Origin of the sequence: Pseudomonas sp. R2-37-08W (assembly GCF_003851705.1) — a bacterium.
Taxonomy (GTDB): Bacteria; Pseudomonadota; Gammaproteobacteria; order Pseudomonadales; family Pseudomonadaceae; genus Aquipseudomonas.
Map to the genome: position 1 here is coordinate 2,400,063 of NZ_CP027728.1, position 230,686 is coordinate 2,630,748.

Sequence of the window (230,686 nt, forward strand, 5' to 3'; positions counted from 1 at the left end):
AAAAGGGCACTTTCCGCGAAGACCTGTATTACCGCCTGAACGTCCTGCAAGTGGTCACGGCACCCTTGCGCGACCGCCATGGTGACGTGGCGATGCTGGCCAATCACTTTTCGCGCTTCTATAGCCAGGAAACCGGCCGCCGCCCGCGCAGCTTCAGCGAAGATGCATTGGTGGCGATGGGGCAGCACCTGTGGCCAGGCAATGTACGTGAGTTGGCCAACCGCGTGCGCCGTGGCCTGGTGTTGGCCGAAGGGCGCCAGATCGAAGCGGTTGATCTGGGACTGCAAGGCGAGCAGGCGGCTTCACCGCCGATGGCGACACTGGAAGATTACAAACACCGCGCCGAACGTCAGGCGTTGTGTGATGTGCTCCATCGGCACAGCGATAACCTCAGCGTCGCCGCCCGCGTGCTGGGCATTTCGCGGCCGACGTTCTACCGGTTGTTGCATAAACACCAGATTCGCTAGGGCCATCGGGGGCAAGCCCTAATGCCAGTCAGTTAAGGCGACACCGAACCTGTGGCGAGGGAGCTTGCTCCCGCTGGACTGCGCAGCAGTCCCATTGTTTGGGGCCGCTTCGCGCCCCAGCGGGAGCAAGCTCCCTCGCCACAAGTTAATTCTCGCTCCTGCTACCTCTTAACTGACTGGCATTAGGGCAAGCCCCCTCCCACATTTAAAGGCGCACGGCTCTCGATCAGAAGTAATACGGGAATTTCAGGCTGAAGGTAAAGTCCGGCGCATCATCGGTCATCCCGATCGCCAGGTTCGGCACGATGGTCAGGTTATCCGATGCGGCAATCGTCATGCCCACGTTGAAGTAGCCGGCGTTGGCATCGCTGGAGACCACCGACTGCCAGTCGCCGCCGTCGGGCTTGAGTTTGCTTTTGCGCTGTATCAGGTCCGATACCGAGAACGACATACTCATCTTCTCGTTAAGCGCAAAGGCTACGCCGACGCCGAGCTGGAAGCTGTCACCCAGGCGCACCTTGCCGCCGACCTTTTGATTGACCTCACTGCTGATGTCATCGAATGAGTCTTCGAAGTTGTGGGTGTACGACAGCGAGCCGAACAGCACGGCAGGGTCGAAGGTCTTGACCAGGGAAATGCCCGGCGTGATCGACCAGACGCCGTTGCCCGTCGGCAGGCTTTCCGGTATGTACAGGTTGTCGTTGTTGGGCTGCTTGACCAGTTTGATGCCAAACGGCTCTTTACCCGTCGGCGCCTTCACCCGTACCGATACCACCGCATCCGGCAGGGTGGGGGTTTCATCGAGGAATTTGTACGCCACGCCAAAGTTGACGTCGCCGATGGTCGGGTCGCGGGTGACGGAACCTTCCGAGGTGGCCGTGGCATCGTTGCCGGCGCCGCCGGACTGATAGGTCGAATCGCGGTAGACCACCGGCACGTTGAGGTCGAACTGCCAGCGATTGTCGACGTTGTAGCGCCCGGTCAGGTCCAGGGTCCAACTGTCGGATTTGATCCGGTCCAGGTTGATGTTGCCGAGGAAGATCGAGTCCAGCGCGAGGAAGCCGTTGAGGGTCAGCTGGCGCGCGTCATAACGGGCATAGGTGACACCGGTTTCCAAGCTGAACTTGCCATTGCCGAAAAAGCCGCTGGCCTCGTTGTAGAGGTTGCTCACGCTTTGCGCCGGGGCGGAGTCGTCCTTGAGTGACTGGCCGTAGGAGCTGCCGCCGCCGGCACCACCCGATGCCGCAGCCGCGCCCGTGCCGGCGACCACGGTGCCGCCTTTCTTGAAGTCGGCGGGGGATTTGGCCAGGCGTCTGGGCGCTGGCGTCTGCGGTTGATCTTCCACCTGGCGCACGCGTTGTTCCAGCACGGCCAGGGCCTTTTGCTGCACGTCGTAGCGTTGCTTGAGTTCCAGGAGTTCCCGCTTGAGGGTCTCGATATCGGCATCCGGTGCGGCATACAGCACGGAGGCGGGCAAGAGCGTACTTAAACAGATCACCGCGCGGAGCGATATCGATCTATGCATGAAATAAGCCGTCCTTTTTGATGCGTAAGTGTCGAGGGTCAGCGTAGTTCAATAACCGAGCGTGCGTAGGCCTTTGAGTTGATCCAGGTTGCAGTTCAACGCGCCGTTGTTCAAACCGTTATTGTTCATCACGACGTTGAGTTGGGTCATGTTGTTGACGAAGTTGCTATTGCCGGTCAGCACCGTCCCTTGCAGCACATTCCCGCCGCCGATCTGCTGCAGGCTGTTGCCTTGGTTGTGGTTGGCCTGGATCGCCATCTGCAAGCCGCCATGGTTGGCCGACACGCTGACATGGCCTGCCGGGCTGTCGCCGCTGACGGTGCCGCCGGCCACCAATACCTGCCCGGACTGCACGATGTTGGCAGGGGCAAAGCCGTCCTGGGTGACGTTGATGCCCACCGTGTTGTGGGCGGTGTTGCCATCGCCAGCGGTGCGCACGCTCTGGATCACACCCTGGCCACTGCCAAGGCCCGCGCCGCCGACCACATTGCCGGCGCCGATGTCCTGGTTGCTCCCAGCCCCCGCCGAACCGGTGGTTTGTACGTAGAACTGCGGGGTGATGGTGGCCTTGTCGAGCTGCAGGCTGGCCTTGCCGGTGATGCTGTCGCCCACGGCATTGGTCCAGGTGCTGCTCATGACAATGCCGAAGCTGATGATTCGCCCCGGCATCACATAGCGGCCGCGCAGCTCGGCCATTTCCGAATCCTTGAGTTCGATCGGTTTGAAACCCGATGAAGCATAAGCGGGCATCGAGGCTGCCAGACACAAAACCGTCAGCCAACGGGAAGTGTTCATCTTTTGCTCCTGGAGCGTCCTGCTCCTTATTGCGCTTCTAGAAGAAGTCGCTCTGGATAAAACCGAAATCCATCAGCTCGGCGTCGCCTACGGGCCGGAACTCGTTCAACTGGTTCTTGGCGGTCAGCGGCGCAGGCGGGTCGAGCAACACGTTGGTCTTGTCGTAGCCTTCGCCCAATACGGCGAACACGATGCCATTCCAACCCTTGACGAAGTCATCCCGCGAATAGCGCTTATGGCCCAGCACCGGGTCGCCGATATACACCCAGTCCTTGTCGGCCCGCTGCATCACCACGAAGTGCTTGTAGCCACGGATTTCCAGCAACACCACCACCGGGATTTTCACGGTTATCAGGGTGTCTGGCGCGATCTTGTAGCCCCGGGCACGCATGCCGATGCTTTCGAGGTAGCGCTTCATGTCCAGCATGGAAAAACCCTGGGTACGCACCAGGTCCTGATCGGCGGTGAGCAGCATGCCTTTGATGAGGTGATCTTCGTCGACGTCCAGCCAATAGGCCTGGCGCAGGATGGTGGCGAGTGCCGCGGCACCGCAGCTGAAATCGGTTTTCTGTTCCACCAGGTTGGCGAACCGGCGTTCACGGATGCTCTCGACCTTCTTGAAAATCACCGCACCGCCAGGCATGGCGGAGATCGCCATGGTGCCTGCCCACGCAGGGCCGGTGAGTAACATCAGGAGGGTGAGGGTCGCGAGGCGCATGATCGAATGACCTGTTGGACACTGGAATAAAAAGGGGCCTTGTTGCCAAGGCCCCGTTGGATCAGAAGCGCACGCCACTGGCGCAGACGCTGCAACCTTGGCCGATCGACAGGCTGTTGCTGCCTTGGTTGCCGGCGCCGGATTGCAGGTTCACACCCACGTTGCCGGAGTTGCGGTTAACCGAATTGTCGAGGCTGGCGTTGTTGGACACGTATTGCGGTTTGCCATAGCCATGACTGCTGGTGGCGCTATTGAGGTAGCTGTTGTTGAGCGAGTTCTGCTCGGTGTTGGAAGCCGCTGCGATGTTCTTGCCGTCAGCGGTGGTGATTGCCAGGTTGTTTTTACCCTGGTTGCCTTGCCCGGCCTGGCCGTTGTAACCGACGTTACCGGAGTTGCCGTTGACGGAGTTGTCCAGGGAAGCGTTGTTTTGCGTGCCTTTGTTGACGAAGTTGTTGTTGCTGCTGCCTTGATCCACATCGATCACCGCGAACACCGTGGCAAAGTCGCCTTTGGCACTGGAGATGGCACCGGCGTTGTCAGCCTGGTTGCCGGAACCCGACTGCACGTTCACGCCCACGTTACCGCTGTTGCCGGTGACCGAACCGTCGGCAGAGGCGTTGTTTTCGGTGTTGGTGTCGTCGAATTTGCTGTGCTGGCTTTTTTGCACATCAGTGACCACAGCGGCAACAGTACCGGTAGGTTGAGGCGCCGGATGCCAGCCTCCCCCTGCTTGAGCGGCGGCAGCCATGAGTGCGGCGAGAGCGAAAACCATTGGTTTCAGAGCCATTTGAGGTTTCATGGTGTTTCTCCTTGCTTCTAATTAGTTGGGTTAAGTGTTGGTACGGTCCAGCCAGTGCTACCAAGCGTTCACTTGATAGTGATACCCAGGGTGTTAGCCACTCGGTTCCCCACCCCGGCACTCTGGTTCACCTGAATCACTCCTCGGCTGCCGGTGAAGGCCTGGTCGCTGGTCACGACCTGGCGGCTGCCAGTGGTGGGGGTGAGCCCTGAGTCGGTCAACTGCGTCGTGTTCTGTTGCAACAGGACGCTGTCATCGATGCTTTGCGGGCCAGGATTGAGACTGATCCGCACGGCGTTGATCGATTGGTTATTGGCCCCGGCCGACTGGTTGATGCCCAGCACGCCGTTGCCGTTGCTGAAAGAGGTGCCCAGGATCGCCGCCTTGGCGTTCAAGGACGGGTCGACGTTGCCGTCGAGTTTCTGGATGTTGAGGTTGGTGGCCTGGCCGCCGAGGACAATGGCGCGGCTGTTGGACATCTGTTGCTGGTTACCGGCCGCCTGGTTGATCGACAGCACGCCTTCGTACTGGTTACCGCTGCCTTGGATCACGGCGGTGTTGTCAGCCATCGTCGACGCACTGCCCAGCAGCGCCACCATCAGCACGAGGCGCTTCATCACTTGCCCCCCATCATGCTGCCGAGGTTATTCAAGGGGCTCATGCCGCGCTGGATCGAATCACTGATCTGCCCACCCATGCCGCTGCCCGCGCCGTGGCCGGCGGCTGCGCCGGTGCCCAGGGTCGACATGCCGTTTTGCGTGGCGCTCAAGCCCGCCTGATTAGCGCTGGGCTGGAGGGAACGCGCAAGGCTCGAACCGCTGCGAATACCGCCGATGTCCACATCGCTGAGTTCGCCGGAAATGGCGCTGTTCACTTCTTTGCTGGGGTTGGCGTTGGCGGTGTTGGGGTAGGGGTCCGGAAGCGAGGTGCGCCCGTACATATGACCTTGCACGGTGCGCCCTGTCACGATCACGCCATCACCCGCCTGGCTCGGCAGGCTGATGCCAGCACTGAGCACGCAACTGATCAGCAGTGCGTTTATCGAGGCATGAGTGAGTGCGTTCACGGCGGCAGTCCTTGTTATTCACGCTGACCCTAAACAGCGCTGTCAGGGAAAGAGCAGAAGGCGTGCCGCTTTTTATTTTTCTTCTGGATTCAGTGTATTGCGAGTTGCACTGGAGGATTGATCGGCTGGAGTGTTTCACGCGTGAGACAGTCGCCCTGCGGCGCGGTGTGCTCCGCCGCTCGCGCCAGTTGTATCACTGGTGAAACAGTGCCCATGACAAAATCGTGAATCCGCAGCCACTGGGCGATTCAGCGCAGTTGGGTGTTTCAAAAATGGACAGGTAGCCGCAGGCTCAGCCTTTGGGCGTTTTACGCGGAATGGAGTTGAGTACAGGGTTGCCATCCTGGTTCTGGGTCAGGTAGACCGGCAGCACCTTGGGCAGGGAAGGGATGAGGTTGTTGACCTCACTGAGGTTATAGATACCGCCAATGCGAATGGTCCCGGTGCTCGCGTCCGCCAGCATCGCGGGTTTGTCCAGGTAGCGGTTGATCAGCGGCAGGGCGTCGGCCAGGGCCAGGTTATCGAGCACCAGCTTGCCGGTGCGCCATGCCAGCGCGCTGTCATTGGGGTTGAAGGCCTGGACCTCGGGCGTGGTGTCGCCCTGATGATAGCTGGCCTGCATGCCCGGGCTCAGTTGTACGCAGGGGTGCAGGTTGTCACTGGCGATCTGCACCGAGCCTTCGAGCAGCATCACCCGGACCTTGTCTTCGTATTTCCACACGTTGAACTGAGTTCCGGTCACCCGCACCTGGCCTTCCCCTGCGCGCACGATGAAGGGGTGGGCGCTGTCATGGCTGACCTTGAAAAATGCTTCACCCTTTTTCAGCGTAACGCGTCGCTGGTCCTTGTAGTCGCTGTAGACCAGTTCGGTGCCCAGGTTCAATTCCACCTGGCTGCCATCGCCGAGGGTGATGTTGCGCAAACCGTTGACCGCTTCGAAACGCTTATAGGAACTGGGCAACCAGCCGGCTTCCCAGCCAGTGAACGCGGCCAGGGGTAGCGCGGCGAGGCAAATCGCGGCTGCGACCGCGTAGGTGCGCCAGCGCGAGCGCGGCTTGAACGGCAACACCAGCGGCGGTGCCGGGCTGCGGGGCAGGTGGTCGGCGACTTCCCAGATTTCCAGCATGGCGGCGTATTCGAAAGCGTGCAGCGGGTGCGCATCGTGCCATTGGGTAAAGGCTTGACGCTCCGCCGCCGTGCAGTCGCCCGCATGCATGCGCATGCACCAATGCGCGGCGGCGTCGGTGATGGCGTCATATTCGGCTTCTGTAAGGGACTTTTCGCTCATTAACTCATCCTGATTTCGCACATTCTAACCTCCCGAGGCGGACAGCGAGAACAGCCGTCATGGCAATTGCATATCAATTGGAACTTGTTCTCGTTTGGCGTGACCTGAAAATCAGCACATTCCCGCCGGGAGCCTGTTCAGGCTCCTATATCCAGCTCTCGGCCGAGTTCACTGATCATGTAAGTGACGGAGTCGGCATTGGCCAGGATCGTGTCGATACGTTTGTCGGCATTGCTCATGAAGATCGACCGGGCGTCATCCAGCGTTCGGCCACCGGTGGTGCTCAGTACCTTTGCCTTTTGCGCCGACGTGGCTTCACTGCTGCCGAAATCTTCCCATGCTTGACTGAAGTCGTCCCATGTCTTGAACAGCAGCCTGACCGGCGTCATGAGGGACAGCGCGTTTAAGCGCAGGTCCGAAAGGTCGGTCTGCATCAGCTTGGTACGCGGGGTGCTGACTTTGATCAGGTCTGGGAACGGCCGCATGCTGTCCAGGTAGGCCAGGTCCTCGGTCTGGGATTTGAGATGGGTTATCTCGTGAATCAATATGGTAGCTCGTGCATGGGCCGAGATGTCGAAGGGGATGTTCAGATGATTTTGATAGATGTCCATGGGCGGGTCGAAGAAGCGGTCCAGCAAATAGATCTTCTGGCCCGCATCCTTGGGAATCACGAAAGCAAAGGATTGTCGCGGATTGTAGCGATGGGTGCCGCAGACAAAACGCTCTGAGTCGGGGTTGATCAAGGTGTGGTTGGTCAACTCGTTGAGTACCTCATCGATGCGCCGCTCGATTCTTCCCACCTGATCGAGCGTCAATGTGACCACGCCGAACAACTCACCGAAAATCCGCCCGAGCCGGCTGAGGGGATCCAGGTGTGTCGCGTAGTGGAGGAGGTTGCGTTTACAGGTGACCGTGTAATAAGTCGCCACGTTGAGCGCTTCATCAATGCACTGCGCTTTCCAGCTGGATAACGCTGCAATTTGCCTCATCCCCACCGCTTCGATATTGATGGAGTCGCGTTCGGCTCCTCGCGTCTGAACCTTGTCTGAGAAGCGACTCAACGTTTTGCCGTAAAGTGGATGATGCCGGTCGAGGTCCAGCACCCATGCGCCCTGGGCGTCGCGTTGTATATAGGGGCCCCGCAGCTCGTCCTGGTTCAGGCGCCAACGCTCACCGGCACTTTTCACCGGGTACACCTTGCCCGCCAACGGCACGAAATGCCGGATGCCGGTCTTGTCCCGATAGAGGTGGGTTTGCGCGCTCAGCGCCAGATCGCGCAAGGCGATATCGTGCTGTTCAAAGGCTTGCAGCTCTGTGCGCCAGGGTGCCGTCAAATCCACCACATCCAGCTTCACGTCTGCCTTTGGGGCGGGCGTTTGCGGCAAGAGTTGGTCCAGGCCCTCGCGCAGGGAGGCTAATGCAGCCACGCCTCCGATGAAGGTTTTGAGCGCATGTTGCCAGCGGTATTGCTGCAAGTCTTCGGCGGAGGTTTTGAACAGTTTGTAGCTGCGCCACACCGCCAACGGGTAGGCCAGCTTGCCGGCCAGGAACTGCAGGCTTTTGGGGATTTCCTGGGTCAGCAGGCTGGTGACCGCATCCCATGCTGCCTGGCCTGATCGCGAGAACTGGGAGGCCAGCATTCCCAGGAGCATCTCGGCATTGTCTTCAAACAGCCGCTTGAGCAGGTTGCCGGTGATAGGCGTTGCCCCAAAACTGATCTCCGAGCGCTCATGGCGCGGTTTTTCGTTGAGCAAATTGCGGTAAGTGGCTTGCTCGGGCGCCTCCAACTGGCCGACTACCCAGTCCTGCAGCGCACCGGGCGTGGTCAACTCGTTGAGGAACGCCGCTTCATTGGCATATTCCTTCAAGCCATGTGTGGGGCTGTAGGGGGCGTACAGGATCAGGGGGCCCGAAGCGCCGGCCTTGGGACCGATCAAGTAGCAGCCCAACGCTTTGACCAGCGCCGCGCCTGGGGTGGCGAGCAGTTCGAGGGGCCGAATGATCGCCGTTACGCCCGCCACGGCGGCACGCGCCAGCGCGTCGGGCATATCGAAGACATGCCGGATGAAGCCCCAGGCCGACGCGGACAGCCGCTCATCCAGGGTTTGTTGATGGGCATAGTGCAGCAACTGCCAGGGCAATTGCCGACAGAACAATTGACGACGCTCGCGGCTATCTTCGGTCTGGCCTTTGAGGTCAGTGGTCAGCTGCTTCTGGAAGATGCTTTTCAAGTCCAGTTGTCGAACCAGTTGCACGATGGCATCGCCGTCCAGTCCCGCCGGTAGCTCGGTGGCTGTACGCGACAGTGGCTTGATGTCTTCGGCGTGCAGCTCGGGCAAGTGCCGCAGGGCGAAGTCGGTCAGGGTCTGCGCGCTGCCCTTCAAGTCGATACGACTCGGTATCAGTACGTTGTCCGGGTTGATCGATTGCCCTGGAAAGCGCTTATCGAGCAAGGTTGAAAGGGTGCTCCTGGCCGCGTCGCGCAGAGGCGTGATGCTGTGCAGGTAGTCACGCTCGTCCGGCGCGCTGATGCGGTATTGCTCGAGCAGTTCGGCGTGCAGGCGTTGCTCGCGGGGGCTTGCCATGCCCAGCCATACCGGCAGCGCTTGCAGGTTGATCAGGGCCCGCGCAATGGCAATGGACCGGGGCAGGTTGGTTGGTGGTGCCCGGCGGATGATGCTGTCCATGCAGTCCTGAAAGCGCTCTGCGTTCAATTTCATCGAGAATAAATGGTCTATCTCGTCTCGCGTGAAGTCGCTGTAGCTCTGTTGCCGGTCGTGCAGCAGGTGGTCATCGATACGCCGCAGTGGGCCGAGCTGCCAGGCCTGATGGGGGACACGCTTGGAGATCGGCAGGTTTTCCAGCAGGGTTAATCGCTTCAGGGGGTCTTGCAAGCGTTGCTCTACTGCTTGGCGCAGGGCCTTGATCGACCCATAGGCCTCGTAGCCGTTACGTGGCGTCCACAGCAGCGCCGTTCCTGAATGAATGGGGTCCGTGCCGCCACGTTCGGTCAGCACAAAACAGTTAGCCAGGGCCTGAGGCGTGCTCTGCGCGCCGGTTTTGAGGGTCAGGCCAAAGGCATCCGGTATGAACCCGTTCAGGCCGTGACGGGTCATCCGGGTCATGCTGTTGGCGTTCAGAACGCTGTCCAGCAGGGCGAGGCTTTGGGCCGGCAAACTCTTGTGCAGCCGTCTCAACTGCGCCTCACCGCTCAAACCCTGCAACATGCCCAGGCTCAGGTGCGCCTGGTTATTCTCCAGGAAGATAGTGGGCAGTGCGCGCAGGTCGTCACGTGAAAACGTGCCCAGGACTCGCTCGATGATTGAATTGAAGATGTCGATGGTCAGGTTGTTCAGCTTATAGGCGACTCCTGCATGGCGGTCGCCGTAAAACCAGGTCAGGGTGGACTCGCTCAGCGCATCGGTTTGCCGAACCAGACGCGCAATGAAGTGCTCGACCATGCTCGATGAGGCCTCGGGCGTGCGGATTTCGCGCTCCAGGGCCTGGGTGGGGTAGGTATTGATATGAACTTCGTCGGCCTTCAGCTCCAATTGTCGCTTGGCCAACTCGGCGTCCAGTGCATGGGCCGCCAGTTCGCGCAAGGTCGGATGCCGGCTGCGCTCCTCGGCCATTGCCGCCTCTATCGCTTGCAATCGCTGCAGGTGCAGCTTGGACTTTTCCGCCTGGAGCGTGGTGGGGCGGCCACTGTCAGTGGTGATGGGATGGACGCTCCAGCGCCCGTCCGTCTCCTGCTCCAGCAAACGGCTGTCGAGCATGGTCCGTACGTCCAGGGCACTTTCGACTTGTGCGGCCAGGTCGACGCCGCCCGCGCTGCGCCGAAACAGCCCCAGGGCCGTTTCCAGGTTGTCGAATTGCTTGGCGATGATGTCCTCGATGATTTCCTGGAACACCTCGCCAGCGACGGGCTTGCCGGTTACCTGAATATGATCCATGCCGACAAACACACTGCGCTCATCCACGGATAGGAAATTGAGCAGCTCATCTTCGTGCCCTGCGGTTTTTAGCATGCTCAACAGGGCATCGTTAAGGTCGTTCAGGTCTGCGAGTACCTGCAAACCCCGTGATTGGGTGTAGAGGTAAGCCTGGGAATTGCTGATCATCAGGGTGCTGGCCAGATCGACGTAATGTTGAAACGGCGCATGTATGCGCACCTTTTCTACGCTCAGCCGACTGTCGGAGGCGGTACGCGCGGCTTGGTCGGGAAGGAACAGCGTCCTCAGTTTTTGACTTTGATCGGCGGACAGAATCATTTCCTGTTGCTTGAACAGCAGGTCAACGCGGCATTTGTCACTGATAACCCGGCTGAAAAAGCGTCGGCGTGACTGGCGGCCGTTGAAGTCCTCGTTCCAGTAGGTCTGCAACAGGCTGTTCAATAACGTTGAAAGTATGCCGCTGGTTTGTTCGATCACGCTGTCCCAACGCTGCTGGTCTTGAGCCTGTTGCTCCGGGGTATGGGTGGCGGTGTCGAGACCGATATTGGAAAAAGTATGCGTCTGGTCCGTCGGCCACGCGTGATTCACATAAAAACGCAACAGCGCATCGCGCAGGGGCTCGGAGGTGACCCATCGACGGTCTTCTGCGGGCGACTCTCGGCTGAAGAAGCTCACCCGTGTATCGCGCTGGTTCAGGCCCGGGAAATAGGGGCGGGCCATGATGCCGAGCAAGGTGTCGAGCATCCCGTGCAGGCTTGGGAGTTTGCGCAACTCGTCGAGCATGACTGCTACGTTTTTCTGCTGGCCGTCCAGGATGGCTTGCTGCTGGTCCTCCATCACCGCACCCTGGATGACGGAGGTGGTCGCGGTCAGGCGCACCGCCAGCGGCAGCGCATCCTGCTCGTCGATAGACAAAAAGCGCAGCAAATCGCTGCGTTGTGCAGGTTGCCTCAGCCGCTCGTCCACTTCATTGAGCAGGGCGGTGTGGCTGTCGAACAGCTCCAGCCCACCGTACGGGGTGTAGAGCACGGCCTTTGCCTCGTCCGGCGTCGGGCTGATGACAAAGGCGCCTGCCAGTGGGGTGGGGTGTGTGCCGGTGGGGTTGATCAGCAACCTTTCCACCAGCATGGGGTACTCGTTTAAGGTCGTGTCCCTGCGTGCCGTGTCAGTGGCGTAGTACAGCGTGTGCAGCCAATTCAGATCTTTCACCGTGAAGCCCAGCGCACGCTCCCGTGGCGTGGGCTCCTTGCGGCTGACAGGATGCAGGAATTCATCGAAAAAGTAGGGCACGGTCACATTCGCCATCCGGCATTCTCCATTGTTGCGCGGTTATGAACCGTCAACGTAGAGGGCGGCGGCGGGCGTGCTGCGGTAGATAACTGGCTCAGACGTCAAGCGCCCGTTGACAGCAGGCACGGGAGGCGTTGTTTAATCGTCGGTCTGGATTCTTGTTGTCTCTTCCAATTATAAAATCGGAGCTACAGATGTCTGCCCAGTCCCCGATAGTTGACAACGCGACAGCGCTCATCGGTTTCAACGACCTGGTGGGGTTGCTGCAGGCGGTGTTCGTGAAGCACGGTACGTCGCCGCAAGTGGCTGCGATCCTGGCGCACAATTGCGCCAGCGCCGAGCGCGACGGCGCCCATAGCCATGGCATTTTCCGCATCCCCGGTTACCTCAGTACCCTCGCCAGCGGCTGGGTGGACGGCCAGGCGCAGCCGGTAGTGACGGATGTGGCCAGCGGTTTCGTGCGGGTAGACGCCTGCAATGGGTTTGCCCAACCGGCCTTGGCTGCCGCTCGGCCATTGCTGGTGGCCAAGGCCCGCAGCGCCGGGATCGCGTTGCTGGCGATCCACAACTCCCACCATTTCGCCGCGCTGTGGCCAGACGTCGAGCCTTTTGCCGACGAGGGCCTGGTGGCCTTGAGCGTGGTCAACAGCATGACCTGCGTGGTGCCCCACGGCGCCGACCGCCCGTTGTTCGGCACCAACCCCATTGCCTTTGCCGCGCCGCGCGCCGACGGCCCGCCGATCGTGTTCGACCTGGCCACCAGCGCCATCGCCCATGGCGACGTGCAGATCGCCGCGCGCAAGGGCGAACGCTTGCCTCCGGGCATGGGCGTGGACAGCCTGGGCCAGCCGACCCAGGACCCGAAAGCCATTCTGGAAGGCGGCGCGCTGTTGCCGTTTGGCGGGCACAAGGGCTCGGCGCTGTCGATGATGGTCGAGTTGCTGGCGGCCGCGTTAACGGGCGGTCATTTTTCGTTCGAATTCAGTTGGGCTGATCATCCGGGGGCGCGTACGCCGTGGACAGGCCAGCTGCTGATCGTGATCGACCCGAGCAAGACTGCCGGGCAAAGCTTTGCGGTGCGCAGCCAGGAACTGGTGCGGCAGATGCATGCGGCGGGGTTGCGGCGGTTGCCGGGGGATCGGCGGCATCGCGCACGGGCGAAGTCGCAGGAAACGGGGATTGAACTTGAGGTACAGGACCTGCAGCAGCTGCAAGCGTTGGCTGCGGTTTGAAGGGGCTGCGCCCTGGGCGCAGCCCCTACTTATCAGTGACGGCGACCGAGCAGCAGGCCTACCACCAGGCCAAAGCCTGCGGAAATCGCCACGGTCTGCCAGGGGTGACCACCGATATAGGTTTCGGTGGCATCGACTACCGGCTTGCTGCGCTCACGGACGTTGGACACTGAGTCCAGGGCTTGCTTGAGTTTGATGGCGACCTGCTCGCGCAGGGTTTCGCCTTCCTCACCCACCAGTGATGCACTGCTCTTGAGCAGTTTGTCGGATTCTTCAATCAGCGAAGTCAGTTCGCTGAAGGCTTGATCCTTGATTTGATCTTCGACGGATTGAGCGGCGGTTTTGCGGGCCATGTGTGACTCCTTGCAAGTGTAGGTGACAGTGAACAATGGAGTATCGGGCGCTGGCAAAAGTTGCAGTTATTTTGCGGGCTGCCCATTTGCGGCAAAATCGAAATCGGGTCTTTTCGACCTACAGTGTAAGATGTCACCTATTTGTGCAGCAGGTAATTCAACATGAGCTTCAATCTCGCCAACAAGACCCTCGCCGAACGCGCCGAGCTGGAAGATGAAAAGTCGCGTCTCTACGACCTGTGGCAAACCAACCTGGGCAAGGCCAAGGGCGAAGCCGCGCGCTTGTTCGGCGAGCGCGCCAAGCGCAAGGGCAAATGGGCCGAGTGGGTGCGCGCGGAACTGGACGGCATGTCGCCGCCGGAGTTTTCCAACATGGTGCGCAGCGAAGTCAACAAGCTGATGGCCGCGGCTAAATAAAGCACGCCTCGATCGCCTCGCGAACCTTCAACAGCAAGGGGTCGAGCTGGGCCTGGGTGCGCCAGCCCAGCTCGACCGGATAGCGGGGCAACGCCAGTGGGCAGGGCAGTACGCCCAAGCCGGTCAGGCGGGCGATGGCCTCGGCGGCATGCCCAGGGACCGTCGCCACCGCCGCGCTGCCCTTGAGCAGAAACGCCAAGGCGGCAAAGTGGCTGGTGGACGCGCACACCTGGCGGCTCAAGCCGTGCGCCGCCAAGCCTTCATCGGTAATGCCGATAAACCCACCCGACGACACAAGCACATGTTCGCGCGCGACGAACTCCGTCAGGTCGAGCTGTTGCTGGCCGGACGCCAGGCTGTCCGGATCCACCAGGCAGCGATAGTCACCTTCCCCGAGCACTTGCCGACTCAGGCGCCGCTCGGCAAACCCGCCGGCGGTGATCGCCAAGTCCAGGCTGCGGTCGAGCAGGGCGTCGGCGACGATCTGGCTGTGGGGCTGGCGAAAGATCACCCGCAGCTTCGGCAGACGCTGCCGCAGGCAGCGTGATTGTCGGGCCGATGGGAGACATTCTGGCCGGGCCGCTGGTGGGTGAGGCGGGCCTGCTGACAGCGCGGATCGATACCGATGAGTTGGTGCGGGCCAGGTATGACTATGACGTGGTGGGGCACTACGCCAGGCCGGATATTTTTGAGTTGACGGTGGACGAGCGCGCCAGGCCGGGCGTGCGCTATATCGCTGACTAAACGCGATTAAACATGTGGGAGGGGGGCTTGCTCCCGATAGCAGTGGGTCAGTCTGAGCATCTTTGACTGAAACACCGCTATCGGGGGCAAGCCCCCTCCCACATTTGGATCTCTGGCGTTTGGGCGATTTATAGGTGGGCCATGGCCAGTTGCACAGCATTACCTCAGTAGGTTGATGGCTACCTGATGTATGAGGGGCAAAATGTGGGAGGGGGCTTGCTCCCGATGGCGGTGGTTCAGTCACCTGACCCAGTAACTGACAGGCCGCCATCGGGAGCAAGCCCCTCCCACATTTGATCTTTATCGTTTGAGAGATTTGGATTCCAACCACTCTTTACGGCTCATTTCCCAAATGTCCCGTGGGAAAGTGCCTGCAACAAATTCGCCCTCATCCGTCTTGATCAAACGCATGCCGGTGCGCTCTGAAATCCGCCGTGACCCCAGGTTCGGCGCAGCCTTGGGCACACGTAACACGGGGCGCTGGAGCACGCCAAACCAATAGTCGGTCACGGCGGCACTGGCTTCGGGCATCAACCCTTGCCGATGCCACTGCGGCCCCAGCCAGAATCCGCGATTGTTGTCCGCTTCATCCATCAGGCTGACATTGCCAATCAACTGTTCAGGCGCGGTTTTAAGACGGATCGACCAGTGCCATTCCTCACCCCGGAGCATGGCGGGCAGGGCCACGTGTTGCAGATAGGTGCGTGCGCCATCCGCCGGATAAGGCCATGGCACCTGCGCGTTGAGGTAGCGCACCACCTCCCAGTGGGGAAATTGCTGCTGGATCGCCTCGGCATCTTCAAGCACCAGCGGGCGCAGAATCAGGCGTTCGGTGAAGAATGTCGGTTGCATGCCCTTCACCAGGTCGCCGTATTCGGCAAATCCAACGTGCCCCGCTCGACAAAGCGCATCGTGCCGAACAGTCCACCCGCCAGTTTGCCCCGCAGTACATAGGGCAGGTTGTTCAAGCTCTGGGTCTGGCTCAAGCCCAAAGTCTGGCGCAATACGGTGAACGCCGAAACGCTGACCGGCACCATCAGCACGGCTTCGGAGAAGCGCGGGATGCTGCCGGCCTGGTCGCTGACGCCCGAGGCCAGTGGGCGGCCGTTGACCTCCAGGTCCAGGGCCACGCCGTTGTAGTCGATTGGCGTTTCATTGGGGTTCTGCACCCGCAGCTTCACGGCGAAGCGTACTTCCAGGTCCTGGCTTTGCATGGGTTCGATGCCGACCACGTTGATGTTGACCGGATCGCGATTGGGGAATAGCGCGCAGGCGCTCAAGGTCAGTAGCAACAGCGATAGAACCATGAGCTTGCGCATACAAAGGTGCTCCTAGTGTTTGGTGACGTCCGGGTCCTGCATGACCTTGAGGGTAGAGGACTCCGGATCGAATTCGTCTTCTTGCAGCTCTATGAACTCTTCCGGCAGGAAAATGTTCAGCAAGATTGCACAGAACGCCCCCACGGTGATCGGTGATTCGAAAATGTTGTGCAGCGCCGTGGGCAGGTCGCGCAGCACTTCCGGCACGGCGGCCACACCCAGGCCCATCCCCAGGGAAATCGCCACGATCAGCACATTGCGTCGGTGCAGCCCGGCTTCGGCGAGGATCTTGATGCCGGCCACGGCCACGGTGCCGAACATGATCAGGGTCGCGCCGCCCAGCACCGGCTTGGGCATCAATTGCAACACCGCGCCGATCATCGGGAACAGTCCCAGCAGTACCAGCAGGCCGGCGATGAAGTACGCCACGTAGCGGCTGGCGACGCCGGTCAGTTGGATCACGCCGTTGTTCTGGGCGAACGTCACCATCGGCAGGCTATTGAAGGTGGCCGCCATGGCCGAGTTGAGCCCGTCGGCCAGCAGGCCGGACTTGATGCGCTTGATGTACAGCGGGCCCTTGACCGGCTGCTGGGAAATCATCGAGTTGGCCGTCAGATCCCCGGCGGCCTCCAGCGGCGAAATCAGGAAGATCACCGCCACCGGGATAAACGCCACCCAGTCGAACGAAAACCCGTACTTGAACGGCACCGGCACGCTGATCAAGGGCACCTGGGGCAGAGCGGTCATGTCCACCCGGCCCAGCCACCACGCCACCACAAAGCCCAGGGTCAGGCCGATCACGATCGAGCCCAGGCGCAGGAACGGGTTGTCGAAGCGATTGAGCACCACGATGGTCAGCAGCACCAGCGCCGCCAGGCCCATGTTGCTGGCGGCGCCCAGGTCGCCCGCACCAAAGCCGCCGGCCATGTCGGTGACCGCTACCTTGATCAGCGACAAGCCCATCAAGGTGATGATGGTGCCGGTGACCACCGGGGTAATCAGCTTGCGCAGCTTGCCGATGAACTGGCTGAGCACCACTTCGATGAAGGCTGCAAAAAAACAGATGCCAAAGATCGTCGAAAGAATCTCATCGGTGCCGCCGCCGCGGGCCTTGACCATGAAGCCGGCACTCAGGATCACACTGATAAAGGAAAAACTGGTGCCTTGCAGGCATAACAGCCCGGAGCCGACGGGGCCGAAGGTACGTGCCTGTACGAAAGTGCCGAGCCCCGAGACAAACAGCGCCATGCTCACCAGATAAGGCACTTCGCTTTCCAGGCCCAGCACGCCACCGACGATCAGGGTCGGCGTGATAATGCGGACGAAGCTCGCCAGCACATGCTGCAAGGCGGCAAATATCGCCGCCGTGAAGTGCGGACGGTCTTCCAGGCCGTAGATCAGGTCGGATTTATAGCGCGGGCGGGGGGCTTGAGCGTCAGACAAAATGAGGGCTCGGGTCAGAAAAGGGAGGCGCAGGATGCCAGAAACGGCCAGTCGTCAGAAGTGTAATAAATTATTTATAAAGCGCCTGCATAAAACGTCGACATCAGCCGATACCCCGTATAGGCCAACCTATCCATTACACCAGGGGTGGCCAAGGTCTGGGTAGCGCGTTGGCGCTGACGGATCGATTCGCGGCAGGTCGCTGGCGAACATCACTTCTGAGAGCCCCCCTTATGTCCCTGCGTCATCTGAATATTGCCCCTCGCGCATTTCTCGGATTTGCCTTCATTGCAGTGCTGGTGGTCATTTTGGGGGTGTTTGCGGTCAACCGCATGACCCTGATGCGCCAGGCTTCGCTGGACATGAGCACCAATCAGCTGCCCAGTGTGACGTACCTGGGGCATATGACGGAAAACGTGTTGCGCATGCGCATCCTGTCCTTTCGCGTGTTGGTCAACCGTGAGCCGGCGGCCCTGCAGGAAGCTGAAGCCCGCATCGGCGTGTTGGTGGACAAGGTCAGGGTCGCGCAGACCCATTACGCCGCGTTGCCGGCAAATGTCGAGGAGGCGGTGTTGTATAAGGCATTCGCCACTACCTTGGACAACTACGTCAAGGCCCAGGCCGACATGATTGCCCTGTCCAGGCAAGACAAGGTCGATGAAATGCGCGCCCTGATCAACAGCCGTATCAAGGAAGGCACCGACCAGATGGGCGAGCAGTTGAATAAACTGATCGCCCTCAACGCCGCCGGCGCCAAGGCTGCCGATACCCAGGCAGAGCACAGTTACGAAGGCGCCATTACCGGCGTCATCGTGGTGTCGGTCGCCGCTGCGTTGCTGACGGTGTTGCTGGCCTGGCTGCTGACCCGCAGCATCGTCACGCCGTTGCGCAAGGCCGTGCAAGCGGCTGAAAGCATCGCCGGCGGCAACCTGACGACAACCATCGAGGACGACGGCAAGGACGAACCGGCGCGCCTGATCAGTGCCTTGTCGACCATGCAGGCCAACCTGCGCCAGACCATCCAGCACATTGCAGGCTCGGCCACGCAGCTTGGGTCGGCTGCCGAAGAATTGAGCGCAGTCACCGAAGAAGCCTCCCGTGGCTTGCAACAGCAGAACAATGAAATCGACCAGGCGGCCACGGCGGTCAATGAGATGACTGCAGCCGTGGAAGAGGTGGCGCGCAATGCGGTGTCCACCTCCGAAGCGTCCGGCCAGTCCAACCAGGCGGCGCGGGAAGGCCGCGACCGGGTGGTGGAGACGGTCGGGGCAATCCAGACCATGACCCAGGATGTGCAGAACACGGCGGCGATGATCGAAGGGCTGGCAGCGCAAGGGCGTGACATCGGCAAGGTACTGGACGTGATCCGTGCGATTGCCGAGCAGACCAATCTGTTGGCGCTCAACGCCGCGATCGAAGCGGCGCGTGCCGGTGAAGCCGGGCGTGGCTTCGCGGTGGTGGCCGACGAAGTGCGGGCGCTGGCCCATCGCACCGCGCAGTCCACCCAGGAAATCGAGAAAATGGTCGCCGGCATCCAGAACGGCACCGGTGAAGCCGTGCAATCCATGCAGCAGAGCAACCAGCGCACCCAACACACCCTGGAACTGGCCCGCGCCGCTGGCGTGGCGCTGGAGCAGATCACCCAGTCGATCAGCCTGATCAACGAACGCAACCTGGTGATCGCCAGCGCCTCGGAAGAGCAGGCTCAGGTGTCGCGCGAAGTGGACCGCAATCTGGTGAATATCCGTGACCTGGCGACCCAGTCGGCAGCGGGCGCCAACCAGACCAGCGCGGCCAGCCATGAGCTGTCGCGGTTGGCGGTAGATTTGAATGGGATGGTGGCGAAGTTCGTTATCTGACCATTTGAAATGCAGGCAAAAGGGTGGGAGGGGGCTTGCCCTGATGCCATTGTAGGAGCGAGCTTGCTCGCGAAGAACTCAGGGGCCCCGCGTTCATTCAGAATGAACGTGTTGCCTAGACGTTTTTCGCGAGCAAGCTCGCTCCTACAGTGATAGGGCTCGCCCCTTATTTCCAGGCGCCTGGGTTCACCAGGTTCTGCGGCCGCTCTCCGGCCAACGCCTGCAGCAGGTTATCTACCGCACATTTGGCCATCGCCTCGCGTGTTTCATGGGTCGCCGAGCCTATGTGCGGCGTCGCCACCACATTGTTCAACCGCAGCAGCGGCGATGCGTGGTCGAGCGGTTCTTTCTCGAACACATCCAACCCGGCCGCCCGAATAGTGCGTTGCTGCAAGGCCTCGACCAGCGCCGCTTCGTCCACCACCTTGCCCCGGGAAATGTTGATAAAGATCGTCTCCGGCCCCATCAACGCGAACTCTTCAGCGCCAATCAGCTTCTCGGTTTCAGCCGTCAGCGGCAAGGTCAGGCAGACAAAATCGGCCTCTTTGAGCAGTTCCGGCAAGCTGCGGTACTGCGCGCCAAAACGTGCCTCTACCGCAGGCTTGGGCGAATGGCTGTGGTAGATCACCGGCATGCCGAAGCCAAAATGCCCACGCTGGGCCAAGGCTTCGCCGATGCGACCCATGCCGATGATGCCCAAAGTCTTGCCGTGTACATCGCTGCCGAAGTGTGCCGGGCCGATGTTCTTGTTCCATTGGCCGGCGCGCACCATGTCGGCCAGTTCCACCACGCGTCGGGCAGTCGCCAGGATCAGCGCAAAGCCGGTGTCGGCGGTGGTTTCGGTGAGCACATCCGGGGTGTTGCTGAGCAGGATGCCGCGCTGGGTGAGGTAGTCGATATCGTAGTTGTCCACCCCCACGGAAACGCTCGCCACCGCTTCCAGCTTCGGCGCAAGGTCAAGCAGCCCGGCATCCAGGCGCAGGCTGGCGCCCAACAGCCCGTGGGCGTTGGGCAGGGCGCTGCGCAGTTGGGCCAGGCCGGCCTCGTCCAGTGAGTCGATCAGGGTCACGTCGGCCTGCTCATGCAGGCGGGCCATCAGCGGCGCGGAGAGTTTCTTGTATAAAACCACGGATTTTTTCATCAGGAATTGGCCTTCATTTCGAGGGTAGCCACGGGCTCGCGTACGCGGTCGCTGGCGCCGGGCTTGAGGAAAATCGTCAGCACCACCGACAGCATCAACGCACCGCTCATCAACAGGTACGAAGCGCCCGGCGAACCGGTGCTGCTATTGAGGTAACCCACCAGGTACGAACCGCCGAACGAGCCCAGTGCGCCCATGCTGTTGATCAGCGCCATGGCGCCGCCGGCGACGTTGGCCGGAAGGATTTCTGGAACGATGGCGAAGAACGGACCATAAGGCGCGTACATGCACGCCCCGGCGATCACCAGCAGGGTATAGGACCACCAGAAGTGTTCAGCCCCGAGCGCGTAGGAGGCATAGAACGCGATGGAGGCAACCAACAGCGGCGGCCAGACGAAGCGTTTACGCTTCTGCAGCTTGTCCGAACCCCAGGACACCACCAGCATGCCGATCACCGCTGCGAGGTAAGGCAGGGCTGACAGCCAGCCGGCTTCGACCATGTCCATCTTCAGGCCGGCCTTGAGGATCGACGGCAGCCACAGCACGAAGCCGTATACGCCAATGCTCCAGCAGAAGAACTGCAGCGCCAGGATGATCACCTTCGGCGAGCGAAAGGCCTCGGCGTAGTTTTTCACCGCCTTGATCCCGACTTGCTCGGCGGCCAGGGCAGTTTCCAGGCTGTGCTTTTCCGTGTCGCTCAGCCACTTGGCGTCCTTGGGACGCTCGTCGGCCAACTTCCACCAGATAAATGCCCATAACACCGCCGGCAGGCCCTCGATGATAAACATCCAGCGCCAGCTGAAATGCTGCACCAGATAGCCCGAGACCACCGACATCCACAGCATGGTCACCGGGTTGCCGAGGATCAGGAAGGTGTTGGCCCGCGAGCGTTCCGCACGGGTGAACCAGTGGCACAGGTACACCAGCATCGCCGGCATCACCGCAGCCTCGACCACCCCGAGCATGAAGCGGATGACGATCAGCATGTAGGCGTTGGAGACCACCCCGGTCAGGGTAGCCAGGCCGCCCCACAGGATCAGGCTGACGAAAATCAGCTTTTTGACGCTGCGCTTCTGCGCGTAGATCGCCCCCGGCACCTGGAAGAAAAAGTAGCCGAGGAAAAACAGCGCGCCGAGCAGGGACGACATGCCCGGCGTGATCATCAGGTCTTCGGCCATCCCTGAGGCGGCGGCGAAGCCGTAGTTGGCGCGGTCCAGGTAGGCCAGGCTGTAAGTGATAAACACGATGGGCATGATGTACCACCAACGGCGGGTGGCGAGTTTCACGGTTTCCATAAGGTTGCTCCTGAGCTTGTTGTAGTTGTGGCAACAGGGAGAGTGGGTAATGGGTCAAGCAACGGATCGGCTGGGTAGTTCGGCGCGGGTGGGCAGCCCTTCCATGTCGCCGCGGCTCTGTACGGCGCGGCTGCCGATCCAGTTGCCGCGTTGTACCGCCTCGGGAAAGCTGGCGTTTTCCAGCAGGGCGCTGATCATGCCCACGGCAAAACCATCGCCGGCGCCCACGGTGTCGACCACCTTGTCCACGCGCACGGCGGCGACGAAGCCCTGGTCCATCTGGGTGCGGTAATACGCGCCGTCGGGCCCGAGCTTGATTGCCACCGCTTCGGCGCCCTGATCGAGGTAGAACGCGGCAATATCCGCCGGGTCATCGAAGCCGGTAAGCAGCTGGCCTTCGCTGAGGCCGGGCAATACCCAGTCAGCCAGGCCGGCCAGGGCGTTGATTTCGCGGATCATCTGCGCCTGGCTGGCCCACAGGGATGGACGCAGGTTCGGATCGAAGGACACGCTGCGCCCGGCCTTGCGCATCTGTGTCATCAACTCCACGGACAATTCGCGGGTGGCCTCGGACAACGCCGGCACAATCCCGGTGGCATGCAGGTGACGAGCTTGCAACAGAGCCGGGCTGATGGCCGCAATCGACAGATGGCTGGCCGCCGAACCTTTGCGGAAGTACTCCACCTGAGGATCGGCGCCAGCTTCTTCGCGGGACTTGAGTTGGAAACCGGTGGGGTGCAGCGGGTCGATGGCTACATGGCTACAGTCCAGGCCTTCGTTGACCAGGGTATCGACCACGAAGCGCCCGAGGGAGTCGTTACCCACCCGGCTCAACCACGCGACATTGAAACCCAGGCGCGACAGGCCAATTGCGACATTGCTGTCGGCCCCGGCAATGCGCTTGTGAAACTGGCCGACCTGGGCCAGGTCGCCGGTCTGCTCGGCGACGAACATCGCCATGGTCTCGCCAAACGACAGGATATCGATCTCAGACATGGGCATTCTCCACGCGGGGTTGGCCAAGGCGGGCGAGGGTGGCGACCTGTTGCGCGGTGACCTGGATCAGGTCGTCGCCCTGCAGCGGAAATTCCACCGCCCGGGTAATACCTTGGGTCATGTGCGTGAGCAGTTGTTCCCACAGATGCAGGTCGGTGGCGCCAGGCGGCTGGGCTACCAGCTTGCCGTCCGGGCGACGGGCCACGGCCTTGCAGTGCAAGTAGTCCACGTGCCGGCCCAGCAGGCGCGCGGCGGTGAGCGCGGATTGGTCCTGCCATTGCCAGTTGCCGATGTCGAAGGTCATCCTGACCGGCAGGCCCAGGCGGTCGACCTCAGTGAAAAACCGTTGCATCGGCTCGATCCGCCCACCGTGCAGGGTCTGGTCATTTTCCACCAGCAGCTTGACCGCATGGCGGTTGAGCAGGGCGTGCAGGCTTTCGAGGTCGTTGGTGTCGGTGAAGTAACCCAGGGACACTTTCAGCCAGCGCGAGCCGAAGGCCTGAGCGCGGTCCAGGGTCGCGGCCAAGTCTGCATTGGGCTGGGCACGGCCGGCGACCCAAAGTTCCAGGGGCGAGGAAAATACCGATTCCAGGCCTTGCTCGGCGGCGGCCTGGGCCAGGGTGCCAGGCGGTTCGGTGGTCAGCAGTTCTTCACGCCATTCGATGCGCCGGGCACCGGCGGCGTGCAGCAGCGCGACAAAACTCAATTGGCCCTGCTGGCGGACCAGCTCGGCGCCGTAGCTGGAAAGGCTGATAGAGACGGGATATTCATGCATTGTTGTTTACCTCTGAAACCGGTTTCATTTTTATGCGCAGAGCAAAATGTGGGAGGGGGCTTGCCCCCGATAGCGTTGGGTCAGCTACAGCTAAGCTGACTGATATGCCGCAATCGGGGGCAAGCCCCCTCCCACAGGGAGTTGGGTGGAGCCTCGGATGATCAGTTGGGGCAAAAAATCCAGGGTGCGCGTGGGGGCTGTATCGCCACGCAAACGCTTGAGCAGGCAGTCGAACGCACTGGCACCAATCGCCTCGGTCGGCTGGGCGAGCGCTGTGATGCCACTGCCTACCAGCGGATACCAGTCGAGGTCATCCAGGGCAATCAGGCCGATATCGTTGAACAGGTGGCAGCCCAACGCCTTGAGCGCACGGGTGCACGCCAGCGCCGCCACGCCGTTGGCGCAGAACAGCGCTTTGCGCGCGGGTTTGGCCAGGAAGATGCGCAGGTGATTTTCCAGCGCGTCGTTCAACTCGAGTACGGCGCCGTTCATGTCCGGGCGGTTGGCGACTTCAGTTTTGAAACTGTGCAGGCGTTCGAGCCGTGAACTGGTGCCGTCGGTCGCCTCGCTCACCAGCAGCACCTCGCGATAGCCCTGCTGCTCAAGATGCTCCAGCGCCATACGCACCGCCGCCGGGTTGTCCAACCCCACCAGGTCGCTGTGCAGCGGCTCGACCTTGCGGTCCACCAGCACCAGGGGCATTTCCCGTTGCAGTTCCAGCAATTGGTCGAGGTGATGGCCGAGGGTGTTCACGATCAACCCTTCGATGTTGTACGAACGCAGCGCCGCCAGGTGCTGGCGCTCTTGTTCGTCATCGCGGTCGGTGTTGCATACCACCAGGCTATAGCCATGCTGGCGGCAGGCGGTTTCGACGCCGTGCATCACGGCAATGGAATAGGGGTTGCGGATATCGGCCACCAGCATGCCGATCAGGCGCGTGCGCCCACGTTTGAGGCCACGGGCCATCTGGTTGGGGCGGTAGCCAAGTTCATCGATGGCTTGCTCGATGCGCAGGGCGATGGCATCGGAGAGCAGGGCGCGGTCATCGCCGATAAAGCGCGACACGCTGGCCTTGGACACACCTGCGCGCTCGGCGACATCGAGCATGGTCACGCGGCTGCGCTGGGCGGCGGAAAATGAAGTCACGGTGGCGGGCCTTTCTTATTGGAATAGAAAATTGTGGGTCAGGCTGAAACCGGTTTCAGAAGACACCACACCGTGCGAGTCGTCAAGAAAAAACCTAATGGATTTGCGTTTCTGACCGGCTGGAATCCGACGAATGGATAGCTGCACCTGTGAGTTCTGACAGTATCGAACGGGTGTGATTGAGGCTTTAATTTCTTCAACCCCAGGCCGGCTCATACGGTGATCGCTGGTTATTCCCGGCTGCAATGTTGAGGAAATATTTATGTCCGATACCGACGAACCAGCTATCACCGCCGACAGCTCCAGGCTGTATGACAACGGGCCCCTGGCATTGGCCCCGATGATTATTCCCGGGGTGGACCCGCTGGATCCGGAGGGCCTGATTCCGGCGGCGCTGATGCTTGCACCGCTTGAAGTGCTTATTCCCCAGTGGGGGCCGCCACCAGAACCGCTGGATACACCCCATATCCTGACTCTGTTTTGGGCACGGGGCGGTGCGGTGGTCTATCGCGACTTCCTGACGATCAATGCGCCGCCCCCCCGTTGCCGATCGAGCATCAGATGTTTGTCCCGCTGGTGGTACTGCGCGCCTTATCGGGCCCCGTTGAGCTCTATTACTCAGTCACGGACTCATTTGGCGGCGAGACTGTCCTGGACCCCAAACGCACACTCACCGTGGACATGGATGAGCCGCAGTTGTTGGATCCGGCGGACCATCTGGAGTTCGTGGTGCCCCCTTCACCTGTGATGGACGAGGCTTATCTGCTCGCCAACCCTCTGGTGGCGTTTCATGTGCCGGCTTACAGGGGGCGCAGCGATGGCGACGTCCTTCACTTTTACACCTCCAATCTGGCCAACCCACCGGTCGCGCGTGAGGACGGCGTGTACGAGTGGGTATCGAGTGGCGAGCCCCTGATCGCGTATCTGCCCGCCGACGTATTTCGTCATCTGGCTAATGGTGCCGCTTATATCTTTTTTCGCATTTTCGACAAGGCCGGCAATTTCAGTGATCGCAGTGCGGGCCTTCCGTTTCAACTGGGCCTGATCCCTTTGCCTTCTGATCTGCCGCCTCCCGAAATCTATCCTTCTGAGCTTTACACCGACTTGTTGATCAATCGCGAAGACGCCAGGGCCGGAATTTTTGTGCGGATCGGCAGCTATACCGGCTGGGCGCCGGGCGATCAGGTTGTGGTGTATTGGAAAGGCAGGCCCACGTCGCTCCATCCCGTTGACGGCTCCCCCACCGATGTGCCGATTCCATGGCCGGTGTTGCGCGGACCTCTGACGGATACGCTGGCGCCGGAAACGGTGCCGGTACGCTATGAGATTATTCGCGGCACGCTGCCCGCCTTTCCTTCGTTTGCCATTCGCGTGAATGTGAACCTGACCATCGCCGGGCAGGACCACGCCAATGCGCCGGCACTGCTGAATCCGGACTTACCCCTGGCAGAGGTCCGCGGGCTGGTGTCCAACCTCCCGAATGTGGTCAACCATGATGACAACCCTGCCGGCGCACGGGCCCGAGTCTTCCTGTATGAAAAGCCGGAGCCGGGGCAAGTGCTGCGGTTTTTCTGGGACGGTGTCGGGCCGGTTGCGTCCTACACGGTGCAAGCGGGGGATGTGGAAGGGCAGTTGGTGTTTTCCACGGTCATTCCGTGGGCGGTCATGGCGGGTTTTATTCATCCTGCCTTGCCCGTGTACTACACCACCAGTAATGGAGTGAATGAGCAACAGTCTGAAAACACCTTCGTCAATGTCAATACCGGCACGCTGATCTCATTTCCATCGCCGATCCTCAAACATACCCTGGTAGGCGGAGCCGGTTATTTAGCCTGTTGCTCAAAGCCCGAGGTGTTTCATGGCGTGCATTGGCATATAGCCAATGATCAACGCTTTGAACTTGATGACGTCGTGAGGTTTTTCTGGGCTGGATACCTCACGAATAATTGGGAGGGGCCGGTGATTGAAGACTCTCGCTATGCTGAAAGTAAATCCTTTGATAGCGATTATGACTTGATCAATGGATTGGACTTTACGGTAGCGCCCTATGAAGAAAAAGTTGTACCGATGCACAACTTTGGTTCCGCTCAAGTGTTTTATCAAGTCAGGCGTCGTGGCATGTTGGTCGGCGAGTCCGTGCCCAGAAAAATTCGTATCGATTTAAACTATTCCGCCGACGGCTATTGTAAGGCGGGTGACATTATTAACTGTTCAGCGACGGGGCAAGCAGCCCGCGTTCTGCGTGAGTAAGTTAAAACTGCTACGGCATTTTATGTTCTGAAGTTCACGCTGCTGTTATTGAGCAGTATGTTGAGAATGTTCGCAGTGTTGTATTGCGCGGATTCCTGCGCCTTGAAGTCACGCTTACCTGAAGAGTCTTGGAGATACTATGAAAAGGCAAACGTTGGAAGCTATTCGAAATTTCCAAAATGAACGCAAAGCCAACCCTGGTTTGTTTGCGTTGCCGGACGCTAAGCTGGAGGGGGAGGTGCCTGGATTTCCCGGGTTGATCACCGCAAAGGTCGCACGCAGCGAAAACATGAAGGTGACCATTGCGCGGCCGGATGATTTCAGCACCAATCCGTTAGAACCTGATACGTATACGCTGTGGGTCCAGCCAAATGATCAGGCGGAATGGAAAGACCCAATCATCATTCCGGCAGCGAATGTTCCGGCAACCGGGCTTGAGATAAATGTTGTACGCGGGCGCCGCCCGATCGGTATCAATAAAGTCAAATATAGCATAGAGGTTTTCAGCGTTGGCAACACTACCGAGTCTATTCCGCAGTTGCTTATCATCGACCTTGATCCACCCTTTGTAAATTGGGTGGGTACGCCCCCCGCACCTGTTCCCCCCATTGATTTACCTAGCAGCGTTGAAGCGGATTATTTCTTGGGCAAGCCCAACCAATCGGCAATATTTACTCTTCCCAGCGAGTATCTGAGTGAAGGCGCAATGCCTGGGGATAAGGGAGCGTCTTACTATGGAGATGACGACGAACCCTATTTTCCGGTACCTGGTAATCCAGATCCTTTTTGGGTCATTCCTGCAGACCTTAGTTTTCCGTTGCCGCTGTCGGTTGTCCAGGCACATCCGGACGGCGAAAAGGCATTGCGGGTTGTCTACGTGGATGCGGCGGGCAATGAGTCAAAAAAGTCGGGTGCCTTCAGGTTCGACGTGAGCTTATTTCCTAAACCCAGCAATTTTAAAACTCCCACTATCGATTTGGCTTCTCCCGGCGATGGCTTGACCAACCGTGCTGATGTGGCGGCACTTAACGGCATGATTGTGCGTATTCCCGAATACGATAATGTGCTGCGCGCGGACGATGAACTGATTATTACCCTCACCACCAGCCTGGGCCCGCAAACCTTGCCCGGCTTTCCGGTTGGAAGCGCAATTTTTCCGATTCCCGTGCATGTCAATTATGCGACGCTGGTCGCACTCTACGGGGCCACGGTAGGGTTGCTGCCATTGACGGTTTCTTATGCGGTCAAGCGCCGCTCGGTCCGTTACGCGGCGGGCTTGACAGCGACGACGAACCTGGACCTGGATGTCGTAGGCCCAACCCCGGAAGGTCCCGATCCGATCAATACCAAGCTCAATCGGGTGCGTGTGATAGGTGTGCGGCTGGACGGCACTGAAGGGCCGGATGACGACCAATTGACTCCGGCGCATGCGTCCAGAGATGCCATCGCGCGAATCAGACTGTGGGATGAACCACCGACACCTGACGCCAGAGACTTTACGATCAAGCTTTTTTATAACGGAAATATGGTTGATTCCCGCTTGATAACCGGTGGTGTCGCTAACGAAGATGTCGATATGGTTATTCCGTGGGCCGCCATCTTCGACGGTAAAAACGGTACCAAATTGGCGTATTACACGATTGAGTCGACAGGCACTACCAATTCGCAGCAGTCGCCTCTCACACCCGTCAATGTGACTGCGATCGTTATCTCGCTGGACGCACCGCGGGTGAGAAACCTCAACGCAGCCGGCTTCATCAATTGTGACAGTTTCAGGCCTGTCGGGCCGCCCCCTGGCGACCTGGTGGTGTTTATTCCACCCAGCAATGAGTTCCGAATCAATATGGTGGTGACGCTGCATTCGCAGGGCTATAGCGATGACCTCGGAACAACGCCTGTTAGCGCTGCTGTTGGCCTGGCTAACAGGACCATCCTGACGGAAACTGATATAAACCTAGGGTTCGAAATGAATCTGGGACCTTACGCGACCATCTTCAAAACCATCCAGCCAAACGCTGCTGCGCGCCTTATGGGGTCGATGAAACTCTGGTACAGCATCCCATTCTCTGGCGGTCCCTTGAACTCCGATGAGACGCTCCATCGTGCCCGTGGTCACAGAGCTGGGGCACCAGGCACTCCCGGAACTTTCTGTGATGGAACTGCCGTACCCGTTTAGTTGGGTGTAACGGTCCAGACCTAAGAGCGGCAGACCCGCTCTTAGGTTTTTTTTGACAAAAAAACTATGTATTGACTCCGGGCTCAAACCCGCATTCATACGGCACCTTAAGACTAATCCTACATAAAATGGTAACCGCTCTGGATACCTTGGCACCGCTCGATCGGCTGGCTCCCGCGCACTTTGGAACCGGCCAGATTTTTTCCGTGAAGGAATGCCAACCCAGAGGTCCATTCAATGTCAACTGTATTCAATTTCAAGCCATCGCCTTTAAGTCTGGCGTTGAAAGTCAACGCTGTCACCTTGTTGATGCTTGTAGCGCACGCCGCCGATGCCCGTGTCATCACCAAGCCTGACGATTTCGTCGTGCCTGGGCCAACTCCGGACTCGTTTGAGTTAAAATCAGGCTCCGGCTTTACCGTCAAGGGTGCCGTCACCAAGAACATTACCAGTCAGTCCGCAACCTTGACACTCGAGCCGGGCAGTTCTACCCAGGACATTACGGCCTATGCGTCCACTGTTCGTATCGACGGTTCCGATGTCATTGCGCGTAGCACCGCGAATGCCGCCGTGCAGTCCAGCGACAGCAATGTGTTGGTCACCAACAGCAATATCCTCAACAAAAACGGCAGCGGGCTGGTCGCCGGCCGGCAAGACGGGTCCAAAGTGGGCTCTAAAATCAGAGTGGTCAACTCCACCATCACCGGCACGCAGCGCGGCGCCAGTGCCAGCGCCTACAGCGTACTTGACCTGGTCGATACCAAGGTTGAAGCCACCGGTGCGACCGGTGTGGGGATTGCCCTGTTCAGCGGTCAGGCCTATGCCACCAACAGCCAGATTGTCGGCGGGCAGAACGGTGTGCAAATGGGTATAGACGGCACCTCCGGCGTACTGGGCAACAGCCTGGTGCTGGACGGATCGAGCGTTGAAGGCAAAAGCGGCGCGGCCATTCTCACCCGGCAAGGCAGCAACGCCGACATCCAGGTGCGCAATGGTTCCAATCTGATCGGCGGCAATGGCAATCTCCTCGAAGTCACCGGTGGCTCCACGGCCAACCTGAACGTGGACAGCAGCTCACTGTTCGGCGACGTGGTGGTCGAAGACGGCAGCCAGGCAAAAGTGCAACTCAATAACGGTGCCTTTCTGACCGGCCAGTTGAAGAACGTCGCCGAACTGAGCGTGAACGAAGCGTCCAAGTGGGTGCTGGTCGGCAACAGTAATGTTGACGCCTTGAAAATGGGCGGTGGCTCAGTGGAATTCGGCGCGCCGAACGAGTTTTACCAACTGGATGTGAAGAGCCTGGACGGTAACGGCACCTTCATCATGCACACCGACTTTTCCACCAACCAGGCCGACTTCCTCAACGTGCAAGGCAAGGCTGAAGGCAACCACAGCCTGCTGCTGGCGGCCACCGGTTCGGAGCTGGCCAAGGGCGAGCCGATCAAGGTGGTGCACACCGAAGGCGGTGATGCGCAGTTCGCCCTGGCGGGCGGCACCGTTGATATTGGCGCCTATGATTACGGCTTGAAGAAAGAAGGTACCGACTGGCTGCTCGACCCCTCCCGTCGCGGCACCAGTACTACCGCCCACTCGGTGCTGGCCTTGTTCAACAGCGCGCCGACCGTGCTGTATGGCGAGATGAGCATCCTGCGTACGCGCATGGGCGAATTGCGCTTCAGCGAAGGCGCGGGCAACGGTATGTGGATGCGCAGCTACGGCAACAAATTCGATGTGGCGGCCAACAAGAACGGTGCGGGCTACACGCAAAACCAGAAGGGCTTCACCATCGGTGCCGACGCGCCGTTGTCCGGAGGGGACGGCCAGTGGATCGCCGGTATGATGGCCGGTCACAGCGTCTCCGATCTAAGCCTGAACCGTGGCAGCAGTGGCGAGGTCAAGAGCTACTATGTGGGCGGTTATGCCACCTGGATGGACGCTGAAAGCGGTCTGTACTTCGACGGTGTGGCCAAGCTCAACCGTTTGCACACCGACAACAATGTGACCATGAGCGATGGCAAGAAAGCCAAAGGCAACTACGCGCAAAACGCCGTGGGTGCCTCGGCTGAGTTCGGTCGCCATATCAAGCTGGACGACGGCTTCTTCGTCGAGCCTTATGGGCAGTTGTCGGCCACCATCACCCAGGCGCAAAGCTACGACCTGACCAATGGGTTGCACGCCAAGGGTGATCGTTCCAGTTCGGTGGTCGGTAAGCTGGGTGTGACTGCGGGCAAGAACATCCAACTGGAGAGCGGCGGTATCCTGCAGCCTTACTTGCGTACTGCGGTCGCCCACGAGTTTGACCAGAGCAACAAGGTGTTCATCAACGACCAGAGCTTCAACAACGACCTGTCCGGCTCGCGCATCGAGCTGGCGGCCGGTGTAGCCATGGCCGTATCGGAGAACGTCAAGCTGCATGCCGACTTCGAAACCAGCCAGGGCAAGAAGATCGACCAGCCTTGGGGCGTCAACTTCGGCGTGCGGTACGACTTCTGAAGTTGTCGTTCGATTGAACAGGGGGAAGCTATGGCTTCCCCCTTTTTTTACATTCAGATCACTACACTCAGCCAGGCCGAACCCAGCAGAAGCAGGGCCATACAGCGGTTGAAGCGTTGCATGGCACTTGGCGAACGCAGGAACTGGCTTGAGCCTGCACCCAGCACGGCCCAGGTTGCCAGGCATGGCAAGGAAATCAGGAAAAAAACCATCGACAGGGTCATTACCTGGCTCTGGCGTTCTGCACCATTACCCGCAAATACACTGACCACTGCCAGCGCCATCATCCAGGTCTTGGGGTTGATCAATTGCAGGCTGGCGGCACCGCTGAAACCCAGTCGCTTTTGCGCTGACTGTACGTCCAAGGCCTCCACTGGCGCGCTGAAAATCTGCCAGGCGAGATAGCTCAGCCAGGCCACGCCGGCCCACTGCATCGCACTTTGTACCTTGGGCAAATGCACCAGTGACTGGCCCACCCCGGAGCCCACCAACAGCACGATGCCTGCTGCACCCAGGCAGGCGCCGAGGATGATCGGCAGTGCGGCCTTAAAGCCATACCGTGCGCTGTTACTCAGCACCAGGATATTGGTAGGACCCGGGGTGATGGAGGCGACAAAGGCAAACAGGATAAACGGCAACATGGCGGGCGACTCCCAACAATCAATTGATGGAGTCGATCTTCACAGGCCTGAACGCTACCTGTCTGGAACATTTGAGCAACGCTTGCGGTACGCGGCGGGCGTGAGGCCGTAGGCGCGCACAAACCAGCGGCCCAGGTGGCTCTGGTCGGCAAAACCCAGGGCCATCGCCACATCCGCCGGTTGCTCGCCCTTGCCCAGCAAATGCCGAGCGTGAGCCAGGCGCAGTTGCACCAGGTAGGCGTGAGGCGGCAGGCCGAACGCGCTCTTGAAGGCGCGACTGAGGCGGAAGCGGTCGACACCGCAGGCCAGAGCCAGTTCTTCCATGCCGATGTCTGCGTGCAGATGGGCATGCAGGTATTCCCGGGCCTTATGCGCCACCTGCGGCAATCGCGGGTCCTCGCGGTAGCGGATGCGCCAGTAGAGGTGGCTGGTGAGGCGCTCCAGCAATTGGTCCATGGCGCGTTGCCGCACAATGCGCAGCTCGCCGCTGTGCAAGGTTTGAAAGGCCTGGCTGGTGGCCAGGGCCAGGCGCGGATCGCCGGTCAAGGTGCTGGCGAAACTCAACTGGCTGTCCAGCGGCGCCTCTTCGAACACTGCGCTCACTTCACGCGCCAACCAGTGCGGGTCGAGGTACAACATGTGATAGGTGAAGCCGTCCGGGGTGGGCGCGTCGCCGTCGTGCAACTCACCGGGCTCCACCAGGAACACTTGGCCCGGTACGCTGTTGTGGCGCGTGCGGCGGCAGTTGAATTGCTGTACGCCTTGTTCGGTGACGCCGATCAGGTAGCTGTCGTGCCAGTGGGGATCGTAGGCGTGGCCCTCGAAATGCGCGCGCAGGGTCTCGATGCCGGTGTCGGCGTCCTGGGACAGGTCGATCCAATTGTGCGCGGCCATAAAACACCGAGGATGAATGTGTATCGCCATTAGCGCCCAAGGGCGGCCAGGCGTCTAGAAGGTTTGTGCAACTCAGCCAAACAGGCCTGCGGCGATATTGATCGAAAACCCCAGAATCGCCGTGTTGAACAGAAAACCGATCAACGATTGCCCCAGCACCACCTTGCGCAAGCCACGGGTGGCGACGCCCACATCGGACGTCTGCACCGCCACGCCGATGGTGAAGGAGAAATACAGGAAGTCCCAATAGTTGGGCGTGAGCAAGCCTTCGGCAAAACGCAGCGCCGGCTCCTTGCCGTTCCAGGTGTAATAGAGCCTGGCGTAGTGCACGCTGAAGATCACCCCGATCAACAGCCATGAACCGATCACCGTCAAGCCGGTGAAGCCGTAGTGCAACAGACGTTCGGTGGGCGCCAGGTCTTTGCTGCCGACCAGTTCGAAGGTGATGGTGGCCAGGCTGGCGATGGCGGCGATGCACACCGTGAACAGCACCAGGCCGGCGTTCTCGTCCTCGACCTCGGCGATGCGCTTGACGTCCTCTGCCTTGGCACGGCTGGTCAGCCACAGCATCAGCACCAGGTAGGTCCAGACCCCGGCGTTCCAGCCGATCAAAATTTTGCTGGCCAGCGTATCGGCGGGTACCAGGATGCCCACGGCGAGGCCGAGCACGGCGGCGGCTGAGAGGCGAGGGTGGGTGCGGGCGAGGAAGGGCATGGGTGCTCACAGCTAGCGATAGTTGAGCAGACTGTAACTGATCCTGTGGGAGGGGGCTTGCTCCCGATGGCGGTGTATCAGTGCCAAATATGCTGACTGACACACCGCCATCGGGAGCAAGCCCCCTCCCACATTGGATTAATCTTTGTTGTGGCGCTTGCGCACCAGTTTCATCACCACCACAAAGAACACCGGCACGAACACCACCGCCAATGTCGCGGTGATCATCCCGCCAATCACCCCCGTACCAATCGCCTGCTGGCTCGCCGAGCTGGCACCGGTGGCAATCGCCAGCGGCACCACGCCGAGGATGAACGCCAGCGATGTCATGATGATCGGGCGCAGGCGCAGGCGCGCCGCCTTCAAGGTGGCGTCGATCAGATCTTCACCCTGCTCGTAAAGGTCCTTGGCGAACTCGATGATCAAAATCGCGTTCTTCGCCGACAAACCGATGATGGTGATCAAGCCGACCTTGAAGAACACATCGTTGGGCATGCCGCGCAGGCTCACGGCCACCACCGCGCCGAGCACACCCAGGGGCACCACCAGCAACACCGAGGTCGGGATCGACCAGCTCTCATACAAGGCCGCCAGGCACAGGAACACGATCAACAGCGACAGGCCCAGCAGCAATGGCGCCTGGGAACCGGACAAACGTTCCTGCAACGACAACCCCGTCCATTCCTGGCCCAGGCCCGCCGGCAACTGGGTGACCAGGCGCTGGATTTCGTTCATCGCCTCGCCGGTACTGTGGCCCGGCGCCGCTTCGCCACTGATGGCGATGGCCGGGTAGCCGTTGTAGCGGGTCAATTGCGTCGGCCCCTGGGTCCATTTGGCTTCGACAAAGGCAGACAACGGCACCATCTTCCCGGCGTTGTTGCGCACGTTGATCTTCATCAAGTCCGCCACCTGGCTGCGCTGGTCGCCTTCAGCCTGCACCACCACGCGCTGCATGCGGCCCTGGTTGGGGAAGTCATTGATGTAGGCCGAGCCGATGGCCGACGACAGCACATTGCCCACATCGGCGAACGACACGCCCAGCGCATTGGCCTGCTTGCGGTCCACTTCCAGCTGTACCTGCGGCGCTTCGGCCAGGGCGCTTTCACGCACGTTGGCCAGGACCGGACTTTTCCCGGCAGCCTCCAGCAGCTCGGTGCGCGCGGCCATCAGCCCCGCATGGCCAACGCCGCCGCGGTCCTGCAGACGGAACTCGAAGCCGCTGGAGGTGCCCAGGCCGTCTACCGGCGGCGGCAGGATCGCATAGGCGATCGCATCCTTGAGCCCGCTGAAAGCCATGTTGGCGCGGTCGGCAATCGACGCCGCGGAGTCATCGCTGCCGCGCTCCGACCAATCCTTGAGCGTGGTAAATGCCAGCGCCGCGTTCTGCCCGGAGCCGGAGAAACTGAAACCCATGATCATGGTGGTATCGCCCACCCCCGGCTCACCGGCGTTGTGCGCCTCGATCTGCTCGGCCACCTGCACCGTGCGGTTCTTGCTGGCGCCCGGTGGCAGCTGGATATCAGTGATGGTGTAACCCTGGTCTTCCACCGGCAGGAATGAGGAGGGCAGGCGACTGAACAACAGCCCCAGGCCCACCAGCAATACCAGGTAGATCAGCAGGTAACGCCCGCTGCGCTTGAGCGCATAGGCCACCCAGCCTTCGTAGCGGTCGGTGAGCTGTTCAAAGCGTTTATTGAACCAGCCGAAAAAGCCACCCTTGGCATGGTGCTCGCCCTGGGCAATCGGCTTGAGCAAGGTGGCGCACAGCGCTGGCGTCAAGGTCAGGGCCAGGAAGGCCGAGAACAGGATCGAGGTGGCCATCGACAACGAGAACTGCTGGTAGATCACCCCCACTGAGCCTGGCATGAACGCCATCGGCAGGAAGACCGCGACCAGCACCAGGGTGATACCGACAATGGCGCCGGTGATCTGGCCCATGGCCTTTTTCGTCGCCTCCTTGGGTGACAGGCCTTCAGTGGCCATGATCCGTTCGACGTTCTCCACCACCACAATCGCATCGTCCACCAGGATGCCGATCGCCAGCACCATGCCGAACATGGTCAGCACGTTGATCGAAAACCCCAGCAACAGCATGGTGGCAAAGGTACCCATCAACGCAATCGGCACCACCAGGGTGGGGATCAGGGTGTAGCGCACGTTCTGCAGGAACAGGAACATCACCGCGAACACCAGCGCCATTGCCTCCAGCAAGGTGTAAACCACCTTGGTGATCGAGACTTTGACGAACGGCGAGGTGTCGTAGGGGATCTTGTATTCCACGTTGGCCGGGAAATAGCGCGACAGTTCGTCCATCTTCGCCCGCACCAGGGTCGCGGTGTTCAGCGCGTTGGCGCCTGGCGCCAGTTGCACGCTGACGGCGGTGGACGGTTTGCCGTTCAGGCGCGTGGAGAACTGGTATTCCTGGCTGCCGACTTCGACCCGCGCCACATCGCCGATGCGCACGGTGGAGCCGTCAGGGTTGGCCTTGAGCACGATGTCGGCGAACTCCGCCGGCGTCGACAGTTGGCCCTTGACCAGAATGGCGGCGGTGATTTCCTGGGTATTGGTGCCCGGCAAGTCGCCGATGCTGCCCGCCGACACCTGGGCATTCTGCGCGCTGACGGCGGCATTCACGTCGGCCGGGGTGAGGTTGAAACCGATCAGCTTCTGCGGATCGATCCAGATGCGCATGGCGCGCTCGGCGCCATACAACTGGGCCTTGCCCACCCCGTCCAGGCGCTTGAGTTCGTTCATCACGTTGCGCGCCAGGTAATCGCTGAGCGCCACGTCATCGAGCTTGCCGTCGCTGGACGTCAGCGTGACCAGCAGCAGGAAGCCGGCCGAGACTTTCTCCACCTGCAAGCCTTGTTGCGTCACTGCTTGCGGCAGGCGCGGCTCCACCGCCTTCAAGCGGTTCTGCACATCCACCTGGGCCATTTCCGGGTTGGTGCCCGGCTGGAACGTGGCGGTGATGGTCGCCGAACCGAGGCTGCTCTGGGACTCGAAATACAGCAAATGATCGGCGCCGTTGAGCTCCTGCTCGATCAGGCTGACCACGCTTTCGTCGAGGGTCTGGGCCGAAGCGCCGGGGTATACCGCGTAGATTTCCACCTTTGGCGGCGCTACGTTGGGGTATTGGGCCACCGGCAATTGCGGGATCGCCAGGAAGCCGGCCAGCAAGATGAACAGGGCCACTACCCAGGCGAAAATCGGGCGGTCGATAAAGAACTGCGGCATGGCGGGTTATTCCTTTACGAGCGGGCTGTCGTCCACTTCAACTTTTTCACCGGGGCGCGCATGTTGCAGGCCCTCGACGATAATGCGGTCACCGGGCTTGAGCCCGCTGCTGACCACCCAGCGATCGTCGATCACTGCGCCCAACTCCACCGGCTGCTGGCGCACGCTTTGCTCGCTGTCCAACAACAGCACCATCGGGATGCCGGCGCTGTCGCGGGTGATGGCGCGCTGCGGCACGCTGAGGCCTTGCTGGTCGACCGCCTGTTCCAGGCGCACCCGCACGAAGCTGCCGGGCAGCAGGTCGAGGTCCGGGTTGGGAAATTCGCTGCGCAGGATGATCTGCCCGGTGCCCGGGTCGACGCTGATCTCGGCGAACAGCAGCTTGCCCGGCAGCGGGTACAGGCTGCCGTCATCCTGGATCAGGGTGGCCTTGGCCTGGTCCTGGCCGACCTGCTGCAAGCGACCGGCGCGAAACGCGCGGCGCAGGTCATTCAGCTCGCGGGTCGACTGAGTGAGGTCGGCATGGATCGGGTCCAGTTGCTGGATGATCGCCAGCGGCGTGGCTTCGTTCTGGCCGACCAGGGCGCCTTCCGTCACCAGCGCCCGGCCGATGCGCCCGGAAATCGGTGCAGTCACCGTGGCGTAGCCCAGGTTCAACCGGGCCCGCTCGACGGCGGCCTTGTTCGCGGCGACCTCGGCGTTGGTCTGGCGCAGGGCAGCGCGGGCGTTGTCGTACTCCTGGCCGCTGATGGCGTTGCCTTCCACCAACTGGCTGTAACGCTGCTCCTGCAGGCGCGCCTGGAACGCATTGGCCTCGGCTTTGCTCAGGTTGGCCTGGGCGCTGTCGAGGTCGGCCTTGAACGGGGCCGGGTCGATGCGAAACAGCACGTCGCCCTGTTTCACGTCATGGCCTTCGTTGAAGACCCGTTGCATTACCACCCCGGCCACCCGTGCGCGCACCTCGGCCATACGCGGCGCAGCGATGCGCCCGCTCAATTCGCTGGTGATGGACAGGGGCTTGGCCTGCAGCGTCTCGATGCGCACTTTGGCCAGGGGCACGTGCGGCGCCTCGGCTGTGGACTTGTCACACGCGCTCAGCGCCAGGGTGAGCGCCAACAGGCAAAACGGCGCAAACAGATTCTTCGACATGCTCTTATCCCAATATTGACTGGCGCATCCTAAGGTCACCTGCGCCGTGGTGCTGTGAAGCTGTGTAGTGCGTCTGTGAAGAAATGTAAGGTACGGCGCGCGGGGCGTCGGGGGCGTATATCCTTGCACAACCTCGCTGACAACAAAGACCAAATGTGGGAGGGGGCTTGCTCCCGATGGCGGTGTGTCAGTCACAGATGTATTACTGACACTCCCTCATCGGGAGCAAGCCCCCTCCCACATGGGGTTTGCGTACGACTTATCACTGTATTTTCTGGAAACACCTTCATGCCCAACATCCTGCTGGTGGAAGACGACGCCGCGCTCTCCGAGCTGATTGCCAGCTACCTGGAACGCAATGGTTACCACGTCAGCGTGCTCAGCCGGGGCGACCAGGTGCGCGAACGCGCGCGCCTGAACCCGCCGGACCTGGTCATCCTCGACCTGATGCTGCCCGGCCTCGACGGCCTGCAGGTCTGCCGCCTGCTGCGCGCCGACTCGGCGGGCCTGCCGATCCTGATGCTTACCGCCCGTGACGACAGCCACGATCAGGTGCTGGGCCTGGAAATGGGCGCCGACGATTATGTGACCAAACCCTGTGAGCCACGGGTGCTGCTCGCCCGTGTGCGCACCTTGCTGCGCCGCAGCAGCCTGTCGGAGCCCCAGGTGGCCAGCGACCGCATCATCATGGGCAACCTGTGCATCGACCTGTGCGAGCGTACCGTGACTTGGCGCGAGCAGGCGGTGGAGCTGTCCAGCGGCGAGTACAACCTGCTGGTGGTGCTGGCGCGACATGCCGGTGAAGTGCTCAGCCGCGACCAGATCCTGCAACGCCTGCGCGGTATCGAATTCAATGGCACCGACCGTTCGGTGGACGTGGCCATCTCCAAGCTGCGCCGCAAGTTCGACGACCACGCCGGCGAAGCGCGCAAGATCAAGACCGTGTGGGGCAAGGGCTACCTGTTCAGCCGTTCCGAGTGGGAATGCTGAGCCATGTTTCGAGTCCTGCTGCGCCTCTACCTGATCACCATCGTCACCTACAGCGCGGCGATCTACTTGATCCCTTCCCTGGTGATCCAGCTGTTCGAACACCGTTACATGAACTACAACATCGAGCAGACCCGCGGCCAGCAGAAGCTGATCGTCAAGCAATACGTGCGCGCACCGGTGGAGCGCTGGTCACAGGTCACCGAGCAGCTGGGCCGCGATTTTGCGCCGTTGAAGGTGCAATTGCTGCTGCGCCAGGATGCGCGCTATACCCCGGCGGAAGAAAAACTGCTGGAACAGGGCAAATCGGTGGTGCGCCTGGGGGAGTGGGGCTGGATGGAGGAAATCAGCTCGCCGATCAACGAGCAATTCGTGGTCAAACTGACGGTACCGCCCGATCCATTGGACATGAACGTGCTGTATTGGGCGATCAACGTGCTGATCGTCGCGGCGCTGCTCGCCTGCCTGCTGGTGTGGCTGCGCCCGCACTGGCGCGACCTGGAGCGCTTGAAAAGCACCGCTGCGCAATTGGGGCGGGGCAACCTGGCCGAGCGCACGCGTATTCCCGCCAGCTCCAGCATCGGTAGCCTCGCCGCGGTGTTCGATACCATGGCCGACGACATCGAACACCTGCTCAATCAGCAGCGCGACCTGCTTAACGCGGTGTCCCATGAACTGCGCACGCCGCTGACCCGCCTGGATTTCGGCCTGGCCCTGGCGCTGGCGGAGGACTTGCCTGCTGCCAGCCGGGAGCGCTTGCAAAGCCTGGTGGCGCATATTCGTGAGCTGGATGAGCTGGTGCTGGAGTTGCTTTCCTACAGCCGCCTGCAAAACCCGGCGCAGGAGCCGGAGCGCGTGGAGGTGGTGCTCGACGAATTCATCGACAGCGTATTGGGCAGTGTCGACGATGAACTGGAGAACCCCGAGATTGTTATCGACGTGGCGCTCGACTGCGCCGTGGAGCGCTTCAGCCTCGACCCGCGCCTGACCGCCCGCGCCCTGCAGAATCTGTTGCGCAACGCCACGCGCTACTGCGACAAGCGCATCCAGGTCGGCGTCAGGGTCTGCCCCAACGGCTGTGAAATCTTCGTGGAGGATGATGGCATCGGCATTCCGCCGGACCAGCGCGAGCGCATCTTCGAACCGTTCTACCGTCTGGACCGTAGCCGCGACCGCGCCACCGGTGGTTTCGGCCTGGGCCTGGCCATCAGCCGGCGGGCCCTGCAAGCCCAGGGCGGCAGCTTGACCGCCGAGGCTTCACCCTTGGGCGGCGCGCGGTTTCGTGTGTGGTTGCCTGCCGTCGATCCAGCGATTAGAAAATAACCGCGAGACGGCGCACACTGTGGCCCCCGCTTTACCCGAAGAGAGATTGGCAATGACTGGTGTCCACGCGTCCGCTCAGCAAGGTTTCTCTACCCAGGCCCGCACTTACGCGCAAGGTCGCCCCGGTTACCCGCGACAACTCACCGGCTGGCTGGCCGACGCGCTGGGCATCGATGCCCACTCGACCGTGATCGACCTGGGGGCCGGCACCGGCAAGTTCACGCGCTTGCTCAGCAGCCTGGCGCCGACGCTGATCGCCGTCGAACCGGTGATGGAAATGGGCGCCCAGTTGGTCAAGCTGCTGCCGGGCGTACGGCTGGTCAATGGCACGGCCGAGTCCATGCCTTTGGCGTCCGCGAGCGCCGACGCGGTGGTCTGCGCCCAGGCCTTCCACTGGTTTTCCAGTGAGGCGGCGCTGGCGCAGATCCACCGTGTACTCAAACCCGAAGGGCGCCTGGGGCTGGTGTGGAATGTGCGTGATGAGTCGGTGGACTGGATCGCTGCCATCACGGCCATTATTACCCCCTACGAGGGCGACACCCCGCGTTTTCATAGCGGACGTTGGCGCGAGGCCTTCACCGGTGAGTATTTTTCCGCCCCTGAACTGACCTGCTTTGCCTATCACCATGTCGGCAGCCCGAAGGAAGTGATCATGGACCGCATCCTGTCGGTCAGCTTTATCGCCGCATTGCCTCCTGCAGAGAAAGCCGGCGTCACGGCGCAATTGCAGCAACTGATCGACACCCATCCCGCCTTGAAGGGCCGTGACACCGTGGCTTTTGCGTATCAGACCCAGGCGTATGCCTGCCAGCGATTAGCAGAAAAGGCATAAAGTCAGATCATATTGATATAAGTGGTTATAAGAAAAATCGCTATCCTGCCGCCAGAATTTTATAAGGCCGCAGGTAGCTGTAATGGATGTGGGTAATGTGGGTTTCGTGGTTGCCGGCCTGATCGTAGGATTTATCGTGGGCATGACCGGCGTGGGTGGCGGCTCGCTGATGACGCCGATCCTGTTGTGGTTCGGCATCAACCCGGCCACCGCCGTGGGCACGGACCTGTTGTATGCCGCCATTACCAAATCCGGTGGTGTGCTGGTGCACAGCAAGAACAGGAACATCGACTGGACCATCACCGGCTGGCTCACCTTGGGCAGTGTGCCTGCGGTGTTGCTGACCCTGTGGTTCCTCGCCAGCCTGCACACCGACCCCAGCGCCATGAACGCGGTGATCAAACAGGCGCTGGGTGTGGTGTTGCTGCTGACCGCCCTGGCGATCCTGTTCAAGCAACGCTTGCTGGCGTTCGCCCAACGCCATGCCGGCGACGACTATCACATGCGCCCGCGCAACCTGAATGCGCTGACCGTAGTGACGGGCGTCGTCCTCGGCACCATGGTTGCGCTGACCTCCATCGGTGCCGGCGCGCTGGGTACCGTGGCACTGTTCATCCTGTACCCGTTCCTCGCCACGCGCCGCCTGGTGGGCACCGAGATCGCCCATGCCGTGCCGCTGACCCTGGTGGCGGGCCTGGGCCATGCGAGCATGGGCAATATGGACTGGCACCTGCTGGGCTTTTTGCTGATGGGCTCGCTGCCGGGCATTTACCTGGGCAGCCACATGACCGGCAGGATCCCGGACGCGGTGCTGCGTCCGTGCCTGGCGGTGATGTTGATGGCGGTGGGCTACAAACTGGCATTCTAAAAATGTGGGAGGGGGCTTGCTCCCGATGAAGGCGTGTCAGTCATACATCTGTGACTGAACCACTGCTATCGGGAGCAAGCCCCCTCCCACATTGTTTGGTGGTGTTGCTGGGGTTGTATCCAGGCATTGATTGCTTAAGGTCTGAAACAATCTCCAAGGCTGTCTCAGATCCAAATGTGGGAGGGGGCTTGCCCCCTCACATTTTTGACCGGCCTCAGGCCTTGGCCGGGCCGTTGCCGATTTGCCAGACAAACGGCGGCTCAGTGCCGTTGATCACCCAGTCACCGACGATCCGCGCCTTGTAGATCAGCGGATTGTGCGACGCCACCGTCCGCGCATTGCGCCAGTGCCGGTCCAGGGCCTTGCCTTGGCGCACATCCGAGGCTCCCAACGCGTTGAACAGTTGGCTGGTGGCACGCTGGATCAGCTCCGAGACCACCACCTGGGCCGTCGCCGATTCGATCTCGGCCGCCACGTTGGCCTCGCGCTCGGCCACCTCATCCCCACCGAAACGTGCCAGATAAGCCCGTTGCGCTGGCTGCGCGGCTTTCAACGCGCTGGCCTGGGCGGCGTAAACCAGCGCGGCGACTTCCCCGACTACCTGTTGAACCTGCGCGTCCTGGCTGACGTGCGGGGCATTGCCGTGGCTGTAGATGCGCTTGCGGCTGCGTACCTGTTGGGCCACATCGTTGAGCGCGGCGCGGCCGATGCCGGCCAGGGTGGCCAGCAACACCAGTTGATAGAACGCGGTCTGGTATTTGAAGCGCTCGGCAAAGTCGATCACGTTGTGCGCTTCGACCACCGCATCGGTAAAGCGCGTGGTGCCGCTGCCGGTGGTGCGCTGGCCAAAGCCGTCCCAGTCATCGCTTTGCACCACGCCTGGCTGGCGGGTGCGGGTGGCGGCGATCACGTCGCCGCCAGTGTCGCTGCGCCGGGCGTACACGTCGATCCAGTCGGAAAAGAGGCTGCCGGTGCTGTAGAACTTTTCACCGTTGAGTGCCCAGTCGTCACCGTTGGGGCTGACCTGGGTCACCACGTCGCCAATTGCGACAGCGCCGATTTCTGTCCAGGCGCAGCCGACGAGGTCGCCGTCGACAAAGCGCTTGAACCACAGGTCGCGCCCCGCGCCCGGCGGCGCGTTCAGGCGGTCTTCGGCAAACGCGAAATGCCCGCGCAGGGCCTGGGGCACGTTGGAGTCGGCGGCGGCGAGTTCGATCAGCAGTTCGAACAGCTGCGGCAGGGACGCGCCGCCACCGCCATATTCCACCGGCACTCGCACCGCGCCAAAGCCGGCTTCCTTCAACCAGCGGATCGGCTCATGGGGCAGGGTGCGGCTGTGCTCGCGTTCAACCGCGCCGTCGGCGATGCGCTGGAAAATAGGACGGAAACGTTCGGCCAGGGTGGTGTAGTCGACGCCGATGGACAGCGGGTTGATGACGTGTTGCTCGGTCATGGGGGTGGGCTCCTGGGCAGTGATCAAGTCCCAGGGTGGTTGCACACTCCGTGCCGGGCGCGCGGGCCCGTGTTTACGGCGCGGGGACGCCCGCCACTGTTGCTCCAGCAACAGCGTTTGGACAAAGCGCAGCGATCCATGACAGTCGCGGCACGCCGTGCAAACCCCGGGTTTTGCGCCGCGACCCGCACGGCCAGGGCATTTAACCGTGGCTGGCACGCTTGCTGCTCAAGCCCTGGGTACATCCCTGTGTGCGAGGAACTGTTCAATGAGTCAGCAAGCCGTGAAATTTGCCTATTGGGTGCCCAACGTCAGCGGTGGGTTGGTGGTCAGCAAGATCGAACAACGTACCCACTGGGGCATCGACTACAACCGTAAACTGGCGCAACTGGCCGAAGCCGCCGGCTTCGAATATGGCCTGACCCAGATCCGCTTCACCGCCGGCTACGGCGCCGAAAACCAGCACGAGTCGGTGGCCTTCAGCCACGCGCTGCTGGCGGCGACCACCACCCTCAAGGTGATTGCGGCGATCCTGCCGGGTCCGTGGCAACCGGCGCTGGCGGCTAAGCAACTGGCAACCATCGACCAGCTCACCAACGGCCGTATCGCGGTGAATATCGTCAGTGGCTGGTTCAAGGGCGAGTTCCAGGCGATCGGTGAACCCTGGCTGGAACACGATGAGCGCTATCGCCGCTCCGAAGAATTCATCCGCGCCTTGAAAGGCATCTGGACCCAGGACGATTTCACCTTCAAGGGCGACTTCTACCGCTTCAACAACTACACCCTCAAGCCCAAGCCGCTGGGCCAGCCCGAGGTGTTCCAAGGCGGCAGCTCGCGGGCGGCGCGGGACATGGCCGCGCGGGTGTCGGACTGGTACTTCACCAACGGTAATACCCCGGAAGGCATCAAGGCTCAGGTCGATGACATCCGCGCCAAGGCGGCGGCGAATAACCATTCGGTCAAAGTCGGCGTCAACGCCTTCGTGATCGCCCGCGACACCGAGGAAGAAGCGCGTGCCGTGCTCGCCGAGATCATCGACCAAGCCGACCCGGAAGCGGTCAACGCCTTCGGTGACGCGGCCAAGCAAGCCGGCAAGGCATCGCCGGAAGGCGAAGGCAACTGGGCCAAGTCCAGCTTTGAAGACCTGGTGCAGTACAACGACGGCTTCAAGACCAACCTGATCGGCACACCGCAGCAGATCGCCGAGCGCATCGTGGCGCTCAAGGCGGTGGGCGTGGACCTGGTGCTGGCCGGTTTCCTGCATTTCCAGGAAGAAGTGGAGTATTTCGGCAAACGCGTGTTGCCACTGGTGCGTGAGCTGGAGGCCAAGGCCGCGATCAAGCAGGTGGCTTGAGGTTCAAGCGCTCGCTTGCAGCGTCAATACTTCGAACCCATCGGCCGTCACCGCTACCGTGTGTTCCCATTGCGCCGAGAGACTGTTGTCCTTGGTCACCACCGTCCAGCCATCCTTGAGGCTGCGCACCTTCGCGCTGCCCTGGTTGAGCATCGGTTCAATGGTGAACACCATGCCTTCACGCAGCTCCAGCCCGGTGCCGGGACGGCCGAAGTGCAGGATTTGCGGCTCTTCGTGCATTTCCCGGCCAATGCCGTGGCCGCAGTATTCACGCACCACGCTGTAGCCGTTGGTGTGTGCATGCTGCTGGATCGCATGGCCAATATCACCCAGGCGGGCGCCGGGCCGCACCTGGCGGATGCCCGCCCACATGGCCTCGAAGGTCATCTCCACCAGGCGCTGCGCCTTGGGTGAGACATTACCGATCATGTACATCTTGCTGGAGTCGGCGATAAAGCCACCTTTTTCCAGGGTGATGTCGATATTGATGATGTCGCCATCCTTGAGCAATTGCGTGGCGCTGGGCATGCCGTGACACACCACTTCGTTGATCGAGGTATTGATGCAGAAGGGGTAGTCATATTGCCCGAGACTGGCCGGGCGGGCTTTGAGCTCCTGGCGGATGAAGGTTTCGACGGCGCTGTCCAGCTCCAGAGTGGAGCGGCCGGCGACGACAAAGGTGTCGAGCATGCTGAACACCTGGGCCAGCAGGCGCCCGGCTTCGCGCATGACCACCAGCTGCTGTGGCGTCTTGATCATTGGCTGCGCCCTCGGATCAGGTCGGGTTTGTCCAGCAACAGCTTGTTGATCAGCTCGTTGTAGGGCAGGTGGGGATTGAGTTCAGCCAGCAGGCCGATCTTGATCCAGAACTCGGCTTGAGCGTTGATGGAGCGGTCCATCGCGGCGCTGGCCAGGCGCAGCTGTTCGTGCAGTTGGTCGGTGATCTTGACGATGCCCATAAGCTTCACTGTGTTGGGTTGATATACGAAGCGTATATGTTTCGTATGGTTTGCATAAGTCCCTCTTGACCCAACGGCGACAGATGAATTGGTTGCCATATGTTGCTGGAAAAACCGGCCTGCGCACGCATCCTGTGGGTTAAACGTTTAATCGAAGTGGTTCGCCGAGGATGCAGACAGTCAGATTTTTCATATATAAGCGCCGTCAGCGCTTATGAAGAATGGTTACAACAGCGGGAGATTTTGCCGAGTAGGCTTATTTCTGTAGGCGTCTTTCAGGGCCGGCAAGACGTGGCAGGCAAGTGCCTGCCGGATACTTATAAAACCATTGGCAGTCTCAACAAAGGAGAGGTTAGCCATGCTTTCGGAACTAGAGCTTCGCAGCATTATTGAAGGAAGTTTCCTGCCTAAGCGGTGTGAGTGCACCAAAGCCGAAGACGCTTCACTGACGATCAAGGTGTACGACGACCGCGACCGTGATCGAGTGGACTTGGAGGTCAAGGGTATAAACGCCGACAAACTCGACAGCAGCCGCGCCATTTGCAACCTGATCGCTGAACTGCGTGAAGACCTCAAGCACAGCCACACGCCCATCCTGCAGCGAGCAGGAGGGCGCAGATTTTAAGGATATGCTTCGTTCAACGCTGACCTGTGGGCCTGGTAGTTGCCAGGCCCTCAAACCATACGATCTTCACCAACTCATACGCACTCCGGCATTGCCGCTCACGCCCTCCTGGGCGTTGCCATCCAGGTTGGTGGTGTAGTCCGCCGCCAGGTAAACGCTCACCGTTGACGACAATCGGGCGACAAGCCCCACGCCGAGATCGGCGGTGGACGCCTTGTGATCGCTCTTGATGCGGTCCACATCATCGTAAGTCACCGTGTCCCTGCCGCCGAAGGTACGCCAGGCATTGGCGCGCACGTAGGGTTCGACGGGGGTGTTGCCCACCAGGTAGCGGCCTTTGAGACGTGCGCCAAGACGGCCGGTCCAGTATTCCTGGGAATCGAACGCTACCTTGGAAATGCCGTCGTGCTGGCTGTCCAGGTCGATGGTCTGGCGGATCACCTGGACCTGGGGCTCCACCACCCACTGCTCGGACAGGGTGATCGGATAACCCGCTTCGGCGGACAGCGCCAGGGCATGGCCCTTGGTGTTCATCTTCACGCCACGGTCGGATTTGTTTTCACCGTCCAGGCGCGTGAACATCGTGACCACATCGACGTACCCACCTTCGGTGCCGGTGAGGGTCCAGTAGGCGCCGAAATTGTCGCCATCGAGTTTGACTCGTCCCGAGCGCCGGTCCTGGAAGCCTTCGGCAAATCCCTTGACGTCGCCGTTCAAGCGACTCTGCCCGACGAACAGGCCAAACCGTTGCAGTTGCCCGCCGCTGGTGTGCGCAGCGTAGAGGTCGTGCCCTACCTGATAGCCCTTGACGCTGCCGTCGAAGCTTGGCGATACGGTGCCCGACCAGCTTTTGTTGAAATCACTGCTATAGGCCCGCGCCCAGCCCGCCGGCACCGCGCCGGTTTCGCTGAGCAGGCTTTGCTCGCCCTGGCGGTCATGGAAGGTGCCCAGGGCCATGCGGGTCATGACTTGCGCGGCGGGGACCACTACCGAGTACACCGGCACTTCCAAACGGTACAGCGCGATAGGTTCGGCACCGGGCACCGCCGTCGGCACGGCCGGGTTGCTGGCGGCCGATTGCGGTGAAGTGGCTGCCGCGACTTGGCTCGGCGGTGGCGCCGGGGACTCGATCGGCGCGACCGGTTGCGCGGTCGGTGGCTCCACCGGGGGTTCATCGGGGTCGACCACCGGCGGCGTCGACGGAATCGGCGGAACCGGCACCACCACCGGCGGAGTGAGTGGCACTGGCGGCACGGCGGGTGGCTGCACGGCCACTACCGAGGAGCGCAGGTACCAGTTGTTTTCCGTGCCGGCGGTCACGCCACCTTTGAACAGCCGGTATTCATAAGCACCGGCCGACACCGAGCCCTTGAGGGCGAAGGCATCCGTGCTGCTGACCGCGCCGTTGACGGCTTGGACCACCTCGATGCCGTTGTTCTGGGTAAAGCCACCGGCACCGCCGAGGTTGGTCACGGCCAACTGGGTATGGCCGCTGAGCGCGCCATTGGACACCACCAGCTTGTCGGTGGCGGAGCTGTCGTCACCGAGCACGGTTTGCAGCCACAGTTGACCGTTGTTGCCCACGTAATTGCCATGCACCGTGAGCGCATCGGCGGCACTGGCGCTGCCGGTGGTCATGTCGATCGTGCCGGCGTTGTTCAGCGTGGCCAATTGGCCGGTGGTGTAGGGGCGAATGGCGCCTTGCGTCACGGCCAGGGTGCTGCTGCCATCGATGTTGAACGTACCGGTGTTGCTGGTGCCGTCGCCGAGGAAAAAGTCACCGGCCAGGTCAAACCGCGAGCGGTTATTGAGGTTGACCGTCTCCCAGCCGACATAGCGCGCAGCGTTGCCGGAGATGGTGTTATCCAATGTCAGCTGATCATTGCCCAGACCACCGTCAATCGACGGCGTGGCGGCCAACCGGCTTTCAGTAAGGCCGCTGAGCAAGGCGGTATCGTCACCATCGCCCATCAATACTGAAGACTGGATCTCACCGCCGTTGCGCCAGGTGAACGTGTCGTTGCCGAAACTGGCGCGGATTTCACCTTTGGTCACGCCGCCGCTCACCCTGATGATGTCATCGCCGCCGCTGGTGCTGATGTTGCCGCCTACGCGGCCTGTTCCCGAGATGTCGACCCTGTCCTTGCCGAACCCGGTGACCAGGTTGCCGAGGATCTCGCCGCCGGTCATCTCGTATACGTTATCGTCCAGCTTCATGTCGACCCGGCCAATGGTGCCGCCGGTTTGTCTCGCCACGTCACCGTCGACGAATTCTCGTTCGATGACGCCGTCGGTGATCAGAAAGGTGTCGCGGCCATCGCCCTGGGCCAGAGAAGGAATTCGCCCGCCGTTCATAACGAAGTCATCGATGCCGGAGCCTTGTTGCACAGCACCCAGGATACTGCCGTCATCAATCCGGATTCGATCTTCGCCCGCGCCGAACGTGACAGGGCCGTTGACGGTTCCCGTACCACCGGCGGGCAGCGACAGACGATTGTTGCCCTGAAGATCGGTGAGTCCGGCGGTGCTGGTGCCGCTGTCGCAGACGTAGGTATCGTCGCCTAAGCCTGGGGTAAAGGCACACGCGGAATGCGCGGCCTGGGGGGTGATGTACTGCAGTGAAAGGATGCCGACAGCAATAACGGCTCGGGTTGGAAAGCCTGAGACCTTGGTCATAACGTGTCCTACGTTGTGTTTTTATTACTGCTGTTCTTTGGTCTAGCACACACCTCGTTCATCGGTGAAATTTCTGACAAAAGGTTGCAGGCCACGCAGTGCGTGGCCTGTGGGGCGCTCAGCCGAGCTGGCTGCGGTAAGGCAGGTCCGGCCCGGTGCGGGTGCAGGTCAGCGCTGCGGCGCGAATCGCAAAGCCGAGCATGGCGTCGATCTGTTCGCGGCTGAGCTGTTGCAGCCCCACGACCGAGTCCAATCGGTGCTCGGTCAACCAGGCGATCAGCGCCGCCTGGAAGGTGTCGCCGGCACCCACCGTATCGGCCATCACGATGTCGATTGCCGGTTGCGACCAGTTGCCGTGGCGGCGGCTGAACACGCTGGCGCCATCGCCGCCACGGGTGAGAAATACCAACTGGCAGCGGTGTTGCAGCCAGCCTTGCAGCACGCTTTCCGGCGACTGCTCGGGGTAGAGCAGGTGCAGGTCTTCATCGCTGACTTTGATCAAATCAGCATGCTTGACCAACTCCGTCACACGGTCGCGCCACAGCTGGATGTCCGGTTGCGGGTTCAGCCGTACGTTAGGGTCGAGGCTGATCAGGCGCTTGCCACTTTCGCGCTTGACCAGCGCCAGCAGTGTGTCGCCAATCGGCTGTACCACCAGGGAAAACGAGCCCACATGCAGCCCGCGAATCTCATCACCCAAGGGCGGCAGATGCGTCAACTGCAGTTGCCGGTCTGCACAGCCTTCGCCACGAAAGCTGTATTGCGGTGAACCATTGGCACCCACGGCCACCATGGCCAGGGTGGTCGGCGCGTCGAAGGGCACCAGGAAATCTTCACTCACGCCTTCGTCCTTGAGCACCTGTAGCAGGCGCCGGCCCAGGAAGTCATGGGAGATCCCGGCGAAGAACCCGGACTCGATCCCCAAGCGGCGCAGGCCCACCGCCACGTTGAACGGCGAACCACCGGCAATCGCCGTGTAATTGAGCTTGGCAGCCTGCCCGTCGGCATCCTCCTCGCTGAAAAAATCGAACAGCGCTTCACCACACACCAGATACATAGTCACTCGCTCTTAAAGGGTTGCCACAAGCCGTTGATAGCGCTCATAGGCCTGTTGATAGGCGCTCACGTTGGCCGGCACCGGCAGGGTGCGGCTGGCCGGGTCCAGGCTGACGCATTTGTCGCACAGGCTGGCCAGGGATTCGCCGGACTGGCACCACGCCGCCTGGATCGCCGCGCCCAGGGCTGCGGCCTCGCTCTGTTCGGTACAGACCACTTCGGTGTTCATGATATCGGCGACCATCTGCCGCCACAGCGGGCTTTTCGAACCGCCGCCGATCAAGCGGATGCGCAGGCTTTGCAGGCCGGTTTGGCGCAGCAGGTCCAGGCCGTAGCGCAAGCCGAAAGTGGTGCCTTCGACCACCGCGCGGCACAGGTTGGCGCGGGTCAGGTTGGTCATGGTCAGGCCGTGCAGGCTGCCGGTGGCCTGTGGCAGGGCGGGCACCCGCTCGCCGTTGAGGAACGGCAGCATGCTTACGCCGTCCGCGCCGATGGGGGCCTGCTCGACCAGGGCGTTGAAGGCGTGCAGGTCGAGCTCGAACAGCTCGCGGATCACCCCGGTGGCGTTGGTCAGGTTCATGGTGCAGATCAACGGCAACCAGCCGCCGCTGGATGCGCAGAAGGTGGCGACCGACGCCTGGGGGCTGACGTTGGGCTGGTCGGCAAAGGCGTAGACGGTGCCCGATGAGCCCAGGCTCATGGTGATCACCCCAGGGGCGATGTTGCCGGTGCCAATGGCGCCCATCATGTTATCGCCGCCGCCGCTGGCGACCACCGCGTTGGGGTTGATGCCCAGCCGCTCGGCGATGGCCGGCAGGATCGTGCCCACTGCTTGATCGGCTTCAATCAGCTCGGGCAGCGCCGCCTGCAGGCGTCCACTGGGGTCGATGTGCTCAAGCAGCGCCACGTCCCATTCACGGCGGCGCACGTTGAAATAACCGGTGCCCGAGGCATCGCCGTATTCGGCGACGGCGCGGCCGGTGAGCCAGTAATTGAGGTAGTCGTGGGGCAGCAGGATATGGGCGATGCGCGCAAAGAGGTCCGGGTGCTGTTCACGGGTCCAGAGCAGTTTGGACACCGTGTAGCCTGGCGCAATAGCCACGCCCAGACGCTCCAGCGAGCCGCTTTCGCCGCCCAGGTAGTGCAACAGGCGCTCATTTTCTGTGGCGGTTTCGGTGTCGCACCACAACTTTGCCGGGCGCAGCACCTGGCCCTGGGCATCGAGCAACACCAGGCCGTGTTGCTGGCCGGAAACACCGATGCCGAGGATGTCCTGGCCGTCCACCCCGGCCTGTTGCAGGGCGCGGTGGGTGGCTTCGGTGAAGGCGTCCAGCCATTCCTGGGTGTGTTGCTCACGCCGGCCGTTGGCGCCGCTGATCAAGGTGTGCGCGGCGGCGCCCAGGCCCAGCACCTTGCCGCTGGAAGCGTCAAGGACGATGGCTTTGGTGCCCTGGGTGCCGCAGTCGATGCCGAGGAACAGGTTTTGCTGGGTCATGATGATTTGCTCAGCAGTCTTATTGTTGGAGTGGTAACACAGTCAAACGTGGGAGGGGGCTTGCTCCCGATAGCAGTGGTTCAGTTGATAAATCTGTGACTGATATACCGCTATCGGGAGCAAGCCCCCTCCCACATTTCAAGCCAGTTTGTTCAGGAGGTTCTGTAGGGTCGCGCTGACGCCGTTGTCACGCAGGCTCACATAACACCGCTCGAACGCTGCCACAAATGCAGGCGAGTTGGGAATAGCCGTGCCGAAAATCTCTTCAACCCCCAGCAGACGCTGGCTGATCAGGGCGTCATCACTGACCAGCGCCTGGCAGAACGCGGCACGTGGATCGGGAATCGTATAGGCCACGCCATTTTCGTCGACACCCTTCAAATACAAGGCCCAGGCGGCCACCACCAGCGCCGCGCGTTCAGTCTCACGCCCATCGGCGATCAGACGGTTGATGGTTGGCACGGTGAACTTGGGAAACTTCGACGAACCGTCCGAGCACACCCGTTCCAGTTGGTCGGCAATTGCCTGGTTGGAGAAGCGGTCGACCAGGGTCTGCTTGTACGCCGTCAGGTCGATGCCCGGCACCGGCGCCAGGTGTGGCGTGACGTCGAGGTCCATGTAGGCGCGCATGTAGGCGACGAACAGCGGGTCGTTCATGGTGTCGTGAACGAACCGGTAACCCTTGAGAAAACCCAGGTACGTCAGCGCGAGGTGGCTGCCGTTGAGCAGGCCGATCTTCATTTCTTCGTAAGGCGTCACGTCATCGGTGAACTGCACGCCGACCTTTTCCCAGGCCGGGCGGCCGTTGACGAACTTGTCTTCCAGCACCCATTGCACAAAGGGTTCGCACACCACTGGCCAGGCATCGTCGATGCCGTGCTCATCATGCAGTTGCAGGCGGTGGGCGGTGCTGGTCATTGGCGTGATGCGGTCGACCATGGCGTTCGGAAAGCTCACATTGGCTTCGATCCAGTCATGCAGTTGCGCATCGTGCAGCGCAGCGAATGCGAGCAGGGCCTTGCGGGTGACGGCGCCGTTGTGGGGCAGGTTATCGCAGGACATCACGCTGAACGCCGGGGTGCCGGCGGCGCGACGTTGGGTCAGCGCGGCGCAGATAAACCCGAACACGGTCTTTGGTGCGCCGGGGTGCGCCAGGTCATGCTGGATCTGCGGCAGGTGGGCCATGAATTGGCCGTTGCTGTCGTCGATGCAGTAGCCGCCTTCGGTGATGGTCAGTGAGACGATACGGATGGCCGGCTCGGCCAGTTTATCGATCAGGGGCTGGGCGCCGTCTTCTGCCAGCAACATGTCGCTGATGGCGCCGATCACGCGCACTTCGGTGTCGTCGGTGTCGCCCAGTTCATACAGGGTGAACAGATAATCCTGGCCGGCCAGGTCGTCGCGCGCCCTGCGATCTTCGGCCCGCAGGCCCACGCCGCAGATGCTCCAGTCCAGGCCCTCGCCGGTGTTCATCAGGGCGTCGGTGTAAAACGCCTGGTGCGCGCGGTGGAAACCGCCGACACCGATATGCGCGATGCCCTGGGATGTACTGGCAATGGCATAGGCTGGCACTTTCACGTCGGGCGCCAACTGGGTGAGGTTCTGTTTATTCAGCTTCATAGCGTCAATACTCGCGAAATCAGGCGGCGGCGCGCAGGGGGCGGGCCACGGCCACGCCGTCGGTGTCGAACAGATGGCAGTGGGCCGGGTCGAGGTGCAGGTGCAGCGTTTCGCCATACTGGCTGGCCATGTCGCCGCGAATGCGCATCGTCAAAGGCTCGCCGTTGGCGGTGATGACGTGGCAGAAGGTGTCGCTGCCCAGGCGTTCGCCGACGTCGGCGGTAACGGTCAGGGTGGTCTGGCCCGGCGTGGCGATTTCCAGGTGCTCCGGGCGAATGCCCAGGGTGACTGCGCTGCCCACGCTCAAGGTCGGGCCACTGAGCGGCAGGCTGATCAGGGTGCCGGCGTCGAGCTGCACGTCACAGCCCTGGCCTTCGACACGCGTGACCTTGCCCTTGAGAAAACCCATCTTCGGCGTGCCGAGAAAACCCGCCACAAACAGGTTGGCCGGCTGGTGGTACAGGTCCAGCGGCGAGCCGACCTGTTCGATGCGCCCGCTGTTGAGCACCACGACTTTATCGGCCAGGGTCATGGCTTCGACCTGGTCATGGGTCACGTAGATCATGGTCGCTTGCAGCTCTTTATGCAGGCGTGCCAGCTCCAGGCGCATCTGCACGCGCAGGGCGGCGTCGAGGTTGGACAAGGGTTCGTCGAACAGGAAAATCTTCGGGTTACGCACGATGGCGCGGCCAATCGCCACGCGCTGGCGCTGACCGCCGGAGAGCTGCTTGGGCTTGCGCTCCAGCAGCGGGCCCAGCTCCAGAATGCGCGCCGCTTCGTTGACCTTGCTCTCCACCAGTTGCTTGTCGACGCCGGCCAGGTCCAGGGCGAACGACATGTTCTTGCGCACGCTCATGTGCGGGTACAGGGCGTAGGTCTGGAACACCATCGCCAGGTCGCGCTTGGCCGGGGTCACTTCAGTGATGTCGCGCCCGTCCAGCTCGATGGTGCCTTCGCTGACTTCCTCAAGGCCGGCGATCAGCCGCAGCAGGGTGGATTTACCACAGCCCGACGGGCCGACGAACACCACGAATTCCTTGTCGTTCACTTCCAGGTCGATGCCCTTGATGATGGAAAAACCTTCGAAGCCTTTTTGCAGATTCTTGATTTTCAGGTTGGCCATGATGGGCCCTCCGCTTGGAATTATTATTTGACTGCGCCAAAGGACAGGCCGCGCACCAATTGTTTCTGGCTGATCCAGCCGAAAATCAGGATCGGCGCGCAGGCCAGGGTCGACACGGCGGACAATTTGGCCCAGAACAAGCCTTCGGGGCTGGAATAGGAGGCGATCAGCGCGGTCAGCGGCGCGGCGCTCGATGACGTCAGGTTCAGCGACCAGAAGGCTTCGTTCCAGCACAGGATCAGCGACAGCAGTACGGTGGAGGCCAGGCCACCCTTGGCGATCGGCAGCAGCACCCGCACCATTTCCTGCCACAGGGTGGCGCCATCCAGGCGTGCGGCTTCGAGGATGTCCTTGGGAATGTCCTTGAAGTAGGTGTACACCATCCACACCACGATCGGCAGGTTGATCAGGGTGTAGATAATGATCAGCGCGATGCGCGTATCGAGCAGGCCAAAGCTCTTGGCCAGCAGGTAGATCGGCATCAGCACGCCCACCGGCGGCAGCATCTTGGTGGACAGCATCCACAGCAGCGTGCCCTTGGTGCGCTTTGTCTCGTAGAAGGCCATGGAGTAGGCGGCCGGCACCGAAATCAGCAGGCACAGGGCGGTGGCGCTGAACGAGATCAGCACCGAGTTCCAGGCGTAGGCGAAGTAGTTGCTGCGCTCGTTGATGTGCAGGTAGTTCTCCAGCGTCGGCGTGAAGATGAACTGCGGCGGCGTGGCGAACGCGTCGATTTCGGTCTTGAAGCTGGTCAGCACCATCCAGAAGATCGGGAAGAAAATCAGGATCGCAATGGCCCAGGCCAGGGTGCCGAGCAACAGGCTTTGCAGGCGGCGGGATTGTTGAAGCGTCATGGCGCGGCCCTCAAGGCTTGTCAGTCAGGTTTTTGCCGATCATCCGCACCAGGATGATCGCCGCGATATTGGCGATGACCACGGCGATCAAGCCGCCGGCCGAGGCCATGCCCACGTCGAACTGCACCAGCGCCTGGTTGTAGATCAGGTAGGCGAGGTTGGTCGAGGCGTAACCGGGGCCACCGTTGGTGGTGGTGAAGATTTCGGCGAACACCGAGAGCAAAAAGATGGTTTCAATCATCACCACCACGGCAATCGGACGGGCCAGGTGCGGCAGGGTCAGGTGCCAGAAAATCGCGATGGCGCCGGCACCGTCCAGGCGTGCGGCTTCCTTTTGTTCCTGGTCGAGGGACTGCATGGCGGTCATCAGCAACAGGATGGCGAAGGGCAGCCATTGCCACGACACAATGATGATGATCGACAGCAGCGGGTAGTGCGCCAGCCAGTCCACGGGTTCTGCGCCAAAGAACTTCCACACCGCAGCGAGAATCCCCGACACCGGGTGGAAAATCAGGTTCTTCCAGATCAACGCGCCGACGGTGGGCATGATGAAGAACGGCGAAATCAACAACACCCGCACCAGGCCGCGACCGAAGAACTCACTGGCCTCCAGCAGCGCACTGATCAACACGCCGAACACCACGCTGATCAGCAGCACGCTGCCCACCAGCAGCAGGGTGTTAGTGGCGCCTGGCAGGAAGCCCGAGTCGGTGACGAAGTAAGTGAAGTTCTCCAGCCCCACGAACTGGTTTTCGCCGGGGTAGAGCAGGTTGTAGCGGATCAAGGAGAAGTACAGGGTCATGCCCAGGGGCACGATCATCCACAGCAGCAGCAAGGCCACCGAGGGGCTGACGAGGAACCAGCCGGGGTTGGCCAGGCGGTTTTTGGGTGTTGTATTCATGGTATTCGAGACCAGTCAGGTACATGCAAACGCGGTCAATGTGGGAGGGGGCTTGCTCCCGATAGCAGTGTGTCAGTCACACAATCTTCAACTGATAGAGTGCTATCGGGAGCAAGCCCCCTCCCACATTTGACTGTGGTGAGGCAGGGCTACTTGGGGTAACCGGCCCGCTTCATTTCCCGCTCGGTGGTGGTCTGGGCAGCGGTCAATGCAGCATCCACTGTCTGCTGGCCGGTCAGCGCGCCGGAGAAAAACTTGCCGACCTGGGTACCAATCGCCTGGAATTCAGGAATGGTCACCAATTGAATACCGATATACGGCACCGGTTTTTCGGTGGGTTTGGTCGGGTCCGCGACTTTCAGCGATTCCAGGGTCACCTTGGCGAACGGCGCGGCCTTCATGTACGCGTCGCTGTAGGTGGATTGGCGGGTACCTGGCGGTACGTTGGCGACGCCGTCGGTCTTGGCGACCAATGCGCCATATTCCTTGGAGGTGGCCCAGGTGGTGAACACCTTGGCGGCGTCCTTGGCCTTGGAGCTGGTGGGTATCGCCAGGCTCCAGGAGTACAGCCACGAGGTGCCCTTGTCGGTCTTCTCGTGGGGCGCAAAAGTGAAGCCGACATGCTCGGCGACCTTGCTCTGGCTCTTGTCGGTGACAAACGAGCCGGCCACGCTGGCGTCCACCCAGATCGCGCACTTGCCGCTGTTGAACAGCGCCAGGTTTTCGTTGAAGCCGTTGCTGGACGCACCCGGCGGGCCGGATTTTTTCATGTTGTCGACGTAGAAATTCAGCGCGTCTTTCCACTCGGGGCCATTGAATTGCGGCTGCCACTTCTCGTCGAACCAGCGTGCGCCGTAGCCGTTGGCCAACGTGGTGATCAGCGCCATGTTTTCGCCCCAGCCGGCTTTACCGCGCAGGCACAGGCCGTATTGCTCTTTGCTCTTGTCGGTGAGTTTGGCCGCGTATTCGCCGATCTGGCTCCAGGTCGGATGCTCGGGCATGCTCAGCCCGGCATCCTTGAACAGGTCGGTGCGGTAATAGGTGATCGAGCTTTCGGCATAGAACGGCAGGGCGTACAGCGAGCCTTTGACCGACAGGCCGTCGCGTACCGAAGGGAACACGTCATCGAGGTCGTAGGAAGCTGGCAGGTCCTTCATCGGCTCCAGCCAACCCTTGGCGCCCCAGAGTGCGGCTTCGTACATACCGATGGTCAACACGTCGAACTGGCCGCCCTGGGTGGCAATGTCGGTGGTCAGGCGCTGGCGCAGCACGTTTTCTTCGAGCACCACCCAGTTCAGCTTGATCTCTGGATGCTCGGCCTCGAAGGTTTTCGAGAGCTTCTGCATGCGGATCATGTCGCTGTTGTTGACGGTGGCAATGGTCAGGGTTTGCGCGCCGAGGCTGACGGCGCTGAGGGTCATGCAGGTCATCATGCAGGTTGAGACAAGCAGAGCTTTTGCTGTGAACTTCATCGCGCACTCCATTTCCGCGCCCAGAGGGCTACAGAAGGACGGTTATTGTTGTTGTGTCTTCCCACAGGGAGTCAGGAAGAGTGTGCGTTGATTACAGCCCTCAAATGCGCCGGTGACAAATCCTTGGGAGCACTGAGACTGATACTTTTTTGCACTGCACGGGCACGGCGGTAGCGCAGCGTCATGGCGCGCTCACCTGTTAATTCTGACAGTAGACGCAGAAAAACAACGGGGAGTTAATGGCGTGGCATACACCAACCTGGAGATGTTTATGAATCCTTTCCGTGTAGACCTCAAAAGCAATAAAGCCCTATTAGTCTTGATGATTGCAGGTTTTATCAGCGCTTGTAGCACCGAACCGCCGTTGGCATCACGAGAACCGGCATGTACGAAAGAAGGCTATTTCAAAAGCACCAATGTGGTAGGTGGATACCATCGGTGTGTTTATAACGCCAACATCCAGCGGTATATTCAATACCCGTTTAACTGCCCGGCCGGGCTGGAGTTCGATGAGTCCGTGCGTACCTGTGTAAGACCCTGACGGAACTGCCTGTCCCCAACATTTTCAAGCCGCAGCAAGCCATTTAAAAGGGATCGGTACCCAGGTACAGATCCCTTTTTCACCTCTACATCACGGTCGGATACGGCGTCTGTGTGATACAGATATCATCGATGTCATACACCCCGCCGGTGGTCGGGTTTCTGACCGAAACGGAGGCCTCGAACGGTTTGCCGGGCAAATAACCGAGCGGCACATTGACGCTGAGCCAGGTATTCAACGTGGGCACGTTTTGCGTCCATTTCAACGTGCCCAGATGAATCTCGACAAAGGTCGGCGCCCCAATCGCGGCAAACTTGCTGATCCTGTAGCGGAAGCTGACGCGGTAGTAGCCCTCGGCGGCGGGCGTCAGCACTTTGTACAGACTGACGCCCCTGCCGGTAGTCGGTGTCGACTGCCAGAAATAGTTGCCATTCGACTCGCGGCGAATGCCTGCGTCCGGCCATTCACTGAGCCAGTAGTTCATGTAATTGTCATTGAACGTCGTGCACTCCTTGATCATCACGCTTTGCAGCGTGTAACGGGTGGGTGGAAATTCAATCGCTTGCAATTCATCCCTTACGCCATTGAGTGCCGCTTTGAATTGCAGGGTCAGCTGGCTGCGATTGCCAAGGTCTCGCAGGTAGTTGATCAATACGGTTTCCAGGTGATAACCCTGGCTGATCCAGGCCGAGTCGACCTCGGCCTTGTTCGAACCATTCATCAGGGTCAGGTTATGCGGCGTACCGTCGGCTCTGAAACCGTACAAATACAGCCATACGGGCAGGTGTGGGGCAATGAATGGGAAGGTCGTCACCCTTGCGGTGGCGTTGCCGGGCAGGGCGTCCACATCGATCACGCCGCTGGCGGATGCTTGATCGATACGAATCACGGTTTTTCTCAGTTCGCTCAGCGGCAGGCTTTCAAGATTGACCGTGAGCGGTACCGAGGGCCGGGTTTGCCCGCCTCGTGTCACCGTATACCTGATCGTGAACTGCGTAGGCGTGTTGCCGATATTCGCGGCGATCACTGAAGCGGGCACGTCGACGATGACGGTGCCATCGGTTTCGCCATACTTCGGCCCGATCACTGCCGAGCCTGCAGCGGTTTTACCCACGATCTCCACGAAGATGACGTCGCTGGTATACATCGGGCTGATGGACACCTGCACATGCGCCCCGTACTGTGCGTTCAAGGGGGCCAGGGTGACCAGTGTGCCGGAGCCGGTTGCCTCGATCAGGGTCGGCACCGGGAACTGCGCGGGCAACGCCTGAATGGTATAGCGCCGCTCCTTGAACCAGACCGCATTGGCCAGCTCGGCGCTGCGGTCGAACGTTACCCCGAAGCGCATGTTCAGTGGGGAACCGTCCTTGAGCTTGCGCAATTCAGCGACCGGCGCCGGTGGGCGAATACCGTTCAATTCGCCGTCCTGTGTCACCAGGTCTGCCGTGTAAAAGGTGTGGTAGAAGGGATAACCGTCAGCGTAGGTGCCGGACATCTCGAACCACATGCGCTGGAACCGATGACTGAAGTGCCAGCGGTCTTCAATGGCGCGTTCGGTACCGTTCAATGTGCCGATATTCAGCACGCCATCATAGGAGTGGCCTTCTATGTAGGGTTCAGGCAGCGGCGGTGGCAACAACTCCAGGGCCAGCACAGGCGAAGGGGACTCGTGCTCGCCCCGCATGACGAAGTACTGCACGTGGATGACGTGTCCCTGGGCCTGGATGTTGGCGCCCACCACCTCCGGATCAATATCAAAGTGCAGGACTTTCGAAGAGCTGCCGTATTGGGTCTCGCAGTAAGTGCCGATGCCCGCAATGCCGGTCCAGCAACAGCGAACCTGATGGGAAGGCAGCATCTGCGGGTACTCGACGACGACAGTCGCGCCCTTTATCGCGGCCACCGCCGCCAACTGGTCGGGATAGCGCGTAGCCTGCACGACCTCGGGACGCTTGAGGGTCAGCGCCTGGCCCACGGTAATGGTCCGACGCTCCGAATAACGGCGTCGGCTGCCGTCCTTGGGTGCCAAGGCGTAGCTCAGGCGGATTTCCTTATTGTCATTGGCAATGACGAACGCTTCGTCCACCAGGACCACTACCGGCTTGCCGGCCGTGTCGGAATAGAGTTCGACTTCCCCTCCAGTGGTTCCGTTGGCGTTGGCGCCCAGCCATGCCCAGATGAACTTGTCCCCAGGGAACGTGCGTGTGTAGGGCAACGTCAGCTTGAGCTGACCTCCGATCACGCTGGCAGGGTCCAGGTTGTCGAACACGTCGACATACTGCAATTGCGGCGCCGGCAACTCGGCGACGACCGATCCGAAAATGACTTCCAACACTTCGGACTTGCGCACCGTCTGTACGCCTGGGCCAAGCGCGCGCATTTGATGGTCATTGACGAGGTAGTAGACCTTGACCGGTCCCACGCCAATGAAGGGCGCAAAATCCTCCTGCAGTACGATGCGAAAGCGGTCAGGTGGCGGTGGGGCGCCGGCATTCACGGTTTCTTCGTATTCAATCAGTCCGCCGCCAGGTCGCGGTGCTTCCATGCGAAAGGTCACGCTGTTGCTGGGGGCGTAAGGGCTGTAGACCGGGAAAATGGCTCTGATGAAAGGGTGTTCCGGATCAATCAGGCCGCCCTCGTCCTGCTCGATTCGCATCGGGGGCATCATTTTTTTCGTGCCGAACACGCGAATACTCAGGCGTCGAGAAGCGCGCAGGAAGGCGCCGCTGGCCGTTGTCAGGATATATTCGATGCGCAGTTGGCCATCGATCACGTCTTCAAGGTACTTATTGTCCAGCACGATGGAGGACGAAAGGCCGATGCGTGCAGGAAAACCAGGCAGCGTCACCACGCTGGATGAGCCATCCGGGTAAAACTGGGTCAGGGTTACATGGATCAGCGCGCCGGCGGGGGTAGGTCTGGCGGTATCATTGGGCGTAGCGGGTAGCGTCCGAGGAACGACCATTTCCGCGGTGAACACCTCGTCTCCATGGGTATCAAAATTCAGCTCGTCGACGGACTCATCGCCGACCACGAAGTGCGGCCGATCAAGCAAACCGGGTTCAAGGTCGGTCTCCAGCTTGACCACCTTCGACCACTGCGGGTCTTCCCCGGAATAGTTGAGTACGCGGTCAAACACCCGGAAGAGAATCGAGACTGCGCCGCTGCCCCCTGAAATAATCGTTTGTTCAGGTACATGCACGATGATGGGCTTGGTGCCATCAACGTGTTGCTGATCGATTTTTTGAAAAACAGCGATACCGTTCCACCACACTTCAATAGTGTCGCCGACCGTGCAGAACGGATAAAAGTCACAGGTCAAGTCCACTCCTGCCTTGGCACGCTCGGCGTCCAGCGGCGTGTATTGCAGGTCTTCAGGCAGGTGTATCACCAGGTTCGAGTGGAACCATGGGTAGATGCTGCGACCACCTGGCCGTGAGGTTTTGGTGTACCAGGTCTGAGGTGGGGATGTGCTGGGCGTGGCGCTGCCCACTCTGATCACTTCACCGAAGCAGGGATAAATCGTGCCTTCGGGCACCAGCGATGCGGGAATGACCAACTGCACACGGTCCTTGTACAAATCTTCCGGGTAAACCTCGCCTGCACCCAAGGCGTAGTTGGTACTGCCGGCGAAAAATTTATAGATGTCACCGACATTGAAGTTCGACCATTTTTCAAAACTCACAATCAGCCACGGATCGATCTGTCGAATGCCCAATCCTACGTCAGCATCCAGATTCGGCTGCAGTGCGCCGTTGACGTAAGGCGGGTCCAGGTTAACGGCGGGGGGCGATGCGGGCTGGTGGGGCGGGGATTCACACAGGGGAATGGGCAGGTTGGAGGACGTTGGTTCTTTCATCGTGAGCGCTCCTTGTACAGTGGTGAAACCGGGCAAGGAAATCACACACCCCTGGCAGCAGAGCGGATAGCTGTCAAAGTTGACAGAAGCGACGAGTGGTTGCGTCAGGCTCAGGCCTGGTTACGCTCAGTCAACCGTTGTACGGCCAGGCGCCGATAGTGCGATGGGGTCATGCCCTTGAGCTGCTGAAAGCGCCGGTTGAAGTTGGAAATGTTATTGAAGCCCGACTCAAAGCACACATCCGTCACCGCCTTGTCGCCATCGGCCAGCAACTCGCAGGACTTGCTGATGCGCAGCCGGTTGACGAACTCGATAAACGTGCGCCCGGTAGCCTGTTTGAACACGCGGGAAAAATAGGTGGGCTTCATGCCCAGGTAGTCTGCCACTTCCTCCAACGGTAGCTCGCGGGCGTAGTGGGCAAAGATATAATCCACCGCGCGGTTGGTGCGGTCGATGCTGTGCTCATCGGCCAGCTGCGGTGTAGTGGCACCCGACAGCAGATGGTAGTCCTCGCAGGCGCTCAATACTTCCAGCAAGATAAAGAAGTGCCCCAGCCGCGCCATGCCCTGGGTGTCTTCGATGCGCTGCATCAGATCCATGGCTCGCGCGATGGTGGTTTTGCAGCGGAATTCGATGCCGTACTGGGCGCGTTCGAGCAGCGGCGCCAGGCTTCTGAGTTCGGTGAAGATCTGACTGCCGTTTTCCAGCAACTCGTCGGTAAAGTTCACCAGCATGTCGCGCTTGGGGACTGTCTCATCGGCCTCCACCTGGCTGATCCAGTTATGCGGCAAATTGGGGCCCGTCAGGAACAGGCTTTCGGGATAGAAGTTGCCGATGTAGTCGCCAATGAACACCTTGCCGGAACTGGCGACGATCAGGTGCAGCTCGTATTCCTTATGGAAGTGCCAGCGCACCAGCGGGCAGGGAAAGCCGTGCTGGCGATAGATGATGGACAGGCCGTTATGGTCGTCCATCAACTCGTAGGAAGGGTCGGTGATGCGCGTTGCTCGGGTCATGTTGCCGTCGCTTTATTGTGGGTGCCGCGTAGGATAATGCCCCGTTGCGCGCGACCCTGCCAGCGTCGCGCGTTAAAGGCTGCGGTTTTTTGCTTCGATCCACTGAGACATGTACTGGGTGCTCTTGTGCGCATGATGGCGCAGCATGCTGCCGGTGAAATTGTCCCGGCGATGGGCGGCGAGGTTGCCGCGGCATTGCTCCAGGCACGCTACCAGAGCGGGCCCATGAATAGCCTGGTCATAACGCCGGGCCAGAAGCTGGCGACCGTGTTCCTGGGCTTCGGTCCAGCGCTGGCGGTTCTGGTAGAGGCTCACGGCGGCAGCGGCCAGAGCCGGGGCGTCGTGTTCGATCACGCCGGGCCAGGGCTGGTCATCGCCCATGGCCTCGGCGCCGATTGGGGTGGTGACATTGGGCGTGCCGCACAGCATCGCGTCGACCAACTTGCCTTTGATCCCCGCACCAAAGCGCAGCGGCGCCAGGCAGATGCGTGCGGCCGTCATCACTTGCAGCGCATCTTCGGCCCAGTTCATCACATGAAAGCCCTGCGTCGGGTTGTGCAGGGCGGTGGCCTTGGGCGGGGTGTAGGCGCCATAGATGTGCAACTGGGCGCCCGGTAATTGCTGGCGGATCAGCGGCCAGAGGCTGTGCTTCATCCACAGCACCGCGTCCCAGTTGGGCGCGTGGCGGAAGTTGCCGATGCTGAGAAAGTGCGCGCGGTCTTCGAACGGCGCAGAGGCTGCGGTTGGCGGCTCCATCATCAACGGGCACCAGTGGAGCAGGGCGGCAGGCACCTTGAACTGCTCGGTGAGCAGGCGGATTTCCACGTCGGAGATCATCAGGCTGATGTCGCAGCGGTAGATCGCGGCAATTTCGCGTTTGGCCAGGTCAGTGTCGGCCATCCGTTGGAATTCTTGCGCCAGGTCCGGGGCGAACAGGGCGGTAAAGTCGTCACCCTCCGGATCGGCTTTGAGCGCCGCCTTGAGCCGCACCTGCCGGGCGTCGCGCAGGCTTTGCAGGTCTGAGGTTTCCAGCACGCGCAGGGCCTCGGGGCAGCATTTTTCCACGCGCCAGCCGAACTGTTCTTCCATCATGAAGCGGTCGAACAGCACGATGTCCGGCGCCAGTTCACGGATGAAGTCGTCGAAGCTGCTGTTATTGAGCTCAATGGCGCATTCACGGATGCCCAGCGCCGGCAAGTCGGCCTTGTGCTCGCCGATGGTGGCCGGGCTGCTGAAGGTGATGTCCCAACCTTGTGTGAGAAAACTCTGCAGAATTTGCATCATATGCCCGCCCGCAGCCGAAGAACGCGGCTCCGGCCAGACGTAACCGATGACCAGGACTTTGGTGGCGGGATGATTCATCGGCTTTGATTTCCTTGAAGGGCAGGCGAAAAGCGCGCAATTAAACCACAACCAGATGGCATGACAATTTGTGTCTGGCGGTAGGTAGCCAACGGACTTTGTGGTTAACTTCGGCCTCTCGATTTCGTTTAACCAAAACCCAGCATAAGGATTCCGTTCATGGCTCAAGTTACCCTCAAAGGCAACCCGGTCCAGGTTGAAGGCGAACTGCCGAAAGTCGGCGCCAAAGCTGCAGACTTCACCCTGACCGCCGGCGATCTGTCCAACGCCACCCTGGCCACCTTTGCCGGCAAGCGCAAAGTGCTGAACATCTTCCCAAGCGTTGACACCCCAACCTGCGCGACCTCGGTGCGCAAGTTCAACGCCCAGGCCAACGATGTGGAAAACACCGTGGTGCTGTGCATCTCCACCGACCTGCCATTCGCCCAGGCGCGTTTCTGCGGTTCCGAAGGCCTGGAAAACGTGAAGAACCTGTCGGACTTCCGCGATTCGGATTTCGCCGTTGATTACGGTGTGGCGATTGCCGACGGCCCGCTCAAGGGCCTGACCGCTCGCGCGGTGGTGGTGCTGGACGAAAACGACACTGTGCTGCACAGCGAGTTGGTCAAGGAAATCGCTGAAGAGCCAAACTACGACGCCGCCCTGGCTGTGTTGAAGTAACTGTATCTGCGCGTGACTGTCGTTTGGCAGTAACACGTATGATGCATGATTGCGGCCTGGCCTAGTCCAGGCCGTTTTTATTTGAGCGTCAGCGGTTTAGCGAAATAGCCGGCGGACTAAGATCATCAGTTAAAAGTTGTAAGCCCAAGGTAAATAGCCGGTAAAGGTGCTTTTCTAAACGCACCCCAGTGCTTATCTTTCAGCCTCCCAAAGAAGAAGCTCTCGCGCCCAATGGTTGATCACTCCATGCAATCCTCCCCCCGCAACTCCCGTCGCTGGCTGTTCGGCCTGCTCGTGCTGCTGGTTATCGCCGGCCTGTGCTGGAAGTTCTGGCCCGGCAGCGCGGCCCATAAGGACGCACCGGCCGGGCACACCGGTAAAACCGGCATGGCGCGCCCGGGTTTCGGCGGTGCTACCGGCCCGATTCCGGTGCGTGTGGCATCGGTGGCGCTGGGGGATTTTCCGGTGTACTACAAGGCGTTGGGCACGGTGACGGCGCTCAACACCATTAATGTGCGCAGCCGGGTGGGCGGCGAGCTGGTGAAGATCGCCTTTGAAGAAGGGCAGATGGTCAAGGCCGGCGACCTGCTGGCGGAAATCGACCCGCGCAGCTACCAGAACGCCTTGCTCCAGGCCCAGGGCACGTTGCTGCAGAACCAGGCCCAGTTGAAAAACGCCCAGGTCGACGTCGAGCGTTATCGCGGCCTGTATGCCCTGGACAGCATCGCCAAGCAGACCCTGGACACCGCCGAAGCGCTGGTCATGCAGTACCAGGGCACGGTCAAGACCAACCAGGGCGCGGTCGACGATGCCAAGCTGAACCTTGAATTCACCAAGATCCGCGCGCCGATTGCCGGTCGCGTCGGCCTGCGTCAGCTCGATGTCGGCAACCTGGTGGCCGCCAACGACACCACCGCCCTCGCGGTGATCACCCAGACCCAACCAATCAGCGTGGCCTTCACCCTGCCGGAAAATACCCTGGAAACCGTGCTCGCCCGTTACCACGCCGGCAACAAACTACCGGTGGAAGCCTGGGACCGTGGCGACGCGAAAAAGCAGGCGGTGGGCGTGCTGCAAAGCCTGGACAACCAGATCGACGTGACCACCGGCACCCTGAAATTCAAGGCGCGCTTCGATAACAAGGATCAGGCGCTGTTCCCCAATCAGTTCGTCAATGTGCATCTGCTGGCCGACACCCTGCACAACGTGGTGCTGGCGCCTTCCGCTGCGATCCAGTTCGGTAACAACGGCACCTTCGTCTACAAGCTCGATGGCGACAAGAAGGTCAAGGTCCAGCCGCTGGTCGTGGGCGACACCGATGGCGACAACACCGTGATCAAGCAAGGCCTCGCGGCGGGTGATCGGGTGGTCATGGAAGGCACCGACCGTCTCAAGGACGGCAGCGAAATCGAAGTGGTCAACGACAGCAGCGAAGTGCCGACCACCCCGACCGAACACTTGCAAGGCAAGCCCGCGGCAAAAGGGGAGACCGGTACTGACGGCGGCAAGGCGCAAAAGGTCGGCGCATGAACCTGTCGCGCCTGTTCATCCTTCGCCCGGTCGCCACTACGCTGAGCATGCTGGCCATTGTATTGGCCGGCCTCATCGCCTATCGCCTGTTGCCGGTGTCGGCCTTGCCCCAGGTGGACTACCCGACGATTCGGGTGATGACGCTGTACCCCGGCGCCAGCCCCGACGTGATGACCAGCGCAGTCACCGCTCCGCTGGAGCGCCAGTTCGGGCAGATGCCCGGCCTGACCCAGATGGCGTCCACCAGCTCCGGCGGCGCGTCGGTGCTGACCCTGCGCTTCAACCTCGACATCAACATGGATGTCGCCGAGCAACAGGTACAGGCTGCGATCAATGCCGCCACCAACCTGCTGCCCAAGGATTTGCCGGCGCCGCCGGTGTACAACAAGGTCAACCCGGCGGATACCCCGGTACTGACGTTGGCCATCACCTCCAAGACCATGCTGCTGCCCAAGCTCAATGACCTGGTCGACACGCGCATGGCGCAAAAGATCGCGCAGATCAGCGGTGTCGGCATGGTCAGCATCGCCGGTGGCCAGCGCCAGGCCGTGCGCATCAAGGTCAACCCCGAGGCCCTGGCGGCCAACGGCTTGAACCTGTCGGACGTGCGCACCTTGATCGCCGCGTCCAACGTCAACCAGCCCAAGGGCAATTTCGACGGCCCCACCCGGGTGTCGATGCTCGACGCCAACGACCAGTTGGTCTCGCCTCAGCAATATGCCGAACTCATTCTGGCCTACAGCAACGGCGCGCCGCTGCGCCTTAAAGACGTGGCGCAAATTGTCGACGGCGCCGAAAACGAGCGCCTTGCCGCCTGGGCCAATGAAAACCAGGCCGTGCTGCTCAATATCCAGCGCCAGCCGGGCGCCAACGTGATCGAGGTGGTGGACCGTATCAAGGCGCTGCTGCCGAGCATCACCGACAACCTGCCGGCGGGCCTGGACGTGACGGTGCTCACCGATCGCACCCAGACCATCCGTGCGTCGGTGAAGGACGTGCAGCACGAATTGCTGATCGCCATTGTCCTGGTGGTGATGGTGACGTTCCTGTTCCTGCGCCGAGTCAGCGCCACGCTTATTCCATCCATCGCCGTGCCGCTGTCGCTGATCGGCACCTTTGGCGTGATGTACCTGGCGGGGTTCTCGGTCAATAACCTGACGTTGATGGCCCTGACCATTGCCACCGGGTTCGTGGTGGACGATGCCATCGTGATGCTGGAGAACATCTCCCGCTACATCGAGGAAGGCGAGACGCCCATGGCCGCCGCGCTCAAGGGCGCCAAACAGATCGGCTTCACCCTGATTTCCCTGACCCTGTCGCTGATCGCCGTGCTGATCCCGCTGCTGTTCATGGCCGACGTGGTCGGGCGCCTGTTCCGCGAGTTCGCCATTACCCTGGCCGTGGCGATCCTGATTTCCCTGGTGGTGTCCCTCACGCTCACGCCGATGATGTGCGCGCGCTTGCTCAAGCGTGAGCCGAAAGAAGAGGAGCAGGGCCGTTTCTACAAGGCCAGCGGCGCCTGGATCGATTGGCTGATCGAAGCCTACGGGCGCAAGTTGCAGTGGGTGCTCAAGCACCAGCCGCTGACCTTGCTGGTGGCCATCGCCACCCTGGGTCTTACGGTGGTGCTGTACCTGGTGGTGCCCAAGGGCTTTTTCCCGGTGCAGGATACCGGGGTGATCCAGGGGATTTCCGAAGCGCCGCAGTCGATCTCCTTTGCGGCGATGAGCCAGCGCCAGCAGCAACTGGCGAAGATCATCCTGGCCGATCCGGCGGTTGAAAGCCTGTCGTCCTACATTGGCGTGGACGGTGATAACGCCACGCTCAACAGCGGCCGCTTGCTGATCAACCTCAAGGCCCACGGGCAGCGCGACTTGAGCGCGACGCAGGTGATCGCGCGCCTGCAACCGGAAATCGACAAGCTGGTGGGCATCCGCCTGTTCATGCAGCCGGTGCAGGACCTGACCATTGAAGACCGTGTCAGCCGCACCCAGTACCAATTCAGCATGTCCTCGCCGGACGCCGAGCTGTTGGCCCTGTGGAGCGACAAACTGGTGCACGCCCTCAGCCAGTTGCCGGAACTCACCGACGTGGCCAGTGACCTGCAGGACAAAGGCCTGCAGGTGTACCTGGTGATCGACCGCGATGCCGCCTCGCGCCTGGGCGTCAGCGTCTCGACCATCACCGACGCGCTGTACGACGCCTTCGGCCAACGGCAGATTTCCACCATCTACACCCAGGCCAGCCAGTACCGCGTGGTATTGCAGGCCCAATCGGGCGAAACCTTGGGCCCGGCCGCGCTCAACCAGATCCATGTGAAGACCACCGACGGCGGCCAGGTACGGCTGTCGAGCCTGGCCCATGTGGAGCAGCGCCAGGCACAGTTGGCGATTGCCCATATCGGCCAGTTCCCGGCGGTGATGATGTCGTTCAACCTGGCCCCCGGCGTTGCGCTGGGCAAAGGCGTCGAGCTGATCAATCAGACCCAGAAGGACATCGGCATGCCGGTCGGCGTGCAGACCCAGTTCCAGGGCGCGGCCCAGGCGTTCGAAGCCTCGCTGTCGAGCACCTTGCTGCTGATCCTGGCGGCGGTGGTCACCATGTACATCGTGCTCGGCGTGCTCTACGAGAGTTATATCCACCCGATCACCATTCTCTCGACCTTGCCCTCGGCGGCGGTGGGGGCCTTGCTCGCCTTGCTGCTCAGTGGCAATGACCTGGGCATGATCGCGATCATCGGCATCATTTTGCTGATCGGTATCGTCAAGAAGAACGCGATCATGATGATCGACTTCGCCCTCGACGCCGAGCGCAACCAGGGCCTTGACCCGCAGACCGCCATCTACCAGGCGGCGCTGCTGCGCTTCCGGCCGATCCTGATGACCACCCTGGCCGCCTTGTTCGGTGCGGTGCCGTTGATGCTGGCCAGCGGTTCCGGTGCCGAGCTGCGCCAGCCCCTGGGCCTGGTGATGGTCGGCGGGTTGCTGGTGAGCCAGGTGTTGACGCTGTTCACCACGCCGGTGATCTACCTGTATTTCGATCGGTTGGGACGGCGCTGGCGCAAAGAGCCACAGAGCCTGGAGCCGGTTGAGTCATGAACCTGTCCGGACCGTTCATTCGCCGGCCGGTAGCCACGATGCTGCTGAGCCTGGCGATCATGCTGCTCGGCGGCGTCAGCTTCAACCTGCTGCCGGTGTCGCCGTTGCCGCAGATCGACTTCCCGGTGATCGTGGTGTCGGCCAGCTTGCCCGGCGCCAGCCCCGAGGTGATGGCGTCTACCGTGGCCACGCCGCTGGAGCGCTCGTTCGGCGCGATTGCCGGCATCACCACCATGAGCAGTTCGTCGAGCCAGGGCTCTACGCGGGTGATCCTGGCGTTCGATTCCGACCGCGATATCAACGGCGCGGCGCGGGAAGTGCAGGCGGCGATCAATGCGTCGCGCAATTTGCTGCCCAGCGGCATGCGCAGCATGCCCACGTACAAGAAGATCAACCCGTCCCAGGCGCCGATCATGGTGCTGTCGCTGACCTCGGACGTGCTGCAGAAGGGCCAGCTGTACGACCTGGCCTCGACCATCCTGTCCCAGAGCCTGTCCCAGGTGCCGGGGGTGGGAGAAGTGCAGATCGGCGGCAGTTCGCTGCCGGCGGTGCGCATCGAACTGGAGCCCAAGGCCCTCGACCAGTACGGCGTGGCCCTGGACGATGTGCGCAATACCATCGCCAACGCCAACCAGCGCCGGCCTAAGGGCTCCCTGGAAGACAGCGAGCGTAACTGGCAGATCCAGGCCAATGACCAGTTGGAAAAGGCCAAGGACTATGAGCCGCTGCTGATTCGCTACCAGAACGGTGCGGCGCTGCGCCTGAGCGATGTGGCGAAGATCAGCGATGGCGTCGAAGACCGTTACAACAGCGGTTTTTTCAACAATGATTCGGCAGTGCTGCTGGTGATCAACCGCCAGTCCGGCGCCAACATCATCGAGACGGTGCGGCAGATCAAGGCGCAGTTGCCGGCGTTGCAGGCGGTGTTGCCGTCCAGCGTCAAGCTCAACCTGGCCATGGACCGTTCGCCGGTCATCACCGCCACCTTGCACGAAGCCGAAATGACCCTGCTGATTGCCGTGGCCCTGGTGGTGCTGGTGGTGTACCTGTTCCTGGGCAACTTCCGCGCCTCGTTGATCCCCACCCTGGCGGTGCCGGTGTCGCTGGTGGGCACTTTTGCGGTGATGTACCTGTACGGGTTTTCGTTGAACAACTTCTCGCTGATGGCGCTGATCCTGGCGACCGGCCTGGTGGTGGACGATGCCATTGTGGTGCTGGAGAACATTTCCCGGCATATCGACGAGGGCGTGCCGCCGATGAAGGCTGCCTACCTGGGCGCCGAGGAAGTCGGCTTTACCTTGCTGTCGATGAACGTATCGCTGGTGGCGGTGTTTCTCTCCATCCTGTTCATGGGCGGCATTGTCACCAACCTGTTTCGTGAGTTTTCCATCACCTTGTCGGCGGCGATCATCGTCTCGCTGATCGTGTCGCTGACCCTGACCCCGATGCTCTGCGCGCGCTGGCTCAAGCCCCATGTCAAAGGGCAGATGACCGGGTTGCAGCGCTGGAGCCACCGCATCAACGAGCGCATGGTCGCCGCCTATGCCACCAGCCTGGACTGGGTGCTGCGCCATCGACGCCTGACCCTGCTCAGCCTGCTGGTCACCGTGGGCGTGAACATCGCGCTGTACGTGGTGGTGCCGAAAACCTTCATGCCCCAGCAGGACACCGGCCAGTTGATCGGTTTTGTGCGCGGCGATGACGGGCTGTCGTTCAATGTGATGCAGCCGAAGATGGAAATTTTTCGCCAGGCCGTGCTCAAGGACCCGGCGGTGCTCAGCGTGGCTGGCTTTATCGGCGGCAACAGCGGCATCAACAATGCGGTGATGCTGGTGCGCCTCAAACCCATCGGTGAGCGCAAGGTCTCGGCCCAGGCGGTGATCGAGCGCTTGCGCAAGGAGGTGCCGCTGGTGCCGGGCGGGCGGCTGTTCCTGATGGCCGACCAGGACCTGCAGTTTGGCGGCAGCCGCGACCAGACCAGTGCGCAATACTCCTACATCCTGCAAAGTGGTGACCTGGCCGCATTGCGCCTGTGGTACCCGAAAGTGGTGGCCGCCATGCGTGAACTGCCGGAGCTGACTGCCATCGACGCCCGCGAAGGGCGCGGCGCGGCCCAGGTCACGCTGATCGTCGACCGCGATCAGGCCAAGCGCCTGGGCATCGATATGGACATGGTCACCTCGGTGCTGAATAACGCCTACAGCCAGCGGCAGATTTCCACGATCTACGACAGCCTCAACCAGTACCAGGTGGTGATGGAGGTCAACCCTAAATATGCCCAGGACCCGATCACCCTTAACCAGGTGCAGGTGATCACCGCCGATGGCGCGCGGGTGCCGCTGTCGACCATTGCCCATTATGAGAACAGCCTGGCCGATGACCGCGTCAGCCATGAAGGGCAGTTCGCCTCGGAAAACATCGCGTTCGACATGGCGCCCGGCGTCACGGTGGAGCAGGGCACCGCCGCCATCGAGCGCGCGATTGCCAAGGTCGGCCTGCCGGAAGACGTGATCGCCAAGATGGCCGGCACCGCCGACGCGTTCGCCGCGACCCAGAAAGGCCAGCCGTCCATGATTCTCGGCGCGCTGGTGGCGGTGTACCTGGTGCTGGGCATTCTGTATGAAAGCTATATCCACCCGCTGACGATTCTGTCGACCTTGCCGTCGGCCGGGGTTGGCGCGTTGCTGTCTATCTACCTGCTGGGCGGGGAGTTCAGCCTGATCTCGCTGCTGGGGCTGTTCCTGCTGATCGGGGTGGTGAAGAAAAACGCGATCCTGATGATCGACCTGGCGCTGCAGCTTGAGCGTCATGACGGCATGAGCCCGCTGGAGTCGATTCGCAGCGCCTGCCTGCTGCGCCTGCGGCCGATCCTGATGACCACCCTGGCGGCGATTCTCGGGGCCTTGCCATTGCTGCTCGGCGCCGGTGATGGCGCGGAAATGCGCCAGCCCCTGGGCCTGACCATTATCGGCGGCCTGGTGTTCAGCCAAATCCTGACCCTTTACACCACTCCGGTGGTTTACCTCTATCTTGACCGCGCGCGCCACCGCTTCAATGCCTGGCGCGGCGTGCGTACCGATGCTGCCCTGGACACTGCGCTATGACCGATTCAACCAATCCCTCACCGGTAGGCTCCCGCTTGTTGTGGCGAGGGAGCTTGCTCCCGCTGGGCTGCGCAGCGGCCCCAAAAGCGCCTGGGAGTGCTCCGCCCTCCAGCGGGAGCAAGCTCCCTCGCCACAGCGCGAGTCTCGGCAAGGGTATGAGGGTGCTTACCCTGGTTATCTCTGGTGTGCTACTCAGCGCCTGCGCCATCGGTCCTGATTACCAGCGGCCGACCGTGGTCGAACCGGCACAATTCAAGCAAGCCCAGGGCTGGCGCCAGGCCAATCCAAGCGATTCCCTGGCCCGTGGCGCATGGTGGGAGCTGTACGGCGACCGCCAATTGAACGACCTGGTGGTGCGCCTCAACACCTCCAACCAGACCGTCGCCCAGGCCGAGGCGCGCTTTCGCCAGGCCCAGGCACTGGTACGCAGTGCTCGCGGGGCGTTTTACCCCAGCGTCGACCTGAGCGTCGGTAAAACCCGCGCCAGCCAGGGCACCGGTAGCAGCAGCGCCAGCCTCAGCAGTTCCAGCAGTGGTATTCGCGACACCCTCAATGCGCAGTTGGGGGTGAGCTGGGAAGCCGATATCTGGGGCAAATTGCGTCGGGGCCTGGAGGCCAACGAAGCCAGCGCCGAGGCCAGCTCGGCCGACCTGGCCGCAATGCGCCTGAGCCAACAGTCGGAGCTGGTGCAGAGCTATTTGCAGTTACGGGTCATGGACGAACAGACACGCTTGTTGCAAGCCACGCTGGACACCTACCAGCGCTCGCTGCAAATGACCGAAAACCAATACCGCGCCGGTGTGGCCGGCAAGGACGCCATCGCCCAGGCGCAAACCCAGTTCAAGACCACCCAGGCCAGCCTGATCGACCTGATCTGGCAGCGCGCGCAACTGGAAAACGCCATTGCGGTATTGATCGGTGAAGCGCCGGCCAATTTCAGCCTGGCCGTGAGCAAAGATATCCCGGCACTGCCGCAGATTCCCGTCGGCCTGCCGTCGCACCTGTTGGAGCGTCGCCCGGATATTGCGTCGGCGGAGCGCTCGGTGATTGCGGCCAACGCCAATATCGGCGTAGCCAAGGCTGCCTATTACCCCGACTTGACCTTGAGCCTGGCGGGGGGCTATTCCAGCAGCACCTATGCAGATTGGATCAGCCTGCCGAACCGCTTCTGGTCGGTGGGCCCGAAGCTGGCCATGACCTTGTTCGACGGCGGCCAGCGCTCGGCGGAAGTCGACCGCAGCGTGGCCAGTTACGACGAGACCGTGGCCAAGTACCGTCAGACCGTGCTGGATGGGTTCCGCGAAGTGGAAAACTACATGGTGCAGCTCAAAGTGCTGGCGGACGAAGCGGTGGTCAGCAACGAAGCGCTGGAGGCTGCCCGCGAGTCGTTGCGGTTGACCGAAAATCAGTACAAAGCGGGGCTGATTGCTTATCTGGACGTGGTCACCGTGCAGGCGACGGCCTTGAGCAACGAGCGCACGGTATTGACCTTGCTGCAGTCGCGGCTGGTGGCGAGCGTGCAATTGATTGCGGCGCTGGGTGGCGGATGGGACGGCAACACTGCTCTGGTCGAGAAGGATTGACCGCAACGCTCCCGCGTGGGAACGATCATCCCCCGTTGCTAGCCTTGGCGATCACCCCCCCGAGGAAAAATGAGGACAATGTGGGAGTTCAGCTTGCCCCCGATGAGCATAGGTATCTACACAACTTTGTAGCAGCCAACAGTAACCACGATGCGAAGCGAGCCGCTCTTGATCTTGCTCTTGATCTTAAGCGCCCCGTTAAACCACGCTGGCCGCAATTCGACAGTGATTTGGGGGTAAACCGGCAGGGATGCCGGTTTAGCCGCCCCGCGCCATGGATGGCGCGTGGCGGCGGCCCCCCAAATCAATGTCGGATTACGGGCACACCGAGCCTGGGCGAGGTGCCGAGTGGTGGGGCAAGAGCGTTTTGCTTACTTTTGCGCTTTTCAAAAGTGAGACGCCGTAAGGGCGGAACCCATAGCAGCCGTTACCGCAGCAACGGATATGTACTCGCCCTGATCCAGCATCCTGGTCGGCTGTCAGGCCGCCATCGGGAGCAAGCCCCCTTGTGTCTTGAGTCAGGATTAGACTGAGGGTGAGAGCGGTGAGTAGCAAGCTGAATGCCCCGAGTGCTTAAAGCACGTGTGGGAGCCCACGCTGCTACTCACCTCTCCGCTCTGGACATGAGCCCGAACAGTTGAACGAGCCCACCTCGAACAGTTACAAGCGTGGGCCAAGCCAGAGCGCTCTCACTCTAAGTGTAAGAGGATTTGGCCATGTTTTCCTGTTCTGCAGGCATTGATGTTTCCAAAGACAGTCTTGAGGTTCGGATTCATTCACTTGAGGCTGGGGTAAGCTGTTCCAACACTGAAAGAGAGTTACCGGCGTTGATCGGTTGGCTAATGCTTTACCAGGTTAATCGCGTGTTGGTGGAAGCCACGGGCGGCTACGAGCGCAAAGTCGTCAAAGCGGCCCAGGCTGCCGGCCTTGAGGTTATGTGCGTTAACCCCCGTCGCGCCAAAGAGTTTTCCAGAGCGATGGGTCAAAAAGCCAAAACCGACCCGATAGACGCAAAGTCTCTGGCGCACTATGCAGCCATTCTAGACTCGCCAAGTGCCCGAATCACAAGCCCGGAACACGACAAGCTGCGCGCGTTGGTCCAGCAGCGGGAACATTTTGTTCAGCAAAGAGATGACGACAGACGACGCCTGAAAACTGCTTCCTGCGATGCGGTAAAGCCTGCATTGCAGAGCCATATCGACTATTTGAACACGGCAGTGGAGGCGATAGATCAACTAATTCGTCAAAGTGCGAACGAGCTAGATAGCGAAAAGGTGGCTCGACTGTGTTCAGTCAAAGGCATCGGGTTGGTTACTGCCACCAGTCTTATGGCTTACCTGCCCGAGCTGGGAGAAATTGGCGGACGCCCTATCGCAGCATTAGCGGGACTCGCTCCGTACAACAACGACAGCGGAAGGCATAAAGGTGCACGTCATATCAGTGGCGGAAGGTTTTCAGCTCGTCGCTCACTTTACATGGCCTGTTGGGTGGTCATCCGGGACCAGCCAGAATTCGGGACTCGATATAAGGCGCTACGTGATAAAGGGAAATGCGCCAAAGTCGCGTTGATCGCCTGTATGCGCGTTTTGTTGGTACGCCTGAACGCGATGCTGCGCGACCGTACTGAATGGATAGAGCGCACCGCTTAGCGCGGTAGCAGCTATTTCGTTCAACATCGCACGGCCAAAGGCTGTGGGAGCTTTGCTGCCTATGAGAAATGACTTCTGAATTGAATCCATTAAGACAGTTGCTCCCACATTTAGGTCGCGGGGTATCAGCTAGAGAGGCTTCGGCTCCTGAGCCGTCACAGGTTCAGGGCCGTGCCAAAGTTGTGTAGATACCTATGCCCCGATAGCGGTGTGTCAGTTGAATGGATATCGACTGGCACTGCGCCATCGGGAGCAAGCCCCCTCCCACAGTTTTAACCGCGTTCAGGCAGGGGCTTTTTGTGAGGGGCAGGCACTCGCTGGACAATCGAGTGGTTACATCCTGAACAGGCGCCAAGTTGTAATGCAGATACCTGTGGGAGGGGGCTTGCCCCGGTACAAACCGGGGACATCGTTTACATTTCTAACCGGGGACATGGTTTACAGGTTAATACGCATGATCAGGAGGTAACTGATCATGCCCTGGAACCAAGAGTCTCCGATGAATCAACGAATCAGACTGGTCGCTGACTGGCTTTCTGGTAACTACACCAAAAGCCAGCTGGCGCGCCGCTTTAACGTAAGTCGGCCTACCGTCGACAAATGGATCGGCCGGCACAATGGCGATTTAAAGTCTTTAGCCGAACTGTCCCGACGCCCTCACAACAGCCCCAATAAAACCGACGATGAAATCCTGGCCCGTGTGGTGGCGATGAAGGAGGCGCACGATAAATGGGGTCCGAAGAAGCTTCTCGAGCTATTGCGACTTGAAGATCCCTCCATCGCCTGGCCTTCCCCAAGTACAGCAGGCCAATGGCTTGATCGACTTGGGCTCGTCCAAAAGCGGCGCTTCAAGCGCAGACACGGTACTTCCCCTGTAGCAATGCGCGAGGCCAACGAACCTAACCAGACATGGTGCGCCGACTACAAAGGGCAATTCAAAATGCATAACGCGCAGATGTGCTTCCCTTTGACCATCACAGACCACGCGTCCCGGATGATTTTGGCGTGCAGGGCTCATTCAAAGATCAAGACTGAACCTGTTAAACACGCCTTTGAGAGACTGTTTGAGGAGTACGGCATGCCCGAAGTTATTCGGTCGGACAACGGTGTTCCGTTTGCCTCTCCTGGCCTGGCAAGAATGTCCACGCTGGCAGTTTGGTGGATACGTCTGGGCATCTATCCGGAGCGCACCATGCCAGGAAGACCGGCCCAAAATGGTCGCCATGAGCGGATGCACCGTAGCTTGAAACTGGAGCTGCCCTTAGGAGAAAACTTAATCGAGCAGCAGCTTTTGCTGGAGCATTTCAGGCATGAGTTCAATTACGTGCGCCCTCATGAAGCGCTCGGCATGAAGCGTCCAGGGGACGTGTATGTGCCGTCTACCCGGATTTACCCAGGATGCTTGCCGGATGTGGAGTATCCGTCCGAAATGAAGGTTCGAAGCGTCAGACAGGACGGGTCGATCAAGTGGAACGGCAAGTTGGTATTTATCAGCGAGGCGCTGTCAGGGGAGCAGATAGGGCTTAAAGAGGCTGAGGATGATGTTTGGGATTTGTACTTGTGTGATTATCCCCTGGGAAGGCTTGGGCGAGGTATGACCCGCGTCCAAGCCTCAAATGTGTAAACGATGTCCCCGGTTTCAGATGTAAACGATGTCTACGGTTCTACACCCCTCCCAAAGGTTTACCGGCGTCCCGCCCTTGTACTCACATCCACCCACACCGCCAGCACCAGGATGCTGCCCTTCACGATCATCTGCCAATAACTGTCCACATCCAGCATCGACATGCCGTTATCCAAACTGGTAATCACCAATGCCCCGAGCAAGGCGCCATATACCGTGCCCGACCCGCCGCGCATCGAGGTGCCGCCGATGAAGCACGCTGCGATGGCGTCCAGCTCGCCCATATTGCCCGCCGACGGTGAACCGGCGGCCAGGCGGGCGGTGTTGACCAGGCCGGCGAGGGCGCACATCACGCCCATGATGCCGAAGATCCACAGTTTCACCGCCTGCACGTTGATGCCGGACAGCCGCGTGGCTTCCATATTGCTGCCCACCGCATACACGCGACGGCCGAACACGGTCTGGCTGGTGACGTAGCTGAACACGCCGAGCAGCACCAGCAGCAGCAACACCGGCACCGGAATGCCGTCATAGCTGTTGAGGGTGGTGACAAACCCGGCCAGCACCGCGCCGATCAGCACCACGCGCAGTACGTCGCGCATCAGAGAGTGCGCGGCCAGGCCATGCAGGGCGCGGTTGCGCCGTTGTTTCCAGGTGAGGAACAGGGTCAGCGCGAACAGCACTGCACCCAGGCCGATGCCCACGGTGTGCGGCAGGTACCCTTGGCCGACGTACACCAGCGACGGCGACACCGGTGCGATGGTGGTGCCGCCGGTGATGCCCAGCAAGATCCCGCGAAACGCCAGCATCCCGCCCAGGCCGACAATGAACGAGGGGATGCGCAGGTAGGCGGTCATGTAGCCATTCGCCATGCCGATCATCAGACCGCATAACGCCACCAGGCTCAGGTTGGCCAGCAGCGGGATGTGGTACACCACATCCAGGATCGCCGCCAACCCACCCAGCAAACCGAGCAACGAACCCACCGACAAATCGATTTCGCCGCTGATGATCACCAGCACCATACCGCACGCCAGGATCCCGGTAATCGACATCTGCCGCAGCAGGTTGGACAGGTTGCGCGGCGTGAGGAAGCCGCCGTCGGTCTGCCAGCTGAAAAACAGCCAGATGAACGCCACGGCGATCACCAGGGCGAGCATTTTGTAGCGGGTGAAAAGGTGTTTGACCTGATTCATCTACGCGGTCTTCCGATCATTATTGTTTTGGCTGAGCGCAGCGGCGAGCACCTGTTCCTGGGTGAGCCCCTGATTGATGAAATCACCCCGCAACTGGCCGTCGCCGATCACCAGCACGCGGTTGGACACGCCGAGCACTTCAGCGAGCTCCGACGACACCATGATGATCGACACCCCCTCGGCCGCCAGCGCGCCCATCAGTTTGTAGATCTCATACTTGGCGCCCACATCCACCCCGCGCGTGGGCTCATCGAGGATCAGCACCTTGGGCTTGGCCATCAGCATTTTCGCCAGCACGGCTTTTTGCTGGTTACCACCGGACAGGCTGGTGATCGGCAGAAACGGGCTGGCTGTCTTGAGGTGCATGCGGGCGATCTGCTGATCGATGCTGCCCAGTTCGGCCTCGGCGTCGATGCGGGTCAGGTGGGCGTAGGTGTCGAGCACCGCCAGGGTGATGTTCTGGCCCACGCCAAGGTCGGGAATGATGCCCTGGCGCTTGCGGTCCTCGGGCACCATGCATAGCCCCGCGCGAATCGACTTGAGCGGTGTGCGCGTGTCGATCACCTGGCCCTCCAGCCATACCTCGGCGCTGTAGCGGCCGGGGTAGGCGCCGAACAGCGCCGACACCAGTTCCGTGCGCCCGGCGCCCACCAGCCCGGCGATGCCGAGGATTTCACCGCGCTTGAGTTCAAACGAAATATCGTCGACGCGTTTGCGCCTGGGGTTGTCGACGTCGTAGCAGGTGACGTTGCGCGCTTCGAACACCACCTCGCCCACCTCGTGGGGTTCGGTGGGGTAGAGGTTGCTCATCTCGCGGCCGACCATCTGCGTGATGATCCGTGGGATGTCCATGTCGGCCATGGCGGTGGTCGCTATGTGCTTGCCATCGCGAATCACTGTAATGGTGTCGCACACGGCGGCCACTTCATCGAGCTTGTGCGAGATATACACACAGGCCACGCCCTTGGCCTTGAGGTCGCGGATAATGTCGAGCAGCACCTCGATCTCCGAGCGGGTCAGGGCCGAGGAGGGCTCGTCCAGGATCAGCAGGCGCGCCTGTTTGTTGAGGGCCTTGGCGATCTCCACCAGTTGCTGGTAGCCGCCGCCGTACTGCGACACCGGCAGCGCGACGTTCATGTCCGGCACCTTGAGTTCGCGCATCAACGCCTCGGCGCGGTGCAGCATCGCCGGGTAATTCATGCGCCCACCGGGCAGGGTCAGCTCGTGGCCCATGAAGATGTTCTCGGCCACCGACAGGTCGGGCACCAGGGTCAATTCCTGGTGGATGATGACGATGCCGGCGGCCTCGGTTTCGCTGATCGACTGGGCTTTGAGCGGCTGCCCGTCCCAGAGGATCTCGCCCTCCCAGGTGCCATACGGGTAGACCGCCGACAGCACCTTCATCAAGGTGGATTTGCCGGCGCCGTTCTCGCCACACAGGCCGACGCATTCCCCCGGCCGTACCTTGATGTCGATGCCGTCGAGGGCGTTGACACCGCCAAAGCTTTTGACGATGCCGTTCATTTGCAGCAGGTAGTCGGCGGCCATAGCGGTCATTGCCCGGCGATCTGCTCTTTGGTGTAGAACCCGTCCTTCTCCAGCACGTCGATGTTGGCCTTGGTCAGCGGCGTCGGCGTGAGCAGGATGGTGTCGACCTGCTTGCTGCCATTGTCGTATTGCGAGCTGTAGGTGGGCTTTTCATTGCGCGCCAACTGCACCGACAGTTTGGCCGCCTCGGTGGCGATCAACTTGAGCGGCTTGTAGACGGTCATAGTCTGGGTACCGTCGATCACGCGCTTGATCGCCGCCAGGTCAGCATCCTGGCCGGAAATCGGCACTTTGCCTGCCAGCTTCTGCGCGGCCAGGGCCTGGATCGCACCGCCGGCGGTGGCATCGTTGGAGGCGACGATGGCGTCGATCTTGTTGTTATTGCGGGTCAGGGCGTTCTCGACGATGCTCAGCGCCTCGGTGGGGTTCCATTCCTTGACCCACTGCTGGCCGACAATCTTGATATCGCCCTTGTCGATGGCCGGCTGCAGCACTTTCATCTGGCCTTCGCGCAGCACCTTGGCGTTGTTGTCGGTGGGCGCGCCGCCGAGCAGGAAGTAATTGCCCTTGGGCGCCGCTTGCAGCACGCCGTTGGCCTGCATTTCGCCGACCTTTTCGTTATCGAAGGAAATGTAGGCGTCGATGTCCGCGTTGAGGATCAGCCGGTCGTAAGACACGACTTTGATCCCGGCCTTCTTGGCTTCAGCGACCGCGTTGGTCAACACCGTGGCATTGAACGGCACGATAACGATCACGTCGACGCCACGGGAGATGAGGTTTTCGATCTGCGAGATCTGCTTCTGCTCGTTCGCATCGGCCGATTGCACGAACACCTTGGCATCCAGCTTTTCCGCCGCCGCGACGAAGTAATCGCGGTCTCGGGACCAGCGTTCCAGGCGCAGGTCGTCGATGGAAAAACCGATTTTCGGGTGCGCCGAGTCGGCCATCACCGGCAGGGCGAGCAGGGCCAGGGCGGTGGCGAGCAGGGTACGTTTGAATGACTTCATGGTGGTGCGTCCTTTTATTGTTGTTGGAAAGACACTGTGGCGAGGGAGCTTGCTCCCGCTGGGCTGCGAAGCAGCCCCAAAACCAGACACCTCGGTATATCAGGTAAACCGCAGAACCTGTAGACGGGGCCGCTTCGCGACCCAGCGGGAGCAAGCTCCCTCGCCACAGTCAGGTGTAGATAAACCGGTTGACCACACCCTCCAGCATCTCCTGCCGCCCACTCACGGCCTGCGGGTCCAGTTCGTTGGCAAACGCGTGTTCGGCGAGGGATTGCAGGCTGAACTCGCCCGCCAATACGGCTTTGCCCAGCGGCTGGTCCCAGCCGGCATAACGCTGGTCCTTGAACTGCTGCAGCCGGTCGTTCTGCACCATCGCCGCCGCGCGTTCCAGGGCCAGGGCCAGTACATCCATAGCCGCTACATGGCCGTGGAACAGGTCCACATCGTCCAGGCTCTGGCGGCGGACTTTGGAATCGAAATTGTAGCCGCCGTTCTTGAACCCGCCGGCCTTGAGAATCTCATAGGTGGACAGGGTCATTTCCTCGACGCTGTTGGGGAATTGGTCCGTGTCCCAGCCGTTCTGCGGGTCGCCACGGTTGGCGTCGATGCTGCCGAAAATCCCCAGGGACACGGCGGTGGCGATCTCATGATGAAAGCTGTGCCCGGCCAGCGTCGCGTGGTTGGCCTCGATGTTCACCTTGATCTCGTGTTCCAGGCCGTACTCATGCAGGAAGCCGAACACCGTGGCGCTGTCGTAATCGTACTGGTGCTTGGTCGGCTCCTGGGGCTTGGGCTCGATCAACAGGTCGCCCTTGAAGCCGATCTTGTGCTTGTGTTCCACCACCATGCGCATGAACCGGCCGAGCTGTTCCCGCTCGCGCTTGAGGTCGGTATTGAGCAGGGTTTCATAGCCTTCACGGCCGCCCCACAGCACATAGTTGGAGCCCTTGAGCCGCAGCGTGGCATTCATCGCGCTGAACACCTGGGCAGCGGCGTAGGCGAACACCTCTGGGTCGGGATTGCTCGCGGCACCGGCGGCAAACCGCGGGTTGCTGAAGCAATTGGCGGTGCCCCACAGCAGCTTGATACCGGTCTGTTCCTGATGACGCTCCAGGTGATCGACCATCTGCGCAAAGTGGTTGCGATATTCCTTGAGCGAGCTGCCTTCGGGCGCCACATCGGTGTCGTGGAAACTGTAGTAATCGATGCCCAGCTTGGAGAAGAACTCGAAGGCCGCGTCCGCCTTGCCGATGGCCAACTCCATCGGGTCACCGCTGCGCTGCCACGGTCGCTTGAAGGTGCCCACGCCAAACATATCCGCACCCGGCCACACAAAGGTGTGCCAGTAACAGGCGGCCATGCGCAGGTGCTCACGCATGGGTTTGCCGAGGATCAACTTGTTGGCGTCGTAGTGGCGAAAGGCGAGAGGGGCATCGCTGGCAGGGCCTTCGAAGCGAATCTGCTCGACACCGGGGAAGTACGGCATGGCGTTTTCCTTATTGTTCTTGGCGGTGCCTGGATACTAGCAACGGCACTGGGGCTGCTGATTATGAAAATCACCAAGGGATGGTGCGATTTTGTGCAGTCAGGTCTAGTCTGTCTCAACTGGCCCCAGGACAAAAACAATGAAAACCCTACCGCCCGTTCACCGCATCGCCTTGCTCTTCAACGGCAGCAAAATCTACGACCGTGGCATCATCGCCGGCATCGGCAATTACCTGAGCAGCACCCGCGCGTCCTGGGATTTGTTTCTGGAAGAAGATTTTCTCTGCCGTCTGCGCGGCATCGAGCGTTGGCAGGGCGACGGCATCATCGCCGACTTCGATGACCCGCTGATCGGCGAGGCGTTGGCCGGGAGTCGGCTACCGGTGGTGGCGGTGGGCGGTTCGTATGAGGACGCCGGCCAATACCCCAAGGGCATTCCCTATGTGGCGACCGATAACCACGCCTTGATGAAGCTGGCCTACGAGCACCTGATCGAGGCCGGGCTGACGCGGTTTGCCTGTTTCAGCCTGCCCGAAGCCCAGGCCAATCGCTGGGCCCAGGAGCGTGAGAAGGCGTTTCGCCGCTTGATGCAGCGCGATGGCCTGCACGTCGAGGTGTACCGTGGCCTGGGTACCAGCGCGCCGTTATGGGACAGCGCGGTGGAGCAGCAGATTGCCTGGCTGCACAGCCTGCCCAAGCCCATCGGCATTATTGCGGTGACCGATGCCCGCGCCCGGCAACTGCTGCAAGCTTGCCTGACGGCGGGCATTGCAGTGCCTGAGGAAGTGGCGCTGATCGGTATCGACAATGACCCGTTGACCCGCACCCTGACGCGGGTGCCGCTCAGTTCGGTGATCCAGGGCACCGAGACCATGGGCCGCACCGCCGCCGCGCTGCTGCACCAGATGCTGCATGGCAAACCCTGTGCAGGTACGCAGGTGCTGGTGCCGCCGGACGCGATCAACGTGCAGGCCTCCAGCCTGCATCAACCGTTGGGCAATCCCTATGTGATGCAGGCCCTGCTGTTCATTCGCCAGTATGCGTGCCAGGGCATCAAGACCGCGCAGGTGGCGGCGTATGTCGGGGTGTCGCGTTCATCGTTGGAGTCGCACTTTCGCAAGGTGCGCGGGTGCAGCGTGCACGATGAGATCCTGCGCTTCAAACTCGCCGCCGCCGCCAAGGGCCTGGAAAACCAGGCGCTGGCGATTGCCGATATCGCGCAGACCTGCGGGTTTACATCGGCGCAATACCTGCACACGGTGTTTCGTCGTGAGTACGGGTGTACGCCGAGGCAGTACCAGCAAGGCGCGGCTTAGAACACCGCCTTGACTTGCAAACCCAGAATCAGTGCATTGTCGATGCTCTGCCCGGAAAACGCGCCGGGTTCGATGATGTATTGCACGTCCGGCCGCAGGGTCAGCCAGGGCGTGGCCTGATAGCCATAACTGAGTTCGATCAACTGCTCGGCGCTGTCGAGGCCAGGGTAGGGCCGGTCGGCATTGAACGCCGCAAGCGCCTGTACGTCGCGACTGCGCGGGTTCGGCACTGCGCGGCCATAGCCCAGGGCGATGGTGTCATGCGGGCGGCCCTCGAACGGTTTGTACAGCACCACTCCGGCGCCATACCACTTGCTGAACGGTGACGCCGCCTCGCTGGCCGCCGAATACTGACCGAAGGCGTGCAGGCTGCGGCCCTGGGATGACCGGGAAGCCCACACGGCCTGGTCGATCAACAGGTAATGGCCGCCGCGACCGCTGACCTCCTTATCACTGTCGATGCGTTTCACATCGGAGCTGTCGTAGTAATAACCCAGCTTGTATTCCCCCGGCAGGCTGCCGGCGTGTGTGTAGATCAGCTCGATGGGCACCACGGTGCCGGTGGTGTGCTTGGGCCCCAGGTGCCAGGCGCGGCTGGAATTACCGTTGCTGGACGGGTCGACATTGAACGCCGCCACGCGCAGTTGCCAGCTCGGCGAAAAGTCGTATTTCACGCGGGCGCCCAGGTGCGCGTTCGGGTAGTTGGCCCAGCCGCTGCCGCCCGACATGTCCAGCGGATGCCCGCAGAAACCGGCGTTCATGAAATTGCACAGGATGCCGCTGTCCAGGCCGCCGAGGTCATTGCCCATGGCCATGTAGCCGAGCTTGATGTTGAGCGCCGGGGTGAACAGCGTGCGCTCATAGCTCAGTTCGGTGAGGCGCGTATACAGGCCGCCATAATTTTCCTGGATCGGCAGGCGGTTGCCCACCAGGTCATCGGAGGCGCTGTTGCCGCGCCGATCGTTGACGGTCAGCTGGATGCGGTCGCCATGGGTGAAACCGTAGAGCTTGCCCAGGTCGAACTGCGCACCGAGTTTGAGATTCTGCGAATAGCGCGCCGAGCGATGCTGGCCGCCGTGGGCGTTGTAGGCGGTCTCACCGCTGTAGTCGCCGGTAAAACGCACGCCGCGTTCGTCGAGTTCACGGCGCAGGCCGCCCCAGTCGCCGGTCAGGGTGGTGTCGTCGGCCTGGACGGGCAGGGCGGCAGCAAAGGCCAGGCCCAGCACCAGGCGCCCAAGGGCGATATGAGAAGTAGGGTTCATGGGGGATTTCCAGACACAAAGCGCGGTGCGGGCGCACCGCGCGAACAGAGGGTGGTTACGGCAAGGCGTAGGCGATCACGTAGTCGCCACGGTCGGTGGACTGGCGCGCACCGCCAGCGGTGACGACGATGTATTGCTTGCCGGTTTTCGGCGACACGTAGGTCATCGGGCCGCCCTGGCTGCCAACGGGCAGGCGGGCTTTCCAGATTTCATCACCGTTGCCGCTGTTGAAGGCGCGCAGGTAGAAGTCCTGGGTGCCGGCGATGAAGATCAGGCCACCCTGGGTCGACAGCGTACCGCCGAGGGTCGGCAGGCCTACTTTGATCGGCAGGTGCATGCGGATGCCCAGGGGGCCGGTGTCTTCAACGGTGCCGACCGGTACTTGCCAGGCGATTTTTTGCGTCTTCATGTCGATGGCGGTCAAGGTGCCGAACGGCGGCGCCTGGCACGGAATGCCGGCCACCGACAGGAAGCGGTTCTTGTTCACCGCATACGGCGTGCCCTTGAGCGGCACGGCGCCCATGCCGGTGTTCAGCGCTTCACCCCCGGACGCTGCCAGGGCCTTGTTCTGCGACGGCACCATCTGGATCCACAGGCCCAGGCGCATGTCGTTGACGAAGATAAAGCCGTGCACCGGGTCGGTGGAAATGCTGCCCCAGTTCATGCCGCCCAGAGAGCCCGGGAAACTCAGGGATTTATCGGTGCCCGGCGCGGTATACAGGCCATCGTAGCGCATGCCCTTGAAGTCGATGCGGCACAGCAACTGGTCATAGGGCGTCGCGCCCCACATGTCCGATTCGGTCAGGGTCTGCGCGCCGATCTGCGGCATGCCCACCGATTTAGGCTGGGTGGGGGAATACGGCTCGTTGGGAATGTTCGCGGCTTTCACCGGCACTTCCTGCACGTCGGTCAACGGCTTGCCGGTGGCGCGGTCGAGCACATAGATCTGCCCGGCCTTGGTGCCGATTACCACCGCGGGTACCGCCTTGTCGCTGCCTGGCGGGGTGAAATCGATCAGGCTCGGTTGCATCGGCAGGTCGAAGTCCCACAGGTCATTGTGGACCGTCTGGTACACCCATTTCTCTGCGCCGGTGGAGGCGTCCAGCGCCAGTACCGAAGCGCCGTATTTATGATTGAGCTCGGTGCGCTCAACACCGTAGATGTCGGTGGATGAGCTGCCCATCGGCAGGAAAACCGTGTTCATCAGCGGGTCGTAGGACATCGGCGCCCAGCTGTTGGGCGTACTGCGCACATAGGTGCTGCCGTCGGCTGGCGCCTGCTTGTCTTGCGGGTTGCCAGGGTCGAAAGCCCAGCGCATCTGGCCGCTGATCACATCGAAGCCACGGATCACGCCGCCCGGCATATCGGTCTGCACGTTATCGGCCACGCGTCCGCCCACCACCACGGTGGTACCGGCCATCAACGGCGCGGAAGACAATTGGTAGTAGCTGTCCGGGACATTGCCCAGCCCGGCTTTCAGATCTACCTGGCCGTGGTTGCCGAAGTCTTCGCAGAATTTGCCGGTGTCGGCATCCACGGCGATCAGGCGTGCATCGATGGTATTGGTCAGCAGGCGCCGCTGGCATTGCGCACCGGCGGGCACGCTGGCGGCGATCACCGGCGAACTGTTGGGTTGGGTCGGCTGGGCAATCGGCGCGCTGGCATCGAAATACGCCATGCCACGGCAACGCTGCCAGACCGCCGATTGGGCATTGATCTCGTTCTTCCACAGCTCCTTGCCGGTGTCGGCGTCCAGCGCGATGAGGTTGTTGTGCGGGGTGCAGATGAATACTTTGTTGCCGATCTGCAGGGGCGTGAGTTGGTCTTCTGCGCCGTTGCCGTCGCTGATGGCAACGTCACCGGTGCGGTAGGTCCAGGCGACTTTGAGCTTGTCGATGTTGTCGCGATTGATCTGGTCCAGCGCGGCGAAGCGGCTGCCGCCTTCGGTGTTGCCGTAGTGTGCCCAGTCTTTCTGGGCATCGGCCGCAGCCACCGGGGTGATGCCAGGGCCGGCGCCGGTCGGCGCTACGCTTGGGTGAGCGACGAACATATTGCCCGCCGCCACCGCCGCGCCCAGCGCCAGCACGGCAGCAACGCCATACGCGCCGCGCGCCGGTTTGCCGACCAGCAATGGATAGACCAGCGCAACCACGATGCCGATCACCGCGAACATGAACAGTCGCGAGAACAGCGGCCAGTACACCAGGCCTACATCGGCCACGGCCCAGACGGCCGTGCCGACCAGAAACGCGGCGAACCACCAGGCGCCCGCCGGCTTGCGCCGGGCAATCAACAGCCCGGCAATGGCCATGACCACGCCACCGACCAGGAAGTACCAGGAACCTCCCAGGCTGACCAGTTTGGCGCCGCCGACAGCGAGCGCAAGGCCGAGCAGGGCGATGATCACGCCCAGGCCCAGCAGAAGAAAACGTGAGACGCCAGCGGCGCGCGATGCTCGTTTCATGTCGAAAAGACTCGAGTGAGAGAGGGCAAAGCGCGATTTTAGCAAGATAAGTAACCAGTTAGTACATTGCGCAGCGCAATAGACTGTTACCGATGCTGCGATGATGGGCGCAGGCCAATGTGGGAGGGGGCAAGCCCTCGATGGCGGTGTTTCAGGCACAGATGCAGTGACTGACACTCTGCTATCGGGGGCAAGCCCTAATGCCAGTCAGTTAAGCGTACACCACCGTCTGTAGGAGCGAGCTTGCTCGCGAAAAACGTCAACGATAACGCGTGCTTCCTGAATAAACGCGGTGCCTGTGAGTTTTTCGCGAGCAAGCTCGCTCCTACAAAAAGCCTTAACTGACTGGCATTAGGGCAAGCCCCCTCCCACATTTGTATCTGCGTTGGCTTTAGAACTTGAAGCGGCCCACCAGGCCGTTGAGCTGACCGGAAATGTCGGTCAAACGCCCCGACCCGCTCTGCGCCGTATGCGCAAACTCTTCAACCAACTGCGCATCGGCATGAATCTGTGCGATGTGCCGGTTGATCTCTTCGGCCACTTGGTGCTGCTCTTCGGCGGCGGTGGCGATCTGGGTGTTCTGGTCGCGAATCGAGTCCACCGAACCGCGAATCTTGTCGAAGCTGTCGCGGGCCTGCTGGATGCGTTCCACGCTGGTGTGCGACCCCTGCAGGCTGCTTTGCATTTGCTGGGTGACTTCCTTGGTGCGGCGGGCAAGATTGCCCAGCAGGCTGTCGATCTCGCCGGTGGAGTCGGCGGTGCGGCGGGCGAGGGCGCGGACTTCGTCGGCGACCACGGCGAACCCTCGGCCCTGATCGCCGGCGCGTGCGGCTTCAATCGCAGCGTTAAGCGCCAGCAGGTTGGTCTGTTCGGCAATCGAACGGATGGTATCGAGGATGGCGTTGATGTTCTGGCTGTCTTGTTCGAGCAACTGCATGGTCTGCGTGGATTTCTGCAGGTCTTCGCTGAGCTTGAGCACGCTGCCGGTGGCTTCGCCGATGTGCTGCTGGCCGTTGTGTACGTCGCGATAGCCTTCGTCGGCACTCGACGCGGCGGCGCTGCACGAGCGCGCCACTTCATTGGCGGTGGCCACCATTTCGTTGAAGGCGGTGCTCACCAGTTCCACGGCTTCGCGTTGGCGGCCGGCGGCCTGGTTCATGTTGTGCGCGACTTCACGGGTGTCGGCGGCGGCGGTTTGCAGGTCTGAGGATGCGTTGCCGATGCGCTGCACCAGCTGGGCGATCATGCTCAGGAACTGGTTGAACCAACCGGCCAGGCTGGCGGTTTCGTCCTTGCCCTGCACCTTGAGCTGGCGCGTGAGGTCGCCTTCACCTTCGGCAATTTCCTGCAGGCCGTCGGCCACGCCGCGAATCGGGCGCACGATCACGCGGGCGAAACTGGCGCCGACGATGGCGAACACCAGCGCCAGGACGGCGGCGATGGCAGCGATCAACCACGTCAGGCGGGTGGCGCCGGCCATCACTTCGTCACGCTTGATCAGGCCGATAAAGCGCCAGCCCAGGTCTTTGGAACTGACCACGTTGGCCATGTAGGCCACGCCGTCGATGTTCACCTCGGTCACCCCATCACCGTCCTTGGCCAGTTCGGCGTAGTTCGGCCCCAAGCTGGCCAGGGGCTTGAAGTTATGCTTGGCATCGCTGGGATCCACCAGCACGTTTCCGTCGGCCTCCACCAGCATCAGGTAGCCGCTGTCGCCCAGCTTGATGGTGCGCACCAGTTCGGTGAGCTGCTTGAGCGACACGTCCAGGCCGACCACGCCAAGGATATTGCCAGTGGTGTCGGCGACGGTATGCACGGTACCGATCAGCACCACATCGTCCGGTGCCCAGTAATAGGCACCGGTGCGCACGGTCTTGCCCGGCGCAGCAATGGCCGCCTGGTACCAGGGGCGCACGCGTGGGTCGTAGTTGGTCAGTTTGGTGTCGTCCGGCCAGCTGGCGTAGCCGCCGTCGCGCAGGCCCAGGGACAGGTAGGCAGTGCTGGGATGGCTTTTGGCGAACTGGTCGAAGATCGCCAGCAGTTCGGTGTTGGTTGGTGTGAGCGGGATTTGCGCGGCGTCCGCGCTGGCGTAGCTCTTCAGGTCCTTGGCCGCGATAACGCGCGGGTCCTTGGCCACGTACTCGACGTTCTGGCTGATGCCGTCGAAAAACTGCTTCATGCCATTGTCGATCTGGCGGATCTCGCGGCCGCTGCTGTCGAGAAAGTTGGCGAGGGCGCCTTCGCGCACATTCAGCACCACGATCATCGCGACCAGGATGACCGGGAGGCACGCGATGGCCGCAAACGCCCATGTCAGCTTCTGCTTGATATTCATGACTTCACCCGCGGGTATTTATAGTTTTGGCAAGGGAGAAAACGGTCGTGCTGTGCGTCGCATGCGTTTTATGAGGACATGGTCATGCTTACCCTCGGTATATCGACCGAGGGCGCTGGCACTTGAGGGGAGGGGGGCAATCAGCCGATCTGGTCACCGGCCAGGGCGTCACGGCGCATCGACTGCAGGTTCTTCTCGATGGTTTCGCAGATCGCTTCCATTTGAATCTGATGTTCACTGGAGCGAAACGGGCTTTGCAGGTCGGTGCCGATGCGTTCGATGGCCAGCAGCATGAAACCCACCACCGTGGACGCCAGCGGCGTGAACCAGCCAAGGGATTCCACCAGGCCCACGGGCACGATCAGGCAGAACAGCGAGATGAACAGCCGTGGGAAATACACATAGGGGTAGGGCAGCGGCGTGTTGGCGATCCGCTCCATGCCGCCCTGGGCATTGGACAGGTCCACCAGCGTCGACTCCAACCGCGCCAGGCGGATGCTGTCCAGGTGACCGGCCTTGTACTCCCGGGCCAGCAACGCGGCTGAGCCGGTGAGAATGTCGTTGGCGAAGTTGTTGGTGGCGCCATTGCGGGCGAATTCCGCGTCAGGGATGAACGCGCGCACTTCCTCCGGGCAGGGCTCGCCTTTGAGGTGCGCGGCCAGGCAATTCACATAGGCCACATGACGGCGCAACAGCGTGGATTTGATCGGGTTCACTTCGCTGTCGGGATCGTCCAGCAGGGTCAGTACCTGGCGGGCGAAGCTGCGCGAGTTGTTGACCATCGAGCCCCATAAGGTGCGCGCTTCCCACCAGCGGTTGTAGGCGCTGCTGTTACGGAAACTGATCAGCACCACCAGTGCCGAACCCAGCAAGGTCAGGGGCATCAGCGGCAGGTTGATCTTGGAGTTGAGGAACAGCATGAAATCCACCGTGACGGCGATATCCCACAGCAACAGCCAGAACAGGGCCCAGCCCACATAGCCCATGGTCTTGATGATCAGGCGGTATTTCTTGAGAAGGGCAGCTTTCAAACGAGAACCTCGCGGCGTGCGGTTGGCAACAGTGCCAGGTTACGACGCCGTAGACGGGTGAAGGTTCGCCTGACGGGACCCGGTTCGGGAAATCTGGAACAACTTTGGTACTGATGTCGTCTGGCGCGGCAATCGCTGTACATTGCGCCGAGGCAAAAAGCCATTAACCGCAGGGTTTACCACGTGATTTGTTTTGGGGCCGGGCTGCAGGGATTTCGTAGCTGAGATCAGTGGAATCAAGTTGGATGATCAGGGCTCTTTCATGCATGTCAGTTCGTTGAAGTCGGCTATGTGTAATACCGCGCAAGCGCTCGAACGTCATAGGGATTTTGAATCGTGCTTGAGAGCGCATTACCACGTGCTGCTCGTGCCCTATTCCAGACGACCGTTTTTCTATAAGAGTGCACTTAAATACAGCCGTTTGATGGTGTCGTTTGCGTTATTGAGCGAGTACTTCGCCACACCGCTGCCGTTGTTGTCCGAAGTTAAAAACCTGTGCGTGACGCGCAGGTATTGTTCGAAAAACAGCCTGGAATCGATCTTTCTGTTGTTTCGTGCGCTGGGCTTCATGGAGGTTGCGCCGCACCCCGAAGACAGTCGCTTCAGGGTGTACGCGCCCTCGGACGAAGCCTGCCGTGAAGCGCGCCTGATGTTGACCTCGCTCACGGAGTCGTTGGCGCGGCTGTACCCCGAGAGGGCGATTTTTCAACAATTGCGTGAGTTGGATGACCGCGGTTTCCTGGCCCTTTACTTCAAGGGGTTTGCCATCATTCTCGACGCCGACCTCACGGTCGATGTATTGCTGCCCGAGTGTTACTGGCTGGTTAAACGGGACGCCGGGCACCTGTTGATGCTGGCCATTTATAACGATGCCTTTGCGCCGGAAAATGATCGGGCAACGTTCAGGTCATCTTCGTATCTGGCATTGGCCAAGCAACTGTCGGTGTCCAAGACCCACATTATCCGAATGGTGCAGGAGGGCGTGGAAAAAGGCTATTTCAAAGCGCACTCCAAGACCCGGCTGGAAGTTTTGCCGCCCTTTGTCAGCCTGGTAAAGCGGTTCATGGCCTTTTCATTTGCGGTTGGCCTGCATGCTATTGAAATGGGAGCGTAGGGATGCCTGCTCACTTGAAGTTAAGGCCCAGGATGCGCCGGTTGCTGTCGCCTGCGGTAACGCAAGCCGAATGGATAGGCATCATCGCCTGGATTGGTATCGGCTTGATCCAGGCCATGCTGTTCGACCCGTATGTGTTGAGCGTCACCCTCGGCCTGTTAGTTGTGTGCCGTGTTCATTCGCTGACGACGAACTTCCTGTTGTGGCGGTTGCTGGGGGTGATCTATATCGTGCTGTTGTCGGTAGGGTTTGCCTACATCATTCACTTGAACCCGCCACTGCGTATCTACGGCTTGCCCCTGGCCGTCACGCTGGTGGTCGGCAGCGCGATCCTGTTTATCAGTGTCCAGGATTATCTGGTCGGCGCCCTGTCGGTCTGGCTTATCCTGTGGTCGCCGATGCAGGCCGAACTCTATGCCGCAACCCAAAGTTATCTGCTGATATTTTGCGCGTCGTCGGTGTCGATCGGTTTCATCCTGAGTTACTCATACTTGAAGAACCTGCGTTCGGTGTTGCTGGTGGAAAGTGAGTTTCGCGCATTGGCCGAGACCGATTACCTGACCTCTATCCTCAACCGACGCGCGTTCATGCAAAGCTTCGAAAAGTTGCTCGACAGTGGCCAGGGCGGCTACTTCATCATGTTGGATATCGACAGCTTCAAGGCCAAGAATGACCTGTACGGCCACGACGTCGGCGATAAGATTTTGCGCGCCATGGCGCTCTGCCTGAAAAACGCCAAAGGCAGCCACAGCTTTGGACGCATCGGTGGGGAGGAGTTCGGCGTGTTGTTGCAGGGCGATGACCCGGCGCTGGCCGGCCAGTTTGTACTGGATTTGTTGCAGGCGATCCGCTGCAGCGTCGCCCCGCCGCACAACTACACGTGCAGTGCTGGCATGGCGCGCTTTTCGGCAGGTGACGAATTGTCGACGGTGCTCAAGTTAGCCGACAAAAACCTGTATGGCGCCAAGCGCAACGGCAAGGACTGTGTGCATCTGGATGGCGCGCCGCTGCGGCCGGTCACGGCCTGAAGCGCAGGGGCCGGTGTTCAGCGCTGGGCAAGCACACTCGCCAGCAATCCGGGGAAGCGACCTTCGAGCTCTTCGCGACGCAACGAGTTCATGTGGGTGGTGCCGACATTGCGGGTGTTCACCAGGCCCGCATCGCGTAACACCCTGAAGTGGTGGGACATGCTCGATTTGGGGCGCCCGCCGTCCAGTTCGCCACACGTGGCTTCCGGCACGCTTGCCAGGCAGCGCACGATGTCCAGGCGCACGGGGTCGCTGAGGGCGTAGAGCACGCGCTCAAGTGTTAGCTCTTGCGGGGTAGGGTGTTTGAAGGCTCGCATGGCGCGGATCATAACAGGGGGGTAGCGTTGAATACCATAGTTCGATTACCATCGAACTATCGAATCACGCACGCTTATCCGGAGTATCTGATGTCCGCTTTGTTCGAACCGTTCAAACTCAAAGACGTAACCCTGCGCAATCGCATTGCCATCCCGCCGATGTGCCAATACATGGCCGACGACGGCATGGTCAATGACTGGCACCACGTGCACCTGGCCGGCATGGCCCGTGGCGGTGCCGGTCTGCTGGTGGTCGAAGCCACTGCCGTCGCGCCGGAGGGGCGTATCACCCCAGGCTGCGCCGGTATCTGGAGCGATGCCCATGCCGAGGCGTTCGTGCCGATGGTCAAGGCGATCAAGGCTGCAGGTTCCGTCCCCGGTATCCAGATTGCCCACGCCGGTCGCAAAGCCAGCGCCAACCGTCCATGGGAAGGCGACGACCACATCCCGGCCTCCGATGCCCGTAGCTGGGAAACCATCGCCCCGTCGGCTATTGCGTTCGGCGCGAACCTGCCCAACGTACCGCGTGCCATGACCCTGGACGACATTGCCCGCGTCCAGCAAGACTTCGTCGACGCCGCCCGTCGTGCGCGTGACGCCGGTTTTGAATGGATCGAGCTGCACTTCGCCCATGGTTACCTGGGCCAGAGCTTTTTCTCCGAACACTCCAACCAGCGTACCGACGCCTACGGTGGCAGCTTCGACAACCGCAGCCGCTTCCTTCTGGAAACCCTGGCCGCCGTGCGTGAAGTCTGGCCGGAAAACCTGCCGCTCACCGCCCGCTTCGGCGTGATCGAGTACGACGGCCGTGATGAGCAGACCCTCACCGAGTCCATCGAACTGGCCCGCCGATTCAAGGCCGGTGGTCTGGACCTGCTCAGCGTCAGCGTCGGGTTCACCATTCCCGACACCAACATTCCGTGGGGCCCGGCGTTCATGGGCCCGATTGCCGAACGTGTGCGCCGTGAAGCCGGTATTCCGGTGACGTCGGCGTGGGGCTTTGGTACCCCGCAACTGGCCGAAAGCGCGCTGCAGGCCGGGCATCTGGACCTGGTCTCCGTGGGCCGCGCGCACCTGGCTGATCCGCATTGGGCGTACTTTGCGGCCAAGGAACTGGGCGTGGACAAGTCGTCCTGGACCTTGCCGGCGCCTTATGCGCATTGGTTGGAACGTTATCGCTGAGCTAGCGACTGCGTAGCGACTTGGTAAAACTGTGGGAGGGGGCTTGCTCCCGATGGCGGTGGGTCAGTGCCAGATTGTCTGGTTGATCCACCGCTATCGGGGGCAAGCCCCCTCCCACATTTGGTTTATGGACATCAGGAATACCGAGCCAATCGATACAAAGGCGATACGCGAAAAATAACAAATGAGAATGGATGTCAAACGCGAATGCGTTGATATATTATGCGCGGCGAATTCTTGGCAGGTTTGCCGCCCCATCTGGCTCATTCACTAGGTTCAACATCCATGCGTCGTACCCTGATTTCCATCTGTGTGCTTCAGGCGTTTTCCCCTTTTAGCTGGGCAGAAGAGTCCCCGGCTGAAAAGGCCGGTATCGAGCTGCAAGCAACCAATGTGACCGCCACTGCGGATTTCGAGTCAGCCCAGGGCCCGGTGCAGGGCTACCACGCCACGCGATCAGCTAGTGCGACGCGCACCGACACCTCGATTCATGAAACCCCGCAGTCCATCAGCGTGGTGTCCAGGGATGTGGTCGAGGACATCGGCGCAACGCGCCTGCAGGATGCCCTTGACTATGCCGGTGGGGTCGGGCGCGCCAACAACTTCGGTGGACAGGGCCTGACCACCTTCACCGTGCGCGGTTTCACCACCGGTGAGTTCTACCGCAACGGTTTCCCGATCAATCGCGGTTACCCGAACATGCCGGATGCCAATACCATCGAGCGCCTCGAGGTGTTGCGCGGCCCGGCGACCATGCTCTACGGCCGTGGCGACCCCGGTGGCACGTTCAACGTGGTGTCCAAGCAGCCGCTGGCCGAACGCAGCGTCACCTTGGGCAGCCAAGTCAATGACCAAGGCATGAAGCGCGGCACCCTGGATGCCTCCGGCCCGCTGGACGAAGCAGGCCGCCTGGCCTATCGCCTGAACGTGGTGGGCGAGGGCGGCGACACCTTCCGCGATCACGTCGAGACCGAACGCTACGGCGTGACACCGGTACTCACCTGGCAGGCCAGCGATGACACCAAGGTGATCTTCGAAGGCGACTTCATGCGCAACAATGCCCCGTTGGACCGTGGCCTGACGCGTTACCCGAATCAGCGCGGCACGCCGTCGCGCGAAACGTTCTGGGGCGACAAGGACGTGGGCAAGCTGCATAACGACAACAACATGGCGCAGTTGCGTTTCGAGCATGCGCTCAATGACAACTGGACGTTGGGCGGCGGTTTCCAGTGGTTGGATGGGACATTGAAGGGCAACGCAATCGAGGCTAACGGCCTGGGTGCCGATGGTCGCACGCTGCAGCGCAACTTCAACTACCGCAAGCTGAAGTGGACCGACAAGGACTATCAGCTCAACCTGACCGGGCATTTCTCCACCGCTGGTTTCGAGCACACGCTGCTGACCGGCATCGAGTACGAAGACTACGACTATAAGTCGATCATCCAGCGCTCCAGCGCCGCCTCGGGCACTTACCCGATCGATATCTTCAACCCGGTCTACGGCCAGGCTCGCCCGCCGCTGACGCGCACGCCGACGCATGACAAGGAAAACCTCAAGACCTACGCGGCCTTCGTGCAGGACCAGGTGGCCCTGACCGAGCGCTTGAAAGTCCTGGCCGGTGCACGTTTCGAACGCTTTGAACATGACTACGAAAGTTATGTGCCCGGCGTGAACCCCTTCCAGAGCGCAGAAAACGCCGTCACCCCACGTGTCGGTGTGATCTACGACCTCACCGATACCGTCGCGGTGTATGCCGACGCCGCACGTTCGTTCAAGCCGAACACCGGTGCGGCCCGCGAAGGCGGTGGCTTCGCGCCGGAAAAGGGCAAGTCCTATGAGATGGGGATCAAGTGGGAATCCGTGGACCGCCAACTGAGCGTCGACGCTTCGATCTATCAGATCGACAAGAAAAACGTACTGACCACCGACCCGGTGATCAACACGTTCAGCGTCGCCGCAGGTGAAGTGCGCAGCCGAGGCTTTGACCTCAACGTCGCGGGCAACCTCACGCCTGAGTGGCGCATGATCGGCGGCTATGCCTACGTGGATGCCGAAGTCACCAAGGACAACAGCATCCGCTCCGGCACGCGCTTGTTGAACATCCCGCGCAACAGCTTCAGCCTGCTCAACGTCTATGAGTTCCAGGACGGCGCCCTCAAGGGCCTGGGCCTCGGTGTGGGCGGCAAATACGTCGACCAGCGCGCCGGCCAGACCGCCAACACCGCCTTCTCGATGGACGCCTACACCGTGGTCGACCTGCTGGGTTACTACAAGGTCAACGAACAGGTACGCCTGAACCTGGACGTGAAAAACCTGTTCAACCGCGAGTATGAGGAAGGCGCGTTCGGCAATATCTACGCCTACCCAGGCGCACCGCGCACGGTGCAGGTCGGAATCTCCTACACCCTCTGACGCTGTACACAGTTCCAAATGTGGGAGGGGGCTTGCTCCCGATAGCGGTGTATCAGTCAAAAATATTGAGACTGACACACTGCAATCGGGGGCAAGCCCCCTCCCACATTGGATCTTGTTTCAGCCTTGAGAGGCTACAACGGCGTCAACACATTCATCACCGTATCCAACGCCACCCGCGTGTCATCCAACTGCACCAACGATGCATGCCGCGCGCCCAGTGCGTCGCGGTTTTTGATCGCGGTGAGGATCGCCTTGTGCCGGGGCAGGCTCAGGCCCTGGATATCCGGGCGGCGGTTGGTGATGTTGATCGACTCGCGCAACGGCAACGACAGCATGTTGCACATATAGGCGAGCAGGTCGTTGCGGGTGGCGTCGGCAATGGCGCGGTGGAAGTCCAGGTCGGCCTGCAACAGTTCGTCGTGGGTCTTGGCCGTTTCCATGCCCTGGTAGGCTTTTTCGATGGTGGCGATGTCTTCATCGGTGGCGGTGGTCGCGGCCATGGCGGCGATTTCCGGTTCGAGGATGCGCCGCACCCCGGCCAGCGTGTTGAAAAACTCGCTGTGGGGCGTGGACTGCATCAACCAGGACAGCACGTCCGGGTCGAGCAGGTGCCACTTCAAACGTGGCCGCACCACGGCGCCCACCCGAGGCTTGGAATACACCAGGCCCTTGGCGCTGAGCACCCGCGTCGCCTCGCGCAACACCGAACGGCTGACCTTGTATTCCTCGCACAGCGTGGCTTCCATGGGCAGTCTTTCTTCCGGCTTGAAGCGCCCGGAAACGATGTGCATGCCCAAGTCCTGAACGATCTGGGCATGCATGCTCTTGCGCGGCTTGGGCGGCTGGTGATCCATAACGACGGGCAGGCTCTGGCTTAAATTCGCCGCATCATAGCATCCCAATTAGTGGGAATGCCGGGGGACTTCGGCGCCACGGCAGCCCACCAGGAAGTCGAAGTCGCAACCCTGGTCGGCCTGTAGCACATGGTCGATGTACAGCTGGCGATAGCCGCCGACGATGAGTTTCTCGGGCGGTGCCAGGTCGGCCATGCGCGACGCCAATTCGGCGTCGGGGATGTCCAGGTGCAAGCGCCCATTGGCGCAGTCGAGTTCAATCCAGTCACCTTCCTGCACGGCCGCCAACGGCCCGCCCGCTGCGGCTTCCGGCGCCACATGCAGCACCACCGTGCCATACGCGGTGCCGCTCATGCGCGCATCGGAAATCCGCACCATGTCGGTCACGCCCTGGGCCAGCAATTTGGCCGGCAGGCCCATGTTGCCGACTTCGGCCATGCCTGGGTAACCCTTGGGTCCGCAGTTTTTCATGACCAGGATCGAGTTGGCGTCCACGTCCAGTTCCGGATCGTTGATGCGTGCCTTGTACATGTCGAAGTTTTCGAACACTACTGCGCGGCCGCGGTGTTGCATCAGCTCGGCGCTGGCTGCAGACGGTTTGAGCACCGCACCCAGCGGCGCCAGGTTACCGCGCAGCACGCAGATGCCGCCGTCGGCGCGGATCGGGTTGTCGAGGGTGCGGATCACTTCGTCCTGGCCGTAGATCGGTGAGTCCTTGGTGTTCTCGCTCAAGGTTTTGCCGTTGACGGTCAAGGCATTCGGATGCGGGATCAGGTTGGCTTCGCCCAGGCGGCGCAAAACGGCCGGCAGGCCGCCGGCATAGTAGAACTCTTCCATCAGGAAGCGCCCCGAGGGTTGCAGGTCGACGATGGTCGGCATGCCACGCCCGATGCGGGTCCAGTCATCCAGGTCCAGCTCGACGCCGATGCGCCCGGCGATGGCTTTCAAGTGGATCACCGCGTTGGTCGAACCGCCGATGGCCGCGTTCACCCGGATCGCGTTTTCGAAGGCTTCCTTGGTGAGGATCTTTGACAGCTTCAAGTCTTCGCGCACCATCTCTACCGCACGCATGCCCGACATGTGCGCCAGCACATAACGCCGTGCATCCACTGCCGGAATCGCCGCGTTGTGGGGCAGGGAGGTGCCCAGGGCCTCGGCCATGCAGGCCATGGTCGACGCGGTGCCCATGGTGTTGCAGGTACCCGCCGAACGCGACATGCCGCCTTCGGCCGCGAGGAAATCATCCAGAGTAATGGTGCCGGCCTTGACCTGTTCGCTGAGCTGCCACACTACCGTGCCCGAGCCGATGTCCTGGCCCTTGTGTTTGCCGTTGAGCATCGGCCCGCCGGTGACGACGATGGCCGGCACATCACAACTGGCGGCACCCATCAGCAGGGCCGGGGTGGTTTTGTCGCAGCCGGTGAGCAGCACCACGCCATCGATCGGGTTGCCGCGAATCGCTTCTTCCACGTCCATGCTCGCCAGATTGCGCGTCAGCATGGCTGTGGGGCGCAGGTTGGATTCGCCGTTGGAGAACACCGGGAATTCCACCGGGAAGCCACCGGCTTCGATCACACCGCGTTTAACGTGCTCGGCGATCTGGCGAAAGTGCGCGTTGCACGGGGTCAGCTCCGACCAGGTGTTACAGATGCCGATGATCGGCTTGCCATGGAACTGATGGTCGGCAATGCCCTGGTTCTTCATCCAGCTGCGGTACATGAAGCCGTTCTTGTCGGCAGTACCGAACCACTGGGCGGAGCGTAGGCCGGGCTTTTTATCAGACATGATCGATTCTCTTATTGTATGACTATATGTTCTGAGCGTGGTTAAACATAAGCGCAAAATCGAAGCTTTGGAAGAGTTGTTTTGCAAATAGTCCTACTATATAGTCTTTCTCAACTGAGGTATGACCCTGGCGGATTTTCGCGAGAGGCGTCCCCCGAGCTTCTATAAAAACAACAATCGGAGATCGACCCCATGAGCCAGGAACTGCGGCTTATTCGGCGCATCACGCTGAAACTGATTCCCTTCCTGATCCTGCTGTACCTGATTGCCTACGTGGACCGCTCTGCCGTGGGCTTCGCCAAGCTGCACATGGGCGCCGACGTCGGCATCGGCGATGCGGCCTATGGCTTGGGCGCGGGGTTGTTCTTCATTGGCTACTTCCTGTTCGAGATTCCCAGCAACCTGATGCTCGACCGCTTTGGCGCGCGGCGCTGGTTCGCGCGCATCATGATCACCTGGGGCACCATCACCATCGGCATGGCCTTCGTACAAGGGCCGCACAGCTTCTATGTGATGCGCTTTCTGCTCGGCGCGGCCGAGGCCGGGTTCTTTCCGGGCGTGCTGTACTACATCACCCAGTGGTTCCCGGTGCGCCATCGCGGCAAGATCCTCGGGCTGTTCATCCTCTCCCAACCAATCGCGATGATGATCACCGGGCCCGTGTCCGGCGGCTTGCTGGGCATGGACGGCACCCTGGGCCTGCACGGCTGGCAGTGGCTGTTCATCGTGATCGGCACCCCGGCGATCCTGCTCACCTGGCCGGTGCTGCGCTACCTGCCGGACGGCCCCAGCCAAGTCAAGTGGATGAGCGAGGAAGAAAAGGCCTGGCTCACCGGTGAGCTCAACAAAGACCTGCAAGCCTACGGCCAGACCCGCCACGGCAACCCGCTGCATGCGCTCAAGGACAAGCGCGTGTTGCTGCTGGCGCTGTTCTACCTGCCGGTGACCTTGAGCATCTACGGCCTGGGCCTGTGGCTGCCGACCTTGATCAAGCAATTTGGCGGCAGTGACCTCACCACCGGCTTCATCTCCGCCGTGCCTTACATCTTCGGCATCATCGGCCTGCTGATCATCCCGCGCAGTTCCGACCGTTTGAATGACCGTTACGGCCACCTTGCCGTGCTCTATGTACTGGGCGCCATCGGCCTGTTCTTCAGCGCCTGGCTCAGTGTGCCGGTGCTGCAAATGGCGGCCCTGTGCCTGGCGGCGTTCGCGATGTTTTCCTGCACGGCGGTGTTCTGGACCTTGCCGGGCCGCTTCTTCGCCGGTGCCAGTGCGGCGGCGGGTATCGCGTTGATCAATTCGGTGGGCAACCTTGGCGGCTACATCGGCCCGTTCGTGATCGGTGCGCTCAAGGAATACACCGGCAACCTGGCCTCGGGCCTGTACTTCTTGTCCGGCGTGATGCTGTTCGGGCTGGTGCTGACCCTGGTGGTCTACCGCCTGCTGGAACGCAAGCATGTGCTGCCCGCCGACCAATTCGCCGCCAGTGCCCGTGGCGCCACACGTACTTAATTCAGGAGAAATGGCATGCGTTTAGTTCAGTTCGAGTTGCCCAACGGCGAACGCCGCGTCGGCGTAGTGGAAGGCACACAGCTGCGCGAAGTTCAGGCGGCGCGCAGCGTGCGTGAATTGGCCCTGGCCGCGATCGAAGCCGGTGTGGGCCTCGAGCAGCAGGTGAACAGCCTTGGCCTGGGCGACAGCCACGACTACGCCGCGTTGTTGGCCGAACTCAAGGTGCTGCCGCCACTGGACCACCCGGACCCGGCCCATATGCTGATCAGCGGTACCGGCTTGACTCACCTGGGCAGCGCTTCGGCGCGAGACAAAATGCACCAGGCCGGTGACGACACCGCCCTGACCGACACCATGCGCATCTTCAAATGGGGGGTTGAGGGCGGCAAGCCAGCCGCCGGGCAGGCGGGCGTGCAGCCGGAGTGGTTCTATAAAGGCGACGGCAGCACCGTGGTGCGCCCCGGCGCCGCGTTCCCGGTACCGCCGTTTGCCGAAGACGCCGGCGAAGAGCCGGAAATCGGTGGCCTCTACGTGATCGGCCCGGACAGCAAGCCCTACCGTGTTGGCTTTGCGGTGGGCAACGAATTTTCCGACCATGTGATGGAACGCAAGAACTACCTGTACCTGGCCCATTCCAAACTGCGCAGTTGCAGCTACGGGCCGGAGCTGCGCGTGGGCGAGTTGCCCCAGCACCTGGCAGGCACCAGCCGCATCCTGCGTAACGGCGAAGAAATCTGGCGGAACGAATTCCTCAGCGGCGAGGCCAATATGTGCCACAGCCTGGAAAACCTCGAATACCACCACTTCAAATACCGTCAGTTCCTCAAGCCCGGCGATGTGCACATCCACTTCTTCGGCACCGCCACGCTGTCATTTGCCGACGGTATACGTACCCAGGCCGGCGATGTGTTCGAGATTACCCAGGCTGAATTCGGCGCGCCGTTGGTCAACCGTGTCGGCAGCAGTGATGCGGCATTCGAACCCGGCAACGTCATTACCCTTTAAAGGAGAGCCCCATGACCCAGTTCCTCGGCCACAACTACATCGGCGGCCAACGCAGTGCCAACGGCAGCACCCAGTTGCAGAGCGTCGACGCCACCACCGGCGAAGCCTTGCCCCAGGCGTTCTACCAGGCCACCCGCAGGAGGTGGATGCCGCCGCCAAAGCGGCCGCCGCCGCGTACCCGGCTTACCGCGCCTTGAGCGCGTCGCGCCGTGCGCAATTTCTTGATGCGATTGCCGACGAGTTGGACGCACTGGGCGATGATTTCGTCGAGCTGGTCTGCCGCGAAACCGCCTTGCCGGCGGCGCGCATCAAAGGCGAACGTGGGCGTACCAGCGGCCAGATGCGCCTGTTCGCCACGGTGTTGCGTCGCGGTGATTTTTACGGCGCGCGCATCGACAAAGCGCTGCCGGATCGCCAGCCATTGCCGCGTCCGGACCTGCGCCAATACCGCATCGGCCTGGGCCCGGTCGCGGTGTTCGGCGCCAGTAACTTCCCCCTGGCATTTTCCACCGCCGGCGGTGATACCGCCGCTGCGCTGGCAGCCGGTTGCCCGGTGGTATTCAAGGCCCACAGCGGGCATATGGCGACGGCCGAGCAGGTGGCCGATGCGATCATCCGCGCCGCCCAAGCCACCGAAATGCCGGCAGGCGTGTTCAACATGATCTTCGGCGGCGGTGTTGGCGAAGCGCTGGTCAAGCACCCGGCGATCCAGGCCGTCGGCTTTACCGGCTCGCTCAAGGGCGGCCGTGCCCTGTGCGATATGGCGGCGGCGCGCCCGCAGCCGATCCCGGTGTTTGCCGAGATGTCGAGCATCAACCCGGTCATCGTGCTGCCGCAGGCGCTGCAAGCCCGCGCCGACAGCGTCGCCCGCGACCTGACCGCCTCGGTGGTGCAAGGCTGCGGCCAGTTCTGCACCAATCCTGGCTTGGTGATCGGCATCACGTCCCCAGCGTTCACCGCGTTCACGCAACAAGTCGCGAAGCTGATCGGCGAGCAACCGGCGCAAACCATGCTTAACGCGGGCACCTTGGGCAGCTACGGCAAGGGCCTGGAAAAGCTCCTGTCTCACCCCGGTATCGAGCACCTGGCGGGCAACGCCCAATCGGGCAACCAGGCCCAGCCGCAGTTGTTCAAGGCCGATGTGCGCCTGTTGATCGACGGCGATGAAGTGCTGCAGGAAGAAGTGTTCGGCCCGACCACGGTGTTTGTCGAAGTCGCCGACCAGGCCCAGCTCAGCGCCGCCTTGCAGGGCCTGCACGGGCAGTTGACCGCCACCATCATTGGCGAACCGGCTGACCTGCAACAGTTCGCCGAGCTGACGCCGCTGCTGGAACAGAAAGTCGGGCGCATCCTGCTCAACGGTTACCCCACTGGTGTGGAAGTCTGCGATTCGATGGTGCACGGCGGACCGTACCCGGCCACCTCCGATGCCCGTGGCACCTCGGTCGGCACCTTGGCCATCGATCGGTTCCTGCGCCCGGTGTGCTTCCAGAACTACCCTGATAGCCTGCTGCCCGACGCGCTGAAAAACGCCAACCCGTTGCGTATCCAGCGGCTGGTGGATGGCGCGCCGTCTCGAGAATCCCTGTAAGTCACCCGGAGGCTTCATGTCGTTGAGCGCAGTCACCCCGCACCGTGCCCGGTTGGGCGAAGGGCCGTTCTGGGATGCTCCGTCCCAGGCCCTGTATTGGGTGGATATCGCCGCCCGCCAGGCCCTGCGCCTGATGGACGGGCAGTTGCGAGTCTGGCAATTACCCGAACACGTCTCGGCGTTCATCCCCTGCGAAAGCGGGGATGCGCTGGTGACCCTGAGCAGCGGTGTGTACCGGCTGGACTTGAACACCGAAGCCCTGACCCTGCTGTGCGTGGCCGACCCGCAACCGGGTAACCGCGGCAACGAAGCCCGTTGCGATGCCCAGGGCCGACTATGGCTGGGCACCATGCAGAACAACATCGGCGCCCACGGCGAAGACCTGCCCATCACGCGACGCTCCGGTGGGCTGTTTCGTATCGACGCCGATGCGACGGTCACGCCGCTGCTGAGCGGGCTGGGCATTCCCAACACGCTGTTATGGAGCGACGACGGCGGCCATGTGCATTTCGGCGACAGCCTGGATGGCACGCTGTACCGGCATGCCATCCAACCCGACGGCCAGCTCGACGCCGCCCGGACGTGGTTCGCTGCCCACGAACGCGGCGGGCCGGACGGCTCGGCCATGGACAGTGAGGGTTACATCTGGAATGCGCGCTGGGACGGCAGTTGCCTGCTACGCCTGACGCCGCAAGGGCAAGTGGACCGCATCGTCGAACTGCCCGTCAGCCGCCCCACCAGTTGCGTGTTTGGTGGGCCTGATCTGACCACCCTGTATATCACCAGCGCCGCCAGCCCCTTGGATCACCCATTGGACGGTGCGGTACTGAGCATGGAGGTGGAGGTGCCAGGCAAGCCCTGTCACCGCTTCGCCGGATAAACCGAAAAACGAATATTCAAAAACAACAACAAGGAGTCACCCGTATGAATCGTCGTCGTGGTTTGCGTTCCCTGTGCTGCGCCGCTGTGGCGGTCTCGGCCATGAGCTTGAGCGGCCTGCTGCTGGCCGCTGAAGAAGTGAAGATCGGCTTTCTGGTCAAGCAGGCCGAAGAGCCCTGGTTCCAGACCGAATGGGCCTTCGCCGAAAAAGCCGGCAAGGAACACGGGTTTACCGTGATCAAGATCGCCGTGCCCGACGGTGAGAAAACCCTTTCGGCCATCGACAGCCTGGCCGCCAACGGCGCCAAGGGTTTCGTGATCTGCCCGCCGGATGTGTCCCTGGGTCCGGCCATTGTCGCCAAGGCCAAGGCCAACGGCCTGAAAGTGATCGCGGTGGATGACCGTTTCGTCGATGCCAAGGGCAACTTCATGGAGGACGTGCCGTACCTGGGCATGGCCGCCTTCGAAGTGGGCCAGAAGCAGGGCGCCGCCATGGCCGCCGAAGCGAAAAAACGCGGTTGGGACTGGAAGGACACCTATGCGGTGATCAACACCTTCAACGAACTCGACACCGGCAAGAAACGCACCGACGGCTCGATCAAGTCCCTGGAAGAAGCCGGCATTCCCAAGGACCATATCCTGACCGCCGCGCTGAAAACCCTCGACGTCCCAGGCAGCATGGACGCCACCAACTCGGCGCTGGTCAAGCTGCCTGGCGGCGCAAAAAACCTGATCATCGGCGGCATGAACGACAACACCGTGCTCGGCGGCGTACGTGCTACCGAAAGCGCCGGCTTCGCGGCGGCTAATGTGATCGGCATCGGCATCAATGGCACCGATGCCATCGGTGAATTGAAGAAAGCCAACAGCGGCTTCTTCGGCTCGATGCTGCCCAGCCCGCATATCGAGGGCTACAACACCGCGCTGATGATGTACGAATGGGTCACCAAAGGCACTGAACCGCCGAAGTACACCGCCATGGACGAAGTGACCCTGATCACCCGCGAGAACTTCCAGGCGGAACTGACCAAGATCGGGCTGTGGAAATGACCGCTGCGGCCCTGCGTTTTGACGGTATCGGCAAAACCTTCCCTGGGGTCAAGGCGCTCGACGGCATCAGCTTCACCGCCCACCCAGGGCAAGTGCATGCCCTGATGGGCGAGAACGGTGCGGGTAAGTCGACGCTGCTGAAGATCCTCGGCGGCGCCTATATTCCCAGCACCGGCACGGTGCAGATCGGCGAGCAGGTCATGGCCTTCAAATGCGCCGCCGACAGCATTGCCAGCGGCGTTGCGGTGATCCACCAGGAACTGCACCTGGTGCCGGAAATGACCGTGGCGGAGAACCTGTTCCTCGGGCATTTGCCGTCGCGTTTTGGTGTGGTCAATCGCAGCGTGCTGCGCCAGCAGGCGCTGGCGTGTCTCAAGGGCCTGGCCGATGAAATCGACCCCCAGGAAAAGCTCGGGCGCCTGTCCCTGGGCCAGCGCCAACTGGTGGAAATCGCCAAGGCGCTGTCCCGTGGCGCCCATGTGATCGCCTTCGATGAACCGACCAGCAGCCTCTCGGCGCGGGAGATCGATCGCTTGATGGCGATCATCATGCGCCTGCGCGATGAGGGCAAAGTGGTGCTGTACGTGTCCCACCGCATGGAAGAAGTGTTCCGTATCTGCAACGCGGTGACAGTATTCAAGGACGGCCGCTTCGTGCGTACCTTCGATGACATGAGCGCGCTGAACCACGACCAGTTGGTGACCTGCATGGTCGGCCGCGATATTCAGGACATCTACGACTACCGCCCGCGCGAGCACGGCGACGTCGCCCTGAAGGTCAACGGCCTGCTCGGCCCCGGCTTGCGCGAACCGATCAGCTTTGAGGTGCGCAAAGGCGAAATCCTCGGCCTGTTCGGGTTGGTTGGGGCAGGGCGCACGGAACTGTTCCGACTGCTCAGCGGCCTGGAGCGTGCCAGTGCCGGCAGCCTGGAGTTGTGCGGTGAGCCGCTGCAATTGCGCTCACCTCGCGATGCCATCGCGGCCGGGGTGCTGCTGTGCCCGAGGACCGCAAGAAGGAGGGCATCATTCCGCTGTCCAGCGTCGCCGAGAACATCAACATCAGTGCCCGTGGCGCGCATTCCGCGTTCGGCTGGCTGTTGCGCGATGGTTGGGAGAAGGGCAACGCCGAGCACCAGATCAAGGCGATGAAGGTCAAGACCCCGAACGCGGCGCAGAAGATCATGTACCTGTCCGGTGGCAACCAACAGAAAGCCATCCTCGGCCGCTGGCTGTCGATGCCGATGAAGGTGCTGCTGCTGGACGAACCGACCCGTGGCATCGATATCGGCGCCAAGGCCGAGATCTACCAGATCATCCATAACCTGGCGGCGCAAGGCATTGCGGTGATCGTGGTGTCCAGCGACCTGATGGAAGTCATGGGCATTTCCGACCGCATCCTGGTGCTGTGCGAAGGCGCCCTGCGCGGTGAACAACTACGCGCACACGCGACTGAATCCAACCTGCTGCAGCTGGCCTTGCCGCGCGGCCTGGCGAACTGAGAGACGACCATGACCACTCAAAACAACGCGCTGCCCTCGGCACGCAAACCCCTCGATCTGCGCGCCTTGCTCGACAACTGGGCGATGCTGCTGGCGGCGGTGGGCATCTTTGTCCTGTGTGCCTTGCTGATCGATAACTTCCTCTCGCCGCTGAACATGCGCGGGCTGGGCCTGGCGATTTCCACGGTAGGCATTGCGGCGTGCACCATGCTGTTCTGCCTGGCCTCCGGGCATTTCGACTTGTCGGTGGGCTCGGTGATTGCCTGCGCCGGCGTGGTGGCGGCGATTGTGATGCGCGACACCGACAGCGTGATGCTCGGCATCGGCGCGGCGCTGCTGATGGGCCTGATGGTGGGGTTGATCAACGGTATCGTGATCGCCAAGCTGCGGGTCAACGCGCTGATCACCACCCTGGCGACCATGCAGATCGTGCGTGGCCTGGCCTATATCTTCGCCGACGGCAAAGCGGTGGGCGTGTCCCAGGATCAGTTCTTCGTGTTCGGTAACGGCCAGCTGTTGGGCGTGCCGGTGCCGATCCTGATCACCATCGTGTGTTTCCTGTTCTTCGGCTGGTTGCTCAACTACACCACCTACGGGCGCAACACCATGGCCATCGGCGGCAACCCGGAAGCGGCGTTGCTGGCGGGGGTCAATGTGGATCACACCAAGATCCTGATCTTCGCCGTGCACGGCTTGATCGGCGCGTTGGCCGGGGTGATCCTGGCCTCACGCATGACCTCCGGCCAACCGATGATCGGCCAGGGCTTCGAGCTGACGGTGATTTCCGCCTGTGTGCTGGGCGGTGTGTCGTTGAGTGGCGGTATCGGCATGATCCGCCATGTGATCGCGGGGGTATTGATCCTGGCGATTATCGAAAATGCGATGAACCTGAAGAACATCGATACCTTCTACCAGTACGTGATTCGCGGCTCGATCCTGCTGTTGGCCGTCGTCATCGACCGCATGAAACAACGCTGAACTTGATCGTTCCCACGCTCTGCGTGGGAATGCACCCTGGGACGCTCTGCGTCCACTTCTGAATCGGGACGCGGAGCGTCCCAGGTGGCATTCCCACGCGGAGCGTGGGAACGATCAATGTAGGGTTTTAGTTGGCGGTGAACTTGAAGATGGTGTTCTGGGTGTAGGTTTGCCCTGGGTTCAAACGGGTCGAAGCAAACTTGGGCTGGTTAGGCGCATCCGGAAAGTGCTGGGTCTCCAAGGTAAACCCACTCCAGTGCTGGTAGGTCTTGCCAGCCTTGCCCTTCACCGAACCATCCAGGAAGTTACTGGTGTAGAACTGCACGCCCGGTTCGCTGGTATAGAGCTGCAAACGCCGCCCCGACTCAGGATCATGCACCTCGGCCGCCAGTTGCTTCACATCGCCTTTGGTGTCCAGCGCCCAGTTGAAGTCGAACCCACCCTGTTTCGGTTCGGCGAACTTGAGCTGCGGATGATCCTCCTTGATGTGCTGGCCGATGGCGGTAGGCTTGAGGAAGTCCATCGGTGTGCCCTTGACCGGCGCCAGTTCGCCGGTGGGAATCAGGGTGGCGTTCACCGGTGTGTAATGGCTGGCATGCAAGGTGGCGACCTGCTTGAGAATATCGCCGTTACCCGCGCCGGCCAGGTTGAAGTAGCTGTGGTTGGTGAGGTTGAGCACGGTTGGTTTGTCGGTGGTGGCCTTGTAGTCGATGTGCAGTTCGTTCTTGTCGTTGAGGCGATAAGTGACTTCGGTTTTCAGGTTGCCGGGGAAACCCATTTCACCGTCCTTGGACAGGTAGGTGAGGGTGACCCCGACCGAGTCCTTGTCCTTGACCGGCTTGGCTTGCCACACCTGCTTGTCGAAGCCCTGGGCGCCGCCATGCAGCGAGTTGGGGCCGTCGTTGAGCGGCACCTGGTAGCGTTTGCCGTCGAGTTCGAAGGCACCGCCGGCCAGGCGATTGCCGAAGCGGCCGATGGTCGCGCCAAAAAACGCGGTACCGCCTTGATAGCCTTGTACGTCGTCAAAGCCCAGCACCACATCGTCGACCTTGCCGTGTTTGTCCGGCACCTTCAGCGATTGCAGCACACCGCCGTAGGTAATCACCGTGGCTTGCATGCCATGGCTGTTGCGCAACACGTATTGTTCGACGGCGGTGCCGTCATTGGTTTTGCCGAAGGGTTTGTGTTCGCTGGTCAGGCCTGCGGCCTGGGCGCCGCCGCTGGCGATCAACATGGACATTGCCAGGCCGGACAGCAGGTATCGAGGGTGCTTCATGGTCGAACTTCCTTTTGTTGTTTTTGGATTGAATAGTTCTACTAATGTGCGATATTTCATGATTGAGACAGCGAATTTATAGCCTTTAACGCCGATTTCGTAAAATAAAATAAGACTAATTGATCGAGGCATCACGTTATGAGTACTCAGCAGGCCCTGTATCCCGACCTCAAGGGCAAGACCGTATTGATCTCCGGCGGGGCTTCCGGGATTGGCGAGTTCATGGTGCGGGCGTTCGCCGCCCAGGGCGCCAAGGTGGCGTTCGTGGACCGCGCGCAAAGCCAGGGCGAACGCCTGGCCGCGCTGTTGAACTCCAACGGGCATAGCGTTGAGTTCGAATGCTGCGATATCACCGACGAGATCGGCTATCGCGCGGCGATCGGGCGCTTCGAACATTCCCTCGGCCCGATCACGGTGCTGGTCAACAACGCGGCGAACGACGTACGCCATACCCTGGAAGAAATCGACTCGGAAATGTTCGACCGGCTGATTGCGGTCAACCTCAAGCACGCCTTCTTTGCCGCCAAGGCCGTGGTACCAATGATGAAAGAGGCCGGTGGCGGCTCGATCATCAACCTGGGCTCGGTCGGCTGGATGATGGCCTCCGCCGGCTACCCGGTGTACGCCGCCAGCAAGGCCGCCGCCCACGGCATGACCCGTGGCCTGGCGCGGGAACTGGGCCCCCACCACATCCGCGTCAATACCCTGGTGCCAGGCTGGGTGATGACGGAAAAACAACTGGCCATGTGGGTGGACGACGCGGCCCGTGAGCTGATCGCCCGCAGCCAGTGCCTGCCAGGCAGCGTGATGCCCGAGCATATCGCCAATATGGCGCTGTTCCTCGCCTCGGATGCCTCGGCGATGTGTTCGGCGCAGAACTTTATCGTGGATGGTGGCTGGGTCTAGGCCAGGCGCCACTGTTCAACTGTGGGAGGGGGCTTGCTCCCGATAGCGGTGGGTCAGTCAAAGATGCATTGACTGACATGCCCTCATCGGGAGCAAGCCCCCTCCCACAGTTGAACAGTGGTGTTTATGGAGACCGCGTGCTGTTCCAGGCCTTCATGCCGAACGCCTGGCAGCCCCCGGCGGCTGCCCGGTGATGCGTTTGAAGGCACGGCTGAACGCTGCTTGGGAGGTGTAACCGAGGCGTTGCGCCACGGTTTCGATGGGCATGCGTTCCAGGGTCAGCCATTGGCTGGCGAGGCGCATGCGCAGTTCCGTGGCGTAGCGCAGTGGCGGTATGCCGAGGACGGCCTGGAAGCGGTCGGCGAACACCGAGCGCGAGGTATGACACTGGGCGGCCAGCTCCGCCACGCTCCAGTCGTGGCCCGGCTGCTGGTGCAAGGCGAGCAGGGCGCTGGCCAGGCGCGGGTCGCGCAACGCGGCCACCAGGCCCGAGGCGTTGCCACAGGCGCACTCGACCCAGCCGCGTACGATCATCGCCGCCACCACATCGGCGAGGCGCGCAAGAATGCCGGCAAAGCCTACGCGCGCCGTGGACATTTCGCGCTCCATTACTGCCAGGATCGGCATCAGCCCCGGGTAACGCTGGCCGCCGGCATCGATCAGCATCAGGGCCGGCATCAGGTTGCCAAGCCCTTGGAGGCTGCCGAGCTCAAACTCCATGCACGCACTGAACAACACCAGGCTGGGGACGGTATCGGGTGATGCATTCACGGCGCACACGGTATCCCCCAGCGGTGCGCTGTGGAAATGGTCGATATCCTGCACGACGGCATCCGCTGCGGATAACAGCGCGTGCGCGCCGCCGTGGGAGATGAACACCGCATTGCCGGCCGACAGCGCGAAAAGGCTGCCGTCCTCGGTGCGCAGCGTGGCGCGGCCGGCCGCGATAAAGTGGAAATAGGCGTGGCCCGGCCGGGCGCCAAAGCCCATGCCGAATGTGGGCCCGGCCTGGATGCGCCGATACTGCACACCCCGCAGGCGCATGCCGCGCAGCAACTCGTTGATCAGCTCGGAAGAAGCGGTGAAAGCGTCCACTGAAGTCATACTCGGGGTTTCGGTTAAAAACTCAAGGCTTTGTATCATAGATCATCCTGGCCGGCCTACCTAGACTGAGCGCCTCGCCAATGACTTGAGGAAGACCTGCGATGACTGATTGTGCAGCCCATACGCCTGCGGGCGTTGTGACAGAGCCGGCCTGGCTGGCGGTATTTTCCCTGGCGATGGGGGTATTCGGCCTGCTCACGGCGGAGTACTTGCCGGCCAGCCTGTTGACACCGATGGCCCTGGACCTGGGCGTTACCGAGGCGCTGGCCGGGCAGGCCGTCACGGTGACGGCGGTGGTAGCGCTGTTTGCCGGCCTGCTGGTGCCTGGGCTGACCCGTGGTATCGACCGGCGCGTCGTGCTGCTGGGGTTTTCCACGCTGATGATCGCCTCCAACCTGCTGGTGGCATTGTCCTCCAGTCTGACGGTGCTGTTGTTGATGCGCATCCTGCTGGGCATCGCCCTCGGCGGTTTCTGGAGCATGGCCGCTGCAGTGGCGATGCGCCTGGTGCCGGCGGCGTCCTTGCCCCGTGCGCTGTCGATCATTTTCAGCGGGATCGCGCTGGGCACTGTGGTCGCCGTGCCGCTGGGCAGCTATTTGGGTGGCCTGTACGGCTGGCGCAGTGCGTTTATTGCGGCGGCTGCCGTCGGCCTGCTGACCCTGGCGTTCCAGGCATTCACCCTGCCGCGCATGGCACCTCATGGCACCGCGCGCCTGCGCACCGTGCTGGACGTACTGCAGCGCCCCGGCATCGCCATCGGCATGTTCGGCTGCGTACTGGTGCACACCGCGCATTTCGCGCTGTTCACCTACATCCGGCCGTTCCTGGAAAGCACCACCGGGGTCGACACCGAGGGGCTGGCGCTGATGCTGCTGGGGTTCGGCGTGGCGAACTTCGCCGGCACGCTGTTCGCCGGGTGGCTGCTGGTGCGCCGCCCACGCACAACACTGGTGTTAATGCCGGTGTTGGTGGCAATCGCGGCACTGGCGCTGGTCTGGTTGCCGGCGTCACTGCCGGGCCAGGCGATGCTCCTGGCGCTATGGGGCATGGCATTTGGCGGCGTGCCCGTGGCGTGGTCGAACTGGGTCGCGCGGGCGGTGCCGGACCAGGCGGAAAGTGCCGGAGGCATGGTGGTCGCGTCGGTGCAGTCGGCCATCGCGGCGGGCGCTGCCGGCGGCGGGCTGATGTTCAGCTTCAGTGGCATTGGTGGGGTGTTTATCGGTGCGGGTGTGTTGATGTTGCTCGCGGCCTTGCTCATCGCCCTGCGTGTGCAGGTGCCTGAGCAAGACGGGGACACCAGTGTGACGCGCCACGCGTCTTTGGTTTAGTCTAAAACCCTTTGTTGATCGCAAGCGCCCCCGAGGAGCACCGAGCATGTCTGACTATGTACCCCCCAAGGTCTGGACCTGGGACACCGAAAGCGGCGGCACCTTCGCCAGCATCAACCGGCCCATCGCCGGCGTTACCCATGAAAAAGCGCTGCCGGTCGGCAAGCACCCCTTGCAGCTGTATTCCCTGGCCACGCCCAATGGGCAGAAGGTCACGATCCTGCTCGAAGAGCTGCTGGCGCTCGGGCACACCGGTGCCGAATACGACGCCTGGCTAATCAAGATCGGCGACGGCGACCAGTTTGGCAGCGGTTTCGTGGCGGTAAATCCGAACTCGAAGATTCCGGCGTTGATGGATCACAGCGGCGCTGCGCCGATTCGCGTGTTCGAGTCGGGCGCGATCCTGCAGTACCTGGCCGAGAAGTTCGGCGCGTTTTTGCCCACCGAACCTGCCGCCCGTGCCGAATGCCTGTCGTGGCTGTTCTGGCAGATGGGCAGCGCACCGTACTTGGGCGGCGGCTTCGGGCATTTCTACGCGTATGCGCCGAGCAAGATGGAATACCCGATCAATCGCTTCGCCATGGAGGCCAAGCGCCAGCTGGATGTGCTGGACAAGCGCCTGGCGGTGAGCGAGTACATCGCCGGGGACGCCTACACCATTGCCGACATCGCCATCTGGCCCTGGTACGGCGGGTTGGTCAAAGGGCGGTTGTATGGGGCGGCGGAGTTTCTCTCGGTGCATGAATACGAGCACGTCGTGCGTTGGGCGGATGCGATTGATGCACGGCCGGCGGTGCAGCGCGGGCGGCGGGTGAATCGGGTGTCCGGCGATGATCAGTTGGCCGAGCGCCATAGTGCGAGCGACTTGGACTGAAAGTGTGGGAGGGGGCAAGCCCTCTCCCACATTTGGATCTTCTTGGCTTCAATTATTTGTAGCGCTGTTCGAACACCGCTACCTGTTCGGGTTTTATGAGTTCGAACGGCACCCACACCTCCGACTCAATCGGCTCGCCCTTGATCATCCGCACCGCCGCTTGTACCGCTTGAGTCGCCTGGGCTTTGGGGTCCTGGAACACTGAGGCGGTGAGCACGCCGCGCCTGATCGCCGCCAGGCCATCGGGCAGGCCATCGATGCCGACAATCGCCACTTCGCCCTTGGCTTTGCCGGCCTGCTGCAACGCCATGGCCGCGCCAATCGCCATTTCATCGTTGTTGGCCACAATCGCATCGAACTGTGTGCCCGCCAGCAGCCAGTTGCTGGTCAGGTCCATGGCCTTGCTGCGTTGCCATTCGGCACTTTGCTGCTCGACGATCTTGATCCCGGGAAAGTCCTTGAGCACCTGCTTGGCGCCTTCAGTGCGGTCATGGGTGGCGTTTTGCGCCAGGTCGCCCATGATGATCGCCACGTTGCCCTTGCCGCCGAGTTTTTCCGCGAGGTAGCGCATTTGCAGTTGCCCGGCTTCGATGTCGTTGGACGCCACGGTCACGACCCCCTTGGGCAGCGTGCGTTGGTCGGGATGGCGGTTGACGTACACCAATGGCTTGTTGGCGGCCACGGCGGCGCGGGTCATGTTGGCGGTGGCGGCGGTGTCCACCGGCAGCACGATGACCGCGTCGACGTTCTGGTTGAGGAACCCTTCGACCTGGTTGAGCTGACGCACCACGTCGCCCTGGGCGTCCTCGAACTGGATCTGCACGTCTTGTTGTTTGGCGGCCGTTTCAAGGCCGGTGCGCACATAGGTCATGAAGTTATCGTCGACCCGCGCGATGCTCACGCCGATGCGATACGCGGCGAAGGTCCATTGGCTGAACAGCAGCAACAGGGTGGCAACGATCAATGAATAGCGATGCATGGGGTGTTCCTCTTGTTGTTATAGGGTGAAGGCTTGGCGAAAACGCTGCAGGGCGGCTTCGCTGTCGCCGCTGGCCCAGGCTTCCAGGCCGACCACGCCGCTGTAGCCGATGGCCTGCAGCGCCCTGGCGATCGCCGGGTAGTGGATTTCGCCGGTGCCAGGCTCCTGGCGCCCGGGCACGTCCGCCACCTGGATTTCGCCGATGGCGCTGCCCGCGCGCTGGATCAATTCGATCAGATTTCCTTCGCCGATCTGCGCGTGGTAAAGGTCCAGGTTCATTTTCAAATGCGGGCTGCCCACGGCTTCGATCAGCGCCAGGGTGTCGTCGGCGCGGGCGAATGGCGTGCCGGGGTGGTCGACCTCGGTGTTGAGGTTTTCCAGCAGGAACACGCGGCCGGCGTCTTGCCCCAGGCGAGCGATTTTCTCCAGCGTCTTGCAGGCACTCAGCCACATGCGCCCGGTGGTCCGGCTGACGGGTTGCACCGGCAGGCCGCCGTCACCAAGGCCGGTGCCGTGCAAATTGAGGCTGGGGCACTTGAGGCGCTCGGCAACGCTTAAGGATTCGCGGGCGCTGTCGAGCAAGTGGCGGATACCGTCGGGGTCGGTGAGCGTGCCGCTGATGTAGCCGGTCATGGAGGTGAAGTCCGCGCCCGTCGCGGCCAGGGCGTTGATGTCCTTGTCTGTCCAGTTCCAGATTTCGGCGCTGAAACCCAGGGCATGAATCCGCTTGACCCGCTCGACGAAGGGCAGGTCCAGAAACACCATCTCGGCACTCACCGCCAGCTTGAACGGGCTCATAGGCTCACCGCCGTGCCTTGCTCGTAGGATTGGATACAGGCGCGGGCAATCGCCAGGGCGGCGCGGGCATCTTCTCCGCTGGCCAGGGGCTTGGCGCCGCTGCGCAGGCAGTCGACGAAGTGGTTGAGCTCGGCAATGTAGGCATCGCGCAACAGGTCGGTGTCCAGGCGCTGGGTGTCGGCCTGGATGCCCTGGGCCTGGTAGCGCACCAGGTCGCAGGCCTGCACGCCGCCCATGGTCAGCATGCCGGCGCTGCCGAACACTTCACCACGCACGTCATAGCCATACACCGCCTGGAAGCTGGCTTCGGCGGTGGCAATCGCGCCGTTATCGAAGCGGATCGTGACTACGGCGGTGTCGAGCAAACCCTGGCTTTTGTAGTCCGGGGCGATCAGGGCGTCGGCCATCACCTGCACCTGCACCGCTTCGGCGCCGGGGTTGAGGTAGCGCAGGGTGTCGAAGTCGTGGATCAGGGTTTCCAGGAAAATCACCCATTGTGGTGAGGCGCCAGGGTTGTTCAGCGCCGGGTCGCGGGTCAGGGAGCGCAGCAACTGCGGGGTGCCGATTCGGCCTGCGGCGACGTCGAGGTGGGCGGCGCGAAAGCTGTTGGCGAAGCGCCGGTTGAAGCCGACTTGCAGTGGCACCCGGGCATCGGCCGCAGCGGCGATGGCGCGGTCGGCTTCATCGAGGGTGATCGCCATGGGTTTCTCGCAGAAGATGCCCTTGCCGGCACGGGCGGCGCTGATCACCAGTTCGGCATGGCTGCGAGCGGGGGCGGCGATGAGTACGCCGTCGATATCCGGGTCGTCGAGCAGTTGCTGCGGGTCGGTGTAAACCTTGGCTACACCCAGCTCTGCCGCCAGACGTGCGGCTTGCCCTGGGGTAGGGTCGGCGATGGCGGCGAGGCAAGCGCCGGGAATGTGCCGGGCGGCGGTCAGGCCGTGGAAGCTGCCCATGCGGCCGGCGCCGATCAAGCCCAGGCGGATGTTTTTTGTATTCATGTATGACCCCTTTTTATTGTTGGCCTCAGGACGGTCCTGGCGGGTAAAGGGGTAAGAGCAAGGGCTGTGCCAAAATCCAAGCGACTGATATTTAACGGTTTTAAATAAACATCAGAAAAATGGTGTTCATTTAAATGACATGTCTATGCTGACATGTCGAAAACATGAACATGGACACCACTTATGAGCATGGCGATCAGTGCGCAAGACCTCGATTACCTGACGGCGCTGGGCCCCGCCGCGCTGAATGACGGCCCGGTCGCAGCCTTGGAGCAGGCGTGGCAGGCCTGCCTGGACGGCCAGCTGCAGCGCCCGCCCGAGGTGCGGCAAACGATCTGGGATTCCTGGCGGCGCAGCGTCGAGGCCGGCATCGATCCGGCAGACAACGCCTATCGCTTCGTCGCTGCCGACACACTGGCGGCCACCCTGGCCAGCCACCGCGTGCTGATCGCCGCCGCCGCGCAAGTCATGCATGGTTTGCTGGCCTATAACCCGCGCGGTCATATCAACCTCACCGACGCCGACGGCACCACCTTGTATTTTTGCGGGCTGGACATCACTCCCGTGGGCAGTCGCCTGCTTGAATCGGTGCAGGGCACCAACTGCACCGGCCTGGCGCTGGCCGAAGATCATCTGGTGTATGTGCTGGCCGAAGAGAACTTCGCCGTCGGCCTGCGTCAACGCCGCATGCACTGCGCCGCCGCGCCGATCAAGAATGCACAGGGCCAGACCCTGGCCATGCTGACGCTGACGGCCGAGCCCGGCTGGTTTCACTTCCATACCCTGGGCACCGTCCAGGCGGCCGCCGAGGCCGTGTCGCGGCAGATGGCGCTGCAAGCGTTGCTGCAAGAGCAACAAACCGTGCTTGAAGTGCTTAACGAAGGCTTGGTGGTGCTGGATGAACGCGGGTGCATCAAGGCGATCAATCGCTACGCAAGGCAACTGTTCAATGTGGGCCTGGAGCTGCTTGGCAGCCCTTTCCACCGCCTCGCTCGCAGCGAGCTGAGCGACGCCATGCTGCTGCGCGGCGGCGAAAACGTGCGCGATTTGGACTGCACCTTTCACTTGCACGACCGCAGCCAGCTCGCCTGCCTTGTCTCGGTGTGCCCGCTGGAGCAGGGTGGGGTGATCGTGTCGGTGCGTGAAAACCGCCGCATCCGTGAAATCACCCGGCGCATTGTCGGCACCCAGGCCCGCTACACCTTTGAAACCATCCAAGGCACCTCGCGCGCGATCCAGGACGCACTGCACCTGGGGCGCATCGCCAGTCGCAGTGATTCCACCACCTTGATCCTCGGCGAAAGCGGCACCGGCAAAGAGTTATTTGCCCAGGCCATTCATAACGCCAGCGAGCGTTGCACTGGCCCCTTCGTCGCGGTCAATTGCGGCGCGATCCCACGGGACCTGGTGCAAAGCGAATTGTTCGGCCATACCGAAGGCGCCTTCACCGGCTCGGCGCGTGGCGGTTCGGCGGGCAAGTTCGAACTGGCCGATGGCGGGACGATTTTCCTCGATGAAATCGGCGACATGGCCTTCGACGCGCAAGTCAGCCTGTTGCGCGTGTTGCAGGAAGGCGAGGTGACCCGCGTGGGCGCGAAGACCTCACGGCCAGTGGATGTGCGCATCATTGCGGCGACCCACCGCAATCTCAGCCAGGCGGTGGCCGAGGGAGCGTTCCGCGAAGACCTTTACTACCGCCTCAATGTGCTGAATATCACCGTGCCGCCCCTGCGGATGCGCCGTGACGATATTCCCTTGTTGGCGCGGCATTTCCTGCAGCGTTGCGCGCGCTCATTGCGCAAATCGCTGCAAGGATTCTCGCCGGACGCGTTGGCGTTGCTGTCGGCCCATGGCTGGCCGGGCAACGTGCGCGAGCTGGAAAACGCGATTGAGCGGGCGACCAACCTGGCGATGGGCGAGTGGATCGAGCCTGGCGATTTACCCTTGGAGGCCAGGCCGCGCGTCCCGGCCAGCCCATATGCCGCGCCACCTACGCAAGACCTGAGCAGCCATGAAATGCATGCCATCGTCGCCGCGCTGAAAAGCACCGCTGGCAATATCCGCCTGGCCGCCCGGCAGCTGAACGTGTCCCGTGGCGGGCTGTACAACAAGATGAATCGGTTCGGGCTGAATGCCGGGGATTTTCGCGGCCGGTGAACGGTTACCGATGCGGGAGGGCGATGAAGCGCACGCCGCCCTCTGTAGGAGCGAGCTTGCTCGCGAAAAACGCCCAGGCAACGCGTTTATTCTGGATAAACGCGGGGGGCCTGAATTTTTCGCGAGCAAGGGCTAGCCGCCCGCCTCGCTCCTACAAAAAGCTCTGACTGACTGGCATCAGGGCAAGCCCCCTCTTCAGGTGCCCATGTTTTCCGAGGTGACGATGTGCGGCGGGATGTGCACCCGATGCCGCGCCGGATCGAACGCCTCGTCGCTCTGCAGCGCCACCAGCAGGTCCACCAGCGCCACCGCCGTCTGCTGCGGCTGCGAATCCATCACCACATCGATCAACCCTCGGCCCAGGGCCTGGCGCGACAGTTCGGTGGACTCCTGCAAAATGCAGCACAACGCCGGGCGCTTGGGCAGTTGCGCCAGGGCGTTGATCACGCCGTCACCGCCACCGCCCACCACGCACAAGCCGCGCAGGTCGGTGTGGCGGCTGAGCAGGTCGAGGGTGGCTTCCTCGGTGATGTCGCAGTTGTCCAGATTGATCAGCGGTTCCAAGGGCTTGAGCCCCGGCGCGTGTTCGGCCAGGTAGCTGTGCAAGCCTTCGACCCGTGCCTGGTGGCCGAGAAAACGGTGGCCCCCCAGCAGAATGCCCACACTGCCTTTGCGCGCGCCGCAGGTGCGCGCCAACAGCCAGCCCATGGTGCGCCCGACGACGTGATTATCCTGGCCCACATAAGGTTCGGCCGCGCGTTCGTGGATGTCCGAGAGCAGCGCCACCACCGGCACCCCGGCTGCGCGGATCTGCGCCAGGCACGCATTGATCAACGGGTGGGCGAAGCTGACCACCGCCAGCGCGTCGCACTGCACGGCCAGTTGCTCGATCTGCGCGACGATGGCGCTGGGTGTGCGGTCGACGATGTACTCGAACTGGCAGCTCAGGTTGGCGCTGGCGTGCTGCTGCGCCGCCGTGCTGATCGACTGGGCCAGGTTGGCATAGAACGCCTGGGCGGTGCCTAGCAGGAGAATGCCGAAACGGTAGGTCGGGCGCCGTTCGCGGATGCGCTGGCCGATCAGCCGCGCGGCGAAATAACCGACCGCTTCGGCAGCCTGGAACACCTGTTCGGCGGTGTCCGGGTTGACCGGTGCGCGAGCGTTCAATACACGGTCGACGGTGGCCACGCTGAGTCCCGCATGGGCGGCAACCGTGGCAATGGTCGGGCGTTTAGGGTTGTGCATGGCGAGCCCCTTGAGCGTCTTGATAGAAAACTATCAAGCCCCGCTGGGCCTGGATGATAGCTTGATAGGGAATGGATTCAAGCCCTTGAGGCTGATTTGGCCGCGCTCTATGGTTGGTTTCGCAAAGCCCCTGAAACCCCACGCTTGCGGAGAACAATAACAATGCCTGAACACACCGCTCACCGCGCCCGGCGCGATTACAGCCTGACCGGCCCCGAAGCCGCCCGCGCCGCCGAAAAAGGCCTGGTCTCGGCCCGTTGGTACCAGTCGCCGATCCCGCGCAAACGCATGAAGGAATTGATGCAGCGCCGTGACGGCCCGGCCCTGGTCGACACGGCCATCTGGTTCACCGCGTTGTTCGTCACAGGCTTTGGCGGCTACTGGTTCTGGGGCTCCTGGGCCTGTGTGCCGTTCTTCCTCGCCTATGGCGTGCTCTACGGCACCGCCTCCAACCCGCGCTGGCACGAAACCGGGCACGGCACGGCGTTCAAGACCCGCTGGATGAATGACGCGCTGTACCCGGTGGCGTGCTTCATGTGCCTGTTCGAACCCCATGTGTGGCGCTGGAGCCATGCCCGGCATCACACCGACACCATCGTCGTCGGCCGTGACCCGGAGATCGTCGAGCCGCGTCCGCCAAGCTTTTGGATGATGTTTCTGAGCCTGTTCAATCTGCCCCTGGCCTGGAAGACCTTCAGTGGTGTGGCCCGCCATGTCATCGGCCGCATGAGCGCCCAGGAGCAAGACTTCATCCCCGAATCCGAATGGCCCAAGGTGTTTCGCGCCGCGCGCATCTGGGTGGGCATTTACGCGTTGATCATCGGCACCGCCTTGTACCTGCACAGCTGGTTGCCGCTGATGCTGGTGGGGCTGCCGAGTCTCTATGGCGCCTGGCTCGGCTACCTGTTCGGCCTCACCCAGCACGTGGGCCTGGCCGAAGATGTGCTCGACCATCGCAGCAACTGCCGCACCATCTACATGAACCGCGTGCTGCGCTTTATCTACATGGACATGAACTACCACCTCGAGCACCACATGTACCCGATGGTGCCGTACCACGCGCTCGACAAGCTGCACGAAGAAATCCGCAGCGACTGCCCGCCGCCGTACGCCAATCTGTTCGAGGCCTACAAGGAAATCCTGCCAACCCTGTGGAAGCAGCGCAGCGACCCGACCTATTTCGTCCAGCGCCCCACCCATAGTGGCGAGCGAGCTTGCTCGCGCTGGGCTGCGCAGCAGCCCCAATAAACCTGACGCGGTCTTTCAGATAACCCTCAATCGCGATCCTGGGGCCGCTTCGCAGCCCAGCGCGAGCACGCTCGCTCGCCACCAGGAACGTTATTCACCTGGAGAAAAATCATGAACGATCAATGGATCGACGTCTGCGCCGTGGGCGAAATCGACGAAGAAGACGTGTTGCGCTTCGACCACGGGGCACACACCTATGCGGTGTTCCGCTCCGCCGACAATGAGTTTTTCGCCACCGCCGGCCTGTGCACCCACGAAAAAATCCACCTGGCCGACGGCCTGGTCATGGACCATGTGATCGAATGCCCCAAGCACAACGGGCGTTTCGATTACCGCTCTGGCAAGGCCCTGGGCGCGCCGGTCTGTGTCAACCTGAAGACCTACCCGGTACGGGTCGAAGCGGGGCGAGTGTTGCTCGCTGTCACGGCGTGATGATGAGCGCGCCCCTGATTATCGTCGGCGCCGGCCATGCCGGTGGCCGTGCGGCGTTGACCCTGCGCGAGGAGGGTTACGACGGTCGGCTGATCCTGATCGGCGACGAACCGCACGCGCCCTACGAACGACCGCCGCTGTCCAAGGCCCTGTTGCAAGGCAGCCAGGACCTGGCCGGGTGCAGCCTGTGCGACAGTGCACGGCTGGCCGAGCTGGATATCGAGCATATCGCCGGCAATGCGGTCAGCCAGCTGGCGCCGCAGCAGCAACGGCTGCAACTGGTCGATGGCCGCTGGCTGGACTATGCCGGCGTGCTACTCGCCACTGGCGGCCGTGCGCGGCGTCTGCCTCAAGCCCAGGCCAATGTGCTTTACCTGCGCACCCACGATGAAGCGCTGGCCCTGCGCGCCCAGTTGCGCCCCGGCACCCGGCTGGTGATCGTCGGCGGCGGGTTTATCGGCCTGGAAGTGGCGGCGACCGCGCGCGGCCTGGGCTGCGCGGTGACGGTGCTCGAAGCCGGGCCGCGCCTGGCGGGCAGGGTATTGCCAGCGATCATCAGTGAAGCATTGCTGGATCTGCACCGCGAGCAGGGTGTGGACGTGCGCTTGAACGTCACTGTGGAATCCATCCAGGCCGACGCCGTACACCTGGTGGACGGGCAGACGCTGCCGTGTGACCTGGTGGTGGTCGGTATCGGCATGCAACCCAATATCGAACTGGCCGCAGCGGCCGGGCTGGACGTCGGGCAGGGCATTCGCGTTGACGCGCACTTGCGCACCAGCGCGGCGAATATCTACGCAGCGGGAGACGTCTGCGAGTTCCGGCTTGGCGGCCTCTATCAGCGTCAGGAAACCTGGCGCAATGCCGAGGCCCAAGGGCGGCATGCCGCATTGAACCTGCTGGGCCGGGCATTGCCATTCGACGCCGTGCCGGGTTTCTGGTCCGACCACTATGACTGGGGCTTGCAGACGGTCGGTGTGATGACGCCGAGGGTGGTCAGCCGCGCCTTGCCCCACGGCGGTTTGCTGCTGCTCTACCTCGATACCGATGGGTATCTGCAAGGCGCCTGCGGCTGGGCGCCGGGCAACAGCGTGGCCAAGGACATCAAGCTGTGCGAACGCCTGATCATCGCCCATGTGCCGTTGCCGTCGGTGGGCCTGGCTGATCCTGCGATCTCTCTCAAACACTGGTTGCGGGGCTGACATGCGCGAATTTCTGGTATTCCAATCGCTGTGGGCGATGCACACCGAACCCGGCCCGCTCGAGGCGCAACTGGATCGAATCGCCGCCGCCGGCTTCGATGGCGTCACTGATCATTACTGGAAGGCGGCCGAGGTCGCACGCTTGCACGCGGCCACCGCCGCACGGGGTTTGCAGATCGAAGGCCAACTGTTCCCGCAGTCGGTGGATGACCTGGCGCGCGCACTGGAGGTGATCAGCCGCTACGGCTGTCATCACCTTACCCTGCAAGCCGACGTGCGCCCGCGTACCCAGGCCGAGGCGGGCCGGTTGATCGAAGGCTGGCAACGCCTGGCCGAGCAGGTGGATTTCCCGATCCTGCTGGAAACCCACCGTTATCGCCTGACCAGTGACCTGCCGTTCACCCTCGACCTGCTGGCGCACATGCCTGACCTGAAACTGCTGGCGGACCTGTCCCACTACGTGGTCGGTCGCGAATTGCCCGAACCCGGCGCCGCCGACGACGATGAACAGATACGCACCATCCTGCGCCATAGCTGGGGCTTTCATGGGCGCGTAGCCAGTAGTGAACAGGTGCAGGTCGCGCTGGATTTTGCGCAGCATCAACCCTGGGTAGAACGCTTTATCGGTTGGTGGCGCTACGGAATCGAGGACTGGCTGGCCCGCCCGAATACCCCCCAAAGCCTGTCCTTCACCTGCGAACTCGGCCCGCCGCCCTATGCGATCACCGGCGCGGATGGCCGGGAACTCAGTGATCGCTGGGCCGAGGCACTCACCATGAAAACCCTGGTTCGCAACCTATGGAAGCAGTGCCTGGACGATCAACTCAGCAGCCCGGTGCTGACCGCCCCAATCAAAAACACCCCGAGCAGCGCGCGGTAGATCACGAACGGCCAGGTGGAGAAGCGTTCCAGAAACTTCATCAGGCCCCATATCGCGAAAAACGCCGAAATGCTTGCCACCGCCAGGCCGAAGATCAAGTGCGGCCAGGCGTGGGCGGGCAGGTCGGCGTGCAGCAGCACCCACAGTTCTTTCAGGCCGGCGAGGGCGATGGCGGGCAGGCCCAGCAGGAATGAAAAGCGTGCCGCTTCTTCGCGTTTGAAATTCAGGAACAGCGCGGCGGTCAAGGTCGAGCCCGAGCGCGAGACCCCGGGAATTAATGCGCCGATCTGCGCGATGCCCACGATCAACGCATCACGCAAACGCATTTCGCTCACCTCGCGGGTGTGACGGGCGCGCAGTTCGGCTGCCGCCAGTAATATCGCCATCACCACACAGGCAATACCGATCACCATCAGCCCACGCAGCGGCGAGTTGCAGGTATTCAAGGTTGACGACAGCGCCAGGCCGGCGATGCAGATCGGGATGGTCGCCAGCACAATCGCCACCGCCAGCTTGAACCAGCGGTCGTTGTAGTCGCCCCGGCGCACGGCACTGATGCTGCCCGTGGTCACTTGCTGTACATCGCGCCAGAAGTAGCTCACCACCGCCGCCAGCGCCGCCAACTGCATCGCTGCGGAAAACGCCGAGCCGGGGTCTTGCCAGCCAAGCAGGGCCGGCACCACGCGCATGTGCGCGGTGGACGATACCGGCAGCAACTCGGTAATGCCCTGGATCACCCCCAGGATAAAAATCTGCAGGTAATCCAGGGAGGCAAACCCCACATCCAGGCCGGCGGAGCAGACGTTAGTCAAAATACGTGTCCTTGAAAAAAGGGAGAGCCGGCGAAGTTTATTCTAAATGTTTCTGGATTTCGGCCAGGGGCCAGGGCTATTTGCAATCGGTTCAGCCAATAGAAAGGTTGGGCAATGTATTGGCCTTGCCAGCCGATTTGTGAACAATGGCGCCCTGCGTTTTTTCACCGAGAGCCCCATGCCTGAAACCACTGTCGAATTGATCCAGACCGGCCCTGAACACGCCGAGCTGATCCGTAATCTCTACCAGTACTACGCCTATGAGTCTTCGGATTGGGAGCAGGAAGATGTCGAGGCCGATGGCCGTTTCTACATCCACGACGAGCACCTGGCCCGCTATTGGCAAGACCCGCAGTGGAGCGCCAACCTGTTATTGGTCGACGGTTATGTGGCCGGCTTCCTGTTGATCGAAGGCGGCGAACTGCCAGGCATCGATGCCCTGGAGCTGGCCGACCTGTTCATCCTCAAGCGCTACCGCCGCAAAGGCATCGGCCGCGCCATCGCCACCCAAGTGCTGTGCAGCGGCGAGGCCAATTGGCTGGTGCGGTTTTATGACCAGGACGAAGTGTCCCAGGCGTTCTGGCGCACGGTGCTGGATAACCTGCCGCGCCCGGTGCAGACCCTCGAACTCGAGGATGAACCGCACTTGATCAGCTACCTGGTGACCCACGCTTCACTGCATTGAGCGGCCATGGGCCTGGGCGGGGCTGAACAACACCTGCTGCATCGCCTGCGGTGGTTGCCCGAAGGCTCGCAGGAACGCCTGGCGCATGCGCTCGCGATCACCAAAGCCGGTCTCGCGGGCTACCACTTCGACCGGGTGGCGACTGGTTTCCATCATCGCCCGCGCCGCCTCCACGCGCAGCGCCTCAATGGCCTTGGCCGGCGTTTGCCCGGTTTCTTCGCGAAATACCCGGCTGAACTGGCGGGGGCTGAGGCGAGCGACATCGGCCAGGGCGTCCACCGACAGGTCGTGGGTGAGGTTTTCGCGGGCGTAGGCCAGGGCCAGTTGGACGCGGTCGGACTTAGGGTCCAGTTCCAGCAAGGCCGACAGTTGCGACTGTTCACTGCCGCGCCGTTGTGCGATCACCAGCTTGCGCGCAATGCGCCGGGCCAGGTCGCTGCCCAGGTCGTTCTCGACCATGGCCAGCGCCAGGTCGACCCCGGCGCTCATGCCGGCGCCGGTCCACACCTGGCCATCCACCACAAATAACTTGTCTTCTTCCAGGCGGATATCGGGGTAGCGCTTGCGAAACGCCGGCGCATGGATCCAGTGGGTGGTGGTGCGCTTACCTTCGAGCAAACCGGCTTCGGCCAGCACGAAAATACCCATGCACAGCGAGGCCACGCGGCGCGATTGCGCGGAGGCGGCCTTGACCATCTCCAATAGATTGGCTTCCGGCAGGCGAAACTCCAGGTAGCCGCTGACGATCAGCGTGTCGTAACCCTGCGGCCGAATCGGCGCGGTGTTCACCGAAAAACCCTGGGAGGTCATGACCGCGCCGCCGCTTTCCGACACCAGGTGAAACTCATAGGCCGGCTCGCCCCGCAGCAGGTTGGCGCACTCGAACACCGAGCCCAGGCTGAGGCTCAAGGACTGGAAATTCGGGTAAACCATCAACGCAACGCTGTGCATCGGCATTCTCCAAGGGGCGCGGGAGAGGCGATTGTCGGCGCGTGCCAGGTAAACGGCAACTGCCTTTGGCCGATGGCCGGAATCCTTGCGCATATGACATTGTGAGCCTGCGCCTGCGGCCCTAACATTCCTCCAACGAACTAGACGACTGGTCTAATCGGCAGGGGCGAAGCATGAACAGCGAAACCAGAAGTGCACGGCAGACCATTCTTGAAAGTGCGCAAGCGATTGTGGGCAGCAAGGGATTTTCCGCGGTGGGATTGAACGAAATACTTCAAGCCGCCGACGTGCCTAAGGGTTCGTTCTATCACTACTTCAGCTCCAAGGACGCCTTCGGTGTGGTGTTGCTCGATACCTATTTCGATAACTACACACAATCCATGGAGCAGTTGTTCAGCCAGGCGCACTTGTCTGCATACGCCAAGCTGATGCGCTACTGGCAGGCCTGGATCGACAACCACACCGGCTGCACCGACGCCGGAAAATGCCTGGCCGTCAAACTCGGCGCCGAAGTGTCTGACCTTTCAGAGCCGATGCGCCTGGCGTTGCAACGCGGCACTTCACGCACCATCGAGTTGCTCGCCCTGGCGCTGCAGCACGGTGTGCAAGACGGCTCGCTGATGATCGGGCAACCCCCCGAAAGCCTGGCGCGACGCTTGTATGCGTTGTGGCTGGGGACCAGCGTCATGGGCAAGATTACCCGTACCACCGCGCCGTTCGATGAGGCGCTGGGGCTGACCCGACAGTTGTTGGGCCACCCCGAAAACCCTGTTAATCACAACGATCGAGGCACTGGAAAATGAAAGTATTAATGGTACTGACCTCTCACGACCAGCTTGGCGATACCGGCCGCAAGACCGGCTTCTGGCTCGAAGAGTTTGCCGCTCCCTATTACGCGTTCAAGGACGCCGGTGCCGACGTCGTGCTGGCATCGCCCGCCGGTGGCCAGCCGCCGCTGGACCCGGTCAGCGACCTGCCGGACTTCCAGACCGACCAAACCCGACGCTTCGCCGCCGACCCGGCCGCGCAACAGGCCTTGGCCACCACGGTGAAACTGGATTCGGTCAACGCCGATGACTTCGACACCGTGTTCTACCCAGGTGGCCACGGCCCGCTGTGGGACCTGGCCGAGTCGCCGGTTTCCATCGCGCTGATCGAGTCGTTCGAGCGTGCCGGCAAGCCTGTCGGGTTGGTCTGCCATGCACCGGGTGCCTTGCGTCACGTCAAGGCGGTCAACGGCGAACCCTTGATCAAGGGCCGTCGCGTCACCGGGTTCTCCAACTCGGAAGAGGCGGCAGTGGAATTGACCGAGGTGGTGCCCTTCCTGATTGAAGATGAATTCAAGCAGTTGGGTGGCAAGTATGAGAAGGGCGCTGACTGGCAGTCTTTCGTGATCGTCGATGGCTTGCTGGTGACGGGGCAGAACCCCGGCAGCTCCAGCGAAGTGGCCAAGGCCCTGTTGAAACTCACCGCTTAATTTAAATAACCGATTGATGCGTTGGCGGCTCGCGAGAGTCGCCAGTGTTTTCGTTCGTCCTGAATTTGGAATATCCCATGGCTCGTCCATTGAACACCCCAGTAAAACTGGGACATCACACCTTGAACAACCGCATCGTGTTGCCGCCCCTGACGCGCCAGCGCAGTGCCCAACCCGGCGATATCGCCACCGACTTGATGGCCCGCTACTACCGTCAACGCGCCAGCGCCGGTTTCATGGTCAGCGAGGGCACCCAGATCGAGCCGCGTGGCCAGGGTTACGCGTGGACGCCGGGGATCTACACGCCGGCGCAGATCGACGGCTGGCGCAAGGTCACCGAGGCGGTGCATGCCGAGGGCGGGGTGATCTTCGCCCAGTTGTGGCATGTGGGCCGCGTATCCCATAACGCCTTGCAACCCGAGGGCGCCGCGCCGGTCGCACCGTCGGCGATCCAGGCCGTGCAAGCGAAGGCATTTATCGAAACCGCGCCGGGTGTCGGCGAGCTGAAACAGCCCCCGGTACCCCGTGCCCTGACGGTGCTGGAGATCGAGGAACTGGTCGGTCACTACGCACAGGCGGCGCGCAATGCACTGGACTCAGGCTTTGACGGGGTGGAGATTCATGCGGCCAACGGCTACCTGGTCAACCAGTTCATCTCGGCCCATTCGAACCAGCGTGAGGATGAATACGGCGGCTCACTGGACAACCGTCTGCGCTTTCTGCGCGAGATCGTCGAAGCCGTCTGCCGCGTAGTGGGTCCGGAACGTGTGGGCGTGCGCTTTTCGCCTTTGTTCAGCGGCACCGACCAAGATCGCGTGTACATCGGCCTGGTGGAAGAAGACCCGCACCACACCTACATCGAAGCGGTCAAAGTGCTGGAGCAGTCGGGTATCGCCTATGTGTCCATCGCCGAAGCCGACTGGGATAACGCCCCCGTCCTGCCGCACAGCTTCCGCCAGGCCGTGCGCAGCACCTTCAGCGGGCGCATCATCTATGCCGGTCGCTACACCGCTGAGCGTGGCGCGCAACTGGTACAGGCAGGGCTGGCGGACCTGATTGCATTCGGGCGGCCGTTTATTGCCAACCCGGACTTGCCGCAGCGGATTTTCAATGGCTGGCCGTTGAATGCGTTGAAGGCTGAAGGGTTGTATGGCGGGACTGAGGCGGGGTATGTCGATTATCCGGAATATGCCAAACCGGACTGAGCTGAGCGTTACCCCTGTAGGGGAGGGCTTCGCCCTCCAGCGGGAGCAAGCTCCCTCGCCACAGGGGCGGGAAGGGTTTATTCGACGCGCAACACAATCTTGCCGATATGGTCCCCGCCTTCCATGCGGGCGTGGGCCTGGGCGGCGTCGGTGTATTCATACACCTTGTCGATGATCGGCAGGCAGCGCCCTTCGCTCAACACTGGCCAGATATGTTCACGCAACTGCTCGGCAATCGCGGCCTTTTCTTCGCGAGTGCGGGCGCGCAGTAGCGAACCGGTGATCACCGCGCGTTTGCCGAGAATGGTCAACAGGTCCACATCATTGGCCTTGCCGCCACCGAGAAAGCCCAGCATCACCAAATGGCCGTCCATGCCCAGGGCCTTGAGGTTGTTGTTGAGGTAGGAGGCCCCCATGATGTCGAGGATCACATCCACGCCCTGGCCGGCGGTCTTCTCGGCGATGACCTGGGCAAAATCTTCCTCGCGATAATTGATCGGCTGCGCGCCGAGCTTGGCAATTGCCGCGCATTTATCGGCGCTGCCGGCGGTGGCGAAGGCCTGGATACCGAATTCCTGGCAGAGCATCAAGGCGGTGGTGCCGATGCCGCTGGTGCCGCCGTGGATCAAGGCGCGTTCGCCGCTGCAGGCGCCGCCCAGACCGAACAGGTTGGCCCAGACGGTGAAGAAGGTTTCCGGCACGGCAGCGGCCTGAATCCAGTCCATGCCTTCGGGAATCGGCAACGCCTGGCTGGCCGGCACCGCGCAGAACTGCGCATAGCCGCCGCCATTGGTCAGGGCGCAGACCTTATCGCCGAGCGCGTATTGATCCACGCCTTCGCCCAGCGCCACCACTTCACCGGCCACTTCCAGGCCGGGTATCGGGCTCATGCCGGGTTTCATCGGGTACTTGCCGGCCCGCTGCAAGGCGTCGGGGCGGTTGACCCCGGCCGCATGCACGCGAATCAGGATCTCGCCCGGGCCGGCCACCGGTACGTCTGCACGTCGCGGTTGCAGCACTTCGGGGCCGCCGGGAGCGGTGATTTCGATCAGGGTCATTTCTTGAGGCAGGGTCATGAAGGGGTTCCTGTGACGATGAGCGTATGGGTTGGGACCGTGGCGAGCGGTCGACGGTTCAGCCAGATCATGCCCGCTTCCAGCAACAGTGCAACCACAATGGCGCCAGCCGCGATCAGGAACAACAGCCCATGCTGGCCGCCACTGCCATTGAACAGCGCCGAGTAGGCAAAGCCGGCGAGCGCCTGGAAGGTGGCAAAAGACACCGTCGCCCGGCTCCAGGCGATTTGCTGCGAGTGATGCTCGGGGATCAGTTCGTGGATTCGCGCCAGCGCCAGCGGCACAATGCCCGGCGGGAACGAGCCGAGGATCAGCGCCAATACGGCAAGGGCCACGAACGAGCTGGAGACCGCCAGCGAGCCCAATGCAATCGCCTGTATCACCAGCACGACGCGAATACTCAAGCGGGCACCGAGGGTGTCGGCAAGAAATCCGTAGGTCACCGGCCCGACGATGGCGCCCAGGCCATACATCACCCAGATCATCGCCCCGACATGCGCCCCGGCACCCAAGCCGCGTGCCACGTAATCCACCAGGAACACCATGGCCGGCACCAGGCCCGCCGCCATGAAGGCGTATTGCGCGAACAGCAGGTACACCGCTGCCGGTGTCGGCGCTTTAGCCGTTGGCGGCGTTGCCTCCTGCAGCGTGCCGTTGGGCCAGGCGAACCAACTGGCGGCGGTCAGCACCAGGGCCAGCAGGCCCAGGCCGAACCAGGTCTGCTGCAGGCCCAGACTCAACAACGGCGGCACGATTGTGCCGGAGCCGGCGATGCCCAAGCCGATGCCGAGGAAAATCGCGCCACTGGCCACGCCACGGCGCGGGGCCGGAACATGCGGCAGCACGGTCGCCGCTACCAACACCATGATCGCGCCGCCGGCGATGCCCGACAGCAAGCGCCAGGCGAAGAACCACAGCACCGACAACGGATAGCCACAGGCGAAAAACGCCAGGGTCACTGCCACCATCATCAGGCGCAGCGCCGTTTTGTTGGACGTCGCTCGGGCGATGGGCCGTCCGATCAGCGCGCCCACCAGGTAACCCACCAGGTTCGCGGCGCCGAGGTAGACCACGTCGCTGGCGGAAAACCACTGGGCCTGGATCAGCGCGGGGATCAACGGCGTATAGGCAAAGCGCGCCAGGCCGATGCTGACCAGGCTGGCGCAGAGCCCGGCGAAGATCGGTAACCAGACGGCGTTTCGGGATGAAGCCTGTGTGTGCAGCATGATTGCGGTCCTGGATATTTTTCTGTGGCGCCCAGCATAGCCAGGATTGCTGATGCAATAATGCAGCGAATTTGCGGCGCGTTGATGCGTTTACGCAGCGGAGGTATTGATGAATTGGGACGATGCGCGAGTGTTCCTCGCGGTATGCCGGGAAACCACATTACGTGGCGCGGCTCGGGTGCTGGGCGTGGACCAGGCCACGGTCGGGCGGCGGATCAACGCCTTGGAAAAGTCCCTCGGCGCGACGTTGTTCCTGCGCACTTCCGAGGGCTATGCCTTGACCGCCGTCGGCGAAGCCGCGTTGCTTTCGGTGGAAAAAATGGAGCGTTCGGCCCTGGAGTTGCAGCGCCAGATACAAGGGCTGGATGAGCGTCTCACCGGCACCGTGCGCGTCAGCACCACCGACTCTTTGGCCATCGACTTCCTGATCCCGGCCATCGCGCGTCTGCATGAGCAGCACCCGGACGTGCGCGTGCAGCTGGACGCCTCGACCCAGTTCCTCAGCCTGGCCAAGCGTGAAACCGATATCGCCGTGCGTAATATCCGCCCGGACAATCCGGACCTGATCGCCCGGCGCATCGCCCGCTGGCCGGTGGGGCTGTTCGCGGCGCAGTCCTATATCGACCGCCACGGCGTGCCGGAACCCGGCAGCCTGTTCGAAGGCCATGACCTGGTGGTGTATCAACCCTACCTGCAAAGCCAGAAAGACTTGACGCTGGTCTGCGAACCGTTGGGGCGCGGGCGGATTGTGGCAGCGTTGAGCTCCAGCCTGCTGGTACGCCGCGCAATTGCCGCCGGCATTGGCATCGGCGAGATCCCGGTGTACACCGGCGAACGCGACGGCCTGGTCCGCCTGTGGCCGCAGCGCACGCGACCGTTGCCCTATGACGTCTGGCTGGTAACCCACGCCGACCTGCGTCATACCGCACGGGTGCGGGTGGTGATCGATGAAATCGTTGCGGGTTTTTCAGCGTCGCCGACCTAAGGTCAGCACACGCCTGCAAGCCCATCGTCGCGGCCAGGGCCACACTGGCGGTCGGTCATTTTCGACGGACACAGGTGGCATATGAACGAAACAAAAAAACAAGATGTCGGGCTGTTGTTCCTGCGGGTCAGCGGGGCGCTGTTTTTGCTGTGGGTGCATGGGTTGCCGAAGCTGCTCAACTACAGCGACCAGTTGAAGCTGATCGAAGACCCGTTTCACCTGGGCGCGCCGATCACCTTGCTGCTGGCCATATTTGCCGAGGTGCTGTGCCCGCTGCTGATCATCGCGGGGGTGTGGACGCGCCTGGCATGCCTGCCGATCCTGGCGGTGCTGGTGATCGCGCTGCTGGTGGTGCATCCGGAATGGACGCTGTTCGAAGGGCAGTTTGGCTGGCTGTTGATGATTATCTTCACCAGCATTCTGATTGCGGGGCCGGGGAGTCTGAGGCTGGGGCAGCGATTGGCCTGAATAGTAAAGGTGATTCAACTGTGGGAGGGGGCTTGCTCCCGATAGCGGTGGGTCAGTTATCAGTACACTGACTGAACCACCGCTATCGGGAGCAAGCCCCCTCCCACAGGGGTTACTCAGCGGTTCAGGAAGGCCAGCAGGTCTTCATTGAGCTGCTGGGTGTGGGTGGCGGCAAACCCGTGGGGCGCATCTTTGTACACCTTCAGTTGCGCGCCCTTGATCATCTCGGCGGCAACTTTGCCAGTGGTTTCGAACGGAACGATCTGGTCACCGTCACCGTGGATGACCAGGGTCGGCACGTCGATTTTCGCCATGTCCGGGCGGAAGTCGGTCTGGGAGAACGCGGTGACGCAATCCACGGTGGCTTTCAGCGAGGCTTGCAGCGCGATCTGCAGGGTCTGGGTGAGCACGCCCTCCGAGACTTTCTGGCCCTTGTTGAGGCCAAAGAACGGCGTGTTGAAATCGCTGATGAATTGCGCGCGGTCCTTCAGCAGGCCGGCCTTGATGCCATCGAAGACGTCGTTGGGCACGCCCTGCGGGTAATCGGCTTTCTGCCCGAAGATCGGCGTCACCGCACCCAGCAGTACCAGCCCGGCGACCCGCGCGCTGCCATGGCGCGCGATATAGCGGGCCACATCACCGCCACCCATGGAGAAACCCACCAGGGTCACGTCCGTCAGGTCAAGGTGTTCGATCAACTGGGCGATATCGTCGGCGAAGGTGTCGTAGTCGTTGCCGGTCCACGGCTGGTCCGAGCGACCAAAGCCTCGGCGGTCGAACGCGATCGTGCGAAAGCCACGGCTGCTCAGGTATTCCATCTGGTATTCCCACATGTCGGCATCCAGCGGCCAGCCGTGGCTGAACAGCACGGGTTTGCCGCTGCCCCAGTCCTTGAAGTAGATCTGGGTACCGTCTTTGGCAACGAATGTGCTCATCTGAAACTCCTGTGTCTGCATGAAAAGACTGAGTAAAAAATCCGCCTTGTTACATCGCGAAAAGCCTGCGCCAAAAAAACAAGCCGGGCTTGTATCGGTGTGCTTGCCTCAATTACCAACTGAACTTGAGCTCCATGCCCAGGTAGTTGCTGTCGTGCCCGCCGGCATCACGCAGGGTCTGGCCGACCGCGTAGTGCACGGCTTCGACCGCGCCGGTCAGGTTCGGCGTGAAGGCGTAGTCGGTTCTCAGCTGACCGTAGGCACCGGTCCAGCGTTCACCCTGGCCCGCAGTGCCGGCGACCGGCAGGTTGGGCTGGGTGTAGACCGCATCCGCAGTGGTTTGCCGCCACAGCAGGCCGATGGCGGTTTGCACGCTGAGCTTGGCGATCGGCTTGACGGTGATCGATGGCTTGACGTGAATCAGGTTGCTGTAGCCGGTATAGCCCGCCAGGGAAAAGTAGTAGCCGTTGGGAAACAGCGGGTTAAAGGTGCCGACGGTGCCGTCACCGGTTTTGCGATCGCCCGAGGCAATGTCCAGTTGCAGGCCCAGGCGCGGCTTCCACGCCAGGCTGTCGAAGGTGTAGCCGGTGCGGCTGCCGCCGGCCCAGGCGCGAATATCTTTGCTGCCCACCGAGCCGCCTTGCAGCATGGCTTCGATGTCCCAGTCGAAGCCCTGGGCCGCGCCACCCAGGCGCGCATCGAACAGCTGGCGCGTTTCGTCGCCATCGGCGTCCAAGTAGTGCGCCGCGCTGCGCTCATACACGCCGTAGTAGGCCGACAGCTCATTTGTGCCGCCCACCAGGCGCTCGACCCGCAGCATATGAAAACGCGCGTCACTGTTGGACTTGTCGTCGAAATGCCGGCCATCCTGGTACTGCACCGGTTGGCTGGCGATCCCGATAAAGCGCCAGTTCGGCGTTTCCCAGTCGGCCCACAACGCATCGAACGACTGCCGCACATTCGGGCCGTCCCGTGACGAAATGAAGCGCTGCAAGTCGAAGGCAAAGTCCTGGCGACCGATACGGCTCTTGAACGTGCCGCTGCTGAAGGTGTTCACGTATTCGGCGAAGGCCAGGCGCAAATCCACGCGGTTCTGATCGGCGCCGCCCAGGGTGGTTTTGTCATAGGCGCGCACGTCCTCGAGCTGGGTGAACACGCGCCAGTGTTCATTCAAATGCAGGTCGGCATGAACCTGGAAGCGCTGGATCAGGTAGCGATCACGGGCCACGTTCTTCACGCCGAAACCGCTGGCGTCATTCATCTCGAAACGCTCGCGCAAGGTCGCGCCCAGGGACAGGTAGGTGAACGGGTTGGCGCCCGACAGCGGGATGTACTTGAGGGTGTCCAGCGGCTGCGTGCGCAGCACCGGATCCTTGAGCACCGACCAGTCTTCCTGCCAGCGATTGGCCTTGATCGCCGGTCGGCTCGGTGAATCGTCGGCGTGGACGCTGCCGACGAGCAGCGGCCACAGCACGGCCAGGCTCCAGCCTGTGTGCCGGATCATTTTTTCGCGGTGAGTTGGTGAATTTCCGCGACATAACCGCCGGGGAATTCGACCATTGCACTGCGCCGGCCTTTGCTGTCGAACTCGGGCACCAGCACCTTAGCGCCAGACCCGCTGGCCTTGCCGAGGGTGGCGGCCAGGTCGCTGACTTGATAGCCGGTGGTGTCGTGGCCGAACGGGTAGGGCAGATGGCCATTGGTAACCAGCACCGCCATGCGCCCGAAGGCTGACTCGATCTCGACGCGACGGTACTCGCCGCCCGCTTGGCCGACATCAGCGGCGGGAGCGTGCTTGTCGTCGTTCACTATTTTGCCGTGGGAGAAGCCGAGGAACGCCTTGATAAAGCGCTCGGCGCTGTCATTGGACACATACACGCGGTTCTCCGGAACCGCCTCGAACGCCGCGTAGTCCGGGGCCTTGGTGTGCCAGTAGAGCTGCATGTTGACGCCGCCCGGCCACTGCACCACGGCATCACGGCCGATGGGGTCGGGAAAATCGCTGACGATCACATCGGCGCCATTGTCCCGCGCCGCCTTGAGGGCTATGTCCATGTCCTTGACCAGATAGCCGTTGCGTTCCTGGCCGAACGGATGCGGCACGGGCGTGGTGAAGCCGAACAACGAGACCGTGCCCGCCGGGGTTTGCAGCAATTGCGAAGTGGTGCTGCTCGGCACCGGCAGCACATTCACCACCACCTGGGGCGTGCTCTTGCCGCCGAAGGTGGCCAGGAAACTCTGGGCGAAACGGTCGACATCGGCCGGCGCCACATACACGTGGCTGGTGTCGTATTGCGGCGCCACGGCGACGCTTGGGGTGGCCGCCAAAGCGCTGTTCATCATGGCGCTTGCCAACAGCGTCAATGCTACGGATACCTTGATTGCTTTGTTACGCATGCCCATTCTCCAGCGCTCGGGTTCGAAAGCCGTGAGGTTAGGGGGCAGGCGCCATTGGGAATTGTATGGACGTGCTCGGTTGAACGTTTCAGCGGCCAGGCGTGTCCACCGAACTCTTCCGTCAGATCACACAGGTGAACGAAATGGCCAAGACTTACAGCTATGCCGCTCGGGACTCCAAGGATTCGCTCAAGCCCTTTACCTTCGAGCGCCGCGCCCCCGGCGCGGATGACGTACAGATCGAGATTCTTTATTGCGGGGTATGCCATTCCGACCTGCACACCGCCCGCAACGAGTGGAACAACACCCTGTACCCGTCGGTGCCCGGCCATGAAATCGTCGGCCGTGTGACGGCGGTCGGCGCGAATGTGAAGACATTCAAGGTGGGTGACCTGGCGGGTGTCGGTTGTATGGTCGACAGCTGCCAGCAGTGCGCATCCTGTGCCGAGGGCGAGGAGCAGTATTGCGAGAACGGCTTTACCGGCACCTATAACGGCCCGCTGTTCGGTGGCGAGAATACCTACGGCGGTTATTCGGACAACATCGTGGTCAAGCAGCAATTCGTGCTGCGCATCTCCCACGATGATTCGAACCTGGCGGCGGTGGCGCCGTTGCTGTGTGCCGGGATTACCACCTATTCGCCGCTGCACCACTGGAAGGTCGGCCCAGGCAAGAAGGTCGGAGTGGTCGGCCTTGGCGGGCTTGGGCATATGGCGGTGAAGATTGCCCACGCCATGGGGGCGCATGTGACGTTGTTCACCACTTCGCCGAACAAGCGTGAAGGTGGGCTGCGTTTGGGCGCTGATCAGGTGGTGGTGTCGAAGAATGCCGATGAGATGGCCAAGGTGGTCAACAGCCTGGATTTTATCCTCAATACGGTGGCTGCGCCCCATGACCTTGATGCGTTTATCAACCTGCTCAAGCGTGATGGCACGATGACGCTGGTGGGGGCGCCGGACAGTCCGCATCCGTCGCCTGCGGTATTCAACCTGATTTTCAAGCGGCGCAGTTTGGCGGGGTCGTTGATTGGTGGGATTCAGGAGACTCAGGAGATGCTGGATTTTTGCGCTGAGCATGGGATTGTTTCGGATGTTGAGATGATTGATATCCAGGGGATTAATGAGGCGTATGAGCGGATGCTCAAGGGGGATGTGAAGTACCGGTTTGTGATTGATATGGAGAGTTTGAAGAGGGAAAGTCAGGTGGCTTGATCTAGTTGGGTTGGATTGAGTACATATCCGTTGCTGCGGTAACGGCTACTTAGGGTTCCGCTCTTACAGCGGGTCACTTTTGGAAGGACCTGTACGGACCGGACACATGGTTGACGGGTGTGCGGGGACATGGTGGACACTTTTGGCGAACCCACTTCGCCGGAAAGCCATCATGCCCTGGACCACGAGAGACGCCATGAGCCTGAAAGAAGAGTTCGTTGCTTTAGCACGGCAACCCGGCAGCAATAAACGTGAGTTGTGTCGACGATTCGGTATCAGCCCGCAAACGGCCTACAAGTGGTTGAAACGCTATGAAGTGCAGGGGCAGTCTGGACTGCAGGAGAAGTCCCGAAAACCTGTAACTAGCCCAAAGCTAACCGCGCCAGCTCTGGAAGCGGAAGTCATAGCGCTTAGGCAAGCACATCCAGCTTGGGGCGGACGCACAATCAGCAGCCTCTTAAAAAAGCAGATTGCTCCTAGCACTGTCACCAATGTTCTGCACCGACACGGGTTGATTCAGCCTGTTCAGAAGGAACAAGAAGCAAAGCTGAGATTTGAACACGATGCACCTAACGATCTTTGGCAGATGGATTTCAAAGGGCACTTCCCAACGCAAGAAGGCCGATGCCATCCCCTGACGTTGTTGGACGATCACTCACGATTCAATTTGGCGATTCAAGCTTGTGATAACGAGCGTGGAGTCACCGTGAAGGAAAAGATGATCGAGGTATTCCAGCGCTTTGGTTTACCGGCTCGCATCAACGTTGACAATGGACCGCCATGGGGCTCGCCACGCAATCCTGGGGAAATCACAGAACTAAGTATCTGGTTGATTCGCCTGGGGATCAGGATCAGCTTCAGTCGTCCTTATCACCCTCAAACCAATGGAAAGATTGAGCGTTTCCATCGTTCACTCAAAGCGGAGGTGCTTGATGGGCGTCAATTCTCCACGATCAAGGATGCTCAAACAGCGTTTGATCAATGGCGTGAGGTCTATAACTTAAAACGCCCTCACCAAGCACTGGACTACAAGGTGCCTATGGACCGGTATCGAGCGAGCCCCTGGGCTTATCCGCAGCAGCTATCGGAGTTTGAATATGGGCCAGATGATGTGCTGGCCAAGGTTTATCACAGCCGATTTCGCTTTCAAAAACGTTATTTCAGCATCGCCAAGGGGCTGGTTGGGCAGCACATCGCAGTTCGGCCTAACCCTGAAAGTGACGGGCGCTTTAACGTCTACTTCTGCCACCACTTCCTACGAACGATCGACGTGAGCAAACCGGACTATGATTGATAATGTGTCAACTATGTCCCCGCACATGTGTCCACCATGTGTCCGGTCCGTACAGAAGGACCCAAAAGTAACCAAAAGGTCCTCGCCCCACCACTCGGCACCTCGCTTAGGCTCGGTGTGCCCGAACGCAGGCTTGAATCCGTGGGCCGCCGCCATGCGCCATCCATGGCGCAGGGCGGCTAACCCGGCGTCCTGCCGGGTTACCCACGGATTCAAGCCTGCGTTCGGCCAGCGTGGTTAACGGGGCGACTGAGATCAAGATCCAAAGCAAGAGCAAGAGCCAGATCAAAAGATTGCTGACTTCGTCAGCGTCTGAGGAAGTAGAAGCGACACCTCGCACGCTTCAATAATCAGGTCGGCTCTAAGGCCGCCTCGCTTTGCTTTTGATTTTGCTTTTGATCTTAAGCGCCCCGTTAAACCACGCTGGCCGGAATTCGACAGTGATTTGGGGGGTAAACCGGCAGGACGCCGGTTTAGCCGCCCCGCGCCATGGATGGCGCGTGGTGGCGGCCCCCCAAATCACTGTCGGATTACGGGCACACCGAGCCTAGGCGAGGTGCCGAGTGGTGGGGCAAGAGCCCTTTGGTTACTTTGGGGCTCTTTTCCAAAGTGACCCGCTGTAAGAGCGGAACCGCCAGCCGCCATGACCTAAATAACGGATATGTACTCGGTCAATTCCAAAAAAATCCCGGCCAACCTCAAGCCACCATGATGATCTTGGACACCAACTCCACCACCGTCTTGGCCTGCAACTTCCTCATCAACCGCGCCCGATGCACCTCCACCGTCCGATGCGAAATCCCCAATCTCAGCGCGATTTCCTTGGACTTGAGCCCGTTGACAATGTGCATGGCAATCTCCCGCTCCCGCGGCGTAAGGTCTCCTGTGCCCTGATGGGTGCGGTCCAGCCGCTCGAAGTGCCAGATCATCAACTTGAACGGATCCCTGGGCGTGAGCGTGTAGCCATGGGACCTGGCCCAGAACACCTCGCCGTTGCGATGCTGCATGAAGCGCTCGTCGGAATAAAAACCGCTGTCGCTGTCGAGCAACCACTCATGGCTGCGCTTGCCGATGGCGTGGTAGTCGGCCTGGGACGGGTAAATCAGCAGGGTCAATTGATTGACCAACGTCGCGTGGGTGTAGCCGAACAGGTTCAGGAACGCGTCGTTGCAGTCGATGATCACGCGGTTGCTGGTGACCAGCTGCGGCGCGGGGGACAGCTTGAACGCCAGGCGTTCAAGGTTCTGCAATGGCGGGGTAATCACGGTCATGGGCATCCTGCCTCGTTGTTCAACTGACTGGCGGACTACTTATCCATGTAAGTAGTTACACGAATTGGCCCGCGACCAGAGGTGGGTCATTGTAGGGAAAGTCCGGTTCAAGAACAGAAGAAATTGATTATGCCTGTTGATTGCGTGTCTATCGTTGCCGCTGGTCATTCGCGTTTTGGTCGCTTGGAAGGCACCACGCTGGAAGATCTGATTGTTCAGGTCACGCGGGAGGCCTTGAGCGATGCCGCCCTTGAGGCGGCGCAAATCGACGCGCTGTTCCTCGGCCATTTCAATTCCGGGCTGGTGCCGGATGGGTTTGCCGCGTCGTTGTTGCTGCAGGCCGACCCTGGGCTGCGCTTCAAGCCGGCCACCCGCTGTGAGAACGCCTGTGCATCTGGTTCGGCGGCGATCCAGGCCGGCGTCAATGCGATTCTCTCCGGCAGCGCCGAATTGGTGCTGGTGGTGGGGGCCGAGAAAATGACCCATACCTCCACGGCCGCCGTTACCCAGGCGCTGGCCGGCGCCGGTTACCAGAACGACGCGGCCGAAGCCGGGCTGAGTTTCCCGCAGTTGTTCGGCCGCGCCGCTCGCCAATACGCCGAGCGCTACCATTGCCCGCTGGGCTCGATGGCGGCGATTGCCACCAAGAACCACTCCAATGCCATGGCCAACCCGTTGGCGCAGATGCACCGCGAGATGAATTTCGAGCACTGCAATAACGTGTCCCAAAGCAACCCGTTCGTGGCCGAGTCGCTGCGCCTCACCGATTGCTCGCTGATCAGCGATGGCGCTGCGGCGATTGTGCTGGCGTCGCCCAAGCGTGCGCGGGCGTTTCGCCGTGATGTGCAGATTCGCGCGATGACCCAGGTCAATGACACATTGCCCATCGCCCAGCGCGACATCCTGGCATTCGAAGGCCCGCAGCGGGCGATTCATTCGGCGCTGCGCGGGGCGAATGTGACCCTGGCCGACCTGAGCTTCGCCGAGGTGCATGATTGCTTCACCATCGCCGAACTGCTGATCTACGAAGCCATGGGCCTGGCGCCCAAGGGCGAGGGGCACCGTGTGCTCGACAGCGGCGTGGTGCGTGCCGGCGGGCGCTTGCCGGTGAACCTTTCCGGTGGGCTCAAGGCCAAGGGCCATCCCGTCGGCGCGACCGGTGTTTCGATGCATGCCCTGGCATTCCGGCAATTGACCGGCGAGCCGATTGGCCTGGCGGTGCCCAACGCGGAGTTCGGCCTGGTGTTCAACATGGGCGGCATGGCGGTGGCCAACTATGCTTCGGTCCTGCACGCGCGCCGGTACTGAGCCATGAACATTGCCAATTGGTTGCACGACACCCAGCGTCGCGACCCGCAACGCCCGGCGTTGTTCGACGGCGCCCGGCAAGTGGCTGACTACGCCACCTTCGCCGCCCATGTGCGCCAGCGCGCCGCGCACCTGGTCGACCAGCACGGCTTGCAGCCAGGGGACGCGGTGGCGGTGCTGATGAAAAACAGCTGCGATTACCTGGAGTTGCTCTACGCCATCTGGTGGATGGGCGCGGTGGCGGTACCGATCAATGCCAAGCTGCACCCGACCGAGGCGGCATGGATCGCGGATAACGCCGAAGCACGTGTGATCTTTACCGATGGCGGCCGGGTGTTTTCATCGCGGGATTTGCCTGCGCGCTGCACGGAACTTGACGGTCACGTGCTGCCACCGAACCAGGGCTGGCCAACCCTGGAGCAACCGGTACCGCGCCAGGACAACGACCTTGCCTGGCTGTTCTACACCTCCGGCACCACCGGGCGTTCCAAGGGTGTGATGCTGTCCCATGGCAACCTGATCGCCATGTCGTTGTGCTACGCCACCGACGTCGACCCGGTCAGCGCCGCCGATGCCGCGCTGTACGCCGCGCCGATGTCCCATGGCGCCGGGCTCTACAACTTTATTCACGTACGCTGCGGCGCGCGGCATGTGGTGCCGGCGTCCAACGGTTTTGACGCCGCCGAGTTGTTCGGGCTGGCGGCAGAGTTGGGCAGCGTCTCACTGTTTGCCGCGCCGACCATGGTCAAGCGCATGGTCGAGCAGGCACGGCAACAGGGCTATCACGGCGAAGGCATCAAGACCATCGTCTACGGCGGCGGCCCGATGTACCTGGCTGACTTGCGCGACGCCGTCGACACGTTCGGCCCCCGCCTGGTGCAGATCTACGGCCAGGGCGAGAGCCCGATGACCATCAGCGTGTTGCCCCGTGGGCTGATCGCCGACCGCCAGCGCGCCGACTGGGCGACCCTGGCCGCGTCCGTAGGCTACGCGCAAGCCTGCGTGGAAATCCGCATTCTCGATGCCCGCCACCGATCGTTGCCGACCGGCGAGCGCGGTGAGATCGCGGTGCGCGGCGCCACGGTGATGCAAGGCTATTGGCGCAATCCGCCGGCCACCAGCGACACCCTGGTCGAGGGTTGGCTGCTCACCGGTGATATCGGCTTTCTCGACCCCGCCGGCTACCTGACCCTCACGGATCGCTCCAAGGACGTGATCATCAGCGGCGGCAGCAATGTGTACCCGCGCGAAGTCGAGGAGGTGCTGGCCCAGCATCCCGAGGTGTTCGAAGTGTGCGTGGTGGGCGAGCCGGACCCGCAATGGGGCGAGTCGGTGGTGGCGTTTGTGGTGACGCGCAGCGGCGAGCCCCTCGACGAAGGTGAGCTCACGGCATGGTTTGTGGCGCGCATGGCCTCGTTCAAAAAACCGAAAAAATATGTGTGGCGCAGCGATTTACCCAAGAACAGCTACGGCAAAGTCCTCAAGACCGACTTGCGGCAGTGGTTGAAAGCAGCGACTATCGCCGCGCTTTAGCACGGATCGACCAACAGACAAGGAGTCCCCCCGATGGGCAATCACGCGCAAGACACCGTCCGCAAACGCCGCCGCGCGTTTCTCGGTGCCACCTCCGGCCACTTGATCGAGTGGTATGACTACGGCGTCTACGGCTTTCTTGCCGTGTATATCGGCCAGGCGTTCTTCGTTTCCGACGACCCCACCACCAGCCTGCTGGCCAGTTTTGCCGCGTTCGCCCTGAGCTTCTTCATCCGCCCGTTGGGCGGGCTGTTCTTCGGCCCGCTGGCGGACAAGATCGGCCGGCGTAAAACCCTGATCATGGCGCTGGTGATGATGACCGGCTCCACGGTAATGCTGGGGCTGCTGCCGACCTATGCCACCCTCGGCATCGTCGCCCCGATCCTGTTGATCCTGGTGCGCTGCGTGCAAGGCTTCTCGGCGGGCGGTGAGATCGGCACCGTGACCAGCTTCATTTCCGAATACGCCGGCCCTGGCCGACGCGGCTTTGCCACCTGCTGGCTGATGGTCACCGCGGTGCTCGGCCTGCTGCTGGGTGGCGCCGTGGCCAACGGCATGACCTGGGTGCTGGGCGCCGAGGTCATGCAGGAATGGGCCTGGCGCGTGCCGTTCCTGATCGCCGCGCCCCTGGGCTTCATCTCCATGTACATCCGCCTCAAGCTTGAAGACAGCCCTGAGTTCCTGGCCTTGCAACGTGCCGGGCAAACTTCCCGTGCGCCCCTGCGCGAGGTCTGGCAGTGGAAGCGCGCCATCGCCCTGGTGTTCTTCATCATCACCTTGCACAGCTCGATCTTTTACCTGGTCCTGACTTTCGCCTCGACCTACATGGCCAAGATTCTCAAGTTCGACAGCGGCACCACCTTGCTCTATGTGTTCGTCGCCAGTTTCTCGGCGGCCTTCGTCATGCCGTTCGGTGGCGCATTCACCGATAAATACGGGCGCAAGCCGTTCCTGATGGTGGTCGGCACGCTGGCGACCCTGGCGATGTTCTGGCTGTTCAAGATGGCCCCGACCGCAACGCCGGCAACGTTCTTTGCGCCGTTGATGGCGGTGGCGATTCTGTTCGGCCTCTATGCTTCGTCCACCTATGCGCTGATGAGCGAACTGCTGCCCACACGCATCCGTTCCACCGGCATCGCCGTGGCGTACAACGTGCCGGTGGCGGTATTTGGCGGCAGCGCGCCGCTGATCTCCACTTGGCTGATCAAGGTGACCGGCGACATTACCTCGCCCTGGTACTTTTACGTGGCGACCGGAGTGGTGTCGTTGATTGCCTTGGTGCTGTTGCGCAAGGACGACTTCGTGGCCAGCGCCAGCCCGGTGGCGGCGCCTGCGGGGGCTGCATTGGCCTGAGGCGTTGCATCGGCGCGCTGACTGCGCCAGGCTTGGCAGCCTCATCCCTTCGGAATGAATCGCGTGCAGGCTACCCGTTTGACCCTGATCTGCCATGCGGCCACGCCGTCGCAAAAACAGGCGCGCTTTGCCAATGACGAATCGCTGGTCATGGACTGGCAGGGCGCGGCGCTGTCGTTGGCAGGCCGTTACCCCGAGACGGCGCGCCTGCTCTGCGGGCCGGAGGCGCGAACCCGGCAGACGGCGGGTTTGTTCGGCGAACAGCCGGGCATCGAACCGGCTCTGCGCGACGTCGATCTTGGGCACTGGAAAGGCCAGGCCCTGCGCGCGCTCGACAGCGCTGAGCTGAATGCCTGGCTCACCGACAGCGCCCATGCGCCCCATGGTGGCGAATCAGTGGCGCACCTGTGCACGCGGGTCGGGCAGTGGATGAAGGCCCTGGAAAACCAGCCAGGGCATGTGCTGGCGGTGACCCACCCCTTTGTGATCCGTGCCGCGCTGTTGTACGTCATGCAGTACCCGGCCTCGATGTTCTACCGGATCGACGTAGAACCACTGTCGCGCACCGAGCTGCGCTTCAACGCGGTCTGGCGCCTGCGCCTGGAAACTTATGCCTGAGCCCACGATCATGGCAAAATCCACGCCCCGCAATGAGAGCAACCCATGAAACGCATCCTGATCATCGGCATTGGCGCCGGCAACCCTGACTACATCACGATGCAGGCCGTGAAGGCGCTGAACCGCACCGACGTGTTTTTCCTGATGGACAAGGGCCAGAGCAAGGACAAGCTGATCGACCTGCGCCGTGAAATCTGCGAAACCTACATCACCAGGCCCGGCTACCGCTTCGTCGAGGCCGACTGCCCCGAGCGCGTGCGCGGTGATATCGACTACACCACCGCGGTGCGCGACCTCAACCGCGACAAGCAGCAAACCTTCGAGCGCATGATCAACGAGGACATGGCCGACGGCGAAGTGGGGGCGTTCCTGGCCTGGGGTGACCCGGCGTTGTACGACAGCACCATCCGCATTTTGCAGGCGATCCTTGCCGAGGGGCGCTGCGCATTCGAGTTCGAGGTAATTCCCGGCATTACCAGCGTGCAGGCCCTGGCGGCCCAGCATAAGGTGGCGTTGAACCGTATCGGCAAGTCCATTGAAATCACCACCGGGCGCCGCCTGGCGGCGGGGCAGGCGAGTGATGCCGACACCCTGGTGGTGATGCTCGATGCCGAAGATTCCTACCGCAGCGTGGCGGATCAGGACCTGGATATCTATTGGGGCGCCTACCTGGGCACGCCGGACGAAATGCTGATCAGTGGCAAAGTCGGTGAGGTCGCGGACGAAATCCAACGGGTGCGCAAGGCCGCGCGACTCGCCAATGGCTGGATCATGGACACCTATTTGTTGCGCAAACCCTGAGGGATAGACCCCATGCTCAAACTGCTCGCTCTAGCGCTGACCTTGCTGGCCGGTGTCGCCCACGCGGATTCCGACCTGCATACCGACCTGCCGTTGTCGTACCTGGAGCAAACCCAGGGCGATGCACGCAACCAACCGCTGGTGATTTTCCTGCATGGCTTTGGCAGCAACGAGCAAGACCTGTTCGGTATCAAGGATGCGCTGCCTTCCACCTGGACCTACCTGTCGGTGCGCGCGCCGATGCCGGTGGAGCCGCATGGCTATCGCTGGTTTACCAAGACCCCCGGCGACGGTGATTACGATGGGGTGACGGCCGACCTGCAAAGCAGCGCCAGGCTGCTCGAAGACTTTATCGGCAAAGCCACCGCCAAGTACCACACCGAGCCTGACCGGGTGTTCCTGGTAGGGTTCAGCCAGGGCGCGATCATGTCCTATGAGGTGGGCTTGCGCAGGCCCGAGCTGGTGCGTGGTATAGCGGCCCTGAGCGGCAGCGTGTTGCCGGTGCTCAAGGCCGAGCTCAAGCCGAATGAAGCGTTGGACAAGCTGGCGATCTTTATCGGCCATGGCACCTTGGACCAGGCGCTGCCTTATGCCTCGGGAACGCGGGCCAACGAGGTGCTGGAAGGGATTGGCTTGAAGCCGCAGTTTCATGGGTATCCGGGGATGAACCATACAATCAGCGAGGCGGAAATCCAGGACCTGAAGGCTTGGCTGGAGAAGAGCCTCAAATAAACACGGTGGACAAATGTGGGAGGGGGCTTGCTCCCGATGGCGGTATTTCAGTCACAGATGTATCGACTGATTCACCGCTATCGGGAGCAAGCCCCCTCCCACATGGGTTTTGTGTTATTTACCGCCAGTAATCTGCTTCACCAGCGCCGCATGCCCCTTCACATCGTCCGCCCGTGAAATCGCCTGGATCACCAGCAGGTGATTGCCGGAGCCAGCCAGGAACGTGGAGTTCAGGGTCTTGCCGCCGCCTTGGGTAGCCGTGCTGTCGACCTGGCGCAGGCCAAGGCCCTTGAACGTCAGTTTTTTTTCGCCGAGTTTCTTGAAGTCGGGCAGGGCGGCGCTCTGGTTCTTGACGAAATCGCTCACGGCACCATCGAGAAATTTGGCGTCGTTATCCTGGATTGACACCCCATCGTTACGTACGGTTTCGGCGACGATCACCACGCTTTTCGTGTTCGCATTGGCGTACAGGGTGCCTTGGGTATCGGCGGTGCCGTCGTCAGCTTTGCCCGAAGGCAGGGCGTCGGCGGTGTAGGCCTTGGGCAGGCTGAAGGTGAACTTGCCGCCCAGGGTGGAAAGGGTTTGCGTGGCCGGTTTGGCGGCGGCGAACACGCTGCTGGCGGTAAGCGCGAGGGCCAGCAGCACTGCAGTCTTGGTGAAGGTGGCCATGAAGCGCTCCAGAGATGAACGAAATTGCGGCGTATTCTGTCAGAAAATTCGCAATATCGTTCATCTGCAGCCTCACACCTTGTCGGACTCTTCCTGAAGCCGGTCCATCTCAAACAAGCGCGCCAGTTCTGCACGGGCTTCCTGGGCGGTCTGCATGACTTTGGCCGCATCGTCGTACACCGCATGCTGGGCGGCGAGGACTTGCTGGTCGTGGGCCCTGAAGCGGTCGATGCGTGCATCGGCCTGGGCCTGGCTCAGACCAAGGCCGACCAGGGTGCGGCGGCTCATCTCCAGGCTTGAGTAAAAGGTTTCACGCACCGGTGAGGCGTCCAGGTCTACCAGGCGGTGGACGTGCTGGCGGTTACGCGCGCGGGCGATGATCTTCATGTGCGGGTAGAGGTTGCGCACCAGTTCGGCGGTCTTGATGTTGATCTCAGGATCATCCATGGCGATCACAAAGAATTCCGCCTGGTCGACCTTGGCCGCATGGAGGATTTCCGGGCGTTGCGGGTCACCGTAGAACACCGGCATACCGCCAAAACTGCGGGTCAGTTCGATGGTTTCCACCGAGGTGTCGAGGGCGATGAACGAGATGTTCTGTGCGCGCAGGATTCGCGCGACGATCTGGCCCATCCGGCCCATGCCGGCAATCACCACGCGCGGCGCGTCGCCTTCAATGGCGCGGTACTCCTCGGGCACGTCCACCGGCTTGGCCTTGGACTTGAACAGCTTCGGGCACACCAACAGCAGCAGCGGGGTCACGGCCATGGACAGGGTGATGGTCAACACCAGCACATCGTAAAGGTGCGGTTCGAACAGGCCCTGGTCGCGGCCGATCTTGAACACCACGAAGGCGAACTCACCTCCCGCCGCCAACACCACGCCCAGGCGCAGAGCGCTTTCGCGATTGAGCTCGCCCACCATGCGCCCTACGGCGTACAGCAGCGGCAGTTTCAAACCGATCAACAGCAAGGTCAGTCCGATCACCACCAGCGGTGTGCTGAGCAGCAGGCTGAGGTTGGCGCCCATGCCCACGCTGATAAAAAACAGCCCCAGCAGCAGGCCCTTGAACGGTTCGATCTGGGATTCCAGTTCGTGGCGGTATTCCGAGTCCGCCAGCAGCAGCCCGGCGAGGAACGCGCCGAGGGCCATGGACACGCCCACCAGTTCCATCAGCCAGGCGGTACCGATCACCACCAGCAGCGCGGTGGCGGTGGAGACTTCACGCAGGCCGGTCTTGGCGACGATACGAAACACCGGTCGCAGCAGGTAGCGCCCGCCGATGATCACCACGGCAATGCTGCCGAGGATTTGCAAGACGTGTTGCACGCCCTGGGCTTCGCTGGTCGGATGATCGCTGCCGGCCAGCAGCGGCACCATGGCAATCAACGGGATCGCTGCAATGTCCTGGAACAACAGGATCGCGAAGGCCAGGCGCCCATGGGGTTGGTTGAGTTCCTTGCGCTCGGCCAGGCTTTGCAGGCCAAACGCGGTGGAGGACAGCGCCAGGCCCAGGCCCAGCACAATCGCGCTGTTCCATGACTGGTCAAACAGCCACAGCGCTACCACGCCCATCACCAGCCCGGTCAGCAGCACCTGGGCCAGGCCGACACCGAATACCGCCTTGCGCATCACCCATAACCGTTTGGGCGAAAGCTCCAGGCCGATGATAAACAGCAACAGCACCACGCCCAGTTCAGAGAACTGCGCCACGCTTTGCGGGTTGCCGATCAGGCCCAGCACCGAGGGGCCGATGATCACCCCGGCGAACAGATAGCCCAGCACCGCGCCCAGTTGCAGACGCTTGGCCAACGGCACGGCCAGCACGGCGGCGAACAGGAACACCACGGCTGCTTGTAACAGGTTGCCTTCATGGGGCATTGCGAACTCCATTGTTTGCTTGAATCAGATGCTGACGCTTTCAAGGGCGAGGGAAAGGGCCCTATTAGAGCGTGTTTTCACATTTTGAAACTTGTATTTTTGATGCAGAGGTCAATGAATGTGGCTGTTATCTGGCGGATTTCGGCGGCTACGGATGTTTGCTTTTCGTGGAAGCTGAAGAATCTACAAACATTTTCTCCCAATGCTCGGCTGGCAGACTCGTCCCCCTAAGCCTAAAGTCATGCCCTTGAGTTTATATTCCTTTAAGGGAATGTTGCGTAGTTTTAAAAATTGAGCACGTGCATAGACTCATGGCAGAAAGCTGTATGACATCCATTTGAAAACATTGCGCAAAGAGGGCCGTACCCATGGCTAAAAAATTCGCTGATCTCAAGGCGCGCATGACTCCCGAGTCGCGTGCCGATGCCGAGCAGCTTTTTCAACAGCATCTGAGAGAGATGCCCCTGCATGAGCTGCGCAAGGCGCAGCAACTGAGCCAGGAAAGCCTGGCCAAGGCGTTGAATATCAATCAGGCGGCGGTCTCGAAAATGGAGCGTCGCACCGATATGTACATCAGCACATTGCGCGACTACATACGTGCGATGGGGGGAGAGCTGGAAATTATCGCGACGTTTCCCGATGGCCAGGTAAAAATCGACAACTTCGCGCGCTGAACCAGTCCGGCGTCGCGATGCCTGTGGTTTTCATCTCGGCTTGATTGGCTCTTTGTTACCATGGCCGCCCCTTGTCACCAGGAGTCACCGGCCCATGCAACAGCAGTGGGATGAAATGCACCGCACCCGCAAGCCTACGTTCGTCCTGTGTGGCGAGCCTCAGGGGGACGTGCTCAATCTCTATGTGCACGGTTATTCGGCGTTTTTCAGCCAGCAGCAGTTGGCCGGCTTCAAGGAACAACTGGCCGGCATTGAAGGCTCGACCAACCTGATGTTGTTCTGGCCGGCGGGGCACTTCCTGGAAAACCTGTTTGCCCCGTTCAAGGAGGTAATCGCCTCGATGCTCGGCGGCGGTGGCCTGGGCGCGGCGACCGTGGGTGTGGGCAAGGCGATCGCGTATTTTCTCGACCATTACAAAAGTGTCGAGGCGCGGGTCGATGAAGTGGCCAGGACCTTGCTGCCTGAGCTGGCGAGCTACCTGCACGCCGAATCGCTCCAGGTGCGGCAGATCAATCTGATCGGCCACTCCCTCGGCGCCCGGATCCTGGTCAAGAGCGTGCTCGCCAACCCTGAAACCGCCCATGAACTGCCATTGAATAACGTGCTGCTGATGGGCGGGGCAATCTGTACGTCGAGCCCTTGGGAAGCGGTGTCGGCACCGCTCAAGGGGCGGCTGATCAATTGCTACTCGAGCAAGGACTGGGCACTGGCGATGAAGCCGGATACCGAGCGTTGCATCGGCCGCTATGCGATTGCGGTGACGCCGGCGCTCAAGGCCAAGGTCACCAACGTGCATCTGGCCAGCTTCGACCATGCCGCCTACTGGCCGCAGTTGCGCACGGTGGTGCAGTACACCGACCTGCTGCAGGAGCGCCGTGGCCTGATCCGCGCCGACCTGCGCAGCAATGAAGCGCGCTTTGCCGAAGAAGATGTCGATCTGTTTCCGATGCTGATGCAGGCGCGGCCTGAAGAGCTGAAGTTTCTCGCCGAGCTGATGGCGCAAAAGCGCAGTGCCTCGATTGATGCCAGCGTACGCGAACCACGCAAGCTCGCCATCGAGTTGCAGCGCATGGGCGGCGACAGTTTCATGAACCTGGCCCGTGGTCACGGCGTGGCTTATCGCCAGATCGCCGAAGCGGTGGCGCAACGCTTGGGCATCAAGTTCGACGATACAATGGCCAGCGTGGCCCTGGCGGATATCGAAGCGCAGGTCGCGGAAAAACTCCTCAAGCAGTACCAGGACAACCTCAGCGGTGCCGACCGACAGGCGTTCGACGCCGAACTCAAGGCCGCGATGCAAAAAGAGCAGGGTGTGTTCAAGCGTCTCGACATGGGCCGTACGGCCACCACCGCCTTGAGCGGCACGGCATTGGCGGGGCTCACCGGGTTTATGCTGCGGCGCGGTGCCGCCACGGCGATTCCGGTGGTGGGCCAGGCGTTGGCGGCCGCGATGTTGCTGGTCAGCGGCGTACGGGCGTTTTCCGGCCCGGCGTATTCGATCACCACGTTGGCGGTGTTGGTGATCGGCGTGATTCGCCAGCGCCTGGAACGTGAGGCGCTGAACCAGGAGCTGGATCTGGTGGTGCAGGTGGTTGAGGCATTTGACCTGCCCCGGGAGACGGTGATGCGCACCGTTGCGTCGGACTGCTAAGCTGGCGCCCTGACTTGTGTGTTTGCCTGGGATCCCGCGTGAAATTCAGCCTGCCGAAAATTGCTACCGCCCCGTTCTGCCCGCCGGAAGTGGCCGGCTCCGTTGTCGTTGATCCCAAGGCGTCGTTCTTCAAGCGTGCGCTGATGTTCGCCGGCCCCGGCCTGTTGATTTCCATCGGCTACATGGACCCCGGCAACTGGGCGACCGCCATCGAAGCCGGGTCGCGCTACGGCTATAGCCTGTTATTCGTGGTGCTGCTGGCCAGCCTGGCGGGGATGGCGGTGCAGTGCCTGTGCTCGCGGCTGGGTATCGCCACTGGTAAAGACCTGGCGCAACTGTGCCGCGAGCGCTACAGCAAGCGCTCCGCGCGCACCCAATGGGTGTTGGCGGAAATTTCCATCATCGCCACCGACCTCGCCGAAGTGCTCGGCTGCGCCCTGGCGTTTCACCTGCTGCTGGGTGTATCGCTGACCACCGGGATCGTCATCACCGCCTTCGACACGCTGTTGATCCTGGCCCTGCAGAACCGCGGTTTCCGCCGGCTGGAAGCGATCATGCTGGCGTTGGTCGCGACCATCGGTGTGTGTTTCTTCATTGAACTGGTGCTGATCAAACCCTACTGGCCGGACGTGCTCAGTGGCTTCACGCCCTCGCTGTCGGCCATCAGCGATGCCGCGCCGCTGTACCTGGCCATCGGCATCCTCGGTGCGACCGTGATGCCGCATAACCTCTACCTGCACTCCTCGATTGTGCAGACGCGCCTGATCGGCAAGGACCTGGCCAGCAAACAGGATGCAGTCAAGCTTGCACGTATCGACACCATTGGCTCCCTGGCCTTGGCCCTGTTGGTCAATGCGGCGATCCTGGTGCTGGCCGCCGCAGCGTTCTACAAAACCGGCCATACCGACGTGGTGGAGATTCAGGACGCCTATCATCTGCTCGACCCGCTGGTGGGCGGTGCGTTCGCCAGCATCCTGTTCGGCATCGCCTTGCTGGCATCGGGCCAGAGTTCGACCTTCACCGGTACGATTGCCGGGCAGGTGATCATGGAGGGTTACCTGAACCTGCGCATCCCCTGCTGGCAGCGCCGCCTGATCACCCGTGGACTGGCGCTGATCCCGGCGTTCCTCGGCGTGTGGCTGATGGGCGACGACGCCATCGGCAAGCTGCTGATTCTCAGCCAGGTGGTGCTGAGCCTGCAGTTGCCCTTCGCGTTATACCCGCTGATCCGCATGACCGGCGACAAACAACTGATGGGCCCGTTTGTCAACCGGCTGCCGACGCGGTTGCTGGCGTGGTTTTTGTTTGCGGTGATCAGTGGGGCGAATGCGTGGTTGATCGGGCAGTGGCTGTTCTGACTCACCGATCCCAATACGGCACCGTCCCAAAACATTCCACAAAATAATCGATCACCGTGCGCACCTTCAGCGACAGCCTGCGGCTACCCGGCCACAACGCCGCGATCTGCTGGGGCTCCAGGGTGGTCGCCACTTCGTATTCGGTCAGCACCGCTTGCAAGGTGCCGGCGCGCAGGCCTTCACCGATCAGCCAGGAGGGAAACACCACCAGCCCCAGACCCTGCTCGGCGGCGTGGGTCAGGGTGTCAGCGTGGTTGCCGGTGATCGGGCCCTTGACGCTGTAGGCGCTCCAGTCGCCGTGGTCGCGGCGGAAGAACCAGCGCTCCTGGCCTTTTATGCCCTTGTAGGCCAGGCACTGGTGGTTGACCAGTTCATCGGGATGGCGCGGCGTGCCGTGCTGCGCCAGGTAGGCGGGGCTGGCGGCAAGGCGAAAGCGTTGCGGCGCGAAGATCCGCGCCTGCATGCTGGAATCATTGAGCACGCCAATACGAAACAGCAGGTCAGTACCGTCCTGCAGCGGGTCGACGAAGGTATCGGTCTGCTGGATGTCCAGTTGCAGCTTCGGATAGCGGCGGCACAGCTCCCCCAGCCATGGCGCAAGGTGACGCTGGCCGAACACCATGGGCGCATTGATGCGCACCAGTCCGCTGGGTTCGCTGTCTTGTTCCTGCAGGGCCTGGCTCGCGGTTTCCAACTGCTCCAGCATCAGCCGTGCGTGTCGCCCGAGCAGGCGTCCGGCTTCGGTCGGGCTCACGGCACGGGTGTGGCGGTACAGCAACTGCTGGCCGAGGGCGTGTTCCATCAGTTGGATCTGCCGGGAAATGGACGAGGGCGCAAGGCCTTCGCGGCGTGCCACTTCAGAAAAACTGCCGTGGTCCAGCACGGCGACGAACAGGCGCAGCGCCTTGAAACTCAGTTCATTCAAACCCTGCATCATGACTCCAGGCTGTGCGTTCTGCGCAAAGGTGTTGTCTGCATGCTGCCATTTATCGCACAGCCAGGCCACTGGATAATGCACGCCTGTTTTTTACTTCAAGCGCAGGTGATGTATGCAGGCACATTCTATCGAGGGTACGGCGCAGTCCCGGCCGAAGCGAAACGTTCTCCGGCTGCTGTTGTTGCCGTTGGTCATCCTCGCGGGCATGGGGCTGTCGGTCGAGGCCGGTTTGCTGGGGCCATTGGGTGTGCAGGTCGGGCATTTATGGGCGACGTTGAGCATCTTTGGCGTCGGCTCGGCGATCCTGTTCTTGCTGTTGCTGTTCAGCGGCCCGCAAAAGGGCCCGGCCTTCACGCAACTGCCGCGCTGGCAGTTGATCGGTGGTTTCCTGGGACCGATGTACGTGGTGGTGCTGACCCTGGCCACGCCCCATATCGGGGTGGCAATGACGATGATTGCGATCCTGTCCGGGCAGGTGGGCAAGAGTGTACTGATCGACCATTTCGGCTGGTTCGGCACGGCGCGCAAGCGGGTCAATGTGGAGCGCTGGATAGCCCTGGCGTTGATTGTGGCGGCACTTGTTCTGATTGCACGAGGGTAAGGCGATGAATCTGTTTGTATTGTTGGCCGTGGTGGTTGCCGCAGGTGCGGTATTGAGCGTGCAGGCGGCCATCAACGGTCGCCTGGGGCAGACCGTTGGGGTATTGCGCAGCAGTCTGCTGACCTTTGCGGTCGGTGCGCTAACCACCGCACTGTTGATATTTTTCTTCGAGCCCGCCCAGGCTGTCAGTTTGTTGGACGTGCCGAAGTGGCAGCTGACCGGCGCCTTGTTCGGCGTGGTGTACATGATGGTAATGGTCGGCGCGGTGCCGGTGGTCGGTACGGCGGTCGCCACGGTGGCAGTGATCGTGGGGCAATTGGGTATGGGCATGCTGATCGACAATTTCGGCTGGCTGGGCAACCCGGCGATCGAACTGTCCGGCAGCCGGATCGTCGCGATGCTGTGCCTGGCGCTGGCGCTGGTGTTCATGTATCGCAGCAATACGCGCCAGGCCGACTGACGGCGCTGAACCTTGGCGCCGCGCCTCGGGTCACTGTTTCAGGTGTGGCGTTCGCTGCACCGCGACGACCATGAAGAAGGAGTCTGACCATGCCGGATCAAACCTGTGCTTGCCCACACTGCAAATGCGTACTGGGCATCGACGCGGTCATGAAGGACGGGAAGGGCTATTGCTGCCAGGGCTGCGCCGAGCATCATGCGCACGGTGAACCCTGCGCTGCGGCGACGGGCTGCGAATGTGCCAAAGCGGCTGCCAACGCGAACTGAACCGTCCAATGTGGGAGGGGGCTTGCTCCCGATTGCGGTGTTTCAGGCACAGATGCAGTGACTGACACTCCGCCATCGGGAGCAAGCCCCCTCCCACATTTTGATTTGCATCAGGCCTCGGGAACGCCGTTTTTCCAGGCTGACCAGTTGTTCAGGATCGCCTGTACCAGCGGATTTCCCGTGCGGTACAGGTTCTCCAATGCCGGTACGAAACCGCCTTGATCGGCGTACTTGAGCAGATTGTCCACTTCGCTGTAGCCCGGATATGGGCGGTCGAAGTCGGAGCCTGCACGCACCACGGCCAGGCGCTGGATATCCACCAAGCCTTCACGGCTGGCGCGCAGCAGCGCTTCGTAAGTGGAGTTGTCTTCCTGCTGGGTGGTGCAGTATTCGCCCTTGTTGTCCGTGAGCAGTTTGGTCCACACCTCGGCGCGCTCGCTCAGGCGGGTACCGGAGAACCAGGTGTTGCCCGCCAGGGTGTCGCAGCGGGTGACTTGCGGCGGCTGATTGGCCGGCGCGGCGGGGTAGTGTTTGCGCCAGGCGGCGGATTCCTTGCTTTCCGTCAGCTCCACCTTGTGCGACAAGGCGAATGCCTTGGCTTGCAGCTTGGGATTGAGCTCGAACACTTCAGTCTTATAGTCCAGCGGCGGTTTTTCGTTGGGGCCTTTGGTGTTGATGCCGATATAACCGGTCGGCCACTCCTTGGGTGCATCCCGTGAATCCAACTCCCACTGGGTACCGAATTCCACCAGGTAATGCGCCCAGGCGGCGGTACCGATGGTGCCGTGCTTGGGGCTGATACCGGCAATCCCGGCGATCAGGAAATAACTCTGGCGCAGGTCGAACTTGGGCGACAAGGCCAGGGCCAGGGTCGAGGCGGCGGCGTTGGTCTGGCCCATGCCAGTGACCAGCAGGCATACGTCCTGGGTGTTGCAGCGAATCACCGGGTATTCGGCGGACAGGCCCGGCACGCGCACTTGCTGCTTGAGTTCCAGGCGGTCGATCCAGGTTTGCGCCTCGGGGGCGAACATGGTGATCAGCATGACCTTGGGTTTGATCGGCGCGGCGTTGTCTGCCAGCACCAGGTGGGGCAGCAGGGCAAGGCCCATGGCCAGCGAGAGGCGAGTAAAGGTATTCATCTGCAGCTCCTTGATCAGAATTGGTAGCCCACGCCGGCGTAGTAACCCCAGCCGTCTGAGCGGGCGCGGAAGTTGCCTTCACCGAAATTCAACTCGCTGCCATCCTCCCAGTTGCCGCCGTTATGAAAGTAACGGCCGACCAGGGTGAAACGCAGGTGCGTGAACGAGTACAGCAACACGTTGGTGGCCACCAGGGAGTTGGCGGTGCGCGCCGGGTTGTCCTTGTGCAGGTCCGAGCCGAAATCATAGTTGGTGAAGCCGATGTAGGTCAGCGAGGCGCCATTGTCGAATTTGCCGATGGGCACGATGTATTTCATCTGCGCGCGGTAGCCGTCCCAGGAATATTCATTGCTGGCGCCGTAGTTTTCCCACTGGTAACGCCCGTAGAAGTTCGCCGACAGGTTGACCCGCGAGTGGGTGTCGATATCGGTGCCAAGGCCGCTGTACAGGGTGTTGGCGCGGTTCTCCTTGTTGCTGCCGTGGTCGTAGATCCAGTCGAACGCCACATACCATTCCTTGAACGGTCCGATCGCCAGGCTACGGCCAGCGAGGTAGTCGATGGAGATTCGCGGCTCATGCTCCATGAACACGGGCGAGCCATGGTCCCACGCACCTTTGTCATTACTGTTGCCGATGCCGAGGATCTTTGGCACATCGATGTAGCCGTACAGCTCGAACGGCCCCTTGCGCCCGAAATACTCGTACTCCAGGTAAACGTCATCCTGCGGTTTTGGGCCGAAGCTGATGTCCTTGCTGCCGATCAGCGTCAGGTCCTGGTTGAACCACTCCGACAGGTAGACGCCTTTTTTTGCCGGCGGGTTGGCCTCGGGGCTGAGGGTTTCGCCCTGTGCTGAGTCATCCGCGGGTTTGTCCTGCGCCAAAATGGGTGCACTGAGTACTCCCGTAACGGCGGCCAGTAGCAAGGAAACACCAAAGCGAGCGCGAGGCGTTGAGGTGGGGTGCATTGAAAATCCCTATTCGTACGCGGTTTGTACCCGATTGCGCGGGTGGAGTGAACCTGATGGCCAAGTTCGTTCCGCAAACGTTTGCACAGGCTGTACCAACTTTGCTCAATCGTCTGAAAGGCCTGCAAAAAAGCCTGATTAGTCGTCTTTATGGTCAGAAATGACTGGGTGTCATTTTTTCCAGATGATTGCCGGTCTCGCGCCGATACTCACTCGGTGTCTGGTTCATCTCGATGCGAAAGTGCCGGTTGAAATTGGACAGGTTCGCGTAGCCGACTTCGAAGCAAATATCCGCCACCGACATATCGCTTTGCAGCAATAACCGGCAGGCGCGCTGCACGCGGAATTTGCGCATCAACTCGATAAAGCCATGGCCGGTCGTGCGTTTGAAGAAGCGCGAGAAACCCGGTTCGCTCATGTCCAGTTGCCGGGCGATGTCTGACACGCGCACCTCGCCGCCGAGTTCACGCATCAGGTAGGCGAAGGCCTTGTTGATGCGTTCGGCGCTGCGCGGGTCCAGGGTCGGCGCGTAGCGCGGGCTGGCCAGCACCTTGAACTGGCGGGGCGGGGCGTTCTTGAGGGTGTCGAGCAGTTGCAGGAACAGGATCAGCCGTTGCAGGCCCTGGGCGCTGCCGATGGCTTCCATCAACCGCGCCGCGTGCACCGCTGTTGCGCCGGTGAACTCAAGGCCGCGTCGCGCGTGTTCGAACAGCGGCTGCAGATCGCCGAGTTCCGGCAGGGCCTTGCGCAAGGCGAGGAGGGCGGCGCCGTCGAATTGCAGCACCACGTCGCGACCGCTCAGGCACTCGCCGGGTGCCAGGTCGCCAATCCAGTCGTGGGGCAGGTCGGGGCCGATCAAGGCGACATGCCCGGCACTGAATGCACCGATATAGTCGCCCGCCACCAGCTTGCCGCTGCCGTGGCGAATCAGGTGGATTTCGAACTCAGGGTGATGGTTCCAGCGCGCCAGCTCCATCGGGTAGTCGTGCTCGAACCAGCGAAAGCAGTGCTCCGGTTCGGGCAGGATCACTTCCAGTTCGGCGGGACGGTGCTCGAACAGTGGGGCGCGGATGGGCATGCGGCTGCCTCTTGTGCGTTGGATACCCGCCAAAATACCCGCCTCGGCAGGCCTGGCGCTACCCCCGGCGTCGCCCCACACTGATACTTTTTTGCGCCTGGGGTGCCGGTTAAAAAAGTATCGGTCGGGCATCCTCCACGGGTTTGTGAGAAACCGGCCCAAGCTGCTGTAATCGGCGCTCAATAACAAAAACAACCGGTGGACACCGCCATGCTATCAACCCGCAAAGCCACGCTTGCCCAAACGCTGTTGCTGCTCTCCGGCCTGGCCATGAGCCTGCCCAGCCAGGCCGCCGACACCCTGACCATCGCCACGGTCAACAACAGCGACATGATCCGCATGCAGCGCCTGTCCAAGGTGTTCCAAGCGCAGCACCCAGACATCCAGCTCAATTGGGTGGTGCTCGAAGAAAACGTGCTGCGCCAGCGCCTCACCACCGATATCGCCACCCAGGGCGGGCAGTTCGATGTGCTGACCATCGGCACCTACGAAACCCCGCTATGGGGCGCCAAACACTGGCTGGAGCCACTGACCGACCTGCCGGCCGACTACGATGTCGAGGACATCTTCCCCTCGGTGCGCCAGGGCCTGTCGGTGAATGGCACGCTCTACGCCTTGCCGTTCTACGGCGAAAGCACCGTGACCTATTACCGCACCGACCTGTTCAAACAAGCCGGCCTGAGCATGCCCGCGAATCCAACCTGGACCCAGCTCGGCGAATTCGCCGCCAAGCTGACGGTGAGGGACAAAGATCAATATGGCCTGTGCCTGCGCGGCAAAGCGGGTTGGGGCGAGAACGTTGCGTTGCTGAGCACCATGGCCAATGCGTTCGGCGCGCGCTGGTTCGATGAGCAATGGCAGCCCGAACTGACCAGCCCGAGTGGACGGCTGCGGCCAATTTCTATGTCAACAGCCTCAAGCAATACGGCCCGCCGGGCGTGTCGAGCAATGGTTTCAACGAAACCCTGGCGTTGTTCAACAGCGGCAAGTGTGCGATCTGGGTCGATGCCAGCGTTGCCGGCTCGTTCACCACCGACACCGGCCAAAGCAAAGTCGCCGATCGCGTAGGCTTCGCTGCGGCGCCCACTGAGGTCACCGATAAGGGCTCTTCCTGGCTCTACGCCTGGTCGCTGGCCATCCCGGCCACCTCCAAGCACAAAGACGCTGCCAAAGCCTTTATCCGTTGGGCGACGTCCAAGGATTACATCCAGCTGGTCGCTGAAAAAGAAGGCATCACCAACGTACCGCCAGGCACGCGGCAATCGACCTACAGCGAGGCGTACCTGAACGCGGCGCCGTTTGCCCAGGTCACGCTGCAGATGATGAAGCACGCCGACCCGGCGCACCCCTCGGCCAAACCGGTGCCGTACGTGGGCATCCAGTACGTGACGATTCCCGAATTCCAGGCCATCGGCACCTCCGTCGGCAAACTGTTTTCGGCAGCGCTCACCGGCGGTATGACGGTCGACCAGGCGCTGCAGCGGGCGCAGACCACCACCGAGCGCGAGATGAAACGCGCCGGTTATCCGAAGTAATTTTCACAGGACACCCCGATGAAACGACTTGAAGGTAAGAGCGCGCTGATCACCGGATCGGCGCGGGGGATTGGCCGCGCGTTTGCCCAGGCCTATATCCAGGAAGGCGCCACCGTCGCCATTGCCGATATCAACCTGCAGCGCGCCGAGCAGACGGCGGCCGAACTGGGCCCCCAGGCGTATGCGGTGGCGATGGACGTCACCGACCAGGCCTCCATCGACGCGGCAATGGCCGCCGTGGTCGCCCATGCCGGCAAGCTGGATATTCTGGTGAACAACGCGGCGCTGTTCGACCTGGCCCCCATCGTCGACATCACCCGCGACAGCTATGACCGGCTGTTTTCGATCAACGTCGCCGGTACGCTGTTTACCCTGCAGGCCGCCGCGCGGCAGATGATTCGCCAGGGCCACGGCGGCAAGATCATCAACATGGCCAGCCAGGCCGGACGACGCGGCGAGGCGCTGGTGGCGGTGTATTGCGCGACCAAGGCGGCAGTGATCAGCCTGACGCAATCGGCGGGGCTGAATCTGATCAAACAGGGCATCAACGTCAATGCCATCGCCCCGGGTGTGGTGGACGGTGAGCACTGGGATGGGGTGGATGCGCTGTTCGCCAGGCATGAGGGCCTGGCGCCGGGCGAGAAGAAAAAGCGGGTAGGCGACGAGGTGCCTTATGGGCGGATGGGCACGGCGCAAGACCTGACCGGCATGGCGATCTTCCTGGCTTCGAAGGAGGCTGACTATGTGGTCGCACAGACTTACAACGTCGATGGTGGCAATTGGATGAGCTAGAGCCATCGGTCACCCGTGGATCTCCATGTCCGGTCACTCGGCAAAACTGCGGTCGAAGAAGTAAATCTCTCCTGGCTTCAACATCTCCAGCGTCGCCTGTGGCCTGCCGCCTTCACCCTGCTTCTTGCGCCCCGTCTCACGCAAATATCCCGCTTGCGTCAGCTTCAACAACCGCTGGCGCACGCTGGTCTTGAGCACCGGCCGCGCCAGTACCAGGGAAAAGATCGCGGTCGCTTGCGGCGCACTGAATTCCTTGCCCAGAAACATCAGCGGCAAGCTGCTGTACAGCGCTTTGGACAACAGCCGTTCCTGCACCGCCGCGACGATCAGATTGTGATCGAAGGGCAGCTTGATGCTGCCGTCCGCCACCGCGTTGAGGGAAAACCAGGCCTGATGTTCACCCAGCGTCACCTCATCCGCCACAATCGCCAGGTAGTAAGTGGATGACGACCAGCAGCGCGGGTCGCGAAACGCATCGCCCACCGTGCCAACCTGCTCGCTCCAGGCCAGCTCCAGGCCGACTTTGTCACTGGCGCGCAACCGTTCCACGGCATCCTTGAGGCTCAGATCCTGCACGCCGCCATTGACCACCACACCCGGCAGCGCCCAATGCCTGGCGAAGGGCTCGGCGTCACGTTTGTTCAGCAGCAGTTTGAGTTCGCCCGAGGCGCGGCAGTAAAACACTGCGCACAGGTCGACGGTGTGGAGGTAGGCGCTAAGTGGCATGTGAAGTCCTTCTGAACGGCAGTGGGGCACAGTCTAACGGATCGAACCGCTATGTCATGTACTTGCTGAAGTACCGGTAAATAAATGTTTCTTGCAATGAAAGTACATGACATGTACTTTTGTTTCCAGGCCACCGGAGAATCACCATGACCCTCGCCAAAACTGCCATCGCTTCATTCGATGTCGACGCCCAGAAGAGTTTCACACCGCTGTGTCCCGACGAGTTGCCCGTCGTCGGCGGAGATCTGATCGGCGCCGAGCTCAACTACATGGCCAGCCTTGCCGGGCATCGCATCGGCAGCAAAGACGCCCACACCCCACACGCGCCCTGGGTGGTCGCGCAGCACAGCCAGATGCTGCAACCCACGGGCCTCGTTCACGCCGATGTCACCTGGGTCAGCCACTGCGTACCCGGCACCGAGGGCTTCACCTTGCTGGATGAGTTGCCCACCCCGTATGAGTACGACTACTTCATCTGGAAGGGTGTCGAACCCGACCTGCACCCTTACGGCGCGTGCTACCACGACCTGCACGACAAGTTGTCGACGGGCGTCATCGAATACCTCAAGGCTCACGGTGTCGTGCGCGTCATCGTTGGTGGCCTGGCCCTGGACTACTGCGTCAAGACCACCGCCTTGCAACTGCTCAAGGCCGGGCTGCAAGTGGTGCTGCACCTGCCGGCGTGTCGGGGCATCACTGAGGCGGGCGGGGTTCAGGCCGTCAATGGGTTGCTTGAGGCCGGCGCTGTCATCAGCAGTACCCGCGAAGAACTGGCCGCGATGGCCACGCGTTAAGGAGACTCACCATGGAAAGTGCGTATGACGATAAATCCCCGGTCATCCAGGGCTTGCTCGACACCGATTACTACACCTTCACCATGATGCAGGCGGTGCTGCACCAGCATCCCAACGTAGACGTGGAATACAACTTCATCGTCCGCTCCAGGGAAAAACTCGGCCACCTGATCCCGGCGTTGCGAACCGAGCTGGAAAAACTTGCCGGCCTGCAGATGCGCGAAGGCGAGCTGCGCTTCCTGTTCAACCCGCGTTTTCGCGAATACCTCACGCCGGATTACGAGCGCTTCCTAGGCCTGTTTCGCTTCGACCTGCGCTATATCCACGTCAGTGAAGTAGACGGCCAACTGAACATCCGCGTGATCGGCCCGATGCTGCATTGCATCATGTTCGAGCAACCGGTCCTGGCGCTGGTCAGCGAACTGCGCAACCGCGACAAATACCCTGACGTGACCCTCGAAGACGTCACCCGCAAGCTGTATCAGAAGTTCGACTGGCTGGAGAAGAACCTCAGCCGCGAGGAGCTCGCCGACCTGCGCGTTTCCGACTTCTCCACCCGCCGGCGCCTGTCGTTCAAGGCCCAGCGCGAAGTAGTCGACATCATGCGCCGCGACTTTCCCGGCCAGTTCCTTGGCACCAGCAATGCGCACCTGGCCTACGAATTCAACCTGCCACTGATCGGCACCATGGCCCACCAATGGCTGATGGTGCATCAGCAACTGGGCCGTCTGCGCGAAAGCCAGAACGCCGCCCTGGAGAACTGGGTGCGCGAGTACCGTGGCCGTCTCGGTATGGCCCTGACCGACTGCATCAGCACCGATTTCTTCCTCAAGGATTTCGACCTGTACTTCGCCAAGCTCTACGACGGCCTCCGCCAGGACTCGGGTGACCCCATCGCTTGGGCCGACAAAGTCCTGGCCAGATATAAGGAACTCGGCATCGACCCCATGACCAAAGACCTTATGTTCTCCGATGGTCTGAATTTCGAAAAATGCCTGCCGATCCTGCGGCACATCCGTGGCAAGGCGCGGTTCGGCTTCGGCATGGGCACCAGCCTGGCCTGTGATGTGGACGGCGTCGAGCCGCTGAGCATCGTGATGAAGCTGGTGCGGGTACACGGTGAGCCGGTGGTGAAATTCTCCGATGACCCGGTCAAGAACGTCTGCGAAGACCCGTCGTTTTTGCAGTACGCGGCACAAGTATTCAACGTTGGTAGCGTGGAGGAATGACATGCAGACTCAAGAACGGATCGCACGTGAACTGAACGTCAACCGCTCGCTGGGCAAAGGTGGCGAGCCCGAGGAGATTCAACGGCGTATCGACTTCATCAAGACCACCTTGCGCCATTCAGGCTGCAAGGCGCTGGTGCTGGGCATCAGCGGCGGTGTCGACTCACTGGTCGCCGGCCGCCTGTGCCAGCTGGCGGCGCAGCAACTGCGCGAAGAAGACTACGCCGCGCGCTTTATCGCCATGCGTCTGCCCTATAAGACCCAGGGCGACGAACACGATGCCCAGGCTTCCCTGGACTTTATCCTGCCGGACCATATCGACACCCTCGACATCGCGGCCAGTGTCGACGGCCTGATGGCCAGCCTGGCCGCCGCCGAAGCCAGCGCCGCCCAACTCGATTTCATCAAGGGCAACGTCAAGGCCCGTGCGCGCATGATCGCGCAATACGCGGTCGCCAACCTGCACAATGGCCTGGTGGTCGGCACCGACCAGGCGGCCGAAGCGCTGATGGGCTTTTTCACCAAATTCGGCGACGGCGCCTGCGACCTGGCGCCGCTGTCCGGCCTGACCAAAACCCAGGTGCGCCTGCTGGCCACGGCCCTCGGCGCTCCAACGAACCTGGCGTACAAGCCGCCCACCGCGGACCTTGAAGAACTGGCACCGGGGAAACTGGATGAGGACGCCTACGGATGTTCGTATGAAGAAATCGATGCGTACCTGATGGGCGAGCCGGTGAGTGAGCGGGTGAGGGGATTAGTCGAGGCGGCCTACAGCAAGACAGCGCACAAACGCGCGCTGCCCTTCGTGCCGTTGTGATCAACGCTCGATCGAACGACTCCATCGCGCGTTCCACTCCGGACGCGCCTGGTTGACCTGGTCCCAATCGATCGAAATCGCCGTCTGCAGGTAACCCTGCATCGCCTCGACCCGCGCCCGGGTCTTGTCGGTGGTCGGTGTGGTCGGGTTTGACGGGATCTGGTCACCGTCTTCCAGTGCTGGCGCCTGGGCTTGGGCGCTGAGCAGGAAGGCCGCGAGCTTCTGCGCCAGTTCCGGCTGGTCATTGCGCGCGATCACACATTCGGCCACGTTCAGCACGACTGCGCCTTCCTTGGGTTGCGCATACTCCATGGGCACGCCGAGCAGTTTCTGGGTGGCGACCTGGGTCGGCGTCAGGGGGAAGATCGCCGCTTCGTCGGTTTGCACCATCTCGGAGATTTTTGCCGAACTGGCGATGTATTCCAGCACGTTGGGGCCGACGGTCTTCGGCCACGCCTTGAAGCCTGGCTCCACGTCGGCCTCGCTGCCGCCCTGGATACGGTTGAACATCAGGAAACCGTGCAAGCCGAAGGTGGAGGAGGCCAGGGACTGGAACACCACTTTTTCCTTGAAGCGCGGGTCGGCCAGGTCCATCCAGGAGGTGGGCGCGGCCCAGCCGTTTTCCTTGAACATTTTGGCGTTGTAGCCAAGGCCCGTGACGCCGAGGGTCACGGCCACGGCCTGGTCCTTGATTTTTGCCTTGGCCGGGATCTGTTCCAGGGTCGGGCTGGGCGCCAGTTTGTCGCACAGGCCCATGGAGATGGCGCGGTACATGATGCCGTCGTCGAGGAACATCACATGCATCTGCGGGTTGTCTTTGTTGGCCTGGACCTTGGCAAGAATGTCCGACGAGGTGCCCGGCACGATCACCACCTTGACGTCGTTGGCCTTCTCGAAGGCGGGCAGCACTTTATCGGCGTAGACCCGCTCCATGGTGCCGCCGTTCATGCCCAGGTACAGCGTGGGCGCGGCATGGGCATTGGACGCGAGCAAGGCGAGGGACAAGCAGGACAGCGCGGTACGTGGGTTCATGGGGTTTTTCCTCTCAGGCTTGGAAACGACGGATGGAAAACGCTTCAATGGGCTGGCGACTGGCACCCGCGCAGACGATCTCTGCCAGGGCTTCACCGACCGCAGGGCCGAGCTGGAACCCGGCGCCGGCAAAACCGAAACCGTGGAGCAGGCCAGGCTGGGTGCTGCTGGGGCCGATCACCGGTTCATGATCGGGTAAATAACCTTCGGTGCCGCTCCAGGTACGGATGGCCTGGGCCCCGCGCAGGAATGGGTACAACTCACCCGCATTGCGCAGGATCTCCAGCACCGCCGCCTGGCCGGGCCGGGCCTGCTGCGGGCCAAGGGCGAAGCCGCGACCACCGCCGAGGATGCAGTTGCCGCGCGCCACCTGCCGCGCATAGATGCCGCCGCCTTCGACGCCGGTGCTCACGTTCATCATCCTCGGCAACGGCTCGGTCACTAACATCGCCGGGTGTGCCGAGATCATCGGCACCGGTTCGCCAAATTGCGCGGCGACGCTGCCGGCCCACGCACCGGCGCAGTTGAGCAGCCATGGCGCTTGCAGGTGCAGGCCATTGGCGCAGTGCACCTGGAAGCGCTGGCCGTCATGGTCGATGCGGCTCACTTCTGCCTGCTCATAAATCCAGGCGCCACTGCGCTGCGCCGCTCGGGCGAAGGCCGGCGATACCAGGCGGGGATTGGCGTGGCCGTCGTCGGGGCAGAGCGAGGCGCCCACCGCGATATCGCCCACCCACGGGAAGCGCTCGCGCAACTGGGTGTAATCGAGCAATTGCAGGTTCAGGCCAAAGCCACGGGTGTGCGCGGCATAGGCTTCAAGCGCGGCGAAATCCCCATGGCTGCGCGCCAGTTTCAGATGCCCGGAGCGCACGTACTCGCCGTCGATGCCGATCAATCCAGGCAGGTCGGCCCACAACTGATGGGCGCGCTGTGACAGCGGTAACTGATGCAAGGGCCGCCCTTGGCGCCGCACCCCACCGTAATTCACGCCGCTGGAATGCGAGCCGCAAAAGTCGCGCTCGACCAGCGCCACCCGCTGACCCTGGCGCGCAAGCATCAAGGCCGCCGACGCGCCAACAATCCCGCCGCCCAACACAATAACGTCGATCACGGCTGCACCTGCACGCCGAACGGCAGCGGCTTGACCGGCGCCTGGGCACGCAGGCGTCCGACCTGATCAATGCTCCGCCCGCTGCGCTCGGCGACGATCTCCGCCGCCGCCAGCCCGCACATGCGCCCCTGGCAGCGGCCCATGCCGACGCGGCAATGCGCCTTGACCCGGTTGATCTCCCAGTGGCCTTCATCCACCACAGCGCGCACCTCGCCCACACTGACTTCTTCGCAGCGGCACAGGGTCAACGCATCCGGTGCCTGCGCGGCCCATTGTTCAGGGAAGGGAAACGCGGTTTCCAGGCCCTGGCGAAAGCGCTGGATGCGCGCCAGCTGCTGTTCCAGCCGGGTGATGCGACGCTGATCGACCCCCTTGCCGATATCTTCCAGTACGGCCAGCGCTGCACGCTCGCCGGCCAATTGCGCCGCATCGGCGCCCATGATGCCGGCGCCGTCGCCCGCCAGGTAAACCTGCGCCACGCTGCTGCGCCCGGCGCTGTCGCGGCGCGGCAACCAGGCCCGGTTCAGGCGGTTCCAGGCAAACGCGCAACCGAGCAGGTCTGCCAGTTGCGTCTCACTGCGCAGCGCGTGCGCGAAGGCCACGGCGTCGCACGCCAGGCGCTGTTCGCCCCAGCGAATACCGCTGACCCGCTGTTCGCCGTCAATCTGTCGCAGGGTGGCGCCCTGATGCACGGCAACCCCGTGGGCGGTCAGCCAGGCGCGGTAGTACACGCCCTTGGCCAGGGTCAGCGGCTGCCCGAGCAGCGCCGGCAGCGCACGGCATTGGGCGCGCAAGGGCGCGCTGTCGAGAACAGCCACCACCTGGGCGCCGGCCTTGGCATATTGGTACGCCACTAAATACAGCAAGGGCCCCGAACCACAGAACGCGACGCGCTCGCCGATGGCGCAGCCCTGATATTTCAACGCAATCTGCGCGGCGCCCAGGCTGTAGACGCCGGGCAAGGTCCAGCCTGGCACCGGCAGGATACGGTCGGTGGCCCCGGTGGCGACGATGACCCGCGAGTACTCGACGCGCTCGGCACGGCCCTCTGTGAGCGTGTCCAGGCAGGCGTCTTCGGCATTCCACACCAGGGTGTCGGGGCGGTAGTCGATCAGCGGCGCCAGCTCGTCCAAGGTGCGATGCACGGCCTGGGCCTTGCCCGCTTCAAAACCGTAGAGCTGCTTGGCCGAGCGTTGGAAGTTCACCGGTTGGCGCCGATAAACCTGCCCGCCGCCGCGCAGGCTTTCATCGATCAGGCACGGCTTGATGCCATGCTCGAGCAAGGTTCGCGCCGCCGTGATGCCGGCAGGGCCTGCGCCCACAATCACAATCGGTTTCATGCGTGGCGCCCCGGTTCACGGCTGATCGCCTGGCCCTCTTCCAGCAACGTCGAACAAGCGCGGACGCGGCGCCCGTCTGCAAGGCGCACCCAGCAGTCCTGGCAGGCGCCCATCAGGCAGAAACCGGCACGGCGCTCAGCGCTGAAATCGCTGCCGCGCAGGTGCTCGGCGCAGGTCAGAATGGCCGTCAGCAGGGTGTCGCCGAGCAAGCCTGCGGCCGGTTGGCCGTCCAGGGTGAACGCCAGGGCAGGGCGCTGGGTTTCAGCGAGTCGCTTGAACAGGGCCATCAGTGTTTCCCCACCAGCACGCGGTCCAGGCCGTACACCCGGTCGAGCAGAATCATGGTTGCCGCCGTCAGCGCGATCACCAGCGCCGAGACCGCCGCCATCATCGGGTCGATGGACTCGGTGGCGTACACGTACATGCGCACCGGCAGCGTTTGCGTGGCCGGTGAGCTGACGAAAATCGACAGGGTCACCTCATCGAAACTGTTGATGAACGCCAACAGCCAGCCACCGGCCACGCCCGGCAGAATCATCGGCAGCGTGATCTGGCGAAACAGCGTAAAGCGGCCGGCACCGAGGGATTCGGCGGCCTGTTCGGCACTGCGGTCGATACCGATGGCGGCCGCCAGCACCAGGCGCAGCACATAGGGCGTGATGATCACCACATGGGCGAGCATCAGCCAGGTGAAGCTGCCATTGACGCCCATCAGCGCAAACAGGCGCAACAGGGCGACGCCCAGGACCAGGTGCGGGATGATGATCGGCGACAGAAACAGCGCACTGAAAAAATCCCGTCCTGGAAACGCATAACGGCTGATCGCCAAAGCCGCCGGCACCGCGATCAGCGTGGCCAGGGTCGCGGCGGTAAACGCCAGGACCAGGCTGTTGTAGAACGCCTGGATAAAGTCGGCGCGCTCGAACACCGCGCGAAACCAGCGCAGGGAGAAGCCCGACGTGGGCAGGCTCAGGGTGTTTTCCGGGGTGAAGGCCACCAGGCACACCACCACCAGCGGCGCCAGCATGAACACCACCACCAGGGCGTGGAAACCGAGGGCCAACGGACCGTTTCTAGACATGCGCTCAAACCCCCAGGGACTTTTTGTAGCGGCCTTCGACCATGCGGTTCCAGCTCAGCATGATCAGCAGATTGACTAACAGCAGCACCACGGCGATGGTCGCGCCCATGGGCCAGTTGAGCTCCGAGAGGTATTGGTCGTACACCACCGTGGCGACCATTTTCAGGCGGCGCCCGCCGAGCAGGCCGGGGATGGCGAACGAGCTGGCGGCCAGGCCGAACACAATCAGGGTGCCGGACAGCACGCCGGGCATCACTTGGGGCAAGACGATCTTGCGCATCACCGTGGCCTGGCTGGCACCCAGCGACAACGCGGCCTGTTCAGCCGAGGGATCGAGCTTTTGCAAGGAGGTCCAGACCGGGATGATCATGAACGGCAGCATCACATGCACCAGCGCGATGATCACCGCGAACGGTGTATACAGCAGCTTCACCGGGCGGCCGCCGAGCAGTTGGATCACTTGGTTGACCAGCCCGTCGGCGCCGAGCAGCAGGCTCCAGCCAAAAGCGCGCACCACCACCGAAATCAGCAACGGCGTGAGGATCAGGATCAGGAAAATCGAGCGCCATGGCGTGCCCATGCGGCTGAGGATATAGGCCTCCGGTACGCCGATCACCACGCACAGCAGGGTCACCAGCGCACTGATCCAGAAGGTGCGCCAGAAGATCTCGTAGAAGTAGGCATCACTGAACAGCGACAGGTAATGAGCGAAGGTCCACTCATCGGCCTTCACGCCTACCTGGTAATCGAACACGTTGAACGACAGCACCAGTGTCAGGCCCAGCGGCAGCACCAACAGCCCGGCAAACAGCACCAGCGCCGGCAGGGACAGTAAGTAACCCCGGCTCATGGCTGCACCTCGTCCGGCGCCAAGACCCGCAACAGGTCCGCTTGCCAATCCAGGCCCACTGCCGCGCCGTTGCCCAGCGGCGCGCTGCCGTCATTGCTGCGTACCACGGTGATTTCGCCGAGGTCGGTATGGACCCGGTACAGCCACTGGCTGCCGAAGAAGTAACGGTCCAGCACCTTGCCCTGCAAGCGACCCGAGCCCGCGTCCAGCAGCTGTATTTTCTCCGGGCGCAGGCTCAGGGTCAGCGCGCCAGCGCCGCCCGTATGGCGCACTTGCGGAATGCCCAGGGCATCGTAGTCGCCAGCGAGCAGATTGGCCTTGCCGACGAAGTCCGAGATAAACCGTGTGCGCGGGTGCTCGTACAACCGGTAGGGCGCATCGATCTGGGTCACGCGCCCGGCCTGCATCACCACCACGCGGTCGCTGATCGATAGCGCCTCGGCCTGATCGTGGGTGACCATCAAGGTGGTGATGCCCACCGCGCATTGAATGCGGCGGATTTCGAACTGCATTTCTTCGCGCAGGTTGGCGTCGAGGTTGGACAGCGGCTCGTCCAGCAGCAGCACCGGCGGCTCGATCACCAGCGCGCGGGCCAGGGCCACGCGCTGGCGCTGGCCACCGGACAGCTGCCGGGGGTAGCGTTCGGCATGGGGGCCAGGCGCACCAGCTCCAGCACGGTCTTGACCTTGGCGGCGATCTCGTCGGCGGGCACCTTGCGCATCTTCAGGCCGAAGGCGACGTTGTCGCGCACCGTCATGTGCGGGAACAGCGCATAGCTCTGGAACACTACGCCCAGGCCCCGGCTGGCGGGCTTGGCATGGGTGATGTCGCGACCGTCGAGCAGGATCTGCCCGCCGCTCACATCGACGAAGCCGGCGATCATCTGCAAGGTGGTGGTCTTGCCGCAACCCGAGGGGCCGAGCAGGGAAACGAATTCGCCTTTTTCCACCGCAAGGTCGGTGGCGACCACCGCATCGACGGCGCCGTAGCGTTTGCTCAAGGCGCGAAGTTGGAGAAATGCCATGTCTGCGTTCCACCTGTTTGAGTCGCGTCGAAACGCGCTTTTTTGTTTTGGGCAGATGCGAAAGAACAGTTGCGGGTGCGCTGGCGCTCGATCTTCGGTCGGCTGCCGGTTGTTGTTCGTTTCGCCCCTGTGGACGCAGATTAGGACGAAGACTAGAGTGGACGGAAGACGGTATTTCACTGAATGGATGATTATTTTCTGTTTTATTCATTCATCAGAATTTAGTTGGAGATAAGGCGTGAATGATTCCACTGAGCGGAATGAAGGAGCCAGGGAAGTTGGCTCAGGTGGCGTCTCTCGCCTGTTCGCACTGCTGCGCACCCTTGGTGAAGTGCCGGAAGGCGGTGAACGCGTGACCCAGCTTGCGCAGCAGGTCGGCCTCTCGCAACCGACCACCCACCGCCTGCTGCGCAGCCTGATCGACGAAGGCATGGTCGAGCAGGACGCGCGCAGCAAGCGCTACCGTTTGAGCCTGGAGTTTTTTGCCCTGGCGGCGAATGCCGGCAAAACCGGCAACCTGCGCGACCTGGTACGGCCAAGCCTGTTGCGCTTGAGTGCGTCGCTGGGCGATTCGCTGTTCCTGCTGGCCCGCAGTGGCTTCGACGCGATCTGCCTGGACCGCAGCGAAGGCCCGTACCCGATCCGTACCTTCACCGGCGATATCGGTGGGCGCGTGGCGCTAGGCGTGGGGCAGGGCAGCCTGGCGATCCTGGCGTTCCTGCCCGAGGAAGAGCGCGAAACGGTAATCCGCTACAACCTGCCACGGCTCAAGGATTTCCATGTGTACGACGAGGTGCTGTTGCGTTCGGAGGTCGAGAATGTGCGCAGCCTGGGGTATGCCGCGCGCAACACGGGCGTGCTCGAAGGCATGGCCGGGCTGGCGGTGCCCATTCTCAACCGTGACGGGCATGCGGTGGCGGCGTTGAGCGTAGCGACCATCAGTGATCGCCTGGGGCCGAGCCGTTTGCCGATGGTGGTGGAATTGTTGAAGCGCGAGGCGGCGGCGATCGGGCCGCGGATCAATCCGTTTGATCCGACGTTGCGCCGGCCTTCGCAGGCGTTTGGTGGGTAGTCCATGTCTGATGCGCAAGCGTATATGAGAGAGCGGGGCTTTCAGATCGGTCCTACGCAAATGCAATTCTTTTTCGCATCGTTGCACAGGCTTTTACTTCGCGTGCGACGGTACATTCCTTGCGTGTAACTGCATGTTTATTTGGAACTGCACTGTTTTCGGTTGCCACCAAGAGGTAGCTGAATCGAGGGCTTACTGGCCTGGTTAAGCAGTTGTTACGTCCAAGACATGAGGTGTTGCAATGAATCCTAATTTCAGCCCGCTGCTCTGTTCGCCTCCATCCGCACAGAACTGCGGGTATTCCCCTGCCGATTATGGGCGCAATGCTACTGCGAACATGCCGAGCAACATGACCAGCTATTATTCCAATTCGGATGTTGCAAAGCTGCTGCTCCACAACTTCGAATACTTCAGTACGCCTGAAAGTGCATTCGTTTCGCGAAACTCGCTTACTGACGTGGCCAATCGTCCATTGGGAATCAGCGTTTACGATGATCAGATGACGTTACTTGCCAGGGATATAGTGGGACGGGACGGCCTCTCAAACTTTTTTGATCGCGCTCAGAACGGTGGTCATGAAGATGGGCTGATCAACCGAGCGGATTTGCAGCTAGCCATCGACCAGTTAGGTCCGCAACCACGGGCGGGGAATGAGTTCGCAACGGGTTATAACGGCGCGATGCGGCAACAGAGGGTCAACCAGCAGTTTGCTTCTCAGTTCTGCGCACAGCCTTCGTCCGGCGGGCCGCGCGGCATGGAAGGCTGGGGCGCGTTGTCGCCTGCACCGCGAGTGTACGCGGCGCCGCAGCCGTCCTATGGGGGGACGCCAGTCAATCAACAATGGACTCCCACGATGGCTGGAGGTCGACCGTATGCGAATGAGAGTAACGAGTCCTTATCGGCCAAAGTGCTCTCCCATTTCAGCAACCTGCAAGACCCCTCAACGGGAACGATCACTGACGCGTCACTGAGCGCTGCAGCGTCGGGACACGCTCTGGATGGACGGCCCATCAGTGCGGCGGATGCCGCTATCGCGCAGGAGCTGTTGGAGCGGGGCCAACTGTTCAAGACCCTTGATCAAGGCCGCAGCGGCACACTTGACGGCAGTATTTCCCGGCAGGATCTGGGCGATGCAGCGAGTGAGTACCGCACAATGAGCAACGCCGGGCTGCTACAGGCCGTGAAAGATAATTTCAGGCAGTTTACCGCCGGTGCGGATGACAATTATGTCAACGCCAATGAGCTGAAAGAGGCAGCCGGTCTCATTCCGTCCGACCGAACGTTCAGCCCGCAAGCGCGCGAAGTGGCGTTGGAGTTGCTCAATCGTCCGGGATTATTGCGCGAGTTGGATATCGGCGTTCGGGAAGACGGTACGCCAGGCGCTGAAGACAAACGTTTCGACATGGTTAACATCGACCATATGATCGAGAAAGAATCCTTCACGTAGCGAGCCAAGCCTTGAGCCAACGCACCTGTGGGTAATTACTCCGTGGCTGCGGGTGGGCAGGATCAAATGAGCGCCAACGGCTGCTTCCGGTGACTCGGGTAGCAGCCGTCGGTGCTCAAGAGGCTTGTGCAGCGGGATCGTCATCTCGGCGTAGCATTCGCGGTTCAGCGCCAATAGACTCAAGCGATTGACGACACCACCGAGACCCAGGGCCCCGAATCATCATGGAAGTCATCCAACAACGACCGCTGTGGCAGGTCTATCTGTTTTTCCTGGCACCGATGGTGCTGTCCAACTTTCTGCAAAGCTTTTCCGGCACGCTCAACGGTATCTATGTCGGGCAGATGCTGGGTACCCACGCGCTGGCGGCGGTATCGGGCATGTTTCCCATCGTGTTTTTCTTCATTGCCCTGGTGATTGGCCTGGGTGCTGGCGCCTCGGTGTTGATCGGCCAGGCCTGGGGCGCCCGCGAGACGGGAATGGTCAAGGTGATCACCGGCGCTACGCTGACCCTCGGCGCGCTGGTGGGTTTGGTCGCAGCCCTGCTTGGCAGCCTGTTGGCCCGCCCCGCGTTGCAGGCGTTGGGAACCCCTGTCGATGTGCTTGACGATGCGGTGGGCTACGCCCAAGTGATGATGCTGATCATGCCGCTGCTGCTGGTGTTCATTCTTTATACCCAACTGCTACGCGGCGTCAGCGATACCGTTTCACCGTTGTTGGCCTTGATGGTGTCGACCCTGGTGGGTTTGCTGCTGACGCCAGCGCTGATTCGCGGCTGGATCGGCCTGCCGCCCATGGGCATCCAGAGTGCGGCGTACGCGGGGCTGGCGGGGAATGCCTTGGCGATGCTGTTCCTGATCCTTCGCCTGCGCCACAAAAACTCGGTGATGGCGCCGGATCGCGACATGCTCGCCGCCTTGCGCCTGGACCGGGTGATCCTCGGCAAGGTCCTGCGCATCGGCCTGCCGACAGGCCTGCAGATGGTGGTGCTGTCGTTGTCGGAGCTGGTCATCCTGGCGCTGGTCAACGGCCACGGTTCCCAGGCGACGGCTGCGTACGGCGCGGTGACGCAGATCGTCAACTACGTGCAGTTTCCGGCGCTGTCGATTGCTATCACCGCCTCGATCCTGGGGGCCCAGGCGATTGGCGCCGGGCGCCTGGAGCGCATCGGGCCGATTCTGCGCACCGGGCTGCTGATCAACACCGCCCTTACCGGTGGGCTGATCGTGCTCGGCTATGGGCTTTCGCATTGGCTGCTGGGGCTGTTCATCACCGACGCCGCCGCGCGCGTCAACGCTGAGCACCTGTTGCACATCATGTTGTGGAGCATCCTGGTGTTCGGTTTCCAGGCCGTTATCGGCGGGATCATGCGCGCCAGCGGTGTGGTGTTGATACCGGTCGCCATCTCGATTTTCTGTGTGCTATGCGTGGAATTGCCGGTGGCCTACCTGTTCAATGCGCATTTTGGCCTCGAAGGCGTGTGGATGGCGTTTCCGGTGACTTACCTGGCGATGCTGGTGCTGCAGACCGCGTATTACCGTCTGGTATGGCGGCATAAGCAGATCAAGCGGCTGCTGTGATAAAAGGTTGCCCACCCAAGCAGAGAAGGCGCTTTATCGATGGCTAACCCTTACGCCGAGCTGTTCCAGGTGCCAGGCGCTCGCGCCTTTGTGCTGGCGGGCATGCTGGCACGCATGCCGATCTCCATGACCGGGATTGGCCTGATCACCATGCTCTCGCAAGTGCATGGCGGTTACGGTCTGGCGGGTTCGGTGGCGGCGGTATTCGCGTTGGCCACCGCGTTTTGCGCACCGCAGGTGTCACGCCTGGTGGACCGCTACAGCCAGGGCAGGGTGCTGCCCATTGCCGCGTCGATCGGTGGCGGCGCGTTGTTGATGGTGTTGCTGTGCACGCGTTTGCAGGCGCCAGGCTGGACGTTGTTCCTGTTCGCCGCATTGGCCGGCTGCATGCCCAATATGTCGGCGATGGTGCGGGCGCGCTGGACCGAGCTGTACCGTGGCCAGCCCAAGCTGCACACCGCCTTTGCCCTGGAGTCGGTACTCGATGAAGTGTGCTTCATCATCGGCCCGCCCATTTCCGTCGGCCTCAGTGTGGTGCTGTTCCCCGAGGCCGGGCCTTTGGTGGCGGCCGTATTGCTGGCGGTGGGTGTGACCACCTTCGTATTGCAACGCACCACTGAACCGCCGGTGCATGCACGTCACGATCATCACGAGCGCTGGTTGATCGCCTCGCCGTCGGTGCTGATCCTGATGACCCTGTTGCTCGCCATGGGTGTGATCGTCGGTGTGGTGGATGTGGTCAGCGTCGCGTTCGCCCAGCAGGCGGGCCATCCGACGGCAGCCAGTATTGTGTTGTCGGTTTACGCCATCGGTTCCTGCCTGGCAGGCTTGGCCTTCGGCATGCTCAAGCTCAAGGCGCCGCTGCCCCGGCAGTTTCTGTACTGCGGCGTAGCCACGGCGCTGACCACGTTGCCGTTACTGTTGGTGACTGACATTCCGGGGCTGGCCGTGGCGATCTTTATCTCCGGTCTGTTCTTCGCCCCGACCCTGATCGTGTCCATGGCGCTGGTGGAGCAAGTCGTCCCACCCAGCCGCCTCACCGAAGGCATGACCTGGCTGATCACCGGCCTGAGCATCGGCGTAGCCATCGGCGCCGCCAGCTCCGGCTGGATGATTGACCACTTTGGCGCCGCCAGCGGGTTCCGGGTGGCACTGGCGGCGGGGCTGGTCGTGTTGGGTTCGGCGGTGCTGGGGTATCGGCGGTTAGGCAGTCAGCCAGTCGCCGCGCAAGGCTGCGGGAAATGATGGTGTAGAAACTCATCCAGCGCCTGGCGTGTCAGGTCGTTCAACGTCACCTTCTTGCGGTTCGCCGCCAACGCTGCTGCCAGATGCAGGTCATGGCCGACGCGTACATTGAACGAGCCCTTGCATGGCTTTTCAGGAGTTTGCCCGAGCGACTGGCAGGTGGCGAGGTAATCGTCCACCGCCTCTTGGAAGGCCGCGTCCAACTCTGCGACGGTTTTGCCTTCGTAGCTCACCAGGGCCTTGATGAACAGGATTTTGCCGAACAGGCAGTTGTCCTCGAGGCTGGCTTCGATGGAGCCGATGTAGCCTTTGTGTTTCAGCTGGTTGTTCACTGAATCAGTTCTCCTGATTTCAATTGTTCGATGATTTGGCGCCGAATGTAGTGTTTCAGTTCGTTGCCGGGGTGAGGCTTGTGCAAGGTGATCATTGCATTGGGGTCGCCAATGTCGAATTTGACCCGGCTTCCAGCCCCTTCAATCTGTGTGTAACCCAGTCGACTTAACAGGGTTACGAGTTCAGACCAGGTGAATGCCATGTGCTCATTGAGCAGTTTGGCGAGCAGCTTTTCATTTTTGGACACGGCGTTCCCTGCGTGTAACTAAATGTAGTTGCAAAAAGTGGTGTACGTCAATGCTAGCTCGGTCTGATGCGTCTTTCCCGAGATTGATGTAACCCGTGATGACACCTCGCTTGCAGGCCCCCATTGCTCGCTAATTTTTCCCTCTGCGGTTCGTTTTATAGGGACGACGTGCCTTTGTGCTTCCTGCCTATTGCTCCGGACTCCAACAAATGAATGCTGAAGACTCCTTGAAACTTGCTCGCCGGTTTATCGGGTTGCCCCTGGAAAAACGCCAAGTGTTCCTGCAGGCCTTGCAGAAAGAAGGCGTGGATTTTTCCCGGTTTCCGATTCCGGCAGGGGTTGAGGCCGAGGATCGCCAGGCGCTGTCCTACGCGCAGCAACGCATGTGGTTTCTCTGGCAGTTGGATCCGGCCAGCGGCGCCTACAACCTGCCCGGCGCCGTACGCTTGAAAGGTGCGCTCAGCCTCGACGCCCTGGAACAAGCGTTCGCCAGCCTGGTGGCGCGTCACGAAACCTTGCGCACGGTGTTTCAGCGTCAAGCGGATGAGCGTCTGGTGCAGGTTTCAATCGAGCCGTCGTTGGCCATCGAGCACCTGGACTTGAGCACCCTGGCGCCCGTTGACCGTGAGCAGGCGGTCAACGCGGCGGCGACGCGTCAGTCGCTACTGCCATTCGACCTCGAGCATGGCCCGCTGCTGCGCGTGCAGCTGCTCAGGCTCAACGCACACGAGCACGTGCTGCTGCTGACCTTGCACCACATCGTCTCCGACGGTTGGTCGATGAATGTGTTGATCGACGAGTTCATCCGTTGCTACGACGCCCACGAGCGCAACGAGGCGCCACAATTGCCGGCGCTGGCGATCCAGTACAGTGACTACGCGCTGTGGCAGCGCCGCTGGTTGGAGGCCGGCGAGCAGGCGCGCCAGTTGGCGTATTGGCAGGCGCGCCTGGGCGATGAGCATCCGGTTCTGGAGCTGCCGACCGACCGTCCACGGCCGGCCATGCCCAGTTACCAGGGCACCCGCCATACCTTCGAGATCGACCCGGCGCTGGCCACGCAACTGCGCCTGTGCGCACAAAAGCACAACGTTACCTTGTTCATGTTGCTGCTCGGCGCCTTCAACGTGCTGTTGCATCGTTATACGGGGCAGGGCGACATTCGTGTCGGCGTGCCCATCGCTAACCGCAACCGCACTGAAGTCGAGGGGTTGATTGGCTTCTTCGTCAACACCCAGGTTCTGCGCACCGAGCTGACCGGCCAAACCCGCATTACCGAATTGCTACAAGGCATCAAGGAGCACGCCCTGGGCGCCCAGGCCCATCAGGAATTGCCGTTCGAACGCTTGGTCGATGCCTTGAACGTCGAGCGTAGCCTCAGCCATACGCCGCTGTTCCAGGTGATGTACAACCATCAACCGGTGGTGGCGGATATCGCCTCTGTCAGCACCGCCTCCGGCCTGGAACTGGCCCTGGTGGAATGGCAGGGCCGTACCACCCAGTTCGACCTTACCCTCGACACCTATGAAAAATCCGGCACCTTGCATGCCGCGCTGACCTACGCCAACGACCTGTTCGACGCGCCTTCCATCCAGCGCATGGCGCGCCATTGGACCCGCCTGTTGCAGGCGATGGTGGCGGACGCTGAACAGCGCATCGGTGAGCTGCCGATGCTGGACGCCGACGAGCTACAACTGCTGGTCAAGACCTGGAACCACACGGCCACGCCGTACCCGACCGAACACGCGATCCATCACTTGATTGAAGACCAGGCGCAACGCACACCTGATGCGCCAGCGCTGGTGTTCGGTGAGCTGACCCTGACCTACGCCCAACTGGACGCGCGCGCCAACCGGTTGGCCCATGCATTGCGCGAGCAAGGCGTCGGCCCGGACGTGCTGGTGGGCATCTGTGTCGAGCGTTCCATTGAAATGGTCGTGGGCCTGCTGGCGATCCTCAAGGCGGGCGGCGCCTATGTCCCGCTGGACCCGGAATACCCCGAGGAGCGCCTGGCGTACATGATCGACGACAGCGGCATCAGGCTGCTGCTCAGCCAGCAAAGCCTGCTGGCACGGCTGCCGACCGCAGGCCTCCAAGTGATTGCCCTGGATCTGCCGGCGAACTGGCTCGACAGCTACAGCACCGCAGCCCCGGACGTCAGCCTGCATGGGCTGAACCTGGCCTACGTTATCTACACCTCCGGTTCCACCGGTAAACCCAAGGGCGCCGGTAACAGCCACCGCGCACTGGTCAACCGCCTGTGCTGGATGCAGCAGGCCTACGCACTCGATGGCGGTGACGCGGTGCTGCAGAAAACCCCGTTCAGCTTCGACGTTTCCGTGTGGGAGTTTTTCTGGCCGCTGATGACGGGCGCGCGCCTGGTGGTTGCCGCGCCGGGCGAACACCGTGAACCGGCCCGCCTGATCGAGACCATCGGCCGGCACGCCATCACCACCGTGCACTTCGTGCCGTCAATGTTGCAGGCGTTTATCCATGAGCCCGGCGTGGAGGCCTGCGCCAGCCTCAAGCGCATTGTCTGCAGTGGCGAAGCCTTGCCGTTGGACGCGCAACGCCAAGTGTTCGCCAAACTGGCGAATGCGGCCTTGTACAACCTTTATGGCCCGACCGAAGCGGCAATCGACGTCACCCACTGGACCTGCATCGACGAAGGCGCCGACAGCGTGCCCATCGGCCGGCCGATCGCCAACCTCGGCACCTACGTGCTGGATGCCCAGCTCAATCCGGTTGCGGCTGGTGTCTCAGGCGAGCTGTACCTCGGCGGCACCGGCCTGGCGCGCAGTTACCATCGCCGCCCGGCGCTGACGGCCGAGCGCTTTGTGCCAAGCCCGTTCGTGGCCGGCGAGCGCCTGTATCGTACCGGTGACCGTGTGCGCCAGCGCGGCGATGGGGTGATCGAATACCTTGGCCGCCTCGACCATCAGGTCAAGCTGCGCGGCTTGCGCATCGAACTGGGTGAGATCGAAACGCGCCTGATGCAGCACCCAACGGTGCGCGAAGCGGTGGTAGTGGTACACGGCGGCAAGCAGTTGGTGGCTTACCTGGTGCTTGAACGCGACGCACCGACCGACCTCAAGGCCTGGCTGCTTGGCAGCCTGCCGGAATACATGGTGCCAAGCCACTTCATCACGCTTGCCAAGCTGCCGGTGACCGCCAACGGCAAGCTCGACCGCAAGGCGCTGCCACTGCCGGACGCCACGGCGCAGCAGGCCTTTGCTGCCCCGGAAAACACCGTGCAACAAGCCCTGGCCGCGATCTGGAGCGACGTGCTGGGCATTCAGGCTGTCGGCCTGGACGACAACTTTTTCGAGCTGGGCGGCGATTCGATCATCTCCATTCAGGTGGTCAGCCGGGCCCGCCAGGCCGGTATCCGCCTCAGTCCGCGCGACCTGTTCCAGTACCAGAGTGTGCGCAGCCTGGCGCTGGTGGCGGGCGTCGACGAACTGAGCGAAGTCGATCAGGGGCCGGTCAGCGGTGAGGTCATCCTCACGCCGGTGCAGCAGGGCTTTTTCGCCCAGGCCATCCCGGCGCGTCACCATTGGAACCAGTCGTTGCTGCTGACCCCGCGTGAACCACTGCAGCCCGCTCGGCTCGACGCGGCCGTGATGCAAGTGGTTCAGCATCACGATGCTCTGCGCCTGCGCTTCGTGGCGCAGGCTCAAGGGTGGCAACAGCACCACGCCACTGCGGTCGACGCAGCGTTGCTGTGGCAGGCCCAGGCCGACACCGACGCCGAATTGGCCGCGCTGTGTGACAAGGCCCAACGCAGCCTTGACCTGGAGCACGGCCCGTTGCTGCGCGCCGCCCTGGTCGAGATGGCCGACGGCACCCAGCGGTTGCTGCTGGTGGTGCACCACCTGGTGGTGGATGGCGTGTCCTGGCGCATCCTGCTGGAAGACCTGCAACAGGCGTATCGCGAGCAGCGGTTGCCGGCAAAGACCAGCGCCTATCAGCACTGGGCGCACCGGCTGCAGGAGCAGGCGCACGTTCTCGAGCACCAACTGCCGTATTGGCAGGCGCAAACCGCCGAGGCCGAGTTGCCCTGTGATCACCCCGAAGGCGGTCTGCAGCATCGCCTGGGCGCCAAGCTGGAAACGCGCCTCGACGCCGAGCACACGCGCCAGTTGCTGCAAGAGGCGCCGGCGGCCTATCGCACCCAGGTCAATGACCTGTTGCTCACCGCCCTGGCGCGCGTGGTCAGCCGTTGGAGCGCTCAGTCCGCCGCATTGATCCAGCTGGAAGGGCATGGCCGCGAAGACCTGTTCGACGGCATCGACCTGACGCGCACCGTCGGCTGGTTCACCAGCCTGTTTCCGCTGCGCCTGCAAGCGGACGGCGAGTTGGCCGGCGCGATCAAGGCGGTCAAGGAACAACTGCGTGCAGTCCCCGACAAGGGCCTGGGCTATGGCCTGCTGCGCTACCTCGGCGCGCCCGGAGCCCGCGAATCCCTGGCCGGCCTGGCCGTGCCACGCATTACCTTCAACTATCTGGGGCAGTTTGATCGCCAGTTCGATGACTCGGCACTGTTTGTACCGGCCGCCGAGGGCAGCGGCCAGGCCCAGGCCCCCGAGGCACCGCTGGCCAACTGGCTGACGGTGGAAGGGCAGGTGTATGGCGGTGAATTGGCGCTGCAGTGGGGCTTCAGTCGCGAGATGTTCGAGACTGCGACCATCCAGCGCCTGGCGGATGAATTCGCCTGTGAGCTCAAGGCCGTGATCGCCCATTGCTGTGCCACACCGGCCGGGCAGGTCACGCCATCGGATTTCCCGCTGGCACAGGTCACTCAGGCGCAGCTGGATGGATTGCCGGTGGCCGGGCCGGCCATCGCCGACCTGTACCCGCTGTCGCCGATGCAGCAGGGCATGCTGTTCCACACCCTGCTGGCGCCGGAGGTCCAGGCCTATATCAACCAGTTGCGCGTCGACATCGACGGCCTCGATCTGCTGGCGTTCGGGCGCGCCTGGCAGGCCGCGCTGGACCGTCACGACATCCTGCGCAGCAGCTTCCATTGGCTGGGCCTGGACAGCGCCCATCAAGTGATCCGGCGCCAGGTCGACCTGCAACTGCAGGTGATTGAAGACCCGAGTGCCGATCTGGATGCGCTGGCCCACGCCGAGCGTGAACGCGGTTTCGCACTCGATACCGCGCCGCTGTTTCGCCTGATGCTGGTGCGCGGCGCGGGGCCGACCTGGCACCTGATTTTCACCAGCCACCACATTCTCATGGATGGTTGGAGCAACGCCCAGTTGCTCGGCGAAGTGCTCGCCCATTACGCCGGCCAGGACGTGCCCGCACCACTCGGGCCATTTCGCGATTACCTGGGCTGGCTGCAACGGCAAGGCAACGGCGAAGCGTTCTGGAAAGCCCAGCTGGCGCCGTTGCAGGCGCCAACCCTGCTGGCCCAAGCGCTGCGTACGCCGGTTGCCGGGGCAGGCACTGCCGACCATCAGGTCGTGCTGGGCCGTGACTTCACCCACACCCTCAGTGAGTTCGCCCGCCAACACAAAGTCACTCTCAACACCGTGCTGCAAGGAGCCTGGAGCCTGCTGCTGCAACGCTACACCGGCCAGGCGTGCGTGGCGTTCGGCGCCACCGTGGCTGGGCGTTCCGCGCCGTTGACCGGGATCGAACAGCAGTTGGGCCTGTTCATCAACACCTTGCCGATCATCAGCGCCGCCTCGCCGGCACAATCGGCCATCAGTTGGCTCGGCGAGTTGCAAGCGCTGAACCTCAGCCTGCGCGATCACGAGCATGTGCCGCTCTATGACATCCAAGGCTGGGCTGGCCAACCAGGCGCCGCGCTGTTCGACACCTTGCTGGTGTTCGAAAACTTCCCTGTGGCCGAAGCCCTGAAGCAGGGGGCGCCGGCCGGGCTGAGCTTCGGGCCGTTGCATAACCATGAGCGCACGCATTACCCGCTGACCCTCGGCATCGAACTGGGTGCCAGCCTGCGCCTGGAATTCAGTTACGACCGGGCGCTCTTCAGCCAAGCCCAGGTCATCCGCCTGAGCGACAACCTGCAGTATCTGCTCGCGCAATTCCTCGCAGACGCGCAAAGTCCCCTGGGCAACCTGCGTCTGCTCGACGCCAGCGCCCAGCGCGACGTGCTTGCCCTCAGCCAATTGCCTGCAGCCGCCCAGCCTCATCAGCGCGCCCATGAACGCATCGCTGCCCAGGCCCAGGCCACGCCGGACGCACTGGCGGTGCAGGCTGGCAGCGAACGCCTCAACTATGCCCAACTCAACGCCCGCGCCAACCGCCTGGCCCATCGCCTGCTGGAATGCGGTGTCGGCCCCGGTCAGCGCGTGGGCCTGGCGTCCCGTCGTGGCCCGCAACTGATCGTCAGCCTGCTGGCGGTGCTCAAGAGCGGTGCGGCCTATGTGCCGCTGGACCCGAAATACCCTGCCGAGCGCCTGGCCTACATGCTGGCGGACAGCCGCCTCGACCTGCTGCTCAGCGAAACCGGTCTGCTGGCCGATTTGCCATTGCCGGCAGGGCTGAGCCGCCTCGACTTCAGCGCCGGCGGTGATGAATTGGCCGGCTACCCTGCGACCAATCCGCCCAACCACGCGACGGCGGCGGACCTGGCCTATGTGATCTACACCTCCGGCTCCACCGGCCAGCCCAAAGGCGTGGCCATCGACCATGCCGCCCTCGACCAGTTCTGCGACAGCGCCGTGGTGTACAGCCAACTGAGCGCCCAGGACCGCGTGCTGCAATTCGCCACTTTCAGTTTCGACGGCTTTGTCGAGCAGTGCTACCCGCCGCTGTGCGTGGGCGCGGCGCTGATCATGCGCGGCGATGAACTGTGGGACGCCGGGCAACTGGCGCGAGAAATCGTTGAACAGGGCGTGACCCTGGCCGACTTGCCCGCCGCCTACTGGTACTTGCTGGCGAAGGAATGCGCCGTGCACCGCCGCCCGCTGGGCAAGCTGCGCCAGGTGCATGTGGGCGGTGAGGCCATGTCCGTGGAAGGCCTGCGCGCCTGGCATGCCGCCGGGTTGGGCGATGTGCGGCTGGTCAACACGTACGGGCCGACCGAGGCGACGGTGGTGTCCAGCGTGCACGATTGCCGGTTGGCTGATGCCAGCGACGCGTTCGGCGTGCCGATTGGGCGCGCGATTGCAGGGCGCTCGCTCTACGTGCTCGACAGCGCTTTCGAACTGCAGGCGGCCGATGGCGTGGGCGAGTTGTGCATTGGTGCCGAGGCCGGCCTGGCCCAAGGCTATTTTGACCGCCCGGCGCTGACCGCCGAGCGCTTCCTGCCTGACCCGTTTGCCCCCGTCCCCGGTGCGAGGCTCTACCGCAGCGGCGACCTGGCCCGTTACAACGAGGCGGGTGCGCTGGAGTACGTCGGGCGTATCGACCATCAGGTGAAGATTCGCGGCTTGCGCATCGAAATGGGCGAAATCGAAGCCAGCCTGCAAGCCTTGCCGCAGGTGCGTGAAGCGGCGGTACATGCGCTGCCGAGCGCCACGGGCACGCAATTGGTCGCCTACGTGGTAGCCGCCGAGGGCCATGTGCTGGAGACACAGGCACTGGCGGGCCGTTTGCGCCAGTCGCTGCCGGACTACATGGTGCCTGGGCAGTGGGTGGTGCTCGAGGCCTTGCCCTTGAACACCAACGGCAAGCTCGACCGCCGCGCACTGCCGGCGCCGGACCTGAACCTGCACGCCCCGGCCTACGTGGCGCCCCACAGCCCGCTGCAAATCCAGCTCGCGGCGATCTGGCAAGCGGTGTTGCAGGTTGAGCGCGTCGGCCTGGACGATCACTTCTTTGAACGCGGCGGTCATTCGCTGCTGGCCACCCAGGTGATCTCTCGGGTGCGGCATGCGCTCAAGCTGGAAGTGCCATTGCGCGCGCTGTTCGAACAGCCGACCCTGCGCGCATTTGCCGACGCTTGCGCGGCGCTGCAGGTGAGCACGGCGCAGCCGTTGCTGGCGCTGGAGCGCAGTCGGCCGCTGGCGTTGTCCTTCGCCCAGGAACGCCAATGGTTCCTCTGGCAACTGGACCCGGCCAGCGCGGCCTATCACGTGCCTGCCGCCCTGCACCTGCGTGGCCAACTCAACCGCGCCGCACTGGAGCAGGCGTTCCAGGCCCTGGTACAGCGCCATGAGCCGCTGCGCACCACCTTTGTGGAGCAAGGCGAGCACACCTTGCAAGTCATCCATCCGCACGTGGCGGTGACCATCGAGCAGCAGCGCGTCGATGTGGCGGCGATCGAACAGGCGGTGGCCGAGGAAATCCAGCGCCCGTTCGATCTACGCAGCAGCCCGCTGATGCGGGTTAAATTGCTCGACGTCGCGCCAGAGCATCATGTGCTGGTGATCACCCAGCACCACATCATCTCCGACGGTTGGTCGATGCAAGTGATGGTCGATGAGCTGGTGGCGCTCTACCAGGGCGACAACGCCTTGCCGGCGTTGCCGATCCAGTACGCCGACTATGCCCAGTGGCAACGTGACTGGATGGCGGCCGGGGAAAAACAGCGCCAGCTCGATTACTGGTGCGCGCGCCTGGGCAGTGAACATCCGGTGCTGGCGCTGCCCCTGGACCACCCGCGTCCGGCGGTGCAAAGCCATCGGGGCGCGCGCCGGCAGATCCATCTGAACCGCGCGCTGGTGGCCGAGCTCAAGGCGTTGGCCCAGCGTCAGGACGTGACCTTGTTCACGCTCCTGCTGGCCTCGTTCCAGACCTTGCTGCATCGCTACAGCGGCCAATCCGAGATCCGCGTCGGCGTACCGATCGCCAACCGTACGCGCCTGGAAACCGAGCGACTGGTCGGTTTCTTCGTCAACACCCAGGTACTGCAGGCGCAGTTGCATGGGCAAATGCCTTTCGAACAGTTATTGGCCCAGGTCAAGCGGCGCGCCCTGGAGGCCCAGGCGCATCAGGATCTGCCGTTCGAACAACTGGTGGAAGCCTTGCAGCCTGAGCGCAGTCTCAGCCACAACCCGCTGTTCCAGGTGATGTTCAACCATCAGGACAGCCTGCGCGCCGGCCCTGTGCACTTGCCGGGCCTGGCGTTGCAGGCGCTGGACTGGGCCGGTCACACCACCCAGTTCGATTTGAGCCTGGAAACCGAAGAATCCGCCGATGGCCTCTGGGCGTCGCTGACGTACGCCACCGACCTGTTCGAAGCGGCAACCCTGGAACGCCTGGCCGGGCATTGGCACAACCTGTTGCACGCAGTGGTGCGCGATGCGTCCCAGGCGCTCGATGACCTGGCAATGCTCAGCGCACCGCAATGGCAGCAAATGGTTGAAGGCTGGAACCACACCTCATTCGACTATCCACGCGAGCAGTGCGTGCACCAGTTGTTCGAGGCCCAAGCCCTTGCCCAGCCGGAGGCCGTCGCACTGCGCTTCAATGGCGACCGCCTGAGCTACGCCGAACTCAACCGTCGGGCCAATCGCCTGGCGCATCGCTTGATTGCGGCAGGCGTGGGCCCTGACGTGCTGGTGGCGGTGCATGTGGAGCGCTCCCTGGACATGGCGGTCAGCCTGTTGGCCACCCTCAAGGCCGGCGCTGCCTACGTGCCGCTCGACCCGCAGTTCCCGGCCGAGCGCCTGGCCTTCATGCTCGACGACTGCGGCGCCCGGGTGCTGCTGACCCAGGCGCGGTTGCACGGCCAGCTGGCGCAGCCCGAGGGCCTGCAGGTGCTGCTGGTCGAGGATGAACCGGGTGCAGAACACAACCCCGAGGTTGCGCTCACGCCGGAACACCTGGCCTATGTGATCTACACCTCCGGCTCCACCGGCAAGCCCAAAGGCGTGATGGTGCGGCACCAGGCGCTGTGCAGTTTCACCTGTGCCATGGCCGACAGCTTGTCCATCGGCGCTGATGCCCGCCTGTTGTCGTTGACCACGTTCTCGTTCGACATCTTCGCCCTGGAGCTCTACGTGCCGCTGAGTGTCGGCGCGACGGTGCTGCTGAGCGAGCAGGCCATGGCGCTGGACCCGGAAGCCATTCTCGACCTGGCCCACAGCCAGGCGGCCACGGTGCTGCAGGCCACGCCGTCGACCTGGCGCATGCTGCTCGACGGCCCGCGCGCGCAGCTGTTGCGCGGCGTCCAGTGCCTGTGCGGCGGCGAGGCGTTGCCGGCTGACCTGGCCCAGCGCCTGCTCGCTCTGCAAGGCCCGGTGTGGAACCTCTATGGGCCGACGGAAACCACCATCTGGTCGGCGGCCCATCGGCTGCACGAAGCGCAGCCTTTGGTCGGGCGGCCTATCGCCAACACCTCGCTGTTCATCCTCAATGCCGGGCTCACGCCATGCCCGCAAGGCGCGGCCGGTGAGCTGCTGATCGGCGGGGTCGGCCTGGCGCGTGGTTATCACGCACAGCCTGCGCTCACCGCCGAGCGTTTTGTGCCGGACCCGTTCGGGGCGCCCGGCGCACGCCTGTACCGCACCGGCGACCTGGCGCGTTACCGCGCAGACGGCGTGGTCGAGTACCTCGGCCGGGTCGATCACCAGGTCAAGGTGCGCGGTTTCCGTATCGAGCTGGGTGAGATCGAAGCCTGCCTGCGTGACTGCCCAGGCGTGCGTGAAGCCGTGGTGCTGGCCGACAACGACCGCTTGATCGCCTACCTGGTGAGCTCCGCACCGGAGGAGCAACAGGCCTACAAAGCCGCGTTGCGCGAGCGCCTGCCGGACTACATGGTGCCGGCGCACCTGCTGTTCCTAGACCGTCTGCCCCTGACCCCCAACGGCAAGCTCGACCGCAAGGCCTTGCCCAAGGTGGATGCCAGCCAACTGAGTCAAGGCCATCTAGCCCCCGTCACCCCGCGCGAACAACAGGTCGCGGCGATCTGGGCCGAGGTGCTGGACGTGCCGCAGGTCGGTCTCGACGATCACTTTTTCGAACTGGGCGGGCATTCCTTGCTGGCCACGCGGGTGGTGTCGCGGGTGCGCCAGGCCTTGGCCCTGGAAGTCGCGCTCAAGACCCTGTTCGAACAACCCCTGCTGGGTGACTTTGTGCGCGCACTGGGCGAGGAGGGCGTCACCGCGCCGGCGCTGCAAAGGGCCGACCGCACGCAACCCTTGCCGCTGTCTTACGCCCAGGAGCGCCAATGGTTCCTGTGGCAACTGGACCCGCACAGCACGGCCTACCACATCCCCAGTGCCTTGCGCTTGCATGGCCCGCTGGACCAGGTCGCGCTGCAACGCAGCTTCGACACCTTGCTGGCGCGCCATGAAAGCCTGCGCACCCATCTGCGCCAGGAGGCCACGGGCGCGGTGCAAGTCATCGAAGCGCTGGGCCTGATCGATATCGACCGGGGCGCCTGTGCCTACGCGGACCTCAAGGGCGCTGTGGCGGCCGAGGTCGCACGCCCCTTCGATTTACTGCGCGGGCCGCTGTTGCGGGTCAAGTTGCTGCGCCTGGCTGAGGACGACCATGTGCTGGTGCTGGTGCAGCACCACATCGTCTCCGATGGCTGGTCGATGCAACTGATGGTCGAGGAACTGGTGCAGCTGTACGCCGCGTTCAGCCAGGGGCAAACGCCGCACCTGCCGGCATTGCCGATCCAGTACGCCGACTATGCCGTGTGGCAACGCCAGTGGATGGAGGCCGGTGAGCAGGCGCGTCAACTGGCTTACTGGCGCGAGCAGTTGGGCGGCGAGCAACCGGTGCTGGAGCTGCCGTTCGACTACCCGCGCCCGGCGCTGCCAAGCCATCGCGGCGCACGCCTGGGCATCGAGTTGGCGCCAGGGCTGCTAGGCGGCCTGCGCACCTTGGCGCATAACGTTGGTGTCACGCTGCCGATGGTGCTGCTGGCGTCCTATCAGGCGCTGTTGCACCGCTACAGCGGCCAGGAAGACGTGCGCGTCGGCGTCCCGGTTGCCAACCGTAACCGCCTGGAAACCGAGGGTTTGATCGGGTTCTTCGTCAACACCCAAGTGCTCAAGGCCGATCTGTACGGGCAGATGAGCGTCGAGCAGTTGCTGCGCCAGGTGCGCCAGCGCTCCCTGGACGCCCAGGCCCATCAGGACCTGCCGTTCGAACAACTGGTGCAGGCGTTGCAACCGGAGCGCAGCCTCAGCCTGAGCCCCTTGTTCCAAGTACTGTTCAACCACCGCGTGACGTCCGCCGCAAGCCAGTTGCAACAGCTGACCGACTTGCACATTGAAGTGCTGAGTTGGGACGAAGGCGTGGCCCAGTTCGACCTGGCGCTGGACGTCGAAGAAAGCCCGACGGCGCTGCATGCCTCCCTGAGCTATGCCACCGACCTGTTTGCGCCCGCCACCATCGCGCGCATGGCGGCGCATTGGCAGAACCTGCTAAAGGCGATGGTCGCTGATCCACATCAATCCATTGGCCAGTTGCACCTGCTGGACGCCGCCGAGCAGCAACACATCCTGCAACTGTGGGACCGTACCGAATCCGGCTACTCGGCCCAGCGCCTGGTGCATGAGCTGGTCGCTGACCGTGCGCGGCAGACCCCGGATGCAGTGGCGGTGAAGTTCGATGCGCAGACCCTGAGTTACGCTGAGCTCGACGCCCAGGCCAACCGTCTGGCCCATGGGCTGATCGCCCGTGGCGTCGGCCCGGAAGTGCGCGTGGCCATCGCCATGCCGCGCAGCGCCGAGATTATGGTGGCCTTCCTCGCGGTGCTCAAAGCCGGTGGTGTGTACGTACCGCTGGATATCGAATACCCGCGTGACCGTCTGCTGTACATGATGCAGGACAGCCGGGCGCAACTGCTGCTCAGCCATACCCAGGCATTGGCGCAGCTGCCGATTCCGGCAGGGCTGGAGACCTTGGCGATTGACGCTACCGAGCAATGGGCGCACCTCAGCGACACCGCGCCGAACGTGGTTCTGCATGGCGACAACCTCGCCTACGTGATCTACACCTCCGGTTCCACCGGCATGCCCAAGGGCGTGGCGGTGTCCCACGGGCCGTTGGTGGCGCACATCATCGCCACTGGCGAGCGCTATGAAACCAGCCCGGCCGACTGTGAACTGCACTTCATGTCGTTCGCTTTCGACGGTGCTCATGAAGGCTGGATGCACCCGCTGATCAACGGCGCCAGCGTGCTGATCCGTGACGACAGCCTGTGGTTGCCGGAATACACCTACGCACAGATGCACCGCCACAATGTGACCATGGCGGTGTTCCCACCGGTGTACCTGCAACAACTGGCTGAACATGCCGAACGCGACGGCAACCCACCGGCGGTGCGCGTGTACTGCTTTGGCGGTGATGCGGTGGCGCAGGCCAGCTATGACCTGGCCTGGCGTGCGCTGAAACCGACTTACCTGTTCAACGGCTACGGCCCCACTGAAACCGTGGTCACGCCGCTGCTATGGAAGGCGCGCAAAGGCGACCCGTGCGGCGCCGTGTACGCGCCCATCGGCACCTTGCTCGGCAACCGCAGCGGCTACGTGCTCGACGCCCAACTCAACCTGCAACCCATCGGCGTGGCCGGCGAGCTGTACCTGGGCGGCGAGGGCGTGGCGCGGGGTTACCTGGAACGTCCGGGGTTGACCGCCGAACGTTTCGTGCCGGACCCGTTCGGCCAGCCCGGCAGCCGCGTGTACCGCAGCGGCGACCTGACCCGTGGGCGTGCGGATGGTGTGGTGGACTACCTCGGCCGCGTCGATCATCAAGTGAAAATCCGTGGTTTCCGTATCGAACTGGGCGAAATCGAAGCGCGTTTGCGTGAACAGGACAGCGTCGGCGAAACCGTGGTGGTGGCCCAGGAAGGCCCGACCGGCAAGCAGTTGGTGGCCTACGTGGTGCCGGCCGATGCGACCCTGGCCGACCAGGCCGAATTCCGCGACACCCTGCGCCGCGCCCTGAAAAGCGGCCTGCCGGACTACATGGTGCCGGCGCACTTCGTGTTCCTCGCGCAGATGCCGTTGACCCCCAACGGCAAGCTCGACCGCAAGGGCCTGCCGTTACCGGACGTCAGCCAGATGCAGCAACGCTACGTGGCGCCGCAAACCGAACTGGAGCAGCAGATCGCCGCCATCTGGGCCGACGTGCTGCACCTTGCGCAAGTGGGCCTGAACGACAACTTCTTCGAAGTCGGCGGGCATTCCTTGCTGGCCATCCAGATCACCTCGCGGGTCCAGGCCGAACTGGGCCTGGACGTACCGTTGATGGAACTGTTCCAGACCGAATCGCTGCGCGCCTACGTGCAGGCCGCAGCCACCTTCCGCGCCGGCAGCGAGGAAGACTTTGATGATCTTCGTGACTTTTTGAGCGAACTAGAGGCGATTTGAACCATGCTTTCCAACCCTAACATCGACCTGGTGTCGCGCTTTCTTCGCCTGCCTCTGGAACAACGCCAGCAGTTCTATCAGCGTCTGCAGGGCCGGGGCATGAGTTTCGCTCAACTGCCGATTGCCCCGACGCGTCACGACAGCGACACAGTGCCGTTGTCCTACGCCCAGGAACGCCAGTGGTTTCTCTGGCAACTGGACCCCGACAGCGCCACTTACCACATCCCCGGCGCCTTGCGCTTGCAGGGGCGGCTGGACCTGGCGGCCCTGCAGCGCAGCTTCGACAGCCTGTTGGCCCGTCACGAAAGTTTGCGCACGCAGCTGATCGAGGACGGCGAGCAGGTGCGCCAGGCCGTGCTGCCCGAGGCGCGGGTGCACATCCAGCAGGCGCAGATCGATGAAGCGCAGTTGATGGCGCGCGTGGAAGCGGAGGTGGCCCAGCCTTTCGATCTGCACCAGGCGCCGCTGCTGCGCGTGACCCTGTTGCAACTGGCTGAAGATGACCATGTGCTGGTGATGGTGCAGCACCACATCGTGTCCGATGGTTGGTCGATGCAGGTGATGGTCGAAGAGCTGGTGCAGTTGTATGCCGCCTACAGCCAGGGCCAAGACCTGCAACTGCCGGAACTGCCGATCCAGTACGCCGACTACGCCCTGTGGCAGCGCGGCTGGATGGAAGCGGGGGAGCGGGCGCGGCAACTGGCCTATTGGCAGGCGCTGCTGGGCGGTGAACAACCGGTGTTGGAGTTGCCGCTGGACCGTCCGCGCCCGGCGCAGCAAAGCCATCGCGGCGCCAGCTTGCAAGTGCATCTGCAAGCCGAGCTGGTCGCCGGCCTCAAGCGCCTGGCCCAGCACGAGGGCGTCACCCCGTTCATGCTGCTGCTCGCGTCGTTTCAAACCCTGTTGTATCGCTACAGCGGGCAGTCGGACATCCGCATCGGCGTGCCGATCGCCAACCGCAACCGCGTCGAAACCGAGCGGCTGATCGGGTTTTTCGTCAACACCCAGGTGCTCAAGGCTGACCTGGACGGGCAGATGAGTTTTGTCGAGCTGCTGCAACAGACCAAGCAGCGCGCCCTGGAGGCCCAGGCCCACCAGGACCTGCCGTTCGAACAGTTGGTGGTGGCGCTTTCGCCTGAGCGCAGCCTGAGCCATAACCCGTTGTTCCAAGTGATGTTCAACCATCAGACCGACGTCCAGGGCGCGCGCGACGGCCAGGCATTGCCGGGCCTGCGCGTAGTGGAACTGGACTGGGACAGCCAGACCACGCATTTCGACCTGAGCCTGGATACCCACGAGTCGGCCGATGGGCTGTGGGCGGCGTTGAGCTACGCCACCGACCTGTTCGACGCAGCGACCATCGAGCGCCTGGCGCAGCACTGGCAGCAGCTGTTGCAGGCGCTGGTCAGCGCGCCGCGCAGCCGTCTGGCCGAGCTGCCGATGCTGGGGGCCGCCGAGCAGCAGCGCATGCTTCAGGACTGGAATGCCCCGGCCTGCGCCCGTGCATTGCAAGGCGTGCACCACTTGTTCGAGGCCCAGGCCGCCGAGCAGCCCGAACGCCAGGCCCTGGCCCTGGATGATCAAACCCTCAGTTACGGCGAGTTGAACCGCCAGGCCAACCGCCTGGCGCACTACCTGATGGCACAGGGCGTAGGCCCGCACGCATTGGTCGGGATCGCCGTGGAGCGCTCCTTTGCCATGGTGGTGAGCTTGCTGGCGGTGCTCAAGACCGGCGCCGCCTACGTGCCGCTGGACCCCGAGTACCCGCGCGAGCGTCTGCTGCATATGCTCGAGGACAGCGGCGTGCGCCTGGTGTTGACCCAATCGCACCTGCGCGAGCGCCTGCCATTGCCGGCGCAGGTAGACGCCGTGGCGATCGACCTCGTCCAGGCGTCGTTGGCGTTGTGCGCAGACCACAATCCACCCGGCGACTTTGAGCCGCAAAGCCTGGCCTATGTGATCTACACCTCGGGCTCCACCGGCAAGCCCAAGGGCGTTGCCATCAGCCACGCGGCGTTGAGTGAGTTCGCCGGCATTGCGGCCGAGTACTCGCACCTGGTCGCGCAGGATCGGGTGTTGCAGTTTGCGACCCTGAACTTCGACGGCTTCGTCGAGCAGTTGTACCCGGCCCTGACCCTCGGCGCTACGGTGGTGCTGCGCGGCCCGCAGCTGTGGGACGGCGCCGAGCTGTACCGGCAGATCATTGCGCAGGGCATCACCCTGGCCGATTTGCCCACGGCGTACTGGAAGCTGTTTTTGCAGGATTGCCTGGCGGCGGGCTCGCGGCCTTACGGCGCCTTGCGCCAGGTGCATATCGGCGGCGAAGCCATGCCGTTGGACGGCCCGCTATTGTGGCAACGCGCGGGCCTGGGGCATGTGCGGCTGCTCAACACCTATGGGCCGACCGAGGCCACCGTGGTCTCCAGCGTGCTGGACTGCACCGACCCCAACGTCATCAGCGGTGTCACCGCCAGCCCCATTGGCCGCGCAGTGCCTGGGCGTGGCTTGTTGGTGCTTGATCGCGACCTGAACCTGTTGCCGATCGGTGCCGTGGGCGAACTCTACATTGCCAGCGCCAGCGGCCTGGCCAGCGCTTATCTGCAGCGTCCGGGCCTGACCGCCGAGCGTTTTGTGGCCAACCCGTTCAACGCCTGCGGCGAGCGGCTTTATCGCACGGGTGACCTGGCGCGTTATCGCGCCGATGGGGTGGTGGAGTACGTCGGGCGGGTCGACCATCAGGTGAAGATTCGCGGGTTCCGCATCGAACTGGGCGAGATCGAAACCTTGCTGCTGGCCCAGGACAGCGTGCGAGAAGCGCTGTTGCTGGCGGCTGACAATCAGTTGCTGGCCTACCTGGTGCCCGCGCAGCCGTTGAGCGAGGCCGAGCGCGAAAAGACCGGCGAGCAGTTGCTGATCATCCTGCGCGCACACCTGCCGGATTACATGGTGCCGGCGCACCTGATCTTCCTCGAGCGCATGCCGCTCAACCCCAACGGCAAGCTGGACCGCCAGGCTCTGCCCAAGCCCGACGCCAACGCGGCGCAACCGGGCTGGCTGGCGCCGGTCACGCCGTTGCAGCAACAGGTCGCCACGGTCTGGGCGGATATTCTCGGTGTCGAGAAGGTCGGTTTGAACCAGCATTTCTTTGAACTGGGCGGGCATTCGTTGCTGGCGATGCAAGTGGTGTCGCGCATTCGCCAGGCATTGCAGCTGGAGGTGCCGCTCAAGGCGTTGTTCGAATACCCGCGACTGGATGCATTTGTCGCGGCATTGCAGGCCCAGGACAGCCAGGTGCCGACCGCGCCAGCCTTATTGCCGACTGGGCGCGAGCACCCCTTGCCGCTGTCCTACGCCCAGGAGCGCCAATGGTTTCTCTGGCAGTTGGAACCCCACAGCGCCGCGTACCACATCCCCAGTGCGCTGCGCCTGAAAGGGCAGTTGGACCTGGACGCGTTGCAGCGCAGCTTTGACGCGTTGCTGGCCCGGCATGAAAGCCTGCGCACTTATCTGCGCCAGGATCACGCGCGCACGGTTCAAGTGATCGAGCCGCTGGCGTCGTTGCAGATCGCGCACGCCGAGGTCGACGAGGCCGACCTCAAGGCACAGGTGGAGGCGCTGATCGCCCAGCCGTTCGACCTCGAACGCGGCCCATTGCTGCGCGTGTCGCTGCTGCGCCTGGCTGCGGATGAGCATGTGCTGGTGCTGGTGCAGCATCACATCGTCTCCGATGGCTGGTCGATGCAGTTGATGGTCGAAGAACTGGTGCAGCTGTATGCGGGCTACAGCCAAGGCTTTGATGTGCAATTGCCGGCGCTGCCGATCCAGTACGCCGACTACGCCGTGTGGCAGCGCAACTGGATGGAGGCGGGCGAAAAGGACCGCCAGCTGGCGTACTGGCGCGAGCGGCTCGGCGGCGAGCAAAGCGTGCTGGAGCTGCCGTTCGACCACCCGCGCCCGGCCGTGCAAAGCCACCGTGGCGCACGCCTGGCCTTCGAGCTGGCCCCCGAACTGAGCCACAAACTCAAAGCCCTGGCCCAGCAACAGGGCGTGACCCTGTTCATGTTGCTGCTCGCGTCGTTCCAGACCTTGCTGCATCGCTACAGCGGCCAGGAAGACATCCGCGTCGGCGTGCCCATCGCCAACCGCAATCGCAGCGAAACCGAGCGTCTTATAGGTTTCTTCGTCAACACCCAGGTGCTCAAGGCCGAGCTGCACGGCCAGATGAGCGTCGAGCAGCTGTTACAACACACCCGCCAGCGCGCGCTGGAAGCCCAGGCCCACCAGGACCTGCCGTTCGAACAGCTGGTGGAAGCGCTGCAACCGGAGCGCAGCCTGAGCCACAACCCGTTGTTCCAGGTGATGTTCAACCACCAGACCGACGTCGGCCAGGCCCAGGTCCAGCAGCAATTGCCACAGCTTCTGGTCGAAGGGCTGGAGTGGCAAAGCAAGACCGCGCATTTCGACCTGGACCTGGATGTCCAGGAGTCCACCGAAGGTATCTGGGCCACCCTGGGGTATGCCCAAGACCTGTTCGAAGCCAGCACCGTGCAGCGTATGGCGCGCCACTGGCAGAACCTGTTGCATGGCATGGTCGCCAACCCTGGGCAGCAGCTCGGCCAGTTGAGCCTGCTGGACGCCGCCGAGCAGCAACAGATCCTGCAACTGTGGGACCGTACCGAATCCGGCTTCTCGGCCCAGCGGCTGGTGCATGAATTGGTGGCCGACCGCGCCCGCGAGACGCCGGAGGCGGTGGCGGTGAAGTTTGCGGACGAGCAGCTCACCTACGGCCAACTGGACCGCCAGGCCAACCGCCTGGCCCATGCGCTGATCGCCCGTGGCGTCGGCCCGGAAGTGCGGGTGGCCATCGCCATGCCGCGCAGCGCCGAGATCATGGTGGCCTTCCTCGCCGTGATGAAGGCCGGGGGCGTGTACGTACCGCTGGATATCGAATACCCGCGTGACCGCCTGCTGTACATGATGCAGGACAGTCGCTCGCGGCTGCTGCTGACCCACTCGGCGGTGCAACACCGCTTGCCGATCCCGGAAGGCCTGCAAGCCCTGGCTGTGGATCAGCTACTGGCTGGGTGCGATGCGCATGACGCGGCGCCGAATGTGGCGCTGCACGCCGACAACCTCGCCTACGTGATCTACACCTCCGGTTCCACCGGCATGCCCAAGGGCGTGGCGGTGTCCCACGGGCCGTTGGTGGCGCACATCATCGCCACTGGCGAGCGCTATGAAACCAGCCCGGCCGACTGTGAACTGCACTTCATGTCGTTCGCTTTCGACGGTGCTCATGAAGGCTGGATGCACCCGCTGATCAACGGCGCCAGCGTGCTGATCCGTGACGACAGCCTGTGGTTGCCGGAATACACCTACGCACAGATGCACCGCCACAATGTGACCATGGCGGTGTTCCCACCGGTGTACCTGCAACAACTGGCTGAACATGCCGAACGCGACGGCAACCCACCGGCGGTGCGCGTGTACTGCTTTGGCGGTGATGCGGTGGCGCAGGCCAGCTATGACCTGGCCTGGCGTGCGCTGAAACCGACTTACCTGTTCAACGGCTACGGCCCCACTGAAACCGTGGTCACGCCGCTGCTATGGAAGGCGCGCAAAGGCGACCCGTGCGGCGCCGTTTACGCGCCCATCGGCACCTTGCTGGGCAACCGCAGCGGCTACGTGCTCGATGCCCAGCTCAATCTGCAACCCATCGGCGTGGCCGGCGAGTTGTACCTGGGCGGCGAGGGCGTGGCGCGGGGTTACCTGGAGCGTCCGGCGTTGACCGCCGAACGTTTCGTGCCGGACCCGTTCGGCAAGCCCGGCAGCCGCGTGTACCGCAGCGGCGACCTGACCCGTGGGCGTGCGGATGGCGTGGTGGACTACCTCGGCCGCGTCGATCACCAGGTGAAAATCCGTGGCTTCCGTATCGAACTCGGTGAAATCGAAGCGCGTTTGCGTGAGCAGGACAGCGTCGGCGAAACCGTGGTGGTGGCCCAGGACGGCCCGACCGGCAAGCAATTGGTGGCCTACGTGGTGCCGCTGGACCCGGCCCTGCTCGACGATGCCGTCGCCCAAGCCAACGGCCGCGAAGCCCTGCGCCGCGCCCTGAAAACCCGTTTGCCGGACTACATGGTGCCCACGCACCTGATGTTCCTCGAACGCATGCCGCTGACCCCCAACGGCAAGCTCGACCGCAAGGGCCTGCCGTTGCCGGATGTGAGCCTGATGCAGCAGGTGTATGTGGCGCCGCAGAGTGAGCTGGAACGCAAAATCGCTGCGATCTGGTCCGACGTGTTGCGCCTGCCGCAAGTGGGCTTGCATGACAACTTTTTCGAACTGGGCGGCGATTCGATCATTTCCATCCAGGTGGTCAGCCGTGCGCGTCAGGCCGGGGTGCGGTTCTCGCCCAAGGATCTGTTCCAGCACCAGACCGTGCAGAGCCTGGCGGCCGTCGCCCGGGAAGGCGAGGGCGCGGTGGTGCTGGATCAGTCGGCGCTGAGCGGAGCGTTACTGCTGCTGCCGGTGCAGCAGGCGTTTTTTGCCGATGACATACCCCAGCGCCACCACTGGAACCAGTCCGTTGTACTGCGACCGCACCAACCGTTGCAAGCACCGCTGTTGGCCGCCGCGCTCGAGGCGCTGATCGTGCACCACGATGCGCTGCGCAGCACCTTTGTACACGGGCCGGCGGGCTGGAGCGCGGCGTATCGCGAGCCGCAACAGCACCAGGCTGACCAAGTGCTGTGGCAGACCCGCTTGAATAGCGTCGAGGAGCTTGAGGCCCTGGGCGAAGAAGCCCAGCGTAGCCTCGATCTGAGTGCCGGGCCATTGTTGCGCGCGGTGCTGGCGCAGTTGGCCGACGGTTCCCAGCGTTTGTTGCTGGTCATCCATCACCTGGTGATCGACGGTGTGTCCTGGCGCATCCTGCTCGAAGATCTGCAAAGCACTTACCAGCAACTGGCCCAAGGCGCCGCCGTGCAACTGCCGGCCAAGACCAGCGCCACCCGTGCCTGGGCCGAGCGCTTGCAGACCTATGCGCGCAGCACGGCCTTGCAACACGAGCTGGCCTGGTGGCAGACGCACTTGCAGGGCAGTCCGTCCGGCTTGCCGGGCGCAGACCCGCAGGCCAGCCTGAGTAACCACTTGGCGCTGAGTGTGACCACGCATTTGGACCCGGCCTACACCCGGCGCCTGCTGCAGGACGCGCCTAGCGCCTACCGCACCCAGATTAACGACTTGTTGCTGACCGCCCTGGCCCGTGTGATCACGCGCTGGACCGGTGACGCGTCGATGTTGATCAGGCTCGAAGGCCACGGGCGCGAAGACCTCTTCGATGAGATCGACCTGACCCGCACCGTCGGCTGGTTCACCAGCCTGTACCCGTTGCAACTGCTGCCGGCAGCGACGCTGGCCGGCTCCCTGAAACAGATCAAGGAGCAGCTGCGCGCCGTCCCCGCCAAAGGCCTGGGCTTCGGCGCATTGCGTTACCTGGGCGATGCCGAAGCCCAGCGGGCATTGGCTGCGTTGCCGCGCCCACGCATCACGTTCAACTACCTGGGGCAGTTCGACGCCAGCTTCGACAGCGCTGAGCAAGCAGGGTTGTTCGCGCCGTCCGGTGACGCCAGCGGTGCCGAGCAAAGCCCGGAGGCGCCACTGGGCAACTGGCTGGAAATCAACGGCCAGGTGTATGGCGGCGAGCTGAAGCTCAATTGGAGTTTCAGCCAGGCCATGTTTGCCCAGGCGACCGTCCAGCAACTGGCCGACGAGTACGCCGAGGAACTCAAGGCCCTGATCGACCACTGCTGCACGCCTGCCAACCAGGGCGTGACGCCCTCCGACTTCCCGCTGGCACAGTTGACCCAGCACCAGCTTGACGACTTGGCGCTGAACGCGGCCGAGGTCGAAGACTTGTACCCGCTGTCGCCCATGCAGCAAGGCATGCTCTTCCAGTCACTGTATGGCGAAGGCTCGGGTGACTACATCAACCAGATGCGCATCGACGTGCACGGCCTGGATGTGTCGCGCTTCCACCAGGCGTGGCAGGCAGCGGTCGAGCGTCATGAGATCCTGCGCAGCGGTTTTGTCTGGCAGGCCGAGCTGGAGCAGCCGCTGCAGGTGGTCTACAAGCAGGCTCGCTTGCCGTTTGTGGAGATCGATTGGCAGGCCCGCGAGGATGTGGCCCAGGCCCTCGACGGTCTGGCCGAGTCGGCACGGGCCCAGGGCTTTGTGCTGGAGCAGGCGCCGCTGTTGAGCTTGACCGTGGTGCGCACCGGTGCGTCGAGCTATCACTTGATCTACACCAATCACCATATCCTGATGGACGGCTGGAGTGGTTCGCAGCTGTTCGGCGAGGTGTTGCAACACTATGCGGGTGAGCCGTTGCCAGCGCCCACCGGGCGTTATCGCGATTACATCGCCTGGCTGCAAGCCCAGGACAAGGCGCTCAGCCAGGCGTTCTGGAAAGACCAGTTGATGAACCTGCAGGAACCCACGCGCCTGGCACGGGGCACACATGCCCAGCCAGACGCGAGCCTGGCGGTCAACGGTGAACATCGCCTGGGCCTTGACGCGCCGCAAACCGAACGCCTCAAGGCATTCGCCCAGCGCAACAAAGTGACCCTCAACACCCTGGTGCAAGGTGCCTGGCTGTTGCTGCTGCGCCAGCACACCGGGCAAGCGACCGTGGCGTTCGGCGCCACGGTGGCGGGGCGACCGGCGCAACTGCGCGGGATCGAACAGCAGGTCGGTTTGTTCATCAACACCTTGCCGGTGGTGGCGACCCCGGATGCGCAGATGTCGGTCAGCCAGTGGCTGCAGCAGATCCAGCAGCAGAACCTGGGCTTGCGTGAGCAGGAACACACGCCGTTGTTCGAGATCCAGCGCTGGGCCGGCCTGGGCGGCGAGGCGCTGTTCGACAGTATCCTCGTATTCGAAAACTACCCGGTGTCCGAGGCCCTGGAGCAGGGCGCGCCGTCGGGGCTGCGCTTTGGCGCGGTGCATAGCCTGGAGCAGACTCACTACCCATTGACGGTCTTGTTGGCACTGGGCGACAGCCTGGGCGTGGAGTTCAATTACGACCGCCAGGCCTTCAGCGCGACGCACATCCAGCGCCTGGCCGAGCATTTCCAACAATTATTGTTGGCATTGGCCGACGATGCTTCCCAACGCCTCGGTGCATTGCCGTCCATGGCTGCAGCCGAGCGCGAAACGGTGGTGCAGGCCTGGAACGCCACGGCGGTGGAGTATCCGCTGGATCAAGCGGTGCACCAGTTGATCGAGGCCCAAGCGCAGCGCACGCCACAGGCCCCGGCGTTGGTGTTCGCCGGGCAGACCTTGAGTTATGCCCAATTGAATGCGCGGGCCAATCGTCTGGCTCATCGCCTGAGGGTTGCCGGCATCGGTCCGGATGTGCTGGTGGGGCTGGCGCTGGAGCGTTCGATCGAAATGGTTGTCGGCCTGTTGGCGGTGCTCAAGGCGGGCGGTGCCTATGTGCCGCTGGACCCGGAATACCCGCGTGAGCGCCTGGCCTACATGCTGCAGGACAGCGGTGTGCAACTGCTATTGACCCAGGTCCACTTGCAGGCGCAACTGCCGGTGCCGGCGGGGGTACAAAGCCTGGTGCTGGAAAGCGGCGATGCCTGGCTGGACGCCTTCAGCGCCCACAACCCGAACATCGCGGTGCAGGGCGAAAACCTCGCCTATGTGATCTATACCTCCGGCTCCACCGGCCAACCCAAGGGCGCCGGCAACCGCCATCGTGCGCTGACCAACCGCCTATGCTGGATGCAGCAGGCGTATGGCCTTGGCGCGCACGACAGCGTGCTGCAGAAAACCCCGTTCAGCTTTGACGTGTCGGTGTGGGAGTTCTTCTGGCCGCTGATGACCGGCGCACGGCTGGTGGTGGCCGCACCGGGCGACCATCGTGACCCGGCCAGGCTGGTCAGCCTGATCAACGCGCAGCACATCACCACGCTGCACTTTGTGCCGTCCATGCTGCAAGCCTTTTTGCAGGACGCGGACGTCGCCTCGTGTCACAGCCTGCAGCGCATTGTGTGCAGTGGTGAAGCGCTGCCCGCAGACGCTCAGCAGCAGGTCTTCGCCAAGCTGCCCCGCGCCGGGTTGTACAACTTGTATGGCCCGACCGAAGCGGCGATTGACGTGACCCACTGGACCTGTGTCGAGGAAGGCCGCGACGCCGTGCCGATTGGCCGGCCGATCGCTAACCTGGCGTGCTATGTACTGGACGACAACCTGGAACCGGCACCGGTCGGTGTGTTGGGCGAGTTGTACCTGGGCGGTGTTGGCCTGGCGCGGGGATATCACCGTCGCCCGGCGCTGACCGCCGAACGCTTTGTGACCGACCCGTTCGGCAGCGGCGCGCGCTTGTATCGCACCGGCGACCTGGCGCGGTATCGCGAGGATGGCGTGATTGAATACGCCGGGCGCATCGACCATCAGGTGAAACTGAGGGGGCTGCGCATCGAGCTGGGTGAAATCGAAGCACGCCTGCTGGCGCTCGACAGCGTCCGCGAAGCGGCGGTGCTGGCCGTCGACGGCACGCATCTGGTGGGTTACCTGGTGCTGCAAACAACTCAGGAGGATTGGAAGGCGCAGGTGGTTGCGCACCTGGCCGAGCAGTTGCCGGATTACATGGTGCCGGCGCAGTGGGTGCTGCTGGCGCAGATGCCGCTGAGCCCGAATGGCAAGCTGGATCGCAAGGCGTTGCCCAAGCCGCAGGCCCACGGCGCCGAGCAGTACCAGGCACCGCAGAGCGAACTCGAACGGCAGGTCGCGGCGATCTGGAGCGAGGTGCTGGACGTGGAGCGCGTGGGGCTGCACGACAACTTCTTCGAATTGGGTGGCCATTCGTTGCGGGTCCTGATGCTCAAGGAACGCATCCGCAAAGTCAGCGGCGTGAACGTGTCGGTCAGTCAGTTGATGCTTAACCCGACCGTAGCGGGTCAGGTCAGATGCGTGCAGGGCGATAGCCGCACGTCGTTGATCGTCAAGCTCAACCAACAGACCGAAGGCACGCCGTTGTTCCTGTTCCACCCAAGTTTCGGCTCGGTGCATTGCTACACCGCAATTGCCCTGGCACTGCGCGAACAGCGCCCGGTATTGGGGGTGATGTGCCGGGCCTTGGCCGAGGAAGGCGCAGCGGTGCCGCACTGGCAAGTGATGGTCGAGGATTACACCGCACAACTGTTGACGGCCCAGCCTGAGGGTGCGTTCCGTCTGGCCGGTTGGTCGTTGGGCGGTAACCTGGCGATGGAAGTGGCGCACGGCCTGGAACAGGCGGGGCGTGACGTGGAGTTTGTAGGGTGGATCGACGCCGCACCGCCGCAGTGGGTCAAACCCTACTGGGACGCAGTGGACGTCGGGGACGATCGTGAGGTGTCAGCCAACGAGCGCCGTGCCGCTTTATTGGGCGTGTTGTTCCCTGAATTCGCCGACGCGATTCAGCGTGCCTGGGCGCAGTGCCAGCGCGATGCCGAGGATGAAGCGGGACAATGGCAAGGGTTTGTGAGCTGGGCTGAGCAGGCCTTGGGTGACACCTTTATCGCGATCAAGGAGCAACTGCTGCATGGTAACGAAGCGCAGATCGCCTGGGACGTCGACCGGGCGCTGAGCGAACGGATGGTGGCGGCCGACTTCAAACCGCTCAAGGCGCCTGTCAGTTGCTGGTGGGCTTCCATGAGCCGGGCAGGGCGCTTCAGGGAATTGATCGAACAGCAGATGGCGACAGTGATCAGCCAGGGACGCATCGAGCGTTCGGTGATGATCGAGACGGACCACGACGGCATTGTCGACAGTGCCGTGTTCATCCGCAGCTTGGCGGAGGCGATGGGGTAACCCGTATCCAATGTGGGAGGGGGCTTGCTCCCGATGGCGGTGTCACAGTCAACAGATGTATTGACTGACTCACTGCCATCGGGGGCAAGCCCCCTCCCACATTTGGATCTTCATTACTCCGCCGATTGGGGAGCTTGTCGCCGTGCGGTCAGAAGTCCCAGCGGGTGCTGACCATCACGTTACGCGGTTCGCCGTAGGCGGCTGAGTTATAGAAACCAACGTTGGTGTAGTAGGACTTGTCGAAGATGTTGTTGAAGTTGACCGTCGCCGACAGGTTCTTGGTGACCTGATAGCGGGTCATCAGGTCCACCAGCCAGTAGGATTCCTGGGTGATGTCCTGGTTGGTTTCGAGCGACCCGTTCCAGATCTCGTTCCAGCCCTTGGTCTGCCAGCGTACGCCGCCGCCAATGGTGAACTTGTCCAGGTCACCCTTGAGCTTGTAGGTGGTGTTCAGATTGACCTGATGCTCGGGTTCGAAGGTGGAGATCTTCTTGTCGTCATCATCGCGCACGATCTTGTGGGTGTAGCCACCTTGCACTTGCCAGCCTGGGCTCAGTTCACCGGAGATTTCCGCTTCGTACCCTTTGGTCACGGCCTTGGAGCCTTTGAACGCATAGTTCTGCGGGGTCGGGTTTTGGTTGTTGTACGCGTCGTCCGAGATCGCGCGGTTGGTCTCGTGCACTTCGAAGTAAGCGATGCTGGTGTTCAGGCGGCCCTCGAAGAATTCGCCCTTGAGGCCAATCTCGTAGTTTTGCCCTTCGTCCGGTTCCAACAGCTTTTCGTTGCGATCCTTATAGGTACTTTCCTGCGGCTGGAAAATATCGGTGTAGCTGGCGTATGCCGAGAAGTTTTCGTTGAGGTCGTAGATCACCCCGGCGTACGGGATAAACCGGCCGGTTTCCTTGTAGGAAGGGTTATTGCCAGTCACGTGGTAGTTGGCCACGCGCCCGCCGAGGATCACGTTCAGGTCATCCATCACGTTCAAGCGTGTGGTCACGTAGTAGCCTGTCTGGCGGATAGTGTCGTCGATGTACTGCTGGGCCGGGCCGTAGATCGGCTTGGAGATATGGCCATTCCAGTTATAGAAATCGACTTTATTGCCCCCCGGCCATTCCGGCGCCCAGTAACCCTTGCCCTGCCAGCGCGAGGTACCGATCGAGCCGCCCACCACCAGCTCGTGTTCGCGGCCGAACAGGCTGAAAGGCCCGGTGGCGTAGAGGTCGGCGGAAGTGCTTTTGGTTTCGCCGGTGTATTTCTGCCCGTTGATTTCAGCGGTGCCATCGGCTGCCGGCTGGACGAACTGGATCGAACCGAGGTCGGCGTGATAGCCGTTGATCTTGTGGTCGAGCTGGAACTTGGTCACCCAGCCGTCGCCCAGGTCATGCTCGAGCATGGCGAACGCGGTACGGGTGTTCTGCTCCCAGGAACTCCAGGTGGTGCCATTGTTGTAGGAGCGCGGCATCTTGTTGATGCTGCCGTTGGAGTTGACCAGCGGGAAGGAGCCGGACCAGCTCGAACCCTGCGGAACGTTGTCCTGGTAATCGAAGCCCACCGTCAGCATGGTGTCGGGGGACAGGTCGAATTCGGTGATGCCGTAGTAGGTTTCGGTCTTGCGCGAGTAGTGGTCCATGAAGGACTTCTTGTCCTGATAGGCTGCGACCGCACGCCCACGCACATTGCCGCTGTCGGTCAGGGGCCCGCTGACATCCACTTCGCTGCGGTAGTTGTCCCAGGAACCGGCGCCCAGTTGCACATGCCCCTTGAAATCCGCCGTTGGCTTCTTGCGGATCAGGTTAATGGTTGCACCCAGGGAGCCTGCCCCATTGAGCAGGCCGGTAGCGCCCTTGAGCACTTCAACCCGGTCGTAGATCGCCATGTCGCTCAAGGTGTTGCCCGCCGAGTAACCGACGTTACGCACGGTGGACGGAATGCCGTCGTACTGGAAACTGTTGACCGAGAAACCACGGGAATAGTAGTTGGTACGGTCGCTGTCATAGGCCGACACCGTGATGCCCGGGGTGTGGCGCATCACGTCATCCATGTTGTTGAGGCCGAAGTCCTCGATGTGCTGGCGGGTGAGCACTGTGATCGACTGCGGGGTTTGCCGGGGTGTCAGGGTCAGGCGCGTGGCGGTGGCGATGGTGCCCGGGGTATAGGAACCCGAACCTTCGGTGATGTTGCCCAGGTAGTTGGCGGTTACCTGGGTCGGGCTCAGCTCCAGCCCGCCACCGGTACCGGCAGCAGCCACGGTCAAGGTATTGCCGTTGAGGCTGTAGGTGGTCTGGCTGCCTGCCAGCAATGCATCGATGGCCTGCTGCGGCTGCAGCTTGCCCTTGATGGCCCGGCTGTTCTTACCCTGCACATCGCCAGGGCTGTACAACACTTGCACATTGGTCTGGCGCCCGAATTCCTGCAGCGCGCTCCCCAGCGGCTGTGCAGGAATGTTCAACTCGATCTCCTGGGCCTGTACATAGCCTGCAATCGGCAGCGACACCGCCAGTGCCAGGGCACTCGGAAGAAGGTTCATGTTCAGGGCCCTGCGCATGGATAACACTTTGCTCAGGGGGCTGAGACCGAGTCGTGCTGGCATGGATGCTTTCTCTTCTAGGTTTTAAGTGGGCAGTTATACGTATCTATTGAGGTTAATTCTCATTACCACTAGTGAGACGTTCCTACCTCGAAAAACCGGAAAATAAAATTCACGCCGGTTCCATCTCGTGCACCACTTGGCCGGCGCGCAGGCGCACCAGTTGGTCGGCGATGTCGAAATAACGGTCGTCGTGGCTGATCACGATGATGGTTTTGCCCAGGCGCTTGAGGTCCGGCAACAGCTCGGTGTAGAAGATTCGGCGGAAGGCGGGGTCCTGGTCGGCGGCCCATTCGTCGAACACCAGCACCGGGCGTTCTTCCAGCCAGGCGTTGACCAAGGCCAGGCGCTTGCGTTGGCCGGTGGAGAGGTCGGTGGTGCTGAACACGCCGTCCTTGACACTGACCTTGTGCGCGATTTCCAGGCGTTCCAGGTATTTAGTGGCGCTGTCCAGGGACTGGGTGGCGCTGCCTTGCACCAGGTCGTCGAACAGGTAGTAGTCGGAAAATACCGTGGTGAACAACTGGCGGTAGTCGTCGCGTTCCGGGTCGGTGACCGCTTCGCCGTTCAGGCGAATCTCGCCGGCCTGGGGTGGGTACAGGCCCAATAAAAGCTTGATCAAAGTGGTCTTGCCGCTGCCGTTCTCACCGACGATAAACACGATGTCGCCTTGCTTGATGCTCAGGTTGATCGGCCCCAGGTGGAACGGCTCGCTGCCTTCGACCGCTGGCGGGCTGTAGCTCACGCCGCGCAGCTCCAGGCTGTTGACCACCGGTTTTGGCGCTTCGCTGTCGTCCATCAACAGGTGCGGTTCCGGCGACGAGAAGCGTTCCGACAGCTCACTGATGCGGCCAAAGGCAATCTTGGCCTTGCCGACCACAGGCAGGTAACCGAGCAGGTGCTCCAACGGGCCTTTCATGTACAGCAGCACCAGCACGAACCCGGTGATTACGGTCGGATCCGGGTTGGGGTTGTACGCCTGCATTGCCAGGGCCAGGCCGATGACCACGAAGAACAGCATCGAACCAAACGTCTTGGCGAGGATGTAAATATTGACCGAACGCACCTGGATATCGCTGATGCGGTCGGCGGTTTCCTGGATGCGATGGGTGTTCATGCGAAACCGCCGTGGCCGGTGCATGCGCAGTTCCTTGGCGCCGGACGCGATCGCGTTGTAGTAACGCTGCAGCTCGTCTTCATGGCTGCGCGCCAGGTCGAAGCCCTGAATGCCTTTGCCGCCGGCGATGAATTGCACGGCGCTGCCGATAATGATCGCCACCACCATCATCAGGAACATCGGCACGGACAGGTAGGCCAGGTAGCCCAGGCAACCGAGAGTGACCGTGGCCGCGATGGCCAGGGGTGTGAACGCGAAGGAAAAGTCGCTGATGGTGTCGACGTCGTGGGTCAGCACCGGGATCAGGCGGTGCGAGCGATACCGTTCGATCTGCCCGATGGGCGCCGACAGCACCTTTTCGCCCAGGTCCTTGCGCAGGGCGGCGATGATTCGTTGCCCGACGTAGTTGGTGCCGATGTCGGAAATGATCGAACTGAGCAGCGCCACCACGCACAACGCGGCAAAGGTCATCACCACGCCCTGGGTCATGCCGTCGGCCGAATGCAGCGCGTTATTGATGGTGGCCAGCAGCAGGGTAATGGCCAGGCCGCCGACCATGCCGAGGCCCACGGAGACCGTCACAATGGCGCGAAAGGGCCGGAGCAGGGCGAGCAAGCCGTTGAAGGCGCCGCGTTTGGGGTCGGTCATAAATACATCCCGGAGAGTGAAAAGAGGGGCTGGGCACACAGACCCTTACCCATGACAAACGAAGTGTCGGCGCGACTATTTAGCCCGGTGTGCCGGGCGGTGCCGGCGCGGGGATAAATTGCGCGAGGGCTGGTTCGTTCCTGTTGGGTAGGCGCACGGCTATTCACGCCGTACGTATTCCTTCTGCGAGAGCGAAACAATGACGAAAAAGAACCTGGTGTATGTGTGGTCCCTGAGAAATGCCGCCGCCGACAAGGCCGGGCAGCCGGTGGCCTACAAGGACCATGAGCGCTACATGAAGTCGGTGCTGGAGTTTCTGGTGGGCTCGCTCAACGACACCTCGCTGGGCGATGCCTACAACCTGGTCGGCGTGGTGTATGACGATGATGAGCAAAACCCGCGGGATCAGGCGCTGGTCGCCGATTACGGGTTCGCTTACCAGCCTGGCCGCCAATGGCTGTACCCGGCCGACTTGCGCGTGCAGGGCACGTTGGTCAACGACCTGCTGCTGAGCGTGCCGTCGACCTATCGCCGCCTGCCACGGGGCAGCGCCGAACATATCGCCGGCAAGCAGGATTTCGAGCGGCGCCTGCATGACACGCTGGTTGAATTGAACGCTGACATCGTGGTGCTGGATGGCTTGCTGGTGATCCTCGATGACCTGGTACGCCCAGGCGCGCCATTTGCGCGGCGCATCATGAACATCCATCCGGGTATCACGCGTATCGAATCGCCGTACGAACGCCGTGGCGCCTATGCCACCTGGAATGCGTTGTACGGCGCGCGCGGGCAGACGGTGGTGGACTGGGCGACCAAGGCCACCACACCTTCGGAGCCGCTGTACCTTACCGGTGCGTCGTTCCACTACGTGGATAACGGCATCGATTCCGGCGAAGTGTTCCACGACGTACTGAAGACCGAGATTTCGCCGCAGGACACGATCCTCGAACTGCGCTGGAACAACTTCAACAACAGCCTGTTCCCGGCGTTGCATGAAGGCCTGGAGCTGTTGGCCAAAAAAGGCTGAGCGCAATCAAATGTGGGAGGGGGCTTGCTCCCGATAGCGGTGTATCAGTCGACATCTGCATTGACTGAATCACCGCTATCGGGAGCAAGCCCCCTCCCACAGTGGATGTGCGTATGGCTTAGAGGTCGCGCACTACCCGAAATCCAATCCAGTCACCGCGCGTCTGCGGGTAGATGTTGTTGCGGTTGCCGGAGCGGGAAAACACCGGTGCCTCGCCCCAGTCATTGCCGCGGATCTGGTAGGCCTCACAGTTCGGCTCCACCCAGGCACTGCCGTCAGTCGGTGCGCCGATGTAGTTGGCGTGCTCGCAATCGGCAACCCGCTCGTACACGTTGCCGTGCATGTCATACAGGCCAAACGCATTCGGCGGGTAGCTGCCCACCGGTGATGAATAGCTGTAGCCGTCCGCCGGGCCGTAGGTGTTGGCGTGCTGGGCGATGCTGTAGCCCTTGCCTTCGTCGAACGGGAAGGGGAACGGCCCGCTGGTGCCGGCGCGGGCGGCATATTCGCGCTGGGCCTCGCTGACCATGTGGTATTGCTGCCCGGTTTTCTTCGACAGCCAGCTCACGTAGCGCTTGATGTCGTCCATGTCCATGCACACGGCCGGCTGGCGTGGCCCCTGGGGGTAGCGCGGCTTGCTGGCGATGCATTCACGGCCGGGGCGGTCATCGCCATTGGCGATCTTCACCCCGGTCTGGCGCACGTAGCTGTCCCACTCGCCGGCGGTGATGTGGAAGCGGCTCATGGCGAAGGGCTTGGCGAAGGTCACTGCATGCATCGGGCCTTCGTCGGGCTCGCGGCCGACTTCGTCTTCCGGGGTCCCCATGGTGAAAGTGCCGGCGGGCAGCACCACCATTTCCGGGCAGTCCTTGCAGTCCTTGAAGACTTTGCCCGGTTGCGGTGCAGCCGCCTGGGCCAGGCCAGGGAGCAGGGCGCCGCACAATGCGGTGAGTGCCAGGGCGGTCAGGGGGTTGAGTCGAAAGGGCATCATGTGAGCGTCTCGTTCAAATAAAAAAGGGGTCACAGCCGCTGGCTCAGTAGCGCCATGAAGCGCTGGATTTCAGCCGAGCTGTTGAGCAGGCCGGGGGCGGTGCGAATGCCCGGCCCGACATCGCGGTCCACCGCGTCGATCACCACACGGTTTTGCCGCATGTGCGCCGCTACAGCATCGCTGTCCTGGCCCTTGACCCGAAAGAAGGTAAAGCCCGCCGATAACTCCGGGCTGCGCGGCGTGACCAGTTCGATCTGCCGATGCGCCAGCAGCTGTTCCTTAAGCTCGGTGTTGAGTGCGTGGATTCGCGCCTGCACCGGCGCCTTGCCCAGCTGCAGGTGCAACTTGAACGCTTCGTCGGCGGCCCAGCGATGTTCGAAGGCGTGGTAGCCGCCGGGGGTCATGGTGGTGGCGAAATCCTTGTCTTCTGAGAACGTCGGCACCATCGGCGTGACGTACCTGTTCTGGGCATCGCGTGCGCACACCAGGCCGGTACCGCGCGGGCCGAACATCCACTTGTGGGTGCCGGCGATGAAAAAATCGCAATGCATGCCAGGGAAATCGAGGTCTTCCACGCCGAAGCCGTGCACACCGTCGACTACATAGAGGATGCGGTCGTTGTCGTCGCGGTGGCGGTTGTGTTCATCCACCAGTTGGCCGATTTCGCCGATGGGCAATTTGACCCCGCTGCCCGACTGCACCCAGGTCATGCCCAGCACACGGGTGTTGGGGCGGATATTGCGCTGGATATTGCCCAATACTTCATCGACTGACACACGGCTTGCGCTGTCGAACAGGCGGATACGGCGCACCCGGGTGCTTTCCTTGCGCACGCGAAAATCCAGCACGTTCTGTGTCGCGTAATGCTCGTGCTCGGTGGTGAGGATTTCCTGGTCGGCGCGCACCTGGATCCCGCCGTAAATCATCGCCAGCCCCTCGGACGTGCTGCCGGTCAGGGCGATCTGCGGCGGCGTGGCGTTCAGGTAGCGACCGGCCCACTCACGCACCTGGCCTTCGCGTTTCCAGGTTTCCTGCAGGTCCCAGTCCATCGCCAGGCCTGGGTTGCGGTCGATCTGCGCGCGGTAGCGCTCGATGGCCTCGCGCACCGGCCTAGGGTGCGAGGCCACCAGGAAGTTGGAAAAATGCAGGTAATCCGGGTCCTGCTCGAAAAGCTGCTTCAATCCCGTCCAGGGATCGTTGGTGGCGGCTGCCAGCACCTGCGGCATCAGCGCGGCCCCCAGCGGCAGGCTGGCGGCAAACACGTCGGCCTGCTTGAGAAAGGTGCGGCGGTCGGTCATGGGCTGACTTCGCGGTTGGCCAAGGGTTTGGCGGCTTTTTGCACCTGCTCCCACACCCGCAGGAAGTTACCGCCCCACAGCTTGGCGATATCGGCTTCGGAATAACCGCGCTGGATCAGTTCGGCGGTGACGTTGCGCACCTCGCCGACGTTCTCCCAACCCTGCAGACCACCACCGTCGTTGAAGTCCGAAGCGATGCCGACGTGGTCGATGCCAATCTTGCGCACGGTGTAGTCGATGGCGTCCCCCCAGTCCTTGAGGGTTGCCTTGGGTTCTTCTTCGAGGATTGCGTACAACTCACTGGCGTATTGGCCGAAGCGCTGTTCGGGCCACGCGGCGATGATCGCGTCGCCCGGCATCAGGGCCATCGCCAGGTTCGGCAGGGGCGGCAGGTCGAAGCGCGCGCGCAGGGCGTTGAGCTTGTCCTGGGTCGGCTGGCTCAGGGGGCGCAGGTAGGCAGGAAAGCCCACCACCTGCACCACGCCACCGCTGTTTTTGATCAGCTGCAACTCCTTGTCGCTGAGGTTGCGCGGGATGTCCACCGACGCCCGGGGCGCTGAATGGGAGGCCACCATCGGCGTACGGCTCAATTGCGCGACCTGCTCCAGAGCCTTGGTCGACATCTGCGACACGTCGATGATCACGCCCAGGTCGTTGAGGCGCTGCACCGCTTGCTGGCCGATGGGCGACAGGCCCTCGAGGGCGTCAGCGGTGTCATTGAAAAACGGCAGCGGGCGCGATGAGTCCGCCCAGGCGTTGTTGCCGATGTAGCTGAAACCGAACATGCGCATGCCGCGCGCCGCCCACAGGTCCAGCTGGTTCAGGTCGTTGCCCAGCGGGTAGGCGTTGAGCATGCTGATGAAGATCGCGAACTTGCCTTCGCCGTGCAGGCGGCGCATATCGTCCGGGGTATAGGCGATGCCCACTTGGTTGGGAAAGTCGCGGACCATGCCGGAGATGATTTTGTAGCGCACCTCCTGCTCGTGGCGGGCCTCTTCGACAAAGCCGTCGGTGGGCTTGTGCGGGGCGTTGGGGCCGTTCCAGATTTCCGGCCAGCCGAAAATGGTCAGGGCCGCACCGGACAAGCGGCCGCGCGCCGCCTTGGCCAGGTCGAACTGGCCGCTGCCGTCCTTGTCGGCTTCGTTGCCGGCGGTGCCGAAATCCATGGGCACGGTGATATGGCTGTCGAACGACAACAGGCGATCCTGCATTTCGTTGGCTTGCTTGATCACCTCCAGCGGGTAGCCGGCGTTACCCTTGAACCAGTGATCCCAGGCCAGCAGGCCGGCCCCAGCGGCGACGGCCAGTGCCAGCGGCAGGCCGATATACAGCGCCTTTTTCGAACGTGGTTTTGTCATTGCCATCTCAGTCAGTTGAGGCCGTTGCTATCAGGGAAGAACGAGCGATGGCAGGGAAAATTTAGCGAGCGGCCCAGGGCCGGTAAATTTCCCCAGGTTGAAAACGTTCTAGCTCTGATTAAGCCGTTTCCTAAGGTAGACAATGACGATCTCTCGACGTGGGTTCATCGCAGGCCTGGCGCTGACCGGCGCGGCCGTGCCTGCGGCCTTTTATGCCCATCGCGAGCTGGCACGGGAAGACGAATTCCCGGTCACCCCCGGCGAAGCCACGGTCGACCTGGCCGACACCCAGGGCCAGCACTTGGCGAACACCTTGCGCGGCGTGTGGAATCTGCGTCTGGAAGGCCGTGATGCCGGCCTCAAGGGACTGCCGTTGCAGGGCCTGCAATTGCTGCTGGATGTCGCACCCCGTGGGCGGGGCTTGCGCGGGTATCTGGACACCGCCGAGCACCTGCGTGGCGACGGCGAACCACGCTACCGTGTCTTGGGCGATCTGCTGACGGGCGAGGGCGGGTTGCTCTATTGGCGGCTGATCGACTGCGATTCGGCGGCGGGCATTCCGGCCTACGAATTCAAGATGACCCTCGATGAAGTCTGGGCCGACTTCGGCAATGCCGGCAGCGCCACGCTCAGTGGGCAGATCCTCGACCTTGAGCGGCCGTTGGCATTGACCGAGCGCGACAACCGTTTTATCGCCCACAAACAGCTGTTCCCCGAAGCCCGCCAGCGTATCGGCCTCAACGAGGCCCTGCTGGCGTGGCTGATTGCCCCCGAACATCGCCTGTTTCACCAGCTGTGGCACGCCAGCCGTGACCAATGGCACAAACTCTCCGAGGAAAAACGCGAAGCCCTGCGCGGCATCGGCTGGCAACCCGGGCCGCGTGGCCAGGAGCGCGATGCGCGGGGCAAGCGCAAGGACCGTAACGGCTCGGGCATCGACTTCTTCTTCATGCACCGCCATATGCTCGGCACTGCCCGCTCCCTGCAGGACCTGCCGTCATGGCCGCACTTCCCCGCGCCGCAGCCGGCGCTGGAGCGTGATCGCCAGGGCTTTTTGCGTTACTTCGACAACCACGACGGCTTTGCGCTGCCGCCCTGCTGGTCGGCGCCGGACGACGCCGATTACACCCAGTGGGTCAGCGACATCAAGGCCGCCGAGACCTACCACAGCAATTTCCAGGTGTGGGAATCCCAATACCGCGACCCGCGCTACCTGGCCCGATTGACGCTCGGCCAATTGGGCTCGGAAATGGAACTGGGCCTGCACGACTGGCTGCACATGCGCTGGGCCTCGGTGCCGCGCGACCCGTCCAACGGCGCCCCGGTGCCGTTTGCCCGCGACCCTGCGGACTTTGCCGCGCGCTGGTATGCGCCGGAAAATGACTTCCTTGGTGATCCGTTTTCTTCGCATGTCAATCCGGTGTTCTGGCACTTCCACGGGTGGATCGATGATCGTATCGAAGACTGGTTTCGCGCCCACGAACGCTTCAATCCCGGCGAAGTCACCCGGCTCGAGGTCAACGGCGTAGCCTGGTTTGCGTCGGGGCGCTGGGTTGAAATAGGCGATCCCTGGCTTGGCCCGGACACCCATGGCTGCAGCTCCACGCCGGGGTTGCAGCAGGGACGCTCGATGGAAATGGACCCGGAAATCATGAAACTGGCCCTGCGCATCACCTTCGGCGCCGATGACGATCTGCTCAAGGGCCTGTTCAAGCGCGTGCCGCAGCGGCCGTGGTATGCGCGGCACTTGAAGGTCAAGCGCGAAGGGTAAGAAGAACCCGCACACCTGTGGCGAGGGAGCTTGCTCCCGTGACGGCCTCCCAATCGACACAGAAGATGGGTCAGACCGCTCAAGGACTGCTGTGCAGTCCAGCGGGAGCAAGCTCCCTCGCCACAAAGTGCAGCGTGCAGTTTTCTGCGCTGTACACGTTGACACGTTGGTCGTTAGGCACCACGATCAACTCAATTTTAGAAAATTGAGTTTCAGTTGTGGCAAAGATCCATAAACCCACTGATTTCGGCACGTTACTGAGTCGTCATGGCTTGCAGGTTTTCGAGCTTGCACGCATGTTCAAGGCGGTCGATGACAAAGGCCGGTATCTGCATTGGGATGAATTTCGCCGTTACCCCACACCCGGCGTGAATAAGGAGGCCGCGTGGGCCGCCATCAAGATGTCCCGGGCCTGTGCAAGTAAGACCCTTGAACTCAATAGCGAATGCGGCAGCGCTTTTTTCTTGTGTTCCACGGATTTCAGTGATGCGGTGATTCACGCCGTCGAGTCTGTGACCTCCAGCCTGGGCGGTGCAGCAGCGGCGTCTCCTCAGTACCGCGATAATGCTCAGTACCTGGTCGATTCATTGATGATGGAGGAGGCCATCTCCAGTGCCCAGCTGGAAGGTGCGGCGACTACGCGCAAAATCGCCAAGGACATGCTGGCCAAGGAGCGTGCGCCGCAGAATGATGATGAGCGGATGATCCTCAACAACTATCACCTGATGAAACATGCCAAGTACCACCAGGGCGAAGCGCTGTCTGTCGCGTTGATCTGTGAGTTTCATGCCATCGCAACGGCGGGTATTGAAGAGGACGATGTTCGCCCTGGGCATATCAGGACGACCAACGATATTTTTGTTGGCGGCGCCGGGAATGAAATCATTCATCAACCACCTCAGGCCGCAGTGCTGCCGGACAGGCTCGAGGCGCTTTGCAGGTTTGCCAACGATCAGCATGACGGCCAAGGCGGCGCGCACTTTATCCATCCAGTGGTCAAGGCCATCATCCTTCATTTCATGCTGGGTTATGAACATCCCTTCAGAGACGGCAACGGTCGGACCGCACGCGCTTTGTTTTATTGGTTCATGCTCAAAAGTGGTTATTGGCCCTTTGAGTACATTTCCATCAGCGCACTGCTTAAAGAGGCCCCCATGCAATATGGGCGTTCGTATATCCATACGGAAACCGATGGGTTCGATCTGACCTATTTCGTCATCTATCAGTTGCGGATCATCGAACGCGCAATGAACGAATTCATGCTGTATTTCGAGGGTAAACGACGAGAAGCCGTAGAGCTGATGAGCTGGTTGGATGCCCTTGATTTAAAGGAGGGGCTGAATTACCGACAGGGCCATTTCTTGAAGAAAGTGCTGCAGCATCCGGGGCGCATTTATACGCCCAAGGAACTTACCCATGACTATGACATTTCGGAAAACACTGCACGCAAAGATCTTGAAAAACTGGTCGGTATGAAACTTCTGTTCAAGGTACAGGAAGGGAAAAGTTTCCTGTACATCGCGCGGGACGATGCGCAGGCCAACTTGAAGAAGCTGACAGCCATAGGTTGAGCGTTTCAAACCTGCTTTAACGCATAAATCGAAGACGAAAAAAAACCGGCTGATCAGGCCGGTTTGGGGTGTCCCTTCAACAGCCAGGGTTATACCTGGTTTGTCGGCAGGCGATCAGCACCGCCTTCAGCCAGGCCACGTTCCTGCAAGCGATCCGCACCGCCTTCAGCCAGGCCGCGTTCCTGCAAGCGGTCCGCACCACCTTCGGCAACGCGGGTTTCAATCAGGCGTTCCGCGCCGCCTTCAGCGACTACCGGGTGGGCGAAAGCGTTTGCAGCCAGTACCGAGAAAGCGAGGCTAAGCAAGAGTTGGCGTTTCATGAGTGTGTGCTCCGAGTGTCTTGGTTGGGTGCCGTTTGGCATGGGGTTTGATGTTACGCGTCGCAGTTCTTAAGAGAACTTCATTGCGCTGATGGTGACTATCGATGCCAACAATGGTCATGGCATCTGCGGCAGTTCGTTGGGGCGCAGGTCGAACACCAGCACCTCGGCGTCTTCGCCGTGGCTCAGGCGAATCTCGCGCTCGTCCCGTACCCGCACGCCGTCGCCTTCCTGCAAGCGCTGGCCATTGAGCTCGACGCTGCCGCGTGCCACATGGATGTAGGCGTAGCGATCCGGCGCCAGGTCCAGTTGCGCGCTTTCATCGCCATCGAACAACCCGGCGTACACCCGTGCGTCCTGGCGAACGTTCAACGAACCGTCGGCGCCATCCGGCGAGATGATCAACTGCAGGCGCCCGCGTTTTTGCGCCTCACTGAAGTGCTCCTGCTGATAGCGCGGCTTGGCCCCGGCTTCGTTGGGCACGATCCAGATTTGCAGGAAGTGCACGCCGTGGCGCTGGCTGTGGTTGAACTCGCTGTGGGCCACGCCGCTGCCAGCACTCATCAGTTGCACATCGCCGGGACGAATCACCGAGCCGGTGCCCAGGGTGTCCTTGTGTTCCAGTGCGCCTTCGAGCACATACGAGAAAATTTCCATGTCGCGGTGCGGGTGCTGGCCGAAGCCTTTGCCGGCGGCGACGCGGTCATCGTTGATCACCAGCAGGTCGGAAAAACCCTGCTCCTTGGGGTTCCAGTAGTTGGCGAAGGAGAAGGTGTGAAATGACTTCAACCAACCGTGATTGGCGGCGCCGCGTTCGGAAGCTTTGCGAAGGGTCAGCATGGTCCAGTCCTCAAGTGAGCGCGGGCTGCGAAATGCAGGGCGCTTGCGTTGAGAAGAAGGTTAATGGTTAACGGATAATTCATTAAGAAGATGAAATCTGAATAACTGTCATATCTGGGTTGACAGTAAAGTCATGCCATAATGCGCGTCGCCTTTCTACTTGATGGACATTCCCACCTATGAAAACCGTGGCCATGGCGCTGTTCCCGGACTTCCTGCTGCTCGACATGGCCGGGCCGCTCGAAGTGTTCTCGATTGCCAACCGCTACCTGCCGGCGGCCGACCACTACCGCATCCTCACCATCGGTACCGAACCCGGGCCGTTGCGTGCCTCCAATGGCGTGATGGTGCAGACCGACCTGCTGCTGGAGCAGGCCCAGGCGGACTACGACCTACTGCTGGTTCCGGGCGGCCCGGGTGCCTATAACGAATGCCATCCTGCGCTGCTGCCCTGGCTGAAGGCGGTGGCGCCACGGGCCCGGCGTTTCGGTTCGATCTGCACCGGCGCCTTTGTGCTCGGGCATGCCGGCTTGCTTGACGGGCACCGCGTGACCACTCATTGGCACTACACCGAGCGCCTTATCAAAGCGTTCCCCCACGCCAGGGTCGAGACCGATCGCATCTACCTGCAGGACCGGCGCCTGATCACCTCGGGCGGGGTCACTGCCGGTATCGACCTGGCCCTGTCGATCGTCGCCCAGGACCATGGCAAGCAAGTGGCAGTGGACGTGGCCAAGGTGTTGCTGGTGGTGATGAAGCGCCAGGGTGGCCAGGCCCAGTTCAGCCCGATGACCGCTGCCGTGGCGCCCCAGGAAACCGCGATCACTCGTGTGCAGCACCATGTGCTGGCGCATCTGGACCAACCCTTTACCATCGAGTCCATGGCCGAGCTGGCCGGCATGAGTGCGCGTCACTTTGCGCGACTGTTCGCCAAGGAGGTGCAGATGACGCCCATGGCGTTCCTGCAAGGCGCGCGCATCGACCGCGCCCGGCAGTTGTTGGAAACCACCGATTTACCGCTCAAGACCGTGGCCTTCCACGCCGGCTTCGGCAGCGTGCGGCATATGCGCTTTTTGTTCAGTGAAAAGCTCGGCCTGAACCCTACCCAATACCGACAACAGTTCAGTTAACGACACAATGTCCGTCTGAGGCACCCGATTGTCCGTATCGCTCCTCGTGCCGGGATTGTCCTGTCATCCTCAGCTGGCAAGATAACGTCGAGCCCACGGAAAAGGATGCGCAGGCACTCAAGCACGGGTGTTTCAGCGCGGTTACGGACATGAATGATTCTGCGGCGGTGAGCTTCGGCCCCTACACCTTTCATCGGCACCAGCGCCTGGTCAGCAAGGCCGGTTGGCCGGTGCCGCTGGGCGGGCGCGCGCTGGATATTCTCGCGGTGTTGCTGGAAGCGCCGGGGCAATTTATCAGCAAGGCGACCTTGATCGAGCGGGTCTGGCCCAACAGCGTGGTCGAAGACAATAACCTGCGCGTGCACATTGTCGCGTTGCGTCGCGCCCTCGACGGGCAGCGTGTCATCCTCAACCACCCGCAGCGTGGCTACTGCTTCGCCGCGCCCGTGCAAGGCACACTGCCGACGGTGCCGGCACAGCACAACCTGGTGGCACGGCTCAGCCCGGTACTCGGTCGCGATGAGCTGGTGGCTGTGCTGGTGCGCCGCATCGCCGGGCAGCGCCTGTTGACCCTTACCGGTGTTGCCGGCATCGGCAAGAGTACGCTGGCCCTGGCCCTCGCCGAACGCATGGTGCCCCGCTATCGCGATGGGGTGTGGTGGGTCGACGTGACCAGCCTGCAAACCCCGGGCGAACTGCTCGGCCATCTGGCCACGGTATTACAGCTGGACCCCGCCGACAGCCTCGACGAGCTGGCCCGACAGTTAGCCTCGCGCCAGTTGTTGCTGGTACTCGATGGGGCCGACCTGCTGCTCGGTGCCTGTCGCACGCTGGTGCGCATATTGGGCGAACGGGCACCCCAGGTCAGCGTGCTGATCAGCAGCCGCGAAGCCTTGCTCGCGCCTGGCGAATGGGTGGTGCGGGTGCCACGGCTGAGCGTGCCGTCACCGTCAGCGTTGGCCAGTGTCGAACAGGCCATGGCCTGTCCTGCGGTGCAACTGTTTGTCACACGGGTACGCGCCAGCCAGCAGGGGTTTGTGTTGCGGACCCAGGAGTTGGCGCCGTTGCGTGAGATTTGCCGGCGGCTGGACGGCATCCCGTTGGCCCTTGAACTGGCCGCCGCCCAGGTCGACGCACTCGGCATCGGCGGTGTGCAGCAGCAATTGTGCATGGGCTTGCACGGGCTGAGCCGCGGGCGTCGCACCGCGGTGGAGCGGCATCGTTCGCTGGCTGCTGCGCTGGACTGGAGCTATGCGCGCCTGAGCCTGCCGGAGTGCTGGCTGTTCCTGCAGCTGGGCTTGTTCAAGATGGCGGTGACCCTGCCCACTTTGAGCGAAATGGTGAGCGGTACCGAGCTTGAACACGCCGACCTGTCTTACCTGCTGGCGCGTCTGGTGAATATGTCGCTGCTGAGCGTCGAGCCCGGCCTGGGCCCGACGCGCTATCGCCTGCTCAACTGCGTGCGCAGCTACGCCTTGGCGCAACTGCGTGACCCGCGTCAGGTAGCGCGCCTGCAACAAGGCTACGGGGAGTGCCTGGGCGCGTTTTCAGGCCGGCCGTTTGTCCTGCAACTCGTCGAGCAGGCGGCGTACGCGCAGTAGATCCTGGGTGGCGAAGCCTTCGGTAAATCTTGCGTAGAGGGGGTTCAGCAAGTCGATGCCTGCCTGCTTGCGTCCTTGCTGTTGCCAAAGTTGCGCCAGGGAGCCCGCACACCGCAGCTCCCAGGCCAGGGCGCCTTGCTGGCGTGCCAGGTCGAGGGCTTCGAGCAGCAGCGTCTGCGCGCCCTGGGTATCACCTCGCAGCGCTGCCTGCCCGGCGTAGACCCGCAGGATCTCCGGGGCACACCAACCCGCCGCGCCACTGCGTGCCCGTTCGAGACCTGGCTCATCGACGTGGCGCATGCCGAAGGTGACCAGGGTGTCCTCGATCAGCCCCAGGCCCTGTAAATCCCCGTTGCACAGGATGCCGGCGTAATGCCCGGCCCAGGTCTGGAACAGTTGCACCGAATGCGTGTGGGACTGCTCCAGCAGCAGGCTTTGCAGGGTTTGCGCATCGTCTTCGGCACCGTTGTAGCGGGCGATCACCACACCGGCCAGGGCCAGGGTGTAGCAGATCGACGTACCGTGGTTGATCTGCAGCGCCAGTTCCAGTGCCTGGCTGGCGGTGCGCCAGGCGCGTTCCGGAAAGCCCTGCAACCAGAGGATTCGCGCCAGCACGGTCAGGGACGCGACGCTCTGGTCGTATTGCACGCCGACGCCATGGGCGAAGCGGTTCACGTGGGCGCTGTGGCTCATGCGCTGCAGCACTTGCTCGGCCTGCTGTCGGGCCAGCGCCTGATGGCCGGTGTAATGCTGGGCCAGGGCGCGCAAGCGTTGGGTGCTCAGGTCCAGCAGCGGCTCGGTGCGCGGGTCGAGGCGATCGAACTGCCTGCTCTGTTCCAGCGCTTGAACATAGCGCCCGGCACACAGGTTCGCCGCCATGTGCCCGGAAACCGCACGCAACTGGCCGGCCAGGTCCTGGCGCTCTTCTGCCAGGCGTGCGGCTGCGACAAACGCGGCGATGGTCTGGGGCGCGGCGCCCACGGCGTGGTAGGAGAGGCTGCCCAGGGCCAATTGCAGCTGCAGGGCCAATTGCGTGCAGGGCGCTTCGACCCGATCGATCAGCGCCAGTGCCTTGTCCACATAGCCGGCGTGCTCGCGCAGCAGCGACAGTTCCTGCCACAGGGGCATCGCACTGACCGTCAGCCGGATCGCCAGCAAGTGCCCCGCAGTGTCGGCAAAGCCCCAATCGAGGGCGGCGCGCACGTCTTCACGCAGCGGGGCGTAGCGGTCGATCCAGGGCTGTGTGGCAATCAGTTCCCAATCGCCCTGGGCCTGTTCCATCAGGGCCAGGCAGCGTGCCGCGTGACGCTCGCGGGTGGCTTGCAGCTCGCCGGCGAGGCTGAGCTTTTCCAGGGCGTAGGTGCGGGTGATATCGAGCAGACGATAGACCATCTCGTCCTCGCTGGCGTCCACGTTCAGCAACGACTTGGCCACCAGTTGCGTGATCGAGCCCAGCACTTCGGCCGGGGCGATGTGCTCCCCGGCGATCACCGCCGCCGCGCTGACCAGGCTGAAGCCGCCGCGAAACACCGCGAGCCGGCGCAGGCAGATTTTTTCGCAGTCGGTGAGCAGGTCAAAGCTCCAGTCGAGCGTGGCCCGCAGGGTTTGCTGGCGGGGCAGGGCGCTGCGCCGCCCGCGGGTCAGCAGGCGAAAGTTGTCTTCCATCTGCACCAGCAGGCCCGCTAAGCCAAAACGCTCGATCTGCGCGGCCACCAGCTCGATGGCCAGGGGAATGCCGTCCAGGCGCTGGCAGATATCGATCGCCAGCGGCAGTTCGGCGTCGCTGAGGGCAAAGCTGTCTTGATGGGACATGGCGCGCTCGATCAGCAGCTGCATGGCCGGGTAACCCAGGGCCTGGGCGCGGTTGCCGGTGGCAGGCGGGCACGTCAGCGGTTCGAGGCGTTGCACGTATTCACCTTCGGCGCGCAGGGCTTCGCGGCTGGTGGTGAGGATGTGCAGGTGCGGCGCATGGCGCAGCAGGGTTTCGCTGATCAGGGCGATGTCGTCGAGCAGGTGTTCGCAGTTGTCGATCACCAGCAGCATCTGGCGTGCCTGCAGGCTGCGGGCAAAGCCGGCCAGCGGCGCATGCTCGCCAGGCGGGGCGCCGAGTAGGGCTGCGAGGTTGGGCAGGATCATCGAGGCGGCACTGAGTGGCGCCAGGTCGAGCAGGTGGATGCCGTCGCGGTAATGGCCGATCAGCAACTCCGCCACGCGCAGGGCGACGGTGGTCTTGCCGATGCCGCCGGCACCGGTGAGGGTGATGAAACGTTGCTGCGGCAATTGCTGCACCAGCGCGTCGATCAGCGCCTGGCGGCCGAGCATGCGCGTGCGCCGCAGCGGCAGGTTGTGGCTTGGGCGTTGGGGGGCGCCGTCGGTGGGTAGCGTCATCGGTTCGATGCTCAGTGGCGCGACAAAACTGTAGCCGCGCTGGGCGACCGTGACGATATAGCGCTGCCCGGCCTGGCCGTCGCCCAGGGCCTTGCGCAACGCGGCCATGTGCACCCGCAGGTTGCCGTCTTCCACCACGCTTTTGGGCCAGACCCGTGCGATCAGCTCCTGCTTGCTCACCACATTGCCGGCGTGCTCGAGCAGGATCAGCAGAATATCCACCGCCCGCCGTCCCAGGCGCAGCGGGCGACCGGCCTCCAGCACCAGGCGCTCACGCGGATGGATGCGGTAGGGGCCGAAGTGCACGGCCTGGTCGCTCAAGTCATTCATGGCTGCACGGGTTCAGGAGTCGGGGAGGGCCAGCATATTCCAGGTGCATCAAGACCACTAGGCGGCGATCACCTCGGGTTTGGGGCGCGAGTGGTGGTTTCGCCAGGTCATCGGGTTCACGCCTTCGCTGCGGGTGAACATATGACAGAAGTGCGCCTGGTCGCAGAAGCCACATTCCAGGCTGATTTGAGTGAGGCTCAGGGACGAGCCGGTGATCAGTTCCTTGGCGCGCAGGATGCGTTGCTGGCGAATCCATTCCTGGGGCGATACCCCCGTGGAGCACTTGAATGCGCGGGAAAAATGGCTGCGCGACAAGGCGCATGCCTGGGCCAGCTCGGCGATGCTCAGGCTTTCGCCGAGGTTGGCGAGAATCAGCTGCTTGGCGATACGCTCGCGCCGGGGGCATAGGCCTCCGGTGGCGGATAAACGAGGGGCATATTGCTCGAGTCGGGCCATGACAAATATCCGCAGTCGATGGGAGCGTTCCCGGTGAATGGATGCAGTGTAGACGCCGCTTATCTTGTTGCCGGACCGCCTGGCTGACGAGTTAATCGTTGTTAATTTCGCCAGGTGCGAGCGTGGAAAAGACAGCACAGGTATGCAATCCAGAGCGTTCCGGGCATGCTTTCCTGACCCTCTGCACACCGTTTGGATACCGCCATGAACCGCAACGACCTGCGCCGCGTCGACATGAACCTGCTGGTGATTTTCGAAGCGCTGATGTTCGAGAAAAACCTGACCCGGGTCGCCGAAAAACTCTTTATGGGCCAGCCGGCGGTGAGTGCGGCACTGGGCCGCCTGCGCGACTTGTTCGACGACCCGTTGCTGCTGCGCAACGGTCGCGGCATGGAACCCACGCCACGGGCGCTGGCGATACTCAAGGAACTGCAACCGGCCATGGACACCATTTCAGGCGCCGTCAGCCGCGCCAAGGATTTCGACCCTTCCACCAGCTGCGCGGTGTTTCGCATCGGCCTGTCCGACGATGCGGAGTTCGGGTTGTTTCCGCCATTGCTCAGTCGCCTGCGCGAAGAGGCGCCGGGCATCATCGTGGTGGTGCGCCGGGCCAACTTCCTGCTGATGTCGTCGCTGCTGGCCAGCGGCGAAATCTCGGTGGGGGTGAGCTACACCACGGAACTGCCGGCCAATGCCAAGCGCAAGAAGCTGCGCGATATTCCCTGCAAAGTGCTGCGCGGCGATGATGGCGAGGCGCCACTGACCCTCGACGATTATTGCGCCAGGCCCCATGCGATGGTGTCGTTCTCGGGCGACCTGAGCGGCAATATTGACCTGGACCTGGCACGCATCGGCCGCTCGCGGCGGGTGGTGCTGGCGGTGCCGCAGTTCAGCGGGCTGCGCGCATTGCTGGCGGGTTCGCAGATTATCGCGACCGTGCCGGATTACGCGGCCTGCGCCTTGACCGAGGGCACCCGCCTGCGGGCCGAAGACCCGCCGTTCGCGATTGATGCGGCAGAGCTGTCGATGGTGTGGAGCGGGGTGCATGACAATGACCCGGCCGAGCGCTGGTTGCGGGGAAAGATCGCGGAGCATATGGCCGAAGAGGTTTAGCGGTTCAGCCCTGGGGCCGAAGGCGTTTTAACCTGGCCGGCCTCGATGTACAGCAAAGTCCTAACGGTGCGCACGCTTTTTCCGGCTGCCCGCTTGGGGTTGGCCCGCCTACCATGGGTCAACTTTCAAGCAGGAGCTGGTAACGACTATGTATATCTCTCAGAAGCCACAGGTGATTGCACCGGTTACACCAGAGCCGCGTCATGACGCGCCCGCATCGACGTCGCGGCATCCGGGGCAAATACCCGAAAGCGATGATCGCCCCGCCTCGGGCGCTGGCCTCGCGCGCTCAACCGGCTCTGTTGTCTCCAGGCAGGCGGCGATGCCAGTGACTGTCGAGACTTCAAAGCTGGACAGGGTGAGCGATCCGCGTCTGGAGGTTAAGAAGGAAGCTTCAGCGCCCAATGGGATGTACCTCGTTTCTTACTCGGTTCCCGGATCAGGCCAGGGGGTGAGCAACATTACTTTCCCCATCAGTATCGGCGCCGGCACTCAAAGAACCAGTAGCGAGCCTGCGGGGATTTATTACGCGATGCAGTTCGGCATTAATGACGAGCAGGGCAATTTCCTCGGCGGCGGGTATATCGGGCTGCAGCCACGGGAGGACGGCAAGGCGCGGGTGCCGTTTTCCGGGTTTGGGTCGCACTTTACCGCGCCACACGGCAGTTCCGAGGCGGATGGTGGCCCAGGGGCGAGCAACAGTACAGCGGTGGATTTCAAGTTCGGTCATAAATACAACTTCACCGTGGAGCAAGACCCGAAGAATCCGCTGCGGCTGAGCGGGTACATCCAGGACGTCACGGACCCCGAAAAATTGGGGCCCAAGCAACATGTCAAAGACCTTTACGTCGATCGCAAGGTTAGCTTGACCACACGTTTTAGCGGGTTCGTCGAACACTACGGCAAGGAGATCGATCGCAGTTCGCAGATTGCGCCGACTGCAGGCAGTTTTTCTGCGCCCTTCACGACGGATGACCAAGGCAATATCAAGGTGGGTTCAGTCCAGAGCGAAGGCTTGTATGGTCGGTTCCGCAATTCGATCACAGGCGATCTGGAAGTGACTCGGATGAACGGCGAGGGTAAGGAGCTCAAGTTCTCGTTCCAAGGCGTCGGTTACCAAAAGCCAAGCTGAGCGTTGCGGGGAGGGGCCCGCACGGGCTCCTCTCGTGCCTCCAAACCACCGGGGCAAACAGCACATACATTCAATTCTCCACCGCCATTGCCCAGCAAACTCCCTCCATCGCTCAATGCACCGGGGGGAAACACCCAATCATGGACCCAACACCTAACACCAGCCCCGACGAAGTCGTCACGCTGGTCGTCAAGCACCGGGTCAAGCCCGGCCGCGAAACCGAGTACGAAGCCTGGCTGCGCCGCATCGTGCGCATCGCCGGTGAACGCCCCGGCCACCTTGGCGTCGACGTAGTGCGCAGCCAGCAGGGCGGCATGGCGCTGTTTACCTGCGTACTGCGCTACCGCTCCACCGACGCCCTGGAGTTGTGGCTCGAGTCGCCACAACGTCGGGCCCTGATCGACGAAGCCGCGCCAATGCTGGCCGACGGCGACCAGACTGAAATCGGCGGCGCCAATGAATTCTGGTTCGCCCCCCAGGCCGACGGCGCGGCCAAGCCGCCGCGCTGGAAACAGGCGGTGGTGAGCCTGTTTGTGATCCTGCCGCAGACCCTGCTCCTGCCGTTTATCTGGGGCCCGGTCCTGCGGTTGCACCCGTTTCTGTCCAACTACGTGGTCTCCACCTTCCTGGTCACCCTGACCATCGTGCTGCTGGTGGTTTACCTGCTGATGCCGGCCGCCACCCGCCTGTTCGCTCCCTGGCTTGAAGCCTCTGAAAAGGAAACCCTATGAACGCCGATCTGATTCTGTTCAATGGCCAGTTCCACACCGTGGACCGGGAAAATCCACGCGCCACCGCCGTCGCCATCCGTGACGGACGCTTCGTCGCCGTGGGCACTGACGGTGAAGCCATGGCCCTGCGCGGCAGCGCCACCCAGGTCATCGACCTCAAGGGCCGCACCGTGATTCCCGGCCTCAACGACTCGCACCTGCACCTGATCCGTGGCGGGCTGAACTACAACCTCGAGTTGCGCTGGGAAGGCGTGCCGTCCCTGGCTGATGCCTTGCGCATGCTCAAGGACCAGGCCGACCGCACCCCCACGCCGCAGTGGGTACGCGTGGTGGGCGGCTGGAACGAATTCCAGTTTGCCGAAAAACGCATGCCGACCCTGGAGGAGCTCAACCAGGCTGCGCCGGACACGCCGGTGTTCGTGCTGCACCTGTACGACCGCGCCTTGCTCAACCGGGCCGCGTTGCGCGTGGCCGGTTACACCAAGGACACGCCGAACCCACCGGGCGGCGAGATCGTGCGCGACAGCCACGGCAACCCCACCGGCATGCTGGTGGCGCGGCCCAACGCGATGATCCTGTATTCCACGCTGGCCAAAGGCCCGAAACTGCCCTTGGAATATCAAGTCAACTCCACCCGCCAGTTCATGCGTGAGCTCAATCGCCTGGGCCTGACCAGCGCCATCGATGCCGGCGGCGGTTTCCAGAACTATCCCGACGACTACGCGGTGATCGAGCAACTGGCCAAGGACCAGCAGTTGACGGTGCGCATCGCCTACAACCTGTTCACCCAGAAGCCCAAGGAAGAGCTCAGCGACTTCAAGAATTGGACCGGCAGCGTCACCCTGCACCAGGGCGATGACTACCTGCGCCACAACGGCGCCGGCGAGATGCTGGTGTTTTCGGCCGCGGACTTCGAAGACTTCCTCGAACCGCGCCCGGACCTGCCGCTGACCATGGAACAGGAGCTGGAACCGGTGGTACGCCATCTGGTGGAACAGCGCTGGCCGTTCCGCCTGCACGCCACGTACGACGAGTCGATCTCGCGCATGCTCGACGTGTTCGAAAAGGTCAACCGCGACATACCGTTCAATGGCCTGCCGTGGTTCTTCGACCACGCCGAAACCATCACCCCGAAAAACATCGAGCGCGTGCGCGCCCTGGGCGGCGGCATTGCGATCCAGGACCGCATGGCGTTCCAGGGCGAATACTTCGTTGAGCGTTACGGTGCCAAGGCCGCCGAAGCCACGCCGCCGATCAAGCGCATGCTCGCCGAAGGCGTACCGGTGGGCGCGGGCACCGACGCCACGCGGGTGTCGAGCTACAACCCGTGGACCTCGCTGTACTGGATGGTCAGCGGCCGCACCGTCGGTGGCCTGGAGCTGCACGCCGAGGGCTTGCCGCGCCTCACCGCGTTGGAACTGTTTACCCACGGCAGCGCCTGGTTCTCGTCAGAGCAGGGCAAGAAAGGCCAGATCAAGGTCGGTCAACTGGCAGACGTGGCGGCGTTGTCGGCAGATTTTTTCAGTGTCGATGAAGAAGCCATCAAGTGGATCGAATCGGTGCTCACCGTGGTTGGCGGCAAGGTGGTCTACGGCGCCGGTGACTTCGAAGATTACGCGCCACCGCGCGTTCCGGTACTGCCGGACTGGTCGCCGGTGGTCAAGGTACCGGGGCACTGGCGCCCCAGCTCACCGCTGCAAGCTCAAGTTCACCAGTGCAGCGGCCCGTGTGGCGTGCATTCCCACAGCCATGAAAAAGCCCGTCTTTCCAGCGTGCCGGTCAGCGACTTCCAGGGTTTCTGGGGTGCGTTTGGCTGTTCGTGCTTTGCCTTCTGATTGTCACTACCCAAAGGAGTTACCCGCATGACTTATTCGCGCTTGAACAAAGATGATGCTGTTGTACTGCTGGTCGATCACCAGACCGGCCTGATTTCGCTGGTGCAGGATTTCTCCCCCAACGAATTCAAGAACAACGTACTGGCCCTGGCCGACGTGGCGAAGTTCTTCAACCTGCCGACCATCCTGACCACCAGCTTTGAAAGCGGCCCCAACGGCCCGCTGGTACCGGAACTCAAGGCGCTGTTCCCGGACGCGCCGTACATCGCCCGGCCTGGCCAGATCAACGCCTGGGACAACGAAGAGTTCGTCAAGGCTGTCAAGGCGACCGGCCGCAAGCAGATCATCATTGCCGGCGTGGTGACCGATGTGTGCGTCGCGTTCCCGACCCTGTGTGCCCTCGATGAAGGCTTTGAGGTGTTCGTGGTCACCGACGCCTCCGGCACCTTCAACGAAACCGTGCAACAAGCCGCCTGGGCGCGCATGACTGCGGCCGGTGCGCAACTGGTGAACTGGTTCGCCGTGGCCTGCGAGCTGCAGGTTGACTGGCGCAACGACATGGAAGGCCTGGCCAACCTGCTGTCACCGCGCATCCCCAACTACCGCAACCTGATGAACAGCTACTCGGCGTTCACCGCCAAGTAACTCGTCCTCAAACCTGTCGGTAATCCCTGTGGGAGGGGCTTGCTCCCGATAGCGGTGTATCAGTCAGCTTATCTGTTGCTGACCCACCGCTATCGGGAGCAAGCCCCCTCCCACATTTGCCTGTGTTCACATTTTGATTTGTGGTGCTGCGACCAACCGGTTATAAAACAGCCCATCGTCCACCGAGAAGCGACAATGAACCCTTTCGAAGACATGCGCCTGTTCTGCCAGGTCATGGAATCCGGCAGTTTCACCGCCGCCGCCGAGCAACTGGGCCTGTCCAAGCAGTTTGTCAGCCGCCGCCTGATCCAGCTCGAGGATCGTCTCGGCGTGCGCCTGCTCAACCGCTCCACGCGTCGCCTGGATGTCACGCCTCTGGGCCAGAGTTACTACGAATCCGCCTTGCGCCTGCTCAGTGATGTGGAGCAAGTGGAGCAGGGCATCGCCGGTCAGAACAGCGAACCGCGCGGCACCATTCGCCTCAGCGCGCCGTTGTCATTTGCCATGGCGCATCTGGGTTGCCTGTTGCCGCTGTTCCTGCAGCGCTATCCCGAGGTGGCGGTGGAAGTCGACCTCAGCGACCGCCCCGTGGACCTGATCGGCGAAGGCTACGACCTGGTGCTGCGCATCGGCACCCTGGAAGATTCCACCTTGATCGCCCGTCGTATCGCCAGCATCCCACGTGTCTACTGCGCCAGCCCCGACTACCTGGCCCTGCGCGGCACACCGCAAAAGCCCGATGACCTCGCTGCCCACGATTGCCTGCCCTACGGCCACGGCCGTCACGTGCAATGGCGCTTCAAGGGCAAGCTGCAAGCGCTGAACGTGAGCGGGCGCATGCGCGTCAATAACGGCGATCTGCTGCGTGACACCGCGATTGCCGGCCTGGGCGTGACCTACCTGCCGACCTTTATCGTCGGCGACGCGTTGAAGGACGGCCGCCTGGTCAGCGTACTGGACGCGTTCGCCCCCGAAGCCCTGACCCTGTCGGCGGTGTACCCCCAGCATCGGCAGAGTTCGCGGCCGGTGCAGGCGTTGGTCGAGTTCCTGCGCGAACGCCTGGCTAGCGGCTGCTGAACAACTGGCGGATCAGGCTGGGCGTGCTGCCGGTCCAGCGCTTGAATGCGCGCCGAAAGTTCGCCGCATCGTTGAAGTTCAGGTACGCGGCAACTTCATCGTTGCTCAAGCCTTTGACCTGATACAGGTGCAACGCCATGTGCTTGCGTACCCGGTCCACCTGTTGCTGAAAGCCGGTGTCGTGCTTGTGCAGCTTGCGCTTGAGGGTCGCCGGGCTCATGGCGAAGGCCAGCGCGGCCTGTTCCAGACTCGGCGGCTGGCGTACGTGCTCGCGCAGGTAGTCGTGGAGGCAGTCGAGGAAACTGGCGGCAAAGCCCAACTGGTCGATCTGCTCGCGGGCGTGCTGGCGCGCCACCTGGCCTGCCGTGGCCGAGGCACCGGGCCATGCGCGGGTCAGGTACTCGCGCGGCAGGCACATCATGTCCAATGGACGTTCGAAGCGCGTGTGTTCGCCCAGGTGCACCCAGTATTGCTCCACATAGCGCGGCTCGGCGTGGCTGAAAGCGCACACCCACGGCAGGCGCTGGCCGCTGAGCCATTGGCTCATGGCCACCAGCGAGGTCATGCTCGCCTCCAGCACAAAGCGCCAGTGCTCGCCGGCGCCGCAATTGTCCCGCCAGTACAGGTAGGCGTGATGCTCATCCAGCTCCAGGTGCAGGGTGACCAGCGGGTTGAGCAGCACCTGTTGCTGGATCAGGATCTCCAGCGCCTGGTGCAGATTCTGCGCATGCCCCAGTGCATGGCTGGCCGCGCCATAGTGGCCGGGCAGCAGGCGTTGGCCAAACAGGAAACTGCTGTCATCGGCGTCCAGCAATTTGCGGCTGTTGCCGATCACGTCGAGGAACTGCCGGGGGCTCAAGCGGGCGTTGCCGGCCAGGATGTCTTCGTGGAACAGCCCGGTGCCGCGCAGCAGGCGATGGCTGTCGATGTCTCGGGACAAGGCCAGGTCGATCAACGTGGCGGGCTGGTAATGGCCGGGAATGAAGCGGCTGTCGCTTTCATACCAGCTGGCTTTCACGGCCATCTCAGGCGCTTTTCGCAAGGGGTTGCTTGGCCCGCGCCAGCGCCAGGTTCAGGCGCCTGAGCAGATCGTGGGGCGGCTCGTCCAGGGCCATTACCACCGCCGTGGTCGCCGCCAGTTGCAGGCGCTCGCCCTGCAGCCGGGTTTTGTGCGCCAGGCTCTGCACCGCTTGCTGCAACTCCAGCGCCAACCCCTGGGCCTGGCGCTCGCCGGTGTTGGCCAGCAGCACCACAAAGCGGTCGCCCGCCAGGCGGCACAGCAGGTCCTGGCGGCGCAGGTTGAGCAACAGCACATGGCTGACCGCCTGCAGTACCGCATCGCCCTCGGCATGCCCGTAGGCTTGGTTGATGGCGGCAAAGTGGTCCAGGTCCAGGGCCAGCAGCGACAGCGGTTGCTGCTGGTCGCGGCTGTCGTGCAGGCTGCTTTCGAGCTGGCGCTTGAGGTAGTCGGCACCGGCCAGGGGCGTGAGTTTGTCGAACAGCCGATGCTCGCGGAACAGGCGCTCGCGCTTTTCCATCTGTGCGCTGATCGCCAGTTGTTCGCGGTGCCAGTGGTAGATGCCGATCGTCAGCAGGATCATGCCCACCGGCATCGGCCCCGACTCCAGCCAGTGGTCCCAGGTGATGCTGTCGGGCAGGCGAATGAACTCGTCGAGGCTGTCGATCCACCAGGAAAAAAAGATGCACGACAGGCCCAGCGCCAAATAGTTGGTGACCCGCCCGGCGGGGCGGCTTTTCAGCACCAGGCCCAGCCATATCAACGCGAGCAGCGCCGAACCGCCTTCACCGACGATATCCAGCCACACCCACTCACTGAGGCTTTTGAGCTCGCCGCAGGCCAGGTGCAGGATCAGCCCGAGGTTGGCGGCGATCAGCAGCAGGGCGAGCTTCCAGCGATGGGGTTTGAGCACGCAAAACATGGGTGCGGGTCCTTGGATGAGCCAGTCGTGGGCGCCAGCACAGCAGATGCATGTGACGGTTGGATGACGGTGGGGGAGGGTCGGATCAGCTCACGTCAAAGGGCGATGAAAAATCAAAATGTGGGAGGGGGCTTGCTCCCGATAGCGGTATATCAGCCAGCCTATTTGTCGCTGACCCACCGCTATCGGGGGCAAGCCCCCTCCCACAGGGGATCTTCACAGGTCATATCAGCTCATTTGCACCGGCAGTACCGCGCTGAAGCCCGGTTTACGGGCCTTCACGCCGAGTTCTGTCACAGAACCGTCATCCCGCACCCCT

At 62.2% G+C, this 230,686-nt stretch carries 166 protein-coding genes and 8 pseudogenes (1 of these 174 running past the window's edge); 84 read left to right on the forward strand and 90 right to left on the reverse strand.

The window, feature by feature from the left end:
- Window positions 1–467, forward strand: partial view of a sigma-54 dependent transcriptional regulator gene (locus C4J93_RS11275; RefSeq protein WP_124429335.1) — the final stretch only. The gene continues 859 nt to the left of window position 1, outside the view; only the last 467 of its 1,326 coding nucleotides appear in the window; its start codon lies beyond the left edge, outside the window; it ends in the stop codon at window positions 465–467.
- A gap of 226 nt (window positions 468–693) precedes the next feature.
- On the opposite strand, the gene C4J93_RS11280 is transcribed toward C4J93_RS11275, so the two are convergent.
- The 8 genes from C4J93_RS11280 to C4J93_RS11315 form a co-directional block, all read right to left on the reverse strand.
- The gene (locus tag C4J93_RS11280) at window positions 694–1,992 is read right to left on the reverse strand and encodes an autotransporter outer membrane beta-barrel domain-containing protein (RefSeq protein WP_124429336.1); all 1,299 of its coding nucleotides are present in this window, start codon (window positions 1,990–1,992) and stop codon (window positions 694–696) included.
- 48 nt (window positions 1,993–2,040) lie between these two features.
- The gene (locus C4J93_RS11285; RefSeq protein ID WP_124429337.1) at window positions 2,041–2,787 is read right to left on the reverse strand and encodes a hypothetical protein; all 747 of its coding nucleotides are present in this window, start codon (window positions 2,785–2,787) and stop codon (window positions 2,041–2,043) included.
- A 37-nt stretch (window positions 2,788–2,824) separates the two neighbouring features.
- A complete protein-coding gene (locus tag C4J93_RS11290) occupies window positions 2,825–3,505 on the reverse strand; it encodes a C39 family peptidase (protein ID WP_124366640.1) in 681 nt (226 codons plus the stop codon).
- Between the two features lie 61 nt (window positions 3,506–3,566).
- Entirely contained in the window at window positions 3,567–4,304 is a 738-nt protein-coding gene (locus tag C4J93_RS11295) for a hypothetical protein (protein WP_124429338.1), read from the reverse strand.
- 68 nt (window positions 4,305–4,372) lie between these two features.
- Entirely contained in the window at window positions 4,373–4,921 is a 549-nt protein-coding gene (locus C4J93_RS11300; protein ID WP_124362393.1) for an adhesin, read from the reverse strand.
- Window positions 4,921–5,370: a hypothetical protein gene (locus C4J93_RS11305; protein WP_124409562.1), complete on the reverse strand. Its 450-nt coding sequence runs from the start codon at window positions 5,368–5,370 to the stop codon at window positions 4,921–4,923. Before C4J93_RS11305 ends, C4J93_RS11300 begins: the two co-directional genes overlap by 1 nt.
- A 292-nt stretch (window positions 5,371–5,662) precedes the next feature.
- On the reverse strand, window positions 5,663–6,658 hold the full coding sequence (locus C4J93_RS11310) for a FecR family protein (RefSeq protein WP_124429339.1): 996 nt from the start codon (window positions 6,656–6,658) through the stop codon (window positions 5,663–5,665).
- Between the two features lie 137 nt (window positions 6,659–6,795).
- Window positions 6,796–11,916, reverse strand: coding sequence for a dermonecrotic toxin domain-containing protein (locus C4J93_RS11315; RefSeq protein ID WP_124429340.1), 5,121 nt, complete (start codon window positions 11,914–11,916; stop codon window positions 6,796–6,798).
- Window positions 11,917–12,095: 179 nt separating this feature from the next.
- On the opposite strand from C4J93_RS11315, the gene C4J93_RS11320 reads away from it, so the two are divergent.
- Window positions 12,096–13,133, forward strand: a complete 1,038-nt coding sequence (locus C4J93_RS11320) for an Ldh family oxidoreductase (protein WP_124429341.1) — start codon at window positions 12,096–12,098, stop codon at window positions 13,131–13,133.
- 32 nt (window positions 13,134–13,165) lie between these two features.
- On the opposite strand, the gene C4J93_RS11325 is transcribed toward C4J93_RS11320, so the two are convergent.
- Window positions 13,166–13,486 carry a YqjD family protein gene (locus C4J93_RS11325; RefSeq protein WP_124362397.1) on the reverse strand — a complete coding sequence of 107 codons (321 nt, stop codon included), beginning with the start codon at window positions 13,484–13,486 and terminating at the stop codon, window positions 13,166–13,168.
- Between the two features lie 162 nt (window positions 13,487–13,648).
- Here C4J93_RS11325 and C4J93_RS11330 point away from each other — a divergent pair, with 162 nt between their 5' ends.
- Complete coding sequence (locus tag C4J93_RS11330) at window positions 13,649–13,903, forward strand: hypothetical protein (protein ID WP_003190904.1); 255 nt, start codon at window positions 13,649–13,651, stop codon at window positions 13,901–13,903.
- On the opposite strand, the pseudogene C4J93_RS11335 reads toward C4J93_RS11330, so the two are convergent.
- Window positions 13,896–14,432, reverse strand: a pseudogene (locus tag C4J93_RS11335) (LysR substrate-binding domain-containing protein); the annotation flags it as partial. The gene C4J93_RS11330 and the pseudogene C4J93_RS11335 overlap by 8 nt on opposite strands.
- 2 nt (window positions 14,433–14,434) lie before the next feature.
- Here C4J93_RS11335 and C4J93_RS11340 point away from each other — a divergent pair.
- Window positions 14,435–14,647: pseudogene (locus C4J93_RS11340) on the forward strand (carbon-nitrogen hydrolase family protein); the annotation flags it as partial.
- Between the two features lie 300 nt (window positions 14,648–14,947).
- Here C4J93_RS11340 and C4J93_RS11345 read toward each other — a convergent pair.
- The 3 genes from C4J93_RS11345 to C4J93_RS11355 are packed head-to-tail and all read right to left on the reverse strand — an operon-like array spanning window position 14,948 to window position 17,409.
- Window positions 14,948–15,499: a GNAT family N-acetyltransferase gene (locus C4J93_RS11345; RefSeq protein WP_124429342.1), complete on the reverse strand. Its 552-nt coding sequence runs from the start codon at window positions 15,497–15,499 to the stop codon at window positions 14,948–14,950.
- Between the two features lie 5 nt (window positions 15,500–15,504).
- The gene (locus C4J93_RS11350) at window positions 15,505–15,966 is read right to left on the reverse strand and encodes an LEA type 2 family protein (protein ID WP_124429343.1); all 462 of its coding nucleotides are present in this window, start codon (window positions 15,964–15,966) and stop codon (window positions 15,505–15,507) included.
- Window positions 15,967–15,978: 12 nt separating this feature from the next.
- Entirely contained in the window at window positions 15,979–17,409 is a 1,431-nt protein-coding gene (locus C4J93_RS11355) for a nucleobase:cation symporter-2 family protein (RefSeq protein ID WP_124429344.1), read from the reverse strand.
- Window positions 17,410–17,642: 233 nt separating this feature from the next.
- Here C4J93_RS11355 and C4J93_RS11360 point away from each other — a divergent pair, with 233 nt between their 5' ends.
- Window positions 17,643–19,268, forward strand: a complete 1,626-nt coding sequence (locus C4J93_RS11360; RefSeq protein ID WP_124366649.1) for a methyl-accepting chemotaxis protein — start codon at window positions 17,643–17,645, stop codon at window positions 19,266–19,268.
- Window positions 19,269–19,434: 166 nt separating this feature from the next.
- On the opposite strand, the gene C4J93_RS11365 is transcribed toward C4J93_RS11360, so the two are convergent.
- From C4J93_RS11365 to C4J93_RS11385, 5 genes are all read right to left on the reverse strand, one after another.
- Window positions 19,435–20,409 carry a D-glycerate dehydrogenase gene (locus tag C4J93_RS11365; protein ID WP_124429345.1) on the reverse strand — a complete coding sequence of 325 codons (975 nt, stop codon included), beginning with the start codon at window positions 20,407–20,409 and terminating at the stop codon, window positions 19,435–19,437.
- Window positions 20,409–21,704, reverse strand: coding sequence for an MFS transporter (locus C4J93_RS11370; protein ID WP_124362403.1), 1,296 nt, complete (start codon window positions 21,702–21,704; stop codon window positions 20,409–20,411). Before C4J93_RS11370 ends, C4J93_RS11365 begins: the two co-directional genes overlap by 1 nt.
- A gap of 54 nt (window positions 21,705–21,758) precedes the next feature.
- Window positions 21,759–22,700, reverse strand: a complete 942-nt coding sequence (locus C4J93_RS11375; RefSeq protein ID WP_124403863.1) for a sugar kinase — start codon at window positions 22,698–22,700, stop codon at window positions 21,759–21,761.
- Window positions 22,693–23,475: a sugar phosphate isomerase/epimerase gene (locus C4J93_RS11380; protein ID WP_124403864.1), complete on the reverse strand. Its 783-nt coding sequence runs from the start codon at window positions 23,473–23,475 to the stop codon at window positions 22,693–22,695. The genes C4J93_RS11375 and C4J93_RS11380 overlap by 8 nt, the downstream gene beginning before the upstream one ends.
- A gap of 90 nt (window positions 23,476–23,565) precedes the next feature.
- Entirely contained in the window at window positions 23,566–24,621 is a 1,056-nt protein-coding gene (locus tag C4J93_RS11385; protein ID WP_124429346.1) for a LacI family DNA-binding transcriptional regulator, read from the reverse strand.
- 561 nt (window positions 24,622–25,182) lie between these two features.
- On the opposite strand from C4J93_RS11385, the gene C4J93_RS11390 reads away from it, so the two are divergent.
- From C4J93_RS11390 to C4J93_RS11400, 3 genes are all read left to right on the forward strand, one after another.
- A complete protein-coding gene (locus tag C4J93_RS11390; protein WP_256660170.1) occupies window positions 25,183–26,871 on the forward strand; it encodes a hypothetical protein in 1,689 nt (562 codons plus the stop codon).
- 139 nt (window positions 26,872–27,010) lie between these two features.
- Window positions 27,011–29,047 carry a hypothetical protein gene (locus tag C4J93_RS11395; RefSeq protein WP_256660171.1) on the forward strand — a complete coding sequence of 679 codons (2,037 nt, stop codon included), beginning with the start codon at window positions 27,011–27,013 and terminating at the stop codon, window positions 29,045–29,047.
- Window positions 29,048–29,284: 237 nt separating this feature from the next.
- Window positions 29,285–31,540, forward strand: coding sequence for an autotransporter outer membrane beta-barrel domain-containing protein (locus C4J93_RS11400; RefSeq protein ID WP_124429347.1), 2,256 nt, complete (start codon window positions 29,285–29,287; stop codon window positions 31,538–31,540).
- Window positions 31,541–31,593: 53 nt separating this feature from the next.
- Here the strand turns inward: C4J93_RS11400 and C4J93_RS11405 are convergent, their stop codons facing one another.
- The 5 genes from C4J93_RS11405 to C4J93_RS11425 form a co-directional block, all read right to left on the reverse strand.
- Window positions 31,594–32,181: a LysE family translocator gene (locus tag C4J93_RS11405; RefSeq protein ID WP_124429348.1), complete on the reverse strand. Its 588-nt coding sequence runs from the start codon at window positions 32,179–32,181 to the stop codon at window positions 31,594–31,596.
- 54 nt (window positions 32,182–32,235) lie between these two features.
- On the reverse strand, window positions 32,236–33,075 hold the full coding sequence (locus C4J93_RS11410; RefSeq protein ID WP_124429349.1) for an AraC family transcriptional regulator: 840 nt from the start codon (window positions 33,073–33,075) through the stop codon (window positions 32,236–32,238).
- Between the two features lie 72 nt (window positions 33,076–33,147).
- Window positions 33,148–33,789, reverse strand: a complete 642-nt coding sequence (locus C4J93_RS11415) for a DUF1345 domain-containing protein (protein ID WP_124362412.1) — start codon at window positions 33,787–33,789, stop codon at window positions 33,148–33,150.
- A 138-nt stretch (window positions 33,790–33,927) separates the two neighbouring features.
- Entirely contained in the window at window positions 33,928–37,026 is a 3,099-nt protein-coding gene (locus C4J93_RS11420; protein WP_124429350.1) for an efflux RND transporter permease subunit, read from the reverse strand.
- Between the two features lie 6 nt (window positions 37,027–37,032).
- Window positions 37,033–38,175, reverse strand: a complete 1,143-nt coding sequence (locus tag C4J93_RS11425; protein WP_124429351.1) for an efflux RND transporter periplasmic adaptor subunit — start codon at window positions 38,173–38,175, stop codon at window positions 37,033–37,035.
- Between the two features lie 288 nt (window positions 38,176–38,463).
- Here C4J93_RS11425 and C4J93_RS11430 point away from each other — a divergent pair, with 288 nt between their 5' ends.
- The 4 genes from C4J93_RS11430 to C4J93_RS11445 all read left to right on the forward strand — a co-directional run bounded on the left by C4J93_RS11430 (window position 38,464) and on the right by C4J93_RS11445 (window position 42,185).
- Complete coding sequence (locus C4J93_RS11430) at window positions 38,464–39,165, forward strand: response regulator transcription factor (protein ID WP_124362415.1); 702 nt, start codon at window positions 38,464–38,466, stop codon at window positions 39,163–39,165.
- A gap of 3 nt (window positions 39,166–39,168) precedes the next feature.
- Window positions 39,169–40,485 (forward strand): ATP-binding protein, encoded by a 1,317-nt coding sequence (locus tag C4J93_RS11435; protein ID WP_124429352.1) that lies wholly within the window; start codon window positions 39,169–39,171, stop codon window positions 40,483–40,485.
- 52 nt (window positions 40,486–40,537) lie between these two features.
- The gene (locus tag C4J93_RS11440) at window positions 40,538–41,317 is read left to right on the forward strand and encodes a class I SAM-dependent methyltransferase (protein WP_124429353.1); all 780 of its coding nucleotides are present in this window, start codon (window positions 40,538–40,540) and stop codon (window positions 41,315–41,317) included.
- Between the two features lie 82 nt (window positions 41,318–41,399).
- A complete protein-coding gene (locus C4J93_RS11445) occupies window positions 41,400–42,185 on the forward strand; it encodes a sulfite exporter TauE/SafE family protein (protein ID WP_124362418.1) in 786 nt (261 codons plus the stop codon).
- Window positions 42,186–42,399: 214 nt separating this feature from the next.
- On the opposite strand, the gene C4J93_RS11450 is transcribed toward C4J93_RS11445, so the two are convergent.
- A complete protein-coding gene (locus C4J93_RS11450; protein ID WP_124429354.1) occupies window positions 42,400–43,638 on the reverse strand; it encodes an acyl-CoA dehydrogenase family protein in 1,239 nt (412 codons plus the stop codon).
- 268 nt (window positions 43,639–43,906) lie between these two features.
- Here C4J93_RS11450 and sfnG point away from each other — a divergent pair, with 268 nt between their 5' ends.
- Complete coding sequence (gene sfnG / locus C4J93_RS11455) at window positions 43,907–44,992, forward strand: dimethylsulfone monooxygenase SfnG (protein ID WP_124429355.1); 1,086 nt, start codon at window positions 43,907–43,909, stop codon at window positions 44,990–44,992.
- Window positions 44,993–44,995: 3 nt separating this feature from the next.
- On the opposite strand, the gene map is transcribed toward sfnG, so the two are convergent.
- Together map and C4J93_RS11465 are read right to left on the reverse strand one after the other, a co-directional pair.
- The gene (gene map / locus C4J93_RS11460) at window positions 44,996–45,751 is read right to left on the reverse strand and encodes a type I methionyl aminopeptidase (RefSeq protein WP_124429356.1); all 756 of its coding nucleotides are present in this window, start codon (window positions 45,749–45,751) and stop codon (window positions 44,996–44,998) included.
- Entirely contained in the window at window positions 45,748–45,951 is a 204-nt protein-coding gene (locus tag C4J93_RS11465; protein ID WP_124362422.1) for a ParD-like family protein, read from the reverse strand. Before C4J93_RS11465 ends, map begins: the two co-directional genes overlap by 4 nt.
- Window positions 45,952–46,309: 358 nt before the next feature.
- Between C4J93_RS11465 and C4J93_RS11470 the strand changes: the two genes are divergently transcribed.
- The gene (locus C4J93_RS11470; protein ID WP_124403879.1) at window positions 46,310–46,576 is read left to right on the forward strand and encodes a DUF1652 domain-containing protein; all 267 of its coding nucleotides are present in this window, start codon (window positions 46,310–46,312) and stop codon (window positions 46,574–46,576) included.
- A gap of 66 nt (window positions 46,577–46,642) precedes the next feature.
- On the opposite strand, the gene C4J93_RS11475 is transcribed toward C4J93_RS11470, so the two are convergent.
- The 8 genes from C4J93_RS11475 to C4J93_RS11510 form a co-directional block, all read right to left on the reverse strand.
- A complete protein-coding gene (locus C4J93_RS11475; protein ID WP_124429357.1) occupies window positions 46,643–49,252 on the reverse strand; it encodes an autotransporter outer membrane beta-barrel domain-containing protein in 2,610 nt (869 codons plus the stop codon).
- 118 nt (window positions 49,253–49,370) lie between these two features.
- Window positions 49,371–50,309: a carbohydrate kinase gene (locus C4J93_RS11480; RefSeq protein ID WP_124429358.1), complete on the reverse strand. Its 939-nt coding sequence runs from the start codon at window positions 50,307–50,309 to the stop codon at window positions 49,371–49,373.
- Between the two features lie 12 nt (window positions 50,310–50,321).
- The gene (xylB, locus tag C4J93_RS11485) at window positions 50,322–51,803 is read right to left on the reverse strand and encodes a xylulokinase (RefSeq protein ID WP_124429359.1); all 1,482 of its coding nucleotides are present in this window, start codon (window positions 51,801–51,803) and stop codon (window positions 50,322–50,324) included.
- A 138-nt stretch (window positions 51,804–51,941) separates the two neighbouring features.
- Window positions 51,942–53,423: a mannitol dehydrogenase family protein gene (locus tag C4J93_RS11490; RefSeq protein ID WP_124429360.1), complete on the reverse strand. Its 1,482-nt coding sequence runs from the start codon at window positions 53,421–53,423 to the stop codon at window positions 51,942–51,944.
- A gap of 19 nt (window positions 53,424–53,442) precedes the next feature.
- Window positions 53,443–54,546 carry an ABC transporter ATP-binding protein gene (locus C4J93_RS11495; RefSeq protein WP_124370387.1) on the reverse strand — a complete coding sequence of 368 codons (1,104 nt, stop codon included), beginning with the start codon at window positions 54,544–54,546 and terminating at the stop codon, window positions 53,443–53,445.
- Window positions 54,547–54,569: 23 nt separating this feature from the next.
- Window positions 54,570–55,400, reverse strand: a complete 831-nt coding sequence (locus C4J93_RS11500; protein WP_003233033.1) for a carbohydrate ABC transporter permease — start codon at window positions 55,398–55,400, stop codon at window positions 54,570–54,572.
- 10 nt (window positions 55,401–55,410) lie between these two features.
- Window positions 55,411–56,301: a carbohydrate ABC transporter permease gene (locus C4J93_RS11505; RefSeq protein WP_065952553.1), complete on the reverse strand. Its 891-nt coding sequence runs from the start codon at window positions 56,299–56,301 to the stop codon at window positions 55,411–55,413.
- 149 nt (window positions 56,302–56,450) lie between these two features.
- Complete coding sequence (locus C4J93_RS11510) at window positions 56,451–57,734, reverse strand: sugar ABC transporter substrate-binding protein (protein WP_372238014.1); 1,284 nt, start codon at window positions 57,732–57,734, stop codon at window positions 56,451–56,453.
- Between the two features lie 310 nt (window positions 57,735–58,044).
- On the opposite strand from C4J93_RS11510, the gene C4J93_RS11515 reads away from it, so the two are divergent.
- Window positions 58,045–58,314, forward strand: a complete 270-nt coding sequence (locus tag C4J93_RS11515) for a chitin binding peritrophin-A domain-containing protein (protein WP_164485252.1) — start codon at window positions 58,045–58,047, stop codon at window positions 58,312–58,314.
- A gap of 85 nt (window positions 58,315–58,399) precedes the next feature.
- On the opposite strand, the gene C4J93_RS11520 is transcribed toward C4J93_RS11515, so the two are convergent.
- The 3 genes from C4J93_RS11520 to C4J93_RS11530 form a co-directional block, all read right to left on the reverse strand.
- Entirely contained in the window at window positions 58,400–62,173 is a 3,774-nt protein-coding gene (locus tag C4J93_RS11520; protein WP_124429361.1) for a hypothetical protein, read from the reverse strand.
- A gap of 110 nt (window positions 62,174–62,283) precedes the next feature.
- Window positions 62,284–63,189, reverse strand: coding sequence for an AraC family transcriptional regulator (locus tag C4J93_RS11525; protein ID WP_124362431.1), 906 nt, complete (start codon window positions 63,187–63,189; stop codon window positions 62,284–62,286).
- Between the two features lie 72 nt (window positions 63,190–63,261).
- Window positions 63,262–64,551, reverse strand: a complete 1,290-nt coding sequence (locus C4J93_RS11530) for a glycosyltransferase family 4 protein (protein WP_124429362.1) — start codon at window positions 64,549–64,551, stop codon at window positions 63,262–63,264.
- Between the two features lie 159 nt (window positions 64,552–64,710).
- Between C4J93_RS11530 and tpx the strand changes: the two genes are divergently transcribed.
- The 7 genes from tpx to C4J93_RS11570 all read left to right on the forward strand — a co-directional run bounded on the left by tpx (window position 64,711) and on the right by C4J93_RS11570 (window position 77,799).
- On the forward strand, window positions 64,711–65,211 hold the full coding sequence (tpx, locus tag C4J93_RS11535; RefSeq protein WP_124370392.1) for a thiol peroxidase: 501 nt from the start codon (window positions 64,711–64,713) through the stop codon (window positions 65,209–65,211).
- 231 nt (window positions 65,212–65,442) lie between these two features.
- A complete protein-coding gene (locus tag C4J93_RS11540; RefSeq protein WP_124429363.1) occupies window positions 65,443–66,741 on the forward strand; it encodes an MdtA/MuxA family multidrug efflux RND transporter periplasmic adaptor subunit in 1,299 nt (432 codons plus the stop codon).
- Complete coding sequence (locus C4J93_RS11545) at window positions 66,738–69,839, forward strand: MdtB/MuxB family multidrug efflux RND transporter permease subunit (protein ID WP_124370394.1); 3,102 nt, start codon at window positions 66,738–66,740, stop codon at window positions 69,837–69,839. Before C4J93_RS11540 ends, C4J93_RS11545 begins: the two co-directional genes overlap by 4 nt.
- Window positions 69,836–72,943: an efflux RND transporter permease subunit gene (locus tag C4J93_RS11550; protein ID WP_124429364.1), complete on the forward strand. Its 3,108-nt coding sequence runs from the start codon at window positions 69,836–69,838 to the stop codon at window positions 72,941–72,943. The genes C4J93_RS11545 and C4J93_RS11550 overlap by 4 nt, the downstream gene beginning before the upstream one ends.
- Window positions 72,944–73,098: 155 nt before the next feature.
- Window positions 73,099–74,526, forward strand: coding sequence for an efflux transporter outer membrane subunit (locus C4J93_RS11560; RefSeq protein ID WP_124429365.1), 1,428 nt, complete (start codon window positions 73,099–73,101; stop codon window positions 74,524–74,526).
- Window positions 74,527–75,242: 716 nt separating this feature from the next.
- A complete protein-coding gene (locus C4J93_RS11565) occupies window positions 75,243–76,175 on the forward strand; it encodes a transposase (RefSeq protein WP_124369104.1) in 933 nt (310 codons plus the stop codon).
- Between the two features lie 475 nt (window positions 76,176–76,650).
- Entirely contained in the window at window positions 76,651–77,799 is a 1,149-nt protein-coding gene (locus C4J93_RS11570; RefSeq protein ID WP_124429366.1) for a DDE-type integrase/transposase/recombinase, read from the forward strand.
- A 59-nt stretch (window positions 77,800–77,858) separates the two neighbouring features.
- On the opposite strand, the gene C4J93_RS11575 is transcribed toward C4J93_RS11570, so the two are convergent.
- The 4 genes from C4J93_RS11575 to xylA all read right to left on the reverse strand — a co-directional run bounded on the left by C4J93_RS11575 (window position 77,859) and on the right by xylA (window position 83,036).
- A complete protein-coding gene (locus C4J93_RS11575; protein WP_124406941.1) occupies window positions 77,859–78,995 on the reverse strand; it encodes a sugar ABC transporter permease in 1,137 nt (378 codons plus the stop codon).
- The gene (gene xylG, locus C4J93_RS11580; RefSeq protein ID WP_124429367.1) at window positions 78,996–80,552 is read right to left on the reverse strand and encodes a D-xylose ABC transporter ATP-binding protein; all 1,557 of its coding nucleotides are present in this window, start codon (window positions 80,550–80,552) and stop codon (window positions 78,996–78,998) included.
- Window positions 80,549–81,550: a D-xylose ABC transporter substrate-binding protein gene (gene xylF / locus C4J93_RS11585; RefSeq protein WP_124370398.1), complete on the reverse strand. Its 1,002-nt coding sequence runs from the start codon at window positions 81,548–81,550 to the stop codon at window positions 80,549–80,551. The genes xylG and xylF overlap by 4 nt, the downstream gene beginning before the upstream one ends.
- 169 nt (window positions 81,551–81,719) lie before the next feature.
- Window positions 81,720–83,036, reverse strand: a complete 1,317-nt coding sequence (gene xylA / locus C4J93_RS11590; protein ID WP_124429368.1) for a xylose isomerase — start codon at window positions 83,034–83,036, stop codon at window positions 81,720–81,722.
- Window positions 83,037–83,175: 139 nt separating this feature from the next.
- Here xylA and C4J93_RS11595 point away from each other — a divergent pair, with 139 nt between their 5' ends.
- Complete coding sequence (locus C4J93_RS11595; protein ID WP_124429369.1) at window positions 83,176–84,351, forward strand: XylR family transcriptional regulator; 1,176 nt, start codon at window positions 83,176–83,178, stop codon at window positions 84,349–84,351.
- On the opposite strand, the gene C4J93_RS11600 is transcribed toward C4J93_RS11595, so the two are convergent.
- The 5 genes and pseudogenes from C4J93_RS11600 to C4J93_RS11615 form a co-directional block, all read right to left on the reverse strand.
- On the reverse strand, window positions 84,348–85,613 hold the full coding sequence (locus C4J93_RS11600; RefSeq protein WP_124429370.1) for a carbohydrate porin: 1,266 nt from the start codon (window positions 85,611–85,613) through the stop codon (window positions 84,348–84,350). The genes C4J93_RS11595 and C4J93_RS11600 overlap by 4 nt on opposite strands.
- Window positions 85,614–85,668: 55 nt before the next feature.
- The gene (locus C4J93_RS11605) at window positions 85,669–88,077 is read right to left on the reverse strand and encodes a glucose/quinate/shikimate family membrane-bound PQQ-dependent dehydrogenase (protein WP_124370402.1); all 2,409 of its coding nucleotides are present in this window, start codon (window positions 88,075–88,077) and stop codon (window positions 85,669–85,671) included.
- A gap of 391 nt (window positions 88,078–88,468) precedes the next feature.
- Window positions 88,469–89,005 (reverse strand): annotated as a pseudogene (locus C4J93_RS27675) (methyl-accepting chemotaxis protein); the annotation flags it as partial.
- 375 nt (window positions 89,006–89,380) lie between these two features.
- A pseudogene (locus C4J93_RS27680) lies at window positions 89,381–90,412 on the reverse strand (cache domain-containing protein); the annotation flags it as partial.
- A 140-nt stretch (window positions 90,413–90,552) separates the two neighbouring features.
- A complete protein-coding gene (locus tag C4J93_RS11615; RefSeq protein WP_124362462.1) occupies window positions 90,553–91,443 on the reverse strand; it encodes a bestrophin family protein in 891 nt (296 codons plus the stop codon).
- Between the two features lie 262 nt (window positions 91,444–91,705).
- Between C4J93_RS11615 and C4J93_RS11620 the strand changes: the two genes are divergently transcribed.
- Window positions 91,706–92,557, forward strand: a complete 852-nt coding sequence (locus C4J93_RS11620; protein ID WP_177412812.1) for a hypothetical protein — start codon at window positions 91,706–91,708, stop codon at window positions 92,555–92,557.
- Window positions 92,558–92,559: 2 nt separating this feature from the next.
- Window positions 92,560–93,585 carry a GGDEF domain-containing protein gene (locus C4J93_RS11625; protein ID WP_124429372.1) on the forward strand — a complete coding sequence of 342 codons (1,026 nt, stop codon included), beginning with the start codon at window positions 92,560–92,562 and terminating at the stop codon, window positions 93,583–93,585.
- Between the two features lie 17 nt (window positions 93,586–93,602).
- On the opposite strand, the gene C4J93_RS11630 is transcribed toward C4J93_RS11625, so the two are convergent.
- Window positions 93,603–93,902, reverse strand: a complete 300-nt coding sequence (locus C4J93_RS11630) for a helix-turn-helix transcriptional regulator (protein ID WP_124429373.1) — start codon at window positions 93,900–93,902, stop codon at window positions 93,603–93,605.
- Between the two features lie 90 nt (window positions 93,903–93,992).
- Here C4J93_RS11630 and C4J93_RS11635 point away from each other — a divergent pair, with 90 nt between their 5' ends.
- Together C4J93_RS11635 and C4J93_RS11640 are read left to right on the forward strand one after the other, a co-directional pair.
- Window positions 93,993–95,084, forward strand: a complete 1,092-nt coding sequence (locus tag C4J93_RS11635; RefSeq protein WP_124370414.1) for an NADH:flavin oxidoreductase/NADH oxidase — start codon at window positions 93,993–93,995, stop codon at window positions 95,082–95,084.
- Window positions 95,085–95,369: 285 nt separating this feature from the next.
- Window positions 95,370–97,496 (forward strand): TonB-dependent siderophore receptor, encoded by a 2,127-nt coding sequence (locus C4J93_RS11640; RefSeq protein ID WP_124429374.1) that lies wholly within the window; start codon window positions 95,370–95,372, stop codon window positions 97,494–97,496.
- Window positions 97,497–97,630: 134 nt separating this feature from the next.
- On the opposite strand, the gene C4J93_RS11645 is transcribed toward C4J93_RS11640, so the two are convergent.
- The gene (locus C4J93_RS11645; protein ID WP_124406956.1) at window positions 97,631–98,353 is read right to left on the reverse strand and encodes a FadR/GntR family transcriptional regulator; all 723 of its coding nucleotides are present in this window, start codon (window positions 98,351–98,353) and stop codon (window positions 97,631–97,633) included.
- Window positions 98,354–98,401: 48 nt separating this feature from the next.
- The gene (locus C4J93_RS11650; protein ID WP_124429375.1) at window positions 98,402–100,138 is read right to left on the reverse strand and encodes an IlvD/Edd family dehydratase; all 1,737 of its coding nucleotides are present in this window, start codon (window positions 100,136–100,138) and stop codon (window positions 98,402–98,404) included.
- Window positions 100,139–100,330: 192 nt separating this feature from the next.
- Between C4J93_RS11650 and C4J93_RS11655 the strand changes: the two genes are divergently transcribed.
- From C4J93_RS11655 to araH, 7 genes and pseudogenes are all read left to right on the forward strand, one after another.
- Entirely contained in the window at window positions 100,331–101,653 is a 1,323-nt protein-coding gene (locus C4J93_RS11655; protein WP_124409605.1) for an MFS transporter, read from the forward strand.
- Window positions 101,654–101,668: 15 nt separating this feature from the next.
- Window positions 101,669–102,658 (forward strand): AraD1 family protein, encoded by a 990-nt coding sequence (araD1, locus tag C4J93_RS11660; RefSeq protein WP_124429376.1) that lies wholly within the window; start codon window positions 101,669–101,671, stop codon window positions 102,656–102,658.
- An 11-nt stretch (window positions 102,659–102,669) separates the two neighbouring features.
- A pseudogene (locus C4J93_RS11665) lies at window positions 102,670–104,249 on the forward strand (aldehyde dehydrogenase (NADP(+))).
- Between the two features lie 16 nt (window positions 104,250–104,265).
- Window positions 104,266–105,129: an SMP-30/gluconolactonase/LRE family protein gene (locus C4J93_RS11670; protein ID WP_124429377.1), complete on the forward strand. Its 864-nt coding sequence runs from the start codon at window positions 104,266–104,268 to the stop codon at window positions 105,127–105,129.
- A 44-nt stretch (window positions 105,130–105,173) separates the two neighbouring features.
- On the forward strand, window positions 105,174–106,178 hold the full coding sequence (locus C4J93_RS11675; protein WP_124362474.1) for a substrate-binding domain-containing protein: 1,005 nt from the start codon (window positions 105,174–105,176) through the stop codon (window positions 106,176–106,178).
- Window positions 106,175–107,676: pseudogene (gene araG / locus C4J93_RS11680) on the forward strand (L-arabinose ABC transporter ATP-binding protein AraG). Before C4J93_RS11675 ends, araG begins: the two are co-directional and overlap by 4 nt.
- Window positions 107,677–107,685: 9 nt before the next feature.
- Complete coding sequence (gene araH, locus C4J93_RS11685; protein WP_124429378.1) at window positions 107,686–108,654, forward strand: L-arabinose ABC transporter permease AraH; 969 nt, start codon at window positions 107,686–107,688, stop codon at window positions 108,652–108,654.
- Between the two features lie 127 nt (window positions 108,655–108,781).
- On the opposite strand, the gene C4J93_RS11690 is transcribed toward araH, so the two are convergent.
- Window positions 108,782–109,930, reverse strand: a complete 1,149-nt coding sequence (locus C4J93_RS11690; RefSeq protein WP_124362477.1) for an aldose epimerase family protein — start codon at window positions 109,928–109,930, stop codon at window positions 108,782–108,784.
- 138 nt (window positions 109,931–110,068) lie between these two features.
- Here C4J93_RS11690 and C4J93_RS11695 point away from each other — a divergent pair, with 138 nt between their 5' ends.
- Window positions 110,069–110,836: an SDR family NAD(P)-dependent oxidoreductase gene (locus tag C4J93_RS11695; protein ID WP_124403911.1), complete on the forward strand. Its 768-nt coding sequence runs from the start codon at window positions 110,069–110,071 to the stop codon at window positions 110,834–110,836.
- A gap of 153 nt (window positions 110,837–110,989) precedes the next feature.
- On the opposite strand, the gene C4J93_RS11700 is transcribed toward C4J93_RS11695, so the two are convergent.
- The gene (locus C4J93_RS11700; protein ID WP_124429379.1) at window positions 110,990–111,940 is read right to left on the reverse strand and encodes an AraC family transcriptional regulator; all 951 of its coding nucleotides are present in this window, start codon (window positions 111,938–111,940) and stop codon (window positions 110,990–110,992) included.
- Between the two features lie 101 nt (window positions 111,941–112,041).
- Here C4J93_RS11700 and C4J93_RS11705 point away from each other — a divergent pair, with 101 nt between their 5' ends.
- Both C4J93_RS11705 and yghU read left to right on the forward strand, forming a co-directional pair.
- Window positions 112,042–113,268, forward strand: coding sequence for an MFS transporter (locus C4J93_RS11705; RefSeq protein ID WP_124429380.1), 1,227 nt, complete (start codon window positions 112,042–112,044; stop codon window positions 113,266–113,268).
- Between the two features lie 46 nt (window positions 113,269–113,314).
- Window positions 113,315–114,142, forward strand: coding sequence for a glutathione-dependent disulfide-bond oxidoreductase (gene yghU / locus C4J93_RS11710; RefSeq protein ID WP_124429381.1), 828 nt, complete (start codon window positions 113,315–113,317; stop codon window positions 114,140–114,142).
- 52 nt (window positions 114,143–114,194) lie between these two features.
- On the opposite strand, the gene C4J93_RS11715 is transcribed toward yghU, so the two are convergent.
- From C4J93_RS11715 to C4J93_RS11725, 3 genes are read right to left on the reverse strand one after another with little or no spacing between them, the layout of a single operon-like run.
- Window positions 114,195–115,121, reverse strand: coding sequence for a sugar ABC transporter substrate-binding protein (locus tag C4J93_RS11715; RefSeq protein WP_124403915.1), 927 nt, complete (start codon window positions 115,119–115,121; stop codon window positions 114,195–114,197).
- Window positions 115,122–115,139: 18 nt separating this feature from the next.
- Window positions 115,140–115,919, reverse strand: a complete 780-nt coding sequence (locus C4J93_RS11720) for a TIM barrel protein (protein WP_124429382.1) — start codon at window positions 115,917–115,919, stop codon at window positions 115,140–115,142.
- Complete coding sequence (locus tag C4J93_RS11725) at window positions 115,916–116,920, reverse strand: Gfo/Idh/MocA family oxidoreductase (protein WP_124429383.1); 1,005 nt, start codon at window positions 116,918–116,920, stop codon at window positions 115,916–115,918. Before C4J93_RS11725 ends, C4J93_RS11720 begins: the two co-directional genes overlap by 4 nt.
- Before the next feature lie 183 nt (window positions 116,921–117,103).
- Here C4J93_RS11725 and C4J93_RS11730 point away from each other — a divergent pair, with 183 nt between their 5' ends.
- The gene (locus C4J93_RS11730) at window positions 117,104–119,077 is read left to right on the forward strand and encodes a sigma-54-dependent Fis family transcriptional regulator (protein WP_124429384.1); all 1,974 of its coding nucleotides are present in this window, start codon (window positions 117,104–117,106) and stop codon (window positions 119,075–119,077) included.
- Window positions 119,078–119,272: 195 nt separating this feature from the next.
- Here the strand turns inward: C4J93_RS11730 and C4J93_RS11735 are convergent, their stop codons facing one another.
- Window positions 119,273–120,322, reverse strand: coding sequence for a LacI family DNA-binding transcriptional regulator (locus C4J93_RS11735; protein ID WP_124429385.1), 1,050 nt, complete (start codon window positions 120,320–120,322; stop codon window positions 119,273–119,275).
- A 162-nt stretch (window positions 120,323–120,484) separates the two neighbouring features.
- On the opposite strand from C4J93_RS11735, the gene C4J93_RS11740 reads away from it, so the two are divergent.
- The 4 genes from C4J93_RS11740 (at window position 120,485) to C4J93_RS11755 (ending at window position 124,084) form a co-directional block, all read left to right on the forward strand.
- A complete protein-coding gene (locus C4J93_RS11740; protein WP_124429386.1) occupies window positions 120,485–121,570 on the forward strand; it encodes a fatty acid desaturase family protein in 1,086 nt (361 codons plus the stop codon).
- 111 nt (window positions 121,571–121,681) lie between these two features.
- Entirely contained in the window at window positions 121,682–122,002 is a 321-nt protein-coding gene (locus tag C4J93_RS11745) for a MocE family 2Fe-2S type ferredoxin (RefSeq protein WP_053128781.1), read from the forward strand.
- A 2-nt stretch (window positions 122,003–122,004) separates the two neighbouring features.
- The gene (locus C4J93_RS11750) at window positions 122,005–123,204 is read left to right on the forward strand and encodes an NAD(P)/FAD-dependent oxidoreductase (RefSeq protein ID WP_124429387.1); all 1,200 of its coding nucleotides are present in this window, start codon (window positions 122,005–122,007) and stop codon (window positions 123,202–123,204) included.
- A gap of 1 nt (window position 123,205) precedes the next feature.
- Window positions 123,206–124,084: a sugar phosphate isomerase/epimerase gene (locus C4J93_RS11755; protein WP_256660172.1), complete on the forward strand. Its 879-nt coding sequence runs from the start codon at window positions 123,206–123,208 to the stop codon at window positions 124,082–124,084.
- Here the strand turns inward: C4J93_RS11755 and C4J93_RS11760 are convergent.
- Window positions 124,024–124,896, reverse strand: coding sequence for an undecaprenyl-diphosphate phosphatase (locus C4J93_RS11760; protein WP_124429388.1), 873 nt, complete (start codon window positions 124,894–124,896; stop codon window positions 124,024–124,026). The two genes, C4J93_RS11755 and C4J93_RS11760, sit on opposite strands and share 61 nt — an antisense overlap.
- A gap of 178 nt (window positions 124,897–125,074) precedes the next feature.
- Between C4J93_RS11760 and C4J93_RS11765 the strand changes: the two genes are divergently transcribed.
- Entirely contained in the window at window positions 125,075–125,581 is a 507-nt protein-coding gene (locus C4J93_RS11765) for a GNAT family N-acetyltransferase (RefSeq protein ID WP_124429389.1), read from the forward strand.
- Here C4J93_RS11765 and C4J93_RS11770 read toward each other — a convergent pair.
- Window positions 125,570–126,532, reverse strand: coding sequence for a GlxA family transcriptional regulator (locus tag C4J93_RS11770; RefSeq protein WP_124366733.1), 963 nt, complete (start codon window positions 126,530–126,532; stop codon window positions 125,570–125,572). The two genes, C4J93_RS11765 and C4J93_RS11770, sit on opposite strands and share 12 nt — an antisense overlap.
- 173 nt (window positions 126,533–126,705) lie before the next feature.
- Here C4J93_RS11770 and C4J93_RS11775 point away from each other — a divergent pair, with 173 nt between their 5' ends.
- The 3 genes from C4J93_RS11775 (at window position 126,706) to C4J93_RS11785 (ending at window position 129,214) form a co-directional block, all read left to right on the forward strand.
- Window positions 126,706–127,335 (forward strand): TetR/AcrR family transcriptional regulator, encoded by a 630-nt coding sequence (locus C4J93_RS11775; protein ID WP_124362492.1) that lies wholly within the window; start codon window positions 126,706–126,708, stop codon window positions 127,333–127,335.
- Window positions 127,332–128,009, forward strand: a complete 678-nt coding sequence (locus tag C4J93_RS11780; RefSeq protein WP_124429390.1) for a type 1 glutamine amidotransferase domain-containing protein — start codon at window positions 127,332–127,334, stop codon at window positions 128,007–128,009. The genes C4J93_RS11775 and C4J93_RS11780 overlap by 4 nt, the downstream gene beginning before the upstream one ends.
- A gap of 77 nt (window positions 128,010–128,086) precedes the next feature.
- Window positions 128,087–129,214 (forward strand): alkene reductase, encoded by a 1,128-nt coding sequence (locus C4J93_RS11785; protein ID WP_124429391.1) that lies wholly within the window; start codon window positions 128,087–128,089, stop codon window positions 129,212–129,214.
- Window positions 129,215–129,291: 77 nt separating this feature from the next.
- Here the strand turns inward: C4J93_RS11785 and C4J93_RS11790 are convergent, their stop codons facing one another.
- Both C4J93_RS11790 and C4J93_RS11795 read right to left on the reverse strand, forming a co-directional pair.
- Window positions 129,292–130,290 (reverse strand): NAD(P)H-quinone oxidoreductase, encoded by a 999-nt coding sequence (locus tag C4J93_RS11790; protein WP_124403926.1) that lies wholly within the window; start codon window positions 130,288–130,290, stop codon window positions 129,292–129,294.
- Complete coding sequence (locus C4J93_RS11795; protein ID WP_124409622.1) at window positions 130,287–131,516, reverse strand: YbfB/YjiJ family MFS transporter; 1,230 nt, start codon at window positions 131,514–131,516, stop codon at window positions 130,287–130,289. The genes C4J93_RS11790 and C4J93_RS11795 overlap by 4 nt, the downstream gene beginning before the upstream one ends.
- Before the next feature lie 109 nt (window positions 131,517–131,625).
- Between C4J93_RS11795 and C4J93_RS11800 the strand changes: the two genes are divergently transcribed.
- Together C4J93_RS11800 and C4J93_RS11805 are read left to right on the forward strand one after the other, a co-directional pair.
- Window positions 131,626–132,501, forward strand: a complete 876-nt coding sequence (locus C4J93_RS11800) for a LysR family transcriptional regulator (protein ID WP_124370437.1) — start codon at window positions 131,626–131,628, stop codon at window positions 132,499–132,501.
- An 81-nt stretch (window positions 132,502–132,582) separates the two neighbouring features.
- A complete protein-coding gene (locus C4J93_RS11805; protein WP_124429392.1) occupies window positions 132,583–132,969 on the forward strand; it encodes a DoxX family protein in 387 nt (128 codons plus the stop codon).
- Between the two features lie 116 nt (window positions 132,970–133,085).
- On the opposite strand, the gene C4J93_RS11810 is transcribed toward C4J93_RS11805, so the two are convergent.
- From C4J93_RS11810 to C4J93_RS11820, 3 genes are all read right to left on the reverse strand, one after another.
- Entirely contained in the window at window positions 133,086–133,904 is an 819-nt protein-coding gene (locus tag C4J93_RS11810) for an alpha/beta fold hydrolase (RefSeq protein WP_124429393.1), read from the reverse strand.
- Window positions 133,905–134,016: 112 nt separating this feature from the next.
- The gene (locus C4J93_RS11815; RefSeq protein ID WP_124429394.1) at window positions 134,017–135,408 is read right to left on the reverse strand and encodes an alginate export family protein; all 1,392 of its coding nucleotides are present in this window, start codon (window positions 135,406–135,408) and stop codon (window positions 134,017–134,019) included.
- On the reverse strand, window positions 135,405–136,301 hold the full coding sequence (locus C4J93_RS11820) for a VOC family protein (protein ID WP_124429395.1): 897 nt from the start codon (window positions 136,299–136,301) through the stop codon (window positions 135,405–135,407). Before C4J93_RS11820 ends, C4J93_RS11815 begins: the two co-directional genes overlap by 4 nt.
- 143 nt (window positions 136,302–136,444) lie before the next feature.
- Between C4J93_RS11820 and C4J93_RS11825 the strand changes: the two genes are divergently transcribed.
- Entirely contained in the window at window positions 136,445–137,512 is a 1,068-nt protein-coding gene (locus tag C4J93_RS11825) for an NAD(P)-dependent alcohol dehydrogenase (protein ID WP_124429396.1), read from the forward strand.
- 172 nt (window positions 137,513–137,684) lie between these two features.
- Window positions 137,685–138,806: an IS481 family transposase gene (locus C4J93_RS11830; RefSeq protein WP_124429397.1), complete on the forward strand. Its 1,122-nt coding sequence runs from the start codon at window positions 137,685–137,687 to the stop codon at window positions 138,804–138,806.
- 698 nt (window positions 138,807–139,504) lie between these two features.
- Here the strand turns inward: C4J93_RS11830 and C4J93_RS11845 are convergent.
- Window positions 139,505–140,077: a PAS and helix-turn-helix domain-containing protein gene (locus C4J93_RS11845; RefSeq protein ID WP_124403933.1), complete on the reverse strand. Its 573-nt coding sequence runs from the start codon at window positions 140,075–140,077 to the stop codon at window positions 139,505–139,507.
- A gap of 129 nt (window positions 140,078–140,206) precedes the next feature.
- Here C4J93_RS11845 and C4J93_RS11850 point away from each other — a divergent pair, with 129 nt between their 5' ends.
- The 6 genes from C4J93_RS11850 (at window position 140,207) to C4J93_RS11875 (ending at window position 146,422) form a co-directional block, all read left to right on the forward strand.
- Entirely contained in the window at window positions 140,207–141,385 is a 1,179-nt protein-coding gene (locus C4J93_RS11850; protein ID WP_124429399.1) for an acetyl-CoA acetyltransferase, read from the forward strand.
- Between the two features lie 3 nt (window positions 141,386–141,388).
- The gene (locus tag C4J93_RS11855; RefSeq protein WP_124429400.1) at window positions 141,389–142,918 is read left to right on the forward strand and encodes a class I adenylate-forming enzyme family protein; all 1,530 of its coding nucleotides are present in this window, start codon (window positions 141,389–141,391) and stop codon (window positions 142,916–142,918) included.
- Window positions 142,919–142,951: 33 nt separating this feature from the next.
- Window positions 142,952–144,271 carry an MFS transporter gene (locus C4J93_RS11860; RefSeq protein ID WP_124429401.1) on the forward strand — a complete coding sequence of 440 codons (1,320 nt, stop codon included), beginning with the start codon at window positions 142,952–142,954 and terminating at the stop codon, window positions 144,269–144,271.
- 63 nt (window positions 144,272–144,334) lie between these two features.
- On the forward strand, window positions 144,335–144,889 hold the full coding sequence (locus C4J93_RS11865; RefSeq protein WP_124429402.1) for a histidine phosphatase family protein: 555 nt from the start codon (window positions 144,335–144,337) through the stop codon (window positions 144,887–144,889).
- Between the two features lie 45 nt (window positions 144,890–144,934).
- Window positions 144,935–145,690 (forward strand): precorrin-6A synthase (deacetylating), encoded by a 756-nt coding sequence (gene cobF / locus C4J93_RS11870; protein ID WP_124429403.1) that lies wholly within the window; start codon window positions 144,935–144,937, stop codon window positions 145,688–145,690.
- 12 nt (window positions 145,691–145,702) lie between these two features.
- On the forward strand, window positions 145,703–146,422 hold the full coding sequence (locus C4J93_RS11875) for an alpha/beta hydrolase (protein WP_124429404.1): 720 nt from the start codon (window positions 145,703–145,705) through the stop codon (window positions 146,420–146,422).
- A gap of 114 nt (window positions 146,423–146,536) precedes the next feature.
- On the opposite strand, the gene C4J93_RS11880 is transcribed toward C4J93_RS11875, so the two are convergent.
- A complete protein-coding gene (locus C4J93_RS11880; RefSeq protein WP_124429405.1) occupies window positions 146,537–147,091 on the reverse strand; it encodes a hypothetical protein in 555 nt (184 codons plus the stop codon).
- Between the two features lie 72 nt (window positions 147,092–147,163).
- A complete protein-coding gene (locus C4J93_RS11885) occupies window positions 147,164–148,972 on the reverse strand; it encodes a monovalent cation:proton antiporter-2 (CPA2) family protein (protein WP_124429406.1) in 1,809 nt (602 codons plus the stop codon).
- Between the two features lie 368 nt (window positions 148,973–149,340).
- Here C4J93_RS11885 and C4J93_RS11890 point away from each other — a divergent pair, with 368 nt between their 5' ends.
- From C4J93_RS11890 to C4J93_RS11900, 3 genes are all read left to right on the forward strand, one after another.
- Entirely contained in the window at window positions 149,341–149,646 is a 306-nt protein-coding gene (locus C4J93_RS11890) for an XRE family transcriptional regulator (protein ID WP_124362514.1), read from the forward strand.
- 94 nt (window positions 149,647–149,740) lie between these two features.
- Window positions 149,741–151,297, forward strand: coding sequence for a DUF726 domain-containing protein (locus C4J93_RS11895; RefSeq protein ID WP_124429407.1), 1,557 nt, complete (start codon window positions 149,741–149,743; stop codon window positions 151,295–151,297).
- A gap of 38 nt (window positions 151,298–151,335) precedes the next feature.
- Window positions 151,336–152,655 carry an Nramp family divalent metal transporter gene (locus tag C4J93_RS11900; protein WP_124370452.1) on the forward strand — a complete coding sequence of 440 codons (1,320 nt, stop codon included), beginning with the start codon at window positions 151,336–151,338 and terminating at the stop codon, window positions 152,653–152,655.
- Between the two features lies 1 nt (window position 152,656).
- Here the strand turns inward: C4J93_RS11900 and C4J93_RS11905 are convergent, their stop codons facing one another.
- On the reverse strand, window positions 152,657–153,589 hold the full coding sequence (locus C4J93_RS11905; protein WP_124368957.1) for a LysR family transcriptional regulator: 933 nt from the start codon (window positions 153,587–153,589) through the stop codon (window positions 152,657–152,659).
- A 115-nt stretch (window positions 153,590–153,704) separates the two neighbouring features.
- Here C4J93_RS11905 and C4J93_RS11910 point away from each other — a divergent pair, with 115 nt between their 5' ends.
- The 3 genes from C4J93_RS11910 (at window position 153,705) to C4J93_RS11920 (ending at window position 154,919) form a co-directional block, all read left to right on the forward strand.
- Complete coding sequence (locus C4J93_RS11910; protein WP_124362518.1) at window positions 153,705–154,193, forward strand: DMT family transporter; 489 nt, start codon at window positions 153,705–153,707, stop codon at window positions 154,191–154,193.
- Window positions 154,194–154,197: 4 nt separating this feature from the next.
- The gene (locus tag C4J93_RS11915; protein ID WP_124429408.1) at window positions 154,198–154,653 is read left to right on the forward strand and encodes a DMT family transporter; all 456 of its coding nucleotides are present in this window, start codon (window positions 154,198–154,200) and stop codon (window positions 154,651–154,653) included.
- An 89-nt stretch (window positions 154,654–154,742) separates the two neighbouring features.
- Window positions 154,743–154,919, forward strand: coding sequence for a metallothionein (locus tag C4J93_RS11920; RefSeq protein WP_124362520.1), 177 nt, complete (start codon window positions 154,743–154,745; stop codon window positions 154,917–154,919).
- Between the two features lie 110 nt (window positions 154,920–155,029).
- Here the strand turns inward: C4J93_RS11920 and C4J93_RS11925 are convergent, their stop codons facing one another.
- From C4J93_RS11925 to C4J93_RS11935, 3 genes are all read right to left on the reverse strand, one after another.
- Window positions 155,030–156,058, reverse strand: a complete 1,029-nt coding sequence (locus C4J93_RS11925; RefSeq protein WP_124403944.1) for a purine nucleoside permease — start codon at window positions 156,056–156,058, stop codon at window positions 155,030–155,032.
- 14 nt (window positions 156,059–156,072) lie between these two features.
- Complete coding sequence (locus C4J93_RS11930) at window positions 156,073–157,023, reverse strand: nucleoside-specific channel-forming protein Tsx (protein WP_124429409.1); 951 nt, start codon at window positions 157,021–157,023, stop codon at window positions 156,073–156,075.
- A gap of 154 nt (window positions 157,024–157,177) precedes the next feature.
- A complete protein-coding gene (locus C4J93_RS11935; protein ID WP_124429410.1) occupies window positions 157,178–158,101 on the reverse strand; it encodes an AraC family transcriptional regulator in 924 nt (307 codons plus the stop codon).
- Between the two features lie 210 nt (window positions 158,102–158,311).
- Between C4J93_RS11935 and C4J93_RS11940 the strand changes: the two are divergent.
- Window positions 158,312–159,636 (forward strand): annotated as a pseudogene (locus tag C4J93_RS11940) (sugar ABC transporter substrate-binding protein).
- Window positions 159,637–159,654: 18 nt separating this feature from the next.
- Complete coding sequence (locus C4J93_RS11945; protein ID WP_124409639.1) at window positions 159,655–160,428, forward strand: L-iditol 2-dehydrogenase; 774 nt, start codon at window positions 159,655–159,657, stop codon at window positions 160,426–160,428.
- A 33-nt stretch (window positions 160,429–160,461) separates the two neighbouring features.
- Here C4J93_RS11945 and C4J93_RS11950 read toward each other — a convergent pair whose 3' ends face one another.
- Window positions 160,462–161,154, reverse strand: a complete 693-nt coding sequence (locus C4J93_RS11950) for an NUDIX hydrolase (protein ID WP_124429411.1) — start codon at window positions 161,152–161,154, stop codon at window positions 160,462–160,464.
- A gap of 146 nt (window positions 161,155–161,300) precedes the next feature.
- On the opposite strand from C4J93_RS11950, the gene C4J93_RS11955 reads away from it, so the two are divergent.
- The 3 genes from C4J93_RS11955 to nadE are packed head-to-tail and all read left to right on the forward strand — an operon-like array spanning window position 161,301 to window position 163,994.
- Window positions 161,301–161,948 (forward strand): isochorismatase family protein, encoded by a 648-nt coding sequence (locus C4J93_RS11955; protein ID WP_124429412.1) that lies wholly within the window; start codon window positions 161,301–161,303, stop codon window positions 161,946–161,948.
- Window positions 161,949–161,959: 11 nt separating this feature from the next.
- Window positions 161,960–163,177 (forward strand): nicotinate phosphoribosyltransferase, encoded by a 1,218-nt coding sequence (gene pncB, locus C4J93_RS11960; RefSeq protein WP_124370460.1) that lies wholly within the window; start codon window positions 161,960–161,962, stop codon window positions 163,175–163,177.
- A 1-nt stretch (window position 163,178) separates the two neighbouring features.
- On the forward strand, window positions 163,179–163,994 hold the full coding sequence (nadE, locus tag C4J93_RS11965; protein WP_124429413.1) for an ammonia-dependent NAD(+) synthetase: 816 nt from the start codon (window positions 163,179–163,181) through the stop codon (window positions 163,992–163,994).
- Here nadE and C4J93_RS11970 read toward each other — a convergent pair whose 3' ends face one another.
- The 7 genes and pseudogenes from C4J93_RS11970 to C4J93_RS12000 form a co-directional block, all read right to left on the reverse strand.
- Window positions 163,995–165,026 (reverse strand): ABC transporter substrate-binding protein, encoded by a 1,032-nt coding sequence (locus C4J93_RS11970; protein ID WP_124429414.1) that lies wholly within the window; start codon window positions 165,024–165,026, stop codon window positions 163,995–163,997.
- A gap of 13 nt (window positions 165,027–165,039) precedes the next feature.
- Window positions 165,040–166,083, reverse strand: coding sequence for an NAD(P)/FAD-dependent oxidoreductase (locus C4J93_RS11975; RefSeq protein ID WP_372238179.1), 1,044 nt, complete (start codon window positions 166,081–166,083; stop codon window positions 165,040–165,042).
- 50 nt (window positions 166,084–166,133) lie between these two features.
- On the reverse strand, window positions 166,134–167,477 hold the full coding sequence (locus C4J93_RS11980) for an NAD(P)/FAD-dependent oxidoreductase (RefSeq protein WP_124429416.1): 1,344 nt from the start codon (window positions 167,475–167,477) through the stop codon (window positions 166,134–166,136).
- Window positions 167,474–167,764, reverse strand: a complete 291-nt coding sequence (locus tag C4J93_RS11985; protein WP_124366768.1) for a (2Fe-2S)-binding protein — start codon at window positions 167,762–167,764, stop codon at window positions 167,474–167,476. The genes C4J93_RS11980 and C4J93_RS11985 overlap by 4 nt, the downstream gene beginning before the upstream one ends.
- A complete protein-coding gene (locus tag C4J93_RS11990) occupies window positions 167,764–168,558 on the reverse strand; it encodes an ABC transporter permease (RefSeq protein ID WP_124370465.1) in 795 nt (264 codons plus the stop codon). Before C4J93_RS11990 ends, C4J93_RS11985 begins: the two co-directional genes overlap by 1 nt.
- 4 nt (window positions 168,559–168,562) lie before the next feature.
- Window positions 168,563–169,408 carry an ABC transporter permease gene (locus C4J93_RS11995; RefSeq protein ID WP_124406997.1) on the reverse strand — a complete coding sequence of 282 codons (846 nt, stop codon included), beginning with the start codon at window positions 169,406–169,408 and terminating at the stop codon, window positions 168,563–168,565.
- Window positions 169,405–170,432 (reverse strand): annotated as a pseudogene (locus C4J93_RS12000) (ABC transporter ATP-binding protein). The gene C4J93_RS11995 and the pseudogene C4J93_RS12000 overlap by 4 nt, the downstream one beginning before the upstream one ends.
- 238 nt (window positions 170,433–170,670) lie before the next feature.
- Between C4J93_RS12000 and C4J93_RS12005 the strand changes: the two are divergent.
- The 4 genes from C4J93_RS12005 (at window position 170,671) to C4J93_RS12020 (ending at window position 175,776) form a co-directional block, all read left to right on the forward strand.
- A complete protein-coding gene (locus C4J93_RS12005; RefSeq protein ID WP_124429417.1) occupies window positions 170,671–171,504 on the forward strand; it encodes an IclR family transcriptional regulator in 834 nt (277 codons plus the stop codon).
- Window positions 171,505–171,745: 241 nt separating this feature from the next.
- Window positions 171,746–172,951: a hypothetical protein gene (locus C4J93_RS27210; RefSeq protein WP_177413531.1), complete on the forward strand. Its 1,206-nt coding sequence runs from the start codon at window positions 171,746–171,748 to the stop codon at window positions 172,949–172,951.
- Window positions 172,952–173,175: 224 nt separating this feature from the next.
- Window positions 173,176–174,531, forward strand: coding sequence for an MATE family efflux transporter (locus C4J93_RS12015; RefSeq protein WP_124362543.1), 1,356 nt, complete (start codon window positions 173,176–173,178; stop codon window positions 174,529–174,531).
- 39 nt (window positions 174,532–174,570) lie between these two features.
- On the forward strand, window positions 174,571–175,776 hold the full coding sequence (locus C4J93_RS12020; protein ID WP_124429418.1) for an MFS transporter: 1,206 nt from the start codon (window positions 174,571–174,573) through the stop codon (window positions 175,774–175,776).
- On the opposite strand, the gene C4J93_RS12025 is transcribed toward C4J93_RS12020, so the two are convergent.
- Together C4J93_RS12025 and C4J93_RS12030 are read right to left on the reverse strand one after the other, a co-directional pair.
- Window positions 175,743–176,108, reverse strand: a complete 366-nt coding sequence (locus C4J93_RS12025) for a type II toxin-antitoxin system HicB family antitoxin (RefSeq protein ID WP_124362545.1) — start codon at window positions 176,106–176,108, stop codon at window positions 175,743–175,745. The two genes, C4J93_RS12020 and C4J93_RS12025, sit on opposite strands and share 34 nt — an antisense overlap.
- A complete protein-coding gene (locus tag C4J93_RS12030) occupies window positions 176,105–176,356 on the reverse strand; it encodes a type II toxin-antitoxin system HicA family toxin (RefSeq protein ID WP_124429419.1) in 252 nt (83 codons plus the stop codon). Before C4J93_RS12030 ends, C4J93_RS12025 begins: the two co-directional genes overlap by 4 nt.
- Window positions 176,357–176,565: 209 nt before the next feature.
- Between C4J93_RS12030 and C4J93_RS12035 the strand changes: the two genes are divergently transcribed.
- Both C4J93_RS12035 and C4J93_RS12040 read left to right on the forward strand, forming a co-directional pair.
- Window positions 176,566–190,602, forward strand: a complete 14,037-nt coding sequence (locus tag C4J93_RS12035; protein ID WP_124429420.1) for a non-ribosomal peptide synthase/polyketide synthase — start codon at window positions 176,566–176,568, stop codon at window positions 190,600–190,602.
- Window positions 190,603–190,605: 3 nt separating this feature from the next.
- A complete protein-coding gene (locus C4J93_RS12040) occupies window positions 190,606–202,461 on the forward strand; it encodes a non-ribosomal peptide synthase/polyketide synthase (protein ID WP_124429421.1) in 11,856 nt (3,951 codons plus the stop codon).
- Window positions 202,462–202,609: 148 nt separating this feature from the next.
- Here C4J93_RS12040 and C4J93_RS12045 read toward each other — a convergent pair whose 3' ends face one another.
- Both C4J93_RS12045 and C4J93_RS12050 read right to left on the reverse strand, forming a co-directional pair.
- Window positions 202,610–205,051, reverse strand: a complete 2,442-nt coding sequence (locus C4J93_RS12045; RefSeq protein ID WP_124429422.1) for a TonB-dependent siderophore receptor — start codon at window positions 205,049–205,051, stop codon at window positions 202,610–202,612.
- A gap of 109 nt (window positions 205,052–205,160) precedes the next feature.
- Complete coding sequence (locus C4J93_RS12050; RefSeq protein WP_124429423.1) at window positions 205,161–206,813, reverse strand: cyclic peptide export ABC transporter; 1,653 nt, start codon at window positions 206,811–206,813, stop codon at window positions 205,161–205,163.
- Window positions 206,814–207,012: 199 nt separating this feature from the next.
- Here C4J93_RS12050 and C4J93_RS12055 point away from each other — a divergent pair, with 199 nt between their 5' ends.
- Window positions 207,013–207,840 carry a N(5)-hydroxyornithine transformylase PvdF gene (locus C4J93_RS12055; RefSeq protein WP_124429424.1) on the forward strand — a complete coding sequence of 276 codons (828 nt, stop codon included), beginning with the start codon at window positions 207,013–207,015 and terminating at the stop codon, window positions 207,838–207,840.
- A 118-nt stretch (window positions 207,841–207,958) separates the two neighbouring features.
- On the opposite strand, the gene C4J93_RS12060 is transcribed toward C4J93_RS12055, so the two are convergent.
- The 3 genes from C4J93_RS12060 to pvdM are packed head-to-tail and all read right to left on the reverse strand — an operon-like array spanning window position 207,959 to window position 211,487.
- Window positions 207,959–208,831: a formylglycine-generating enzyme family protein gene (locus tag C4J93_RS12060; RefSeq protein ID WP_124370476.1), complete on the reverse strand. Its 873-nt coding sequence runs from the start codon at window positions 208,829–208,831 to the stop codon at window positions 207,959–207,961.
- Between the two features lie 29 nt (window positions 208,832–208,860).
- A complete protein-coding gene (locus C4J93_RS12065; RefSeq protein ID WP_124429425.1) occupies window positions 208,861–210,129 on the reverse strand; it encodes an aminotransferase class V-fold PLP-dependent enzyme in 1,269 nt (422 codons plus the stop codon).
- Window positions 210,126–211,487, reverse strand: coding sequence for a pyoverdine-tailoring dipeptidase-like protein PvdM (gene pvdM / locus C4J93_RS12070; protein WP_124429426.1), 1,362 nt, complete (start codon window positions 211,485–211,487; stop codon window positions 210,126–210,128). Before pvdM ends, C4J93_RS12065 begins: the two co-directional genes overlap by 4 nt.
- Before the next feature lie 142 nt (window positions 211,488–211,629).
- On the opposite strand from pvdM, the gene C4J93_RS12075 reads away from it, so the two are divergent.
- Together C4J93_RS12075 and C4J93_RS12080 are read left to right on the forward strand one after the other, a co-directional pair.
- Window positions 211,630–213,258, forward strand: coding sequence for a PvdJ/PvdD/PvdP-like protein (locus tag C4J93_RS12075; RefSeq protein ID WP_124429427.1), 1,629 nt, complete (start codon window positions 211,630–211,632; stop codon window positions 213,256–213,258).
- A 218-nt stretch (window positions 213,259–213,476) separates the two neighbouring features.
- Window positions 213,477–214,829, forward strand: coding sequence for a Fic family protein (locus C4J93_RS12080; protein WP_124429428.1), 1,353 nt, complete (start codon window positions 213,477–213,479; stop codon window positions 214,827–214,829).
- Window positions 214,830–214,918: 89 nt separating this feature from the next.
- On the opposite strand, the gene C4J93_RS12085 is transcribed toward C4J93_RS12080, so the two are convergent.
- Together C4J93_RS12085 and C4J93_RS12090 are read right to left on the reverse strand one after the other, a co-directional pair.
- A complete protein-coding gene (locus tag C4J93_RS12085) occupies window positions 214,919–215,149 on the reverse strand; it encodes a hypothetical protein (RefSeq protein ID WP_124429429.1) in 231 nt (76 codons plus the stop codon).
- 117 nt (window positions 215,150–215,266) lie between these two features.
- The gene (locus C4J93_RS12090; protein WP_124429430.1) at window positions 215,267–215,989 is read right to left on the reverse strand and encodes a pirin family protein; all 723 of its coding nucleotides are present in this window, start codon (window positions 215,987–215,989) and stop codon (window positions 215,267–215,269) included.
- 179 nt (window positions 215,990–216,168) lie between these two features.
- Here C4J93_RS12090 and C4J93_RS12095 point away from each other — a divergent pair, with 179 nt between their 5' ends.
- Both C4J93_RS12095 and C4J93_RS12100 read left to right on the forward strand, forming a co-directional pair.
- Window positions 216,169–217,119 carry a GlxA family transcriptional regulator gene (locus tag C4J93_RS12095; protein WP_124370483.1) on the forward strand — a complete coding sequence of 317 codons (951 nt, stop codon included), beginning with the start codon at window positions 216,169–216,171 and terminating at the stop codon, window positions 217,117–217,119.
- Window positions 217,120–217,268: 149 nt separating this feature from the next.
- Complete coding sequence (locus C4J93_RS12100; protein ID WP_124429431.1) at window positions 217,269–218,720, forward strand: winged helix-turn-helix domain-containing protein; 1,452 nt, start codon at window positions 217,269–217,271, stop codon at window positions 218,718–218,720.
- Here the strand turns inward: C4J93_RS12100 and C4J93_RS12105 are convergent.
- Both C4J93_RS12105 and C4J93_RS12110 read right to left on the reverse strand, forming a co-directional pair.
- On the reverse strand, window positions 218,667–221,438 hold the full coding sequence (locus C4J93_RS12105) for a winged helix-turn-helix domain-containing protein (RefSeq protein ID WP_124429432.1): 2,772 nt from the start codon (window positions 221,436–221,438) through the stop codon (window positions 218,667–218,669). The genes C4J93_RS12100 and C4J93_RS12105 overlap by 54 nt on opposite strands.
- 57 nt (window positions 221,439–221,495) lie before the next feature.
- On the reverse strand, window positions 221,496–221,894 hold the full coding sequence (locus C4J93_RS12110; RefSeq protein WP_124362564.1) for a helix-turn-helix domain-containing protein: 399 nt from the start codon (window positions 221,892–221,894) through the stop codon (window positions 221,496–221,498).
- A 204-nt stretch (window positions 221,895–222,098) separates the two neighbouring features.
- Between C4J93_RS12110 and C4J93_RS12115 the strand changes: the two genes are divergently transcribed.
- From C4J93_RS12115 to C4J93_RS12140, 6 genes are all read left to right on the forward strand, one after another.
- On the forward strand, window positions 222,099–223,007 hold the full coding sequence (locus C4J93_RS12115; protein WP_124429433.1) for a LysR family transcriptional regulator: 909 nt from the start codon (window positions 222,099–222,101) through the stop codon (window positions 223,005–223,007).
- Between the two features lie 148 nt (window positions 223,008–223,155).
- Complete coding sequence (locus C4J93_RS27385; protein ID WP_256660173.1) at window positions 223,156–224,139, forward strand: hypothetical protein; 984 nt, start codon at window positions 223,156–223,158, stop codon at window positions 224,137–224,139.
- 140 nt (window positions 224,140–224,279) lie between these two features.
- Window positions 224,280–224,870: an antibiotic biosynthesis monooxygenase gene (locus C4J93_RS12125; RefSeq protein ID WP_124366795.1), complete on the forward strand. Its 591-nt coding sequence runs from the start codon at window positions 224,280–224,282 to the stop codon at window positions 224,868–224,870.
- Window positions 224,867–226,705, forward strand: a complete 1,839-nt coding sequence (locus C4J93_RS12130) for an amidohydrolase (RefSeq protein ID WP_124429434.1) — start codon at window positions 224,867–224,869, stop codon at window positions 226,703–226,705. Before C4J93_RS12125 ends, C4J93_RS12130 begins: the two co-directional genes overlap by 4 nt.
- A gap of 27 nt (window positions 226,706–226,732) precedes the next feature.
- Window positions 226,733–227,350 carry an isochorismate family cysteine hydrolase YcaC gene (ycaC, locus tag C4J93_RS12135; RefSeq protein WP_057722054.1) on the forward strand — a complete coding sequence of 206 codons (618 nt, stop codon included), beginning with the start codon at window positions 226,733–226,735 and terminating at the stop codon, window positions 227,348–227,350.
- Between the two features lie 195 nt (window positions 227,351–227,545).
- On the forward strand, window positions 227,546–228,427 hold the full coding sequence (locus tag C4J93_RS12140; protein ID WP_124366798.1) for a LysR family transcriptional regulator: 882 nt from the start codon (window positions 227,546–227,548) through the stop codon (window positions 228,425–228,427).
- Here C4J93_RS12140 and C4J93_RS12145 read toward each other — a convergent pair.
- Together C4J93_RS12145 and C4J93_RS12150 are read right to left on the reverse strand one after the other, a co-directional pair.
- Window positions 228,414–229,451: an AraC family transcriptional regulator gene (locus C4J93_RS12145; RefSeq protein WP_124429435.1), complete on the reverse strand. Its 1,038-nt coding sequence runs from the start codon at window positions 229,449–229,451 to the stop codon at window positions 228,414–228,416. The two genes, C4J93_RS12140 and C4J93_RS12145, sit on opposite strands and share 14 nt — an antisense overlap.
- A gap of 1 nt (window position 229,452) precedes the next feature.
- Entirely contained in the window at window positions 229,453–230,367 is a 915-nt protein-coding gene (locus C4J93_RS12150) for a GGDEF domain-containing protein (RefSeq protein ID WP_124362570.1), read from the reverse strand.
- Window positions 230,368–230,686 lie beyond the last annotated feature (319 nt).

Coding starts and splice junctions, on each gene's coding strand:
- C4J93_RS11280 (WP_124429336.1), bottom strand. CDS start 1,992: ATGCATAGATCGATATCGCTCCGCGCGGTGATCTGTTTAAGTACGCTC.
- C4J93_RS11285 (WP_124429337.1), bottom strand. CDS start 2,787: ATGAACACTTCCCGTTGGCTGACGGTTTTGTGTCTGGCAGCCTCGATG.
- C4J93_RS11290 (WP_124366640.1), bottom strand. CDS start 3,505: ATGCGCCTCGCGACCCTCACCCTCCTGATGTTACTCACCGGCCCTGCG.
- C4J93_RS11295 (WP_124429338.1), bottom strand. CDS start 4,304: ATGAAACCTCAAATGGCTCTGAAACCAATGGTTTTCGCTCTCGCCGCA.
- C4J93_RS11300 (WP_124362393.1), bottom strand. CDS start 4,921: ATGAAGCGCCTCGTGCTGATGGTGGCGCTGCTGGGCAGTGCGTCGACG.
- C4J93_RS11310 (WP_124429339.1), bottom strand. CDS start 6,658: ATGAGCGAAAAGTCCCTTACAGAAGCCGAATATGACGCCATCACCGAC.
- C4J93_RS11315 (WP_124429340.1), bottom strand. CDS start 11,916: ATGGCGAATGTGACCGTGCCCTACTTTTTCGATGAATTCCTGCATCCT.
- C4J93_RS11320 (WP_124429341.1), top strand. CDS start 12,096: ATGTCTGCCCAGTCCCCGATAGTTGACAACGCGACAGCGCTCATCGGT.
- C4J93_RS11325 (WP_124362397.1), bottom strand. CDS start 13,486: ATGGCCCGCAAAACCGCCGCTCAATCCGTCGAAGATCAAATCAAGGAT.
- C4J93_RS11330 (WP_003190904.1), top strand. CDS start 13,649: ATGAGCTTCAATCTCGCCAACAAGACCCTCGCCGAACGCGCCGAGCTG.
- C4J93_RS11345 (WP_124429342.1), bottom strand. CDS start 15,499: ATGCAACCGACATTCTTCACCGAACGCCTGATTCTGCGCCCGCTGGTG.
- C4J93_RS11350 (WP_124429343.1), bottom strand. CDS start 15,966: ATGCGCAAGCTCATGGTTCTATCGCTGTTGCTACTGACCTTGAGCGCC.
- C4J93_RS11360 (WP_124366649.1), top strand. CDS start 17,643: ATGTCCCTGCGTCATCTGAATATTGCCCCTCGCGCATTTCTCGGATTT.
- C4J93_RS11365 (WP_124429345.1), bottom strand. CDS start 20,409: ATGAAAAAATCCGTGGTTTTATACAAGAAACTCTCCGCGCCGCTGATG.
- C4J93_RS11370 (WP_124362403.1), bottom strand. CDS start 21,704: ATGGAAACCGTGAAACTCGCCACCCGCCGTTGGTGGTACATCATGCCC.
- C4J93_RS11375 (WP_124403863.1), bottom strand. CDS start 22,700: ATGTCTGAGATCGATATCCTGTCGTTTGGCGAGACCATGGCGATGTTC.
- C4J93_RS11380 (WP_124403864.1), bottom strand. CDS start 23,475: ATGCATGAATATCCCGTCTCTATCAGCCTTTCCAGCTACGGCGCCGAG.
- C4J93_RS11390 (WP_256660170.1), top strand. CDS start 25,183: ATGTTTGTCCCGCTGGTGGTACTGCGCGCCTTATCGGGCCCCGTTGAG.
- C4J93_RS11395 (WP_256660171.1), top strand. CDS start 27,011: ATGAAAAGGCAAACGTTGGAAGCTATTCGAAATTTCCAAAATGAACGC.
- C4J93_RS11400 (WP_124429347.1), top strand. CDS start 29,285: ATGTCAACTGTATTCAATTTCAAGCCATCGCCTTTAAGTCTGGCGTTG.
- C4J93_RS11405 (WP_124429348.1), bottom strand. CDS start 32,181: ATGTTGCCGTTTATCCTGTTTGCCTTTGTCGCCTCCATCACCCCGGGT.
- C4J93_RS11410 (WP_124429349.1), bottom strand. CDS start 33,075: ATGGCCGCGCACAATTGGATCGACCTGTCCCAGGACGCCGACACCGGC.
- C4J93_RS11415 (WP_124362412.1), bottom strand. CDS start 33,789: ATGCCCTTCCTCGCCCGCACCCACCCTCGCCTCTCAGCCGCCGCCGTG.
- C4J93_RS11420 (WP_124429350.1), bottom strand. CDS start 37,026: ATGCCGCAGTTCTTTATCGACCGCCCGATTTTCGCCTGGGTAGTGGCC.
- C4J93_RS11425 (WP_124429351.1), bottom strand. CDS start 38,175: ATGTCGAAGAATCTGTTTGCGCCGTTTTGCCTGTTGGCGCTCACCCTG.
- C4J93_RS11430 (WP_124362415.1), top strand. CDS start 38,464: ATGCCCAACATCCTGCTGGTGGAAGACGACGCCGCGCTCTCCGAGCTG.
- C4J93_RS11435 (WP_124429352.1), top strand. CDS start 39,169: ATGTTTCGAGTCCTGCTGCGCCTCTACCTGATCACCATCGTCACCTAC.
- C4J93_RS11440 (WP_124429353.1), top strand. CDS start 40,538: ATGACTGGTGTCCACGCGTCCGCTCAGCAAGGTTTCTCTACCCAGGCC.
- C4J93_RS11445 (WP_124362418.1), top strand. CDS start 41,400: ATGGATGTGGGTAATGTGGGTTTCGTGGTTGCCGGCCTGATCGTAGGA.
- C4J93_RS11450 (WP_124429354.1), bottom strand. CDS start 43,638: ATGACCGAGCAACACGTCATCAACCCGCTGTCCATCGGCGTCGACTAC.
- sfnG (WP_124429355.1), top strand. CDS start 43,907: ATGAGTCAGCAAGCCGTGAAATTTGCCTATTGGGTGCCCAACGTCAGC.
- map (WP_124429356.1), bottom strand. CDS start 45,751: ATGATCAAGACGCCACAGCAGCTGGTGGTCATGCGCGAAGCCGGGCGC.
- C4J93_RS11465 (WP_124362422.1), bottom strand. CDS start 45,951: ATGGGCATCGTCAAGATCACCGACCAACTGCACGAACAGCTGCGCCTG.
- C4J93_RS11470 (WP_124403879.1), top strand. CDS start 46,310: ATGCTTTCGGAACTAGAGCTTCGCAGCATTATTGAAGGAAGTTTCCTG.
- C4J93_RS11475 (WP_124429357.1), bottom strand. CDS start 49,252: ATGACCAAGGTCTCAGGCTTTCCAACCCGAGCCGTTATTGCTGTCGGC.
- C4J93_RS11480 (WP_124429358.1), bottom strand. CDS start 50,309: ATGTATCTGGTGTGTGGTGAAGCGCTGTTCGATTTTTTCAGCGAGGAG.
- xylB (WP_124429359.1), bottom strand. CDS start 51,803: ATGACCCAGCAAAACCTGTTCCTCGGCATCGACTGCGGCACCCAGGGC.
- C4J93_RS11490 (WP_124429360.1), bottom strand. CDS start 53,423: ATGAAGCTGAATAAACAGAACCTCACCCAGTTGGCGCCCGACGTGAAA.
- C4J93_RS11495 (WP_124370387.1), bottom strand. CDS start 54,546: ATGGCCAACCTGAAAATCAAGAATCTGCAAAAAGGCTTCGAAGGTTTT.
- C4J93_RS11500 (WP_003233033.1), bottom strand. CDS start 55,400: ATGACGCTTCAACAATCCCGCCGCCTGCAAAGCCTGTTGCTCGGCACC.
- C4J93_RS11505 (WP_065952553.1), bottom strand. CDS start 56,301: ATGAATACAACACCCAAAAACCGCCTGGCCAACCCCGGCTGGTTCCTC.
- C4J93_RS11510 (WP_372238014.1), bottom strand. CDS start 57,734: ATGATGACCTGCATGACCCTCAGCGCCGTCAGCCTCGGCGCGCAAACC.
- C4J93_RS11515 (WP_164485252.1), top strand. CDS start 58,045: ATGAATCCTTTCCGTGTAGACCTCAAAAGCAATAAAGCCCTATTAGTC.
- C4J93_RS11520 (WP_124429361.1), bottom strand. CDS start 62,173: ATGAAAGAACCAACGTCCTCCAACCTGCCCATTCCCCTGTGTGAATCC.
- C4J93_RS11525 (WP_124362431.1), bottom strand. CDS start 63,189: ATGACCCGAGCAACGCGCATCACCGACCCTTCCTACGAGTTGATGGAC.
- C4J93_RS11530 (WP_124429362.1), bottom strand. CDS start 64,551: ATGAATCATCCCGCCACCAAAGTCCTGGTCATCGGTTACGTCTGGCCG.
- tpx (WP_124370392.1), top strand. CDS start 64,711: ATGGCTCAAGTTACCCTCAAAGGCAACCCGGTCCAGGTTGAAGGCGAA.
- C4J93_RS11540 (WP_124429363.1), top strand. CDS start 65,443: ATGGTTGATCACTCCATGCAATCCTCCCCCCGCAACTCCCGTCGCTGG.
- C4J93_RS11545 (WP_124370394.1), top strand. CDS start 66,738: ATGAACCTGTCGCGCCTGTTCATCCTTCGCCCGGTCGCCACTACGCTG.
- C4J93_RS11550 (WP_124429364.1), top strand. CDS start 69,836: ATGAACCTGTCCGGACCGTTCATTCGCCGGCCGGTAGCCACGATGCTG.
- C4J93_RS11560 (WP_124429365.1), top strand. CDS start 73,099: ATGAGGGTGCTTACCCTGGTTATCTCTGGTGTGCTACTCAGCGCCTGC.
- C4J93_RS11565 (WP_124369104.1), top strand. CDS start 75,243: ATGTTTTCCTGTTCTGCAGGCATTGATGTTTCCAAAGACAGTCTTGAG.
- C4J93_RS11570 (WP_124429366.1), top strand. CDS start 76,651: ATGCCCTGGAACCAAGAGTCTCCGATGAATCAACGAATCAGACTGGTC.
- C4J93_RS11575 (WP_124406941.1), bottom strand. CDS start 78,995: ATGAATCAGGTCAAACACCTTTTCACCCGCTACAAAATGCTCGCCCTG.
- xylG (WP_124429367.1), bottom strand. CDS start 80,552: ATGACCGCTATGGCCGCCGACTACCTGCTGCAAATGAACGGCATCGTC.
- xylF (WP_124370398.1), bottom strand. CDS start 81,550: ATGAAGTCATTCAAACGTACCCTGCTCGCCACCGCCCTGGCCCTGCTC.
- xylA (WP_124429368.1), bottom strand. CDS start 83,036: ATGCCGTACTTCCCCGGTGTCGAGCAGATTCGCTTCGAAGGCCCTGCC.
- C4J93_RS11595 (WP_124429369.1), top strand. CDS start 83,176: ATGAAAACCCTACCGCCCGTTCACCGCATCGCCTTGCTCTTCAACGGC.
- C4J93_RS11600 (WP_124429370.1), bottom strand. CDS start 85,613: ATGAACCCTACTTCTCATATCGCCCTTGGGCGCCTGGTGCTGGGCCTG.
- C4J93_RS11605 (WP_124370402.1), bottom strand. CDS start 88,077: ATGAAACGAGCATCGCGCGCCGCTGGCGTCTCACGTTTTCTTCTGCTG.
- C4J93_RS11620 (WP_177412812.1), top strand. CDS start 91,706: ATGCATGTCAGTTCGTTGAAGTCGGCTATGTGTAATACCGCGCAAGCG.
- C4J93_RS11625 (WP_124429372.1), top strand. CDS start 92,560: ATGCCTGCTCACTTGAAGTTAAGGCCCAGGATGCGCCGGTTGCTGTCG.
- C4J93_RS11630 (WP_124429373.1), bottom strand. CDS start 93,902: ATGCGAGCCTTCAAACACCCTACCCCGCAAGAGCTAACACTTGAGCGC.
- C4J93_RS11635 (WP_124370414.1), top strand. CDS start 93,993: ATGTCCGCTTTGTTCGAACCGTTCAAACTCAAAGACGTAACCCTGCGC.
- C4J93_RS11640 (WP_124429374.1), top strand. CDS start 95,370: ATGCGTCGTACCCTGATTTCCATCTGTGTGCTTCAGGCGTTTTCCCCT.
- C4J93_RS11645 (WP_124406956.1), bottom strand. CDS start 98,353: ATGGATCACCAGCCGCCCAAGCCGCGCAAGAGCATGCATGCCCAGATC.
- C4J93_RS11650 (WP_124429375.1), bottom strand. CDS start 100,138: ATGTCTGATAAAAAGCCCGGCCTACGCTCCGCCCAGTGGTTCGGTACT.
- C4J93_RS11655 (WP_124409605.1), top strand. CDS start 100,331: ATGAGCCAGGAACTGCGGCTTATTCGGCGCATCACGCTGAAACTGATT.
- araD1 (WP_124429376.1), top strand. CDS start 101,669: ATGCGTTTAGTTCAGTTCGAGTTGCCCAACGGCGAACGCCGCGTCGGC.
- C4J93_RS11670 (WP_124429377.1), top strand. CDS start 104,266: ATGTCGTTGAGCGCAGTCACCCCGCACCGTGCCCGGTTGGGCGAAGGG.
- C4J93_RS11675 (WP_124362474.1), top strand. CDS start 105,174: ATGAATCGTCGTCGTGGTTTGCGTTCCCTGTGCTGCGCCGCTGTGGCG.
- araH (WP_124429378.1), top strand. CDS start 107,686: ATGACCACTCAAAACAACGCGCTGCCCTCGGCACGCAAACCCCTCGAT.
- C4J93_RS11690 (WP_124362477.1), bottom strand. CDS start 109,930: ATGAAGCACCCTCGATACCTGCTGTCCGGCCTGGCAATGTCCATGTTG.
- C4J93_RS11695 (WP_124403911.1), top strand. CDS start 110,069: ATGAGTACTCAGCAGGCCCTGTATCCCGACCTCAAGGGCAAGACCGTA.
- C4J93_RS11700 (WP_124429379.1), bottom strand. CDS start 111,940: ATGACTTCAGTGGACGCTTTCACCGCTTCTTCCGAGCTGATCAACGAG.
- C4J93_RS11705 (WP_124429380.1), top strand. CDS start 112,042: ATGACTGATTGTGCAGCCCATACGCCTGCGGGCGTTGTGACAGAGCCG.
- yghU (WP_124429381.1), top strand. CDS start 113,315: ATGTCTGACTATGTACCCCCCAAGGTCTGGACCTGGGACACCGAAAGC.
- C4J93_RS11715 (WP_124403915.1), bottom strand. CDS start 115,121: ATGCATCGCTATTCATTGATCGTTGCCACCCTGTTGCTGCTGTTCAGC.
- C4J93_RS11720 (WP_124429382.1), bottom strand. CDS start 115,919: ATGAGCCCGTTCAAGCTGGCGGTGAGTGCCGAGATGGTGTTTCTGGAC.
- C4J93_RS11725 (WP_124429383.1), bottom strand. CDS start 116,920: ATGAATACAAAAAACATCCGCCTGGGCTTGATCGGCGCCGGCCGCATG.
- C4J93_RS11730 (WP_124429384.1), top strand. CDS start 117,104: ATGAGCATGGCGATCAGTGCGCAAGACCTCGATTACCTGACGGCGCTG.
- C4J93_RS11735 (WP_124429385.1), bottom strand. CDS start 120,322: ATGCACAACCCTAAACGCCCGACCATTGCCACGGTTGCCGCCCATGCG.
- C4J93_RS11740 (WP_124429386.1), top strand. CDS start 120,485: ATGCCTGAACACACCGCTCACCGCGCCCGGCGCGATTACAGCCTGACC.
- C4J93_RS11745 (WP_053128781.1), top strand. CDS start 121,682: ATGAACGATCAATGGATCGACGTCTGCGCCGTGGGCGAAATCGACGAA.
- C4J93_RS11750 (WP_124429387.1), top strand. CDS start 122,005: ATGAGCGCGCCCCTGATTATCGTCGGCGCCGGCCATGCCGGTGGCCGT.
- C4J93_RS11755 (WP_256660172.1), top strand. CDS start 123,206: ATGCGCGAATTTCTGGTATTCCAATCGCTGTGGGCGATGCACACCGAA.
- C4J93_RS11765 (WP_124429389.1), top strand. CDS start 125,075: ATGCCTGAAACCACTGTCGAATTGATCCAGACCGGCCCTGAACACGCC.
- C4J93_RS11770 (WP_124366733.1), bottom strand. CDS start 126,532: ATGCACAGCGTTGCGTTGATGGTTTACCCGAATTTCCAGTCCTTGAGC.
- C4J93_RS11775 (WP_124362492.1), top strand. CDS start 126,706: ATGAACAGCGAAACCAGAAGTGCACGGCAGACCATTCTTGAAAGTGCG.
- C4J93_RS11780 (WP_124429390.1), top strand. CDS start 127,332: ATGAAAGTATTAATGGTACTGACCTCTCACGACCAGCTTGGCGATACC.
- C4J93_RS11785 (WP_124429391.1), top strand. CDS start 128,087: ATGGCTCGTCCATTGAACACCCCAGTAAAACTGGGACATCACACCTTG.
- C4J93_RS11790 (WP_124403926.1), bottom strand. CDS start 130,290: ATGACCCTGCCTCAAGAAATGACCCTGATCGAAATCACCGCTCCCGGC.
- C4J93_RS11795 (WP_124409622.1), bottom strand. CDS start 131,516: ATGCTGCACACACAGGCTTCATCCCGAAACGCCGTCTGGTTACCGATC.
- C4J93_RS11800 (WP_124370437.1), top strand. CDS start 131,626: ATGAATTGGGACGATGCGCGAGTGTTCCTCGCGGTATGCCGGGAAACC.
- C4J93_RS11805 (WP_124429392.1), top strand. CDS start 132,583: ATGAACGAAACAAAAAAACAAGATGTCGGGCTGTTGTTCCTGCGGGTC.
- C4J93_RS11810 (WP_124429393.1), bottom strand. CDS start 133,904: ATGAGCACATTCGTTGCCAAAGACGGTACCCAGATCTACTTCAAGGAC.
- C4J93_RS11815 (WP_124429394.1), bottom strand. CDS start 135,408: ATGATCCGGCACACAGGCTGGAGCCTGGCCGTGCTGTGGCCGCTGCTC.
- C4J93_RS11820 (WP_124429395.1), bottom strand. CDS start 136,301: ATGCGTAACAAAGCAATCAAGGTATCCGTAGCATTGACGCTGTTGGCA.
- C4J93_RS11825 (WP_124429396.1), top strand. CDS start 136,445: ATGGCCAAGACTTACAGCTATGCCGCTCGGGACTCCAAGGATTCGCTC.
- C4J93_RS11830 (WP_124429397.1), top strand. CDS start 137,685: ATGCCCTGGACCACGAGAGACGCCATGAGCCTGAAAGAAGAGTTCGTT.
- C4J93_RS11845 (WP_124403933.1), bottom strand. CDS start 140,077: ATGACCGTGATTACCCCGCCATTGCAGAACCTTGAACGCCTGGCGTTC.
- C4J93_RS11850 (WP_124429399.1), top strand. CDS start 140,207: ATGCCTGTTGATTGCGTGTCTATCGTTGCCGCTGGTCATTCGCGTTTT.
- C4J93_RS11855 (WP_124429400.1), top strand. CDS start 141,389: ATGAACATTGCCAATTGGTTGCACGACACCCAGCGTCGCGACCCGCAA.
- C4J93_RS11860 (WP_124429401.1), top strand. CDS start 142,952: ATGGGCAATCACGCGCAAGACACCGTCCGCAAACGCCGCCGCGCGTTT.
- cobF (WP_124429403.1), top strand. CDS start 144,935: ATGAAACGCATCCTGATCATCGGCATTGGCGCCGGCAACCCTGACTAC.
- C4J93_RS11875 (WP_124429404.1), top strand. CDS start 145,703: ATGCTCAAACTGCTCGCTCTAGCGCTGACCTTGCTGGCCGGTGTCGCC.
- C4J93_RS11880 (WP_124429405.1), bottom strand. CDS start 147,091: ATGGCCACCTTCACCAAGACTGCAGTGCTGCTGGCCCTCGCGCTTACC.
- C4J93_RS11885 (WP_124429406.1), bottom strand. CDS start 148,972: ATGCCCCATGAAGGCAACCTGTTACAAGCAGCCGTGGTGTTCCTGTTC.
- C4J93_RS11890 (WP_124362514.1), top strand. CDS start 149,341: ATGGCTAAAAAATTCGCTGATCTCAAGGCGCGCATGACTCCCGAGTCG.
- C4J93_RS11895 (WP_124429407.1), top strand. CDS start 149,741: ATGCAACAGCAGTGGGATGAAATGCACCGCACCCGCAAGCCTACGTTC.
- C4J93_RS11905 (WP_124368957.1), bottom strand. CDS start 153,589: ATGCAGGGTTTGAATGAACTGAGTTTCAAGGCGCTGCGCCTGTTCGTC.
- C4J93_RS11910 (WP_124362518.1), top strand. CDS start 153,705: ATGCAGGCACATTCTATCGAGGGTACGGCGCAGTCCCGGCCGAAGCGA.
- C4J93_RS11915 (WP_124429408.1), top strand. CDS start 154,198: ATGAATCTGTTTGTATTGTTGGCCGTGGTGGTTGCCGCAGGTGCGGTA.
- C4J93_RS11920 (WP_124362520.1), top strand. CDS start 154,743: ATGCCGGATCAAACCTGTGCTTGCCCACACTGCAAATGCGTACTGGGC.
- C4J93_RS11925 (WP_124403944.1), bottom strand. CDS start 156,058: ATGAATACCTTTACTCGCCTCTCGCTGGCCATGGGCCTTGCCCTGCTG.
- C4J93_RS11930 (WP_124429409.1), bottom strand. CDS start 157,023: ATGCACCCCACCTCAACGCCTCGCGCTCGCTTTGGTGTTTCCTTGCTA.
- C4J93_RS11935 (WP_124429410.1), bottom strand. CDS start 158,101: ATGCCCATCCGCGCCCCACTGTTCGAGCACCGTCCCGCCGAACTGGAA.
- C4J93_RS11945 (WP_124409639.1), top strand. CDS start 159,655: ATGAAACGACTTGAAGGTAAGAGCGCGCTGATCACCGGATCGGCGCGG.
- C4J93_RS11950 (WP_124429411.1), bottom strand. CDS start 161,154: ATGCCACTTAGCGCCTACCTCCACACCGTCGACCTGTGCGCAGTGTTT.
- C4J93_RS11955 (WP_124429412.1), top strand. CDS start 161,301: ATGACCCTCGCCAAAACTGCCATCGCTTCATTCGATGTCGACGCCCAG.
- pncB (WP_124370460.1), top strand. CDS start 161,960: ATGGAAAGTGCGTATGACGATAAATCCCCGGTCATCCAGGGCTTGCTC.
- nadE (WP_124429413.1), top strand. CDS start 163,179: ATGCAGACTCAAGAACGGATCGCACGTGAACTGAACGTCAACCGCTCG.
- C4J93_RS11970 (WP_124429414.1), bottom strand. CDS start 165,026: ATGAACCCACGTACCGCGCTGTCCTGCTTGTCCCTCGCCTTGCTCGCG.
- C4J93_RS11975 (WP_372238179.1), bottom strand. CDS start 166,083: ATGCTTGCGCGCCAGGGTCAGCGGGTGGCGCTGGTCGAGCGCGACTTT.
- C4J93_RS11980 (WP_124429416.1), bottom strand. CDS start 167,477: ATGAAACCGATTGTGATTGTGGGCGCAGGCCCTGCCGGCATCACGGCG.
- C4J93_RS11985 (WP_124366768.1), bottom strand. CDS start 167,764: ATGGCCCTGTTCAAGCGACTCGCTGAAACCCAGCGCCCTGCCCTGGCG.
- C4J93_RS11990 (WP_124370465.1), bottom strand. CDS start 168,558: ATGTCTAGAAACGGTCCGTTGGCCCTCGGTTTCCACGCCCTGGTGGTG.
- C4J93_RS11995 (WP_124406997.1), bottom strand. CDS start 169,408: ATGAGCCGGGGTTACTTACTGTCCCTGCCGGCGCTGGTGCTGTTTGCC.
- C4J93_RS27210 (WP_177413531.1), top strand. CDS start 171,746: ATGAATCCTAATTTCAGCCCGCTGCTCTGTTCGCCTCCATCCGCACAG.
- C4J93_RS12015 (WP_124362543.1), top strand. CDS start 173,176: ATGGAAGTCATCCAACAACGACCGCTGTGGCAGGTCTATCTGTTTTTC.
- C4J93_RS12020 (WP_124429418.1), top strand. CDS start 174,571: ATGGCTAACCCTTACGCCGAGCTGTTCCAGGTGCCAGGCGCTCGCGCC.
- C4J93_RS12035 (WP_124429420.1), top strand. CDS start 176,566: ATGAATGCTGAAGACTCCTTGAAACTTGCTCGCCGGTTTATCGGGTTG.
- C4J93_RS12040 (WP_124429421.1), top strand. CDS start 190,606: ATGCTTTCCAACCCTAACATCGACCTGGTGTCGCGCTTTCTTCGCCTG.
- C4J93_RS12045 (WP_124429422.1), bottom strand. CDS start 205,051: ATGCCAGCACGACTCGGTCTCAGCCCCCTGAGCAAAGTGTTATCCATG.
- C4J93_RS12050 (WP_124429423.1), bottom strand. CDS start 206,813: ATGACCGACCCCAAACGCGGCGCCTTCAACGGCTTGCTCGCCCTGCTC.
- C4J93_RS12055 (WP_124429424.1), top strand. CDS start 207,013: ATGACGAAAAAGAACCTGGTGTATGTGTGGTCCCTGAGAAATGCCGCC.
- C4J93_RS12060 (WP_124370476.1), bottom strand. CDS start 208,831: ATGATGCCCTTTCGACTCAACCCCCTGACCGCCCTGGCACTCACCGCA.
- C4J93_RS12065 (WP_124429425.1), bottom strand. CDS start 210,129: ATGACCGACCGCCGCACCTTTCTCAAGCAGGCCGACGTGTTTGCCGCC.
- pvdM (WP_124429426.1), bottom strand. CDS start 211,487: ATGACAAAACCACGTTCGAAAAAGGCGCTGTATATCGGCCTGCCGCTG.
- C4J93_RS12075 (WP_124429427.1), top strand. CDS start 211,630: ATGACGATCTCTCGACGTGGGTTCATCGCAGGCCTGGCGCTGACCGGC.
- C4J93_RS12085 (WP_124429429.1), bottom strand. CDS start 215,149: ATGAAACGCCAACTCTTGCTTAGCCTCGCTTTCTCGGTACTGGCTGCA.
- C4J93_RS12090 (WP_124429430.1), bottom strand. CDS start 215,989: ATGCTGACCCTTCGCAAAGCTTCCGAACGCGGCGCCGCCAATCACGGT.
- C4J93_RS12095 (WP_124370483.1), top strand. CDS start 216,169: ATGAAAACCGTGGCCATGGCGCTGTTCCCGGACTTCCTGCTGCTCGAC.
- C4J93_RS12100 (WP_124429431.1), top strand. CDS start 217,269: ATGAATGATTCTGCGGCGGTGAGCTTCGGCCCCTACACCTTTCATCGG.
- C4J93_RS12105 (WP_124429432.1), bottom strand. CDS start 221,438: ATGAATGACTTGAGCGACCAGGCCGTGCACTTCGGCCCCTACCGCATC.
- C4J93_RS12110 (WP_124362564.1), bottom strand. CDS start 221,894: ATGGCCCGACTCGAGCAATATGCCCCTCGTTTATCCGCCACCGGAGGC.
- C4J93_RS12115 (WP_124429433.1), top strand. CDS start 222,099: ATGAACCGCAACGACCTGCGCCGCGTCGACATGAACCTGCTGGTGATT.
- C4J93_RS27385 (WP_256660173.1), top strand. CDS start 223,156: ATGTATATCTCTCAGAAGCCACAGGTGATTGCACCGGTTACACCAGAG.
- C4J93_RS12125 (WP_124366795.1), top strand. CDS start 224,280: ATGGACCCAACACCTAACACCAGCCCCGACGAAGTCGTCACGCTGGTC.
- C4J93_RS12130 (WP_124429434.1), top strand. CDS start 224,867: ATGAACGCCGATCTGATTCTGTTCAATGGCCAGTTCCACACCGTGGAC.
- ycaC (WP_057722054.1), top strand. CDS start 226,733: ATGACTTATTCGCGCTTGAACAAAGATGATGCTGTTGTACTGCTGGTC.
- C4J93_RS12140 (WP_124366798.1), top strand. CDS start 227,546: ATGAACCCTTTCGAAGACATGCGCCTGTTCTGCCAGGTCATGGAATCC.
- C4J93_RS12145 (WP_124429435.1), bottom strand. CDS start 229,451: ATGGCCGTGAAAGCCAGCTGGTATGAAAGCGACAGCCGCTTCATTCCC.
- C4J93_RS12150 (WP_124362570.1), bottom strand. CDS start 230,367: ATGTTTTGCGTGCTCAAACCCCATCGCTGGAAGCTCGCCCTGCTGCTG.